We start from the raw sequence: 226,766 nt of genomic DNA, 5'->3' as shown, positions 1-226,766 counted from the left end.
TTTGCCGGTGTTCTGGCCTTCCACAACGGCGTCGCCCGTTATCTCTACGTCGCCGGCCGCGAACGGCTGCTGCCCGCCTCGATCGGCGTCACCCATCCGGTCTACCACAGCCCGCATGTCGGCTCGCTGATCCAGACCGTGATCGCCGTCCTCGTCGTGGCACTCTTTGCGGCAACGGGTCAGGATCCGGTGCTGGCGCTGTTCTCGTGGCTGACGAATGTCGGCACGCTCGCCGTCATGACGCTGATGGCCTTCACCGCCTTTGCGATCGTCGCCTTCTTCAGCCGCAATCCCGGCCTCGAACGGAACCCGCTGGTGACTAAGGTTATCCCCGTCGTCACCGGCCTGATCCTCGTTGCCGTTATCGTCGCGATCGCGGTCAATTTCGGTGACCTGGCGGGCGCCACCGGCATTCTCGCCGTGTTCCTGCCGGGCCTTGTCGTGATCTTCGGTGTTATCGGTCTGGCGCTTGCGGCATCGCTGAAGTCGGGCAATCCGATCGAGTTCGCCCGCCTTGGCGCAGGCCAGGAGATCTGATCGCTGCCACGCAGTTCCCGGAACGACGCCAAGCGGCTTCCGTCCGGAACTGCGTATCACCTAAGAAGGGATGGCGGACCCTCCGCCGTCCCGGCAATGCAAACGGGAGCAGACATCATGCAGGACAAGATCGACCAATTGCGTAGCCTCGCCGTCGAGGGCCAAAAGCTGTTCATCAACGGCCACTGGCAGGAGAGCTTGTCCGGCGAAACGCTCGACGTCGTCTCGCCGATCGACGGCAGCCACCTGACGACGATAGCAGACGCGGGCGCATCCGACGTCGACGCGGCGGTCCGTGCCGCGCGCGCCGTTTTCGAAAAAGGAAGCTGGTCGAAGGCGGCTCCGGCGTTCCGCAAGAAGGTGCTGACGCGCATTGCCGAAATCATCGAAGCGCAGGCGCTGGAGCTTGCGGTCCTTGGCGTGCGCGACAATGGCACCGAAATTTCGATGGCGCTGAAGGCCGAGCCTGGCAGCGCCGCCGGAACCTTCCGCTACTATGCCGAGGCGCTCGACAAGGTCTATGGCGAAATCGCGCCGACCGCCGACAACATTCTCGGCCTCGTGCATCGCGAACCGATCGGCGTGGTCGCCGCGATCGTTCCCTGGAATTTCCCTTTGATGATCGGCGCCTGGAAGATCGCGCCGGCGCTCGCCGCCGGCAATTCCGTGGTGCTGAAGCCGGCGGAGGGCGCCTCGCTCAGCTTGCTCAGGCTCGCCGAAATCTGCGCCGAAGCCGGCCTGCCGGAGGGCGTTCTGAATGTTGTGACCGGCCTGGGTGCGACGACGGGTGAGGCTATCGGGCTGCATGGAGATATCGACGTGCTCGCCTTCACCGGCTCGGGCGGTGTCGGCCGCCGGCTGCTCGAATATTCGGCGCGCTCGAACCTGAAACGCGTCTATCTCGAACTCGGCGGCAAGTCGCCGAACGTCGTCTTCGCCGATGCGCCGGATCTCGATCAGGCCGCGCGCATCTCGGCCTATGGCATCTTCCGCAACTCCGGCCAGGTCTGTGTTGCCGGTTCACGGTTGCTGGTCGAGCGCTCCATTCACGAAGCCTTCGCGGAGAAGGTGGCAGCGATCGCGGCAGGTATGAAGGTTGGCGATCCGCTGCTTCTTTCGACCGAGGCTGGAGCGATTTCGAGCAGCGTCCAGCTGAGCAAGAACCTCGATTTCGTCCGTGAAGCGGAAGTGGAAGGCGCGCGCCTGCGTTGGGGCGGCAAGCGCATCCTTGAAGAGACTGGCGGCTATTACATGCAGCCGACCGTCTTCGACATTCAGCCTGAAATGAAGCTGGCGAAGGAAGAGGTCTTCGGGCCGGTACTTGCAATCATTCCCTTCGACGACGATGCCGACGCACTCCGGATCGCCAATGCGACGGACTACGGGCTGGCTTCCGCAGTCTGGACCGCAAACCTGTCGCGCGCGCACCGGATGGTGCGCGGCATCCGCGCCGGCGTCGTGCACGTCAATACCTATGGCGGCGCCGACAACACGGTGCCGCTCGGCGGCGTCAGGCAATCGGGCAACGGCCACGACAAGTCGTTGCACGCGCTGGACAAATACACCGATCTGAAGACCGCCTGGATTCAGCTCTGACCGGGCTCGCAGGGACCGGGGCCGGACGACCGCGCGTGTCTGTCGGGACCGTGCTATCCGAAGGCGAGTTCGAGATTTTGCCGGTCTCGCGCCACCACATGGCATTTGGTCTCGAAACCCTCGCCGGCGACGACCAGAACCAGCTCCGGTGGTATGCCGGCCGAATTCGAAACCGTGACCGCAGCGCCATCGGCACCAAGCGACCGGATAGTGCACTCTATCTTTGAATGCCTGTCGTCGAAAAGAATGGTGCCGGCTTTCAGTACGCGCTGACGAGGACCCAGCGGATAGCCGACTTCGAGACTGCTCCACTCGACGCAGCGGTTCCGTCCGCTGGCCTTGGCGAGATACATTGCCGCGTCCGCCTGGGCGAGCAATGTACCGATCTCCCTGCTCTTGAGCGATAGCGCCGATGTGCCGAAGCTCGCGGTGACTGCAAGCTGACCAAAGTCTCCGTGGATTGTTTGAGCGGCAATCGCTGCCCGCAGCTTTTCCGCTGCGGCGAGTGCGCCGTTCGCGTCGACGTGCGGCAGCATGATGGCGAACTCCTCGCCGCCGAGCCGCCCGAACAGATCGCTTGCCCGCAGATTGGACTGGCAGACGGCGCTCACGGCCTTCAAGACCTCGTCTCCTGCCGCATGCCCGTGCGTGTCGTTGACCCGCTTGAAGTGGTCGACGTCGAGGACGATGCACGACACGTCGTGCTGGTGCCTTATGGCGAGCGAAATCAGCTTGTCCGCCTCCTCGCGGAAGGCGCGGCGCGTCAACGTGCCGGTGAGCCCATCCGTCGCGGCCGACCGGAGCAAATCGATCCGGTCCATCGCCACGCCCGCCAGTTCGGTCAGGATCGTCAGGTCTTTGTCGGTGAAGTGTCTCGGCGCGCGGTCGATCGCGCATACGGTCCCGACCGTATGACCATCCCGCGTCTTGAACGGAACGCCTGCGTAGAACCGAACATGTTCCGGGCCGGTGACGGCGGGATGTCGCGAAAACCGCGGATCCTGCGTGGCGTCGTGCACGACAAGCGGTTCCTCGGAGGCGACAACATATCGGCAGAAAGTGTCTTCCCGGGGAACTTCGTCTAATGCGAGCCCCGAGCAGGCCTTGTACCATTGTCGATGTGCGTCGACCAAAGAGATGATGCCGATGTCGATGGCGAAGATCTGCTTTATCAGCCGCACGATCCGTTCAAGGCCCTGATCCTTCGGCGTGTCGAGAATGTCGAGATGTCCAAGGGCGGTCAGGCGATCGAATTCCCTGCCTTTCGCGTCCGTCGTCGGCCGCCCGGCTGGCTCAGCAACCACCATTCCGTTTTCCTTTCTCATTGCGCGCCAAGCAAATAGAGCGTTTTACGGAAAAAACAAAAGGCACTGAACAGCACGTGGATGTGGATTGCCTCGGCTCTTTGGCGAAACGTCTGTCAATGGGCCGTGTTCATGTAGGCGGGGCGAGACCCCGCCTACGCCTAGCCGCCGAAACTTCCGAGCTGCGTCGGCACATGCACGTAGTTGCGATCGAAATAGAGCAGCGCATTGCCGTCGCTGCGCGAGCGGATGCCGACGACCCGGCCGATGAGGATGTGGTGTGTTCCAAGCAGCCGCGCCTCGGCGAGTTCGCAGTCGAGCGAGACGATGGCGTCTTTGACCGCGAAGCTGCCGGATTGCATCTCGACCCAGTCGGCCGCGGCATAGCGGGCCGCCATATCCTGCGTCGCGCCGGCGAAGTGGCCGGCGAGATCCCTATGGTCGTGGCTGAGCACGTTGACGCAGAAGCGCCGGTTGTCGATGAAAAGGCCGCATTGGGTGGAGTTGCGGTTCATGCAGACGAGCAGCGTCGGCGGCTCGTCGGTCACCGAGCACATGGCGGTGGCGGTGAACCCGCCGCGTCCGGCGGGTCCGTTGGTGGTGATGACGTTGACCGGCGCGCAGACCCGCGCCATGGCGTTGCGAAACTCCGTCTTCGAAACGAGCGGTTCCATGACGGGCCTCATTCGGCGGCGTTGCGCAGAGCGGCCGCATCGTCGAGCGGCGGCAGCCAGGTGCTGCCGGTCCAGCCGTTCTCGTCATAGTCCGCCATGCACTGGTCGACGAGCGCTTCCATCTCCTTGAGACGCCCGCCGCGTTCGGCCCCTTTCAATACCTGCAGCCGAACCTCTTCAGGCGCGCCGGCATAGTTGAGTTCGTAGAGCGCGTGGCGTCCGCCGAACTCCGTGCCGGTCGCGTCCCAGAGCAGTTTCATGATCTTGATGCGCTCGATGTGCCCCATATCGTTAGAGCCGCGGACATATTGCGCCAGGTAGCGGTCGATCTCGGGATTGCCGAAGTCACGCACGGAGGACGGCAGGTAGATCAGCCCCGATGCAATCACCTTGCGGATCGTCTCGACGACACGCGGATAGGCCTCCGACATGAAGGTTCGATAGGAAAGCGCGGCTTCCAGATTGGGAAGCACGGCGCCATCGGCCCAGGGGATGGGATTGTGGGCCATGGCGTTGGAGAAGCTCCAGAACATGTGGCGGAGCGCGATGACCTCGCCGAGTGCTGCCTGATTGCCGCGGAAGGCGTCGCCGCCGGTGGCGCGCAGCGCCTTGGCAAGCAGGCCTGCCAAGAAGTCGAGTTTCACGGCGAAACGGGTGCAGCCCTGGAAGCAGTAGCCGTGCATGAAGCCGGAAGCCGGGTGGAAGGAGAGGATCTTGGCGGCATCGCGCAAGACCAGGACGTCCTCCCACGGCACGAAGACGTTGTCGAGCACCAGGATCGCATCGTTCTCGTCGAAGCGCGACGACAGCGGATAGTCGAAGGGATGGCCGACGGTGTTGGCTGTCTGCTCGTAGGAGACGCGGCAGAACATCTTGATCCCGGGCGCGTTCATCGGAACGATGAACATCACCGAGAGCGAGGGATCCTCCGTTACCGTCGCCGAACTTTGCGCCAGGAAATTATAGTGCGTCAGCGCCGAAGAGGTCGCGACCACCTTGGCACCTGAGACGTAGATGCCGGCGTCCGTTTCCTTGGTGATGTGGACGAAGACGTCCTTGACCGCGTCCGCCGGCTTGTGCCGATCGATCGGCGGATTGACGATCGCGTGGTTCATGAAGAGCGCCGCTTCCTGGGCGCGTTTATGCCAGGCGAGCGCGTTGTCCTTGAACGGGCCATACCAATTGGCATTGGCGCCGAGCGTGTTCATCAGCGCCGCCTTGTAGTCGGCGGTGCGGCCCATCCAGCCATAGGACATGCGTGCCCATTCGGCGATCGCGCCCTGCTGGGCGGCAAGATCGGCGGAGGAGCGGGCGACGCGGAAATATTTGTGGGTGTAGCCGCCGGAGCCCGTGTCGGTCGGCGCCGTCAGGATGTCCCTCTTTGCCGGATCATGCAGCGCGTCATAGAGCCTGGCGAGCGACCGGGTGGAATTGCGCATCGCCGGATGGCTGGTCACGTCCTTGATGCGTTCGCCGTTGATATAGACCTCGCGGCCGTCGCGCAGGCTTTCCAGATATTCGGCGCCGGTGAAGGGCCGCGTCCTGTCGGCGCGGAAATCCTCTGCTCTCATTTTCTCCTCCTTGAGTTTCGTCAAGGCTAGGCGTTGAAATCATTGGCCGCCATGGACAGAATGGCAAAATGACTTGTACTTTTTTCGGTGGGCCATGACCGACGCCATTCCAAGTTTCTTCGTCTACGGTGAACCGGAGCAACAACTCGAACCCGGATTTTTCCATGTCGAGACGGTGATGGCGCGGCGTAACCTGCATCAGGGACAGGTGAAGGCGCATAAACACGATCAGATGGGGCAGATCACCTTCTGGATGAGCGGCCGCGGCACCTATTTCATCGACGACAGGCCATTGGACTTTTTGGCACCGGCCGTCAGCTTCGTGCCGAGCGGCATCGTGCATGGTTTTTCCGTCGATCCTGAGACGAGCGACGCGGTCGTCGTCTCGGTCGCTGATGGCGCGCTGCTCTCGATCCGGGAGAACACCACGCTTCCTGTTGATGCGCCGGTCATGATCCGTGGCGACGGCGAGGACCGGGGCTGGCGCCGTCTTGCCGAACTGCTCGATATCGTTGCCGACGAATATGCCGGCGGTGCGCCCGGCACCCAACAGATGCTCGCCTCGCTGGTCGCGGCCGTCCTCACCCAGATCGCCCGTCTGGCATCCGCCACGCCATCTCCGGCCCAGCCGTCGCAGGCGATGCTGGCGGCTCAGCTGCGCCGGCTTATCGATTTGCACTTCCGGGAAAACTGGAGCGTCGCGCAATACACCGACGCGCTGGCAACGACACCGCACCTCATCGCCAAGGCGAGCAGGGACGCCTTCGGCATGCAGGTCAAGGAGCTCATCAACGAGCGTCGATTGCTCGAGGCCAAGCGCCTGCTGCTCTTCACTGTACGGCCGCTGGAAGACATCGCCTATGAGATCGGCTTTGCCGATGCCGCCTATTTCTCGCGCTTCTTTCGGTTACGCGTGGGCGAGGCGCCGAGCGACTGGCGCCGCGCGCGGGTGAGCTCGTCAGGAGCCGGCTAAGATTGCCGGTCCCGAAAAGATAACGCATTGCCACGTTGGTCGCCGACTATCGGCCGTAGTTCCGCATCACCTCGATCAGCGGCTCATGCCGGATCGCCTGGATCTTGAAGCGATCATGGGCGGTGCCGCCGGAATCTTCCGCCGCGATCATCGCGTTGACCACCGCTTCCTCGACGCTGTCGACAGTCGCGAGATAGACCGGGTCGAGCAGGTCGTCGTTGACGATCTCCAGCGAGAGGCGCGGCGGCGCCTTGTGCGCCATCGGCTGGGTATTGGCCGTGGAGAAGGCAAGGAAGATGTCGCCGGAATTGTTGCCACCCGGAGTACCATTGCGGCCGATGCCGATCGCCGCCCGTCGCGCCAGCCGCTTCAACTGGTGCGGCGCCATCGGCAGGTCGGTGGCGATCACGACGATGATCGAGCCGCGCTCCTGCATCTGGCTTTGCGGCGTGCCGTCGCGCATGTGCTCGCCGACCGGAACGCCACGGATCGTCAGCCAGTCGCGCTGGCCGTGATTGGCCTGCACCAGCGTGCCGATCGTATAGTCGCGACCGCCGAATTCGACGACGCGGGATGCGGTGCCGGTGCCGCCCTTGAAGCCATAGGCGATCATGCCGGTGCCGCCACCGCAATTGCCCTCCTGCACCGGGCCCGAGGTGGCGCTGTCGAGTGCTGCGCGCACATCTGTCTCGGTGATCGGCTGGCCGTTGATGTCGTTCAGAACGCCGTCATAGGTCTCCGCCACGACCGGCATCAACCACAGAAAGTCGTCGCTGTCGTAGGTCGACCGGTAGCGCTCCAGCATCCACTTGATGGTGGCGTGATGGGTCATGCCGACGGCGTGGGTGTTGGTGATCATGACCGGCCCAAGGAAGAAGCCGCCGTCTTCGATCCAGTGGGTGCCGGTCATTTCGCCGTTGCCGTTGAAGCGGTGTACGCCGGCATAGACCGGGACGGGGGTGGCCGAAGCGGCATGCGGCAGGATGGCGGTGACGCCGGTGCGGACCAGACGCTTTCGGCCCGGGCGCGGGGTCTCTTCCTCGATCGTGCGGAAGCCGACGGTTATGCCGTCGACATCGGTGATGGCGTTGAAGCGGCCGGTGCGGCCGGAAAAGGGCAGGCCGATATCGCGGGCGCGGGTGGCGGGCGAGGTGAAAGTTTTATCGTTCATGATCATTTCTGCCGGGAGCGAAGATAGAGGCCGAGCGAGGCGACGACGAAGGAGAAGGAGAGCATCATCACGGCAATCGCGTTGATCTCCGGTTTGATGCCGCGCCGAAGCATGGAGAAGATGAACATCGGCAGCGTGGTGACGTCGACGCCGGCGATGAAATAGGTGATGACGAGATCGTCCATCGAGATGATGAAGGCGAGCAGCGTGCCGCCGACGATTGCCGGAAAGAGCTGCGGCAGCACCACCCGGCGAAAGGTCATCCATTCATTGGCGCCGAGATCGGCGGACGCGTGCTCCAGCGTCCGGTCCATGCCGGCAAGTCGGGCCGAGACGACGATGAAGACGTAGGAGATCAGGAAGGTGCACTGGCCGATGATGATCGTCGTCAGCCCCAGCCGGATGCCGGAATTGACGAAGAAGATCAGAAGCGCGATGCCGAGCACGATATCCGGCATCAGCATCGGCATGAACATCACCACCCGGTAGAAGCGCTGGCCGACGAATTCGAAGCGATAGAGGCCGATGGCGATCGCCGTGCCGAAGATGGTCGCAATGGCCGTCGTGGAGGCCGCGATCACTAGGCTGTTCCACACCGCTTGAAGCAGCTGCCCCGTCGATTCGATGTAAAGCGCGCTTTCGGAAACCTTGGTCTTGAAGCCGAGAACCTGGGCGTACCATTCGGTGGTGAAGCCCGTCCAGGTCATCATGTTCACCGGATTGGCGTTGAACGAATAGACGGCGATGACGACGAGCGGAATGTAGATGAAGGCGAAGAAGAGGCCGGTGTAGGCGATCAGGCCGCCGGTGAATAGTGATCGAGCGAGCTTCATGGTCACCTCACCGTGCCAGCGCAGCGGCGGCGCTGCGCCGACCGGAAAGCACCACGTGGGCGATCATCATGATCAGCATTACGGTCATCACCATCATCGCCAGTGCGGCGCCGAAGGGCCAGTTGCGGGCCGCGAGGAACTGCTGTTCGATCAGGTTACCGAACATCATTACCTTGGCGCCGCCGAGCACCGCCGGCACGACGAAGTTGCCGAGCGCCGGAATGAAGACGATCACCGCGCCACCGGCAATGCCGGGAGCCGTCAGCGGCAGGATGATGCGCCAGAAGGTGCGCAGCGGCCCGGCGCCGAGATCGAGCGAGGCGCGCACCAGCGTCCAGTCGAGTTTCTCGACGCTGGCATAAACAGGCATGAACATGAAGGGAATGAACACATAGGTCATGCCGAGGATGATCGCGCCCTTGGTGTAGATCAGGTCGAGCGGCCGCTCGATCAGCCCCGTTGACAGAAGCATCTCGTTGACGAGGCCGGTCTGGCGCAGGATCAACACCCAGACGAAGAGCCGCACGATCAGGCTGGTGAAGAAAGGCAGCGTGATCAGGAACAGGCAGAAATTCTTCCAGCGCTCGGAAAGCCGGGCGATGCAGAAGGCGGCGGGATAGCAGACGAGAAGGGTCGCGAGCACCGTCAGGGCCGCGATCTCGACCGAGCGCAGGAAGATCGCGATGTAGATCGGATCGAACTCCTCGAACATCGGATCGGCAAAACCGAGGATGCGACCGAAGTTATGCGGGTAGAAGGTCCACTCCACCCCACCATAGAGACCGGGCGCGAGAAGGCTGGTGACGACCATGATCGCGAGCGGCCCGAGGAAGAAGACGGCAAGGAAGGCCGAGACGGGTCCGAGCAAAACGGCGAGCTGAAAGCGGCGGCGGCTGGCGATCGACATCTCACGCACCCCCGGCATTGGCACCGATGAGGTGCACGGCAGCAGGGTCATAGGCAAGCCGCGCCTTGCGTGTCCGTTCGACCGTGCCGACGAGATTGCGCCGATTGGCGGGAACTTCCGCAATCACCTTGCGTCCCTCGGCAGTGCGGCCGAACAGCTCGAAGGTGGAGCCGACAAAAACGATCTGGTCGAGATCGACGTCGATCGTCGGAAAGGGGGCGTTTTCCTCCGCAAGGAAGAACTGTTCCGGCCGGATCAATGCCGTCGCTTTGGTCGAAATTTTCTTGTCGCAGGGCTGGTGGCGGATCGCCATGCCATCCGCCGTCATCAGCCGGTCGCCGTCGAGCGTGCCCTCGAACAGGTTGCTGGCGCCGATGAAGGTGGCGACGAAGGTGTTGACCGGGTGGTCGTAGATGGCGCGCGGCGTATCGAGCTGCTGGATGCGGCCACCGGAGAGCACGGCGACGCGATCCGACATCGTCAGCGCTTCCTGCTGGTCGTGGGTGACGAAGATGAAGGAGATGCCGAGCTCGTTCTGCAGCGTCTTCAGTTCGATCTGCATCGCCTGACGCAGGTTCTTGTCGAGCGCCGACAGCGGTTCGTCGAGCAGCAAGAGTTTCGGCCGGGCGATGATGGCGCGGGCCAGCGCCACACGCTGTTGCTGGCCGCCGGAGAGCTGGCGCGGCCTGCGGCCTTCCATACCTTCCAGTCCTACCATCTTCAAGGCGGCGGAGACCTTTTCACGGCGCGCCGGCTTGGCGACGCCCGCGACTTCCAGCGAATAGGCGACGTTTTCCCCGACCGTCATGTGCGGAAACAGCGCATAGTTCTGGAAGACCGTGTTGACCGGGCGGCGGTAGGGCGGCCGGTCGGTGATGTCCTCGCCGTCGATGAGGATCGAGCCGCCGTCGAGTTCGACGAAACCGCTGATCGCCTGCAGCAGGGTGGTCTTGCCGCAGCCGGAAGGCCCGAGCAAGGTCAGGAATTCGTTGCGGCGGACGTCGAGATCGATGCTGTCGAGAGCGGTCACGATGCCGCCTTCCGGAGTGGTGAAGGCCTTGCTCGCCTCCACCAGCCGGACGATGGAATTCTGCATACTTCTGTTCCCCAAAATGTTATGCAAATAACGCTTGTGCGTTTCCGATACATGGATACCATTTGCCTATCGGAGTCAACGGCCACCAGAAGCCGTGATCAAGGGCCGTAGAGGGGCCGAACGGCCATGACCATCAGAGGAGAATGATGATGACAATGACGAATGGGGTGACGTGTGAAGGCAAGAGGCCTTTCGCCACCCGCGCACGTGGCGTGGCCGTTTTGCTGACGACACTTTCCGCTCTGTTCGGCACGGCGCAAGCGGCCGAGCTCAACATCTACAACTGGGGCGAATACATCAATCCGGCTGTCCTCAAGAAGTTCGAGGAAGAGACCCAGATCAAGGTCAACCTCTCCACCTATTCCTCGAACGAGGAGATGCTGGCGAAGATCCAGGGTGGGGCCACGGGTTACGACATCGTCTTCCCGTCGGTCCACATGCAGGACATCATGGCCAAGCTCGACCTGCTCGAAAAGACGGACATCAACGACTACGAGGGCTTCAAGAATATCGACCCGACCTTCCTTCGGGCCAAGAGCGATCCGAAGGGCGAGTATTGCCTCCCTTACGCCTTCGGCTCGGTCGGCATCCTCTACAACAGAAAACTTCTCGGCAAGGACGTGACCGGCTGGCGCGACCTGATCGAGACGGTGAAGGCGAAAGGGCTGAAGTTCACGCTGCTCGACGACATGCGCGAGGTGCTTTCGGTGGGTCTGATCCTCAACGGTCACAAGGTCAATTCCACCGACCCGGCGGAATTGCAGCAGGCTGCCGATACGATCATCGCGATGAAGCCCGACGTTGCCGCCTTTACCTATGACACCCGCCCGATGGTCGCCGCCGGCGATGTCGCGGCTGGTCACTTCTTCGTCGGCTCGATGGTCGATGTCTTCGCCAACCCCAAGGATCTCGGTTACGTGATCCCGGAGGAAGGGGCGACGATGTACCAGGAGGATATCTGCGTCCTGAAGTCGGCCCCCAACAAGGACAACGCGGTCAAGTTCCTGCAGTTCTATACGCGCCCGGACGTCGCGGCGCTCAATATTGAACAGCAGACCAACGGGACGGCCAACGTGCCGGCGCGGCAATTGACCCCCGAGCAGATCAAGAACAGCAAGGAAATCAACCCGCCGCCGGAAACCATGCAGAAGCTGCAAATCTTCGAAGACCTCGGCCCCGGCGTGCGCCAGCTCGACCGGGTCTGGACGAAGGTGAAGACGGCGGAATAAACACGCGATGCGATGACAGGAGCGGATGCGGGTTTGTTACCCGGCATCCGCTTCGGCAGACTTGCGTGTTTCCTTACCTCGTGGCTGAGGATAAACATGCAGCAATTCAAAGTGCTGCAGCGACCTTTTTCCGTCTGATAAGACCGGTGGCGCTGTAGAATGGGAGGGGACGTGGCACCGCGCATCCTGAAGCTGCTGCGCAGCGACGAGATGAGACGCTCGAAGTCGGACAAGCTCATCGCCAACTACATCGAGCGCAACCTCGCCGAGATCCCCTTCGAAACGGCGCGCTCGATCGCGACCCGCCTCGAGGTCTCGCCGATGACCGTCGGGCGCTATCTCCGGCGTTTAGGCTTCGATGGCCTCGACCAGCTGAAGCACGAGCTCAGGCGTGACGGCTCCAACAATCCCGCCTGGCAGGTCAAGGGCTCTGTCGGCCGGTTGCGGGAGGATAACCGCGAAGGCAAGCTGCTTGCCGGCCTGATCCAGCAGCAGGTCGACAATCTCGGCATGATCTACGAGCTGACGACCGCGCCGGAATGGCAGCAGACGATCGACGCCCTGATTGCTGCGAGCGAAGTCTATGTCGCCGCCTATCAGAACGTTCGCGGCATCGCGCAATATTTCGCCAGCCAACTGTCCTATACCCGGCCGCGCGTGCAGTTCGTCGACGGCCTCAACGGCACCTATGCCGAGCTGCTCGATGGCTCGGTCGAGGGGCGTGTGCTGTTCCTGCACGATGTGCGCCGTTTCGCCGCCAAGGCGCGGCCGCTTGCCGAGGAAGCCCGCCGCGCCGGCGTCAAGGTCATCCTCTATACCGACGAGTTCTGCCCCTGGGCACCTGAGGTCTCCGATATCTGCCTCATTGTGCCCGGGTCGCACGGTCCGCTGTGGGACGGGGCGGCGACAACCGTCGCGGTCATGGACCTGCTCTTGAGCAACATCATTGTCGTGCTCGGCGATGATGTCGGTGAGCGCGTCGCCCAGCTGACCCGGCTGCAGAACATCTTCGGCGATTTCGAGGACTAGAGCGCCGTGCGTTCGTTTGAACGCACAAAGGACGCTCTAGCACTTTGATTCTAGAGCATCTTTCTGCCTCAAATGATTCCACTTGAGGGCAGGATGCTCTAGGCAGCGATACCAGGAAAAGTGTGCAGCGGTTTTCTGTCCGGAATCGCGTCCAAAATTCGAAGTCTCCGTTCAGCCCTGGGTCGCCTGCGGGATGTAATCCCGCGCAATATCGATCGATGTCGGGCGCCCATCGAGAAAGAGCTCACCGATGCGCGGCGCCGTCCGGGCGATGACCTTGCCAGCCTTGATCACGAACAACCGGTTTGGCTTCAGCCGCAGGGCCTCGCTGACATCGGCCGCCTGCAAGAGGACCAGATCGGCCTTGAAGCCCACCTCCAGCCCATAGCCCTCAAGGCCCATGGTTTTCGCCGAGTTCACGGTGATCGCGTCGAAGATCCTGCGCTTGTCCTCGATGCCGCCCATCTGCGTCACGTGAACAGCCATATGGGCGACTTCCAGCATGTCGCCCGACCCCATCGAGTACCAGGGATCCATGACGCAATCGTGCCCGAAGGCGACGTTGAGCCCCGCCGCCATCAACTCCTTCACTCGTGTCATGCCGCGGCGTTTGGGATAGCTGTCGTGGCGCCCCTGCAGCATGATGTTGATCAGCGGATTGGGGATCACGTTGATCTTCGCTTCCACCATCAGCGGGATGAGCTTGGAAACATAGTAGTTGTCCATCGAGTGCATCGAAGTGAGATGCGAGCCCGCAACGCGTCCCTGCAATCCGAAGCGCACGGTCTCGGCCGCCAGCGTCTCGATGTGGCGCGACAGCGGGTCATCGGTCTCGTCGCAATGCATGTCGACGGGCAGGCCGCGCTCGGCAGCGATGCGGCAGAGCGCCTCCACCGAGCGTGCGCCATCCTCCATCGTCCGCTCAAAATGGGGAATGCCGCCGACGATATCGACGCCCATGTCGAGCGCACGCTCAAGCGATGCGACGCCATCGGGCGCGCGGTAGTAGCCATCCTGCGGGAAGGCAACGAGCTGCAGGTCGATATAGGGCGCAACCTTCTGCCTGACCTCGAGCAGCGCTTCGGCCGTGACCAGCCGAGGATCCGACGTGTCCACATGGCTGCGGATGGCGAGAAGCCCCTGGCTGACGGCGAGATCGCAATAACGCAGCGCCCGCTCGACCAGCGCCTCCTTGGTCAAGGTTGGGCGCAACTCGCCCCAGAGCGCGATGCCCTCAAGCAGGGTGCCGGAGACGTTCATCCGTGGCAGGCCGAGCGACAGCGTTGCGTCCATGTGGAAATGCGGATCGCAGAAGGGTGGGCTCAGCAACCGGCCGGTGGCGTCGATCTCTTCGCCTGCGGTCGCGGCAAGGTCCGGCTCGATTGCGGCGATCTTTCCGCCCACAACACCGACATCAATGCCCTGGCGTCCGTCCGGAAGGTTGGCGTTGCGGATGATCAGGTCGAACATGGCTGGCTTCTCCAGATGTCAGCGCCGCTTGTGGACCAAGCTGGCATGCCTACGATCCGAAGCTCTTGCGATAGGCGGCCGGCGACGTGCCGAATCGACGAACGAAGGAACGACGGAAGGCGATATCGTCATGGAAGCCGATATCCGTGGCAATCTTTTTGAGTGGAATGCCGGTGTCTTCGGCAAGCCTGCGCCCCGCCTCCAGCCGCATGCTCTCCACATAGTCGGCGGGCGTCATGCCCACCTCCTGTTTGAACTGCCTGGAGAAGTTTCGCTCGCTCATGCCGACGCGCCGGGCAACCGCTGCGACGCTGAGGTCGGCAGAGAGATTGTCGGCAATAAAATCCTGAGCCGCACGAATGGGTGTCTTCTGTGCAAGCTGGCCGGCGAGAAGGGTGCTGAACTGGGTCTGGCCTCCGGGCCGCTTGAGAAAGACAACGAGTTCACGCGCGACCTTCAAAGCGATGTCCAGGCCGAGATCCTTCTCGACGATGGCAAGCGCCAGGTCGATGCCGGCCGTTACGCCGGCTGAGGTCCAGACGTTGCCGTCCTTGGTGAAAATGCGGTTGGGCTCGAGTTTCACCTCCGGGAAGCGCTTGCCGAATTCCGCCGCTTGCGACCAATGCGTCGTCGCCCGCCTGCCGTTTAAGAGGCCCGCCTCGCCGAGCACGAAGGCGCCGGAGCACACCGATCCGAAACGGCTGGCGCGAGCCGATGCTTCCTTCACCCAGGCGAGAAGCGATGCCGGCAGTGGCCGTTCATGAATGAGCGGATCCCCGGCCACAAGCAACGTATCGATGTCGGAAAAACCTTCCTCCAGCGACCGATCCGGCAGCAGCGTCAACCCGGAAGATCCGCGCACCGGACTGCCGGACGCGCTGACGACCTCCACGGAATAATGGTCGGTGCCGCTCTGACGGTTGGCCTCCGCAAACACGTCCGAGGGCCCGATGACGTCGAGAAGCTGCACGCCCTGCATGGCGACGATGGCGATCTTGTGAACGGCCATTAACGAACCTCGAACAATCTGCCGGTCAGGACGATGCTGACCGTACGATAGAAGACGACAGCGATGGCGCCGGCCAGAAACAGGAAGAACAGTCCCGCCAGGCCGGTCAGGATAGCGCTCCCGGCAGAAGCGGCATACCGGAAGAAGGCGATCGACAGGGCAGCAAGCGGAAAGCTGATGGCCCACCAGGTGACGCTAAAGGGAACATGGGAGCGGAACACCATCGGCGACAGGACGAGCATGAGAAACAGGGCAAAGTAGAACAGGACCGTGGCGAAGAGATCGACCGAACCCGTGACGTTAGTATAGGCGAGGAAGCCGACGGCAAAGGGGGCGACGAGAACCATGAGGGACGGCCGAGCCAGCGCCGGAAGCGGATCTTCGTGGCGCAACCGCGAGAAGATGAGCGCGATAAAGACCGCGGCGATGACGCTGCCGACCGAAAAGGCAAGCATATTGACTTCATGCGCCCAGGAGAACGGCATGGCGTGGCCGGTAACGGCGATATCAAGGGTGGCGACGCCGGGGATGAGTAGCGGCGGCAGGGTGGTATCGCGCGACTGCTGCCGGCCGAGGAAGCCTCTGGCGACGACATAGGCGAGGGCGAAGGTCAGCGCAGACGCGATGGTCCAGACGACCTCTGACAGCAGCGGGCTGTAAAGGTTCAGAAAGGCAGACTGCAGAAGCAGGCCGATTGCGACGGTCGCAAAGAAGTTGCTTTGAACCGGATGGGCGAATTCAGCGGCGACCAAGCCAGGGTGCCGGCGCCATTTGATGGCATAGCCCAGGGCAAGGCTCAGAAAGATCGAGGTGCCGAGCCAGCCGACATATTCCCCGGGAAGGGCCGGCAGTCCGATCGTCCTGGTGGCTTCGCGCCAGGCGAGGCTCAGGCCCGTGATGCCCATTACCGATGCGAACAGGTTGATCGGAAGCTGCGAGATCGACCGCTTGGTCAGCGGCGTGCTGTTCGAGAGATCTATGGATTGAACGGTCATTGGCTTGTTCCTGTCCGAAAGAGTGCTGACAGGATTAAAACACGCTACACCTTTGTCTTGAATGATGCAAACAGTACGATTTCGGACTGGCTGCGTATGTTTCCGGCCAAGGACCGCTCAGTATCGCCGCCAGGTCGGTTGCCGACCACCGCGGCCGGGTCACGGTGCCCCGTAGCTGCGCCAGAGAACATAGAGGCTGACGGAAAAGATGACGGCGCGGAAAATCTGCGTCAGCGTATCGCGCTGGGTCGCAAGCCGGGTGGAGACGAAGGTGCCGACGATTCCGCCCAAAATGCCGCCGGCGATGAAGTAGCCGGCGATGCGCCAGTCCACCAAACCCGAGGAAGCGTAGTTGATCGCGGTCGTCAGGCCGAAGGTGCCGACGGCAAGCAACGACGTGCCGACCGCATTGATGAGCGGCATGCCGGTTGCAAGCAGGAGGCCGGGGACGATCAGGAAACCGCCGCCGATGCCGAAGAAACCGGAGCAGGTACCGGTCAAAAGCGCCGTCACTCCGGTCTTGCCGTGCGTCCCGATCGAAAGCGATTGCGGCGTGGCCGCCGTGTCGCACTTTACCTTTTTCATGGCGAAGCTGACGAACATCATCACCAGCCCGAACAGGAACAGCAGGCGCTGGCCGTCGACCAGTTTGCCGAGGCTAGAGCCAAGATAGGCGCCGAGCGAGCCGGCCACCGTGAAAATCAGAGCGCACCGCCACCAGAGGTGGCCGCGAAGCGCATGGCTGATGAGGTTGAGATAGGCGTTTGCGGAAACGGCGAGCGCTCCGGTGCCGAGCGCCGTATGCACGTCGCGAATGCCGACCACATAGATGAGGAGCGGGGTTGCCAGGATCGAGCCGCCGCCACCGATCAGGCCGAGCGTGAAGCCGGTGAGCGAGCCGGAGCCGATCGCGAGCAGCATTTGCTGGAAAGGATCCGCCACGATGCCTCTACCCCCAGACCGAACCGGGAAGGGCGTCGAGCGGGATTTTCAGGTAGCGCCGGCCATTGTCTTCGGTGGCCGGGAGCTCGCCGCCGCGGACATTCACCTGCAGCGCATGCAGAATGAGTTTCGGCATCGGCAAGGTACGGTCGCGCGCCTCGCGCAAGCCGACGAAATCGGCCTCGGACTTGCCGGCGACATGGGGGTTTTTGGACTTCTGCTCGGCGACCGTGCTTTCCCAGCGCGCCTTGCGGCCGCCCGGGCAATAATCGTGGCCGGTGAACAGCCGAGTCTCATCCGGCAGTGCCAGGATCGCCTGGATCGAACGCCAGAGGTCGGCAGCGCTGCCCCCCGGGAAATCGGCGCGGGCCGAGCCGCTATCGGGCATGAACAGCGTGTCGTGAATGAAGGCTGCGTCGCCGATCACATAGCTGATGGACGCGAGTGTGTGGCCGGGCGAATGCAGGACGCGAGCCTTGAGCTCGCCGATCCGGAACGTCTCGCCGTCAGTAAACAGCCGGTCCCATTGCGAACCGTCGCAGGCGAAATCCGGCCAGTTATAGATCGCTTTCCAGATCCGCTGCACGCCCTTCACGTGTTCGCCGATCGCCGTCGGCGCTCCCGTCCGGGCCTTGAGATAGCGCGCCGCCGAGAAATGGTCGGCATGAGGGTGGGTGTCGAGGATCCATTCGACGGTCAGGCCTTTGGCCGCGACATGGTCGAGGATCGCGTCGGCATTCCGCGTGGCGGTCGAGCCCGACTTCTCGTCGAAATCGAGCACCGGGTCGATGATCGCGCATTTGCCCGTCGCCGGATCGGCAACAACATACTGGATGCTGCCGGTGCGGACGTCGTAAAAGCCGGTCACATCGGGCTTATGCATAGGCGAGCGCCTCTTCAGCCGTTGCGCACGGGAAGAAGATTGCGCGAGCGGGGTCAAAATCGTAATCGGCTTCGAAGGTGGGCGCGTCCGCCGCCAGCTGGGCGACGCAATCGAGGATGAACTTCACCTTTTCGTCCGAAAGCAGGACGCTGAAGTTCAGCCGTGTGAACCCGGGCTTCTCGATCTCTTCGCCGGCGAGGATCGCCTGTCGGATCTGTTCGGAGTGTTCGGCATCGATCGACAGCAGCCGGTGTACGTAGGGCCCGGCACAGGCGCAGCCGCCGCGTGCCTGGATGCCGAAGCGATCGCTGAGCATGCGAGTAACGAGCTGCTGGTGGACATAGCCGCCCTTGCCGTTCCTGATGCGGAAGGAGAAGATCGGCAGGCGATCCGGTTCCTTAAGGCCGAGCAGCTCCAGCTGCGGGACGGTCTTCCAGGCGGCAAGGGCCTGTTGGGCCAGCGCGCGGTTGCGCCTTTCCATTTCTTCAAGACCGATCGCATGCTTGACGATGAAGGCGAGGGCTGCGCGGATGTCGCCGACGACATTCGGTGTTCCCGCTTCTTCGCGTGCTTCGAGATTGCCGCTGTAGTCGTGGGTATCAGGCGAAACGAACTTCACGGTGCCGCCACCCGGCCAGGTCGGTTTGTCGGTCACGACGCGGTCGCGGCGAACGATCAGGATGCCGGAGGCGCCCGGACCGCCGATGAACTTGTGCGGCGAGACGACAATGGCGTCGATCTCGAAACCGGCAGGCGACATGGAAATCGGAACGTAAGGACCGGCGCCTGCATAGTCCCAGATCATCTTCGCGCCGGCCGCCTTGACCATCCGGGTGATCGCCGCGACGTCGCTGGTGATGCCGGTGATGTTCGAACCGGCAGAGAGCGTGCAGACCGTCAGGTCCCGTGAACCGGCGTTTAGCGCTTGGGCAAGTTGGCCAAGATCCGGACCGCCCGCCTGGCATTCGGCGATTTCCACGATCTCGGCGCCGCTTTCGCGCCAGGGAAGGATGTTGGAGTGGTGCTCATAGGGGCCGATGATGACGCGGACCTGTTTGCCCGCCTCAGCCGCCGCGGTGACGCCGAACAGCTTGACCAACCGGTTGATGCCCGAAGTGGCGCCGGAACCTGTGAAAATCACGGCGTGGTCGGCAGTCGCGCCACAGAATTCGCCGATCAGCGCGCGCGCTTCCCGCCGCAACCGGGTCATGAAGCCGCCGCAATAGGAGGCTTCCGTGTGGCTGTTGGCGTAATAGGGCAGGACTTCGTCGAGCACGAAGCTTTCGATCACCCGCAGTGCCCGGCCGGAAGCGACATAGTCGGCATAGACGAGCGGCTTCGTGCCGTATGGGCCGACGATCTGCGCCTTCGCGCCGACGAGATCGTCGCGAAGATCGGCAATCACGCCCGGGCGGTTCAAAGCCTGGCGGAACTTGGCAAGCGGGCTAAGCTCCTCACAGGAGTGGCGGTGAACTGTTGGAACGATCATCTCGCTGACCTCCCTTGGAGCGAACATTGACAGCGATTATATTCCCCTTCATGGTCAAAAAATTCACCTATCTTCCTGCGCCAGTCGCGCTGTATTGTGTCAAATGATCGAAGAATCATCAAAAATAGATAGTTTTGATCTGAAGATCATGACGTTGCTGCAAAAGGATTCGAGCCTCTCGCAGCGTGAGTTGGCCGAGCGGGTCGGGTTATCGCAAAATGCCTGCTGGCGGCGCCTTCAGCGTCTGCAGTCGATCGGCATGATCCGGGGTTCGCACTGCGACATCGATCTCAGTGCTCTGGGCCTGGATCTGACGGTGATCGTGATGATCCGCACACGCCATCACTCCAAGGAATGGAGCGACGGCTTCCGGCAGCATGTCGAGCGACTGCCGGAAGTGATCGACTTCTACAGGATCGGCGGGGACTGGGACTATCTAATCAAGGTGGTGACCCGGGGCATGGGCGGCTACGACGCCTTTTATCAGAAGCTCATCACCAACTTCGATCTCGCCACGGTCACGGGCTTCTTTTCCATGGAGGCGATCATCAACAATCGCCCGGTGGATCTCAGCCGGTTGAAGTAAGGCGCCGGGCTCCGGCGCCCCATTTTGTGGTCACATCACGCCGAAGCGCTCGAAGGCCTCGACCGTGCTCATGCCGGCCTCGATCGCGAGGCGCACCTTGCTTTCGGTTTCGGCCTTTTCCAGCGCCAGCGCGATTGCTTCCCGTTCCGCCTCGCGCGGGATGACGAGCACGCCGTCACGGTCGCCGAAGAGGATATCGCCCGGCCGGATGCGGATGCCGCCGATCTCGATCGGGATACCGTAGTCGACGACCTTGCCGCGCGGCCCCTGGTCCTGCGCATAGGATCCGTAGCAGAAAGTCGGAAAATCGAGCGCAAGAATGCCGGCGCTGTCGCGGCAATAGCCGTCGCAGATCGCGCCGGCGGCTTTTAGTTTCATTGCACGGGTCGACATCAGCTCGCCCCAGACGGCGTAACGTGGCGAGGAGCCGGAACAGACATAGATCTCGTTGGGTTTCAGGCTATCGAGCGCGTGGAACATCAGGCCGAACGGTTTCGAGCTGAATTCCGAATGGCCGCTCGCCTCGGCGGTTGCGAAGAAATCGGCTTCGAGTACGGGCATCGCCCGCCCGACGGCGACCATGTCGTCGCGGAGCGCCCGGATCTGCGGCGGCAGGAACTGGTGTTGCAGCCCCATCGTGTCGAGGATGTCGCCGACCACGGCCGTGAACAGACGGCTGCGCATGGCGGTAAACAGTTCGGTATCGTCTTCAAAACGTGTCATTTCTCTTCCCTCAAGCCATGTGTGCCATGGCGGTAGCGATGCCCTGCATCACGCCTCTGATTTCCGCGAGGCCCTTCAACCGGCCGATCAGCGAATAGCCGGGGTTGATCCGCTCCTTGCCGATGTCGTCGGCCAGGAGGTGCCCGTGATCCGGGCGAAGCGGGATTTGCCAGTCGGCGCGGCCTTCCTGTAGCCGACGCTCCTGTTCCTGCATCAGCGCAAGGATCACTGCCGGCATGTCGCTCGATCCGCCGAGATGATCGGCCTCGTAGAAGGAGCCGTCCTCCTCCCGTTGGACATTGCGAAGGTGGGCAAAGTGAATGCGTGGGCCGAATTCACGAACCATGGCTGGCAGATCATTGTCGGTGCGCGTGCCATAGGATCCGGTGCAGAAGGTGATGCCGTTGGCTTGGCTGTCGACGGCGGCGAGGATGCGCCTTACATCCGCGGCCGTCGAAACGATGCGCGGCAGGCCATAGAGCGAAAAGGCCGGATCATCGGGGTGGATGCAAAGCCGGATACCGACCTCCTCCGCCACCGGAACGATCTCCTTGAGGAAGCGCGCCAGGTTGGCATGTAGGGCGTCTGCCGTCACGCCGTCATACTCGGCAAGGGCGGCCAGAAAGCTCGACCGATTGAACTGCCGCTCGGTTGCCGGCAGGCCGGCAATGAGATTGCGTTCGATCCGGTCGATCTTCGCCTGGTCCATCTGATCGAAACGCTGGCGGGCGGCGAAAATCTGCCGCTCGGAGTAACTATCCGCGACGCGCGGCCGCTTCAGCACGAAGAGGTCGTAGGCGGCAAAGTCGATCGCATCGAATCGCAATGCGTAACCGCCATTCGCCAACGGCTGCATCAACTCCGTGCGCGTCCAGTCGACCACCGGCATGAAGTTGTAGCAGACGGTCGTGATACCCGCGCGCGCCAGCGCTCGCAGCGTGTCCTTGTACCAGCCGATGTAGCGGGCGCTGTCGGCGGTCGCGAGCTTGATCGAGTTGTGCACCGGGATGCTCTCGACGACACTCCAGCGCATACCGGCGTCTTCAATCAGCGCCTTTTGGGCAAGGATCGCTTCATCCGACCAGGGCGATCCGTCATAGATATGATGCAGCGCCGAGACGATCCCCGTGGCCCCCGCCTGCCGGATATGGCTGAGCGGCACCGGATCATTTGGCCCATACCAGCGAAAACACTCTTCCATCAGTCTCATGCAGAACTCCTACTCCGCGTCAGTGGCTATTGTTGGACCACGCCTGTCAATAATGTCCGATTGGCCCAACAATTCAAGCCTTATGGGCGCAATTTCGGACGATGTTGGCAACTTTGCGCGAAATTTGAGAGATTGCGCTTGACTGAACGCGCAAACTGGACCAACAAATAGAGCATCGCAGGGAGGATGGCCGGTGAGCAGTTCTGTACGAGAAGAGGCGTTGTCGGGTGTGGAGCCCGTCGAGCCAGGCAAGACCTCGGCCGTGGACCGGCTGGTCGAGCAGATCCGCGACATGATCTCCGAGCGCGGTCTCGGTATCGGCGATGCGCTTCCGACCGAGCGCGATCTTGGCGAACAATTCCAGGCCGGGCGCAACACGGTGCGCGAGGCGCTGCAGGTGCTGCGCGCCTATGGCATGGTCGAGACGCGACCGAAGGTCGGCGCCGTTATCAGCGGCGGCCACGGCGAGGCGATCCGCCGGCTCTTTGCTTTTCACAACGGCATCTCGCCGGACTCTTTCCGCGACCTGCAGGGCTTCCGCCGCATCATCGAGACGGGTGTCGGCGAGCACATCATCCTGACGGCTGCTGACGCCGATTTCGACCGGCTGGATGCGATCAACGCGCGGATCCTAGAAGCGGACAGCGTCGAGGAAGCGGCGCAGTGCGACTACCAGTTCCATCAGGCGATCGTGGAGCTATCCGGCAATCGCACGACGGTCGCCGCCTACCACATGCTGCGCTCGGTGATCGAGGAGGTCATGCGGCTCGGCAAGGCGGAGCGCCCGGTGCATGCGGCGACTTTCGAGGCCCATGCCGAGATCATCAGGGCGCTGAGGGCCCGCGACCGCATCGCCTACGTCTACCTGATGAGCCGCCACCTGGAGTTCGGCATCCGCTTCGTCGATGCCGCGCCCGGCGGCCAGCCGTCGCGATGAGCACATAGAGATTTTCGCCTGGACCGCTCCCCAAATGGGCGGTGCTGGCATCCGTTTGCCGGATCCACTCGCCCGTTGGTCCGGCGGCACGAACAGGGCACTTGGGAGGAGAACCGACATGAACAATTCGAAACGTCACATTCTGGCGCTTGCAGCATTGCTTGCCACCGTCAGCCTTGCGCCGGGTGCGGCACATGCCGGCGGCAAGGCGATCGCCGGCATCGTCTTTCAGCAGGACCAGTATTTCCGCGGCATCCAGATCGGGATGGAAAAGGCGGCCGAAGCCGCCGGCGACGAACTGCTCGCCGGCAACAGCGACAGCAAGCTGGAGAAGGAAGCTCAGCTCATCGACACCTACATCGCCCGCGGCGTGAACTCGATCGTCGTCGCGCCGCTTTCGGCCGACGCTTCGGTGCCGGCTCTGAAGAAAGCGCGTGACGCCGGCATCACGGTCGTCACCTACGGCACCTCGGCCAATGGCGACGTCGCCCAGGCGACGGTGACGAGCTCGGACCGCGATATCGGCATCGGCACTGGCAAGGCCGCGACCGATTTCTTGAAGACGCTCGGCAACGGCGAGAAGGTCAAGATCGGCACGCTCGCCTTCAAGGCGCTGCTTCCCGAACAGTCGAATGCCCGCGTCGATGGTTTCCTGAGTGTCGTCAAGGATCAGGTGGACATCGTCGCGCAACAGGACGCCTGGCTCGCCGAAAAGGCACTCGCCGTCGCAAGCGACATGCTGACGGCCAATCCCGATATCCGGGTGATCTATGCTGCCAACGAAGGCGGCACGATCGGTGCAGTGCAGGCGGTCAAGAAGGCGGGCCTTGAAGGCAAGGTCTTCGTCTTCGGCACCGACGGTTCCGAGCAACTCGCCAATATGCTCTTGAACTCCGACAACGTGCTGCAGGCGACGACGGCGCAGCAGCCGCTCGAGGTCGGCAAGCAGGCAATCGAAGCCGCGCAGAACCTGCTCGACGGCAAAAAGATCGAGACCAAGGTCAACGTGCCCGTTCTGCCTCTGACACGCGTCAACGCTGAAGGGGTCGCTGCCTACAAGGAAGGCCTGAAGGCCCTGAAGTAAGAGCCTAAGAGTGAACCGAGCGGCGGGCATCGCCCGCCGCTCCTTCGCCGCCGACAGCAGGAAATCCGCATGAGTTATCCGCAGCCAAGGTCAGCCGCGTTGCAAGGGGTGCAGGGACGGCTGGACTTTCGGACCGTGACCAAGCGTTACGGCCCGACTGTAGCCCTCTCCGAATTCACCCACAGCTTCGCACCCGGCCAGGTGCATGCCCTCATGGGCAAGAACGGCTCGGGCAAGTCGACGCTTGTCAAGCTTCTCGCCGGCGTGACCGAGCCGACATCCGGCACGATCAGCGTCAATGGCGAGGACCGCCATTTCACATCGCCGCATGATGCCTTTGCCGCCGGCATCGTCACCGTCCACCAGGAGCTCTCGCTGGTGCCGGAGCTCTCTGTCGGCGAGAACATCTTTCTCGGTCGGCTGCCGCACCGCCGCCGCGCCGGCTTTAGCGTCGTCGACTGGGCCGGCCTGCACCGGCGCGCCGGCGAACTGCTCGCCGACATGGGGCTTGCGATCGATTCCCGCCAACCGGTCTCCGCACTCAGCGTCGGCCAGCAGCAGGTGGTCGAGATCGTCAAGGCGATGTCTTTCAACCCGTCTATCCTGCTTCTGGACGAGCCGACCTCGGCGCTCGCTTCCCGCGAGGTCAAGCAGCTCTTCGCGCTGATCGAGCGGCTGCGCGCCCGTGGCGTGACGATGATCTACATCACCCACCGCATGAGCGAACTCTTCGAAATCGCCGATACTTGCACGGTGATCCGCGACGGCCACTATATCGGTTCCGTTGCGATGAAGGAGACGACGCCTTCCGCGATTGTCGGCATGATGTTCGGCGATGCGGCGCGCGCCACACGTCCGCCGCGGCGAACGCTTGACCGCGCCAAACCCGTGCTCGAGGTCCGCAATCTCAGTCGGGCCGGACATTTTCAGGATGTCTCCTTCGATCTCTATCCCGGCGAGATCCTCGGCATCGCCGGTCTGCTTGGTGCCGGCCGCACCGAGCTCATGCGGGCGATTTTTGGGGCCGACCGGATCGACGGCGGTTCGGTCACGTTCGACGGTCGCGACATGACCGGTGCCAGCCCGCGCGACATGCGCAAGGCCGGGCTCGGCTATACGCCGGAAAACCGCAAGGAGGTCGGCCTCGTGCAGTCGCTCTCGACGGCGGACAATCTCTGCATGGCGAGCCTCGGGCCGATTGCACGCAACGGCTTCATCTCGCGCCGGCGCGAGCAGCCGCATGTCCGCCGTCAGATTGCCGATCTGCACATCAAGTGCGGCGATCCGGAACTGCCGGTGTCGTCGCTGTCAGGCGGCAACCAGCAGAAGGTGGTGATCGGCAAATGGCTGAACCGGCAGCCCTCGGTGATGTTCTTCGACGAGCCGAGCCGCGGCGTCGATGTCCAGGCCAAGCGGCAGATCTTCGACATCATCTGGCAGCAGGCGGCTGACGGTCTCGCCAGCCTCTTCGTCTCGACGGAACTCGAGGAAGTGCTGGAAGTCGCCGACCGCATCCTCGTCATGCACCACGGCGCTGTCGTCGCCGAGGTGGATCCGACGAAAACCGACCTTACCGAACTTTACGGCCTGTGCATGGAAGGGGCCAAGCAATGACACTTGTGAGCCAAACGACCGAAGCTGGTGGCCAGAACACGCCGCTCAAGTTCCTCAAAACCTACCCGATGGAGATCATTCTCGCGGCGCTGGTGATCTTTCTGATCCTGGTCGCGCCCGGCTTCGCCTCTACCGGCAATGTGCTGAACGTGCTGCGCACGGTCTCGATGCTCGGCATCATCGCCTTCGGCATGACCGCCGTGATCATCAGCGGCGAAATCGACCTTTCGGTCGGAGCCGGTGCCGCGCTCGCCGGCTGCATCGTCGCCTGGTTCGCCGACCGCTTCGCCGGTGTCTTCGGCGACTGGGGTGCGGTCACGGTCGGTTTTGGCGTGGCGCTGTTACTCGGCTTCACGCTCGGCTACCTCACCGGTCGCTTCCGGCAATGGTTCAACGTGCCGACCTTCATCACCACGCTCGCGCTTTTCGCGGCGCTGCGCGGTGTCGCCAACCTGATCACCGGCGGCTTCCCGATGTCGTCCTTCCCGCTGGGCTTCGATTTCCTCGGCGGCGGCTATCTCTTCGGCATTCCGTTCCCGGTCTATATCTTCGCGCTGACCTTTGCCGGCATGCACTTCCTGATGAAGTACACGAGCTTCGGCCGCGAGGTTTATGCCGTCGGCGGCAATATGGAGGCCGCACGCCTTTCCGGCATCGACATCTGGAAGGTGAAGGCGCTGACGCTCGGCCTCACCGGCGCGCTGACCGCCGTGTCCGGCACGCTGATCGCCTCGCAGATTGGGGCTGGAACCGGGACGACGGCAACCGGCATGGAGCTCGACGTGATCGCGGCCGTCATCATCGGCGGCACGTCACTCTTCGGCGGCAAGGGCCGTATCTGGGGCACGCTGATCGGGGTCCTTTTCCTCGGCTGCATCTCCAACGGCATGACGCTGATGAATGTCAGCGAGTACTGGCAATACGTCGTGCGCGGCGGGATCATCCTCGGCGCCGTGCTTCTCAACCAGGTCCTGGAACGGGTGCGTTGAGACCGGAGCGGGGTGCTCGCATCCCGCTCCCTCAAGAAAATCGATCACGCTTGTGATTTCGGGTCTGTGCGGCCCGAGACCATCGCGATCCATCGCGGAGACAATCATGACTGAATTCAAGGGAAAAATCGCGCTGGTCACCGGCACCTCAGGGATCGGCCTCGCCTCGGCAATCCGTCTGGCTTCATCAGGGGCGACTGTGCTGGCCTGCGGCAATGACGTCGCCACCAATGAGATCTTCGATCGGATTGCCAAAGAACGCGACCTGCCGATGTCGACACGGCTGACGGACGTCTCCGTCGAGGCCGAGGTGGAGGCAGCGGTGCGCGAAGCGGTGCTGCGCCGTGGCGGGCTGGACATCATCGTCAATGCGGCGGCCGTTCATCCCTATGGCACGGTTCTCGATACCAGCGCCGAGACCTTTGCGCGCTGCCTCTCGGTCAATGTCGGCTCGATCTATCTGACCGGTCGCTTCGGTATTCCGGAAATGATGAAGCGCGGCGGCGGCGCCATCGTCAACATTTCCTCGGTGCAGGGCCATGCCTGCCAGCAGAACGTTGCGGCCTATGTCGCCTCCAAGGGCGCGATCCATGCGCTGACCCGTGCCATGGCGCTGGACCATGCGGCGGCGAAGGTTCGGGTAAACTCGGTCAGTCCCGGCTCCGTACGCACGCCGCTGCTCTCGCTCGCGGCCCGCACCTATGGCGGCGAGGGCGTCAGCGAGGCGGAAGCCTTCGCCCGCTTCGGCGCCGCGCACCCGGTCGGACGCATCGGTGAGCCGGAGGAGGTGGCGGAACTCGTCGCCTATCTCGCCTCCGACCGCGCCGCTTTCGTCACCGGTTCGGATTTCCGCATCGACGGCGGCCTCACTGCCGGTATCGGCGTCAAGTAATCAGACAGGAATTGATAAGATGAAGATCGGCCTCGGGCTTTACCGGGAACAGCTCACCCCGGACAATTTTCAGTTTGCGCAGCAGGCAGGTGCGACCCATGTGGTCGCGCATCTGACCAACTATTTCGCCGGCAAGGATCCGAAGATTGACAGCGGTGACCAGGGCGGCTGGGGCGATTGTTCCGGCGACCGGCTCTGGACTTACGAGGAGCTGTCGGCACTGGTGAAGGACGTGCGCGCCGGCGGCCTGGAGATCGCGGCGATCGAGAATTTCTCGCCGCGCTTTTGGTCCGATGTGCTCTTGGACGGACCTGAACGGGCTGAGCAGATCGAGGGGCTGAAGCAGCTGATCCGCGACGCCGGTCGCGCCGGCATCCCCTGCATCGGCTATAACTTCTCGCTCGCCGGCGTCTATGGCTGGACGCGTGGACCCTATGCCCGTGGCGGTGCGGAATCCGTCGGCTTCGGGGTCGAAAACAGCATCGCGCCAAGCCCGGATGCGCCGATTCCCGACGGCATGGTCTGGAACATGCGCTACCGCCGTGGTGTCGCGGGAGCCGCTTCGGTCTCCGTCAGTTCGGCGGAGCTCTGGGATCGGCTTGCCCATTTCTTGAAGGAAGTCGTCCCGGTCGCCGAGGAGGCGGGTGTGGTGCTCGGCGCCCATCCGGATGATCCGCCGGCGGAGGAGTTGCGCGGGACTGCGCGGCTCGTCAATCGGCCAGAAAAATACGACCGGCTGATGGCCATCGTCGACTCGCCGTCGAACGGCCTGGAGCTCTGCCTCGGCTCGCTGCAGGAGATGCCGGGCGGCGATATCTATGAGCACGTCCGCCGTTTCGCCCGCTCCGGCCGCATTGGCTACATCCATTTCCGCAACGTACGCGGAAAGATGCCGCGTTATGTCGAAACCTTCGTCGACGAGGGTGATATCGACATGGCCGAAATCATCCGCATCCTACGTGACGAAAACTATCAGGGCGTGATGATCCCGGATCATACGCCGGCGATGACCTGCGGCGCCTCCTGGCACGCCGGCAAGGCTTTTGCGCTCGGCTACATGAAGGCGCTGGTGCAAAACGCTGAGGCGCTTGGGCCGTCGCAGTCGATCCCGACGAGCGTGGCAGCGGAATAGGAGACGCAGATGGCACGCGATCTCATCTGTGTCGCGCCCGTCGGCGACCGCTGCGGCGAGGGCGCCGTCTGGTCGACGGCGGAGGCGGCGCTCTACTGGACCGACATCAACCGCTTCCTGATCCATCGCTATGACGAAGCGACGCGTGCCGTCCGGACCTGGTTGTTCGAGGAGCCAGTGGTCGCGATCTCGCTGACTGAGGAAGACGGCCGGCTGCTCGTCGCGCTTGGATCGAAGCTGATCTGGTGGTGGCCGCAGACCGACCGGCGCGAGGATCACGGCTTCGTCCTGCCCGGTACGCCGCGGGTGCGGCTCAATGATGGTCGCGCCGACCCGGCCGGGAATTTCTGGGTCGGTTCGATGAAGAACAACGTTCTGCCCGATGGTCAGCTTGGCGAGGTTGGGCCGGGACAGGGCATTCTCTACCGGATCGCGCCGGATGGCGCCGTCAGCGAATGGCGGCATGGACTCGGCATCTCCAACACGCTCTGCTGGAGCCCGGACCGAAGCACCTTCTATTTCGGCGATACGCTGGCAAACGAGATCTACGCCTACGACTACGATGCCAAGGTGGGGGCGATATCGGAAGAGCGGCATTTCTTCACCGGGTTCGACCGAGGTTCGCCCGACGGTTCGGCGATCGACAGCGAAGGCTTTCTCTGGAACTGCCGCTATGGCGGCCGTTGCATAACGCGCATCGCGCCCGACGGCAGTCTTGCCGAGGCGATCGACATGCCGGTCACCAACATCACCACCTGCACCTTTGGCGGGGCGGATCTGAAGACGCTTTACATCACCACCGCCGGCTCGGGGCCGGAGGAGCGCCTGGCCGGCAGCCTCTATGCAATGCGGGTCGAGGTCGCGGGCCTTCCGGAAAACCGCTACGGGGTAGCGACCAAGTGAGCGCGGAGACGACACGACGCGCCCTTGCCTGGGCGCATGGGTGCCTTTCGGTGCAGTCGCTCGGCGGCATGCTCGGCCCCGTGCTGTTCCTGCTGCCGGATGGACGTCAGGTCAGCCCGCTGCATATCGCGCCTTGGGGCAATGATCCCGAGCGCGAGACACTGCCGGAAATTCTGCAACAACTGCGCGGCGAATGGCCCTGCGTCCCCTTCGGCAGCGACACCAACCGGTCGCTCCCCGCAGGCTGGTCCGCAACGGGCGAGAGCTTCGAGGGTGCCGGTGTGCCACATGGTCACGGCTCCAATGTCCATTGGACCTCGGGCGACTGCGATGTCCGCCAGATCACCATGGAATGCCACTACCCCGACGACCATCCGATCCGGTTGCTTCGCCGGCGGATCGTTCCGGATCAAAGCGCGGCTGCCATCGACATCACGCTGGAAATCGAGGCGCGGCGGCCATGCCGTCTTCCGATCGGGCTACATCCGACATTTCGCCTGTCGCCGCGGCCGGGCTCGGTCGTCATTGAACCCGGCGCCTACGATCGCGTCTGGAGTGTTCCCGGCGATGTCGAACCGGGTGCAGCGTTGTTCACGCCCGATCGGCAATGGTCGTCGCTCGACAAAGCCGAGGCGCGCTGCGGTGCGACGATGGATGCGACCCAGGTGCCGCTCATGGAAGACACCGAGGACCTGCTGCAGCTCTCGGGCATCGATGGCAGCGTCGCGCTTCACTACCGCGACGAAGGTTTTCGCGCGCGGCTTTCCTGGCAGAAGGAACACTTTCCGAGCCTGCTGCTCTGGTACAGCAACCGCGGCCGCAAGGCCTATCCCTGGGACGGACGACATGTGGCGCTCGGCGTCGAGCCGATCGCCTCCGCCTTCGACCTCGGACCTTCCATCTCAACGGCTGCCAACCCTCTGGCGGCATCCGGCATTGCGACGGCAATCGCGTTCGAGCCCGGCCATACCTTCACCACCCGTTACCGGCTTTCCGTCGAAGCCGCTCGCTTGGGCTGAGCGTCGCTCGCCCAGACATTTCGCATTGAAAGGCCAAGAGAATGAAATTGTTGCGCCTCACCGTCGACGGCTTCGCCGTGCCCTGCATCCTCGATGGCGAGGGTCGGGCGCGGGATGTCTCCTCGCTCGTGCAGGACTTCACGGCGGAAACCCTGTCAGCTGTCAGGGTGGCGCTGTCTGGTATTGATCTATCGGCCCTGCCCGTGGTGCCGGTGATCGACGCCGATATCCTGCCGCCGGTCGCAAGGCCGGGAACGATCTGGTGTGTCGGGCTCAACTATTCCGACCACGCGGAAGAAGCGGGCCTGCCGGTGCCGACTGAACCGATCCTTTTCAACAAGGCGGCCGGCACCTATTGCGGTCCGAACGCGCCGCTTCTCCATTCCGAAAAAATGTCGAAGCTCGACTGGGAAGTCGAACTGGGCATCGTCATCGGCGCGCGCGCGCTGAACGTATCGCGCGCCGACGCGATGGATCACGTCTTCGGTTACACAGTTGTCAACGATGTCTCCGAGCGCGCCTGGCAGATGGAGCGCGGCGGCCAATGGGTGAAGGGCAAGAGTTTTCCCAATTTCTGCCCGACAGGCCCCTGGCTCGTCACCCGCGACGAAGTGCCGGACCCGCAGGCGCTTTCCATGTGGCTCGACGTCAACGGCGAACGCATGCAGGTAGGCACCACCGCGCGCATGATCTTCGATGTCGCGACCATCGTCTCCTACATGAGCGAGTTCTGCGTGCTGGAGCCGGGCGATCTCATCTGCACCGGCACGCCGCCGGGCGTCGGCATGGGCAAAAGGCCGCCGCGCTATCTGAAGCCCGGCGATGTGGTGGAACTCGGGATCGACGGCCTCGGCCGCCAGCGGCTGATCGTTCAGTCCCTCTAGATCGATACGGAAAGGCCTGACCATGAATGGAAATACGGGACGATCGGCCGGACGCGTGGCCGTGATCACCGCCGCAGGCCAGGGCATCGGCCGTGCCGTTGCCGAGCGGTTGATGGCCGAGGGTGCGGAGGTCCACGCCAGCGACATCAATGCCGACCTGCTCGCAACGCTCGACGGTGCCGCAACGACGACGCTCGATGCGACGGATCACGCGGCAGCCGCCGCCTACTTCGCCGGCTTCGCACGGGTCGACATTCTCGTCCATGCGGTCGGCTATGTGCACCAGGGCACGATCGAGGAGTGCTCGGCCGAGGACTGGCGTCGCTCGGTCAACATCACGCTCGACAGCGCCTATAACGTCATTGCCGGTGCGATCCCGAAGATGAAGGCCGAAGGCGGCAGCATCATCACCATCGGTTCGGTTGCCTCGTCGATCAAGGGCTTTCCGCGGCGCGCCGCCTATGGTGCCGCCAAGGGCGGTGTCATCGGTCTCACCAAGGCGGTCGCCGCCGACTATGTGTCCCATGGCATTCGCTGCAATTCGATCTGCCCCGGAACGATCGCGTCGCCTTCTCTGGAGGAGCGCATCGGCGAACTCGGCGAGAAGCTGGGAAGCCGTGACGAGGCTTACCGGTCTTTCATCAGCCGCCAGCCGGCCGGACGCTTCGGCACGGTGGAGGAGGTTGCCGCCATCTGCGCCTTCCTCGCCTCCGACGAAGCAGCCTTCATCACCGGCCAGGCGATCAATATCGATGGTGGCATTACGATCTGACGCACGCGGCCGCCCGCTGACAGGCGGCGCAACATCATCGGAGAGGACCGCTGCTCAACCCGGAAGTTTTCGATTTTCCGAGAGGAGCCAACCCAATCTCCCTCATCCTCGCCCCTGTGGCGGGGATCCAGCGACCCGACGTCCGTCGGGTCAAGGGCCTTTCAGCCCAAGGACTTGGTCTGGCTGGATTTCTGTGACAGGCACAGAAATGAGGAGGATCTGGTTACGTCCTCTTCCTTTCTGCGACGTCGCAGTAACAGCTCGCAATCTTGTTTGTACGAGATCAGCAAACGCAAAACACCTCCGGATGTGTGCCGGAGGTGTCTGTTCTTGTCTGCAGGTCGGCGTCAGATCACGCCGACTGGAATCGTTGGTGGCTCAGGCCGACAGTGCCTTGAACGCGGCGAGGATGGCGTCGCCCATTTCCGTCGTGCCGACCTTCTTCGCACCCTCGGCCATGATGTCGCCGGTGCGGATGCCCTGGTCGAGCACGGCGGCGATCGCCTTCTCCAGATTGTCGGCTTCCGTCACCAGGTTGAAGGAATAACGCAGGCACATGGCAAAGGAGGCGATCATCGCGATCGGGTTGGCGATGCCCTTGCCGGCAATGTCGGGGGCCGAGCCATGCACCGGCTCGTAGAGCGCCTTGCGCTTGCCGGTCACCGCATCCGGGGCACCGAGCGAGGCCGACGGCAGCATGCCGAGCGAGCCGGTCAGCATGGCGGCGACGTCCGACAGCATGTCGCCGAACAGGTTGTCGGTGACGATGACGTCGAACTGCTTGGGCTGGCGCACCAGCTGCATGCCGCCGGCATCGGCCAGCATGTGCTCGAGCTGGACGTCGGAGTATTTCGCCTTGTGCGTCTCGGTCACCACCTGGTTCCACAAGACGCCCGACTTCATGACGTTGCGCTTTTCCATCGAGCAGACGCGGTTGGACCGCGTGCGGGCCAGCTCGAAGGCGACGCCGGCGATGCGCTCGATCTCGTAGGTGTCGTAGACCTGGGTGTCGATGCCGCGCTTCTGGCCGTTGCCGAGATCGATGATTTCCTTCGGCTCGCCGAAATAGACGCCGCCGGTCAGTTCGCGCACGATCAGGATGTCGAGACCTTCGACCAGCTCGGGCTTCAGCGACGAGGCGGCGGCCAGTGCCGGATAGCAGATCGCCGGGCGCAGGTTGGCGAACAGTTCGAGATCCTTGCGCAGGCGCAGCAGGCCGGCTTCCGGACGCACCTCGTAGGGCACCGCATCCCACTTCGGGCCACCGACGGCGCCAAACAGCACCGCATCGGCGGCCAGCGCCTTCTTCATGTCCGCTTCCGAGATCGCCTGGCCATGGGCATCATAGGCCGAACCGCCGACCAGGCCCTCGTCGGTCACGAAGCCGGCTCCAAGCTCGGCATTCATGTAGGCGATGATTTTGCGGACTTCCGCCATGGCTTCCGGGCCGATGCCGTCGCCGGGAAGGATGAAAAGTTTGCGGGCCATTTTCGGCACTCCTGTGTTTAGTCAGATGTCGAGCGGCAGGGCCGCGTTAATGATGAGGATGCGGGCGAGGTCCGGGCTAAGTCGCCGGTTTCGCGCCTTCGATCTGTCCGATGCGCTCGCGCAGCGTGTTCGTTACGGCGTGCGAGGCCGAGGACACGGCGATTTCGAGGTTAGCCTTGCCGCCGTCCACCTCGACTGCAAGCTTCGAAACGCTGACGCCAAGCCGGCGAACGATATCGAGTAGCCGGGAGACGATGTTTTCCAGATCGCCGCTTTCGACGGTGTAACGCATGGTGTCGGTCATGCTGCCACCTTCGGCCAGGGACGCTGCTCAGGACGTATGGTTTCGTAAGCACGGGCAAGGCGCAGCACGCCGATATCGTCGAAGGACTGGCCGATGATCTGCAGCCCGATCGGCAGGCCGCCAGCGGTATAGCCACAGTTGATCGAGATCGCCGGGTGTCCACCCATGTTGACCGCGACGGTGAAGGCGATGTGTTCGAATGGTTTCTGTGGGTCGTTGACCGGCGAGGCCCATTCGGCTGGATAGGATGCTGTCGGCGCGGTCGGCGACAGGATGAAATCGAAGCCGGTGAGTGCGGCGTGCAGCGCATTGCGCATGGCCTCGATCTGGGCGAAGCCGGTATAGACCTCGCGGCCCGAGAAACTCTCCGCCGTTTTGATCCAGTCGAAGATGTAGGGCAGGATTTGCGCCTGTTTTTCCGGCGAAAGGCGTGACACGTCTTCCCAGCCGCGTGCGCGCCAGAAGCGGTCGAGACCGTCGATCATCTCGCGGGTGAGGAACGGGCCGACCGGTTCGATGATTGCACCGGCATCGGCGAAAAGCTTGGCCGCTCGGCTGACGGCCTGTTGCGTTTCTTCGCTGACCGATTGGCCAAAGCCGGCGTCAAGCCAGAGACCGATCTTCAGGCCCTTCACGTCACGATCGAGATCCAACCAGGGGATATCGGCATAGGGCAGGGCCATCGTGTCGCGGGCATCCGGCTTCGACAGCACCGACATGTAGAGCGCGGTATCGGCGACCGTTCGGGTCATCGGCCCGGCGACACGGCCAATGAAAGGCGGATTGATCGGGACGCGGCCCGCCGAAGGCTTCAGCCCGACGACGCCGCACCAGCCGGCCGGCAGCCGGACCGAGCCGCCGATGTCCGTGCCGATGTGAAGGGGACCATAGCCGGCGGCGGCTGCCGCGCCGGCGCCGGCGCTCGATCCGCCCGGATTGGCCGAAAGGTCCCACGGATTGCGGGCAAGCTTGTGAAAGCTGGAAAGTCCTGAAGAAAGCATGCCGTAGTCGGGCATGGTGGTCTTGGCAAGAAGAATGCCGCCCGCTTCGCGGGTGCGGGCGGCCGGCGGCGCGTCAGCGGCGGCTGGAGTGAGCGACACGGCGGCGCAACCGAGCGGCACGGCCGTTCCCTTCGTCGCGATATTCTCCTTGATCGTCACCGGCACGCCATCGATCGCGCCGAGCGGTTCACCCTTCGCCCAGCGTTCTTCCGATGCCTTTGCTGCTTTGCGCGCTTCGGCTGGGTCATAGGCCCAGAGCGCATTCAGCTTCGGTTCCGAGGCGTCGATGCGGGTGATGACGGCCTCGGTGACCTCGACGGGAGAGAGCTTTTTCGAGCGGTATGCCTCGACAAGGGAGACGGCGGAGAAATCGGCGAGTTCGGACATGGCGTATATTCCTGCGATATGCGCAGTTCCGTGGAACTGCAGAGCTTGGGGCTCTAGAGCGCCGTGCGTTCATATGAACGCACAAAGGACGCTCTAGGCAAAATGACAGCGGGCGGACCAGGCCGGCGTTACCGGCTTGGCCACGGGCGTGCGGGTCAGGCAGATCTCCTGCCTCATGGGACAGACGGCGGCATAGGCGCAGCCGGCTGCGGTCGTTGCGGTATGGACGGGCGTCTGCGGGGGGCCGTCGGACCGCACGCCCTTGCGCCGCCCGGAGAAGGGTTTCGGCACGGCGGCGACCAGCGCCTGGGTATAGGGATGGCGCGGGTTGTCGAAGACTTCGTTCGTCGGCCCTTCCTCGACGATCCGGCCGAGATGCATGACGGCGACCCGGTCGGTGATGGCGCGGACCACGCCGAGATCATGGCTGATGAACAGGTAGGAAAGGCCGAGCTTTTCCTGCAGGTCCATCATCAGGTTCAGCACCTGCGCCTGGATCGACACGTCAAGCGCCGAAACCGGCTCGTCGGCGACGATCAACGCCGGCCGCGTGATCAGCGCGCGGGCAATGGCGATGCGCTGGCGCTGGCCGCCGGAGAATTCGTGCGGGTATTTGTCGGCCGATGCGAGCGGCAGCCCAACCGCCTCCAGCACCTCGGCGATGCGCCGGTTGCGCTCGGCGGTGCCGGTCCCGCGTTCCAGCGAGACGATCGGCTCGGAAATGATCGTGCGGACCGTATGGCGCGGATCGAGCGAGCCGTAGGGATCCTGGAAGATCGCCTGGAATCCCTTGCGTGCCTCGCGCAAGCCCGCCCGGTCGAGCGCGTAGATGTTCGTGCCGGCGATATTGACCTCGCCCGATTGCGGTCGCTCCAGTCCCATCACCGCGCGCACCAGCGTCGATTTGCCGGAGCCGCTTTCGCCGACGATGCCAAGGCTCTGGCCGGCGGCGAGTTCGATGCTGACGCCATGGAGCACGCGCAGGCGGCTGTGTTTCGAGAAGATCGACGGGCGTGGCAGATCGTATTCGCGCACCAGATCGGTGGTCTTGAGAATGGTCTCGCTCACGGTGCCACCATCCTTTCGCGGGGATGAAAGCAGGCCGCGCGATGCTGCACATTTCCATCGGTATTGATCAGGTCCAGCGTCGGGATCGCGCGGCGGCAATCCGGCTGCGCGAAGGAACAGCGCTCGGCGAAGGAACAGTAGGCTGGCCGGCCAAAGGGATCAGGCACGATGCCGGGGATGGCGTTCAGCCGCGGCCGCCCTTCGCCCGCGCGACGTGGCGCGAGTGCTGCGCCATGCGGCGAGGCGGCAAAGAGGCCGCGGGCATAGGGATGCGCCATGCGGGCGAAGACGTCGTCCGTACGCCCGGTCTCGATGATGCGGCCTGCATACATGACGGCGATGCGGTCGGTCATTTCGGAGACGACGCCGAGATCGTGGGTGATCAGCATCAGCGCGGTGCCGGTGTCTTCGATGAGTTCGTCGAGCAGGTCGAGGATCTGCGCCTGCACCGTCACGTCGAGCGCGGTCGTCGGCTCGTCGGCAATCAAAAGGTCCGGCTCGCAGGCAATCGCCATGGCGATCATCACGCGCTGCCTCTGGCCGCCCGAGAGCTGGTGCGGGTAGAGATCCAGATCGAAGCGCGGCGCAGGCAGGCCGACCCGGTCGAGAAGCGCGCGCGCCTTCGTTTCGGCATCGGCTTTGGGTTCGCCGAGATGCAGCCGCCGTCCCTCTGCGATTTGTGCGCCGATCGACTTCACCGGGTTCAGCGCCGTCATCGGCTCCTGAAAAATCATCGCGACGCGTCGGCCGCGATAGCCGCAATACTCGGCCTCGGCCAAGCCAGCGAGATTGCGGCCGTCGAACAAAAGCTCGCCGCGCACCCGCATGCGCTGCGGCAACAGGCCCATCACGGCGAGTGCGGTCATCGACTTGCCGCTGCCGGATTCGCCGACGATGCCGAGGCGCTCGCCGCGGTTGAGTTCGAGATCGATGTCGCAGACGATATCGACCTGGCTCTTGCCCGCCGAGAGTTCGACCGACATGCCGGCCATGTGAAGCAAGGGTTTCGTCATCGTTGCCGCCTCACGCGCGGGTCGAGAATGTCGCGCAGACCGTCGCCAAGCAGGTTGAGGCCGAGCACCGCGAAAGTGATCGCCAGGCCCGGGAAGATTGCAAGCCACGGCGCCTGGTAGATGAAGGTCTGGGCGTCGTTCAGCATCTTGCCCCAGCTCGGCATCGGCGGTTGCGTGCCGAGGCCGACATAGGAAAGCCCGGCCTCGGCGACGATCGCCAACGCGAACTGGATCGTCACCTGCACCAGCAGCACGTGGTTGATGTTGGGCAGAATGTGCAAAAGCGTGATCGCCACGTCGCCGCGGCCGGCGCAGCGCGCCGCCTGCACATATTCGCGCTTCCACAGGCCCATCGAGGCACCGCGGGTGACGCGGGCAAAGACGGGGATGTTGAAGATGCCGATCGCGATCATCGCGTTGGTTGCGCCAGGCCCAAAGATGGCGGTGATGATCACGGCAGTCAGAAGCGCGGGGAAGGCGAAAGCAAGGTCGCTCATGCGCATGACCAGACCATCGACCCAGCCGCCACGTGCGGCAGCCCAGGCGCCGAGTGGCACACCGATGCCGGCGCCGACCAAGACGGCGACGATCGAAACTGAGATCGAATTGCGGGCGCCGACCATGATCATCGACAGGATGTCGCGACCGAAATTGTCGGTGCCGAACCAATGGGCAAGGCTCGGTCCCTGCAGCTTGTCGCGGAAGTTCATCGCGGTCGGCGAATAGGGCGTCCAGGCAAAGGAGACGAGCGCCATGGCCACGAGGATCAGGGTGACGGTGGCACCGATCGTCAGGCTGCGGCTGCCGATGAGCTTGGAGATCACGCCGGGTTCAGAAGTGGCTGCGGACGTGGACATCAGTGGCCTCCCCGCGAAAGCCGCGGATCCAGATAGCCGTAGACCAGATCGACGAGGAAATTGATGGTGATGACGGAGGCCGCAAGCAGCGTCACCAGCGTCTGCACCGTCACGAGATCGCGCTGGGCGATCGCCTGGAAGACGAGGCGGCCGACGCCCGGCAGGTTGAAGACGTTTTCGATGATGATCGTGCCGGCGAGCAGAAAGGAAAACTGCAGGCCGATGATGGTGACGACCGGGATCAGCGCGTTTGGCACCGCGTGTTTCCATAGGGCGCCCGAACGGCTCAGCCCCTTGGCGCGCGCCGTGCGGATGAAATCCTCGCCGAGCGTTTCGATGACCGCGGAGCGGGTCACGCGTGCGAGAATGGCGGCAAGCGGCAGGCCGAGCGCGAAGGCCGGAAGGATCAGTGAATGCAAGCCGTTCCAGAAACCGCCTTCCCAGCCGGCAAAACCTGAAGCCGGGAACCAGGCGAGCTTCAGCGCGAAGAGCAGGATGAAGAGCAGCGCCAGCCAGAAATTCGGGATCGCGACGCCGACCTGGGCGATGCCCATGACGACGGTGTCGCCGGTCTTGCCGCGATTGGCGGCGGCATAGACGCCGATGGCGATGGCGACGACGACGGAGATCGCCATGGAGAGCAGGGCCAGCGGCAGCGTCACGAGGATGCGGGGCCCGAGCAGTTCGCGGATCGGCACCGAATAGGTGAGGCTCGTGCCGAAATCGCCGACGACGAAACCGCCGATCCAGTGGAGGTAGCGGATCCAGATCGGCTGATCGAGGCCGAGCTGCCGGTGCAGCGCCGCGATCGCGTCGGCGTCGGCATTCATGCCGAGCATCAGCACGGCGGGGTCGCCGGGCAGCACCTGCATCAGCAGAAAGACGATGACTGAAGCGGCAAGCGTCGTCAGAATGAGCGACACGAGGCGACCGCCGATAAAGGAAATCACATCAACCTCCCGGAAAGAGCGAGCGTTGACCGGCGCCGGGTGTGCCGGTCAACGCGTGATCTGCCTCCGCCCCTCGTCAAAGGGGCGGATGCCAATCCTCAGTTTTCCCAATAGGTCTGGGTCTGGTCGTCGGCCGGAACCGGCATGTTCTTCCAGAGACCCTTCACCTTCTTGTTCCAGACGCCGATCTTCGGCAACGCGTAGAGGAAGACGTTCGGCTCGTCGGCCGCCAGCTTGCGCTGGAGCTGGCCTGCGAGGTCCAGCTGCTCGGCTTCGGTCGAAGCGAGCGTGAAGGACTTGTAGAGCGCCTTGTACTCGGGGTTCTGGTAGTTGAAGTAGTACTTGTCGCGCGCATAGATATCGAGGTCGCGGGCCTCGGCATGGGCGATGATCGTCGCGTCGAAGTCCGAGTTCTTGAACACCTGGTCGAGCCACTGCGCGAATTCGATCGGCACGAGGTTCACCTTGACGCCGACTTCGCTCAGCATCGCCGCGATGATCTCGCCGCCACGCCGGGCATAGGCCGGCGGCGGCAGCATGATGGTGATCTCAAGGCCTTGGACTCCCGCTTCTTGCAACAGCTGCTGCGCCTTGCCGGGGTCATAGGGGTAGGTTTCGTTGAGATCGACATAGCCGGGTTCGACAGGCGAATAGTGCGAACCGATCGTCGTTCCGAAGCCCGAATAGGTGCCCTCGACCAGTGCCCTGCGGTCGATCGCGTGGGCAAGCGCCTGGCGGACCCGCACGTCGTCGAAGGGTTTGCGCGCATTGTTGAGCGCGAGCACCACCTTGCCCGATGTGCTGCCGACCTCGACCTGCAGGTTCGGATCGCTCTGGAACTGGCTGACCAGTTCTGCGGCCTGGAACATCGGGAAGGCATCGACATTGCCGGCGAGAACGGCGGCAGCGGCAGCCGAGGGATCGCTGATGAACTTGAAGGTCACTTCGCTGAGCTTGGCCGGTTCACCCCAATAGTCGGCGTTCTTTTCGAGCACCACCTTGTCGCCCTTCGCCCACTCCTTGAATTTGAACGGGCCGGTGCCGACAGGCTTGGTCTTGTTGTCCGCCGCCGCCGCCGGCGCGATCATGACCGCATCGCCCCAGGCCATGTTGAAGAGGAAATTGGAGGCCGGGCGCTTCAGCGTCACGACCGCCGTCGCCGGGTCCGGGCATTCGGTCTTTTCGATCGGCTCGAACAGGCCTTTCTGCGCGTTGGTCGAATCGGCCCCGACCGCGCGTTCATAGGAGAACTTGACGACCGAGCAGTCGAACGGCGTGCCGTCGTGGAACTTGACGCCCTGGCGAAGCTTGAAGCTGTAGGTCTTCTGGTCGTCGGAGACCGTCCAGCTCTCGGCGAGCAGCGGCTTGACGCTGCCATCCTCGACAACACGCACGAGACCTTCGAAAAGGTTGCCGTAGGTGATGTAGCGGATCGGTGCGGCGGCACCGGCGGTCGGGTCGAGGCCCGGCGGCTCCAGCACCTGGCCGACGGTGATCGTATCCTTGGCCATCGCCGTCGTCAGCGACGCGGCGATGAAGCATGAGGCAAGTGCCCATTTCGTCAAATTCAGCATAGTTCCCCCGCTTTGCGGTTTCGTTGTTTATGGTCCCAGTAGTCAGATCGAAGCAATCAGATCGATCGGCCGCCGTCGACGTCGAGCGCGACGCCAGTGATCATCGATGCCTGCGGCGAGGCGACGAAGGCGGCGGCTTCGGCGAGATCCTCGGGCTTCAACAGGCGCCCGAGCGGAATGGAGTCGCGGAACTTCTTGCGGATTTCCTCGGTGTCCTCGCCCATGAAGGTCGAAAGCAGCGGCGTTTCGCCGGCGACCGGATTGAGCGCGACGACGCGGATGTTGAACGGCGCGAGCTCGATCGCCAGCGCCTTGGTGGCGGAGACCACCCAGCCCTTGGTCGCATTGTACCAGGCAAGGTTCGGCCGCGGCCGGTTGGCGCCGGTCGACGCGATGTTGACGATCACGCCCGACTTGTTTTCCTTCATGTGCGGCAGCAGCGCCCGCGTCATCAGGTAGACGCCGCGCACGTTGACGCCGAGGATCCGGTCGAACTCATCCGGCTCGACCAGTTCGGCGTTCTGCGGCTTGTGGCCGATGCCGGCATTGTTGATCAGGATATCGACGCGTCCGAATTTCTCGAGGCCTGCAGCAACGGCTGCCTCGACATCCGCTTGTTTGGCAATATCAGCGACCACGGCAAAGGCATTGCCGCCGAGTTCGTTCGCCACGCGCTTGGCGCCCTTGGCATCGCGATCGACGACGATGACCTTGGCGCCGCCTTCGATGAAGCGCTTCGCAATGCCCTCACCGAAGCCGGAGCCCGCGCCGGTGATAAGAGCGACTTTACCTTCCAGTGACATTTTGTTGTTCCTCCCTAGGGGACTTAGATCAAGGGTTAGAGCGGGATGCGGGCGGAAAACCGCGCACACTTTTCCTCATCCGGCTCTAGCCGTGGTAGACAGAAATGGTTTTCATGCTGGCAAACCCGTAGAGGGCCTCAAAGCCCTTCTCGCGGCCATGGCCGGATTTCTTGACGCCGCCGAAAGGCAGCTCGACGCCACCGCCGGCGCCGTAATTGTTGATGAAGACCTGGCCGGCGTGAACGGCACGCGCCATCCGCAACTGCCTACCGCCGTCATTGGTCCAGACGCCGCAGACGAGGCCATAGGCGGTGCCGTTGGCGAGCCGGATGGCTTCGTCCTCGCCGTCGAACGGCATGATCACCTGCACCGGGCCGAAGATTTCTTCCTGTACCGTGCGATGGTCGTGCGGCACGTCGCGCAAAAGCGTCGGCGCGACATAGGCGCCCTCGGTGGGCGCATCGGCAACGATCTCGCCGTGCGCCGCCACTTTCAGGCCATCCTTTGCGGCATCGGCGAGGAAGCCTTCGATGATGGCCTTTTGCCGCTGCGAGACGACCGGGCCGACGGAGAGATCGGCGCCCGCCGGGCCGACCTTCAGCGCGCGGTACCGTTCGCTCATGCGCGCGACAACCTCCTCGTAGACGGCCCGTTCCACGAGGATGCGCGAGGAGGCCGAGCAGGTCTGGCCGGCATTCTGGATGCCGGCGTTCACCAGGAAGGGAACGGCGCGATCGAGGTCCGCATCGGCGAAGACGATCTGGGCCGACTTGCCGCCGAGTTCCAGCGTCACCGGCACCGCGTTCTTCGCGGCTGCCGCCTGCACCATTTCGCCTGTCCGGACCGAACCGGTAAAGGAGATGTGGTTGACGTCAGGATGTTCGGAAAGCGCGGCGCCTGCCTCCGAGCCGAAACCGGTGACGATGTTGAGCGCGCCCGACGGCAAGCCTTCTTCTTCGGCGATGCGGGCAAATTCGAGGATCGTCAGGCACGCCTCTTCGGCCGGCTTGACCACGGCCGCGTTGCCCATGGCAAGTGCTGCACCGAGGCTGCGGCCGAGGATCTGCATCGGGTAGTTCCAGGGAATGATGTGGCCCGTCACCCCATGCGGCTCATAGACCGTCAGAACGGTGAAACCGTTCTGATACGGGATGGTATCGCCGTGCACCTTGTCGGCGGCGCCGCCGTAGAATTCAAGGTAACGGGCAAGCGCCACGACGTCGGCGCGCGCCTGCGTCACGGGTTTGCCGACATCGCGCGCCTCGAGCTCGGTCAGAAGATCGATGTTGCGCAGCACTGCAGCCGATATCCGGGTCAATACCCGGCCGCGCTCGGTCGGCGTCATCCGACCCCAGTCACCGGAGAGAGCCGCGCGCGCGGAGCGCACTGCGAGGTCGATGTCGTCCCGGGTCCCCCGGGCGATGCGCGCGAACTCCTGGCCGTTTGAGGGATCCCGGACAGTGATGAATTCGCCGCCCGCTGCGTCCTGCCAGTTGTTCGAGATGAAATTGCCGTAGGTCTTCACGTCATGCCTCTTTGTCAGTCTCGCGCGCCTCAAGGAGCGCTTTCAATCTCGTTGCCGTCGCGTTGATATGGGCGCGTGCCAGCTTCTCGGCCTCGTCGAGGTTTCGTGCCGCGATCGCCTCGACGATCAGCCCGTGCTCGGCGACCGCGGTGCTCGCGCGTTCGCTGGACAGCGAAAAGGCGGGCGCAAAGACCTGCGAGGTCATACGCAGAAGCGGTCCGAGCGGTGCGAGCGATGTGTTGCGCGAGGCGGCGACGATCGCCTCGTGAAAGATCACGTTGGACTGGGTGTAGGCGGCGGGATCCCAGTTCTCGACAGTCTTGCGCTGGCGCTCCACCTGCTTTGCCAGATCCTTGATCTCGGCGGTGGTGGCGCGCTCGGCGGCGTTGCGGGCAGCCACGCCGTCCATCGCTTCGCGCACGGCATAGGCGTCCAGAAGCTTCGGCAGGTCTGCGGTTGCGACCCTGACACCGCTGCCCGGCTTGTTGACCACCAGCCCGTCGCGCTCGAGCACCCGCAAGGCTTCGCGCAGCGGCGTACGGCTGATTCCGAATTCGGCGGCGATCCGCTCCTGGCGCAGCGTCGCGCCCGGCGCATAGACGCCGGCATAGATGCGTTCGCGAAGTGCCTGAGCTACTTCGTCAAGAAGGCGCGATTGGCTTCGCCATTCGAAGGATTGGTTCATCGATCCCTCCCAAGATCGAGGCAAATTGTATCCAGGATACAGAAGATGTCAATCGGCGGCCCGCGCGAGTTCCGCTCTGTGCAAGTACTTCCGCTCTCCCGCACGCCCGACTGGCCGCCGGCCGGGTCCTAGCCGTCAAAGCGATCGCAAGACGAGGTGACCGTTTGCCGAATATCTGGCGCTTTCGACCCTTGGCACCTTCCATGAACGGCGTGGCGAACAATCGCTGCTCGACAGGGTGGGCACCCTGACGGCAAGCTGGGGCCATGTCTTCGGCCAAAAGACGGAACTGGACTGGAAGGGAACTGTCGATCCCAGCTTCGACGGCAATATCCTAGGCTTTCAGATCGGCCAGGATCTCTTCGGTTGGGAGTCGGCGCAAGGCCATCACGACCGCGTCGGCGTATTCTTCAGCCACGCGCGTGCCGATGGCGACATCGCCGGGCAGGCGGTCGGCTGGAACAATCTGCATGTCGGCGAGATCGACGTCAGGGCAAACAGCTTTGGTGGCTACTGGACCCATATCGGTCCCGGCGGCTGGTATCTCGACGCAATTCTGATGGGCAGCTGGTTTGACGGCGACGCCCGGTCGGTCGGCGGCAGCGGTGTCGAGGTCGATGGTACCGGCATCACGGCCTCGCTCGAAGGCGGTTATCCGATCGCACTCGGGGAAAACTGGACGCTGGAGCCGCAGGCGCAGATCATCTGGCAGCATCTGACGCTTGACGATCAGCGCGATGCGTTCTCGACCGTCAAGTTCGACAGCGACGACGCGGTGACCGGACGGTTGAGCTTCCGCCTGCAAGGCGAAGTGATTGCCGAGACGTCTGGCACAGTTTCGACGCTGATCAGCGCGTGACCTTCGGCGCGGACCCGATCGTGACAGAGGGGGGCGGAACGGCGCTGGAACTTGGCGGCGGTCTTGTCGCAAAGCTGTCGGAGACCACAAGCCTCTATGTGAAGGCTGACTACACCACCAATCTCGGTGGGGAAAAGATCGACGTGCTCGAGGTAATATCGGCCTGGGGGTGAAATGGTAACCAGCCCTCGATCGGTGTGACCCAGCACATCCGCCGCCCTCAAACTTAGACCAGTGCGGATGGTTCGATCGCGCCACCGCTCGCGAGCGCGTTGACGTGCCCGTCCTACCTGTTTCAATTAGCAGCGGGTATGGTGGGAGGCTGGCCGTGCAGATACTGGATTGGATTGCGATTATCCTGTTCCTCGTAACCTGGGTGGGATTGGAGCCGATGATGGCGCTTGGCTGGCCGCGCCGGACAGACAGCCTGATGCTCGACATGGTGCGTATCAGGCGGGCCTGGATGCGCGAGGTCCTGACACGGGATACCAATTTCATCGGCGATGCCGCCATCCTCGGTCACACGATCAACTCAGCCTCGTTTTTCGGTTCGGCCAATCTCATCGTCATCGTCGCCATGAGCAGTGCGCTTTTCATCCAGCCGACGGCAGGTCTTCAGGCGGGGATCATTTCGATGTTCGCGCCGATCGAACCGCTGTGGCTATTCCAGTGCAAGGTGCTGCTCGTCATGGCGACATTGCTGCGGGGGCTTTCCGAATTCATCTGGGCGGTCCGGCAGATCAACTACTGCCTTGCGGCGATCGGAGCCAGTCCGTCGCGGGACGAAGCCCGAGACATCGCCGCATGGACCCACGCCTTGTCGCTGATGATCAATCCGGCACTTCGCTCATTCAGCCAGGGCGTTCGCTCCTACTACTTCACCGTTGCCGCGGCCCTCTGGTTCTTGGGCCCGATTGCGTTTCTCGTCGCCATCATCGGCTCGGTGGGACTTCTCGTCTGGAGACACAGCTGGTCGGATACGGCAAAGGGCGTGATGGAGGTGCGCAAGCTGCTGGATGAGAGCAATCCGCCTGCCGCCGAGGCAGAGCCTGCCGCAGCGATCAGTTCGCCGGTGGCGAATATCTGAAGACGAACCGCGGCGCCCGCGGAAAAAGCCGCCCTGTTCGCCCGTCCTTGGTCAGGCGTCGCAGGCGCTTTTGGCGTGAGCGGTTGGAATTCGACAGTAAGTCTACCATCTAGACATGAGCAACGTTTCAGAGGCGGTCGCTCATGTCAGACAAACCGATCAAGATTCCCGGCCCCGATCATCCGATCACAGTCGAGAGAAATCCGGCGCGTGTCGTCGTCACCCTCGGTGGGCGCGTTATCGCCGACACCCGCGATGCGCTGACTTTGCGCGAGGCATCCTACCCGGCGGTGCAGTACATTCCGCGCAAGGATGCCGACATGTCGTTGCTGGCGCGCACGGATCATTCGTCCCACTGCCCATACAAGGGCGATGCTTCCTATTTCAGCATCCCATCCGGCGGAGAGCGGTCGAGGAACGCCGTCTGGACCTATGAAAGCCCGCATGCGGCGGTGGCCGCCATCAAAGATCGGTTGGCATTCTATCCCGACAAGGTGGATTCGATCGAAGAGATCCAGCCCTAAAGCGCGTCGCGATCTTTCAGATTCGCTCCTTGCGCTTTAAGTTCTTGATATTTCGCATGTCGTTGTCGCAAAATCGCAGCGCACTTTTGCGCGACAGGCTTTGGCCGCGAGGTCACTCGCTCCGGACCCGGAACGTTTCGCGCACCGCCCTCAGGAATTCTGCCACTTTCGGCAGATCACCCAGCTGCTGATGGTAGAGATAGTAGAGGTGTGTGGCTGGTCCGGACCATTCGGCAAGGACCGGAACGAGCCGCCCGGTGGTGACACCATCGGCGGCGAGCGCGTCGCTCAGCATACCGATGCCGAGACCCTCGGCGATCAGGCGCTCTCCGATCGCCGGATCGTCGACGACGATCGAGGGTGGGCGCTCAAGCGTGAAATGCCGGTTGCCGTCGGAGAGCACCCAGTGGGCCAGCTCCCGCCGCATGCGGGTCCGGTGCGCCACCAGCGCGACATGCATCAGGTCCTCGGGTGACGAGAGGGATAACCCGTCGCAGTAGGCCGGGGCGGCATAGAGCCGCTGTTCGATTGTTCCGATCTTTCGGTAGATCATCTCGCTGTCGACCGGCTCGCCCATTCTCAGCGCCACATCGACGCTTTCTCCGATCAGATCGACATTGTTGTGTGCCGTCTGCAGATCGACCTGAACCTCCGGGCAAAGCTCCGCATAGCGCTTCAGGATCGGCGGCAGGAAGGTGCGGGCAAAGGCGACGGATGTGGCGACCCGCAGTCGCCCGCGGGCGGCGCCATCGGCGGGCCGGAAACCCGCAATGCCGCGATCGATGAGCTCTACGGCCCCGCCGATCGACTCGAGCAGGTGCTTGCCCGCCTCGGTCAGGGAGACCCGGCGCGTGGAGCGCAGCAGCAGCGCGACGCCAAGCGCGGTTTCAAGCTCAGCCAAGCGCCGGCTAACCGTGCTTGGCGGAAGGTGCAGGCGAAGTGCTGCGGCTGAGAAACTCTCGGTGCGGGCGACCTCGAGGAAGATCCTGAGGTTATTGAGATCGGGAGACTGGGGGGATTTCATGCGTTTCCGGAACAATCACTTCCATGATCGCAGGATAATCGACGGAGAGTTGAATTGATAGCTTCGTCGCATCCAATCGAAGGAGCCGATCATGACCACTCGCAGACAAGCCCTTGGCCTTCTCGCCGCCACGGCCCTGTTGCCGCTCGCACCGCGGTTTGCCTTTTCCGCCGCGCCGTTCTCGACCGTCGCCAATGCCGGTTACTACCGCTTTCGTTTCGGAAAGTTTGAAGTCACCGCGCTTTCGGACGGCACGCTGGCACTGCCCATGGCGAAGATCTATCAGAACGAGCCCGAGGGCGAACTGCAGCGCAGGCTCGACGAGGCCTTCCTCGGCAAGGAGCCGCATTTGTCGATCAACGCCTATCTGGTAAACGACGGCGAGCGCCTGGCGCTGATCGATGCGGGGTCGGGCACATTACTCGGCGCCGCTGCCGGCAAGCTCATCCGCCATCTCACGGCCTCCGGCTACCGGCCCGACCAGGTCGACGCCGTTGTTTTGACCCACGTGCATGCCGATCACTCCGGCGGCCTTACCGTCGACGGCAAGCCCCAGTTTCCGAATGCCGAAATCCATCTCGCCGACCGCGAGTATCGTTACTGGATCGAGCGCGAGGGCGTGACGACGATGACGGAGGCGCAGAAGACCGACTTCCAGCGCGCCCATGACGCTGTGGCTCCCTATATCGCCGCCGGAAAAGTAAAGCGTTTCGCCGACAATGCGGACGTGTTGCCGAACCTCGGATCGATCCTGCGAGCGGGGCATACGCCCGGACATTCCTCGATCGTGCTCCAAGCCGATGACGGCCAGCGTCTGGTCTTCTGGGGTGACGTGATCCATGGCGACCACGTCCAGTTCGACGCTCCCGACGTCTTCGTCAGCTTCGACGTCGATGGAACAGCGGCGGCCGCGACCCGTGCGGTGGCACTGGCAGATGCAGCCGATGGCCGCTACCTCGTCGCCGGCGCTCACCTGCCGTTCCCCGGTGTCGGCCACGTGGCCCAGGACGAGACGCTCTATCGCTTCATCCCCTGGAACTACGTCGAATAGCGAGGGTTTCGAAGCCGGATCACTTGTAGGCGTAGGCGTCGATGGTTTCTCTGCGCCCGCGCAGACGCACGCCGTTGTGGCGCACCCACCTGTCTGATCCGGCTTCGTCGATCTTTCCTGCCGCGAAGGCTTCCGCCGAAACGACGATCGATGCGCCGAGGTGGCGGGATTCGGCCTGCAGCCGCTGGCCGACCCCAGCGCCCGACGATGATCGAGAGCGCCAGCATCAAGGCGGCGATCGCCAGCGAGAAGGCGAGCCGCGCATTGGCGGCGAAGCGTTCGGCCTCACGCTCGGTATCGAACAGGACACGGCCGTCCTGGCTCATCCAGCCGTCCGGTGGTTCGACTTTCAGAAGCATGCAGATCCCCGTCGCTCACTCGCCGAGTGCCGGGCATCCTTCCATTCGGGTCTGCGCGTATCAAGCGCGCGCCGGACCGAGCTTCCGCGATTGGTGAGCCGGTGCCTTCACGTTGTCGTGTGGAGCGGTGTCCCCTCCGGCTCTTGCCCGCCGGGCTGTGTCTGTTAGGCGGCTACCGGTGAGTTAGGAAATGACGTTGCGGACGAACCGCACGACTTCGCCACCGTCATTGATGTAGGCATAGGCCTGGGCGGAGCTATAGACCGCGAAGGTACCGCTGGCGTATCGCTTGCGCACGCCAGCGACCTCAAGCGTCAAGGTGCCTTCCGTTACGAACAGCATTTCGTGCCACCCTTGCGGGTCGGGCTCGGCGTCATAGCGCTCGCCTGGGGCGAGCGACCAGAGCCACATCTGGGCTTCGGACGTAGCAGGGGCAGAAGCGAGTAGCCGCGCTTCGCTCTCTGCCTGTTGGCCGCGCCAGGTCACAGCGTCGATGTTGTCGCGGGATTGGCGAGACGGGTCCCTGACGAGATCGACGAAGCCGACATTCATCGCAGCCGCCAGCTTGTCGAGGCTGGAGAGGCTGATGTTGGCGTCAGCGCCTTCGACTGCGACGATCATGCGGCGGCTGATGCCGGAGGCTTTGGCGAGTGCCGTCTGGCTCAGTCCCGCCGCCATGCGGATGCGCCGGAGATTGTCCGCGACATGGGTCAGCACGTCGGATCGATCTTGACTGTGCAATATATTGCTCATATCGTTCTTCTATACGGATCGACCGTCAACGGCCAGCCATTTCTGGTGCCTCCGACCGCGACGGAGGCCACATGCGCAGCTGTGCCAACAGGAAGGGCTTCATGTCACAGCAAGCGACAATTCTCAACGTCGCCGACAGGTCCGGCTTACTCGCAGCCATAGCCCAACATTCGAAAGGTCACTGACATGAAAATCCGCGACTTCGGCGTCGAAATCTGGATGAACCGCTACGAGAACCATTGCGAATGGAATCTCGCCGAGACCTGCGTTGAATCGCTGACCGTGGCGGAATTGTTGGAAATGGCGGGCAAGACGGACACGATCCTTGCCGAACTGCTGCCGCTGAAGCTGACCTATGGCGCCATCGAGGGTTCCGAACGGCTGCGCGGGCAGATCGCAAGCCTCTATGCGAAACAGGCGATCGAAAACGTCGTCACCACGCATGGTGCGATCGGCGCCAATGCACTGGTGCATGAGACTCTCGTCGAACCGGGCGACCGGGTGATTTCGGTGCTGCCGACCTACCAGCAGCACTATTCGATCCCGGAAAGCTATGGCGCCGATACGCAGATCCTGAAACTGACGGAGGAGACCGGTTTCCTGCCTGATCTCGAGCAGTTGCAGCGGCTCGCTATCCCCGGCACGAAGCTGATCGCCATCAACAATCCGAACAACCCGACCGGCGCGCTGATGGATTGCGGCTACCTCGAAAAGATCGTCGGTATCGCGCGCGGCTGCGGCGCATGGATCCTCTGCGACGAGGTTTATCGCGGCACGGATCAAGAGGGCGACGGTTTGACGGCATCGATCGCAGACCTCTACGAAAAGGGCGTCAGCACCGGCGGCATGTCGAAGACGTTTTCGCTCGCCGGCCTGCGGCTCGGCTGGATCGTCGCGCCACCCGAACTGATCCATGCCGTTTCGATCCACCGCGATTACAACACGATCAGCGTCGGCATGCTGGACGATCACTTCGCGGCAATGGCGCTGGAAAACCGCCACAAGATCTTGGCGCGCAGCCGGAGCATTACCCGCACCAACCTCGCGGTGCTGTCGGACTGGGTCGACAGCGAACCGCGGATCTCCTGGGTCAAGCCGCATTCGGGCACCACGGCACTACTGAAATACGATCTGCCGATGACCTCCGAAGCATTCTGCCTCGGATTGTTAGAGCGCACCGGGGTGATGCTGACGCCTGGCAGCGCAATGGATATGGAGGGCTATCTCAGGATCGGCTACGCCAACAGCGAAAGCATTCTTCGCGAGGGTCTGCAGCGCCTGTCCGGGTTTCTTCGCGAGCAACAGTCTGCCGCCGCGTAAGGAGCAGGCGGGATTGTCCTTCAGGGCTCGATATCCAGCTCCGGGTAGCGGCGGAAGATACCGTTCTCGTTGAAAGCCAGGCGTCGCGGCGACGCGAGATAGGCGGCGATGTTCGGCCTCGCTTTCACCGAAGCGTGCAGCTTCAAAAGCTCGGAGTATTGCCGCTCGTAATGGCGCATCGCCTTCGGGAAGGCATAGCGAAGCCCTTCGATCACCTGGAATAGCGAGAGATCGATATAGGTTGCGCCGTCGCCGACGGCGTGGCCGCTGCCATCGGGGTTTTGTTCAAGCACCCGTTCGAAGTAGCCGAGAAACTTGGGGAGGCGGTTGGTGACGAATTCGATCGCCCGGTCCTTCGCCTCCACCTTCTGCTCCTCGTAGTATTTCGAGGTTGCGATCGGGTGGTGGGTGTCGTGCACCTCGGCAATGAAGTCGGTGATGGTGAGTTGCAGACCGTTGGCGAACCAGCGCAGCGCCTCCTCCTTGGGCGCGAGCCCGAGCCTCGGGCCGAGGTAAAAAAGGATGTTGGCCACATGCGAAATGATCTGGTCGCCATCCCTCAAGAACGGAGGCGCAAAAGGGATGCGTGGCTCGGCAGTGTTTTCCATCAGCTTCATCATTTCGCCAGTGCCGCGGCCCCGTTCGCGCGTAACGTCGACGTAATCGGCGCCGGCGTCTTCGAGCGCAAGGCGCACGAATTCGCCCCGGCCCTGAATGCCGTCCCAGTAGTACAACTCATAGGTCATGGAAGCCCTCTGCCGATCTCGATTACCCGGTTGATATAGGCCATCGGCGGTTTAGGGCGAGGGCAACACAGCAATTGCAAGGCGCGCTCTGTCGAACTGGCCGCGACACATGCTATGGCGCTGTGGAGACGCATCTGAAATCCGGCGAGGATGCCAGGGTGAGCAAGCCGAACTATCGCGACATTGCAGAGTTGGCGGGTGTCGGAACGGCCACGGTCGAGCGGGTGCTCAACGGACGTGGCGGCGTTCGCCCCGAACTGGTCGAGAGGGTGGTTGTTGCGGCGCGCACGCTGAACTATCCGCGCACGCTGCCCGACACCCATCGCGGTCTTTTGCGCATCGACGTGCTGATGGTCCGCCCCGAAACGACCTTCTATCGCCGGCTCTCCAAAGCGTTCGAAAGGATCGCGGAGACGCTCGATCCGCTTGTCGTGGTGCAACGCAGCTTCACCGAGGAGATGAAGCCGGACGAGATTGCCAGGCGGATTCTTGCGACCGAGGTCCCGCGCGCTGGCCTGATCCTTGCCGTGCCCAACAGTCCGCTGATCAGCGCCGCGGTCGAGACCGTCGTTTCGCGCGGGGTGCCGGTAATCCATGTCGTTACACGGGCGTCCGAGAAGCAGGGCGAATTCGTCGGCATCGACAACTACGCGGCCGGACGAACGGCGGCACTCTTCATCGCCCGCATGGCGCGCAGGAGCGGCCCTGTTGTTGCCCTCTGCCACCCGATCTATCAGGTCCATCGCGATCGCCTCAGCGGCTTTTCAGACTATTTCCAGGAGCATCCGGGCGAGCGCCGGTTCGAGTGGCTGGGCTTCACCCGCGACGAGGAGCACTACGGCGCCGAAGCGCTGCGATCGGCGCTCGAGATGTATCCAGAAATGGCCGGGCTCTACAATGCCGGCGGCGCGAACGCCGCTCTGATCGATGTTCTTCGCCGGCATCCGCGCGGCATGGAGATTTTCTTCGTAGGCCATGAGTTGACCGATTATACGCGCAAGGCTCTCGGCGACGGCATCATGGACGTCGTGCTCGATCAGGCGCCCGAGGCGCAGGCCCGCCGCGCCCTTGACCTTGTGCTGCGCCGGATCGGCCTTTCAGAGCTGGAACCGGACAAGGCGCCTATTCGCTTCATCACCATCACCGCCGAGAGCCTTTGATCTGATTTGATCAAACAAGGCTTCGCCGTTCAGAACGCCTCCTGCTAGATTTTTATCAAGAAGGAGAGCGCGGTCCCGAGCGAACCGGAAGGCGCTCTCCTTCATCGGAATTTGTGCGGAACGCCCGCGATCCGCCGGGAGGAGAGCGTTATGGACGACTTGAAGTATGGAACGCGCAACAAGCGAGGCGACTGGGCACCGAACCAGCCGATCGAAACGGCGCCGCTGTTTGCCTTTCCGCCCAAACTGCTGGCGCTCCTGAAGTGGCTGCCGCACTATTTCTTTCCGTGGAACGCGATCTTCGCCGCTTCGGCCGTCGCCTACTGGGCCTGGGTAATCCCGCCGATCGAGACGATGCAGACTTTGAGCATCGGCTGGATCGCATGGCTCTACGTTGTGAACGCGGTCTGCGTCTTCCTCTTCTACGGCGCCTTCGAACTGCACCTCTACGTGCTGAAACGGCAGGAAAACCGCTTCAAGTACAATGGCAAATTCCCGGCCGAGCAGAAGAGCAAGGCTTTCTGGTTCGAGAGCCAGAACCTCGACAACATCCTGCGCACCTTTCTCTCAGGCGTGACGATCTGGACCGCCGTCGAGGTCGCCATGCTCTGGGCCTATGCCAATGGCTATGCGCCTTGGCTGAGCTTCGCGGAAAATCCCTGGACGCTCGCTTTCGTCGCGCTCGTCGTGCCTGTGATCCACGAGTTCCACTTCTTCTGCGTCCACCGGCTCATCCACACGCCGCTGCTCTACAAGTGGGTGCATTCGGTCCACCACAATTCGGTGAACCCGTCGCCATGGTCCTCGCTGTCGATGCATCCGGTCGAGCACCTGCTCTATTTCGGCACCGCCTTCTACCACCTGGTGCTGCCGTCGAACCCGATCCTGATGCTCTACCAACTTCACTATGCGGGCTTCGGCGCCATTCCCGGCCATGTCGGCTTCGACAAGGTCGAGGTCGGCGAAGAGACACTCGTCGATAGCCACGCCTATGCGCATTACCTGCACCACAAGTATTTCGAGGTGAATTATGGCGACGCCCTGATCCCGCTCGATCGCTGGTTCGGCACCTGGCACGACGGCTCCAAAGAAGGCGAGGCGCGGATGCAGGAGCGCTACCGCAAGCGCAAGGAAAAACTCGCAGCCCGCAAGGCGCGCAACACGATCGGGGAGGCAGCAGAATGAGCAACGTGATCACCTGGGTACCAGCCTGCAAACTGGATGACATCGAGCAGGAAGGGGCGATCCGCTTCGACCACGCCGGCCGCACCTACGCGGTCTACCGCGGGCCGGATGACAGCGTCTATTGCACCGCCGGTCTCTGCACCCATGAGGCGATCCATCTCGCCGATGGGCTGGTCATGGACTTCGAAGTGGAATGTCCCAAGCATTCCGGCGCCTTCGACTACCGCACCGGCGAAGCCCTTAGGCTTCCCGCCTGCGAGAACCTGAAGACCTATCCCGCCGAAATCGTCGACGGCGAGGTTCGGGTGGCCCTCGGTTAGGGCCCGCGCTTACCGCGCGCTCGAACCACTCGAGCATTGATCGGGTCCGTGGGACCCCCGGAATGCACTCGGGTGATCCGGCACCCATTGGGAGGAAATCATGAAATCCATGTACCTGGCGGCTGCTCTTGCCGCCTTGATGGGAAGTGCTGCCTCGGCGGAGACGATCGGTGCCTCGATGCAGAGCTTCGACAACAACTTCCAGACGCTGCTGCGTGAAGGCATCAGCGCCAGAGCATCGGAAACCGGAGGCGTCAATGTCCAGATTGAGGACGCCCAGACCGACATCTCCAAGCAGCTCAACCAGGTAAACAACTTCATCGCGTCGGGCGTCGACGCGATCATCACCACGCTCGCCGACACCTCCGCCGCTCCAGGGATAAGCGAGGCGGCAGAGAAGGCAGGCATCCCGCTCGTCTATCTCAACCTCCAGCCGGACAATGTCGCCCAGTTGCCGGTAAAGCAGGCCTATGTCGGAAGCCGGGAAACGGACTCCGGCAAGCTGGGCGCCGAGGCCGCCTGTTCGCTGCTCAAGGAAAAGGGCAAGGCAGGTAACGCGCAGGTCTATATCCTGATGGGCGATCTCGCCCACCAGGCCTCGCGGGACCGCACCTTGTCGTTCAAGGAGACGCTGGCTGCCGGCGACTGCAAGGGCGCCACCATCGCCGACGAGCAGTCCGCCGCTTGGACGCGCACCAACGCGATGGACCTTACCACCAACTGGATCACGGCCGGGCGCCCGATCGACGTGGTTTTTGCCAACAACGACGAAATGGCGATCGGCGCCATACAGGCGCTCAAAGCCGCCGGCGTGTCGATGGACGACGTGATCGTCGTCGGCATCGATGCGACGCAGGATGGTCTCGCCGCTATGGCCGCGGGCGATCTCGATGCGACGGTGTTCCAGAATGCCAAGGGCCAGTCGGCGAGCGCGCTCGATGCTGCCGTCGCGCTGGCGCGCGGCAAGGCCGTCGAACGCGAAGTGATGGTTCCCTTCGAGCTCGTCACGCCCAAGAACATGGCCGACTACGCGACTCGCAACTGATCCTCCCGGCCGGCGCATTTCTCCTGCCTGCGCCGGCCACCTTTCCTGAGCGGGATGAGGAACAGTGCGTGCGGTTTTCCGCCCGCATCCCGCTCCAACTTATGATCTTTGGAGCAAGCCATGAATGGCATCGTCATCATCGGCGCCGGGGAATCCGGCACCCGCGCGGCCTTTGCGCTGCGTGAATCGGGCTTTACCGGCAGCGTCACGCTGGTCGGCACGGAACCGCATCTGCCCTATGAGCGCCCGCCACTGTCGAAGCCGCTCAACGGCGCGGTGCAGATGAAGCCGATCTGCGGCGCCGAGGCGCTCCAGGCTGCCGGCATCGACTACCTCCAGGGCGTATCGGCCCTGAGCCTCGATCCGGATACCCGGTCTGTCGCTTTCAGCGACGGGCGGACGCTTACATACGACAAGCTGCTGCTTGCGACCGGCGCTCGCCCGAGGCGGCTGACATCCCCTGGGGCTGAGCGCGCGCTCGACTTTCGCACCTATGCGGATGCGGCGACAATCTTCTCCAGCGCCGACCCGGGAAAAAGTATCTCCATCATCGGTGGTGGTCTGATCGGCATGGAGCTCGCGGCCGTTCTGCGCGGCAAAGGCATAACCGTCAGCGTTATCGAGATGGCGGCTAAGCCGCTCGGACGCGCGGTTCCACCGCGCTTTGCCGCCAAGCTCCATGCGCGGCATCAGGATGAAGGCGTTGCGTTTCATCTCGGTCAGGGGATGGCCGCGATCACCGACGATGCCGTTCTCCTCGCCGATGGCAGCGCGGTGCCTGCCGATATCGTCGTCGCGGCGATCGGCGTTCTGCCAGATGTGGCGCTCGCCGAGGCGGCGGGCCTTGCCACCGGAAACGGCGTCCTGACGGACAGTTTTCTTCGCACCAGTGACCCGAACATCTTTGCGGCCGGTGACTGCGCCGCGGTGGCGCAGCCGGGCGGCGGGTACATTCGCTTCGAGAGCTGGCGCAATGCGCGCAGCCAGGCGGAGACCGCGGCCCGCAACATGGTCGGCGGAAAGGAAGCTTTTGGCGCAATCCCCTGGTTCTGGACCGACCAGTACGATCTCGGTCTGCAGGTCGCGGGCCTGCCGCAGCCGGAGCATCAGAGCGTGATCCGCCAACTCGACGGCGGCGAGCTGGAGTTCTACCTGGACGATGGGCGCCTCCTTGCCGCGGCGGGCCTCGGTTCCTGCAATAGCGTCGCCAGGGACATCAAGCTCGCCGAGATGCTGATTGCCGCCGGTATCAATCCAGACCCCGCAGCGCTTGCTGATCCCGGCGTGAACCTGAAGGCGCTTCTGAAGAACGCGCGGGCGGCCTGATGCAGAAGTTGCTTGTCTTTCAGTCGCTCTGGGCGATGGAGCGCCGGCATGCGGACGGCTGCGAACGCGGTCTCGAGGAAAACATCGCTGTTATCGTCGAGGCCGGGTTCGACGGCATCAGCGCGCATTACACCAACCGTGATGACGTCGTCCGCCTCAACGAAGTGATCCGCGGCACCGGATTGAAGATCGAGGGAGTCTGTTTTCCCCGGAGCGTCGAGGACCTGCGCCCGACCCTGGAACTGGCGAGCGAATTTCCTGTCAGCCACATCGACCTGCAGGCGGACGTCCGCCCGCGCCGGGTGGAAGATTGCCTGCCGCTTCTGGACGGATGGATGCGGCTCGCCGAAAGGGCGGGTGTCCCCGTCTATGTCGAAACCCATCGCCACCGGATCACCAGCGACCTCTTGTTCACGCTGGACCTGCTGGACCGGCGCCCCGATTTGCCGCTGCTCGCCGATCTCTCGCACTATCTGGTCGGCCGCGAGTTTGCCTTTCCGGTCGAAGAGGAAAGCCACGCCCAGGTCCGGCGCATCCTCCACAACGCCCAGGCCTTCCACGGCCGCGTCGGCTCGTGCCAGCAGATCCAGATCGAGATGTCCTTTCCGCAGCATCGCCCCTGGGTCGATCTCTTCCGCGACTGGTGGGCCTACGGCTTTCGCCACTGGCGATCCCGTGCCGCCGACGATGCCGAACTGGTCATGACCTGCGAGCTCGGCCCCAGACCCTATGCGATCACCGACAGGGACGGCCACGACACGACGGACCGGTCGGCGGAGGCGCTTTTGCTTCGGCAGTTGGTGCTGGATGTGTGGGCTGAGAGCGCAGACCCTTCGGGCAACCGAACGCATGGCGCGTGCGTGCCGGACCCCGTCATTTAACGAAGGAGGGCCGGAATGGCAGATTGTGCTCGAGGCCAAGCCAAGGCGGGTTTTCCGCATACATCTCTTCGATCAACTGCTTGATCAGCTCAATGTGGCGTGAATTGTCGCCGACCCGGTGATTGAGGATGACAGGAGAGGTCGCGCGTTCCCCCTCGATCATGCGGTAGTGGACGTCTGACCGCACCTGACGCGCCGAGGAGGGGACGATGCACAGACCGGCTTCCGAGGCGACGAGGCCAAGGGCACTCTGGATCTCCCGCACTTCATGCACCTCGGCAGGGCGCACATCGTGGGCATGAAGCAGGCTCAGCACATGGTCGGCATAGCTCGGCCGCGGCTCCTTCGGATAGACGATCAGCTTCTGGCCGGCGAGCGCATTCAAGGGCAAGGGCGACGTGTCTTCGGCTAGCGGCGTGCCCTCGGGTATCGCCACGGCGAGGCGCTCTTCGCGCATGAGGATGCCGACGACATTGGGATCGCTGTGGTGAAGCCGGCCGAAGCCGACATCGATTCGGCCCTCCTTGAGCGCGGCGATCTGCTGCACCGACACCATCTCCAATAGCCGGATATCGAGTTCCGGCGCATTCTGCCTCAGCTTGCGCACGAGTGTCGGCAGCCCGCCATAGAGCGTGGAGGCGACGAAGCCGATGGACAGGACGCGGTTCTGGTTGAGACCGACGCGGCGCGTGGCCTCAACCATCTGCTCGACTCTCCCCAAAATCTGCAGCGACTGCTCGTAGAACAACCGGCCCGCCTCCGTCAGCCGGACCGGACGGCTCGCGCGGATGATCAGCGGCACGCCCAGCTCTTCCTCCAGAAGCTGGATCTGCCGGCTCAAGGGTGGCTGGGCGATATGCAGCTGCTCGGCGGCGCGGGTGAAGTTGCGCTCACGGGCGACGGCGACGAAGTAGCGAAGCTGGCGCAGATCCATATTCAGGCCCTCATTTTCCTACCATTGCGGTATGTTGCAGTGCGGTAACCGCATGAATCTGCGAAATCTCTATCGCACTATACCATGAAGGTATCATAGAGAACCTATTTGGTGTTGGACGCCACCCAGTGCGCGGCGCACAGTCACGCCATGAACACGACCCTTGCACCCATCTCTCCGACTGCAGCCTTCGTCTCCGTCGTCGAACGGGTCGAAACGATACTGGTCGATCTGCCGACGATCCGGCCGCACAAGCTCTCAGTCGCGACCATGACCGGCCAAACGCTGATGCTGGTGAAGGTCCATTGCAGCGACGGCACCGTCGGGATCGGCGAAGGCACGACGATCGGCGGTCTCGCCTATGGTGGCGAGAGCCCCGAAAGCATGAAGCTGGCGATCGATACCTATTTCGCGCCTGTCATGATCGGCGAGGACGTGACCCGCGTGAAGGCGCTAATGGCGCGCATCGGCAAAGCGGTGAAGGAAAACCGTTTCGCCAAGAGCGCGGTCGAAACGGCGCTGCTCGACGCCCACGGCAAGCGTCTCGGCCTGTCGGTCGGCGAACTCCTGGGCGGAGCGCTGCGCAAGCGGCTGCCGGTCGCCTGGACGCTCGCTTCCGGTGACACCGCCATGGACATTGCCGAGGCCGAAAAGATGCTCGACCTTCGCCGCCACCGGATCTTCAAGCTGAAGATCGGCGCGAAGCCGTTGAAGGACGATATCGCCCATGTGGCGGCGATCAAGCAGGCGCTGGGCGACCGCGGTGCGGTGCGCGTCGACGTCAACATGGCCTGGAGCGAATTCGAGGCGTCCTACGGCATGGCGGCGCTCGCCGATGCCGGTTGCGAACTGGTAGAACAGCCTGTCGCGTCGACGGCAGCGCTCAACCGACTGGTCCGCCGCTTCCCGGTGGCGCTGATGGCGGACGAGTCCCTTACCGGGCCTGAATCGGCCTTCGAGATTGCCAAGACCAAGGGCGCTGACGTCTTCGCGGTCAAGATCGAGCAGAGCGGCGGGTTGTTCAATGCGCAGCGCGTGGCGGCGATCGCCGATACCGCCGGCATCGAGCTCTACGGTGGCACGATGCTCGAAGGCGCTGTCGGCACGGTGGCCTCCGCCCATGTGTTTTCGACCTTTGCCAATCTGCAGTGGGGCACCGAGCTTTTCGGTCCGCTGCTCCTGACGGAGGAAATCCTGGCAACGCCCCTCGACTACAGCGACTTCGAACTGACGGTGCCGGATGGGCCGGGTTTGGGCGTCGAACTCGACGAAGACCGGTTGAAGTTCTTTGCGCGCGAAGGGCTGCGCAAGACCATCAGTGTTGCGAAGTGAGGATCGGCTGATGCTGTTTCACGTCAGAATGGATGTTCGCATTCCCCATGACCTGCCCGCTGAAGAGGCGGCCCAGATTCTCGCGCGAGAGAAGGCCTATTCACAGGCGCTGCAGCAGAGCGGCAAGTGGCGGCATATCTGGCGGATCGCCGGCCAGTACGCCAACTACAGCGTCTTTGACGTCACGGACAATGCCGAGCTGCACGAGATCCTCTCGGGTCTGCCGCTGTTCAAATTCATGGACATCGAGGTGACGCCGCTGCTTCGGCATCCGTCGTCAGTCCGGGAGGATGACACCTGAGATTTCGTTCGGCCGCCGCCGGGAGGTTGGCAGGCGGCACCCGCTTTCAAACTATCCAAGTGGAGGATTTATCATGAGCGTGAAGATTTTCGACAAGCCGGAGACGCAAGGTTTCCTGAAGGTTCTGAGCGGCCTCGACAAGGACGGCGGCAGCCCGCGCGTCAAAGAGATCGTGCACCGGCTGATGTCGGACCTGTTCAAGGCGATCGACGATCTCGACATCACCCCGGACGAATACTGGACCGGCATTGCCTGGCTAAACGAAATCGGTGCTGCCGGCCAGGCCGGCCTGATCTCGCCCGGCCTCGGCCTCGACCACTTCCTCGACGAACGTCTCGACGCTATCGACGAGGAGCTCGGCATCAAGAATCCGACACCGCGCACCATCGAAGGGCCGCTTTATGTCGCCGGCGCACCGGCATCGGAAGGCTTCGCCCGTCTTGATGACGGCCGGGACACCAACGGTCACCCGCTGATCATGCACGGCACCGTCTATGATTCCGCCGGCCAACCGCTGAAAGGTGCGACGGTCGAAGTCTGGCACTGTGATACCCGCGGCTTCTATTCGCATTTCGACCCGACCGGTGTGCAGGCGCCGTTCAATATGCGCCGCACGATCGTCACCGACGCCAAGGGCCGTTACAAGTTTCAGAGCATTGTGCCGCACGGCTACGGCGTGCCGCCGGGCAGCCCGACCGAACAGCTGCTTTCGGCGCTCGGGCGTCACGGCCAGCGCCCGGCGCATATTCACTTCTTCATCAGCGCCGACGGTCATCGCAAGCTGACGACCCAGATCAACATAGCCGGCGATCCGTTGGTCAACGACGACTTCGCCTATGCGACCCGCGACGGCCTGGTGCCCGATGTTACCGAGCGGACCGACGAGGCAAGCATCAAGGCGAACGGTCTCTCCGGCCCCTTCGCCGAGATCGAATTCGACATTCATCTCACCTCATTGGTGAATGGCGTCGACAACCAGATCAACGAGCAGCGCAGGCGCGCCGCCGCCTGATCATTGTTGCGGCGGCCGACTGAGCCGCCGCCCCCACACCGACATTGTTGCAATAGCCGAACCGAGCACGGATCAGCCGTTTGCGGGAGAAGAACCATGTCTGCAGTTATCGACAAAACCCAGGCCCTCGACGATCTGCTCGCCACCGCAGTCGAGGACGATCATGAGACCGGGATGTTCCGGTGCCGCCGCGATATCTTCACCAACGAAGACCTCTTCGAGCTGGAGATGAAGCACATCTTCGAGAGCAATTGGGTCTACCTCGCCCACGAGAGCCAGATCCCCGAGAACAACGACTATTACACCACCTATATCGGCCGCCAGCCTGTCGTCGTCACCCGCGACAAATCAGGCGAACTGCACGCGGTCATCAATGCCTGCGCCCATCGCGGCGCGATGCTCTGCCGGCGCAAGCATGGCAACAAGGGCAGCTTCACCTGTCCTTTCCACGGCTGGACTTTTTCCAACACCGGCAAACTCCTGAAGGTGAAGGACGAGAAGACCACGCAATATCCGCCGCAATTTGCGAAAGATGGCTCGCACGACCTGAAGCGCGTCGCTCGTTTCGAGAGCTATCGCGGCTTCCTCTTCGGTAGCCTGAATCCTGATGTCTCGTCGCTCGAGGATTATCTCGGCGAGACCAAGGTCATCATCGACCAGATTGTCGACCAGGCGCCCGACGGGCTCGAAGTGCTGCGCGGCAATTCCTCCTACATCTACGATGGGAACTGGAAGCTGCAGATGGAAAACGGTTGCGACGGCTATCACGTCAGCTCCGTGCACTGGAACTATGCCGCGACCATGGGCCGCCGCCACGAGGAGGGCACCAAGGCGGTCGACGCGAGCAGCTGGAGCCGCTCGATTGCCGGCGTCTACGGCTTCGACAACGGCCATATTCTGCTCTGGACCAACACCATGAACCCCGAGGTCCGGCCGGTCTTCCACGCCCGTGAGGAGATCAAGGCGCGCGTCGGCGAAGTGAAGGCGGATCTCATCGTCAACCAGACGCGTAACCTCTGCCTCTATCCGAACGTGTTCCTGATGGACCAGTTCAGCACGCAGATCCGCGTCACCCGTCCAATCAGCGTCGACAAGACCGAGATCAGCATCTTCTGTTTCGCGCCGAAGGGCGAAAGTGCTGAAGACCGGACTCTGCGCATCCGCCAATACGAGGATTTCTTCAACGTCTCGGGCATGGGCACTGCCGACGATCTCGAAGAATTCCGCGCCTGCCAGCAGGGCTATGCCGGCATCACCGCGCTCTGGAACGACCTGTCACGCGGGGCGCCGCTCTGGATTGACGGTCCGGACGACAATGCCAAGCGCATGGGCCTCGAACCGTTGCTCTCGGGCGAGCGCAGCGAAGACGAAGGCCTGTTCGTCCGCCAGCACGAATATTGGGCGAAGGTGATGCGCAACGCGCTTGCCTCCGAGACGAAGGGAGCGGTCGCATGAGCATCTCCTACGACACCGCCTGCGCCTTCCTCTACCGCGAAGCGCGCCTGCTCGACGACCGCGAATGGGACGAATGGCTGACCTGCTATGCGCCCGACGTCACCTACTGGATGCCGGCCTGGGACGATGACGATCAGCTGACCGAAGATCCGCAGTCTGAGATCTCGCTGATCTTCTATCCGAGCCGCGACGGCCTGGAGGATCGCGTCTTCCGCATCAAGACCGAACGCTCGGGCGCCTCCACGCCAGAGCCGCGCACCAGCCACAACGTCACCAATGTCGAGTTGCTGGCCGACCGTGGCGAGGAAGTGGATGTCCGCTACAACTTCCACACGCTCAACCACCGCTACAAGGTCACCGACCACTTCTTCGGCACCATGTTTGTGACGTTGCGCAAAAGCGGCGAAGAGCTCGTGATTTCACAAAAGAAGATCGTGCTGAAGAACGACTACATCCGCCAGGTCATCGACGTTTACCACATCTGATGACCGCCGCCTGACGACAAGGGATTGGGAGGAGCAACCATGGCCAGCTACAGGATCGCTTTGAATTTCGAGGATGGCGTCACCCGTTTCGTCGAATGTAGGGACGACGAGAAGGTGCTCGACGCCGCCTTCCGCAACAAGATCAACCTGCCGATGGACTGTTCCGACGGTGTCTGCGGCACCTGCAAGTGCCGCGCCGAAAGCGGTGCCTATGACCTCGGCGACGACTTCATCGACGATGCGCTGACATCGGACGAGGCTGAAAGCGGTCTGGTGCTGACCTGCCAGATGAAGCCGTCGAGCGATTGTGTCATCGCGGTGCCGACGACCTCGGCCGCCTGCAAGACCGGGCAGCAGAAGTTCGCGGCAACGGTTGCGCGGGTCACCCCGCACAATGATGCGGCGATCGTGCTGGAGCTGGACGTGGACGCAGCACCCGCCTTTCTGCCGGGGCAATACGTCAATATCGATGTGCCCGGCAGCGGCCAGAGTCGCTCCTATTCCTTCTCCTCGGCTCCGGGTGAACAGCGTCTCGGCTTCCTGATCAAGAAGATCCCCGGCGGCCTGATGAGCAGCTGGCTGGAGCGCGCGGAAATCGGGACGAAACTCGAGCTGACAGGGCCGCTCGGCAGCTTCTATCTGAGAGAAGTCCAACGCCCCCTGCTGCTGCTAGCCGGCGGCACCGGTCTTGCGCCATTCCTGTCGATGCTCGAAGTGCTGGCCCAGGCCAACGCGCAGCAGAAGATCCACCTGATCTACGGCGTCACCCGAGACCTGGATCTCGTGCTTGTCGATGAGATCGAGGCCCATGCCAAACGGCTTGCCAATTTCACCTGCAGCACAGTCGTGGCAGACGCTGCCTCCAGCCATCCGCGCAAGGGCTGGGTCACCCAGCACATGCCGGAAGAGCTGCTCAATGGCGGCGACGTCGACGTCTATCTCTGCGGTCCGCCGCCGATGGTCGACGCCGTGCGCAAGCACCTCGACGACACCGGTATCGTGCCCAACAGTTTCCACTACGAGAAGTTCACGCCGAACGTCTTGGCGAAGGAGGCGGCATGAGCGCGGCCCGTTTTGAAGGGCGCTTTGCCGGCAAGGTGCTCGTGGTCACAGGTGCCGCTCAGGGCATCGGCCGCGCTGTGGCGCTGCGTGCTGCGGCTGAAGGCGGCAAGGTGCTGTTCGTCGACCGCGCCGACTTCGTCACAGAGGTGGCGGCGGAGGCCGGGGGCGATCGGGCGGCAGCCTACAACACCGATCTCGAGACCCACGAGGGCGCCGCTGCGGCGATGTGCTTTGCCGCCGAACGCTTCGGCGGCATCGACATCCTGATCAACAATGTCGGCGGGGCGATCCGCATGCGGCCCTTCGCCGAATTCGAACCATCGCAGATCGATGCGGAAATCCGCCGCTCGCTGATGCCGACGCTCTATTGCTGTCATGCCGTCTTGCCGCATCTCTTTGCGCGCGGCGCCGGCACCATCGTCAACGTGTCCTCGAATGCGACGCGCGGCATTCACCGCGTGCCCTATTCCGCGGCGAAAGGCGGTGTCAACGCCATCACCCAGTCGCTGGCGATGGAACTTGCCGAGCGCAACATCCGCGTCGTCGCGACCGCGCCGGGTGGGACGGAGGCGCCGCCACGCCGTGTCCCGCGCAATGCCGCGGGCGACAGCGACGCCGAGAGGGCCTGGATGGGCGACGTCGTCGCCCAGGTAAAGCAGTCGAGCTTCATGAAGCGCTACGGCAGCATCGAAGAGCAGGCGGCACCCATTCTGTTCCTGGCCTCCGACGAGGCCTCCTACATCACCGGCAGCGTGCTGCCGGTCGCCGGCGGCGATCTCGGCTGACGGCTCTCTATCTGAAACGCGCAACGACCTGGGGAGGAGATGATGCGCTCTATCGATGTGAATGAGGCAATAGACGGGAGCCCCCTTGGGGGCTTCCAGTGGATGGTGGTTGCGCTCTCAGCGCTGCTGCTGATTGTCGACGGTTATGACGTCTTCGTCGCCGGCACCGTGCTGCCGACGCTGATCGCCGAATGGGGACTGAGCAAGCCGCAGGCCGGCGCGCTGCAGGCCTGGGCACTGTTCGGCATGATGTTCGGGGCGCTGATCTTCGGCCCGCTCGCCGACCGGATCGGCCGTAAGAAGGGCATCGCCATCAGCTTCGTGCTGTTCACGGTCTCGACCTTGCTGACGGGGCTTGCCGGTTCGCCCGAACAGTTCAAGATCTTCCGGTTTTTCGCCGGTCTCGGCTGCGGCGGCTTGATGCCGAATGCCGTGGCACTGATGAACGAATACGCGCCGAAGCGTCTGCGCGGCACCCTGGTGGCGCTGATGTTCTCCGGCTATTCGGTCGGCGGCATGGTGGCGGCCGGCCTCGGCATCGGCCTCATCCCATCCTATGGCTGGAAGCCGATGTTCTTTATCGCCGCGGTGCCGTTGCTTCTGTTGCCGGTGGTCCTCTGGAAGCTGCCGGAATCGCTCGGTTTCCTCATCCGTCAGGGCAAGCAGGACGAAGCGAAGCGGATCTATCAGAAGATCGATCCCGGCGTGCGTATCGGTGCGGCCGACAGGCTGGTCTTCGCCGAAACGAAGGGCGCCTCGGCGTCGGTCCTGGAACTCTTCCGCCATCAGCGCACCCTGCGCACGATCATGCTGTGGGTCGCGTTCTTCTGCTGCCTGCTGCTCGTCTACCTGCTGTCGTCCTGGCTGCCGAAGGTGCTGCAGGAAGCCGGCTATGCGGAGAAGGCAAGCCTGCTCAGCCTCTTCTCGCTGAATTTCGGTGGTATGGTCGGCGCCATTGCCGGCGGCTGGCTCGGCGACCGGTTCGGCCTGCCGAAGGTGGTGGTCGGATTCTTCGTCGCGGCAGCCCTGTCGATCGCGCTGATCGGCTTCAATCCGCCGGCGACCCTCCTGTTCCTCATGGTGTTCGTCGCCGGCGCCACCACGATCGGCACGCAGATCCTGCTCTATGCCAGCGTGGCGCAGCTCTATAACCTCTCGGTCCGCTCTACCGGATTGGGCTGGGCCTCGGGCGTCGGTCGCATCGGCGCCATCGTCGGCCCGACGCTTGGCGGCGTGCTCCTGGCGCAGGAGTTTCCGCTGCAGCAGAACTTCGCGATCTTCGCCATCCCGGCTGCGATCTCGGCGCTCGCCATGCTGGTCTTTGCGATCAGCAACGCCCGCCGCGACGAGGTCGTGCAACTGGCGACGGCTTAACGAACGGCGATGGCGGCCGGACCATGAAGGCATCCGGCCGCCATCCCTTTGCGCGTGCGAGACTCGTGCCGCAGCGCGTATGCCTATGAGGCGCAGCGTCGCGCCAACAACCATGAAGCCGCCTTCGCTGGCGGCTTCCCTGATTGGAGTGCCGGTTTCATGGCCTATCTCGACCTACCCAGCCATCGGCTTCATTACCGCATCGACGGCGACCTAAGCGGCAACGCACCCTGGCTGCTCTTCTGCAATTCTCTCGGCACCGATCTCACCATGTGGGATGCCCAGATCGGGGAGCTTTCGCCGCATTTCCGCGTGCTGCGCTACGATCGCAAGGGCCATGGTCGTTCCTCGGCGCCGCCACCGCCCTATACGCTCGCTGATCTCGGCCATGACGTGCTGGCTCTTCTGGATGCGCTGGAGATCGAACGGACGCATTTCTGCGGCCTGTCGATCGGCGGCCTGACCGGGCAATGGCTCGGCGTGCACGCCGGCAAGCGCCTGGACAGACTCGTGCTCTGCGCGACGGCGGCGCGCATCGGCACGCCCGAGGGCTGGGCCGCGCGCATCGACAGCGTCAGGGCGGACGGCCTTGCGGCTTTGACCGCTTCCACAGCCGAACGCTGGTTCAGCCCGGAATTCGCAGCCAGCCATCGTGAAGCCGTCGGTCGCGTCCTCGAGAGCTTCGGCACCACCGCGACCGATGGCTATATCGGCGGCTGCACAGCGCTGGCGGGTGCGGATTTGCGAGAAGAAATCGTCAAGATCGCCAATCCCGTGCTCGCCATTTCCGGCGACGGGGATCCGGTTTGTCCGCCATCCGACCTCGAAAACATCGCCGCCCGCGTGCAGCAGGGGCGGCATCTGTCATTGCCCGGTCGCCATATCGTCAACATCGAGTCCGCGCCGGCATTCAACGCGGCGCTGCTCGAATTCCTTCACGCTTGAAGGCGGATTCACCAGCAGCGCCGCGCAGCCCATCAACGTGCCTCACTTGACTGGAACCACGAGCGGCGCGTCCTTGGTGACGATGTAGGTCGCGAGTTCCGACGCCTTGGCGGTGCCGACGTTCTTGGCCACATGGGCAACGCCAGCCGGAATGAACAGCGCCTGGCCTGCCTGAAGCGTCACCGGTGCCCGGTCCTCGAGTTGGTATTCCAGCGAACCCTCAAGCACATAGGCGATTTCTTCGCCGGGATGGGAATGCTTGATCGAGGTGGTTCCCGGGTCGATATCGACGCGGACCTGCACAGCCTCGTGTCCGGGCACGCTGATCTCGTTCTTGATCAGGTCCGTGCGCTGAATGCCCTGCATCTGCTGAGCCTCAGCCATGCGAAGCGTCGTTACGCTGCCGGCGATCAGCAGGGCGGCGGCAATGAGGCGGTGCGTTTTCATGGGGTTCTCCGTCATAGCGTTGATCGAGTGGGCGTCGTTGGAAGCATCCTGATTTCAACGGAGGTGTGTATTGGCGGTGTGTCGGCCGGGCGCGCTTTTTGTAAGCCAATGTATTTCGCGGTTGGTCTCGATGAATCCACTTGCGGTGTCGAGGTACCGTTTCTGGAAGAAGGGACGGCAAAGCGCGGTCCTGCTTGGCCGGGCGGCGATCCTGGGTGCGCATCGCCGCCAGCCTCGCGATCTCGCCAATCGCTATTCGCCAAGGCTCTGCTGCAAGGCTTCGCGCGCCAGCTTGATGATATCGGCATGGATGTCGGCGCGGGGGCGCTCGGTCGGCTCGCAGATGGGGTCGACTTCGCCGAAGGATTTCAGCGCTTCGGCGGCGCCGTCCTTGCATTCCGGCAGGAAGCTGAAGTGGTCGGCCCCGGCAACTGCGGCATAGGAGCCCTTTGGCGTCAGTGCCGCCAAAGGTTTGGAGGCGACGGCCAGGGGGATGGTCTCGGCGCTGCCGAGGTTGATGAAGTGCATCGGTATCTCGATCTTCTTCAGGCTTTTTTCGCTATAGGCCTGGGCGAGACCCGGATCGACCAGTACTGCCGCTTTGATGCGCCGGTCGAGATTCGATTGTTCGAAGCGGGCTTTGTCGATGGTGCGAAGATCGAGCTTCTCGACTGCGACCGGCGTGTCGTCGACATAGCCCTTGCCGCCGGAAAACCAGGCGCAATCCCATTTCCTGTAGCTGTCGCAATAGCGGACATAGGCATCGAGATCGGCGCGGGCGCCTGACATCTCCATGGCGGTCGAGCCTCCGAGGGAAAAACCGAGGACTGCGATCCGGTCGGCGTCGATAGCCTTGTTCCATTCACCGGTGCCGGTGAGCTTGTCGATGACGGCGGAAAGATCGGCCGTGCGCTCCCAGAGCTTCGGCGTGTTGGCGGGCGTCGAATCGCCGCTGGTCGTGCCGGGATGGTTGGGGCCGGCGACGATGAAGCCGGCCTCTGCGAGCGCGGTCGCCAGCCAGCTCATCGCTTGAACGCGGCCTCCGGAGCCGTGCGAAACGACGACCAGGGGGAACGGCCCCGGGAGGGAAGGAGCGTTTCGTGCGGCCTCTGTTCCCTTAAAGATCCGGTTGTCGCCGACAAGGGTGGTTTCGCCGCCGGCCGCGGCCGGATACCAGACGGTAACAGAGAGATCTCGTCCCCGTTCGGAAGCCGGAACGCTGATTTCGCGCACGCCGACATCATTGGCATGCGAGGGGGTGGCAACGGCCAGGATGAAGACGGCGGCGGGCAAGAACTGGAAGAGGCGCATGGGCATCTCGCTTTGTTGAAAAAGACGGACGATCGTCGCTGGCGCCACGCCTCCCCGCGTCCTTGATCGCGATTCAGGTCGTCCCGAATCGCGATCTGAGCCATGACTTGCCAGGTTATCTGCCCGCCAAAGGACTCGCTCTTGATCTTTCTGCCGTTGCCGTTCGTCGTCGCCTTGCTATTGCTGATCCTGCTGGTTGTCATGCTGCGCGGCGACGAGTCCGCGAAGCGCAATCGGGCTTTTCTCGCCTTGGTGGCGCTCTGTGCCCTCCAGTCGGTGGTCGTCGGCCTCCGCTGGGGCTACGACGTTGCGGCCTTGCGATTTGCTCTGCCGGTGCTCGCAAGCTGTGTTCCGCCGCTGGTGCTCGCGAGTTTCCACAGCCTGATCCGCAGCGAGGAGCGAAACGTTCCGGGCGCTAGCTGGATTCACGCGATGCCGGCCATCGGCATCCTCATGCTCGTGCTGCTCGCGCCGAGTTACATCGACTTCGCCCTGATCGTCGAATATGTCGGATATGCGCTGGCGCTGTTGAACCTTGCCCGCACCGGCACGGATGCATTGGACGAAGCACGTTTCGAAGGCGCCGTTGCGGCGCACCGCGCTTTGGTCATTGCCGCGGTCTCGCTCTGTGTCTCGGCCCTTTTCGATCTTGTGATCATTCTGGACTTTGAATGGACCAAGGGGGCGAATATCGGCCTCATCGTCAGCAACGGGAATATGCTGGGATTGCTCTTCATCGGGCTGACCGCCATGGTCGCGGACCGTGCGCGCGCGCTTCCGGTAGCCAGCACGGTCATCGATGAAGATCCAGTTTCAGTGCCGCAGGACCGGGAGATCCTGGACCGGGTCGATCAACTACTGGTCAGCCAGAAACTGGCCCGCGACGAAAACTTGACGCTGTCGCGCCTGGCACGGCGCGCGGGCCTTCCAGCCCGGCAGATATCGACCGCCGTCAATCGGCTGGCCGGCAAGAACGTCTCGCAGTACATCAACGATTTTCGAATTGCCGAAGCCTGCCGTCTGCTGCGTGAGACCGACATGTCGGTGACCTCGGCGATGCTCGAATCCGGTTTTCAGACGAAGTCGAATTTCAATCGCGAATTCCGGCGGGTAACATCGTTCAGTCCCGGATCCTGGAGGGAGCAAAACCGGGAAGAAAAGCCTGGCCAAGAGGGCGGGGCGATCAACGCCAGAGGCTATCGCTGACAATTGCGCCCGGCCGCCGTGCGGCCGGACAGGTACGCCTCGCGGCGGCCGATAGCTACTGTTGATCCCCCGTGTTGCGGCCGACGGTGATCGAGAGATCCCTGGTCTTGCCGGTCCGCCAGACGCTCAAGCTCTTCGAGGTGCCGGGCGAGAGGTCGGCGACCATGCGCGAGAGATCGCGTGGCGACTTGATCGGGCTGCCGCCGAGGGCGGTGACGATGTCGCCAGCCTTGAGGCCTGCCCTGGCGGCGGGTGTTCCATCATTGACGCCGGCGATGAGCGCGCCTTCTGCCTGACGGAGGCCGATCGCATCGGCGATGTCAGCGGTCACCGGTTGAATTTCGACGCCGATGAAGCCGTGCTGGATCGAGCCGTCCTTCATCAACTCGGCGACGACTTTCTGCGCCTGATCCGAGGGAATGGCGAAACCGACGCCGACACTGCCGCCGTTCGGCGAATAGATGGCGGTGTTGATGCCGACCACCCGACCCGCAGCATCGACCAGCGGTCCGCCGGAATTGCCGCGATTGATTGGCGCGTCGATCTGGATGAAGTCGTCATAGGGACCGCTGTGCAGATCGCGTCCACGTGCCGAGACGATGCCGGCGGTCACCGTCGTGCCGATGCCGAACGGGTTGCCGATCGCAAGCACCTGGTCGCCGACCCGCAAGGTGTCGGAATCGCCCCAGGCAACGGTGGCAAGCGGCTTTGCGGGCTTGATCTTCAGTACGGCGAGATCGTTCTTCGGGTCGGCACCGACAAGCTTGGCGGGCACTTGCGTGCCGTCGTCAAGGGTCACCGTGATGCTCGACGCCTTGTCGATGACGTGGTTGTTGGTGACGATGTAGCCATCCGCGGCCACGACGAAGCCGGAGCCGAGCGCTTCGGCCCGTTGCGCGGGGCGCTGTTGCGGGGCCCGGTCCGGCAGCGGAATGCCCTGGTCGCGGAAGAACTGGCGGAACTGCTCGTCGAAGGGCGAGTTTTCGCCGAGTTGCGAGGTTTCGTCGTTACCAGCGTTGTCGGCCTTGATTACGGTGGTAATCGTGACGATCGCCGGCTTGTCCGCCGACACGATCGGAGCGAAGGAGGCGCCGGAGGCAAGCGGCACCGCAACGGCCGGGCCGGTTCCGGCGGCCGCAGCCGCGTCATGGCCAGCAAAGGCTGCCATGGACAAAGGCGCGACGATGACGGCTGCGCCGAGGAGCGCGGCAGCACGGTGCCTCATGAGAATGTTTGACATGATCTTGTTCCTTTCGCTGCCAGGTCGCCGAGAGATCTCAGGCGTGCGCCCGTTCGGAGGCGAACACGGCTCATTGCTTCGGTCAGCTTCGTGTAAGGGCTTGTGTTGGTTGCCGAGGGACCGGGCTCAGGGAGCGAGCCCGGCGCCGTCGGTGGCGCCCACCCGGAAGCCGGGTGGGCCGCATCTGCCTGTCGATCACGCCATCCGGGCGATATCCCGGTCGAGGTGGCGAACTTCGTTCTGCAACCGCGCATAGGATTGCGTGGGCAGCATGCCGTTGTGGGCGGCGGCGGTCTTGACCGCCTGGGCGCGCACTGCACCGTCCTCGCGTTCAAGCTTCCTGTAGTTTGCCGCAGTCAGCGTGCCCTGTTCGCGGTCGGCATTGATCCGGTGGTTGTCGACCCGGAGTTCATGCAGGACGCGGTCTAGGCGCGACGATGCCATGTGAACCGGTGCGCGGTAGACCTGCATGGCCGGGGCCGTCATGTCATCCTGGGTGAAAATGCCCTGGTAGTAATCGCCCGTGTAGGCGCCCTTGTCACTGTCGCGACCGAAGTCGTGGTGATCGGCCGCAAAGGCACCGCCGGCGAAAACGACGAGGGCGAGGGTTGCGATGGTGGTGGTCTTGAGGGGCGAGCGCATATCTGCATCTCCTTCAACGCGGGAAGCGGGAGGAGCTTCCCTGCGAGGCCGTCTCCTATTGTCGCGTCGCGGCCGAAGCGGTCGCCGGCAATATTCAGCCTCGGTTCGAAGGTAATACTCCGATGCGGGTTAGTCATGTTAATATAATGTAATATTTCTCTGACTTTTCTTCGAAGTTCAAATTATTAATTTTATGTAATAAACGCTGTCCGCGCTTTCTCCTGGAAACTATTCTACTCGCCCATGCCTCGGAAAGGGGTTTGCGGGCCCCGTGTTTGCGTGAGCGTCGGAGAAATAGCTAGGAGCCGGCGTAGTGCGCCCGAGGGCGGATAAGTTCGCCGCTCTCGACCTGTTCCATCGCATGAGCAAGCCAGCCGACGGTGCGCGCAAGCGCGAAAATGACGAGCGGCGCATCGTCAGGCAGCGCGTAGGCTGCTGCGAGGGCGGCCAGCGAAAAGTCGAGATTGGCGGGTTCGCCGAGCAACTCCTCGCCGGCTTCGGCTAAGGTGGTGTAGAGCGCCGGCACCTCGAAGCTTGCCATGATCGCCTTGGCGCGCGGATCGCCATCGGGATAGAGCCGGTGGCCAAAGGCCCTGACCACGCCCTCGGAGGAAAGCATTCCCCGGATCGCTTCGCGCACGCCGCTCGCCGCCGCCTGTTCGGCCAGCCGCGTGACGCTGAGCCAGGCGCCGCCGTGTCGAGGCCCGGTGAGAGTGGCAAGCCCCGATAGCGTGGCGGCGGAAAGCGCCGCGCCGGAGGAAGCTGTGACCCGGGCCGCGAAGGCCGAAACGTTGAGCTCGTGCTCCGCGGTCAGCACCAGGCATTTGCGGATCGGCTCCGCCGCCTCCGGCCGTCCCCAGCCCAGCGCCAGCCGCCGGTGCAGCGGCATTTGCTCTGGCGATGGCGCCATCTCCGTCGCGACGCTTGCAAGCACGTCGGCGGCTTCAGCCTTCAATATCGCCGGGCGGCGGCCGAGCGCCGGCAGGTCGCTTTCGATCCGTGCAGCCAGGCGCGCGAACGTTGCCGCCAGGCGCGATTGGCTGCCGCCATGATCGCCGGCGGGAACGGTCACTGGCTCGGATGCTTGCCAAAGCAGCGCCGCGACCTGCTCCAGCGTCGCGTCGCCGGAGAGTTCGACCGCATCGCGGCCGCGATAGAATAGCCGTCCGCCGGCAATATTGGAGATCGTCGTCTGCAGAACCGGCTCACCCCAGCGGATCGCTTCGGCGGCGACGACCGCCGCCTGCCGCCGCCCGGCATGGCGTTCGGCCAGCCGATGCACGTCGTCGGCCTGATAGAGGCTGCGGCGCGGGTCGGAAGGGTCGGGTTTGGCGCGAATGCGCCCGCGGCTGACATTGGCATAGAGCGTCTGCCGCTTGCTGCCGAGCCGGGCGAGTGCCTCTTCGGCGGTGATCCAGAGCGTCTTCATGTTGATCGATTGCATCAAGATTGACGTCAATAGATCTAGGCCGGATCATCCAAGGCGTAAAGGAGAAACTTGATGATGAAGAACGGACTTGAAGACGTCGTCGCCGCCGAAACGCAGCTCTCCCATGTCAACGGTGAGGCCGGCGAATTGATCATCCGCGGCGTCTCGCTCGATCACCTGGTCGGGCACGCGCGCTATGAAGATGCCGTCGCCCTGTTGTTCGGCGGACTGCTGGGGCCCACGCCGGATCGGGCCGAGCTTGCGAAGCGCCTCGGGCAAAAGCGGGTGGAGGTCTTCGCTCACGTCCCCGCCATCGACGATGTGTTGCTGGAACTGCCGCCAGTCGACATCATGCGTGCGTTGATCGCCCGGCTTCCGGATGGAGACGATCTCGATACGGCACTGCGCTTGCTGGCCGCCCCGGCGGTCTTCCTGCCGGCGGCGTTGCGCCTGAAGAAGGGTGAAACCCCGGTCGCGCCGACGCCGGCGCTTTCCCACTCCGCCGATATTCTCGCAATGCTTGGTGCAAGCGTGCCGAGCAAGGAAGGAGTGGCGGCGCTCGATGCCTATCTGGTGACGATTTCGGATCACGGTCTCAACGCTTCGACCTTCGCGTCGCGTGTGGTCGCGTCCACCAAAGCCGGCCTCACATCTTCGGTTCTTGCTGCGATCAGCGCGCTCAAGGGGCCGCTTCATGGCGGTGCGCCGGGACCGGTGCTCGACATGCTGGATGCGATCGGGACGCCGGAGAACGCGCGAGTCTGGCTCTCGGAGGCGCTCGACCACGGCGAACGGCTGATGGGTTTTGGCCATCGCGTCTATCGCGTCCGCGATCCCCGCGCCGACGCGCTGAAAGGCGCACTGAAGCAGCTGAGCGCCGCCGACCCGGCAAACCGCGATCGGATTCAACTGGCCGAAGCGGTCGAGCAATCGGCGCTTGCCATCCTGAAGGTGCGCAAACCGGACCGTCCGCTCGACGTCAATGTGGAGTTCTACACGGCGCTTCTGCTCGACGCTTTGAAGTTCCCGCGGGAAGCCTTCACCGGCGTGTTCGCGATCGGCCGAACCGTCGGCTGGATCGCCCACGCACGCGAACAGGCGTTGGAAGGCCGCCTTATCCGGCCGCGTTCGCTCTATGTCGGGCCGCTGCCGCAGCAGGCGGCCTGAGCGCCGGCACTCCATTGTGAGGTCTATGCCACCCGCGTATTTCGCAGGTGCTTTTGAAAGAACATCTTCAGGTCGCGGAAGTCGTTGAAGCCGAGGACGGTCGCAAAGCGAGCGACCGTCGTTGGCGAACGAACAGGCGAGCGCGATCGAACGGGCGCTGCCGAAAGCGACGAGGTCCGGCTTTGCCAGTGCTATCAGATGCCTCTACGTCGTCTCGGGCACATTGAACATCCATGTGCCGGAAGCGGAAGGCCAGGTCTGGTTCGAGCTCAATCCGCGCGACGGCTTCTACATTCCGGCGGGCTTCGATCACCAGTACTACAACATGTCGGGAGACAAGGCGGAGTTCGTTTTCGGCGTGGCGCCGGACTTCTGACCTTCCACGAAAAAGCCGGACAACATCTGTCGATATTGTCCGGCTAAAGGTATCCGGAGACGCTTTGACGTCATCTGGAACGAATGGGCGACCGTCAGGCCGCCTTCTTCGCGTCAAAGGGGATCTCGATATCGACCGCGAGCGTCGAAACCTGCGCGCCGCGTTCCATCGTCACCTTGACCTTTTCGTCGTCGATCTGCATGTGCTTGGAGATCGCCTTCAGAATTTCGTCGCGCAGCTTGGTGACGAGATCCGAATCGCCTGCGGATGCGCGCTCATGCGCCAGCAGGACCTGCAGCCGTTCGCGGGCGGCCGGTGCTGACTGGGAGCGGGAGAAGAAACCGAACAGATTCATGCCGCCTTCCTTCCGAAAATCTTGCCGAGGAAGCTGCGCTTTTCACCGGGAATGGTGATTGGCAGGGTTTCGCCCTTCAGCCGGCGCGCTGCGTCGAAATAGGCCAGCGCCGGCGCTGAGCGGTTGTCTGCCAGCGTGACCGGCGAGCCGACGTTGGATGCACGAAGCACGTCTGCGCTCTCCGGGATGATGCCCATCAGCGGGATCGACAGGATTTCGAGCACGTCGTCGACCTTCAGCATGTCGCCGCGCTCGGCGCGAAGCGGGTCGTAGCGGGTGAGCAGCAGGTGCTTTTCCATCCGCTCGCCGTTTTCGGCCTTCAACGTCTTGGAATCGAGCAGGCCGATGATGCGGTCGGAATCGCGCACCGAGGAGACTTCCGGATTGGTCACGACGATGGCGATATCGGCGTGGCGCATGGCGAGCGTCGCGCCGCGTTCGATGCCGGCAGGGCTGTCGCAGATCACCCAGTCGAAGGCGTTCTGCAGGGCGGCGATGACCTTCTCGACCCCTTCCGGCGTCAGATTGTCCTTGTCGCGGGTCTGCGAGGCCGGCAGCAGGTAAAGCGTTTCGACCCGCTTGTCGCGGATCAGCGCCTGCGAAAGCTTGGCCTCGCCCTGGATCACATTGACCAGGTCATAGACCACGCGCCGTTCCGCGCCCATGACGAGATCGAGATTGCGCAGACCGACATCGAAGTCGACGACCACGACCTTGTCGCCGTTCTGCGCAAGCGCAGCACCCAATGCGGCGCTGGACGTCGTCTTGCCGACGCCGCCTTTGCCCGATGTAACTACGACTACCTTGCCCATTCATCTCTCCAAGTATTTAAACTACGCCTTCGCCTTACGTCACGATGGTTCTGGATCGACCCAGAACCCTAAGCGGGATGCGGGCGGTGTCCGCCCGGCCATCCCCATCCCGCTCTAGCCGAGCGTTCCCGCCTTGAGCGCTTCGCCGTCGAGCCAGATTTGAACGGACTTGCCGCGCAGATGCTGCTCCATGTCGTCGGCGGTCTTGTAAAAGCCGTCGATCGCAATCAGTTCCGCTTCGAGCTTGCGGCAGAAAATCCGTGCCGAAACATTGCCGGTGGTGCCGGCCATCGCCCGGCCGCGCAGCGCGCCGTAGATGTGGATCGACCCGCCGGCGACGACTTCGGCGCCAGAAGCGACCGAGCCGATGATCGTCACGTCGCCTTCCGGGAAGAACAGCGACTGTCCGGAGCGCACCGGCTGGGTCACGACGATCGAGGGTGTTGCCTTGGCGGCGAGCGGCTCGGCCGTGATGACGGCTTCCGTTTCTGCTCCTGGCACCTCGGCCTTTTCTGCCTGCTCCGCCATCTTCGCTTCGTAGTCGGCTGCCGGGCGCCCGTCGTTCATCGCCGGCGGCAGATCGGCGCCGAGCAGCGACTGTCGCGCGCCTTCGATGCCCATGATTCGGACATTGCGTTTGCCGAGCTGATCGACGAGCTCGCGCAGTTGCGAGCGATCGATTTCGAGGCCATTGACGTCGAGCACGACGGGCCGCCGGAGGAAGAAACCGGCGGAGCGGGAAGCCAGATCGTCGAGCCGAGTGAGCCAATCCTCGAGGGGCAGCTCGGGGGTCAGCGCTAGCGCAAGGAAGGAGCGCCCCTTGAGGCGGATCGGCCGGGATTCGGTTAACACATCGTTCATCTTGGTAAATTTTCCGTTGCCTCGGTGTATCGAAGAAATGGTTAACAAATGGTTAATTCAGCAGTGCGAAGGTTAATGAGGCGGGTCCCGCGGCGGGCCTTCCGGCACTGAAAAACAAGGTAAATTGGTCGTCGGAACAAACCGATCTTTTGGCCATTGTCGCCTTGGCGATGGCGGATTTGACCGTCTGCTGCCCGCTGACGAGAGGGTGATTCATCGATCCCTTTGCATGCGATTCGCCCGGCCTCGCGAAGGGAGTTGACATTGGAGTGCTAAAATAAGAACATAACGTGAACAAATGGAGGTTTCCCATGAGCCGGACAGAAACCATGACCCATACGGAAGAAGTGATCGAACGCGCCATGGCTGCCGTTGCAGCCGCCCGGAAGAAGCGGGAACGCGAAGCCGAGTGGCGGAAGCGGACCTTCGGACGCATCGACATGACGCCGCCCCTGCCGCGGCTGAAGCGCGGCGGCGTGCAGCTTTCGCTGCGGCTCGACGGTTCGGCACGGTGATAGACATAACGACTACGCGGGACCGGTGGGCCGATACCTGGGCGCCTAGCGTAGCTCCACCGGGGGCAATCCGCCCGAAAGCCGCCGATGCCCGCGTGCGGTGATGAGCGGATCGAGACGAAGCTTCGAGAGGACTGACCATGAGGCATCGTCGAAGCATCGACCTGATGCCGCGCGAAAATGCTGCCGACTACGGCTCGACCCTGGAGCTGCTACCGGAATGGTATGTGCTCGTGGCGAAGTGCGGGAAGTGCCGGCATCAAGGGCGAATTGACCGTCGGGTGATAGCCAGCACCTACGGATGGGGCATCCACCTCAATTCCATCGGCCGAACACTCAAATGCTCGCGCTGCGGAAACAGGGAGGGGAACAAACTGCTCCTTGGCAAGTTGCCCCCGCGACTAGCGCGGCAGATCGTGTGCCGTGTGGCAGAAATCCGCTGCTCACGGGTCAGTCGGCGGTTTCAAAATGGAACCATGCGAACCGGGCGTTTCTATAGAATATGGTCGCGATTATAAAGTATCTAATTGCTCTTTGTCGGAATATGTAAGGCATCGTCCGTGCTTGTTTTGATTGTGCAGGCGACTGTTAACGGAAGTTATCAAGCGTGATCCGAAAACAAGAAGGTGATATTGGAACAATTTATTATCCCTTTCGTTGAGTTTGTGATCGAACGAAAGGATGAGATCATGAAGAAGCTTGTAATCACGGCGGCTGTTGCTGCTCTACTGGCAGGCTCCGCCTTTGCTCAGGACGCCAACAAGCAAGCCGGTACGGCTGCAGGCATGGCCGGTGGTGCGGCAGCGGGTGCTGTCGTCGGCGGCCCGATCGGTGCCGGCGTCGGCGCCGTTGTGGGTGGCGCGCTCGGTGCAGCGCTGACGCCTCCGCCGCCGGAAGTGGTCACCTATGTCGAGCAGCAGCCGGCTCCACCGTCTGTCGTCATTCAGGAACGGATCGTGGTCGGTAAGCCCATCCCGTCGGCTGTCGTCCTGACGCCGATTCCGCAAAACCCGCGTTACGCCTATGCGGTCGTCAACGACCAGCGGGTGATCGTGGAACCGCAGTCGAGAACGGTGGTCCGGGTCATCAACTGACCGAGCCCAATAGTCTCTCCTCTGGGGCGGCGCTCAAGCGCCGCCCTTTTTGTTGTTTCCCGTCCGGCTGTCGTCGCAGCCGCGCTCGCTTCTCTGAAAGCGGATGGATCTATGATCAGCAACACCGCACCATCGTACCGATGCAGCAGTGCTGCTAAACTCGCAGCGACAAACGCCATGATCGACTAGTGGAGGCCGGCATGGAAGTGATCGTGCATGAGAACTGGCCCGTTGAGCTATGGCGCCCCGGCGTCGAAACGCGGATGGTGATCTCCGCGGTGAGCGGCGCCTCGCAATTGTGCCTGTTCGAGCAATGGGTGGCGCCCGGCGCGGGCGCTCCGACGCATCATCATCCCGTTGAGGAAATCCTGACGGTGATCGCCGGCAAGGCCGAGATGTGGATCGAAGAGGAGCGCATCATCGTCTTGCCCGGCCGGTCTCTTATCGTGCCGCCGCTCCGCCGCCATGGCTTCACCAATATCGGCAGCGAGACGCTCCAGCTTCAAGCCATCCTTGCGGCAGCAAGCTTCGAGGCCCGGTTCGACGGTTCGGTCGAAAGCGTCAGACGCTGGTGCGGCGAGGTCGACTAGGCCGCCGGCTCCCTGGACCTAAAAGATCCCTCCTGCACCCGATGACGTCCCGGTGCATCCGTTTGCCCGGCTTCGTCTTCCGGGTATAGTTTAAAAGCCCCTCAGCACAATTTCCGACCGCAGCTTTTTCCAGATCTCGTCAAACTCGGCGAATGCCTCGGGATATCTAATATATATTTCAAATTAAATTGCCTATATTTCGGAAAGTTTATTCGATATTGCTTTGCGCCATCCCTGTAATACATTCCATAATCGGGATGTATATTCGAGTCTTTGAACATATTCTTAAGTCGATCGAAGAGGATAGCGATATGGCGAAGATCGTAGGCTCGTCTGCGGGCGACGTTTTGAAGGGCACCGAGGAAAGCGACCGCATCTGGGGCCTCTTCGGCTTCGATACGATCGATGGCGGCGGCGGTGACGATTTTGTCGACGGCGGGGCGCATGACGACATGTTGACGAGTTCGAGCGGCTACGACCGGATCGACGGCGGCGACGGCAGTGACCAGATCGTTCTCACCGGGACCGGCGGTGCCGTTACCGGCGGCAGGGGTTTTGACGGTCTCGTCGTCGACTTCTCGCAAAGCGCCGAGCGGATGGTCTTCAACGGTGCCGGCGGCCATGGCTATGTCGGGGATCCGAGCGCTGTCAGCCGGCATGTCTTCTTCCACGATATCGAGTGGCTGCGCCTTCTTGCCGGCAGCGGCGACGACCGGATCACGGGGACCGCCGCGGCCGACCGGATCTCGACCGGAGCCGGCATCGACGTCGTCAATGCGGGCGCGGGAAATGACGTCATCACCAATACGGGCGGACACGACCGTCTCGATGGCGGCGATGGAAACGACCGCTTCGTTCTCGTCGGGGCGGGCAGCACCATTCTTGGTGGTGCCGGAGACGATACGCTGGTCGTCGATCTTTCGGGATCGACTGCTCCGGTCGTGTTCAACCTGGCGAATGGTCACGGCATTATCGGAGACGGGACGCAGACGGAGCAGCACCTCTTCGTCCAGCATCAGGATGTCGAGCGGGTTGTGCTGATGACGGGACGCGGAAGCGACCGTGTTACGGGTAGCGCCCTTGACGACGTCATCGAGACTGCCGGCGGCAACGATGTCGTCGAAGCCGGCGCGGGCGACGACAGGATCACCGACGGGCTCGGTGCCAACCGTCTTTTTGGCGGCGACGGCAGTGATGGGATCATCTCCACATTCTACTCCGCCGAGATCGACGGCGGTGCGGGCCAGGACTGGCTCTATATCAGCGAGATGGAGCGCACGAGCGATCTGGCTATCGATTTCGCTGCTGGCAAGGCTTCAACCGGCACAGTGCTGCGCGGATTTGAGGAAGTGAGTCTCGCGCTCGGCAGCGGCAACGACCGGGTCAGCGCGGGTGATCTCAACTCTCTCGGGGTCGATGCCGGTGCCGGAAACGACCATCTCGAAGGCGGCGCCGGGCGTGACCGGTTCGATGGCGAGGACGGAAACGACTATATCGATGCGGGCGCCGGAGACGACATGATCGAGACGGGCGCTGGCGACGACGTGGCTTTTGGCGGGGACGGCCGGGATACGCTCGCCAATGATGGCGGCAGCGACGTGCTCGACGGCGGCGCTGGCGATGATTGGCTGCAGGACACCTTTCCCGGCAGCGGCACGCTTGGCGTCGCGTCTATCCTGCGCGGCGGTGCGGGTAACGACACGATCAATGCCCGTTACCTCGGTGAGGCCGATGGCGGCGACGGGCGGGATCTGTTGTACCTCAACTATGGCGGCTTGCCTGAAGCGACGGTTTTCGATGCGGCGCGCGGCATAACGCATACCGGACTGACCTTCGCCAATGTCGAATATTTCAACGTCACGTCCGGGCGCTACGACGACGTGCTGCGCGGCGCCGAAGACAACGACACCTTCTATTCGTCGAGCGGCAACGATATCCTCGACGGGCGCGGCGGAGATGACACGCTGAGCGGCGCCTCGGAAAACGACCAGCTCTTCGGCGGTGAAGGTGCGGATATCCTCGACGGCGGTTCGCAAAATGACCTCTTGAGCGGCGGCAATGGCACCGATCGGCTGACGGGTGGCAGCGGCGCCGACACGTTTCTCTGGTCGTCGGAAACCTCCGGCGAGGCCGGTCTCGATCGCGTCCTTGATTTCAACGGCAGGCTGGGCGATCGGATCGCCTTTTCCGAGGACGCCCAGGACGCCACCGGCATTCACAGCTATGCCGATTTTCTCGCTGCCGCGCACGATACGGCCGACGGCGTGTTCGTCGCCTTCAACGGTTCCGATGCCGAGGGCATTCTGATCGAGGACGTCTCGCTTTCGGTTCTCACGGAAAGCGATGTCGTCTTCGGCCTCGGTTGAGGTTTTCGCCGGGCGTCAGGTTTGCGGCGACTCGTTTTCGCCTGAGACCGCGGCCCTGTCCGCCTCCGTGGTCAGGCGCCCATCGATCAACTGAAGGCGCCGGTCCATGCGCGAGGCCATGTCGAGGTCGTGGGTGACTGCGACCACCGTCTTTCCCCGCTCGCGCACCAGCGTTTCCAGGATCCTGAAGACCTGTTCGGAGCTCTGGCTGTCGAGGCTGCCGGTCGGCTCGTCCGCAAGGATCAGCGGCGGATCGTTGGCCAGTGCGCGGGCCACGGCCACGCGCTGGCGCTGGCCGCCCGAAAGCTGGTCTGGCCGTTTGTCGATATGATCGGCAAGGCCGAGTGCTGCAAGCAGATCGCTCGCCCTTTGGCGCATCTCGTTCCGGCCAAGGCGACCGAGCCTGCGCATGGGGATCTCGACATTCTCGCGGGCAGTGAATTCCGGCAGCAGGAAATGGAACTGGAAGACGAAGCCGATGTTGGCAAGCCGCGTGGCGGCCCTTTCGTCCTCGTCCATCCGGGCCGTGTCGCGGCCGCGGATGCTGAGCGTGCCGCCGGTCGGCCGGTCGAGCAGGCCGAGCAGGTAGAGGAGCGATGACTTGCCCGAGCCTGAAGGGCCGGTGACTGCGACGAACTCCTGCTCTCCGATAACAAGAGAGATGTCCTTCACCAGGGTGACCGGCACCGTCTCCCTGAGGATGCGCGTCAGATCCCTTGTTTCGATCAGCGTGCTCATGTCGCGCCCCTGATGATGTCGACGGGATTGGCGCGGGCCGCCCGCCTTGCCGGCAGATAGCCGGCGACGGCGGCCGATCCGAGCGCGAAGGCGGCGGCGATCAGATAGTGCAGCATGCTCCAGGCGATCGGTAGCCGGGTCATCTCCTGGCCGGTCGCGGATATCTCGAAGCGGACGAGCGAGAGCGCGTAGACCATCGCGAAGCCGAGCGTCCAGCCGAGCAGCGTGCCGGCTGTGGCAATCGCCACACCTTCGATCACGAACAGGATGCGCATGTCTGCCTCGGTGAAGCCGAGCGACTTCATGATGGCGATGTCGCGCGCCTTTTCGTGCGTGATCGTCGAGATGATGTTGAAGATACCGAAGCCTGCGACCAGCATGATCGCCGCAACGACCGTGTACATGATGACGTTGCGCACGACGAGCGCCTCGAGGATCGACTCGTTCGCATCCTGCCAGGCGACCGCCTTGTAGCCGAGTTCCGCCTCGATGCGGCGCGCCACCGTGGGCGCCGCGTTCGGATCGTCGAGCTTGATGTTGATCTCGTTGATCGCGTTCGGCCGGGCCGAGAGGATCTGTGCGTTCTTCTGCAGCACATAGGCTTCGCCCTCGTCGCGCGCCGTCGTGCCAGTGTGGAAGAGACCGACGATCTTGAAGCGGCGGCTGAGCCCCTCCGAAGAGACGGCGGTGAGCGTATCGCCGAGCTTGGCGCCGAGCCGGGAGGCCATGGTATCGCCGACCACCACATTGTTGCCACCGGCGGCAAGTGCGGCGAAGCTGCCGGCCTTGAAGTCTCCGATGATCGGCGAGACGCCGGGTTCCGCCTGCGGATCGATGCCGATGACGGCAGCACCGACCTCCTGGCCGGAATAGCGAATGACGCCTTGTGCCTTGAGGGTGGCGGCAAAGCGGCCCGGGATCCAGCCATCGAGCCAGGAGAGTGCTGCGGTGGGGTTGATGATGCCGCGCCGATCGTCGCGTGGCCTGAGGCCGGAAATGGCCGCTGCGTCGAACAGGTCTTCTGCCGGTTGCCGCCGCGCCGTCCGCTGCTCGTCGGTCACCTGGACATGCGGCATGGTGTCGACGAGCTGGCGGACGAAATCGTCCTGGCCGCCCTGCATCAGAGCCGCCATGGCGATGGAGAACCCAACGCCGACCGCGACGCCCAGCATCGCGACGACCGTCTGCCTGCCGCGACCGGAGATGTGGGTCAGTGCGAGGTCGAGGATGAGGCGCATGGCGAGCTCATGTTCCTGGGACAGGCGTGGCCTTGACGCGCGTGCCATCGGCAAGGTCGGTCGGGAAGGGGGAGACGACGCGCGCACCATCTTCCAGACCGGAGAGAACCTCGACGCCGTCGGCGCCACGTATGCCCGTTTTCAATTCCCGGATACTGGCATGATTGCCGTCGATCACCGCAGCCTTTGTCCCCTCAAGCGCCACGGTCGGGAGGATCAAGGCACCATGCGACACCCGCACGACGATGTTGACGTCGGTCGACATGCCGATCCGAAGCGGCGTGCCGTCGGGCAGGCGGAAGCGGACGCGATAGGTCTTCGTCACCGGGTCGCCCTTGGGGGTGATGCTGTCGACCGTCGCCTCCAGTTTCTGGTTGGGGAAGGCATCCGATCGCAACAACGCGCGCTGACCGACTTCGACGCGCGGAATATCCTCTTCGTTGACGTCGGCCGTGACGATCAGCGGTTTCGGTTCCCCGACCCAGAAGAGTACCGTGCCGAGATCCGCGACTTCGCCGATCTCGCCGTCCTGCCTGAGCACCTGGCCGGTGCTCGGCGCGCGCAGCACATAGGTCGCAAGCCGCGCCTGACGGCCGGCGACAAGGGCTTCGAGCTGGCCGAGTTCGCTGCGTGCCCGGTCGACTTCCTGTTCGCTGATCGTGCTGCGTTCGGAGAGCGCCAATTTGCGCCGATACTCCTCCTGCGCCAGCGTCAGCCGTGCCTGGAGTTCGCCGAGTGCTGCCCGTGCCTCGGTGTCGTCGAGGCGGGCGAGCACATCGCCCTTGGCGACACGTTCACCTTCGCAATTGCATTGTTCGACGATCCGTTCGGCGACCGTTGGAGTGACTTTCGCCCAGGTGCGCGGCTCCACGACGCCATCCGCATAGATGATCTCCGCCGCGTCGCCGCGCTTTGGCGCAATGATGGACACGGGAACCGGGCGAAACAGATACCAGGAAACCGCCGCGCCGATGGCGACGATGATCGCCCCTCCGATTGCAAAACGAGCCAGCCGCACGAGACGCTCCTTGAATGCTCCCACTCCATTCTGTATAAGTAGACCGACGGTCGGTTTGTTTCAAGGGTGTGTGTTACCCTTGCCATCGGGAGCGTCGTGGACCGCGCTGTGAACCCGTGCTAAGCCGCGGTTCTGGGAGTGCTTATGGTCAGAACGAAAAAATCGCCGGAAGTCCGATCGAACGAGCTGATCGATTGTGCCGAGCGGCTGTTCTTCCAACACGGCTACGAGAATACGACGGTCAACGACGTCATCCGTGAGGCCAATGTCTCCAAGGGCGCCTTCTACCACTATTTCGTTTCGAAAGAGGCGTTGCTGGAGGCGGTTGCCACTCGCCTGGCGCAGCGGAACCTGAAGGAGTTGCAGCCGCTTTTCGACGACCCGTCGCTTGATGCGGTCGGCCAGCTGAACGCGCTTTTCGCCGGCTCGCGGCGGCTGAAACTCGACATGGCGCCGCAGCTGAAGAACACCTTCAACGCGCTCTTCAAACCCGAGAATGTTGCCCTCTATCACCGCATCGACGAGGCCCTGCTGGCGGTGAGCCTACCCCTGGTCGCCGAGATGCTGCGGCGCGGGCATGAGGAGGGGACGCTCGATGCGCCCGATCCGGAAGCAGCAGCCTTGATGCTGCTGCAACTGCGCGTGAGCGTCGCCAAGGTGATGTACAAGGCGCTGCAACGTTACGAGGCCGGCGATCTCGATGGCGCGGCGGCGATGCTCGATGGCTGGATGCGAACCTACGGCACCGCGATCGAGCGCTTCCTGAAGCTTCCGGATGGCTCGATCGAGGTGACCGAGCCGGGCTTCGCCCGCACCTTCCTGGAGGCGTGAGCTGTCGCTGCGCTGCGACGTGTGCGTCTCTCAGCTCTTCTGCGCGGCACGCAAGGCGGAGGCCGGATAGCGCAGTGTCGGGTCGAAGGGGTTGAGCTTGCTGCTGATTGCCTGCGCCTCGGCCTTCAGGAGATCGGTGATGGTGCCGCTTCGCGTTTCCGTCAGGCGCGATGCCAGCGTGCCGATGCTTAAGGAAGCAACTGCGATGCCGTTGCGGTCGAGAACCGGCACGCCGAGACCAGCCATGCCCTCGATCATCTCGAAGTTCATCTGCGCGGCACCGATCCGCCTGACCTCCTCGATCTTGATGCGCAGATCCACCTCGTCGATCGCAGCCCGGTCCATGATGCGCGGCATGTTGAACTTGATGATCGCTTCCCGCTCCTCCTCCGGCAGGTGGGCGAGAATGGCGATACTGCCCTGGCCGATGCCGAGCGGCACCTTGCCGCCGATGTCGCCGGTAAAGGAGCGGATCGGGAAAGGCCCCTCGACCCGGTCGAGGCAGATCGCATCGAAATTGCTGCGCACCAGCAGGAAGACGGTGTCGTTGAAGGTGGCCGAGAGCCTGAGAAGCGATGGGCGGGCGATGTCGAGAATGCCTTCGCGCCTGCGCGCCTGCGACGCGATCGAGAAGAACTCCAACGACAGACGATAGGATTTTCCTTCCGGCATCTGCTCGACCAGCCCTTCGGCGATCAGGCTCTTCAGCAGCCGGTGCGCCGACGGCTGGGTGAGATTCAGCCTGCGCGCGAGATCGATCACGCGCACACCCTCTGTCGCGTTCTCCGCGAGATCTTTCAGGATGTGGATCGCCTTGGAAAGGCTGGAGCTACCTGCATTCTCTGATTCCGACATGCGCGCAAATCTCTCAAAATTCACATGACAAGATTCCGTATATCGGATTTTTCTAACAAAAAATTCCGAAATAGAAAATTGCATTTGTGTTTTTCATCAATTTCCTGGAGTTAATTCGCAAGCCTTTCTTGAGGGTGGATGCGCCACAACGTGGATAGCCGGGAGGCTATCCCGATCGCGAAATCGCGCCTTTGTCGTCGCGGTTGCGTCCGGCGGAAATCGCATCGCCTGAGATGAGGTTTGATGGTTGACGACGTGTCGTCGCCGCCGGGATCGCCGACAAGAAAAACGGGGCAGGCGATCCCTGGGGGCAGCGACCCACGGGAGAGTGAGCATGAGTTTCCTGAACCTCGAGAAGGTCTCCAAGTTCTATGGATCGGTTGCGGCCGTTCACGATTTCGATCTGGCGGTCGAAAAGGGCGAATTCATCTCGCTGCTCGGCCCTTCCGGTTGCGGCAAGACGACGACCCTGCAGATGATCACCGGGCTCGTGCGTCCCTCCGCCGGCACCATCACCATGGGCGGGCGCGACATCACCCACCTGCCGCCGCCGCAGCGCGAACTCGGCGTCGTCTTCCAGAGCTACGCGCTTTTCCCGCACATGACCGTCGCCCAGAACGTCTCCTTCGGCTTGGAGATGCGCAAGGTCGCGAAGGCGGAGCGCGACAGGCGCATCAAGGAAATCCTGGCACTCGTCCATCTCTCGGCCCTTGCCGATCGCTACCCGCGCGAGATGTCCGGCGGTCAGCGCCAGCGCGTCGCGATCGCCCGTGCGCTCGTCATCAATCCGCCGGTGCTCTTGCTCGACGAGCCGCTGTCGAACCTCGACGCGCAGCTTCGCGAAGAGATGCAGTTCGAGCTTCGCCGCATCCAGCAGACCGTCGGCATCACCACGATCATGGTGACCCATGACCAGGCGGAAGCGTTGTCGATCAGCGACCGCGTCGTGGTCATGGAAAAGGGGCGCATCACCCAGGTCGATACGCCCTACGAGCTCTACGAGCATCCGCGCAACGACTTCATCTCGTCCTTCGTCGGCAAGTCCAATTTCCTGCGCGCGACTGCGGCCTTCAACGGCAAGGGCGCGTCGATCAGCATCGACAACACGCCGATCCGCTTCAACACCGATCGTCGCGAGCCGGATGGCAAGGTCTCGGTCTTCATCCGTCCGGAAAAGCTGCGGCTGACGGAACCGACTGAAGGCCAGATCCAGGGCAAGGTGACGACGCGCTATTTCATGGGCAGCCAATGGCTGGTCAGCGCCGAGACGTCGGCGGGCGTTCTCGCGGTTGCGGTCCCCAATCTCGGCGCGCCGCCGCCCATGGAAGGCGAAACCGTCGGGCTCGCCTGGCAGAACGCCGATTGTCGTGTGCTGGCCGGAGCGGCGAACTGATGAGCGCCGCCACGTCCGCCATCAAGCCGCGCCTGCTCGCGCCGCTGGCACTCTCCGGGCCGACGACCCTGTTCTTCGTCGGCCTCGTCCTCTTGCCGCTGCTCTTGACGGTCATTCTTTCCTTCAACAGCTACGACTATACGGCCGGCATAAAGAGCGACTTCACCTTCGCCAACTACCTGACGGTGCTGCAGGACGAATACTATCTTTCGACCTTCTGGCGCACGCTGCGTCTGGCGCTGCTGACGACGGTCATCACCGTGCTGATCGGCGTGCCGGAGGCCTATATTCTCTCGAACATGCGCAAGCCCTGGCGGTCGATCTTCCTCCTGGTGATCATTGGTCCGCTACTCGTTTCAGTGGTGGTGCGCACCTTCGGCTGGAGCATGCTGCTCGGCAAGAACGGCTTCGTGAACAGCGCACTTGCCATTGTTGGCGTCGACCCGGTCCAGCTTCTCTACACCGAGACGGCGATCGTCATCGGCCTCGTGCACATCATGCTGCCGTTCATGGTGATCCCGGTCTGGACGGTTCTGCAGAAACTCGATCCGACGGTCGAGGCGGCAGCGCTCACCCTCGGCGCCTCGCGCTTCACGGCCCTTCGCCGCATCGTCTTCCCGCAGGCGGCACTCGGCATCCTCTCGGGCAGCCTGATCGTCTTTGCGCTGTCGGCAAGTTCCTTTGCTATTCCCGGCCTGCTCGGCGGCCGGCGGCTGAAAATGGCGGCGACGCTCGTCTACGACGAGTTCCTGATCGAGCTCAACTGGCCGCTCGGCGCGACCATCGCGATCATCGTCCTCGTCGCCAATCTCGTGATCATGCTTGCCTATAACCGCCTCATCGAGCGGCAGGCGAAGCGCAAGCTGGGTTGAAGCCATGCAGAGGAACGGCCCCATTGCTCTCGTTTTCCATAGCCTCGTCGTCGTCTTCATGTTGGCGCCGATGGTTGTGGTCTGCCTGGTCGCCTTTACGCCGGAGAACACGCTGACGATGCCCTGGAACGGGCTCTCGCTGCGCTGGTTCGAGGCGGTCTTCCATCACGCCGACTTCATGTCATCCTTCGGCAACAGCGTCCGGCTGGCACTGCTTTCGGCGACCATCTCCACCGTGTTTGCGGTGCCGGCGGCGCTGGCGATCACCCGCTACGAGTTCCGCGGCCGCGAGGCGCTGAATGCCTTGTTCCTGTCGCCGCTGATCATCCCTCACCTGGTTCTCGGCGTTGCCTTCCTGCGTCTCTTCTCGCTGATGGGCATGGGCGGATCCTTCGGCTGGCTGGTCGCCACCCATGCGATCGTCGTCACCCCCTATACGCTGCGGCTGATCCTCGCGTCGCTGACCAGTATGGACCGCAATGCCGAGAATGCGGCGCGCACGCTGGGTGCCGCCGAATGGACGGTGTTTCGCCGGATCACCATGCCGCTCATGCTGCCGGGCATCAGCGGCGGCTGGCTGCTCGCCTTCATCAACAGCTTCGACGAGTTGACGATGTCGATCTTCGTGACCTCGCCGTCGACCGTGACGCTGCCAGTGCGCATGTACATGTATGCCAGCGAATCCATCGACCCGATGATGGCGGCCGTTTCGACGCTGATGATCGCGCTTGCCACCGTCACCATGATCATTCTCGATCGCCTGTTCGGTCTCGATCGGCTGCTGGTGGGCAAGGGCTGAGATCCGATGTCGATGCATGCACAATTCCGGCGGCGCTACCGCCTGGACGAGACACCTGTGCCCTTCACGCTGAACGGCGCGGCGGAAAGCGGGCGACGCGGCGACACGGTGCTGACGGCGATCCTCTCCGTCAGTGGCCGTCTGCGTCAGAGCGAATTCACCGGAGAGGACCGGGCCGGTTTCTGCCTGATCGGCGCCTGCCAGGATTGCTACGTGATGTTGGCGAATGGCAGCCGGGTCAGGGCCTGCAGCACGGCGTTGCAGCCGGGCATGGCTTTTATCACCGATCTCGGCGCCATGGCGGAGGTCGCCCATGAGTGAGCCGTTGCAGCCGGTTATCGTCGGTGCAGGCCCCGCTGGCATTCGTGCTGCCGAGCGCCTCGTCCGCGCCGGCCTCAGGCCGATCGTGCTCGACGAAGGCCAGCGCGCCGGCGGCCAGATCTATCGCCGTCCGCTGATCGACGACGGGCGCTCCTACCAGAGCCGCTATGGTTCGGAAGCCGGCAGGGCGAAGAAACTGCACGAGACCTTCGAGGCGCTGCTGCCCGAAATTGACTATCAGCCCGAAACGCTCGTCTGGAATATTTCGGCACCCGAACGTCGCAACCAGCTCGATATTCTCTCAGGCGGTGTCCACCGGCAGATCGGCTTCTCGCAGTTGATCCTCTGCACCGGCGCGACCGATCGCGTGCTGCCGTTCCCAGGGTGGACGACGCCAGGTGTCTATACGCTCGGCGCATCGCAGACCGCATTGAAGGCCCAAGGCTGCACGATCGGCGATCGCGTCGTCTTCATGGGGTCCGGGCCGCTGCTCTATCTCGTTGCCTGGCAATACATGAAGGCCGGTGCGCGAGTACAAGCGGTGCTCGATACTGCACCCCTCGCGTCGAAACGCCACCTGCTTTCGCTTGCCGTTCATGCACCGCGCATTGTCGCGCTCGGTCTCTTCTACGGGCTGCAGCTCCAGCTTGCCGGCGTGAAGATCCGCTGTGGCGTCAGGCCCGAGGCGGTTCTCGGCAAGGGCCGCGTCGAAGGTCTGCGTTTCCGTCGACGGACGCTCAAGGGCGATGTCGTCGAGACGATTGCCTGCGACGCGCTCGCCTACGGCTTTGCGCTCCGGCCGGAAACCCAGCTTGCCGATCTTGCCGGCTGCCGCTTCCGCTTCAACGAGCGCGACCGCGTCTGGCTGCCGGAGCGCGACACCATGGGGCGCACGAGCCGGCCGGACGTCTATGTTGCCGGCGACGGCAGCGGCATTGCCGGTGCGGATGCAGCGGAAATCTCTGGCGAGCTCGCGGCTGCCGCCCTGCTTCAGGACATGGGTCAAAGATCGGCGGATACGACCCGCCTGGTGGCCGCGCGTGACGCGATCCTGCGTCAGCGCGACATCCTCGAACGCGCATTTCCCTTCCCGGACGATTGGTTCGAGACCGTACCGGAGGAGACGATGCTCTGCCGTTGCGAGGAGATCACCATCGCCGAAGGGCGCCGCTCTATTGCGAATGGGTCCGTCACCGAGATCAACCGCCTGAAGGCGTTGAGCCGCGTTGGCATGGGCCGTTGCCAGGGGCGGATGTGCTCTGCTGCTACGGCCGAGCTCCTGAGTGCTGCATGCGGCACCTCCGCCGGCGCGGTCGGCCGTCTACGCGCCCAGGCGCCGGTCAAGCCGATCCCGCTCGGTTTCGGCGCTGGTGTCGAAACGGAGACCCGCTCATGAGCCGGCGCATCTCCGTCGACGTCGCGATCATCGGCGGCGGGCTGGTCGGCAGCTCCGCAGCCCTCGCCATGCGCAAGGCCGGGCTCTCTGTCGCGCTGCTCGACAAAGGTTATTGCGGCGCCCAGGCAAGCGGGGTGAACTATGGCGGCGTGCGCCGGCAGGGTCGCCCTCCGGAGCAATTGCCGCTTTCGCAGCGGTCGCACCGCATCTGGCCGCAACTGAAGGCAATGATCGGCATCGATGCCGAATATGTCCGCTCCGGCCATCTGAAGCTTGCCCGCACCGAGAAGGATTTCGCCAAGCTCGAAGCCTATGCCGAGACCGTGAGGGACTACGGCCTCGGCCTCGAACTCGTCGCCGGATCAGCGTTGACTGAGCGGTTTCCCTGGCTTTCGGCGAAGGCGGTCGGCGCTTCGCTCTGCCCCGATGACGGCCATGCCAATCCGCGGCTGGTGGCACCCGCCTTTGCAAGGGCGGCCGAACGTGCCGGTGTCACCGTGCTTGAGCAGACACCGGTGCGCGAGGTCACAACGACGGGCAACGGCTTTGCCATTCTTGCCGGCGACGGTATCGAGATCCTTTGCCGGCAGCTGGTCAACAGCGCCGGCGCCTGGTCCGATCGCTTTGCCGCCCAGTTCGGAGAGATTGTGCCGCTGACGCGGATCTATCCATCGATGGTGGTCACCGAGCCTTTGCCGCTGCGGCTGCCTGTCAGCATGGGCGAGCAGGGCGGCAGCTTCTATGGCCGGCAGGTGGCCCGTGGCAATTACGTCATGGGCGGCGGCCGCGGCCTGCCACTGGGCGATCCGGACTATTCGCGCCCGTCGGTGACTGCTGCGTCCTCGGTGATGCAACGCGCAATCGCGCTCTTTCCGCATCTGGCGCACGCCCAGGTCATTCGTTTCTGGTCCGGCACCGAGGCGGAGATGCCCGACGGCAACCCGGTGATCGGCCCGAGCGAAACGACATCTGGCCTTTTCCACGCCTTCGGCTTCTGCGGCGCTGGGTTCCAGACCGCGCCCGCCGTCGGCGAGGTGCTCGCAGAGCTCGTCACCGACGGCCACAGCACCACGCCCATCGACGCCTTTTCCATTGGCCGCTTCCGCAAGGTGGCGGTCGAAACTGCAGCCTCGTTGTAAACAGAAAGGGGAATACCATGATCGACCAACGGCTTACCAAAACCACGGCCCTCGCATTGCTGGCCTTTGTCCTGCAGCAGAATGCCGCGTCGGCGGAAACCAAGACGCTCTATATCGGCATGAACGGCGGCAACTTCGAGCGTGCCTATACCGAACACGTTCTGCCGCCCTTCGAGAAGGCGAACGACGTCAAGGTCGTCGTCGTGCCCGGCACCTCCGCCGATATCCTCGCTAAGGCGACGGCCGCCAAGGACAATCCGCAGATGCATGTCATGCTGCTCGACGACGGCGTGATGGTGCGCGCCATCGGCGGCGGCCTCTGCCAGAAAATAGCCGCCGATCCGGTGCTCGACCAGATCCAGCCGTCCGCGCGCCTGAAAGACGACATGGCGATCGGCGTCGACATGGGCATGACCGGGCTTGCCTACAACAAGAAGCTCTTCGACGAGAAGGGTTGGCCGGCGCCGACCTCATGGATGGACATGGCCGATCCGAAGTTCGAAAACGCCGTCGTCTTCCAATCGGCTTCCGCATCGAGCTTCGGCCTGCACGCCTTCCTGATGTTCAACCGCATCCAGGGCGGTGACGAGACCAATGTCGAGCCCGGCTTCGAGAAGTTCTCCGATACGATCGGCAAGAACGTCATCGAGTTCATCCCGAGTTCGGCCAAGATCTCCGAGATGGTGCAGACGGGCGAGGCGGCGATCTTCCCGCTGACGCCGACGGCCGTCAACAATCTGAAGGACAAGGGTATTCCGGTCGAATACGCCCAGCCCAAGGAAGGCTCCGTGGTGCTCGCCGTCACCGAATGCGTGATCGCCAACAACAGCGAGCCGGAACTCAGCCAGAAGCTCGCCCACTACCTGCTTTCGGCCGAGGCGCAGAGCCTGGCGCTCGACAACGGCAACATCATCCCGTCGAACATCAATGCCAAGGCTGGTACGGATGCGGCGAACGCGAAGCTTGCGACCTTCAAGACCAACATGCAGACCGCCAAGGTTCTCGATTGGGATGCAATTAACCAGAACCGGCAGGAATGGAACAAGCGCTGGAACCGCATGATCGAAAGGTAAGCATTAGCTAACCTTTGTTCGCGCATGCACACGCCCTCGTGGAAGCCACGGGGGCGTTGCTGCGTTCAGGCAAGGCGCGCGTCAGAGTGCGCCGTCGATGGGACGGCTGTTGCGTTCGCCCTTGCTCGTCGACGACGGAAAGAGCTGTGAGCCAAAGGCCCCTTGGCTGCTGATATCGGGAAAGCTGACATCGGCGATCTCGAAATCGGGCATCAGCGCCAGCATCGGCAGGATGCGCTCGAAGACCGCGCCGCCGAGCGGCGTTGCGTTCCAACCCGAGGTGCGGAAACCATAGGTTTCCGGCAGGCCCTTCGGCTCATCGAGCAAGGTGAGCAGGAGATAACGCGGGTTATCCACCGGGACGATGCCCATGAAGGACGTGATGTTGAGTTCCTTGGAGTAACGGCCGCCGACGACCTTCTCGGCCGTGCCGGTCTTGCCGCCGATGAAATAGCCTTTGACCTCGGCCCGTTTCGCCGAGCCGGTCTTGGCATTGAGCCGCAGCAGATAACGCAGCGCCTCGCCGGTCTCCGGCTTGATCAGGTCGCGGGCCAGCAGGCGATTTTCGAGCGGTGCGCCCTTGATCAGCGTCGGCCTTATGAGACGGCCGCCATTGACGAGCGCCGCAACTGCGATACTCGCCTGCAGCGGCGTGACGGCGATACCGTGACCGTAGGAGGCGGTTGCCGTATCGATCTCGCCCCAACGCCGCGGCAATTGCGGATGGGCGCTTTCCGGCAGTTCGGTCGTCAGCCGCGACATCTGCCCGAACCGCGTCAGGAACGTCCGCAGATTTTCCGGACCAACGGCAATCGCCATCTTCGCCATCGAAATATTGGAGGAGTAGATGAAGGCTTCGGGCAGCGTCAGCGGCCGATACTGGCCGCGATAGTCGTTGATGCGGAAACGGCCGAAGGCGAGCGGCCTGCTCGCGTCGATGACGGAGCGAAGGGTGAACTGGCCCGAGTCGAGCGCCATCGCCGTCGTCAGCGCCTTGAAGGTCGAGCCCATCTCGAAGGTGGCGGCGGCGATGCGGTTGATGCGATCGGGCTTCAGCGCATCGACAGGCAGATTCGGGTCGAAATCGGGATAGGAAACGAGCGCCAGGATCTCGCCATTGGTGACATCAAGCACCAGCCCGGCGCCCGCCTTGGCGCTGAACTTGGCGATCGCCTTGCGCAGCTCGGTCTCGAGCGCGTGCTGGATGCGGATGTCGAGCGTGACACTCACCGGCTCGAGATTGCGGTGGGAGAGATCCATGCCGCTTTGGCGCAGGACCTCCAGACCCTGTCCCTCGATCCATCTCTCGATACCGGCAATGCCGATATTGTCGATGTCGACGGTGCCGAGCACATGGGCGGCGAGCGATCCGTTGGGATAAAAGCGCTGCTTCTCGCGCTGGAAGCCGATAGCGGGAATGCCGGCGTTCCAGACGGCCTGTTCCTCCGCCGGCGTTACCTGACGCTTGATCCAGGCAAAGGCTGCGCCGCTCTTCAGCCGTCGGTAGAGATCGCGCCCGTCGATGTCAGGGAAGATCGCGGTCAGCTTCTCGACGGCCTCGTCGACATCGACGATCAGCCGTGGTTCGGCATAAAGCCCGGAACTCGGCACATCGATTGCCAGCAGATTGCCGTTCCGGTCGAGGATCGACGGGCGGCCAAGGCTCGGCGGCGGCGGTATGTAGCCGGTCCGCTCATAGTCCGCGACGCCAAGCTGGACGAGGCGCGCGAGCATGAGGCCGAAGACCAGCGCGAAGGCGCCGATGACAAAGAGGAGCCGGCCACGACGATCCGGGCGGGACTGAACCTGACGTACCATATCAATAGAGCCCGTTGCCGTTGGTGAGCAGCTTTTCACGCAGTTCCGGGGAGAGGTCTGGGTCGGCGGTGGCCGACGTGCTCGCCGTTTCGAAACCGTCGATGACGGCGCACCCGCTCATGCAGGGGGCCGTCCCTGGCTTGAAGGATTCGACAATGGCCCCGGGCGTGCCCTCGGGCACAGGCTGGCCGCTCTTCCTGTCGATCGCCTCCAGCATCATGCCTGGTGGCGCGTGGAAATCGGCCGCCGGACGCCCTTGAAGGGCTATCTTCATGAAATCGATGAAGATGGGTGCGGCGAGACCGCCGCCGGTTTCACCATAGCCCATCGGCTTCGGCGTGTCGTAGCCAAGGAAAACGCCGGTGACGATGTTCGGGGTGAAGCCGACGAACCAGACGTCCTTTTCGTCATTGGTGGTTCCGGTCTTGCCGGCGATCGGCACGCCGAGCGAGCCGACATTCCTGGCGGTGCCGCGCTCCACGACACCGCGCAGCATCGAGGTCACCTGATAGGCGGTCATCGGGTCGAGCACATAGTCGCGATCGTCGACCGGCACAGGCTCTTCCTGGCCGGTCCAGTCGGCGCCGTTGCAATCGTCGCAGCGGCGCTGGTCGTGGCGAAAGATCGTGCGGCCGTAGCGATCCTGGATGCGGTCGACCATCGAGGGCGTGACCGCCTTGCCGCCATTGGCGATGACCGCATAAGCGGAGACCAGCCGCAACAGCGTCGTCTCGCCGGCGCCGAGCGACATCGGCAGATAGGGTTTGAGCTCGTCATAGATGCCGAAGCGCTTGCCGTAATCTGCCACGAGATCCATGCCGAGATGCCGGGCGAGACGCACGGTCATCAGGTTGCGACTGTTTTCCAGCCCGACGCGCAAGGTGGAAGGACCGCTGAAGCGCCCGTCGTAGTTCTTCGGCTTCCATGTCCTGCCGGCACCGTCGGCAAGGGCGATCGGCGCATCCATCACCAGCGTCGTCGGCGCATAGCCGTTGTCGAGAGCGGCGGCATAGACGAAGGGCTTGAAGGATGAGCCGGGCTGGCGATAGGCCTGCGTCGCGCGGTTGAATTCCGACTGTACGTAGGAAAAGCCGCCGGCGACTGCGAGCACGCGACCGGTGTTCGGATCCATGGAAACGAGAGCGCCCTGAACGAGCGGCGGCTGCCGCAGGACATAGCCGTCCTCCTGCTTCTCCACATAGACGACATCGCCGGGCGTCAGAACGCCATCGATGCCTGCGGCACAGTTGTGCTTTCCCTTGGCCGAGCGGCAGAGCGCCCAGGTGGCGCCTTTCCGGTCAAGGCCTATGGTCTCTGCCGGGGTGATCCCGTTTGACGCCGTGGACTCCGGGCGGAGACCGATTTCCGCGTCGGCCTTCCCGGCGGCGAGCACCACGCCCAGCCGCCATTCCGGCACGTCGGAAAGCGGCCGGAGCTTGGCGAGCGCCGAAGGCCAGTCCTTGATCGAGGATATTCTGGCGACCGGGCCGCGGTAGCCTTTCGCCTGGTCATAGGCGACGAGGCCCTTGCGTAACGCTTTCATCGCAGCTTCCTGCAGCCGCGGATCGAGCGTGGTGCGCACCGAAAAGCCGGCGGTGTAGAGTGCAGCCTCGCCATACTGGGTGTTGAGCTGGCGGCGGACTTCTTCGGTGAAGTAGTCGGCAGCGGCGACGGCGGGCGATGGCGTGCGCCGATCGACGCCGAGAGGAGCTGCCGCCGCCTGGGCAGCCGCCGCTGCGTCGACAAAGCCGTTCTGGCGCATCTGGTCGATGACCCAGTTGCGGCGCCCCATTGCGCGCTCCGCCTGGCGATCGGGATTGTAATTGTTGGGCGCCTTCGGGAGGGCGGCGAGGAAGGCGGCCTCAGAAACCGAGAGCTCGCTCACCGGCTTGTCGAAATAGGTGAGCGCCGCCTGTGCCACGCCATAGGCGCCGCGCCCGAGATAGATGTCGTTGAGATAGAGTTCGAGAATACGGTCCTTGGAATAGGTCTGGTCGATCCGCAGCGAAAGGATCGCTTCGCGCAGCTTCCGCTCCACCGTCCGGTCGGAAGACAGGAGAAAATTCTTGGCGATCTGCTGCGTGATCGTCGAGCCGCCGATCATGCGACGGCCGGAACCGTAATTGGCGAGATTGGACAGAAGTGCCGTGCCGATGCTCGCAACGTCGATCCCGGGATGGGCGTAGAAATTCTTGTCCTCGGCCGAAAGGAATGCCTGGCGGATGCGGGCGGGGATCGCGCCGATCGGCAGGAACAGCCGGCGTTCGCGCGCGAGTTCTCCGACCATCGTGCCGTCGCCGGCATAGAGGCGGGTGGTGACTGCCGGTTCCCAGTTCGCGAGCGTGCGGTGATCGGGCAGGTTTCGCGTCAACGCTGCGACGACCGTGGCCGCCGCGAGTGCGACGACGGTTACGAGATTGAGGGATGTACCAAGCAGGTTTGCGATGAACTTCATAAGGGCGGAACGGACCTTTGGGATAATAGATAGCCTGGCCGGCACGGATGTCCGTGCGGCTCGCGGCCTGTCTTGGAACGGCATTTGGCTTCGCCGGCATGCGTGATGTCGGCGGCGGAGACGATGCGAGCGGGCGCTATGGCGACTGCATGTCTCCTTAAATCGACATCGATTTGAGGACGAAGACATGCAGTTCTACAGCGACCTTTGCGCGTCTGCTAAGACGCGCGGCGCTGTAGGCGAAACGGCGCATGGGATCGATCCCCGTAAGCGGCGCAATCGGCCGCACCTTCCTGAGCTGATGCTGCCGAGCTACAGCCGCGTCAGCCGATGGAGTTCACCGTAAAGGGATTGTGCCGGAGCAACAAACCACGTTTATTTGCGAGACCCATTAGATGAGTTAGGGCATACATGGTCAGGCCATATCTTCCGCTCAATGCGCTGCGCGCCTTCGAGGCATCGGCGCGGCATTTGAGCTTCACCCGCGCGGCGATCGAACTCTGCGTAACGCAGGCTGCGGTGAGCCACCAGGTCAAACTGCTCGAAAGCCGGCTGAACGTCACCCTGTTCAAGCGATTGCCGCGCGGACTGATGATCACGGCTGAGGGCGAGGCGTTGTTGCCGGTCTTGCGGGATTCTTTCGATCGGATGGCGGATATGCTTGAGCGCTTCGAGGCCGGCCACATTCGCGAAGTGCTGATGATCGGCGCCGTCGGCACCTTTGCCGTCGGCTGGCTGTTGCCGCGGCTTGCCGACTTCCAGGCCAAATACCCGTTCATCGATGTCCGCCTTTCGACCAACAACAACCGGGTCGACATGGCCGCGGAAGGCCTGGATTTCGCCATCCGCTTCGGCGGCGGCTCCTGGCATAATATCGAGGCGACGCGGCTCTTCGAGGCGCCGCTTTCCGTGCTCTGCATTCCCGAGATCGCCGATCGGCTGAAGACGCCCGCCGATCTCCTGAACGAAACGCTGCTCAGGTCCTACCGGGCCGACGAATGGGTGAACTGGTTCGAAGCGGCCGGCATTGCCTATCCGGCGCCGCTGCTGAAGGGCATCGTCTTCGATAGTTCGCTGGCGATGATGGAGGCTGCAGCCCAGGGGATTGGCGTGGCACTCGCGCCCCCACTGATGTTCTCGCGGTTGCTGTCGAACGGCACGATCCGACAGCCTTTCGACGTCCACACCTCGATGGGTAGCTACTGGCTGACGCGGCTGAAATCACGTCCGGTCACGCCGGCGATGCAGGCGTTCAGCGAATGGCTGGCTGCTGCGGCGGCTCAGCAGGCAGCGGCCTTGCCACCGCCTCCGGCACAGGAAGCGCTCGCCGGCTGAAACGGAAGATCTTTTCCTTGAGGAGTAGACTCGGGGTTCCGCCTCGCGGCGCAGCGCGCACGTGCTTGATGCAGCCATAAGGCCAAATAATTCTAATGTCTGCCCTGAATTCTTGTGATGCCCGTTTGTGCCCAACCAAGGCGCCGCCCTTGCCGGCATTAACGGGAAGAGGCAGCCCGCTCGCGTCTTGCTCAGCCATCCTTTGCCGTCGAATATTCATACACTGTGCGGCCGGTTTGCGGGTCGACGCCGGCGAGGCTGACTTCGTAGCCCCAGAGGTGGCGCACATGACGCAATGTCGCGTTACGGCTGCCCTCTTCGAGCACGATGCCGCTCTTGATGTTGTGCTGCAATCGAAGGTGCCGGTCCCCCAGCAGATCGACGTCCATCACCTGAATATCAGGCTGGTTGGCGGCGACGTCGTAGCTGTTGGAAAGCGCCGAGCGAACGGCCGAATAGCCGCGTTCGTTGTGGATCGACGCGACCTCGACAAAACGCTCGGAAGCGCGGTCCGCGAGGTGGAACAGCCGGAATTTGCGCATCACGGCCGGGCTCAGATACTGCAGAATGAAGGATTCGTCGCGGTGGTTGGCCCAGGCATCGCGCAGCGTCTCCATCCAGTCACCGTTGCCGGCAAAGGACGGAAACCAGTCGCGGTCCTCGGCCGTCGGCTCGGTGGCGATCCGCTGGATGTCCTGCATCATTGCAAAGCCGAGCGCATAGGGGTTGATGCCGGGATAGCGCCGGTCGTCGAAATCCGGCTGGAAGACGACGTTGGAGTGGCTCTGCAAGAGTTCCAGCATGTGGCCCTCGCCAATCCGGCCCTGGTCGTAGAGCCGGTTGATGATGGTGTAGTGGACGAAGGTCGCGCAGCCCTCGTTCATCACCTTCGTCTGCCGCTGCGGGTAGAAATATTGCGCGATGACCCGAACGATCCGGAGCAATTCCCGCTGCCACGGCTCCAGGATCAGGCTGTGTTTCTCGAGAAAATAGAGCAGGTTCTCTTCCGGCAGGTTGAGCACCTTCTTGCGCTCGGAAGCGTCTCGCTCGGCTTCGGCCGGGTCGTGGCTCTCGGCCGTCTGCGGCAGCGTTCGCCAGAGATCGCTATAGGTCTGTTCCTCATATTCCAGCCGTTCCCGCGCCCGTTCCCGAACCTTTTCGGAGGAGAGCCGCGGCGGCCGGCGATAGCGGAAGACGCCCTGGTCCATCAGCGCATGGGCCGAATCGAGGATCGCCTCGACGGCGGCGGTGCCGTGCCGCTCCTCGCATTTGGTCACGTACTTCTTGGCGAAATCCATGTAGCTCAGGATCGCGCCGGCATCGGTCCACTGGCGGAAGAGGTAGTTGTTCTTGAAAAAATGATTGTGGCCGAACGCGGCATGCGCCGTGACCAGCGCCTGCATCGCCATCGTGTTTTCTTCCATGAGATAGGTAATGCAGGGATTGGAATTGATCACCAGCTCATAGGCGAGGCCGCGGTGCCCCTTGCGATAGTGGTGCTCCTCATAGGCGAAGCGCTTGCCGAAGGACCAATGCTGGTACATGAGCGGCATGCCGACCGAGGAATAGGCGTCGAGCATCTGCTCGGAGGTGATGATCTCCAGCTGGTTCGGGTAGACGCTGAGGCCCATTTCCTCAAGCGCGACTTGCTCGATCGCGTCATAGGCACGCGAAAGGGTCGTGAAGTTCCAGTCCGAGCCCTGGAACAGGAGGCCTGAAGTCGCACGTCGAGCCATCCGGTCGTCCCCTCATTTCCGGGTGCGTGTGGCCGGCTGCCGGGCAAAGAGCCTGCGGAAGACCGGGTAGATATCGGCGGGCTTGGCGATGCGCGTCATCTGGAAATTCGACTTCTCGCCATCCACCGTGCGATAGGCGCGCCAGAGCGCGGTGCCGTTGTCCGTCGATCCGAAGATTTCCGTCTCTCGCTCGTCGATGATCTCGACATAGGCGTAGTACTGGCAGAGCTTCGTCAGCTTCTCCCGGAGCAGCGCTGCGCAATGCTCGCTGTCGCCGATGATGTTGTCGCCGTCGGAGGCCTGCGCGGCATAGATGTTCCAGATCTGCGAGGGGTAGCGGTCCGCGATGATCCTGATCATCTCCTCGAGCGCGGTCGAGACGATCGTGCCGCCGCTCTGGGTGCTGTAGAAGAACGTCTCCTCGTCGACCTCGCGGGCCTCGTCCGTGTGGCGGATGAAGACGATGTCGATCCGTTCGTAGCGCCGCTTCAGGAACAGGTGCAGAAGCACGAAGAAGCGCTTGGCGAGATCCTTTTCGCGTTCGCCCATGGAGGCCGAGACATCCATCAGGCAGAACATCACCGCATTGGCGTTCGGCAGCGGCTGCTGTTCGAAGCGGTTGAAGCGGATGTCGACCGGGTCGACATAGGGAATGCGCCGCCGCTTGCGCTCGATCCTCTCCAGTTCGCTGCGAAGCTCGCTGAGCCTCTGGCGGTCCTTCGGTGAAATCTCCGGCGCCGCCTCCAGCCGCGCGATCTCCTCGGAAAGGACGGTCAGTTCCTTTTCCTTGGGCCGATGCAGCGCCATGCGCCGGCCGAAGCTGTTGCGCATCGTCCGCCCGACATTGATGTTGGTCGGCGTGCCGGCGGTGGCAAAGCCTGCGCGACGCGGTTTGAACGTCACAGTTTCCTTGAGGCTGAGCTTGACCATGTCGGGCAATTCCAGATCCTCAAAGAAGAGATCCAGCACCTCTTCGCGCGACAGGATGAACTGGAAGTCGTCTTCGCTTTCTCCGGTCCCGGGGCGGCCCTTGCCGCCTCCACCCCCACCCGCTTCCGGCTTCGGCAGGCGGTCGCCGGCCGAAAACTGCTTGTTGCCGGGAAGCACATAGTTACGTTCGCCGCTCCCGCGGGCCGGCTGGAATGTCGGCTCACTGGCACCGTCGGTCGGCATCGGTACGCCGTGCGCAGCATCGACGTCGATGATCCTGTCGGATTTGACTTGTTCCTTGATGACCCGCTTGAGTTCCTCGCGGGCCCGTTTCAGAAAACGCTGTCGGTTGCCGAGGCTCTTATCCTTCGGATTGAGCCGCCGGTCGATGAAATTCGGCATATACCAATCCCCTGCTTCGGCATCGTCAGCCCGCCTTGTTGACCCGCATGTACCAATCGACCAGCCGCCGGACCTGACGCTCGGTATAGCCGCGTTCGGTCATGCGCTGGACGAATTCGGCATGCTGCTTCTCGGAGGCGCTGTCCTTCTTCGAGCCGAAGCTGATGACCGGCAGCAGGTCTTCGACCTGGCCGAACATGCGCTTCTCGATCACGTCGCGAAGCTTCTCGTAGCTCGTCCAGGAGGGGTTGCGCCCATGGTTCTTGGCGCGGGCGCGCAGGGTGAACTTTACAACCTCGTTGCGGAAGTCCTTGGGGTTGGCAATGCCGGCCGGCTTTTCGATCTGCGACAGCTCGCTGTCGAGGATCTCCCGGTTGAGGATCTGCCCAGTGTCGGGATCCTTGAAGTCCTGGTCTTCCAGCCAGGCGTCGGCATAGGCGATGTAACGGTCGAAGAGGTTCTGACCGTATTCGCTGTAGGATTCGAGATAGGCCTTCTGGATTTCGTGGCCGATGAATTCGGCGTAGCGCGAGGCAAGCTCGGACTTGATGAAATCGAGATAGCTCGCCTCGGTCTCCTTCGGGAACTGTTCGCGGCGGATCGCCTGTTCCAGGATATACATGAGGTGCACGGGATCGGCCGCGACCTCCTTGGTGTCGTAGTTGAAGGTCTCGGACAACACCTTGAAGGCAAAGCGGGTGCTGATGCCGGTCATACCCTCGTCGACGCCGGCGGCGTCGCGATATTCCTGAACGGACTTCGCCTTGGGATCGGTGTCCTTCAGGTTCTCGCCATCATAGACCCGCATCTTGGTATAGAGCGGTGAGTTCTCGTGGCGGGCAAGCCGGGTCGAGACGGTAAAGCGGCTGAGGCTTTCCAGCACTTCCGGCGCGCAGGGGCTCTTGGTGAGCTCGCTTTCGCGCAGCAGCTTCTCGTAGATCTGCCGCTCCTCGGTGACACGCAGGCAGTAGGGCACCTTGACGACCAGGATGCGGTCGAGGAAGGCCTCGTTGTTCTTGTTGTTCTTGAATTGCAGCCATTCCGATTCGTTGGAATGCGCAACGACGATGCCCTGGTAGGGGAACCCTCCGAAGCTTTCAGTGCCGTTGTAGTTGCCTTCCTGGGTCGCCGTCAGCAAGGGATGCAGGACCTTGATCGGTGCCTTGAACATTTCGACGAACTCGAGCAGCCCCTGCGTCGTGCGGTTGAGGCCGCCGCTGTAGGAATAGGCGTCGGGGTCGGCCTGGCTGTAGTTTTCAAGCTGGCGGATGTCCACCTTGCCGACCAGCGAGGAAACGTCCTGGTTGTTCTCGTCGCCGGGTTCTGTCTTCGCGATCGCCACTTGGCGCAGCCGCGATGGCATCAGCTTGACCACACTGAACTTGGAGATATCGCCGTCGACTTCGTCGAGCCGCTTCGTCGCCCAGGGCGAAATCAGACCGGTCAGACGGCGCCTGCCGATCCCGTATTTGTCTTCCAGCAAGTCGGCCATGCGGTCGGGGTGAAAGAGGCCGAGGGGGGATTCGAAGACGGGGCTGACCTTGCCGCCGACTGCCAGCGTGTAGATCGGCTGCAGCTCCATCAGTTTCTTCAGCCGCTCGGCGAGTGACGACTTGCCGCCGCCGACCGGTCCGAGCAGGTAGAGGATCTGTTTGCGCTCCTCGAGCCCCTGGGCAGCGTAGCGGAAGTAACCGACGATCCGCTCGATCGTGTCTTCCATGCCGTAGAAATCGGCGAAGGATGGATAGATCTTGACGGTACGGTTTGAAAAGATGCGGCCGAGACGCTCGTCCGCGCTGGTATCGATCAGGGTTGGATTACCGATGGCAGTGACCATCCGCTCTTGCGCGGTGGCATACATGCTTTTGTCGTCGCGACATGCGAGGAGGTATTCTTGAAGGCTGATTTCTTCTTGCGCTGCACTGGTATAGATCTCCGAGAAGAGATCAAAAACGTCGCATTCGCTCTTTTGCATCATGCTCTCCCGCGGCCGCTGGCTGAGACGGGGATCGCTGCTTATCGGCTCGCTCATTCGAATAAACGGCGTCCCATGCGCAATGTTCCCTCAGAGTACTCGCTTTCTGGTGATTCTCGAAGGGGTTGTTTCGATGAATGAAAAATCGTGACTGCGACATCACAAAATCCTGATCGGACCGGTGGTGGTGGGGCAAGAAGGTCGGCACGATCGACCTTCGCGAAGCCTGAAAGCCGTGCTTGCCGCCCGCGCACGAAGAGTTGGTTTCCTCAACCGCTGACTGGCGTGCCGAGGTGGTGGGAGAGGAAGGCCAGAACCGCCTCCCGCATGGTCAGCGTTTCGACGTGGCCGATGCCGGGCTCTGCAACCAAGAATAAGTTGCGCTCGGCGCCAGCCGCCCGATAGGCGGCGCGCGTTGCGGCATGGGCCCGCTCCACCGCTTGTGGCGGCGTCAGCGGATCGTCGAGCCCCACACAGATCAATTGTGGCCGCGGGGCAACGAGCCCGGCGATTTCGCCAGTCGAGGTCTCCGCGAGCAGACCGGGGATCGTGAGATAATGGCCGTGCAGATCGTGAGCGCCGGTTGCGACGAGCGTGGCGAAATCCGCATAGCAGCAGAGGTGGGCGATTGCCGCGATCCGGGGGTCGAGCGCAGCCAGGAAGTAGGAAAGGGTGGCGCCCATCGAGATCCCGGTCATGCCGATGCGCGCGGGGTCGACGTCGTTACGCATTGAAAGCCAAGTGAGCGCTGCCTGCTGCTCGGAAAGCATCTGGCCGAAAAGGGTTCCGCCATACCAGAGGGCAGCCTTTGTCGCGGCGCTCTCTCTTACGATCGAGCGCTCTCCGAACGTCGGCATGTCGATGCACAGGGTAACGAAGCCGTGCTCCGCGAGAACGGGCCCGGGCGGGCTGAGCAGTGCCGGCCGGCCATCAAGCAGTTCGTTCGCACCGATCTCGTAGCGTCCGCCATGGGCATGGGCGTAGAGGATCGCTGGTCGAGGCCCGTCGTTGACGGGTGGTCGTGTCAGAAAGCCGCGGATTTCAGCGCCGTTGCGAGGTGTGCGAAAGCTCAGCCTCTCGACGATGTAAGAACCACGATCCTCCATCACGCAGACATCCAGGAACAGTTCCGTATCAGCGAGACCGAGAAGCGTGCGCAGGCGCTCGGCGGAGAAGGACATTGGTGGCGCCTAGCGAACGAGCCAGCCGCCATCGACCGGCAGCACCGTTCCGGTGACATAGCCGGAGGCGGGTGCTGCGAAGAAGAGCACGGCGGTCGCGAGATCGTCGGGCGTGCCCCAGCGCCCCATCGGAATGCGGGCGGAGATCTGGGCGTTGCGATCGGGGTCGTTGCGCAGCGCCTCGGTGTTGTCGGTCGCCATGTAGCCCGGGGCGATCGCATTGACGGTAATCCCGCACGGCGCAAGCTCGTTGGCCATCGCCTTGGTGAGGCCGGCGATGCCGTGCTTCGAGGCGGCATAGGCCGGCACGCGAATGCCGCCCTGGAAGGTCAGCATCGAGGCGACATTGACGATCCGGCCGGCGCGTCCGGTCGAAACCATGTGTCTCGCTGCGGCCTGCGACAGCAGAAAGGCCGCCTTCAGGTTGACGTCGAGCACGCTGTCCCAGTCGTCCTCGGAATAGTCGAGCAGGTCGGCGCGGCGAATGATGCCGGCATTGTTGACGAGGATGTCGATGCCGCCGAGGGCAGCCACGACGTCGCCGATCGCCGACGCCGCGTCGAAAGGCCTGGAGAGATCGACGGTCAGTTCGTGAAAGCGAACACCCGCCTCTCGTACCAGCACTGCCGTCTCCGGCATGGGCGTCGAACCGAGGGCGGCGATATCGGCGCCGGCCCGCGCCAACGCCAGAGCCATGCCCTGGCCGAGGCCGGTACGGGCGCCGGTGACGAGGGCGGTCTTGCCTGTGAGGTCAAACAGCGCGTTCAAGGCGAAGCCCCTTGTCGTTGAAGAGATGTATGGGGGCAGCCGCGAGCGACAGCCTGATTTCCGATCCCGGTGCCAGGTCATGCTGACCGGGGGCGACGACCAGGATCTTCTGGCCGGCGACATCGGCATGCAGCACGGTTTCGGAACCGAGCGCCTCGACGAGGCGGATCTTGGCGGGAATGCCGCTTTCACCGGTATCAAGCGTGATGTGCTGCGGCCGGACGCCGAGCGTGATGGGCGAGCCGGCTGCAGCTGCTGCGTCGGCGATCGGAACCTGCAGCCGGTGGCCGCCCTTCAGCGTTGCGACCGCCGAACCCGTGCCGGCCGCTTCCAGCGTGCCTTCGAGGAAATTCATGTGCGGCGAGCCGATGAAACCGGCGACGAAGCGGTTGGCCGGCTTGTTATAGAGTTCGAGCGGCGTGCCGATCTGCTCGATGCGGCCGGCGCGCAGGACGACGATGCGGTCGGCGAGCGTCATCGCCTCTACCTGGTCGTGTGTCACATAGATCATCGTTGCCGACAGCCGGGCGTGAAGGGCCGCAAGCTCGGCGCGGGTGGAGCCGCGCAGTTCAGCGTCGAGGTTCGACAGCGGCTCGTCGAGCAGGAAGGCAACGGGGCGGCGCACGATCGCGCGGCCGATCGCGACGCGCTGGCGCTGGCCACCCGAAAGCTGCCCGGGCCGGCGCTCGAGATAGGGCTCGATCTCCAGCATGCGCGCGGCTTCCCCAATACGCTCGGCGATCTCCGTCTTCGGCATGCGGGTGTTTTCGAGGCCGAAGGCGAGGTTCTGGCGCACGCTCATATGCGGATAGAGCGCGTAGGACTGGAAGACCATGGCGAGGCCGCGGTCGGCGGCCGGCACGTCATTGACCACCTTGCCGTCGATCGCGAGTTCTCCGCCGGTCGGCTTTTCCAGCCCGGCGATCATGCGCAGCAGCGTGGACTTGCCGCAGCCGGAGGGGCCGACGAAGACGACGAGCTCGCCGTCCTTGATATCCAGGTTGATGCCATGAAGCACGTCGACGGCGCCGAACGACTTGGTCACATTGGTAAGCTTGATGTGGCCCATGGGTGCCCCCTTATTTCAGTCCGGTGCCGGCAATGCCGGTGGTGATGAAGCGTTGCAGGAAGATGAAGACCAGGACGACCGGGATCATGGTCACGACCGTCATGGCGAGAATGAAATGCCACTGCACGTTCAGCTCGCCGGAATAGATGCTTAAGCCCACCTGCAGCGTATAAAGCTCCTTGCGGGAGAGCACGATCAGCGGCCAGAGGAAGTCGTTCCAACGCCAGACGACGGAGAAGATCGCAAGCACAGCGAGCGCCGGTGCCGTCAGCGGCAGGATGATGCGCCAGTAGATCTGCCACTCCGATGCCTTGTCCATGCGCGCGGCGTCGATCAGCTCGTCGGGGATGGTCAGCATGTATTGGCGCAGGATGAAGACGCCGGTCGGCGTCGCGACCGTCGGCAGGATCACCCCCCAGAGATTGTTGAAGAGGCCAAGCGCCGAGACGATCGAATAGAGCGGCACCATGATCACCGAGAGCGGCACCATCAGGGTGGCGAGGATCAAGAGCATCGCGAAGGTGCGGCCGCGAAACTCGTATTTGCTGAGCGCGAAGGCGGCCATCGAATTGACGATGAGCGTAATCACCGTCGCCGTCACCGTGACGAAAACGGAGTTCCAGAGATAGCGGACGAAATCGAAATGGGTGAAGGGCTCGCTGTAGTTCGAGGTGGCGAAGGACATTGTGCGCACCGGCGTGCGCTCGGCGATGTTGACCTTGACGATCTCGGTCGGCTTCTCCGGCGCGACCATCTGGCTGACGATGCCGATGCGGCGAACCTCGGCGAGCACCTTCTTGCTGCCATCCGGCAGCGTCACCTCGTAGAGATCGAGCGGCTTGTCGTAACCTTCGACGGTCGCCTTCTGCGTTACATAGGGCATGATCGTCGGCGGGAATTCGGCAAGGGCTGCCGGCGACTTGAAGGAGGAGCCGACGAGCCAGACGGCCGGGCCGAACATGATGAAGAGACCGCCGATGAGCCAGACCCAGGTGACGATATCGGTCCAGTGCCAGCCATTGCGGCCGCGACGTCGAAAGATGAATTCGGCAAGACGGCTCATTTTCGGGCTCCCTTCTTCTCGCCTTTGCGGCCAAGGCCGAGCTGGACCAGGGTGAGGACAACCAGCACGGCGCCCATCAGGATCGAGGCGGCTGCGGCAAGGCCGGGATTGCGCAACTGCGTCGCGAAGCCGGTCTCGTAGATGTATTGCGTGATATAGAGTGTGCTGGTGCCTGGGCCCCCGCCGGTCAGCACGTAGATCTCGTCGAAGATCTGCACGGCGCGGATAAGCACGAGCACGATGACGACGAGCAGGTTGGGCATCAGCAGTGGCAAGGTGATGCGCCAGAAGGCGCGCGCCGGACGGGTGCCGTCCATCTCGGCCGCTTCATAGAGATCCTTCGGGATCGCCTGCAGGCCGGCAAGCAGGATCAGCGTGTAGAAGCCCATATGCGCCCAGATCGAAACGCCGACGGTTGCCGCAAAGGACCAGTTGCGATCATTGAGCCAAGTATGCGGCTCGAGGCCGAGGCTGTAGAGGCCGAAATTCAAGAGCCCCTGTCGCTGCAGGATCCACTTCCAGATGAGGCCGACGACCACGGGCGACAGGAGCACCGGGAAGAAGAACACCGCCCGCCAGAAGCTGCGCGCCATCAGGTCGCGGTTGAGGATCAGCGCCGTCACCAGCGAAAACAGGATCATCAGGGTGACCTGCAGCACCACGAACCAGGCAGTGTTGCCGACGGCGGTCCAGAAGGTGTCTTCCGCGCAGCTGTTCGGGTTGGTGTAATTCACGCAATCGAAGAGGCGCGCATATTGGTCGCCGCCTACGAAGCTTCGGTCGGGGAGGAAGAGGGCGGTTCCGCCGGTCATGGAATAGGCGAAGTTGATAAAGAACGGCAGCAGCACGAATATGCCGAAGATCAGCATGTTCGGCAGCAGGAAGAAGGTCGCCATGCCGCCGATGCCGAGCCGGCGCTGCACGAACCGCAGCGGCGCGTCGACGGCGCCCATCAGCAGTCGTACGGGCACCATGACCGCCTCGCCAAGGCGTGAGCCGCCTCCTCTTGGAACATCTGCCTTCATCGTTTGCTACCTCGCCACCGGTCGCGCTTTGTAGCGCAACGATCGTCGCCGGATTGTGATCTGCTGCCCGCAAGAGACGGGCAAGCGCTGCTTGCCGGATGTCAGCATTATGTAAGCTAATGCTTACTGGTGTGTCGGCGGCTGATCCGACGGCATGATACGTCACACCGTCGGAAACCGGGTATCGATCGCCCGGATCAGTTGCCGCTATCTTTCACCTTGGTGGCGATATCGCTATCGATGCGCGTGAACGCTTCGTCGACTGTCATCTCGCCGGCAGCAGCCTGGCTGACACGGGTGACGAGCGCGCCGTAGACGGCGTCGGACCAGAGCCAGCCGGGCAGCTTGCGCGCCTCGTCGGAGAGCGACTTGCTCGCCTCGACGAAGCCGTTGAGCGCCGCCTTTGCCTGGGGGTCGTCGGTCCTGAAGTCGAGCTCCTTGGCAAGCACGCCCTTATGCGCAGGCAGGAACAGGGTGCGCTCGGAGAACTCCTTCACGATCGGTTCGCTCGCGAGATAGTCCATCACCTTGGCCACTTCCTTCGGGTTCTTGGTGTATTTGACCGCCACCAGACCGGCGCCGCCGGTCATGCCGGTGCAGTTTGAGGGACCGCAGGGGCTGCCGGTCGCCACCCAGTCGAAGTTGGTGCCGATCTTCGTCGAGAAGTTCGGAACCTGCCAGGAACCGGAATAGTAGTAGACGAGCTGTCCGTTGATGAAGTCGTCGGCGGCGGCGCGATAGGTGGAGCCGGCGGCCGAAACCCAGACGTCCTTGCTCATCGTGCCGTCGGCAACCCAGCCGACGAAGGTCTTCAGGAAGTTCTTCGAGCCATCATCAAGCGGCGCCGGCTTGCCGTCGGCGCCGATATAGTTGCCGCCATAGGCAAGGTTCGGGCCGCTGAGGCGGTGACCGGAGCGGTCGAGCGCCATCGGGAAGGGAACCTGCTGGTTTTCTGCCACCTGCTTGGCTGCCTTCGCCCAGTCGTCCCAGGTCGCATCCTTGCCGGGGATCGCGACGCCCGCCTGGTCGAACAGCGTCTTGTTAGCAAAGCCGCCGGCAATCGTGATCTGGGTCATGAAACCAGAGATCTGGTTCGATCCGTCGGGGCGCATCCAGTCTGCCTGCCCGCCGAAATTCTCGTCCCAATAGGCGGCGTCGGCGACCAGCGGCCTAAGGTCGAGCCAGTGCTGGCTCTGGGCCTTGAGGTTGGTGACGCGAGCGATGTCGGGGCCGTTGCCGGCTTCGAGCTGCACCGGCAGCTGCTCCTTGACGACGCTGTAGGACACGTTGTCGAGGATCACGTTGATCCCGGGGTTCTCCTTCATGAAGCGGTCGAGCAGGTCCTTCAACACCTCGCCTTCGACGCCATCGGAGTACCACATGATGCGCACGTCGCCGGCCATTGCCGCCGTCGACGTCAGGAGCCCGACGGCGAGCGCCGCGAGCATCTTTCCGGTCTTCTTCATTGTCTTTCTCCTCCACTTATCTAGGCGAGCGTCCTCCCGCTCGTTTGGGGCTTGCGCCGGCTTCCCCGGCCGGCGCGATTCTATTTGCCTTATCTGGCGGCGAGCATGGTTGCCTCACCTGCCACGGTGAAATCCTTGGCGGCGATGGTGCGCCCTTCGGCTTCCGTCGAACCGTCGTTGCGGAAGACGATGCGGCCATAGTCTGGATCGTTGATGACGAAAGCACCGTCGGCAGTTTCCACGACGGAGAGCCCGGCAAACTTCGTTTCCACCCCGGAAAGCTCTTCGGCTTCGCAAACCCGGATGATCCAGCGCGTCTTGTGGCCGGCCTGGCGCAGCTCCGCATTCGCTGACGGGCCATCGGTCACCGGTAACAGTTCGGTTGCGCCGATCAGGGCAACGGCGCCACGGCCGCTGCGCGCAAGTGCCAGCTTTCCCTTGACCCTGCTCTCGTCGAACTCGGCGACCGGGAACCACGCGTGGGTGAAGTCCGGTTGTTCGCTGACGGCCGCAAAGTCGAGTACGGCCAGCCCCCTGTACTGGTGGGCACGAGGGAGGGTGCCGCAACCACCCCAATAGGATGGCCGGCCGTACCCGAACTGAATGGTTTCGCCCGGATGGTTGATCCAGATCGCCGCTTCGGGGCGCTGGCCAAGGCGCAGGTGCAGCACCGTTTCCTGATAGCCCCATTCATTCCAGCGATAATGCGCCGCCGAGCCCATGGCGAAATGGCGGCCTTTGTAATGGTATAGCGCCGCGAAGCGGTTTTCGCCCTGGGCGAAGCGCCACTCCTGATGGGTGGCCTCATCCTCGTGGCAGGCAACGGCGGCAAGTGTTTCCGGAACCACAACGCCGTGGTCACGCAGGCAGACGGCAAGCTGCGGCAGCGCATGCACGCGGCGGCCGTACCAGCCCTTGCCCCAGAGCAGGCGTGCGACGCCGGAAAGCTCGAGCGAGCGACCGGCGCAAAGCGTGTGCTCGTAGGAGCGCCCTTGCGCTGCCGTCACCATGCCGTGATGGGCCGAGCGGGCGATGATCTCGCAGAGACGGACAATGCCCTTCTTGGCGCGGTCGGCGATGTCGGCGTCGGGCGAGAGTGCCGCCAGTGCCGTCAGGCCCTTGAGGTCGATCGGGAAATAGGGCGCGGAGTTGAACTCCGCCATTTCCCAGGCCTCGAAATGATCGAGCCAGGCGCGAACGCGGGCAGCGCCGACGGCGCTTTGCTCGCTGCCCTTGCGGCCCGAGCGACGGAAGGTCGCCTCGGGGAAGAGATGGCCGGCGAGATAGGCCGAAGTGTGGAACAGAAGCGCGTGGTTTTCGGAGAAATACCACTGCACGTCGTTGCCGGGTTCATCCATCCAGTAGCGGAAGCCAAGGATCGCCTGATCGATGCGATCGCGCGTCTTTTCGCCGATATCCTGACCCCATGTGGTGCGCGACCAGATGAGCGGCACCAGCGAGAAGTCGGCGCAGTCGTGGCAGTCCTCGATTGAGGGCAGAATTTCCTCGATCATCGCGTCGGTGTCGGTACCGCCGCGACCGCCGGCAAGCCGGGCGAACGCGCGGACCGTGTCACGTTCGGAAAAGCCCGAGATCTCGTCGAGCGTCTCGGTAATGCGACGCGCAAGCGTCTCCGACGGTTTGCCCTGGCGGCCGGCGTGGCAGATCTCGACGCCAAGAGAGCGCGACGCAACGAAGCCGCTGGCATCAAGCGTGATGCGGAAATGGCGGAAATCGGCCGGTGTCTCTTCCGATGGTCCGACAACCAGCCTCTTGTCGCCGGCCTTCAGCACGAAGTCGTGGTCGAAGCGCTCGGTTGACATGAAGTCGCCTTCGACCGCGACATTGACCTTGACATCGAGCGGCAGGGCGGCGGCGAAGAGAAGGGTGATGTCGCCCTCGAAATAGGCGGTCCGGTCGAAATGCATGCCGTCGAGTGCGGTCTCGATATCGGCGGCGGCCGCACTCGGGCAGGGAACGGGCAGCGCCACGCGCGCCGTCGGTCCCGAGAGATAGTCGAACTGGAAGAAATAACGCGCATCGCGTTCGGCGAGGTCGTCGAAGAAGATCGTGACTTCGTTGAGGCCGGCTTGAAGCGGCAGTTCGAATTCGGCCTTGGCCTCGAGATTGCGGCTATAGGGCGCCATCCAGCCGACCTCAGTGCCGTTCAGGAAGAGCACCGCGCCGCCGCAGGTGCCCAGGCGAATCTTGGCGGTGCCACCCGTGTCGGTCTCGATCGAGGTGCGGGCCCAGGTTGCAAGCCGTGTCGGCCGGAACCAGAAGCCGGAGAGGTCGAGCCGCGGCGATCCGAAGGGCAGCCACCAGCGGCTGGCCTCGAATGTGCCGCGCACCTGCGGCCGCTTGCCGCGAAACTGTTCGGCAAAAATCGTCCGGCAGGGGTACTCGTGCGGAATGAAGTTCTTGTGCTTGGTCAGGAAGAAGAAGGGGTCCATTTCGCCCTTCATCGGCTGGTCCGGCACGTCGAAACGCTCCTCGGCAATCGTGCCGAGCTGCCAGTAGCCGACGGCCTGCCCCGCAACGAGGCTTTTCTTCAGATGGAAAATAGTATCGCTCATTTCAGCTCAGCCAAGGCTACGGGGGTGACGTCGTTGTATTCCTGGTTCTCGCCGGTCATGCCCCAGACGAAGGCATAGGGGCCGGTGCCGGCGCCCATATGGATCGACCAGGCGGGCGAAAGCACGGCGTCGCCGTTTGCGACGATCAGGTGCCGGGTCTCCTCCGGCTCGCCCATCACGTGGACGATGCGGTCTTCCGGCGCCATGTCGAAGTAGCAATAGGCCTCCATGCGCCGCTCGTGCACATGCGGCGGCATGGTGTTCCAGGCGCTGCCTTCGGCCAGATCGGTAATGCCCATCAGAAGCAGGCAGGAGGGCATGACTTCCGGGTGGATGTACATGACGAGACGGCGTTTGTTCGAGCGCTTGACGTCGCCGAGCTCAAGCGCCTTTGCCTCCGCCCTCTTGATCAGCCGGTGCGGCAGATCGGCACCGGCGGGCACCGAGTTTATGTAGAAGCGGGCCGGGCGGTCGGCGGTCTCGCTTGCAACGACGATTTCCTTGGCACCGCGTCCGACATAGAGCACGTCGCGATTTTCGAGCACGAAGTTCTTACCGTCGACGGTGATCGTCCCGGTGCCGCCGAGATTGGCGATGCCCATCTCGCGCGCCGAAAGCAGATAGGGTGTGCCGATATCAGCGCCCGATCCAAAGGTGACGCTCTTTGTTTTCGGCATGGCGCCGCCGAGGATCAGCCGGTCGACATGGGTGTAGGTGAAGTTCACGGCGTCAGCTGCAAAGAGATCGCTGATCAGGAACTCGCGGCGCAGCCGCGCCGTGTCGTAGCCTTTGATATCCTCGGGGTTGGCCCCGTAGAGAACCTTCATTGTCATGCTGCCTGTCCTTCCGGGCCGACATGCTGCAGGGCTTCGGAGAGGCACAGGATTGCCAGTGCCTGGCCGTAGCCGGTCGGCTGAATTGGGATGTCCTTGTAGAATTGCAGGTCGTGGCCCATGCGTGTGCCGTAGGAGACGTTGAGCACGGTGCCGCTCTCGTCGATGTTGCGCATCACGACTTCAAGCGCGCGCAGACCGGCGGCTCTCCAGGCGGGCGTTCCATAGCCGAGCCGATAGCCCTTGAGCAGGCCGTAGCCGATGCCGGCGGTCGCCGAGATCTCCTCGTACGAAGTCGCGTCGTCGAGCAGCGTGCGCCAGGCGCCGGAAGCGGCCTGCAGCGGCAGCAGTGCCTCGACCTGGGTGACGAGCACGCCGCGCAGGTATTCCTTGACCGGTGCGGCGAGCTCAGCGAGGTCGAAGAAATCGAGCATGCCGGCGGTGATCCAGGCATTGCCGCGGGCCCAGCGGGCGCGGGCGAAATTGTGCCGGCCGTCGAAGGTCCAGCCATGGAACCAGAGGCCCGACTGGGTGTCGGCAAGGTAGCGGGCATGCACGAGAAATTGCCGCGAGGCCTCGTCGACGAGTTCGCGCCGGCCGCTCGCCTGGCCATAGGAGGCGAGGAACAGGGCGACCATATAGAGCGTGTCGTCCCAGAGCTCGTTGTCATTCACCTTGTCGGAGACATGGTGCTCGAATCCGCCTTCCGGCGTCCGGCCCATTTCGCTCATCACCCGGTTTGCCCAGTCGTCGAGCAGCGGCTTCCAGCGGGGATTCCTGGATTTGGCCCAGAGAACCGAGAGGCCGAGCATCGGCGCGGTCGTGTTGACGTTGAGTTCCGGAAGCCCGGCAGCAAGGCGGCCTTCGTACCAGCCTTCGATAAGCTGACGGATGTCCTCGCGGCCGGTAAACAGCCAGAGCTTGATCAGGCCATAGAGGCCAACACCCTGCGGCCATTCCCAGCTGTCGAAGCTGATGTAGTCGCCTGCGGTCCCGTCGAGGTTCGGTTCATCGAACCGGCCGTCATGCTTGAGACCGGTCATGCCGCCGACAAGACGATCGAGACCCGTGCGAATATCGTGGGCGTTGAGGCCCATGGCACTCCTCCTCCTTAAGCCGCTCTTCCCTCGGCCTTCTTGAGAAAGATAAAGGCACGATGTTTTTTCTTGCGCAATATGAAAATTTTTCCCAATATTGTGGCAAGGGAGGATCACATGATCGCAAAACCGCTGCCCGGCAAACGCGGCAAGAAGAGCAAGCGTGTTCGGCTGGAGGACATCGCCGAAGCCTGCGGCGTCTCCTTGAGCACCGCCTCCCGCGCCCTTGCTGGCGAAAAGGGCGTGCGCGCGGAAATCCGCCAGAAGGTGCTGGAAGCGGCCAAGAACGCCAACTACGTGATCCCGACGGCGGTCGCCGGTCAGAAGGTCATCGTGGCGGCGTCCAGTGCTGCGATGATCGACTATGTGCGCAACCAGTTTACGCATTACGTGCTGGAGGGGCTGAAGGAGCGGGCCCAGGCGCTCGATCTCGAAATCGTCACTCGGCCGATTGCGGATAGAAGCGAAGAACTGGCCGTGCTTGCCGAGGCAGAGGAGGACGAGCAGGTCGCCGGTCTGCTGTTTCTCACCATCGACGACGAAGGTATGATTGCCGCGACCCGTGGCTTCGAAAAGCCGGTGGTGCTCTTGAACAGCGACGACCCGTTCATGCGGCTATCGAGCGTCACGCCCTGCAACCGATCGAGCGCGCGGCTTGCGACCGATCACCTGATCGAGCTCGGCCACGAGCGCATCCTGTTCCTGATGCGGCCGGGGCGCCGTACGATCGAACGGCGCTACGAGGGCTGGCGCGACGGGCTGCTCGCGAAAGGCCTGCCCGCAACCGACGACTTGCTCGTCACCGTCGAGGACTGGCTGCCCGAGCTTGCGATACAGGCGCTGACGCAGCGGATTTCGGAGCGGGGGCTGGATTTCACCGCGGTGCTCGCGGCCGGCGACAGCCTTGCCGTCGGCGCCATGCTCGGCATCCAGCAAAAGGGCTTTTCGGTTCCGGGCGATGTCTCGGTCATGGGAATGGACGACCTGCCGCAAGCGGCCTTCCTCAATCCGCCGCTGACGACGATGCACATCCCGATGCGCGAGATCGGCTCGGTAGCGCTCGATCTTCTGCGCGACACGCTGTCGGGCATCCCGGCGCCGCCGCGTCGCGTCGAACTCGCCTGCCATCTGGTGCCGCGGGCCTCGACGGCACCGCCGCGCGGCGCCTAAGCCCGCGGCGAAGTCGCTACGACAGCCAGGCCGGCATACGTGCCGGGACGCGGCCCGTGAGCGCCGCTTCAACGCAATCGGCGAGGCTGCCGAAGCGGACGGCGCGGCCGGAGAGGCCGGGGCCGTAATGGGCGTACTTTCCGGAATTGGTCATCAGCGCCCGCGTCTTCGTCGGGAACACCGGCTCCGAGATCGAGCACCAGCAGAGATCCGGCAACACCTGGATGCCGCTTGCCTCCAGTCGAGCCAGCACACCTTCTTCCCGTGCTGCGGCGATCGCGTCTCGTCCGGCGGTCACGATCACGGCGACATCGCCATGCCGCTTGCGACCATCGAAGGCGTCGGCCAGCGCGCGGCATTCCTCGAGCGAGGCGTGCGGGCTGCCGATGGCGACGAGCTCGACCTCGGCTGGTCCCTCGTTGAAATGTGCCCAGGCCTCGGCCATGTCGGCGCGCGTGGTGGCCGTGTGATCGGCATCCTCAGCCGCGGCACCTTCCGCTTCCGGGGTCACACCTTCCACATGCAACATGGGGGCTGCGGATGTCGTGCCGAAGGCGGCGCAGAGCGCCTTCAGGTCGTCGCGCGAGGGCCGTGCGGACGCAAGTCCACGCAACAGCGGGATGCGATCGGGGGCTGCCCGGCCAGCGAGGTAACCGATCAGCGGCCAGAAGGCGTCGTCGATATTCTCAGGCAGGTCCACGTCGATGACGCGTTTTGCCCTGCGCGGCTCGTCGAGATAGACGCCCGAGAGGGGCGCGCGGCCCGTCAGCGCGATGCAGAGGTCGAGAAAATCCGGGTGCTTTGCCGTGCGCGCGCCGAGCACGGTGTTGGCGAAAATGACGGCATTGGATTCCGCCCAGGCAATGGATTCGCCTGATTTCGGTGCGCTGTCGAGCAGATAGGGCGAACAGGTGAAGGTCGGGCGACAGCCCATGCGCACATAGGCGTCGGCAAGCTGAGCCGCCGGGTCGCCGAAACTTTCCGGCACGCCCTGCGCCCGCCAGTTGGCGCGGTCGACCGAGATCGCGTTCATCGTGGTCGGCACGCGAACCTTGGCGCCCATGTTCGCCATCTTTTCGGCGAAGGTGAGGTTGGCGGGGCTCGCATAGATGCAGCCGTCGATATGGCCCTGGACCACGTCGATGAGCTTTTCCGCCCCCTGCTGCGCTGCCATCGCCGAAATGATCCGCATCGCCTGCTGGACCGCAACGCCATCGCGGCCATCGAGCATGGCGCGGTCGGCTTCAGTGAGATCGAGAGCCGCCGTCGCCGGCGGTTCGACCGGGATAATCAGGCCGTCGGCCTCGATCGTGCCAGCGCCGATCCGTGCTGACTTTGCCTGCGAGAGCATCTTGAAGGCGTCGCGGGAAAGCCTGAGCACCGGCAGAGATTTTCCGAACATCTCAGCCGCAATCAGTGCGCCGAGCGTCAACACGTCCTCGGCTTCGCAGAAGACCAATGCGGCAGGCCCCCGGCCGGTGAGCGCCATATCGAGCAGAACGCCCGAACCGGTACAGGAACCGCGGCTCGATGGCATCATCAGGATGCCGCCGGTGAGACAGATCCCGTGCAGCGGGTGATGCACATCGATCACCAGGGCGGTTGCCGGATCGACCCCGCCCCAGAAGCTCAACGCCTCCTCGGTGGCGATGATGGGGCCATCGGCGGAGCCAGAGAGAATGCTGCGGGCGGAGATCGATTGGGTCATTTTACGACAAATCCATGGGCGAAGGGGTCGCGGTCATCGATGAAGATCGTGTTGATGCCGGTCATGCGGGCCCAGCCGGCGATCGAAGGGATGATGGCGTCGCGGTCGGCAACCTTGGTCGCCGCCTCGACGCGGCCCTTGAACAGCGAGCCGATGATCGATTCATGTACGAACTCGTCACCGACACTAAGCTTGCCCTTGGCGGCAAGCTGGGCCATGCGCGCAGAGGTGCCGGTGCCGCAGGGCGAGCGGTCGATCGCCTTTTCGCCGTAGAACACGGCGTTGCGGGCATGGGCTTCTGCCTGGGTTTGCTTGCCGGTCCACTGGATGTGGCTGAGGCCCTGGATCTCGGGGTGTTCCGGATGGACGAACTCGTACTTGGCATTGAGCGCTGCGCGCAGCTTCGGGCTCCAGCCGACGAGTTCGCCCGCGGTATGGTCGGCCATGTCGCGGAAATTCTTCTGCGGTTCGACGATGGCGTAGAAATTGCCGCCATAGGCGACGTCGACGACGATCTCGCCGAGGCCCTCGACCTCGGCTGTCAGCCCCTCGGCGTAGAGGAAACCGGGCACGTTGGTGAGCCGCACTTCCTCGACGAAGCGGCCTTCCTGGCGGTAGGTGATATCGACCTTGCCGGCCGGCGCGTCGATCGACAGTTTGCCCGGCTCGCGCGGGATGATCAGCCCGTTCTCGATCGCCATGGTGATGGTGCCGATCGTGCCGTGGCCGCACATCGGCAGGCAGCCTGAGGTCTCGATGAAGAGCACCGCGACGTCGCAGTCCGGCCGCGTCGGCGGATAGAGGATCGAGCCCGACATCATGTCGTGGCCGCGCGGCTCGAACATCAGGCCGGTGCGGATCCAGTCGAACTCGCGCAGAAAGTGAGCCCGCTTCTCCAGCATGTTGGCCCCTTCGAGCCGCGGCCCGCCGCCGGAAACGAGGCGGACCGGATTGCCGCAGGTGTGGCCGTCGATGCAGGAGAAGGTATGGTTGGCCATGGTCGAAGCCCTATCAGAAACGTTGCGGCGAGAAGGATTGGATGTCGATTGCCGGCCGTTGGCCGGTCAGGAGTTCGGCGACGAGACGCGCAGTGCCGGCCGATTGCGTGAGACCCAGATGGCCGTGGCCGAAGGCGTAGATGACGCGCCCCGTGGCGCGGGCGCGGCCGATCGCCGGCAGGCTGTCGGGCAGTGACGGGCGGAAGCCCATCCATTGCACGCCGCCTTCGCTTTTGAAGCCGGGCAGGAAGATCTGCGCCTTCTTCAGCATCGCTTCCGAGCGGCGGAAGTTCGGCGGCAGCTTCAGGCCGCCGAGTTCGACGGCGCCGCCGACCCGGATACCGGTCGAAAGCCGGGTGACGACGAAGCCGTGGCCCCCGAAGGTGACCTGGGTGCGCAGGTCGAAGGCGTCCTGCGGCAGCGTGGTGTTGTAGCCGCGCTCGGTTTCGAGCGGGATGCGCTCTCCAAGCGTACGTGCGACCTGATGCGAGAAGGCGCCAGCGGATAGCACAACCTGGTCCGCACGTTGTGTCTTGCCACTGGCCGTCAGTTCGACGCCGCCGTCGACCGGTTTCAGCGCCCTGACCTCGGCACGCTCGATGGTGCCGCCCTTGGCGAGGAAGTGATCCGCCAACGCCAGCGTGTAAAGTTTGGGATCGGCGATCGAGTACCAGCCGGGCGTGAAGGTGCCATGAGTAAAGCGCGGCGCGAGACCGGGCTGGATCTCGGCCATTTCGGCAGCACCCATATGGCGGAATTCGATGCCGTGCTCCGCCCGCGCCTTCCAGCCGGGAAGCGACGCCTTCAGTTCGGCTTCGCTTTCATAGACCTGGAGATTGCCTTCCTTGCGCAGCATCGGCAGGGTGCCGGTTGCGGTGAGGAAGGGTTCTAGCTCCGCCTTGGACAGGTCCATGATCGCGGTCTGCGCCGTCGTCGAATGCGCAACGCGGCCCGGCGAGCAGGCGCGCCAGAAGCGGAACATCCACGGGGCGATCTGCACCGCGTAGGCCGGCGGGACGCTCAAGGGCCCAAGCGGGTCGAGCAGCCACTTCGGCGCCTTTTTGAGGATGCCGGGAGAGGCGAGCGGCAGGATGTCGGTAAAGGCGAAGGCCCCGGCATTGCCGGCAGAGGCACCTGCGGCCGGGCCTTCCCGGTCGAGCACGGTAACGGAAAGTCCCCGTGCCTGGGCGGCGATCGCCGCGGAAAGGCCGACGACGCCGGCGCCGATGACGATGACGTCAGGCTGAGCTGCATCCTTCATGATCGGCTCAGTGCGTCGCTGCCAGGAACTTCTGGAGTTCCGGGTCCTTCGGCGCGCCGAAGAGCGCCTCGGGTGCTGCGATTTCCGCCATCACGCCCTTGTGGAAGAAGGCGACGCGGTCGGAAACTTCGCGGGCAAACTTCATTTCGTGTGTGACGCAGATCATCGTCATGCCTTCGGACGCAAGCATGCGCAGCGTGTCGAGCACTTCGCCGACGAGCTGCGGGTCGAGTGCCGAGGTCACTTCGTCAAACAGCATGTATTCCGGCGACATGGCAAGCGCGCGGGCGATCGCCATGCGCTGCTGCTGGCCGCCCGACATGCGGGTGGGATAGACGCCGAGCTTCTCGCCGAGGCCAACGTGCGTGAGCTGCTTGACGGCGTTCTCCTCAGCCTTTTCCTTGGAGAGGCCGAGCACCTTGCGCGGCGCCAGCATGACGTTTTCAAGTACGGTCAGGTGCGGGAAAGCATTGAACTGCTGGAAGACGATGCCGAGCTTGCTGCGCAGCTTGTTGAGGTTTGTTGATTTCGCGTGGACCTCGGTGCCGTCGACGAGGATGCGGCCGGCATCGATCGGCTCGAGACCGTTGATGCAGGTCAGCAGCGTCGATTTGCCGGAACCGGAGCCGCCAATGATGGTCAGCACCTCGCCCTTGTTGACGGTGAGGTCGATGCCTTTGAGAACCTCCAGCGAGCCGAAGGATTTGCGAACGTTCTGGATCTCAATCATTGGACCACCGTTTTTCAAGGTAACCGCCGAGCCGGGCGATTGGGAAGCTGATGAGGAAGTAGATGGCGCCGCAGATCAGAAGGATCAGCAGCGGCTCCTGCAGACGGGTGACGAGCACCTGCGAGGCGCGCAGCAGCTCGATCAGGCCAAGCCAGAGAACGAGTGCGGAGTCCTTCATGACACCGAGCGTCAGGCCGATCCAGGACGGTAGCGAAACACGGGTCGCAAGCGGCGCCACGATGTAGCGCATGTCCTGCCACCAGGTCATGCCGAGCGAGCGGGCAGCGCGGCGCGTCGTCGGCGGCACGGAGGAGATGCCGCCGCGCACGATCTCCGTGCAGTAGGCGGCCGTGTAGAGCGACAGCACCACGCAGGACGTCGTGAACGGCGCCCAGCCGAGCTTGGCGATCGCCTGGAAGGCGTTGGCAAGCACCAGCTGGATCAGGAGCGGCACCGAGCGGAAGATGTCGAGCACGAAGGTGAGCGGTGCGGCCCAGTAGGGGCCGACCTGGTTGCGCACGACGCCGAAGATGATGCCGAGCACGGTGCCGGCGGTGACCGAGACGGCGGTGACCGCAAGCGTCATCAGGGCGCCTTGCAGCAGGAAGCCGAGATCAGCGAGGGTGAGGGCGGTATTGAACATCTCTCACCTCTCCTTAGTAGCGGAACATGCGCGCGGCGAGCAGACGGGCTGCCAGCGTCACGGCCTTGGCGATCAGGTAGTAGATCACTGCGGCGATCGCGAAGAATTCGAAGGTGCGGAACGAGCGGGCGTTCAGTTCCTGGGTGATGCCGGCAAGGTCGGTGTTCATGCCGACGGTGACGCCGAGCGAGGTCATCAGGATTGCCCAGACCATCTGGTTGGTAACGGGGAGGAAGGCGATGCGCAGCATCTGCGGCAGCACGATATAGCGGAAGGCCTGCACCGGCGTCATGCCGAGCGAGCGGCCGGCGCGCGTCTGGGTGTCGGGAATGGCCTTGAGGGCGCCGCGGAAGTTTTCCGCGAGATAGCCGGCGTTGTTGAAGGCGATCCCGGCGAGCAGCGCCGTATAGGGGCTCAGGTGGATGCCGAAATTGCCAAGGCCGAAATGGGCCATGTAGATCTGGAACAGTGCCGGCGTGTTGCGGGCGATCTCGACCCAGGCGGTCGCGAAACCGCCGAGAATGCGATTGCCGGACAGGCGGCAGGCTGTCAGCGCCAGCGCCAGTGCCAGGCCGATGACCATCGAGAGCAGAGCCACCTGCAAGGTGACCAGCGCTCCATCGAGCATCTGCGGCAGGGCTTTCAGCGCCTGGTTCCAATGGAAGGTATAACTGAACATGTTTCGTCTCGCCTCTTCGGAAACGAATAGCGGCGCGAAGCTACACTTCGCGCCGCCAGATGGACGGCAGATTAGCGGTAAACGCCCTTTGCCGTAAGGTCTGGCAGTTCGCCGCCGACCCACTTTTCATAGAGCTCAGCGTAGCGGCCGGTGCGGACCTGCTGGTTGATGAAAAGGTTGAGGAAGTTGACGAAGCCGTATTCTTCGCGGTTGGTGAAGAGCGCGACGTAGTCGGTGTCGAACGGAGCCTTGCCGACGACGGCGATGCCCGGGAACTTGCCGGTCTTCACGTTGGCCTGGGCAACGGTCGAGGTCGAAACCGTGGCGTCGATCTGGCCTTGGCTCAGAGCGAGGAAGACGTCGGCCTGGGTCTGGTACGGACGGAACTCGCCGGCGCCCCATTCCTTGACCTGTTTTTCAAGCGCGATGGCTTCGAAGGTACCGGCGGTGGCGCCGACGACCTTGCCCTTCATGTCTTCGAAGGACTTGACGCCCGACTTTTCATTGGCGGTCACGGCCATTTCGAAGGCGAAGTAGGGGATCGTCATGCCGACGGTCTTGGCGCGCTCAAGCGTGTCCGAGGTCGAGGCAACGCCGACGTCGACACGGCCCGACATCAGAGCGGGAATGCGCTCCGGGAACGGGGTCTCGACGATTTCGGCGGTGACGCCGAGTGCCTTGGCGAGGTCATTGCAGTAGTCGACGTCAAAACCGATCGGATTGTTGTTCTCGTCGCGAGAACCCATCGGCGGGAAGTCGAGCACGACCGCGCAACGCAGCGTTCCCGAGCCGATGACGTCATCCAGCTTGTCGGCATGGGCCTGGCTGGTCAGAGCAGCGGCCGCAACGAGGCCGAGCGCAAGCACCGAAGTCTTCATTATCTCTCTCCCTGAAATGAGTGCCGTTTGACGGCTGGGGCACTATTCCGTTTTAGAGAGCGTAAATCAATAGAAAAATACAATTAGTATACAAAAAGTATATCATCATAACGCAGAACGCACGCAGACATCCCATTTGTTTCGCCAAATGGGATGTCTGCGCAGCGATCTGTCGTGTCTCATACGTGAGAGCGGACTGCGGGCGGCATGCCGCCCGCACTTTTCCTCTTCCGTTTTAGCCCTGGAAATCCTCGGGCAGCAGGCCTTCCGGCATGTTCTGGTAGGCGACCGGCCGCAGGAAGCGGCGGATCGACAGGGTGCCGACGCTGGTCGCACCGAAGTTGGTCGAGGCCGGGTAGGGGCCGCCATGCACCATGGAATCCACCACCTCGACGCCGGTCGGGAAGCCGTTGACGAGCACGCGGCCGGCCTTGCGCTCGAGGATTGGGCGCAGACGACGGGCGGTTTCGAGGTCGGCCGTATCCATGTGGATCGTCGTGGTCAGTTGCCCCTGGAATCCACGGGCAAGCTGTTCCATCTCGCCGGTCGAACCGACGCGGACGACGAGGCCGAGCGGACCGAAGACTTCTTCGCCGAGCGCATGGTCGGCGAGGAACTGGTCGCCGGTCGTTTCGAACAGGTTCGGCGAGACCGAGCGGCCTGAGGATTCGGTCACGAGCAGTGGCTTGACGGTATTGCGGCTTTCGAAGTGCGCCTTGCCGTCGTGGTAAGCCTTGGCGATGCCGTCGGTCAGCATCGTCTGCGGCGCCACCTTGCCGAGCGCTTCGACGGCGGCGGCGGTGAAGCGATCGGCGTCAGCGCCTTCAACAACGACGGCGATGCCGGGATTGGTGCAGAACTGGCCGGCGCCCATGGTCAGCGAGCCGGCCCAGCCCTGGCCAAGGCCTTCGGCGCGCGCCTTGAGTGCTTCCGGCAGCAGGAACATCGGGTTGACCGAACCGAGCTCACCGAAGAACGGGATTGGTTCCGGGCGCGCGGCGCAAAGATTGAAGAGCGCACGGCCACCGGCGAGCGAACCGGTGAAGCCGACGGCCTTGATCAGCGGATGCTGCACCAGCGCTTCGCCGACCTGTCGGTTACCGCCTTGGATGAGCGAGAATACGCCCGGATGCACGCCCGTCTTGCGGATCGCGGCTTCAACAGCCTGCGCGACGATTTCGCCGGTTCCGGGATGGGCCGAGTGGCCCTTGACGACCACGGGGCAACCGGCGGCAAGTGCGGCGGCCGTGTCGCCGCCGGCGGTCGAGAAGGCGAGCGGGAAGTTCGAGGCGCCGAAGACGGCGACCGGGCCGATCGGCCGCTGGATGAGGCGGATCTCCGGACGCGGCGCCGGCTGGCGCTCGGGCAGTGCGGCATCGAAGCGGCGGTCGAGATACTCGCCCTTCTCGATGTGGTCCGCGAACAGGCGGAGCTGGCCGGTGGTGCGGCCGCGTTCGCCCTGCAGGCGGGCTTCCGGCAGGCCGGTTTCTTGGGCGCCGATCTCGGTGATCGCCTCGGCACGCGCCTCGATCTCGTCGGCGATCGCGCGCAGGAATGCGGCGCGCTCGGCGCGGGTCGAATAACCGTAGCTCAGGAACGCTTCTTCCGCGGCTTCAGCCGCACGGTTGACCAGCTCCACGGTGCCGGTGGCAAACTGATGGACCGGTCCGTGAGCGGGTGCTGATGCGAAGGTGCCCGCGCCGTCGAGCCATTCGCCGGCGACTAGGTGTTTTCCTTTGGGGGTGAAGGCCATCTGGCGATCCTTTCTCTCGATCCCGGATTGCCTTTTGTGGCAGAGGGGATAATGGCTGAATTGCACTTGTCGGATCTTTGTATACTATATGTATGCATAACATCAATCGCCTGACTGGCTCATCCGGATCAGGCGCAGCATTTGAGAGGGAGAGAGATGAGCGAAACCAACACCCTGACGATTTCAGCACTTTTCGAGCGCGTCGAGGCGATCTTCCTGAAGGCTGGGCTAAACGGCGTTCAGGCAGGCGCACTTGCCCGCGTGATCGTCGCCGGCGAGCGTGACGCCTGTAAATCGCACGGCGTTTACCGCATCGAAGGGGCGCTCCGGACAGTCAAGGCCGGCAAGGTGAAGGCGGATGCCGTGCCGGAGCTCGATGCGCAGGAAGGCTCGGCGATCGTCAAGGTGAACGCCAAGGGCGGCTTCGCCAACCCGGCCTTCGAGCTCGGCCTGCCGGTGCTTGCCGAGCGCGCCCGGTCGCTGGGGATTGCTGCGCTCGTCATCAATGATTGCACCCATTTCTCTGCCCTTTGGCCCGAGGTCGAAGGATTGACGGGCGAGGGCCTCGCCGGCCTCGTCATGTGCCCGAGCTACGCAACGGTTGCGCCGACCGGCGGCAACAAGCCGCTGCTCGGTACCAACCCCTTCGCCTTCGGCTGGCCGCGCGAAAACCAGCCGCCCTACGTCTTCGACTTCGCGACCTCGGTTGCCGCGCGCGGCGAGATCGAGCTGCACCGCCGCGCCGGAAAACCTCTGCCCGAGGGCTGGGCGATCGATGCCGAGGGCAACCCGACGACCAATCCGGAAGCAGCCCTTGCCGGCGCCATGCTGCCCTTCGGCGGCCATAAGGGCTCTGCGATCGGCACGATGGTTGAGCTTCTCGCCGGCATCATGATCGGCGACCTGACGAGCCCGGAAGTGCTCGACTACCTCGGCACGACGACGCTTGCGCCCTTCCACGGCGAATTGATCGTCGCCTTCTCGCCGGAGAAGTTCGCGGCCGGAAGGCCCGGAAATCCGTTTGCCCGCGCCGAAGTGCTTTTCGAGGCAATCGTTGGCCAGGGCGCCCGCCTGCCGTCGCAGCGCCGTTTCGCGGCGCGCGCCAAGTCTGAGGCCGAAGGCGTCGTCCTCAACAAATCCGAGATCGAGCAGCTTGACCGGCTGCTTGCCCTCGGGATTGACGCTATCGCGTAGGCCGATACTTACGCGAACTGTACTCTGCTCGACACGCCGTCGAGGTCGTCAGACGAAAAAAGGCCCTCCAACCGGAGGGCCTTTTTCAATTGCGGGCCGATCGAACGATCAGGCCTTGCACTTCTGGACGGCGCCCGGGAGCTTGCTCCATTCGGCGTACCAGCTGTTGAACAGCTTGAACTGGGCTTCGACGTAGCCGCGCTGGCTGTCCGAAAGCACGTCGCTTTCGTTGAAGTGCAGCGTGTATTCCTTGTCGCCCTTCAGCACCATCATGTGCTTGAAGTAGAGAACGAGGTCCGGGCCTTCGTCGAAGGACGAGAGCACGGCGAGCGCCTGTTCCAGTTCCAATGCGCGCTGGCGGGCGTCGACGTCGCCTTCGGCGGCGGCGCGCGACAGGTTGCACATGTGGATGACTTCCTTCGGCAGCACGCAGCCGATGCCGGTGATGGCGCCGGTCGCGCCGCAGTTGACGAAGCCGTGGAACACAGCCGTGTCGACGCCGATCATCAGCGAGACGCCATCGTCACGGCTGGTGATGTTTTCGGCCGCATAACGCATGTCGGCAGCGCCGCCGAATTCCTTGAAGCCGACGAGGTTCGGATGTTCGGCGCGCAACGCGAAGAACAGGTCGGCGCGGGTGGCAAAGCCGTAATAGGGGCTGTTGTAGATAACGGCCGGCAGGCTCGGGGCGGCCGAAAGAATGGCCTTGAAGTGGTTCTTCTGGGCGGCGACGACCGAACCACGCGACAGCACGCGCGGGATGACCATCAGGCCCTGGGCGCCAACCTTCTCGGCGTGCGCCGCATGGGCGACGGCCGACGCGGTGTTGACGGCGCCGGTGCCGACGATAACCGGGATGCCGGCCTTGACCAGGCGCTCGACGCCTTCCATGCGCTGCGCATCGGTCAAGAGCGGCCAGTCACCCATCGAGCCGCAATAGACGACGGCGGACATGCCCTGAGCGATCAGCTCCTGGCCCTTGCGCACCAGCGCGTCGAAATCGGGGGTGCGGTCTTCCTTGCAGGGGGTCATCAGCGCCGGGATGACGCCGGTGAAAATCTGAGCCTTCATCTGAAACTCCTCTCGGCTTTGTCTTCGGGGCAACGGCGCACGCGCGCCCTTGCCTTTGATCTAGACAATAGCCGTTTGTATTTTATTTGTCGACAAGAAAAATACAAAGATCTCTAAAGGGCGATATCAAGCTTATTATTGCGGGCAAAGAGCTTCTGTACCTGCTCGACGATCTGCTCGGCATGCGCCTTGCCGAGACGGTCCGCCGTCTCGATGTCGCGCGCCGCAATTGCAGCGATGATCGCCGCGTGCTCGTCGACGAAGCGCTGCGGGAACTGCTCCTCGTAGGACTGGTAGTAGAGGCGCAGGATGCGCCGCCCCTCGTCGAGCAGCCGGCGGAACAGGCTGGTGAAATAGGGATTGCGGCCGGCCTCGGCGATCGCCGCATGGAAAGCGGCATTGGTGGCGATCATCGTCAGCGCGTCGCGCGCCTGGACGGCCGCGGCATAGTCCTCGTGGAAGCCGCGAATGATCGGCAGGTCTTCCGGGCGGTGGTTCTGCGCCGCAAGCCGCGTGGTGACGCGGTACATCAGCACCAGGGCGTCGAAGAACGGGTTCAAGTTGAGGAAGTCGATGTTCGCTACCATCGTCGAGCGGTTGGGCAGCGTGTCGATCAACCCTTCGCCGGCAAGTCGGACCAGCGCCTCGCGGATCGGCGTGCGCGACATCTTCAGTCGCTCGGCAAGCTGCACTTCGTCGATCGGGCTGCCCGGCGGCAGCACCAGGTCGAGGATCTCGTCGCGCAGGAGGTCATAGACCATCTTCACGCCGGAACCGCGCTTGCGTTCGGGGATGGGGCTGTTGTCGGTGTCGATATCGGTCATCTCGGATTCCTTTGTCGACAAAAGAAATACTTGTCTCTGCCGTCGGGATCAACAGCTTCCGTGGCAACGATTGTGCGAGGCTGACATTTCGAATGCACGCAGCTGTTGCTTTTGCCTTCTGTCCGGTAGGGCGCGAACAAGGGAAGATCACAACGCGCGGGCTTTGCGCTTGACCTTGCGGCACGCAAAACGACCCATGCATTTCCCACATGGGAGCGCTGACTTTTGAGCGCTGCAACTTACCAAGGGCCTGAGTTATAAGGTGTTCATCGAAGCGAAACGAGGCGCCACGGACTGGCTGCCAGGCTTCGAAAGCCCATTGAAAGGGGGATCAAATGAACATCGCACGCTCCATCAACAACTGGCGCAAGTATCGTCAGACGGTCACCGAGCTGGGCCGCATGTCGAACCGGGAACTCCGTGACCTCGGCATCGAACGCGCCGACATCGACCGCGTCGCACGCACGGCCTTCGCCCGCTAAGGCGATCTACACAGACTGAAAATTTGCCAAGCGCCTGCATCTCCTGCGGGCGCTTTTGCTTTGTGGCGAACGGTTGCACGCGGGGCAACTGCTCCGCCGAAATCCAGGTTGCCCCGGCACCAATTCCTCGAATTCAATGCTGACAGAATCTGGCAGGGGTCGCGCGTAAAGTGCTCCCATGATCAGAGATCGAGGGATGACCGATGTTGGCGCAGGATGTGTTTCAAGTGGGTGCAGGAAGCCGGCAGGGCGAGCGCAACTTCTGGATCGGCGCGGTTTCCGGCGATGACATGCAGCATGCGCAGGAAGGCGGCTTCTCGCGATTCGGCCACGGCAACGTGCAGCCGTTGACGCGCATGAAGGCGGGCGACGGTTTTATCGGTTATTCACCCAACGCCGCCTTCAGCGGCAGAGCGGGGCTCGCTTGTTTTACGGCCATTGGTGTGGTCAAGGAGCGTCCGCCCCACTTCTTTGCAATGGGTGGAGTCGCGCCGCATCGCGGCGATATCGATTGGGCCGACAGTATGGAGGCTCCCGTCCGTCCGTGGCTCGACAGCCTGGAATTTGCCGAGGGCAATCGAAACTGGGATCAGAAACTTCGTTTCGGTCATTTCGCCATCAGCGAACATGATTTCCGCGTGATCGCGCGCGCCATGCATGCCGACCTTGGTGGCGTTTTCCCAAGGGTAGCCGAATACCGCCGGCAAGCCTGGGCGTGATTGCAGCCCGCGGGTCGAAAACTTGACCCGCGCGCGATATTTTCGCCCGCGGGGAAAGATGTTAGTTCTCCGGGAGATACCGCGTTTCTGGCTATCCACGAGAGACAAGATCGAATGGGCGGAATGGGACTTGCGGATACGGAGGCTCATATCCGTCGCTTGCAGCGGGGGTTTTCCCCGCCGGTCATTCCAGAGGTGTTCTCCGGCGATACGCGCCTGGTCGGCCGTTGGCGCAACGAGCCCTTCGAGTACCACCTGCCACCACTGAAGGATCATATTCTCGCGGCGAAGTATGCAGGCGACGGGACTGCTTCGTTGAAGGTTGGTCGTCAGACGATCACCGCCCCGGCGCATGCCGGCACCATCACTTTTGCGCCCAGAGGGCACGAAGGACTTTGGCGCGCGGATGGTGCCGTCGAAGTGTCGAATATCTTTCTGGGGCACCAGCGCCTGCTTGCCTGCGCGGATCAGGTTGGGAATGGTCGTGAGCCCGAGCTTCTCGACCGCGTGAATTTCAGCGATCCCAAACTGTTTACGATCATGTCCTTGATCAACGACGAGATCAGTACCGGTGACGCGGTATCGCACCTGTTCATCGAGCAGCTTCTCGATCTTGTCTGTCTCCAGCTTCTGCGCGGGCACGCCGCAATATCCGTGCCCCTCGCCCCCGGACCACGGGGTGGCCTTTCAGCCTGGCAGATCAAGCGTGTCACCACCTACATGCGTGACAATCTCACCAAGGATATTCGGCTTCAGGAACTGGCGGATCTCGTGAATCTCAGTCGTTTTCATTTCTGTACCGCTTTTCGTGTGGCGACCGGGCACACGCCCTATGTCTGGCTGACACGGCAGCGCATCGCCCACGCCAAGGCGCTGCTTGCGGACCGGACGCTGCGCATCACCGATATAGCTCTTGTCGTCGGCTATGAAACGCAATCGGCTTTCGCGTCGAGCTTTCGCAAGGTGACGGGCCTCACCCCGAGCGAGTTTCGCCGTCGGCTTTGACCTCGGCTGCGGCCGGGCCGGCGCTCCCGTGCGCCGGCGTCCTCGACCGCCGCAACTTTCAAGCAGGATCGAAAGATCGCAACAGTAACGCCGTCGTTCGACGCCTATCTTCTGCACGGTTTGGTGAGGCAGGAGAGTGTTTCCGACATGGTCGAAAATAGATCAGAATCCTATGTGCAAGGTCCGGTGCTGTCGCGCCGGGAAGCGCTTCTGGCAGGTGCCGGAACCGTGGCGCTGGCGGCGCTGCCGTCCCAGTCGACAGCAGCGACAGGTTCTCCGGCGAAGGAGGTAAGCCCCATGACCCTGACCATGACCGTGAACGGCGAACTGCATGTTCTGACCATCGACCCAAGGCAATCGATCCTGGACGTCCTGCGCGAGACGCTTGATCTCACCGGCACCAAGAAAGGGTGCAACCAGGGCGCCTGCGGCGCCTGCACGGTGCTTGTCGACGGCAAGCGCATCGTCTCCTGTCTCACACTGGCATGCATGCATGACGGCGCCAGGATCGAAACGATCGAAGGGCTCGAGAAAGATGGCGTGCTGCATCCGCTCCAGGAAGCCTTCGTGGCGCATGAGGGCCTACAGTGCGGCTTCTGCACGCCGGGGCAGATCATGTCGGGTGTCGGCTGTATCGCTGAAGGCCATGCCGGCTCGACGGACGAGATCCGCTTCTGGATGAGCGGCAACATCTGTCGTTGCGGCGCCTATCCCGGCATCGTCGCGGCTGTTGCCGACGCGGCGGGGAGGGGCTGACCATGCTTCCTTTCACGATGGAAAAACCTGAGAGTGCCGAAGCGGCGATTGCGGCGGCCGCCGGCGGCGCGCGCTACATTGCCGGCGGCACCACGCTCGTCGACCTGATGCGCGAAGAGGTCGAGCGCCCGGAACGGCTCGTCGACATCAACGCGCTACCGCTTGGCGGTATCCGCGTTGAGGGCGACGACCTCGTCATCGGCGCGCTGGCTCGCATGTCCGAAGTCGCGGCCGATCGCAACGTCCAACGGCTGCAGCCATTGATCGCCGAAAGCTTGATTGAGGGCGCCTCGCCGCAACTGCGCAACATGGCGTCGATGGGCGGCAACATGCTGCAACGGGTGCGCTGTCCCTATTTCCGCATGCTGGACGCCGGCTGTAACAAGCGCACGCCCGGCTCCGGCTGCGCCGCCATCGACGGATTGAACGCCGGTCACGCGATCCTCGGCACCAGCGAGCACTGCGTTGCGACGCATCCCTCCGACGTCGCCGTCGCACTGGTGGCGCTCGATGCGACGATGCGGGTGCGGGGGCCTGAGGGCGAACGCAGCTTTCCGATCGAAGAACTCTTCCGGCTACCCGGAGATACGCCGCATCTCGAGCACACGTTGCTGCCCGGTGAGCTGATCGTCGAACTGCGTGTGCCCGGAGGGCCGTACAGTCGCCGTGCGCGCTATCTCAAGGTTCGTGACCGCGCCTCCTATGAATTTGCCCTCGTTTCGGCTGCCGCTGCACTTTCGGTCGAAGGCGGCGTGATCCGCGAGGCTCGCCTTGCCGTCGGCGGCGTCGGGACGAGACCCTGGCGCCTGCGCGATTGCGAAGCGGCCCTCGTCGGCAAGCGTTTGGAAAGGCCGGCATTCGAGGCAGCGGCGCATCTGGCAACACAGGGCGCGCGGCCGTTGCAGCACAATCACTTCAAGGTCGAACTCTTGCCGCGGACGATCGTCCGGGCACTCGAAATGGCAGGAGAAGTCGCATGACCGTCAGCACCATTGGAAAACCAATGACCCGCGTCGACGGCCGGGCCAAGGTTACGGGTCGGGCGCGCTATGCCGCCGATTTCAACCAGCCGGGTCAACTCTACGCGGTGATCGTCAGCGCCACCGTCGGTCTTGGCCGCATCACCGGAATTCAGGCTGCCGAGGTCGAGCGCATGCCCGGCGTCGTCGCGCTCATCACACACCGCAATGCGGAGAAGCTGGCCTATCTGCCGCACAAGGCCGGCATCGACCCCGCGACCGGCGAGCGGCTGCACGTGTTGCAGGACGATACCGTGCGCTTCTATGGCCAGCCGGTTGCGCTCGTCGTTGCCGACACGCTCGATCATGCCGAGCGCGCCGCCACAGCACTCCGCGTGACCTATGAGGCGCGGCCGCCGCTCGTCGACCCGATGGATCCGAAGGCGGAGAGCATTGTCCCCGATACACGCGGACGCGTGTCTCCCGACCGGGCGCGCGGCGACGCCGACAAAGCGGTGGCAGGAGCGCCTGTCACCCTCGATGCCACCTATGAGATGGCGCGGGAAAACCACAATCCGATGGAGCCACACGCAACCATCGCCGCCTGGAGCGGCGACCGGCTGACGCTGTGGAGCAAGAGCCAGTATCTCGTCAACGAGCAGGCGGAGATCGCTGCAGTCTTCGGCATGCCGGTCGAAAACATCGAGGTGATCTGTCCCTTTATCGGCGGTGCCTTTGGAACGAGCCTCAGGACATGGCCGCATGTGACGCTGGCGGCACTCGCCGCCCGTCAGGTCGGCAAGCCGGTGAAGCTCGTGCTCACCCGCAAGCAGATGTTCTTCACCACCGGCCACCGGCCGCGCACGCTTCAGCGCGTGGCGCTGGGCGCCACCAACGACGGCAAGCTCACCGGTGTTGTTCACGAAGGCACCGGCGAGACCAGCCGTTACGAGCAGTTCATGGAGGCGCTGACCGCAGTCACGGATTACCTCTATTCGTGCCCGAACGTACGCACCCAGTACCGGCTGACCGAACTCGACACCGGCACACCCAATCACATGCGCGGGCCGGGAGAGGCGAGCGGCATCTTCGCGCTCGAAAGCGCGATGGACGAGCTGTCCTACAAGCTCGGCATCGACCCGATCGAGCTTCGGCGCCGCAACGAGCCCGAGAAGGACGAAGCGGAAAACAAACCGTTCTCGAGCCGCTCGCTGATGCAATGTTACGCGCTCGGTGCCGAGCGTTTCGGCTGGGCCCGGCGCACGCCCGAACCGCGCTCGATGCGTGACGGGCGGCTGCTGATCGGCATGGGCGCGGCCACCGCCACCTACCCGGCGTTCCATGCGCCGGCCAACGCCCGGGTGCGGCTGCTTGCCGACGGCACGGTCGAGGTCGAGGCGGCTGCGAGCGATATGGGGCCGGGGACCTATACGTCCATGACCCAGGTTGCCGCCGAGACGCTTGGGCTGCCACCGGAACGGATCCGCTTCCGGCTCGGCCGGTCAAGCTACCCGCAGACCCCATCGCATGGCGGTTCCTGGACCATGGCTTCGGTCGGGTCGGCCATCCAGGCGGCTTGCATCGAGGCGCAGGCGCAGGTCTCGCGTCTCGCCACGGCCGATTCTGCGTCGCCGCTCTACAATGTTGCGGCCGGGGAACTCGAGTGGAGCGACGGGCGGCTGCGGCGCCGCGGCGAAACGACGGGCATCAGCTATCGCGAGATCGTCGCCAAAGCCGGCGCGCCGATCGAGGCGGACGGTTCGGCCCAGCGCGATCCTGAGGTTGCCGAGCGCTATTCGATGCATTCCTTCGGTGCCGTCTTTGCCGAGGTCGCTGTCGATCCGGATGTCGGCACCATCCGTGTGCGCCGCATCGTCGGCGCCTATGGCATTGGTCGGGTCGTCAATCCGCTTCTCGCCCGCAGCCAGTGCACCGGCGGCATGATCGGCGGCATGGGCATGGCCCTGATGGAACGCACGGTTCTGGATAGCCGTGATGGCCGGCCGGTCAACGCCCATATGGCCGACTATCTCATGCCGGTGAACCTCGACATCCCCGAGCTCGACGCGCATTTCGTCGACGAGGTCGACCCGCACGTCAACGCCCTCGGCGTCAAAGGCCTCGGCGAAATTGCCCTGGTCGGAACGGCACCTGCCATTGCCAATGCGGTGTTCCATGCGACGGGGACGCGGGTTCGCTCGCTGCCGATCCACATCGAGGACGTGTTGACGGCGTAAGATTGCTTCTCTGCGCGGTGGTACCAGCGCTGAAACCCGGTGCCGCCGCGTCTGCGGGGGGGCGTTAGTCCGATGGCGCCCTATCGCCAATGTCCTCGGATGGCTCTTCGACGGAGCCGGCGGCGACGCTGGCATACATGCCGGTCGTGCGGAACTCGGTCGGGCTCAGGCCGAAGGACCGGCGGAAGACCTTGGCGAAGTAGTTGGGGTCTTCGAAGCCTGAGAGGATCGCCACCTCCTTGACCTGCAGGCTCGCCGTCTTTGTCAAAAGCTTCACGGCGCGCTGCAATCGCTTCTGCAAAACATATTCGGCCGGCGCCATGCCTTCGCTGGCGGCAAAGACGCGCGAAAAATGCGCGCGACTCAAGCCCGAGACGCGCGCCAGTTCCTCCACCGGGAGCGGGCTCTGCAGGTTGTTCATGATGTAGTCGACGACGCGGTGCATCGTCCTGTGCTCATGGCTGAACACCGGGTGCGAGCCGAAGACGTCGTCATAAAGCGCCATCGCCGCCTCATAGGCGATCGCGGAAGCGCGTCCGGGCGTCTCGCCGCCGCGGATCAGCCGCAGGCTGCAGTCAGCCAGATGCTCGATCGTTTCCGGCTGCAGCTTCAAAACCGGGCCGGTGACGGCGAGGATCGCGCGATGGACGCGCAAGGCTTCGTCGCCGTTCATCGAGATCCAGAAGAACTCCCAGCGCCCGCCGTCTTCCAGCCAGTAGCGATGATTGTGCGGCACGAGCAAAAGCAGCGTCTCGCCCTCGCGCACCCGATAGGTCCGGTTCTCGTAGCGCAGGTTTCCAGCACCCGCGATCGTGTGCTGCAGCACCGTGAACGGCGTATTGCCGCGCTTCCGCCCGTCCCAGTCATAGGTGGCATTGGTGCGGACTTCATAGCCGGTGCTGGTAGGCATCGTGTGCAGGCTCTGGCGCCCCCGCGGCAGCGAAACCGTTCGCATGATCGGGCCATTATTGATCAAATCGTGCAGCATAAAATTACCCATGAAAGCACAATACCGCTCTGGCGGGGTCGGCGATTATACACATAATGACGGCCAATCGCGCAACAGTCGGCTCTTGTAATCGAATGGAAAGACGGATCCGCGGTCAGGTTGCACAGGCGGCGGGTCAGGATTTTTGAATTAATTTTACCCTTCGCTTGAGAGCGCGCAGTCCAGGAGGAGTGAAAAGGGCATGGCAAGTTTCAAGATCGCCATCATTGGCGCCGGCAGCATCGGCTTCACCAAGAAATTGTTCACCGACATTCTCGCAGTGCCGGAACTGCGCGATATCGAGGTGGCGCTGACAGATCTCAGCGCCCGCAATCTGGAGATGATCAAGGCGATCCTCGACCGGATCGTCGAGGTCAACCGCCTGCCGACGAAGGTGACGGCGACGACCGATCGGCTGAAGGCGCTGGAAGGCGCCCGCTACATCATCAGCTGCGTTCGCGTCGGCGGTCTGGAAGCCTATGCCGACGACATCCGCATTCCGCTGAAATACGGCGTCGACCAATGCGTCGGCGATACGATCTGCGCCGGCGGCATCCTCTACGGCCAGCGCAACATCCCCGTCATTCTCGATTTCTGCAAGGACATCCGCGCGGTCGCAGAACCGGGTGCCAGGTTCCTGAACTATGCCAACCCGATGGCGATGAACACCTGGGCGGCGATCGAATACGGCAAGGTCGACACGGTCGGTCTCTGCCATGGCGTCCAGCACGGCGGCGAGCAGATCGCCGAAATCCTTAACGCCGGCGAGGGTGAACTCGACTACATCTGCTCCGGTATCAACCACCAGACCTGGTTCGTCGACGTCAGGCTCAAGGGCCGCAGAATAGGCAAGGACGAACTCGTCGCCGCCTTCGAGGCGCACCCGGTGTTTTCGCAACAGGAGAAGCTCCGCATCGACGTGTTGAAGCGCTTCGGCGTCTACTCGACCGAGAGCAACGGCCATCTCTCCGAATATCTTCCCTGGTACCGCAAGCGCCCGGAAGAGATCAGCCGATGGATCGACATGTCGGACTGGATCCACGGCGAAACCGGCGGCTATCTCAGGTATTCGACGGAAACCCGCAACTGGTTCGAGACCGAGTTTCCGCAATTCCTGGAAGCCGCCGGAAAACCGCTCGATCACCAGAAGCGCTCGAACGAACATGCGAGCCACATTCTGGAAGCGCTTGAGACGGGGCGTGTCTATCGCGGCCACTTCAACGTCAAGAATTCAGGTGTCATTACCAACTTGCCGGCTGATGCGATCATCGAATCCCCCGGTTTCGTCGACCGCTTCGGCATCAACATGGTCTCGGGCATCACGCTTCCGGAAGCCTGTGCCGCCACCTGCCTTTCCTCCATCAACGTGCAGCGGATGTCGGTGCATGCGGCTGTTACGGGCGATCTCGACCTTTTGAAGCTCGCAATGCTGCACGATCCGCTGGTCGGTGCGATCTGCACGCCGGAGGAGGTCTGGCAGATGGTCGACGAGATGGTGGTCGCTCAAGGCCAGTGGCTGCCGCAATACGCCCACGCCATCGACGGCGCGAAGGAGCGCCTCAGCCGCGCCACGGTCAAGACCCGCGACTGGAACGGTGCCGCGCGGCGCCAGGTGCGTTCGCTCGACGAACTGCGTGCCGAACGGCAGGCGGCCCGCGCCGCCGGCTGACCGATTGCAGCGCATGCCCGCGTGAGGAGACGCGGGCATGCGCTGCCACAACTGCAGACTTTCAAGGAGGAGGCCACGCTTCGGCGCGGCGAAAAGAGGGAGAATCTGAGCCAATGACCAGCCACAGACTGACGAAAATGGCGAGCCTGCTGCTCGTCGGCATCTCGACCTTCGCGCTTAACGCGGCGGCGTCCGATCCATCAGTCGTGCCCGAGCAGCCGCCATTCCCGGCCCAGGGCAAGATCACCTATGTGCCGCGCGACTCGATCGCCGAGTTCAAGGCGCTGCCGGAATACAAGGAGCCGGCCTGGGTCACCGAAAAATACGTCAAGGCCGGCAAGCTGCCGCCGGTTGCCGAGCGCCTGCCGAAGGAGCCGATGGTCTTCAAGACCGGCAACATGCCCGATGGTGTCGGCGTCTATGGCGACACGCTGCGCCACGTGATCGGCGGCCGCCCGGAAGGCTGGAACTACTCGGCCGGCCAGAGCCAGGGCTGGGGCGGCATCGACATCGGCATGTCGGAATGCCTGACCCGCACCGCACCACTCTTCCAGGTGGAAGCGAACGACGTCGAGCCGCTGCCAAACCTTGCCAGGAGCTGGGACTGGTCGGCCGACGGCCACAAGCTGACGATGCATCTCGTCGAGGGTGCGAAATGGTCGGACGGCGACCTCTTCGACGCCGATGACGTGATGTTCTACTGGGACGACAATGTCCTCGACCCGAATGTATCTCCGCTGAACGGCGCGACGCCCGAGACCTTCGGCGTCGGAACGACGCTGAAAAAGATCGACCAATACACCGTCGAGTGGACCTTCAAGGAGGCCTTCCCGCGTCAGCATCTCTATGCCATGGCCTATGGCACCTTCTGCCCCGGCCCGTCGCATATTCTCAAAGCCAAACATCCGAAGTATGCCGGCACGACCTACGACCAGTACAAGAACGCCTTCCCGCCGGAATATATGAACATCCCGGTCATGGGCGCCTGGGTGCCGGTCGCCTACCGCCCCGACGACATCATCGTGCTCCGCCGCAACCCCTACTACTGGAAGGTGGACGAGGCCGGTAACCAGCTGCCCTATGTCAACGAGCTGCACTACAAGCTCTCGACCTGGGCCGACCGCGACGTGCAGGCGATCGCCGGTTCCGCCGATCTTTCCAACCTGGAGCAGCCGGAAAACTTCGTCGAGTCGCTGAAGCGCGCCGCCCAGGACACGGCGCCCGCTCGGCTTGCCTTCGGCCCGCGCCTCATCGGCTACAATCTGCACATGAACTTCTCGGCCAATGGCTGGGGCGAGCCGGACGAGCGGGCTCAGGCCGTGCGCGAACTCAACCGCAACGAGGATTTCCGCAAGGCGGTGACCATGGCGGTCGATCGCAAGAAGCTCGGCGAAGCATTGGTCAAGGGTCCCTTCACCGCGATTTATCCGGGCGGGCTTTCCTCTGGCACCAGCTTCTATGACCGGGAGTCGACCGTCTATTATCCCTTTGACCTCGATGGCGCGAAGGCTCTGCTCGAAAAAGCTGGCCTGAAAGACACCGACGGCAACGGCTTCGTCAACTTCCCGGCCGACAAGGCCGGTGGGCAAGACGTCGAGATCGTGCTTCTGATCGACAACAGCTACGCGACAGACCGCAACCTCGCCGAAGGCATCATCGGGCAGATGGAAAAGCTCGGCCTTCGGGTCGTGCTGAATTCGCTCGACGGCAAACAGCGCGATGCGACGAACTATGCCGGCCGCTTCGACTGGATGGTTCACCGAAACGGCCCGGAATATGCGTCCGTCGTGCAGAACACGCCGCAGCTTGGCGCAACGGGTCCGCGCACCAGCTGGCACCACCGCGCGCCGGAGGGCGGTGAGGTCGATCTGATGCCGTTCGAGCAGGAGCTTGTCGATACCATCAACAAGTTCATCGCCAGCAACGACAATGCCGAGCGTGTCGCACTGATGAAGCAATATCAGAAGATCGCGACAACAAACCTCGATACGATCGGGCTTACCGAATACCCGGGGGCGCTGATTATCAACAAGCGCTTCGCCAACGTTCCGACCGGCGCTCCGATCTTCATGTTCAACTGGGCGGAGGACACGATCATGCGCGAACGCCTCTTCGTGCCCGCGGACAAGCAGGGTGACTTCGAGCTCTTTGCTGAACAGCTTCCGGGCAAGCCCGGCGAGAAGGGCCTCAGCAACTGATGCCACGCAGCTCCTCCGGTCGCAGGCCGGAGGAGCGCTCCCATCACCCCAACCGACAGAAGGAAACGGCATGTTCAGGTTTCTGCTTGTCCGCATCGCCTCTGCCATTCCGGTGCTGCTTGTCCTCAGCGTAGCGACCTTCGCCATCATCCAGGCCCCGCCCGGAGACTATAGCGATTACATCCGCTCGCAGCTGATCAACCAGGGCGGCGCGTCCTACGAGGAAGCGGAAGCCCAGGCCCAGGCCTATCGCAAGGAGCATGGGCTCGATCAGCCGATGGCGGTGCAATACGTCAACTGGATGACCGGCATCCTGACGCGTGGCGATTTCGGCCACAGCCTCTACTACAACAAGCCGGTTGCCGACGTCGTCGGCGAGCGCCTGCCGCGCACGCTGGCGCTGGCGCTGGTCTGCCACATCCTCGCGTCGGTGATCGGCATTTCCTTCGGCATTATCGCCGCCACCCGGCAATATTCCTGGATCGACAGCCTGCTTTCGACGGTTGCCTTTCTCGGCATGACGGTGCCGCGCTTCCTGATGGCGCTGATCATCGTCTATATCCTCGTCTTCCACTTCAATGTCAGCGAAATCAACAGCTTCCACTCGGCCCGCTACGGCGGCGCGCCCTGGTCCTGGGACAAGTTCGTCGACCTCGTCAAACATGTCTGGCCGGTCGTGGCGATCGCCACCTTTGGCGGGCTCGCCTACAATATGCGGGTGATGCGCGGCAATCTGCTCGACACGCTGAACGCGCAATATGTCGAAACCGCCCGGGCGAAGGGCCTCAGTGAAGGGGCCGTGGTCATGCGCCACGCGGTTCCGAACGCCCTGCACCCGCTGATCATGTATCAGGGCGTCGTGTTGCCCTATATGCTGACGGGCGAGATCGAGACCGCGATCATCTTCGCACTGCCGACCGTCGGTCCGGCCATCGTCGGCTCGATGTGGGTGGGCGACGTTTATGTCACCGCCACCTTCATGCTGGTGCTGTCGGCCACCCTCATCCTCGGCAACATCATCGCCGACATGCTGCTCGCAGCACTTGATCCGCGCGTGCGTCTGGGAGGAGCCCCGGCATGACCGTCGAGATTGAGACAACCCTTCCGCTCGTTGTCGAGCCCAAGCACGAGCAGCACAATGAAAGCTACCAGGCGCTCGTCTGGCGCCGGCTGAAACGCTCCTGGACGGGCATGCTCGGGCTGGTCCTCGTCGGCCTGCTGATCTTCATGGCGGTCTTTGCCGACTTCCTGTCGCCGGTCGATCCGAAGGCAACGGGTGTCGCCTTCGCGCCGCCGCAGGCGATCAGCTTTGCCGACAAGGACGGCAACTTCGTCTTCCCGCCGCGCAGCTACCCGCTGAGCGAGGGCACGGAGCTTGACCCGATCACCTTTCAGCCGATCATCGGCCCCGATTACGACAATCCGCAGATCCTCGGCTTCTTCATCAAGGGCGCGCCCTACCGCCTCTTCGGCCTGATCCCGGCCGAGCGGCATCTCTTTGGCGCGGTCGATGGTTCGCCGGTGCATCTGCTCGGAACCGACAAGTTCGGCCGCGACGTGCTCTCGCGAATTTTGGTCGGATCGCGCATCTCGCTGATGATCGCGCTGATCGTGGTATCGATCGTGACCTTCGTCGGCACCACCGTCGGCATGGCGTCGGGTTACTTTGGTGGCCGCTTCGACGTCTGGACCCAGCGCTTCGTCGAGCTGGTGCTCGCCTTCCCGCAACTGCCGCTCTATCTGGCGCTGACGTCGCTGATCCCGGTGACGGCGCCGACCAATGTCTTCCTCGCCTTCGTCATCATCGTCATGTCGGCGCTCGGCTGGGCGCAGATGTCACGCGAGGTGCGCGGCAAGACGTTGGCACTCGCCCGCATCGACTATGTGCGGGCGGCGATCGCCGTCGGTGCCAGCGACCGGCGCATCATCTTCCAGCACATCCTGCCGAACGTGATGAGCCATGTGATCGTCGCGGTCACGCTGTCGATCCCGCAGGTGGTGCTCTTGGAATCCTTCCTCGGGTTCCTCGGCTTTGCGGTCAAGCCGCCGCTGATTTCCTGGGGACTGATGCTGCAGGACACGTCCACCTATTCCGTCATCGGGTCCTATCCCTGGATCCTGTCGCCCGTCGCCTTCGTGCTTGTCACAGTCTTCGCCTTTAATGCGCTTGGCGACGGTCTGCGCGACGCCATCGATCCCTATTGAGGAGGACGCTTCATGACTGAGACAATCGACGTCCTCGTAGCCGCGCCCGCCGAGCGCAAGGATCTTACCGAACGAAACGGCCGGCCGATCATCGACGCCCGCAATGTCGCTGTTCGTTTCAAGGTCGAACACGGCATGGTGGAGGCGGTGAAGGACGTGTCCTTCCAGCTCTACCGTGGCGAAACCATCGCCATTGTCGGCGAGTCCGGCTCGGGCAAATCGGTGACGGCGCGCAGCGTCATGGGGCTTCTCTCCAAGCGCGCCACCATCGCTCCGCAATCGCGCATCGACTATGACGGCAAGGACGTGTTGAAGTTCTCGCCGCGCGAGCGGCGCGCCTTGCGCGGCAATCGGCTGGCGATGATCTTCCAGGAGCCGATGAGTTCGCTGAACCCGGTCTATACGGTCGGCACGCAGATCATCGAGGCGATCCGGGCGCACCGCAGGATCAGCCGCCGGGCGGCGATGGAGCGGGCACTGGAACTGCTGCGCCACGTGCGGATCCCGGACCCGGAACTGCGGCTCAATCAGTATCCGCACCAGCTTTCTGGCGGCCAGCGCCAGCGGGTGATGATCGCCATGGCGCTCGCCAACGATCCTGATGTGCTCATCGCCGACGAACCGACGACGGCGCTCGACGTCACCGTGCAGGCGCAGATCCTCAACCTGATCCGCGACCTGCAGCGCGAACTCGGCATGGCGGTGATCCTGATCACCCACGACCTGACGGTCGTGCGGCAGTTCTCCGACTACGTCTATGTGATGCAGTATGGCGAGGTGAAGGAGCACAACACGACGGCTGCGCTCTTCGCCAACCCGTTGCATGCCTATACCAAACGGCTGCTGTCTTCGGAGCCGTCGGGTGCCGCCAAGCCGCTGCCCGACAATGCGCCGATCATGCTTGATGGACGGGACGTGAAGGTCTGCTTCACGCTGAAGAAGGGTGGCCTGTTTCGCCCGCAATTCTCCGAGTTCGTCGCCGTCGACAGGCTGAGCCTCAATCTGCGCAAGCATGAGACGCTGGGGCTCGTCGGCGAATCCGGCTCGGGCAAGACGACCTTCGGCCAGGCGCTGATCCGTCTCATCAATGCCGATGGCGGCGAGGTCTTCTTTGACGGTATCCCGATCCACGACAAGGACCGGACCGCGATGCGGCCCTTGCGTTCGCGCATCCAGATCGTCTTTCAGGATCCCTTCGCCTCGCTCAATCCGCGCATGTCGATCGGCCAGATCATCGAGGAGGGGCTCGTCGTCAACGGCATAGGTCAAAACCGCAAGGAGCGGCTCGACCGGGTGGTGGACGCGCTCAGCGCCGCCGGCATGCCGGGCAACATCCTGTCGCGCTTCCCGCATGAGTTTTCCGGCGGCCAGCGCCAGCGCATCGCGATCGCTCGGGCCATTGCGCTCGAGCCGGAATTCATCCTGCTCGACGAGCCGACATCGGCGCTCGATCTCTCCGTCCAGGCCCAGATCATCGAGCTCCTGCGCAAGCTGCAGGACGAGCGGGGCTTGAGCTATCTGTTCATCTCCCATGACCTCAAGGTCGTGCGCGCGCTCTGCCACCGGGTGGTGGTGATGCAGCATGGCAAAATCGTCGAGGAGGGGCCGGTGAGCGAAATCCTTTCCAATCCCAAGACCGCCTACACCGAACGGCTCGTTAAAGCCGCCTTCGATGTGGCAGCATGACCACGAGAAAACAGAGGCAATCCATGACCAGACAACCCAAGATCACCTTCATCGGCGCTGGATCCACCGTCTTCATGAAGAACATCATCGGCGACGTGCTGCAGCGGCCGTCCCTGTCCGCCGCAACGATCGCGCTGATGGACGTCAACCCGCAGCGCCTTGGTGAAAGCGAGATCGTCGCCGGCAAGCTGGTGCGCACGCTCGGCGTCAAAGCCAAGATCGAGACCCATTCCAACCAGCGCAAGGCGCTCGAAGGTGCCGATTTCGTCGTCGTCGCCTTCCAGATTGGTGGTTATGAGCCCTGCACGGTCACCGATTTCGAGGTTCCGAAGAAATACGGCCTGCGCCAGACGATCGCCGACACACTCGGCGTCGGCGGCATCATGCGGGGCTTGCGCACCGTGCCGCATCTCTGGAAGATCTGCGAGGACATGCTCGAGGTCTGCCCCAACGCGATCCTGCTGCAATACGTCAACCCGATGGCGATCAACACCTGGGCGATCGCCGAGAAGTATCCGACGATCCGCCAGGTTGGCCTTTGCCACTCCGTCCAGGGCACGGCCTTCGAACTGGCGCGCGATCTCGATATCCCGGTGTCGGAGATCCGCTACCGCGCCGCAGGCATCAACCACATGGCCTTCTATCTGACGTTCGAACACAAGCAGGCCGACGGCAGCTTCCGCAATCTCTATCCGGATTTGGTGCGTGGCTACCGCGAGGGACGTTTTCCGAAGCCCAGCCACTGGAACCCGCGCTGCCCCAACAAGGTTCGCTATGAGATGCTGACGCGGCTCGGTTACTTTGTCACCGAAAGCTCGGAGCACTTTGCCGAATACACGCCCTATTTCATCAAGGACGGCCGTCCGGATCTGATCGAAAAGTTCGGCATTCCACTCGACGAATATCCGAAGCGTTGCGTCGAACAGATCGAGCGCTGGAAGGGGCAGGCGGCAGCCTTCAAGGAAGCCGAGACGATCGAAGTGGCCGAGAGCCACGAATATGCCTCCTCGATCATGAACTCGGTCTGGACCGGCGAACCCTCGGTGATCTACGGCAACCTCCGCAACAACGGCTGCATCACCTCGCTGCCGGCAAACTGCGCCGCGGAAGTTCCCTGCCTGGTCGACGCATCGGGCATCCAGCCGACCTTCATCGGCGACTTGCCGCCGCAGCTGACGGCGCTGATCCGCACCAACATCAACGTTCAGGAACTGACGGTCCAGGCGCTGGTGACCGAGAACCGTGAGCACCTCTATCATGCCGCGATGATGGACCCGCACACGGCGGCCGAACTCGACCTCGACCAGATCTGGTCGCTCGTCGACGACCTGCTCGTCGCCCATCGCGACTGGATCCCGGAATGGGCGCGAGTTTCGAAAAAGGCCCAGGCGGCTTAGCTCTTTCTCCCGGCTAAGCTGCGATCAAGCCCCGGAACTGCTGTTCCGGGGCTTGTCCTTTCACTACAGCGCCGCGCGTCTTATCAGACGCGCAAAGGTCGCTGTAGCACTTTGAATTGCTGCATGTTTTTGTCCTTTGATCGGAGACGATTAAAGGAAACATCCAGTTAGGCTTCAACGCCTTGCGAAAGCGGCAGCACAATGCGCATGCAAGCGCCGCCGGACGCCGAGCGGGCGACATCGACGTAACCGCCGTGCAGATGGGCGATTTTCTGCACGAGATTGAGCCCAAGGCCGGCGCCCTTGCCGTCCTTGCGCAGCCGCTGGAACGGCTCGAATATCTTGTCCGTCTCGCTGCGCGGTATTCCGTCGCCGTCGTCGCACACATCGATCGAACCTTGCGAGTCGACCTTAACCGTGATCGTGCCCCGGCGACCGCCATGGTCGATGGCGTTCTGTACGAGATTGGTAAGCGCCCGCTCCAACGATGCTTCGTCCCCCGTCACCATAACAGGGCGTTGATCTGCCTCGAAGGTCATCTCGTAGCCCGCTCCGAAGGCAAGTGGTGCGAGCGCAACGATCACCCGCTCGGCAAGCGCTGCGAGATCGACGGGCCTGAACTCGTCCTTTTGGGCATCGAGACGTTCGAGGTCGAGCAACTGGCCTGCCAGAATTGAAAGGCGCGTCACGTCCTCGTTGAGTCGGGTCTTGTCCGGTCCCGGTGGAAGCGACGCGATACGGGCGCCGAGGATGGCGACCGGTGTGCGCAGTTCATGCGCCGCCTGCGCCAGAAAGCGCTTATGTCTTGTATACCCGTCATCAAGCCGCACCAGCGCATCGTTGACCGCCGTCACCAGCGGCAGGAATTCCGAGGGAACGTCCGCGACCGGCATCTGGATGCCGCGCTGGTCATATTCGATATGCGCTGCATGCGAGGCGGCGTGTGACAGGCCCGACAGCATCCTGCGAACGACGATCGGCGTGACCACCACGGTCGCAAACGCCAGAAGCAGCAGCATCGGCACGAAGATCGTGAGGAAGGCGCCGGTCGTGCTGAGCAGAAGGCGGCTCAAGGTCAGCTCCCCTTCTGTGCCGCTGAATATCTGGACGCTGCCGGCCGGGGACTCGAGCCATTTGACAACGGCTTCCGGGCGCGCGTTCTTGTCCGGGGAAAGCCTGAAGCGGGCGTCGTTCATGTGCTCGAGGCCGGCGGTCGCAAAGGCGAAGGCGTCGGGCACCTCTCCTTCGGAGAGACTGTATCCTTCCTTGTCACGCACGATGAACCAGATGTTCCCCGCCTGCTGACGCAACCGGGTCAAGTCAGGCGTTTCCTGAAGGACGAGGTCGCCGTTCTGATTGCGGGTGATGGCATCCTTTAAGACGTCGACATTGCCGTTCTCGTAGCCGTCAATGAGATAGCCGGTCACCCAGAGCAAACCGACGGCAATGGCGATCACGACCAGGGTCGCGACCGTCTCGAACAGCACCAGCCAGCCGACGAGACGCCATTTGAACGAATGCGAAGCGCTGCCGCTCATGAGCCTTCCCGCAAGAGGTAGCCGACGCCGCGGATGCCGTTGATGATCACGCCGGCGTCCGCCTGCTGCAGCTTGCGGCGGACGCGCGAGATATGGGTGTCGAGTGCGTTGGACTGGATTTCGTCGTCGAGGCCGAACACCGCTTCCATCAAGGCGGCGCGCAGCACCATCCGGCCCATGCGGCGGGTGAGGGTTTCGAGCACCAGAAGCTCGCGCCGCGGCATTTTCAGCGATGTGCCGGCCACGCTTGCCTCGCAATGCGCGAGGTCGAAGGAGAAGCGCCCGGCCGTGACTATGTCGGACTGCACAGGGATCGGCCGCCGCGCCAACGCCCGCAGTCGCGCCAGCAGCTCCTCAAAGGCAAAGGGTTTGCCGATGTAATCGTCGGCCCCACCATCGAGCCCTGCAACCCGGTCGGCGAGGTCGTCGAGTGCGGTCAGCACCAGCACGGGCACGTTGTTGCCGCGCGCCCGTATCTTGGGGATGAGCGAGAGCCCGTCACCATCCGGAAGCTTGCGGTCGAGCACGATGACATCGTAGACCGCATCGCGCAGGATCAAGGCCGCTTCGGCGAGGTCGCGCGCATGATCCGCGATCATCCTGTGATTGCTCAACGCCGCCCTCAGCGCATCCGCGAGTTCCTTCTCATCCTCGACCAGCAAGACCCGCATGATTGCGCTTCACCTCGTGCAAATGTCGTTACGCGCGCGCAACGTAGTGCCGCTTCATTGAGGGAACCTGTCATTCGTCCTATGGGGCAAATGCTGGTTCGATCGGTATCTTCAAAGAGGGCGTTCCTTCCGTAGGATGCCGCAAGCTAATCCCGATCGCCAGCATTGCACAATCATTCGTTGCGAGCGCGGCGCATGACATGCTGTCTCAATGTTGATCCTTAGGCTGTGCGACAATCGCTCGTGGGCATGCGTTCCGCGAGATATCGCCAAAGGGCCTGGATCAGGACGCATGAAAATCGGGAACCGAAGGTGGCGTTCGCGCCACGCACATGGAGATCGACCCGGCCGCAACCCAGCCACGGGGTGGGCTGCGGCGATCCATTCCTCAAGGCTTCTGCAGTACGCGGTTCTGGCATTCGCGCTTGCCATGGCTGGCTGCGTCGGCCCGGACGTGACGCCGACGAACAGGCGGCTGGAATTGACGACCGGAGCCGTCCCGCTGCAGCAACCGACGCCGGATGCCGACGACACGGGTATCATTCTTGCGTTTTCCGGGGGCGGCGCCCGCTCGGCTGCGTTCGGCTATGGTGTGCTGTCGGCTCTGGCGGAGGCGCCATCGCCAGGGGTAAGAGGACGCAAGCTCGCGGACGAGGTTGCCGTCGTCGCCGGCGTTTCTGGCGGGGCGGTGCTTGCGTCGTACTTCGCACTTTACGGCCGCCCAGGCCTCGCCGACTTCCGCGAGCGCTTTCTCGGGCGAAACGTCGAGGCGTCGCTCCGGTTGTCGTTTTCGCCGGGGAACATCCTGCGCGGCTATCAGGGCGGGGTGAACGACCGGTCCGGCTTGCCCGCCTGGCTTGATGCGAACCTGTTCAAGGGCGCAACGCTCGGCACGGTGGCGCGCCCGGGCCATCCGCGCCTGGTGATCCATGCGACCGACCTCTACAACCGCGCGCCGTTCATCTTCGACCGTGAATCTTTCACTGCCATTTGCAGCGATTTTGACGACTATCCGCTCGCCTATGCTGTCGCGGCCTCGGCCGCCGTCCCGGTCGTCTTTGCGCCCTTGACCTTGCAGAACTTCCGGACGGGTTGCGAGGCGCTGCCTGAAAAGGCTGCCCCGGTTGCCGGATCACGCGCAGCGGGTTCGCTTGTCGCAAGCGAGTACGCCGACGCCCTTCGGCGATACGAAACAGCAAAAGACCTGAACTACCTCAAGCTCTACGACGGCGGTCTGGTGGATGGCGTCGGAACACAGAGTCTGTTGCATCTGATGGTGCGGTCTGCACCCGAACCCATTCCCGAGGAGCGGGCCCAGCGCTTGAGGCACGTGATCGTCATCGTCGTGGATGCCTCGACCCGGATCGGAGGGGATCTGTCGAAAACCGTCGATAGCCCCAAGGCGCCGGACGCGATTGTCGCGGCCATCGACGCGATGATCAACAATCCCAATCTCCAGAGTTTCGATGCCTTCCGCAATCATCTGCCGGCATGGCGCGACAGGTTCGTGAAGTGGCGTTGCGGTAACGGGAGGGCGAAACGGAACTGCGGCGATCTCGATGTCGACGTCGTCCGGCTGGCCTTGACCGACATCGTCGACCCGCCGGTGGCACGGCGGATCATGACGCTCCACAACAGACTGACATTGGATGCGAAGGATGTCGATTTCCTGTCGGGCCTCGGCCGGCGGCTGCTTATCGAACATCCCGGATACCAGCGATTCCTGGACCGCATCAGGCGGGGCACCACGGATGGGCGTATCAGCGCCTTGTCGAATTGGCGCTGAGGCAATCTCAAATAACAGTAAATACTAATACAACCTCTCTGAATAAGGCTTTCGATGTGATAAACTCATCGCGGGAGCAACAGCCGGCTTAGGAGATGCCGGCCTCCGTTTCATCTCGCAGTTCAGTCGTTCGTGGATGTCGAGGCAGTGTCTCCACCATGCCGGACCAGGTCAGGCCGTCCGCAAAGTCGACCATTGACCGAAACTCGGATTGGGAGGTGTATGATGGTTCGCAAATTGTTTCTCATCTTGGCTGCCGCGGCGTCCGCGCTTGCGATCAACGGAGCCGCTTGGGCCGATTTCACGGTCCTCGTGCCATCGAGCAGCGAGGGGGACGGCCTTAGGGCTGCTGCCGACGACTACTCGAAGATGAAGGGCACGAAGGTGGAGATCGTGCAGGCGCCCTATGCCAACGTCTTCGAACAGGGAGCCAATGCAGGGGCAACCAAATCCGGCGTATTCGACATCATTCTGATGGATGACCCGTGGATTCCGTTTTTCGCCGAGAACGGACATCTCGAGGATTTGACACCATACTTCAAGAAAGCGGGCCTGGAGGGGCCGGACACCGACTTCCTGTCGAAGTCGCTGGCGATCTGCCGCAACCCTTACAATACCGGCCCCTATGTTTGCCTGCCCTATGTGGGAAACGCCCAGATGTTCTTCTATGACGCCGCCAAGTACAAGGAAGCCGGCGTCGACGCTCCCAAGACCTGGGATGACGTCTTGAAGGCGAGCCAGGCGCTGACCAAGGACGGCGGCGGCCGCTATTTCGGTTATGTCTTCCGCGGCGGTCAGGGTAACCCGGTCGTGGCCGACTTCATGCCGATCTTCTGGTCCTACGGCGCCGATATGTTCAACGCGGATCGCACAAAGGTGACGATCGACACGCCGGAAGGCGCGGCCGCGATGAAGACCTTCATGGCGCTCCGCGACGTTTCGCCAAAGGGGATCGAGAGCTACAACGCCAACGAAGTGGGCACTGCGCTTGCCGCCGGCACCGCCGCCTCGTCAATCAACTGGCCGAACTGGGTTGCGACCTTCGAGGATCCGAGCCAATCGAAAATGGTCGGCAAGATCTCCTACAGCCCGATCCCGGCGGGCACGAAAGCGGGCAGCTCGGAAATCGGCCATTGGACCATGGGCATCATGTCGGCCTCCAAGAACAAGCAAGAAGCCTTCGACTTCATGCTGTGGGCGACTTCGCCCGAGCAGATCAAGATCTCCGCCGAGCGCGGCAACCCACCGGTGCGGACCTCGGTCTTTACCGACCCGGAACTGACCAAGCAGGAGAAATTCCGCCACTACCCGGTGCTGATGGAGGCGATCCAGGCCTCGACGCCACGGCCGCGCCATCCGAAGTGGCCGGAGATCGAAAATGCCTTCGGCATCGAGCTTTCCAAGGTGGTCGCGGGCACGATCACGCCCGAGGAAGCGCTGAAGAACTCACAGGCAGCGGTCGAAGAAATCACCGGCCTTAAATAGGCGGAGGCATATATCGGCGGGGCCACAGACCCTACTCTCGCGGCCGCACCGGCATCGGTCCGGTGGGGTCGCACTTGAGGTCTGTATGGACAGCGCCTGCGGGAGAAATCGATGTTGAAGCCCGGCAAAGGCATACCGGCGGCGTCGCTCCGACTGGGTGGCGCACTCGAACATTGGACCGAGCGGCACCTGCGCTACCTGATGCTGGCGCCGACCATGCTCATCCTTCTGGCGCTGACGATCTTCCCCAGCCTCTACATGTTCTATGCGGCGGTCCACAAGATCAGCCCCAATCCCGACCTGCCCTGGCAATTCGTCGGTCCAGGCAATTTTGCGCGGCTCTTGACCGATGCACAATTTCACGCCGCGCTGCGCAACACTGCAGTCTTTACCATCGTTTCCGTGTCAGTGGAGTTCGTGCTCGGTCTCGGCCTGGCGCTGCTTCTTGATCGGTTCATTCGCCGGCTCACCTTCTTGAAGACTGTGCTGATGATCCCGATGATGCTGCCGCCAATCGCCGTCGCGATCACCTGGAAGATCATCTACGAGCCACAGTTTGGCGTCCTCAACGAAATCATGTTCCGTCTCGGCCTTCCACTGCAGGCCTGGGCGGGCGACGTGAACCTTGCGATGTTTTCGATCATCGTTGCCGACGTCTGGCAATGGACGCCTTTCATCTTCCTTCTGATGCTGGCGGGGCTGGCAAGTCTCCCGGTCGAGCCCTACGAGGCGGCCGCGCTCGATGGCGCCTCGTCCTGGCGGCAGTTCTGGGACCTGACGCTGCCGTTCCTCAAACCGGTGATTGCCATTGCCTTGCTGCTGCGCGTCATGGATGCGCTGCGCCTATTCGATCTCGTCTTCATCCTGACGGGAGGAGGTCCCGCCGATCGCACCAAGGTTCTGAGCCTCTATATCTACCAGGTCGCCTACCGCTTCGCCGATCCCGGCTACGCGGCGGCGATATCGCTGTTCGTCCTGTTCGTGACGATCGTTCTCAGCACCTGGTTCATGAAACGCATGCGGCTGGCGGATTGACGATATGGCGACGACGACTCTCCCCACACGCAGCCGCACCAGAGAATGGCTCATCCGCCTGTCCGCCTATCTGGCGATCCTCGTCGCCTTGGTGTTCACGCTTTTCCCGATCTATTGGATCGCCGCGAACTCGTTCAAGTTCGACATCGATATCTTCGCCGTGCCGCCCGAATGGCTGCCGCGCAACCCGACATTGAAGCACTATGACGAAGCCTTCATTCAGCGACCGTTCCTGCGTTACGCGCTGAACAGCTTCCTCGTCGCGGCCGGCACGACCATCGTTTCCGTGGTTTTTGGTACGATGGCGGGTTATGCGCTGGCGCGCTTCAGCTATCCCTGGCAATGGCGTAAGCAGATTTCCTTCTGGATACTGTCGACGCGGATGATGCCGCCGATCGTCAGCATCATCCCGCTCTACCTGTTCTTCAACTACTTCGACATGCTCAACACGAAGTCGGCGCTGATCATCGCCTACACAGCCTTCAACCTGCCGTTCGCCACCTGGATGATGAAGAGCTATTTCCAGGACCTGCCGGTCGAACTGGAGGAGGCGGCGATTGTCGACGGCGACACGCGCTGGGGCGCCTTCCTCCATGTCGCTTTGCCGCTCGCCAGGCCCGGGCTTGCGGCGACGGCCATCTTCTGCCTGATCATCTCCTGGAACGAGTTCCTGCTTTCCCTGATCATCACGCTCACCGAGCAGTCGCAGACGCTGCCGATCGGCATCGCCGGGCGGGTGACGCAGTACAAGACCTATTGGGGGGAAATCAGCGCCGCCGGCTTCATGGCCTGCGTGCCGATCGTCATCTTCGCTTTCATCGTTCAGAAGCATCTCGTCCGGGGGCTGTCTCTCGGGGCGGTCAAGGGGTGAGACGATGGCGTCCGTCACGTTCAACAACGTCTCCAAGAAGTTCGGCGAATTCGTCGCGGTGGCCGACTTCAATCTGGAGGTTCGGGACAAGGAGTTCCTGGTCCTGCTCGGGCCTTCCGGCTGCGGCAAGACCACGACGATGCGCATGGTTGCCGGTCTCGAGGAGGCGACATCGGGTGACATCTTCATCGATGCGGTACGCATCAATGGCGTGCTGCCGAAATACCGCGACGTGGCGATGGTCTTCCAGTCCTATGCGCTCTATCCGCATTTAACCGTCGAGGAGAATATCGGCTACCCGCTCAGGATCCGCAAAGTGCCTGAGGAGGAACGCAAGCAACGTATCGCCGAGGTCGCACGCCGGGTGGAACTCGAGACCATGCTCTCCCGCCTGCCGAAGGAGCTCTCCGGCGGCCAGCGCCAGCGCGTCGCGCTCGCCCGTGCGATCGTGCGCACGCCGCGCGTCTTTCTCATGGATGAGCCGCTCTCCAATCTCGACGCCAAGCTGCGCACCCAGATGCGCGCGGAGCTGAAACATCTTCAGCACGAGTTGCAGGTCACGACGATCTACGTCACGCATGACCAGATCGAGGCGATGACGCTGGCGCATCGGGTGGCGGTCATGAACAAGGGTGTGATCGAGCAACTGGGAACGCCACGGGAAATCTACAGCAATCCGCGCACGCTGTTCGTCGCCGGCTTCATCGGCTCTCCGCCGATGAACCTCATCCCGGGGGAGGCACGCGACGGAGTGTTCACAAGCGCCGGCTTCAGGGTCGGCGGGCTTGGCCAGGCGACCGTTCCCCGCGCCGTCCTCGGTGTTCGCCCGGAAGATGTCCAGGCAACGAGCGCCGCAGACGCCGATGTCAATCTGGTTGCGCCCATCTATTCGGTCGAGCTCACCGGCGAGAACACGCTGGTCAGCCTGCGGCTCGGTGCTCAATTGCTGACCTTGCGTGCAGACAAGAATTTCGCCGGCCAGATCGACCAGCCGATCGGCATCAAGGTCGTGGCCGACCGGGTGTTTCTCTTCGATGGCGAGTCTCAGCGTCGTGTCGACTTCTGATTTCCGGTTGGCGGCCGCAGTCGTCGCGATCACGTTTGCGGCAGGGGCTGCCGTCGCTGATGACGGCCCGATCACCGGCAATCCGCTCGTCGATATTCCCGCCGGCACCTTCGTCTTCGGTCGCGATAATGGCCCGGACAACGAACGTCCGCGTCGGCAATTGCTAGGCGGTGCGTTTGCGATCAACCGCACCGAAATCACCAATCGTCAGTATCAGGATTTCGTGGCTGCGACGGGTCATCGCCCCGCCTTCTATGCCGGTCACCCGCTTCTCGGTTTGGACGATCATCCTGTCGTCGGCGTAAGCTGGGCGGACGCCGATGCCTTTTGCCGTCACTACGTCCTCACCCTTCCGTCGGAGCAGCAATATGAAAGAGCGGCGCGCGGAACCGAGGGACTGGCGTTCCCTTGGGGCATGGCGCCGGCGGATTATCGGCGGGTCAATGCCGGCACGACGATCTGTTGCTCCGGCGATGCGAGCGACGGCTATCCGATGACCGCGCCGGCGATGTCATTTGCCGCCGGCGCGAGCGGCGAGGGGGTGCTCAATCTCATCGGCAATGTCTGGGAATGGACCAGCGATCTCTATGTGCCCCATGAACCCAAGGGAGCCATGGGTGGCAGATCGTATCGCGTACTGCGCGGCGGGTCCTGGAACAGCGATCCCGCGCATCTTACCACAACCTATCGTTTGGCCTATGATCCGGATTTCCGGTTCTCGGCCAATGGCGGCTTCCGATGCGTCCGTTCCGGCAGATGACGATCCTCGTCGCCTTTTTGCTTCTGGCAGCAGGTGCCGCTGCCGAGCCGAAGGTCGCGCCAGGCTATCGGCTCGAAAGCTTCAGCAAAACCGGCGCCGCCTTCGCCGGCCTTTCTCGCGATGGCGAGGCTCTGCTCGTCACCGATCTCGCCAGTGGCCGGCTCTATCGCGGCACGCCGGGCGGCGATTTCGATGCGTTCGGTCCTGTCTTCCCCCATGGGCTCGATGTGATCGGCGATCCGACCGGTCCCTATCGCGTGTTTCGCGTCGGTGACAAACTGATCGTCGCCCAAGGCTGGACGCCCGCAAACGGCGATGAGGGACCCTATGACCATGCGCTCATCGCGATCGACGGTACCGGCAGACGCCATGTTATCAGCGCCGATTTCTGGAACCCGTTCGACCTTGTCGCCGTCGAGGATGCCTATTACGTCGTCGACTCCGCGCGCAACAGTGTCGAGCGTCTTGGGGTCGATGGCCGCAAGCAGACGATCATGAGCTTCCGCCGCCTGCAGCAACAGGCGACCGCGTTGGAGACGCTCTCGCCGACGGAGTTCAAGGGTGAAGACAGCTACGAAGTCGACGCCGTGCCGACCGGTATCGCGCTTCGCGAGGGGCGCCTCTATGTCGCGCTGTTCGGCGGCTTTCCCTTCCTCGCCGCTGCCGGAAAGGTCGTTTCGATGGCCGAGAAAGGCGATCGCACGGAGGTGCGGCCGGACGTTGAGGGCCTGAACGCACCGGTCGCCATCGCCTTCGACGACGAAGGACAGATGCTCATCCTCGAACACGGCCTATACGACCAGCAGCAAGGGTTCCGGTCAGGAAGCGGCCGGCTGTTGCGGCTCGACAAGGCGACGGGCCGCCGCGAGACGGTTGTCGGTGGGTTGACGCGACCGGTCTCCATCCTCGTCTGGGATGTGAGGCAGATCGTCATCTCCGAACTTGGCGGCACGCTCCTCTTCCTGACGCGCGAGGAGAGGCGCTGACGTCGCAGTTGCCGGGGCTGACTATCGTGACCTCATGCAGCAAATCAAAGTGCTACGGCGACCTTGCGCGTCTGATATGACGCGCGGCGCTGCAGAGTGTGACCGAGCCTCAACTCGCCCGCGCCTCCAGCCAGTTTTGCCACTCCGCCTCGCTGCCGTGGAAGACGTTGAGGTCGATCTTGCCGTCGACGCCGTGCGACAGGCCCGAGCCCGAATACTGCCAGAACAGCCACTTGCGGTTCGGGTAGACCTTGGACGGATGCTGGGCCACGGCGCGCAGCCAGAACGGATACTTCTGGAACGCGCCCTGCAGGTTGTCGGCATAAAAGTCCGGGGCGGTGTAGATGATCGGGCGCTGGCCGTAATGCGCCTCGAGCTTGTCCATGAACACCTGCATCTTTTCGCGCACGCGTTCGGGCGACAGGCGGCGCTTGCAGCTCGATTCGCCGTTGTATTCGACGTCGATCACGGGCGGCAGCGCGCCGGGCTCGCGCGGAACGTTGCGAATGAACCAGTCGGCCTGCTCGCCGGCGGTGCGGCACCAGTAGAAGAAGTGATAGGCACCGCGGCGCATGCCGGCCGCCTTGGCGGCGCGCCAGTTCTTCTTGAACATCGGGTCCAGATGGTCGCCGCCGTCGGTCGCCTTGATGAAGGCGAAGTTGGCCCCTTGAGTGCGCAGCTTCGGCCAGTCGATCTCGCCCTGCCAGCGTGAGACATCGACGCCGTGAACGGCCATCTTGCGCGGATTTTTGGCGCGGCCGAAATTGATCGGCTTGGCGTCGCGGAAACGGTGACCGTAGACCCGCGAACGGCCCTGCGGCATCGCCTGCGTCACCGGATTGTCCGGCGCGACGAAGGCGACCGGACGCGCGCCCGGAACGGGCGTGGCCAAGGTCGTCGTGGTCGTCGTGGTATTGGCCGCGGGCGCGAAGGCTTCGGCTTCGGGAACCGGGCCGGCCCAGGCGAGCATTTCCTGCGGCGGTGCGGATTGGACGTTCTGCGGCGGCGTGACCTCGGCCACCCTTGCGCCGACATTGGCGGCGGGTACCGGCGCGGCCGAAAGCACGACCGAGCTGGTCGTTTCGCGCGAGGGCCGCGGTGCGATCGTGTCCAGGCTCGAACTGGAAGAGCAGCCGGAAACTAGGCCGGCAAAGATGATTGCGGTCGCAGCTGAAAGACGCATGGGCACCCGTACGCAAAACAAGGTCGACGGCGATCGCCGGCCGACAGGTGTGAAATAGCTAACGGAAGCTTACCCAAAAAGTTTGAATCCAATCTTACCAAGCCGACCCAACTTCACGCACTGGAGGTTGCAATTACGGGGCAGATTGACGCAGACGCCGGGACGCTCTCAACCAGGGCTATTTAACGCCGAGGCTCGTTCGTTGTCGCTGGCCGGTCCGATATTCGAGATTGCGGGCAATGGTCTCGTCAAGCGCGCCCGAGGCGTCGGTGATCATCGTTGGCGCAAAATGCGCACGGAAGCCTTCGCCGACCCGAAAGGCCGGCGTGTAGAGCGGCCCAAGCGGCTGCGTCGTCGTGACATAGGTGAGATTGCCGTCGCTGCCCGAACGCGTCGGAAGACCATGGCGATGCATGACCGAGGGCAAGGCGAGGCGCAGGCTGTTGGCCAGCAGATGGATCATCTGCCGGCCCGAAAGCGAGCGACGGTAATTGCGGTAGAAGCCCAGGCAATGGCGCAGGATTTGGGTCCGATTGCCGTCGAGACGCGACAGCTTGCGGGCAAACAAGGCGACGTCGTCAAGGTTGTCGAGGGGATGGGTCATCAGCGTGAACCCATCCATGTCGCGCAGTTTGGCAGAAGGAAGGAAGCGGCCCTCTGCGGCGCATTCGTCAAACAGGGGTGTGCCCAGCAGCGGGATCGTCAGGCTCAGGAAGGCCGGCAATGGCATTCTGCTTTCGCCGGTGATGAAGGCGAGTTCGTCCTGCATCGCCTGCATCGTCTGCGACGACGGATCGAACATAAGCCCGTACTGGAAGGCGACACCGGCCTTCAGGCAGGTCTGAATGGCTTCCAACTGCGGCACCACCAGGTTCTGTTTCTTCTGGTAGCGCTTCAACTGCGCTTCGTTGAGCGTCTCGACGCCGCTGAAGAGGCCGAGACAGCCGGCCGCGCGCACCGCTTCGAGATTGTCGGGATCGCGAAAGAAATCTCCGGTGACGAGCGCAATCCATCCCTGAAACAGTCCCTCTTTCCAAAGCGAGCGGATCAGGTCGAGCTTGGCATGGAAGGCGTCCTTGCTGTTTCCGTAGAAATTGTTGTCGATGAACAGCACGTATTTCTTGGCCGGGACATTGCGCAATTGCGCTTCGATATAGCCGAGGTCGTAGCTGTGATAGCGCCGGCCTTCGGCGGTGAGCGCACAGAAGCTGCACTTGAAATTGCAGTAGCGGCTCGTCTCGACATAGCTGACCGGGCCGCCCCAGCCGGCGAGGTCGAAGCGCGGCAGGATCGTCTCGGAGACGGCCCATTCGCCAAAGACCTCCTTGATAACCGCCTGCATCTCCTCGACGTCACCTTCGCAGGCGTAGTCGAAGGTTTCGGCGCTCGAAACCGGCAGATTGCGGACGACCGGTCCGCCGGCGACGATGACGCAGCCTGGAGATTTCGTGCGGGCATAGGCGGTCAGATGGCGCATCCGGTCGAAGGCGGCGGTGACCCCGGTCAGCACCAGCATGTCCAGTTCCGCGAAGGCCGCCTCGTCGACGAGCGGCCCGTCGTGAAATTCGCTGTAGGCGCGAAGGCTCACGCGATCGCGGGCAAAGGCGCCCGCCAGGAACAGGTGGCCGGTTCCCTGCGGGATGAAGTCGGGGCGACCTTCCGGATTTCTGGTCTCGTCGAAATGCGCAAGCACGATTAGGACGCGAGGCACTCGATACTGGTTCACGCATGGCCTCCCTCAAACGCAACAACCGGGACATGGGGCGGAAACGCGGCCTGATCGAGCTGGAGGACCTCGCCCCAGGTGTTTTGCCGAACGGCAAACATTGTCTCCAAGGCCTGCCACGCCGCAGCATCCTTCGGCCCCGCCGGGTGGCGCAACGAGGCGAGCGCCACGGCCGGCATCTCCAATTGTATCGCCTCTGCGAAGGCGTATCGCGCCACCCGCTCGGCGCGTCGTTGCTGGCCGAGATGCAGGTAAATGGTCGCCTCGCCGAGTGCTGCCGTTGGGCGGCCGATCGGATAGACGCGTGCGAACCGCTCGAGCTTTCGCAGGACAAGCTGCGCCGCTGCCGGGTCGCCGCCCTCCGTGTCGCTCGCGACGTCGAACAGCCGGGCGAGCGCCGGCAGGGTTCGCGTCTTCATCGCCGGGTTGAGCGTCTGGCACCAGGAGAATGCCCGTTCGAACCACGCCTTTGCTTCGCCTCCATCACCTTGCCGCCGGGCGGCTTCCGCGAGAAGAGACGCACCCTCGATGCAGTGCACGAGTTCCAGTCCGTCGGCCTTTGCGGTGATGATCTGCCTGAGTTCATCGAGATCGGCGTCGATGGCGGCCCATCGGCCAAGCGCCGCATGGCCCCTGAGGCGGCCGAGCAGGCCGCAGCCGAGCACCTGGGTGTCGCCGCGCCTGCGGCCCTCTTCGCAGATGCGCTGAACCAGGATTTCCCATGGTGCAATGCCTTCGAAAGCGGAGGTCAGCAGCCAGGGGCCGGAAATCGTCTCGAGGCCAACGGCCACTTCGCACCAACGTCTCAAATCGCCGACGGTCGAGGCGTTGTTGAGGCCGGCCTCGAACGCCCGCTTGCCTTCGCGCCAATGGCCTATGCCGATTTGGTACATGCCCGACAAAAGGTCGACGCGCACACGCGTTCCCAGTTGATCCACGCGCTCCGAAAGGGCGGCGGCCAATCGGCTGTAGTGCTCGGCCTGTTTGTGAAGCGGGATCACGCCGCATATGGCGCCGAGGCTCGCGTAATTGGTGGCGGTCGTCGGCGAGACATATTTGTTTCTTTCGGCGAGGTTCGTCGCCCGAAGCGTCGCATGGATCAGCCGCAGCTTCTCGCTGGTGAAGTAGTAGATCCGCGTCAGGTCCTCATGCGCCTTTGCCGCGAGAAGGAAAGGATCGGATGGTGACCGCGAGATCTCGCGTTCCAGGATCCAGTCCTTGTCTCCATGGGTCACGCGACGCCACACCTGTTCGGCAAGATCGAGAACGAGATGCAGCGCAAGGCCGGCCGAGGTGCGCGGAAGCGGCAGGCCGGAAAGCCGTAGGCCCTCCTCATAGGCATGCCTTGCAGCTTCGGCCCGGCCGAGATTGAGACTGGCCTCCCCGAGCAGGAAACAGGCGGCCGCCCGCCGGGCAGGCGTGATCGTGATCGAGAGCTCGCGCGCGGTCTTGAAAAAGCGCTCGATCAGGTCGACGACAGCGGCATTGTCGAACTGGCGCAGACGCAGCTCGGCTACACGATCCAGGTAGTTGAATGCCTGCGCTGCATCGCCGGCGCGCTCCCAATGGCTCAATATGCGCGGCAGATTTTCCGCATTGTCGGGCTGCCCGCTCTCTTCCATCGCCTGGGCGATGGCGCGATGTGCCTCACGGCGCTGTTCCGACAGCATGCTGTCGTAAATGGCCTGGCGGATGACGGCGTGGCTGAATGTGAAACGGCCCGGACGGTCGTCCATGGGTTTGATCAGATGGGCCGCCTGCAGCCGCTCGATGCTTGCCTCGATGTCCAAGGCGGACTTCCTGATCGGTGAAAGCGCCTGGAGTTCGGCGATGGAAAAGGTCGCGCCCATGGCGCTTGCGATCTTCAGGAGAGCCTGGAGCTCAGCCGGGAGCTGGTCGGTTCGGGCGATCACGGTGACCTTGGCCGTATTGAGCAAGGTCGCTTCGTTCGAACGGGCTTCGGCGAGCGACAGGGGGACCTGGGTTTCCGCAGCCTTCGGCAATCGCCGTTCGCCGATCATCCGGCAGATTTCGCGTATGAGCAGCGGGTTTCCCGCCGACTGTGCATAGACCGCTTCGCAAAAGCCATCTGCCGGGGAGTTGCTGCCGATCGACGCGCGCACCAGTGAAATCGTGCCCTCGAAATCGAGGGGCAAGAGATCAAGTGTCTGCGCACCATTGTAATGTTGTCCGGTCCACCGCGTCAGGTCCTGTTGCGTCCTGGCCGTGCGGGTTGACACAACGACCGGGATCGGCGCCGTTCCGGAAACCAATCGGCCGAGCAGCTGACCGGATGCCTCGTCCAGCCAGTGGACGTCCTCAAGCACTACAAGGCCGCGCCCCCAGGAAAGGCTGTCGGTCATCAGATCGCGCAGCAATTCACGCAGCCGGTGCGACCGCCCGTCGCCTGACATCGCCCGGGTCTCGACCGTGTCGGTCAAGGTGAGGTTGATGGCATCGTTCAGCAACGGCGCCAGATGTGCGAGTTCCGGTCGGTGGGCGAAGAACTGCATCACCTGATCCGAGGCTTCGGCGCCGCGCAGGTCGCCGATACCAAGCAGGTCGCGGATCACTCCGCGCCAGGCAAAATAGGGCACGTCGCTTTCGATATCGTCGGCATTGCCGACCAGAACCTGGCTTCCACGGTCACGGCAGGTTTCGACGAAGGAACGAAGCAGCGCCGATTTGCCGACGCCGGAATCACCCTTAACGATCATCACGCCGGTGGCCTGTCCTCTGCCTGCGCGCTCCACATACGCGTTGAGTGCTGCAAGTTCGGCCGCCCGGTTGAAGAGAACGGGGGACTTGGTGTCGATGGTCGCGACGGTCTCGGCAAATGGCGCGAAGGCGACCACGCCGCCGCGCATGCCGGGCACGGCAAGTGTCCAGGGACCGGAAAAAGCAATCTGGCCGGCAGTCTCCTTCGCCGTTGCCTGGTCGACGAGAATGCGGCCTGCGGCAACGCTCGCCAGCCGGGAGGCCATGTTCACGGCGGCTCCAACGACAGTGTAGTCGGCACGATGGATCGTCCCGAGCGCGCCGCAGAAACTCTCGCCGGTCGAGATGCCGGCCGACAGGCCGAGATCCGGCTCGTCGAGTTCGTTCGACAGGCGAAGGGCGGCGATGATCGCCCGGCGCGCATTGTCGGCATGTTTTTTGCCGGGCAGGCCGAAAACGGCGAAGACTTCGAGCCCGCCGGAATGGAGCGCTGTGTGCAGGATCTCTCCACCGGTGCGGCCGACGACGGCAATCGATCGTGCTACGAGCTTGTTCAACCGATCGAGATCCGTATCGAGATCGCGCCCGACGATATGCACGAAAAGCGCGGTCACGATCCTGAGGTCTGCGAGCCATTGTGAAAGCGGTGAGAGCAGGCGGCTGCGCAGCGAAAGCGGTAGATAGGCTTCAAGCCGGTCGGTTGCGGAGCCCGGCTGAGTGCGGGGCGCTTCCTTCGTGGTCGAGCAGGGCTCGATGCTTTCGAGGCGTGTGGTCCCCTCCCGGTTCAACCCGCCCTTGGCGCGCCTGCCGATCAGCTGCCACGCGGCATCGGAGACGAGAATTTCTCCGGCGTCGCTCAGTTGGCCGCCATGATCGGCCTGGGCCAGGCAGTCGCCTCCGACGATCAGCCAACGCTGGTCCGCGCGCGGCAGCAGATGCAGCAGCGTGATGGCGCCGGCACCGACGGCGATGCGCAGTTGAAGCGCGTCTTCGGGATTGCCCGGCCCGCCGATTTGCTCGCGGATACGTTCGGCGCAATAACAGCTGCGCCAGGCCGTCTGTTCGAGCTCATCCGGGGACGGTGCCCGCCAGCCGGCAATCAGGCTGTCGCCGGCGAAACTCAAGACCGTGCCGCCATGCTCCTCGATATGGGTGATGAGCTCGCCCATGAAGGCGTTCAGAAGCAGGCTGACGCGTTCGGCGCCGGCAGCGCGGTCGCTTTCGGACCATTTGGCGGTCAAACGCGTAAAGCCGGAGATGTCGGCGAAAAGCAGCGAGCCGAGAAAGTCTTCCCGAGCGGGGGCAGCCGATTCCGTTGCTGCCGGGGAGGACCATTGGACCAGGGCTCCGGACAGGTAACGTTGGAACTCATATTTGCCGGCGCCACCAACCACGCAAAATTCTCCCCAAGATTTTAGAGTAACACGCCTCCTGTCTGACTGAAAGTCGACTCACGCTGATCTACGGGACCCCAGTAACGGCAAGTAAATATCTGTTTCGCGCGGCTTTCGGACGGAGTAATGTTTGCCCGATTGTTCGAGGGGGTCTCGCAACAGGAGGGGACAATGGAGGTCGACTGGGCTGGTCCGGTCGCCGCCGTGACGCGCCGCGATGTCTTGCGGCTGGTTTCGGCGGGCGTGCTTGCAAATGTGCTTTCCGGGTGCCGGCATCTGCCTTCGCCCGGCGCCTGCAGTCTCAGTCATCCGATCATCGACGTCCATTGCCATTTCTTCAACGCGGCCGATGTGCCGGTGGATGGACTGGTTCGCTATGTGGCGCTGCGGGAGAAGATGCCGGAGAAAAGGCTCTCCGCGAACGCTGAGGAGGCGAAGGGGCTGGAAAATGCCCTGGTGGTCTTTCTCGTGACAGCGCTTGGCGATGTCGCGCCCAAAGCCAAACATGAACTTGCTGTTCTGAAAAAAGGCGCTCGGCGCCTTTCCGACGCCGAGCTCGCGCGGCGCAAGGACGAGCAATTGCGCGTCGCGGTAAGGGATCTGATCGCGCGCGCAGGCGAGCAACGATCGACGTTTTCGAGGCGCAGTCTTGGCGAATCCCCTGACTATGACGGTTTGCTGCGTCAGCTCGGCGGAACTCCCGATCTGCCCCAGACATTCCAGCGGCGTTCGGGCGGCGGCGTGAGTGAAGCGGATGTCGATACCGTCGCCACCGCCGCAAAGGCGCACGACCAGATCGGAACCTATCTTTCCTTCGTCCGGCTGATGCAGGACTACCGGGAAAACCTGGCGGAAGCCTATGTCAAGATCTTCGCTTCCAAATGTCGGCTCTCTCTGATCACGCCGAGCATCCTGGACTTCGATAAATCGCTTCACGGGACATCATCGCCACAGCGCGACCAGATCGACGTCATGGACGAGGTCCAGCAGATCGTCACCAGGAAGCACGGCATCCGCATGCACAGCTTCGTCGGCTTCGATCCGCATCGGGAAGCGCAAAGGCCGGGTTCATCGCTGGCAAACGTCCAGTACGCGATCATGGAAAAGGGCTTCATCGGTGTCAAAATCTACCCGCCGATGGGCTTCAAGGCATGGGGCAATGCGGATCCGGCGATCGATGGCGCGCTGAAGCGGCTCTACGCCTGGTGTCGCGACAACGATGTGCCGATCATGGCCCATGCGGAAAACAGCATCGGGGCCGGCTGCGGCTACGGCAATCTTGCGAGCCCCGCCTATTGGAAGAAGCTGCTCGACACGAACCAGTACGATAAGCTGCGGATCAATCTCGCGCATTTCGGCGCCTTCGACGAAATCCTGCGCCCGGGGGCGCCGACAGGCGTGATGGTCTCCTGTGCCCAGGACAAGTTTTCCGGGCCGCCGACCTGGGAAGAGATCATCGGCAGGACGATCGATCACGAGCGTCGCCCGAACCTGTTTGCGGATCTGAGCTATCTCAGCGAACTGGTCAGCAGCGACGACAAGAATCTTCACACGAAGATCCGGCAGCTGTTGGACGAATGGCTTGATGATTACGACCCGGACGCCCGCCATCTCATGTTCGGCACCGACTGGTCGATGATGGCGCTGGAGAAGGACTACAACGCCTATGTTTCGAGAATAGTCGAGCAACTGACGCTCGCCAGCGTCAGCGACGAGCACCAGCAGAATATCCTCTGGAGGAACGCTTCCCGCTTTCTCGGTCTCGACCGGCCCGGCAAAACGCGCGACCGGCTTACCGCCTATTGCGACAAGCACGGCCTGGGTTCGGCCTGGCTTTCAGAACTGGCGATTGCCTGAGGCAGAGCCACGGCGTCAGGTGATCCCGCTGTTTTCCTCGATCAGCGCCACGGCGCCGTGCGTGCAATCCACTCCCGCGTCCGCCCCTCTGGATCGGCATTCAGCGTGATATCGGTGACGACCGCGGCGCTGTCGGCGCCATGCTCGAAGACGCCGGCAATCCGGTCGATATTGAGGCCGCCGATCGCAACGAGCGGCAGCGGCGTGACGCGCTCCCGCCAGGCGGAGAGGCGCGGCAGCCCCTGCGGATCCCATTTCATCTGCTTGAGGATCGTCGGATAGATCGGTCCGAGCGCGACATAGTCGGGCTTGGCGGCAAGCGCCGTCTCCAGCTCCCTCTCGTCGTGGGTACTGAGGCCGAGCTTCAGGCCGGAAGCGCGGATTGCGGCAAGATCCGCATCCGCGAGATCCTCCTGGCCGAGATGGACGGAATCGCAGCCCTCGTCGATTGCGAGGCGCCAGTAATCGTTGACGACGAGCTGGCACCCATGACGGTCACAGATCGCCTTGGCCGCGCGGATCTCATCGCGAAGCTCCGTTTCCGGACGGTCCTTGACGCGAAGCTGCACCAGTTTCACGCCGAGCGGCACCAGCCGCCCGATCCATTGGGCACTATCGACGATGAGGTAGAAGGGGTCGAGTTTCACGCGAACACCGCCTTTCCGATGACGGGCGTGGAGGGAACGGCAAAATCGCGCGGTTCGAGCATGCCCGCCTCGAAGGCATCGCGTCCGGCGTCGATTGCCCGGGCGAAGGCGGAGGCCATGAGGGCCGGTTTCGTTGCCCCGGCGACGGCGGTGTTGAGCAGAACCGCATCGAAGCCGAGTTCCATCACTGTCGTTGCGTGTGAGGGCCGGCCGATGCCGGCATCGACTATCAGCGGCATATCCGGAAAATGGGCCCGCATGGCCCGCAGCGCCGGGATGTTCTGTGGCCCCATGGCGCTGCCGATCGGCGCGCACCAGGGCATCAGCACCTTGCATCCGGCCTCGACGAGGTGCTCGCCGACCACGAGGTCGTCGGTTGTGTAGGGGAAGACCTCGAAGCCTTCGGCGCAAAGGATGCGTGCTGCTTCGACCAGCCCGAAGACATCGGGCTGAAGCGTATCCTGATGACCGATGACTTCGAGCTTGATCCAGTTGGTGCCGAAGACCTCGCGCGCCATCTTGGCGGTCAGCACCGCCTCCGACACCGAGTGGCAGCCGGCGGTGTTGGGCAGCACGTGCACGCCGAGCGACCGGATCAGGTCGAAGAAAGCGCCGCCCTGACGGCCGCCGGCGGTTTCGCGGCGCAGCGAAACCGTGACAATCTCGGTCGCCGACGAACGAACCGCGTCTTCGAGCGCGGCAGGCGAGGGGTAGCGGGCGGTGCCCAGAAGCAGGCGGGAACGCAGTTCCTGTCCATAAAGCGTCAGCATGTCTCAGCCTCCTTTCATCGGCGAGAGAATTTCGATCCGGTCGCGATCGCTGAGGGAATGGGCCGAGCGGTCGGCTCGGTGCACCAGCTCGCCGTTGACGGCGGTGGCAAGCCAATCCCCTTCGAAGTCGAGTGCGGCCAGGAGTTCGGCAAGGGTCGTGACTGTGAGGTCGTGATCCTCGCCGTTGACGGTCAATTTCATGCGGCGTCTCCCTTCAGGTTCTGGGCAAGGGCAAGGTTCGCCGCTTCCTCGGCCAAGGCCGGTGAAAGCAGGAAGCCGTGGCGATAGAGCCCGTTGAGCGTGATGGTGTTTCCGGCGCGCATGACGCGCGGCAGATTGTCGGCAAAGGCCGGCCGGACGCCGGTGCCGGTTTCGAGAAGGCGCGCCTCGCCGAAGGCGGGGTGAAGCGCATAGGCAGCGTTCAGCAATTCCATCAGCGAACGGGCGGCAATCGGACCGCCGTCGTCGGTTTCGATCATGGTCGCGCCGCACATGAACAGACCATTGCCGCGCGGTACGATGTAGAGCGGGATGCGCGGGTGGATGAGACGGACTGGCCGCGACAATTCCACTTCGCCGGTCTGCAGATAGAGCATCTCGCCGCGCACGCCGCGCAGGCCGGCGATGGGGCCGATCCGCGAAGCGCCGCTACAGTCGGCGATCAGATCGCTGTCGCTGCTATTATCCGCCTCGCCGATGAAGGCGACGCCGTTCTCGACGAGCTTTTGCCGCAGCAAGACAAGCGCCCGGCGCGGGTCGAGATGCGCCTCGCCGGGGAAGAACAACGCCTCTCGGAAGCGACCGGCAAGCGCCGGCTCCAGTCTCGCGATCGCTTCTCCGTCGAGCCATTCGAAGCCGGACGTGCGCGAAGCGAAGCGTTTGAGTTCGCCGACGTCTCGCGGCGGAGCGACGACGAGGGTGCCGTTGCGTGACACTTCGCCCGGAAGCGCACGGTCCCACCAGTCGATGGCGCCGATGCCGCGCGTCAGCACCGTTTCCTCGGCGCTCTCGCGTTCGCACCAGGGCGCCAGCATGCCGCCGGCAAACCACGACGCCGCCCCGCAGAAGTCCGGATGTCGCTCGGCAACGGCCACCTCGACGCCACGGCCGATCAGCTCATGTGCCAAGGTCAGCCCGACGACGCCGGCGCCTTTGATCAGGACGCGCATGGTCAATGCGCCCAGCTACGGCGAGCCGAACGTCGGTCTGAAGGAAGCAGAATCGCGATGAAGATACGCATTGCCGAGGCTCCATTGTTGGAGACCCAGTTCGGACCGGAAGAGAGGGAAGGACGCCTTGCCGAGATCTGCTCGCGCGAACGCGAATGTGGCAGCGATGTCTGCACCGTCCCTACGCCAGTATGAACTGGATCAGGTTCAACGGGTCACTGCGCCGCGGAAGTCGCCTAGCAGAATCTCAGCCCCTTGTCGGGACACCCCTGGTGAATGCTTCAAACTGAGCGGCTGGAGCGGATTTTGTCAAGGGCTGCCGGCGTGTACCTCGCGTGCGGTTCTTCGGCTGAAAATTATCTATAAAAATTGAAAAGGCATGTGTTCTTGCGGCTCGGTGGTGTCGGTAGCGGGCATCGATCGGGAGATCTGCGGATCGTGCGAGGCGCAAGGTCCGCAAATCTGGGCATTTGGCGGCTGCTCTCATTGCCATCAGCTGATGCCGCCAAGGCGGAGAGTTGCGGCATTTGCCCTTCTCGTCGGCATCCGTTGAATCATATTAAGGCACGCTATGATTGAAGTAGTAGAGTGTACTCTCCTTTTGGGTGGTTGCTTGATGCGGTGCCTGTGAAAATTATAGATAATAATGGATTCTATCTATTTTGCTTTGCCGCAAACAGGGAAGTGAACGAACATGCTGGATACAAACAGATCGACCGAGCCGACCTCGGGAGCCACCAAACCCGCCAAAACCGGTTGGAATCTGGCCGACGCGCAAAAAATCTATAATTTGCCGTTCAACGACCTTCTGTATCGTGCGCAGTCCGTTCACCGCGCCCAGTTCGACCCCAATGCCATCCAGATGAGCCGCCTGCTCTCGATCAAGACCGGCGGCTGTGCCGAAGACTGCGGCTATTGCAGCCAGTCGGCGCACTACCCGACGCGGCTGAAAGCGTCGAAACTGATGGAAGTCGAACAGGTTCTTGCAGAGGCACGGAAAGCGAGGGATGGCGGCGCGACGCGCTATTGCATGGGCGCCGCCTGGCGCAGCCCGAAGGAGCGCGACATGGAGGCGATCGTCGCCATGGTCCGCGGCGTCCGGTCGCTCGGCATAGAGACCTGCATGACGCTTGGCATGCTGACGCCGGAACAATCCGGGCGGCTCGCAGATGCCGGGCTCGATTACTACAACCACAATGTCGATACGTCGGAGCGCTTCTACAGCGAGATCATCACCACCCGCAGCTTTGCCGACCGGCTGGAAACGTTGGCAAACGTCCGCGAGGCCGGCATCAAGGTCTGCGCCGGCGGCATTCTCGGCATGGGCGAGACGGCTGACGATCGGATCTCGATGCTGGTGACGCTCGCCAATCTGCCGGTGCCCCCCGAAAGCGTGCCGATCAACATGCTGATTCCGATCCCAGGCTCGAAGCTTGCCGATGCGGCGCCCGTCGATCCGATCGATTTCGTCCGCACCATCGCACTCGCCCGCATACTCATGCCCGCGTCTCACGTCCGCCTTTCAGCCGGCCGCACCGACATGAGCGACGAGATGCAGGCACTCTGTTTCTTCGCCGGCGCCAATTCGATCTTCGTCGGCGAAACGCTGCTGACCGCCGACAACCCCGGCGAGGATCACGATGCGGCACTCTTCCGCCGCCTCGGGCTGAAGCCGATGGCGCCTACGACAGAACCGGAAGCGGCCGAATGACCGCGGGCTTGCTCCACCGCTACGAGAAGACGCTTCACGGCCTTGAACGCAAGGAGCGCCGCCGCGAACTCGCCTCCGGCAGTGGGGTCGACTTCACCTCGAACGACTATCTGGCGCTTGCCGGTTCGCCGCGTCTCAAGGCGGCGATCATCGCGGCGATCGACCGCGGCCTGCCGGTTGGATCAGGCGGTTCGAGACTGCTGCGCGGCAACCATGCGGAACATGAGGCGCTGGAGGCGGAGGCGGCAGCGTTCTTTGGCGTGGAGCGAACGCTGCTCTTCGGCAGCGGTTATGCGGCCAATGCCGCCTTGTTTTCGACGCTGCCGCAGCGCGACGACATCATCGTCCACGATGCCCTGATCCATGCGAGTGCCCATGAGGGTATCGCCGCAAGCAGGGCCGGCGCGGTCGCGGTCAAGCACAACGACGTCGACGCCTTCGCCGATGCGATCGGCACTTGGCGAAAGCGCGGCGGCATGGGACATCCGTGGATTGCCGTTGAAAGCCTCTATTCCATGGATGGCGACCGGGCGCCGCTTGCGGATCTCGCTGCACTGGCCGCGCGGCATGATGGTTTTCTGGTGGTCGACGAAGCGCATGCGACCGGCGTTTTCGGACCCGACGGCCGTGGTCTGGCCGCGGAATTGGAAGGCCGACGGAATCTCGTTGTGCTCCATACCTGCGGCAAGGCGCTCGGCGTTTCCGGCGCCCTCGTTGGCGCAAACGCCGTGCTTTGCGACTATCTTGTCAACCGTGCCCGCAATTTCATCTATTCCACGGCGCCATCGCCGCTGATCGCTGCCGCCGTGCGCGAGGCTCTTTTGACACTGGCGGATGAGCCGCAGCGCCGGGCAGCGTTCGATGATCTCCGGACCTTCGCCAATCGGGCGCTTGCCGAAACCCTCGGCATCCAAAGCAGCGGCTCGCAGATCCTTCCAGTCCCGGTCGGCGACAACGGTCGCGCCGTGCGGATTGCGGCGCGGATGCGCGCCGAGGGGTTTGATATCAGGGCGATCCGTCCACCGACCGTTCCCGAGGGGACCGCGCGGCTTCGGATCGCGATCACGTTGAATGTCGACCGGCCGGTGATCGCGCGCATGTTGGAGCGCTTGAAGGTGGCGATGGCGGAGGAGCGGTCATGATGCGCCGTTTCGTCGTTACCGGCACGGATACCGGCATCGGCAAGACGATATTCTCCGCGGCGCTGACCGACGCGCTTTCCGGTTGCTACTGGAAACCGGTGCAGTCGGGACTCGATGAAGAAACCGACAGCGAGGCTGTAGCGCGGCTCGGTCGGATCCCGCCCGACTGCATCCTGCCTGAGACCTATCGGCTGAGGACACCGGCTTCGCCACATCTGTCGGCGCGGATCGATGGTGTGTCGATCCGGCCTGAACATCTCTTGCCGCCCAAGGTCGACCGCCCGCTCGTCATCGAGGGGGCAGGCGGGCTTCTGGTGCCTCTCACCGAGCGGAGCGTATTTGCCGATGTGTTCGCGCGCTGGCAAATCCCGGTCATTCTCTGCGCCCGCACGGGGCTCGGCACGATCAATCACACGCTGCTGTCGCTCGAGGCGCTCCGGCGCCGTGCGATCCCGGTCCTGGGTGTCGCCTTCATCGGCGAGGAGCAGGCGGATAGCGAAGCGATCATCGCGGAACTGGGGGAGGTTCGACGGCTTGGGCGGCTGCAGCGGCTCGACCCGCTGACGCCGGAACGGCTGCGGCAGGCGTTTCGCGAGAATTTCAACATCGACGATTTGCTGGAGGTGCCGGCATGAGAAATTCCACCGTCTGGTATCCCTTCACCCAGCATGCATTGGAGCCGGCGATGCGACGCGTCGTCCGGACCGAGGGCGCCTATCTCATCGACGAAAACGGGGCGGCGATCCTCGATGCGATTTCGTCCTGGTGGGTCATCACCCACGGCCACCGGCATCCCGCCATCATGGAAGCGATCCGCATGGCCACGGAGACCCATGATCAGATCATCTTCGCTGAATACACCCACGCGCCGGCGGAAGACCTGGCGAGAGGGCTGATCGAGATCGCGCCACCTGGGCTCGCCCATGTGTTCTACTCCGACAGCGGCTCGACCGCGGTCGAAGTCGCGCTGAAGATGGCACTTGGTTTCTTCCACAATCTCGGCCGGCCGCGAAACCGTATCTGCGTGCTCGAACATGGCTATCATGGCGATACGATCGGCACGATGTCGGCGGGGGAAAGGGGCGTCTTCAATGCGCCTTACGCGCCGTTGCTCTTCGCCGTCGATCGGCTACCGTTTCCGGAGCCGGATCAAGAGCAGACGACGCTCGATGCCTTCGAGGCGGCCTGTGCCACCGGCGAGGTTGCGGCCCTGTTAATCGAACCACTGCTCCTCGGTGCGGGCGGTATGAAAACCTACCCGGCTTCCGTGCTTGCCGAGTTGAAACGGATTGCCGAACGGCACGGCAGCCTGTTGATCGCCGACGAGGTGATGACCGGATGGGGACGAACGGGCAGTCTGTTTGCCTGCGACCAGGCCGGCATCACGCCCGATATTCTTTGCACCTCGAAGGGACTGACCGGTGGCGCGCTGCCCTTGGCGGCGACACTCTGCACGGCCGAGATCTTTGAGGCGCATCTCTCGACAGATCGACGCAAGACGTTCTTTCATTCCAGTTCCTATACGGCCAATCCTATCGCCTGCGCGGCAGCGCTCGCCAATCTCGCCGTCTGGAAAGAAGAGCCTGTGCGAGAACGTATCGACGCGTTGACGGAGCAGCAGCGTCGGCATGTCGCTCGGTTTGCAGGCGACACCCGGTTCAGCGATACGCGCCAGCTTGGAACGATTGCTGCCCTTGATCTCAAGGTTCCGGCAGGCGGCTATCTCTCCGAGATCGGCCCGCGGCTCAGGGCCTTCTTCCGCGAGCGGCGATTGCTGATCCGCCCGCTCGGCAATGTCATTTATCTGATGCCACCCTATTGCGTGACCGCCGATGAGCTCGACCGGGCCTATGGCGCGATCGACGAGGCGGCATCGCTTTTCGCGGCAGGGCGGCTGTGAGCGCCGCACGGTCATCTCGCGTTGTCGGTTTCGGCCATGCCGTGCCGGCACGGCGTGTTGCCAATGCCGAGATCGAAACAAAGCTCGGTCTCGAGCCCGGCTGGATCGAGCGTCGTACCGGCATTCGCGAGCGGCGTTGGGTCGAGGATGGCGAGACTTTGACGGGACTTGCGTCGAGCGCCGGCGCGGCGGCGCTCGAGGATGCCGGCATGCCGCGGGGCGATGTCGCCCTGACCCTGTTGGCGACCTCCACGCCCGATCATCTCCTGCCGCCTTCCGCACCTTTGCTCGCCCACCGGCTCGGGCTCACCCGTTCCGGAGCGATCGATCTGGCCGGTGCGTGCTCGGGTTTTCTCTATGCGCTGACGCTTGCCGACGGCTTCGTCCGTTCGCAGGGAAAACCGGTATTGGTGGTGGCGGCCAACATTCTGAGCCGGCGCATCAATCCGGCGGAAAGAGCAAGCGCCGTTCTCTTTGCCGACGCGGCGGGTGCGGTCGTCGTTGCGCCTTCCGATGATCCGCAGACCGGTTTGCTTGGCGTTGATCTTGCCGCCGACGGCAGCCGCTACGACCTGATCTCCATCGCCGCCGGCGGCAGCAGCCAGCCGGTCTCGCCGGGCCTGCAGCCCCAGGATTTCCTGATGACGATGCGCGACGGGCGGGAGATGTTCGCTCAGGCCGTGGAGATGATGACAGCCTGTGCCGTCCGCGCAATGGATGCCGCCGGCTGCAATCCCCAAGAGATCAGCCGCTTCGTGCCGCATCAGGCCAATGCCCGGATCTTTGACGCCGTCTGCGATCGCCTCGCCATCGAGCCTGCAAGAACCGTGCGGAGCATCGCGGACTACGGCAACTCGTCCGCCGCGACGATCCCGCTGTCGCTATCGCTCGCGCGAGAAGCGCGGCCGTTCGATCACGGGGAGAAACTGCTGCTGACGGCAGCGGGCGCCGGGCTCACCGGAGGCGCGGTGGTGCTTGGCTGTTAGCCGGTGCGAGACGGGTGCGGAAATCGCGCGCAATTTTCGCGCCTCACTTGGGCAGGCTCGCGGTCAGGGCGCCCCAGGTGCTGCGCAGGATCCGCGGCGTATGAGGACTGGCTGCAGCTTGTATTCCTCCTGCAGCGCGTGGCTGCCGAGCACGCCGTCCAGCGCCAGCCGCGCGATCTCGTCGATCGGCTGGCGGATCGTCGTCAGGCGCGGCAGCACCAGCGAGGCAAGCGGGATGTCGTCGAAGCCGACGATCGAAAGATCGGTCGGCACGCGCACGCCCATGTCGCCGGCGGCGCGCAGAAGACCGATCGCCTGCTGATCGCTCGCAGTGGCGATCGCCGTCGGGCGCGTTGCTGCCGCTTGTGTCAGCATCTGCTTACCGAGCTCTTCGCCCGAGCGGTAATCGAAGTGACCTTCGACGACCTGCGGTGCGACGTATTCGCCTGGATGGGTCGTGCGGAATTCCTCGAGTCGCTGCTTGAAGCCATCGCGGCGCTCGCCCGACACTTCGGTCGAACTCGGTCCGCTGATGTAGCCGAGCCGGCGATGCCCGAGTGCGAGCAGATGATCGGCGGCGAGGTAGCCGCCCTGCCTGTTGTCGACGGCAACGAGTGCATGCCCGCTCAAGGGCCGGTCGACGGTTACCGTCCGCGTGCCGGCGACAAGTCCGTCGACGAGACTGTTGCTGACGGGAACGAGGATCAAACCGGCGGGCAGGCGCCCGAGCAGTGTCTCGATCTGCTGCCGTTCCGCCTCCGGGTCGTCATGGGTGTTGGCGAGCAGGACCGAATATCCCTCGGCCGAAGCAAGCATCTCGACGTGCTTGGCAAGCTCGGCGAAGAAGGGATTTGTGATATCGGGCACGACGAGCCCGATGATGTCGGTTTTGGCGAGCCTGAGACTGCGGCCGAGGATGTTCGGGCGGTAGCCGATTGCCTCAATCGTTGCTTCCACTTTCTTCCGGATGTCTTCGCTGACCGTCTTGTTCTTGGCAAGGACGCGCGAAACAGTGCCCACGGAGACACCGGCACGCTGGGCAACATCCTTTATCGTCGGGTTCAAACGGTCGGCTCCAGTCCCATTTTCTGCGTCCGCTGCGGTTAGAAATCATGCAGCAGATCAAAGCGTTATCGCAAGCCCCCGGGGTATCGGGTGGCGGCTGGTTTCTTCCTTTTAAATCAGAGAATGCCGGCAACCGATAGCGACTTCCAGCACAAATTTCCCGTGATGAAACGTTTCATATTGACAGCAGAGAGATGTTTCGCTTTTCTTGGCGGCAGAAGCGGTTCATTCGCATTCACTTGATGAAACGTTTCATCGATGGTTGGAGGACCGTCGTTTCACCGGAGGAGAACCCATGAAGCTTTCAAGATTCGCATCTATCGTCGCGCTCACTGTTGCCACTGCGCTCCCGACGATCGCGATGGCCGCCGACAAACCCGTCGTTGGCCTCGTCATGAAGTCGCTTGCCAACGACTTCTTCAAGAACATGCTCGAAGGCGCAGAGGCGCATGCAAAGAAGCGGGGCGACTACGAGCTCAAAGCCATCGGCATGCAGAACGAGACGGATTTCGAGAGCCAATTGAACGGCGTCGAAAACTTCATCACCCAAGGCGTCGACGCGATCGTCATCGCACCAGCCGACTCCCGCGCCATGGTCGCGCCGCTGAAGAAGGCGATGGACGCCGGCATCGTCGTCGTCAACTTCGACGTCTCGCTCGACGAGCAGGCGAAGAAGGATGCGGGTGTCGACCTCGCCTTCGTCGGTCCCGACAATCGCGGCGGCGCCAAGATGGTCGGCGATGCGCTCGCCAAGGACCTTGGCGCCGGCGGCAAGGTCGTGATCCTCGAAGGCAACCCGGGCGCCGACAATGCGGCGCAGCGCAAGCTCGGTTTTGAAGACGCGGTCGCCGCCGGCAAGCTCGATCTTCTCGATTCCCGCACGGCTCATTGGGAAACGGAAGAGGCGAACGCCGTCTTTTCCACCATGCTGACGGCGCATCCCGATATCCAGGGTGTGCTCGCGGCCAACGATTCGATGGCGATCGGGGTGGTCAAGGCGCTCGATGCGGTCGGCCGCAATGACATCAAGGTCGTCGGCTTCGACAACGTGCCAGCGGTCGCGCCCATGCTGAAGGACGGCAAGCTGCTCGCGACCGTCGACCAGTTCGGCTCGGAGATGGCGGCCAATGCGATCGACAAGGCGCTCGCCGTCGTCGCCGGCGGTCCCAAGCTTGAAGGCTGGGTCAAGACCGACATCAAACTCGTGACCAAGGACGACGTGAAATAGCCCAGAGATTGCTTCTACCGCACCGGGTGTCGCCCGGTGCGGCTTAGGCAGGAACAGCGGACGCGGGATGCGATTGGCTCCCGTTCGGAACTGCTGCGTTTCAAAGGGCTAGATCATGATGAATACAGAATCTGTGCGCGCGGATGCGGCTGACATTTCGACGCGGCCCGTTCTGGAGCTGCACGATGTCAGGAAGGCCTTCGGCGGCACCAAGGCGCTGAACGGCGTCAGCCTTTCTATTGAGCCAGGCGAAGTGCATGGCCTGATCGGCGAGAACGGCGCCGGAAAGTCCACGTTGATCAAGGTGCTCTGCGGCATCGTCCGTCCGGACGAGGGCGCGATCAACCTGTCCGGCCGCGCTTACGCGCCGACGACGCCGCGCGAGGCCAAGGCCAACGGCCTCCAGGTCGTGCACCAGGAATTCAACCTGCTGCCCTATCTCTCAGTGGCGGAAAACATCTTCATCGAACATCTGCCGCGCAATGCACTCGGCGTTGTCAGGCTGCAGGAGATGCATGCCGGCGCGCGTGCCGCGCTCGACGCCATCGGACTCAGCGATATCGACGTGCGTTGGCCGGTCGAGCGGCTCGGCATCGCCCATCGCCAGCTCGTCGAAGTTGCCAGAGCGCTGATGACGGAAAGCCGCATCCTCATACTGGACGAACCGACGGCAACGCTGACGTCGCGCGAGACCGAGCGGCTGTTCAAGATCATCAACGAGCTTCGCAGTCGCGGCGTGTCGATCATCTTCGTTTCCCATCACCTCGACGAGGTCTTCCGCATTTGCGACCGAGTGACGGTGCTGCGCAATGGCGAGACGGTGTTCTCGCGGCCGATTGCCGAAACCAACCAGGACGAACTGGTGCGCGCCATGGTCGGCCGCAAGCTGCAACAACAGATGGCGAGCGAAATGGTATCGTTGGCGCGCCCCGAAGAAGCGCTGTCGCTCGTCAACTTCCGCCATCCGCAATCGCCCCATGCCCAAGGCATCTCGCTTCAGTTGCACAAAGGCGAAATCCTCGGGATTGCCGGTCTCGTCGGTTCGGGGCGCACTGAGCTCTTGCGCGCGATCGCCGCTGCCGAGCCACCGCTCTCCGGCGCGCTTCGTCTTGAGGGTGCGCCCGTTTCCTTCCGCTCGCCGCGCGAGGCGATCAATGCCGGCATCGGTTTCGTCACCGAAGACCGCAAGGAGGAGGGGCTGATCCTCAACATGCCGATCGCGGCCAACGTCACGCTTGCGTCTCTGTCGGACGTTTCAAGTGCCGGCATCCTCGACAGGAAGGCCGAGATCGCGGTGACGGAGCGGCTCGGTGCCGAGCTCAAGCTGAAATATGGCGGGCCGGGCAAAAATGCCGCGACGCTTTCCGGCGGCAACCAGCAGAAGGTGGTGCTCGCCAAGTGGCTGGCGCGCAATCCGAAAGTGCTTTTGCTCGACGAACCGACGCGCGGCGTCGACGTCGGCGCGAAGGCTGAAATCTATGCGCTGATCCGCCAGTTCGCCGAGCGTGGCCTGGCGCTGCTGGTCGTCTCCTCCGAACTGCCGGAGCTGATGACGCTGTCGGACCGGATCCTGGTGATGTCGCAGCACCGCGTCGTCGGCGAACTGTCGCGGCCGGAATTCTCCGAAGAACGTATCCTGCAATATGCCTACCAGGGCGAGCAGCAACAGGCGAGGCACTGAGATGCAAGCACTCGAAAAGACACAAGCAAGCGACACCGCCGATACGCGCCGGCTGACGGGCTGGTCGCCGAAGGTGCTCTTGCGCGATACCGGTATCGGCCTGGCGCTGCTGCTTTTGATCGTCTTCTTCTCGGTCAGCACCGAACACTTCCTGACGCCGAACAACATCTCCAATATCCTGACGCAGATCACCATCAACCTGATCCTCGCCGTCGGCATGACCTTCGTCATCCTGATCGGCGGCATCGATCTTTCCGTCGGTTCGATGCTCGCCTTCTGCGCCGTCGTCGGCGGCACGGTGCTGACGATCCCCGACCTCTCGGTGTTTCAGGCAGTAGCCCTTGCGACCCTTGCCGCCGTCGGCACCGGCGTGGTCTGCGGCTTCCTCAATGGCTGGATCAGCGCCTTCTGGGGGCTGCCCTCCTTCATCGTCACGCTCGGCATGCTGAACATAGCCCGCGGCGCAGCACTTCAGGTGACGGATGCGCGCACGATCTATTCCTTCCCGCCGAGCTTCAACGCCTTCGGTTCGCAGATGATCCTCGGCATACCCGTGGTCTTCCTGATCGCACTGGTGCTCGTCGCGATCGCCTGGTTCGTGCTGTCGAAGACGGTGTTCGGCCGGCTGCTCTATGGCATCGGCAACAACGAGGAGGCCGTGCGCCTCGCCGGCCACTCGCTGATGTTCTACAAGGTGGCGGCGTTCACCATCGCCGGCGCGCTCGTCGGCATTGCCGCCATGGTCTACATGGCGCGCCTCAACATCGCGAGCCCGATCATCGGCATCGGCTTCGAGCTCAATGCGATCGCGGCGGTGATCATTGGCGGCACCAGTCTCAATGGCGGTCGGGGCACCGTGATCGGCACGCTGCTTGGAGCCTGCATCACCGGCGTGCTCGCCAACGGCCTCATCCTGTTCGGGCTCAGCGACTTCATGCGCCAGATGATAACAGGCGTCGTCATCATCCTCGCCGTCATCATTGACAAATATCGCGAGCGGCTAACGGGCATTTGATCCGGGCGGCTTGCCGCCCGCTCCCAACCAACGAGAAACGTTCATGCGCTGCTGGGGTGATAAGGCCGCACGCATTGCAGTTTCGTGCCCGGATTTCCATGGGCAGAGACAAGCTGAGGAAAGGACAGGCTGATGCTTATGAATGTTGACCCGGCGCTGAATGCGGACGTGTTGCACGCGCTTCGCTCCATGGGCCACGGAGACCGGATCGCGCTCGTCGACGCGAACTTTCCGGCCGACACGATAGCCCGCCACACCCGGCTTGGCCTGCCGCTGCACATTGCCAATGTTTCGGCTGCGCGCGCAGCCAGAGCCATCCTCTCCGTCATGCCGCTCGATACGCCGCTGCAGCCTTCTGCCGCTCGAATGGCACCAGAAGCCAAGGCGGGGGAGTTGCCGGATGTCCAGCTGGAGGTGCAGGCCGAAATCGCACGCGCGGATGGGGACGCGCCGAAGATGTACGCGATCGAGCGCTTCGCCTTCTACGAGGACGCAAAACGCGCCTATTGCATCATCGTGACCGGCGAGGCGCGCCTTTATGGCTGCTTCCTGTTCACCAAGGGCGTGGTGCCGCCCGCCAGCCATTGGGACGAGGCGATGTGACGGAAGTCGGCATCGTTGCTTCCTCGCCGCCCGGCACAATCGTGCCCGGCCCGTGACTCAGGCAGCCGGAAGCGCCAAGGACGCTGGTACCTTGACCCAGGCCGCTCCCGTCTGGCCGTGGTGGAAGCCATTGGAAAACGGGACTCCCGGATAGACAGACTCGAGGCGTGCCAGGCTTTCGTCGATGGCGCGCCGGCCGGCGATCGCGTCGCCATAGATCTCGGCGACGGCGACCATGTCGCAGTCCTGTGGGGACAGCCGGATCCGGGAGACGCCGGCGGCGGCAAGTTCAGGCAGTTCCTGCATCAGCGCCTGGCAGGTGTGCGACATGGTCTGCACGCCGTTCAGTGCGAGGAAAGGTTGACGGTCGAGCGTCTCGACGGTCAGGCCATCCGTGTCCTCGCCGCAGATGAACTGGCAATTGTCCTTGATCAGGCTCTTGGAGCGCGCATGGGCGCAGCGTGCCGAGATCGCCAGTGGCACGCGGCCGAAGGCGAAGATCTCGAAAGCGAGGCCCGGATTTTCCTTGATGATGCCGCGCACCGACGCCATCGGCAGTTCAGGCGGCAGACAGATGCTCGTTGCGCCCCTCGAGGACAATAGCCGGGCCGTGGCGCCATTGTAGACGTTGACCAGTGGTCCGATCGAATGCGGCCTGCCGGCAAGCAGGTGCAGCGCGGATAGGTCGTTGGCCTCGATCGGGTAGGTGCTGTCACGCACCAGCCCGCGCACCAGCTGGCTTTCGCGTTCCAGCGTCACCAGCGCCAGCGAGGCGAGGCTTACCTCTTTGCCGGCACTCTCCAGCCGCTCGATGACGTCTCCGATATGCGGTTCGATGAAATGCAGCCGTTTCGAGCAGACGGCCTCGCCGATCGTCACATGGGCGATCGGCGCCTCGTCGGCGATGCGGAAATAGAAGTCGCGCCACTTGGGGCCGTCCCAGAGATAATAGACTGGGCCGAGGCTCAAGGCGGGTTTGGATGGGCTCGTAGATGTGGTCATGGGCCGATTACCTCCAGCGCTTTTCATAGGCGCCTGTTGTCGTCTTCTGGCCTTCGCTAAGCGCTTTCAGCCGCGATACCAAAGCGGGCCGCTCGGCGGCGCCGGCGGTCAGTGCCCGCCGCATGACCGAGACGACCTCGGCAACATAGGCCTTGCCGCGCTGCCGCCCTTCGATTTTCAGCGCGCTGACGCCCGCGCTGCGCAGCGCATCGATATGGTCCATCACGTCGAGCGAAACCGGATCCTCGAAGGCATAACCGCGTTCGTCGGCAATATCGAAGCGCCCCTTGCAGAGCGTCGGGTAGCCGGCGGCCTCTCCGGCCGGGAAGCGGTTGATCGTGTAGTCGCCGAGCTCGGAGACGAGTTCGCGCCCGTCCTGGCGGTAGCGCACATGGCTTGCGGGCGAGCAGACGCCGTTCATGTTGGGCGACTTGCCCGTGGCGTAGGAAGAGAGCGAGCAACGCCCCTCGGCCATGACGCAGAGGCCGCCAAAGGCGAAGACCTCGATCTCGCAATCGATCTGTTTGGCTAGTCGGGCGATGTCGGCGATCGTCAGCGTGCGTGGCAGCACGACGCGTTTTGCCGCGAAAGCCTCGACAAGGAACCGAACGGCATCGGCATTGGAGGCGGAGGCTTGCACGGAGACATGCAGCCGCTGCTGCGGATGGCGCTCGACCGTGTAGGCCATCAGGCCGAAGTCGGCGAGGATGACGGCATCGGCGCCGAGTGCCACGGCGTCGTCCACCGCCTGGTGCCAGAGCGTCTCCTGGCCGGCGCGCATGAAGGTGTTGATCGCGACGAAGGTCATCACCTTGCGCTGCTTGGCATAGGCAATTGCCGTCCGGAGTTCCTCTCGGGAGAAGTTCAGCCCGGGAAAATTACGGGCGTTGGTTTCGTCGCGAAAACCGCAATAGACCGCGTCGGCGCCGGCATCGACGGCTTCGCGGAAGGCGGCCGGCGTGCCGGCGGGGCAGATCAGTTCCATTGGGGAGCCTCCTCCTTGACAACACGGCCAAGTGCGCGCTCGCGGATTTCCTCCGTGGCGCGGCGCACGAGCGGTGCGAACGGCCCACTCATCCGCGCAAGATCGCGTGGGAGATCGATTTCGCAATCGTCGAGTGCGTTGCGCAGCGCCAGCATCGCCTCCATGTCGCCGCTGACGGTGAGATCACGCGAGAAGAAGACGGCGTCGCCATCGACACGGCCTTCGAGCAGGGCCAGCAGCAGCACCAATTCGCCTTCCATGCAGGCATCGGAAGCCGGCGCGCGCTCCTTGCGATGGACGGAAATGCGCGGCACGGCCGGTTCGACGAGAAAGCCGATCGGCAGATCGGAGGGCAGGAAGGCGTAGCGTTTGTTGGCATGGTCAGCCAAGCGATCGAAGAGGCCGGGATGGGTCTCGATCACGCGGGTGAAGACACGTTGCACCACGCTTTCGATGGCGATGATGGGAACGAAGCTGAGAGGTGCGGTGATCGCGAGCGGAAGTGACATTGTTACCTTTTGGGGCTACCTGCGAAGCGACGGAATCGGACGATGCGGCGCATGCTAGTCGCCCGCCGCCGCCGGTTGTTTGCGCCACGTCAAAGACAAGGGCCATTCGCCGCCACAAACAGGCTCCATGAACAGGACCTTCCGCCCGTCCCAGGGCTTTGCAACGCTTCAGGAATTTGTCGATACGCTCGAGCGCGAGGGCGACCTGAAGCGCATCTCACGGCCGGTTTCGCTGGTGCACGAGGTGACCGAGATCCACCGCCGCGTGCTTGCGGACGACGGGCCGGCGCTTCTTTTCGAGCAGCCGATCGATGCCTCTGGCGCCGTGCAGCCGATCCCGCTTCTCACCAATCTCTTCGGGTCGGAACGCCGGATCGAACGCGGTTTCGGCCTGATGCCGGGAGGGCTCGATGCGCTTGCCGCCGAACTGGCGGAACTGCGCGACCCCAGAGCGCCGCAGTCGCTGCGCGACGCCTGGGATCGGCTGCCTCTATTGAGATCGGCGATGTATATGCGGCCGCGAAAGGTAACGCGCGCACTCTGCCAGGAGGTCGTCTGGCGTGATCACGAAATCGACCTCGGGCGCCTGCCGGTCCAATGGTGCTGGCCGGGCGAGCCGGCGCCGCTCATCACCTGGCCGCTGGTGATCACGCGCGCCCCGGATGATCCGCTGGATGTCAATGTCGGCATCTATCGCATGCAGGTGCTCGGCCCCGATCGTGCCATCGTGCGCTGGCTCGCGCACCGCGGCGGCGCCCGCCACCACCGTCTGTGGCAACGGCTGGGTCAGGATATGCCGATAGCGGTCGTTATTGGCGCCGACCCGGCAACGATCCTAGCTGCCGTCATGCCGCTGCCCGACGGGTTGAGCGAGCTGAATTTTTCAGGACTGCTCAGGCGCGGCAGGACACAGCTTGTGAAGGCGAAGACCGTGCCGCTTTCGGTGCCGGCCAATGCGGAGATCGTGCTGGAGGGTACCGTCTCTGCCGTCGAAACGGTAGAGGAGGGTCCCTATGGCGACCACACCGGCTACTATAATTCGGTCGAGCCGTTCCCGGTCATGCGTCTGTCGGCGATCACCATGCGCCGCAACCCGCTTTATCTCTCGACCTATACCGGCCGGCCGCCGGATGAGCCCTCGCGGCTCGGCGAAGCGATGAACAGGCTGTTCGTACCGCTGGTTCGCAAGCAGTTCCCGGAGATATCCGATCTCTGGCTGCCGCCGGAAGCCTGTTCCTACAGGGCGATGGTCGTCTCGATCGACAAGCGTTACCCTGGACAGGCCAAGCGCGTGATGATGGGGCTTTGGTCGATGCTGCCGCAGTTCAGCTACACCAAGCTGATTATCGCCGTCGATCCCGATATCGACGTGCGCAACTGGTCCGATGTGATGTGGGCCTTGGCGACTCGTTTCGATGCCAGCCGCGACGTGACCGTGATCGAGGGTACGCCGATCGACTATCTCGACTTCGCCTCGCCGCGCTCGGGTCTCGGCGGCAAGCTCGGGCTCGACGCCACCAACAAGATCGGCACCGAAACCGATCGCGACTGGGGGCGGGTCCTCGAAATGTCGCCAGAGGTCATCGGTCAGGTCGATGCGATCTGGGCCGGTCTCGGGCTTGGAGGACTGACACGATGACCCGAATGAAGATCGTGCTCGGCGTCACCGGCGCTTCCGGTGCCGCGATCGGAATGCGCATCGCCGAGCGGCTCGCCGATATCGAAAGCGTCGAGCTGCATCTCGTCCTGTCGCCGGCGGCGCACCGCACACTCGCGCACGAGGTTGGCGCGGAGGGGCTTCCGTCGCTATTACGTAGGGCTACCCGAACCTATGACCACGCCGACATCGGTGCGGCGATTGCGAGCGGGTCGTTTTCGACGGCGGGCATGATCATTGCTCCGTGCTCCATGCGTACGCTCGCGGCTATCTCCGCCGGCATGGCCGACAATCTCGTGGTTCGCGCCGCCGACGTGCATCTGAAGGAGCGCCGCAGGCTGATACTGATGGCGCGAGAGACGCCGCTGCATCTCGGTCACCTGCGCAACATGTGCGCCGTCACCGAAATGGGGGCGATCATCATGCCGCCCGTGCCGGCCTTCTACCATCGACCTGATACCGTGGACGCCATCGTCGACCATCTGGCGGCGCGGGCTATCGACCTCCTGGCGCTGCCGATCGCACCGCTGGCAAAGGCCTGGCAAGGTGAAGGCTAGTCGAAGGCAGCAGCCTGGAGCAGCGGGTCGGCGCCGAACAGGACCTCGTGCCCGCCAAGCAGCAGCCAGACGGCAATCGCCACGGTGGCAAAGGCGGCGATGATCATCACCGGATCGGCACGCAAACGGGTTTCGCCCCGAATAATCGCTGCGAAGGGCCAGACCGATGTGCCCTTCGAGGCCGCTTGCCAGCCATCACGGAGACGCCGGCGGGCGCGCTTTTCGAGCATGAAGAAGCCGCCGACGGAAAACAGTGCGAAGCCGCCGAAAAGCACGAGCGAGCGCAGGTCGCCGTTGGGCACGATGTGACCGGCGGCCCAGAACAGGAAGCCCCAGAGCACCGGATGACGGGTGATCGTCACGATGGCGCCGGGCCGCTCGTTGCCCTGGTAGATCGAGATCGACAGCGCGTTCTCGCTGAAAAGGCCGGCCAGCACGAGAAAGATCCCAAGCGGCGCCAGCATGAAGGTCATCCACGCCTGCCAGGCGGCCGGTTCCCAGAGCGGGATGAAATCGAGCTGCAGCGCTGCGTGAAAAACGAACCCGAGAGCGAGCAGCGACAGCAGCGAGTAGACCGCGAAATAGGTTGAGCGGCCGAGCCGGTCGATCAGTCCCTGGCGCAGCGCCGGCCAGGCCGGCACCAGATGGAGCAGGAGGAAGACGGCGAAGGCGAGGAGGAAATAGGTCATGTCGATCTCCTCACGCATGGCGCCAGAGAAGCAGGCGTTCCGTTGCCACGTGGCGGCGAACGGTTTCGAAGAAGCCCCGCAACATGTAGCCGATCGCATCCCAGCTGAGCGAAGCCCTGTTGTCGAGAACGGCCTTCAGCACGTGCACCAGTTCGGCGGCTGCCCGATCGTCCTGGTCGTGTTCGGCGCGCAGTCGGGCGATCAAGGCGTCGCGATCATCAGTCGCTCGCCGGTCTTCGACTGCAGGAAACAGGATCATTTCCTCCAGCGCGTGGACGCGCCGGAGCTTTTCCGGAAGTTCCGTCATGATCACGCGGCAGCTTGTCAGGTCGATGCGGCGCGGAATGGAATCGGCGAGCGTCTCGAGGCGATCGCACAGCGAAAGAAGCTCGCGGTAAGCCTGTCCCAGCTCGTGGTGTTCCGAAAATTGCTGCTGCATCGATCTGCTCCGTTGAGTGTCGTGCTTGAACTACACCCAACGGCAACGGTCCTCTTTGACATTTCTCAAAGTCTGCGGCGTGACCGTTCACGGCTCGGACGCTCGTCTCGCGCGATACGAACAAGGTGTGTGTGGGGCACGCGTTGGCGACGGGCGTCCTTGTCACCTCGATCAGATTGTGACTTGGAGTTTGCAAGCCCGGAACACGGCCGCGGCCTTTGGCCGGGCTTGGCTCCGTCGCCGTCATTCACGGACGCGGTGTCAATCGATCAAGCCATGCAGTCAGTCTTGATCTTTCGCGGACCAAACCATTCTGATTGAAGTGGTGAACACAAAAATGCGCCCATGAATCCTCGTAGGCCATCTCCATACCTCCGGTGACCGCAGTCGTACCTAGCCCGATCTCTGCGTAGGTAAACTCGAAACTGCCACTCGGACGTGCCATCGCAATGTGGAACGGTTGACCAGTAAACTCGTTGATCATCGGCCGACCGCTGCTGCGCATGACGCCGGGTATCTCTACTCTGGCGGTTCTGAGTTCCAGGTCCGCTTCAAGATGAATCGGCAGGAACAATGTCTCGCAAAACTCCGAGCATGTGGATGCGAACACGGAGAACAGATTGCTGAGTGGTTCGCCTGCTTCGCCCGAGATGATCGCTTCAAGCGCGCTCCGTTGCGCTTGATCCGCACGCTCGTCGATAACGATCAGGCGCTGGCCGTTTCCATCCTTGATTTCACCTGGCCACTTGTACATCGCCGCCCAGTTCAGGCCCGCTATCGGCGTATCGCCAAAGTAGCCTTCCACAATCTTGCCGACGAATGCCGACTGACAATAGCCGTGGGTGCTCGGCAGGTTGAACTGGCAGCCGCAGTTCATGGCGCAATTGCAGTTATCGTAAGTCTCGCTCTTGAATAGCCATTGGTCGATCATACCCTGATCCTCCCCTAGTCCGTGAGAGAGGGCAGCTCGTCAGGCTGAACTCTTCTGCATCGCTCCGCGCCCGCGACACGCGCCCAGTTTGGATGCGGACGAAACCGAAGCTGAGCAGTGCTGACATGTGTCAACCGCGAGGCTCGAACTCCGATTATAGCATGACTTGGAAGGGCGGCTCATCGCTTCAAAAGCGGAATCTGACAAGCCGTCCGCGAGCCTGGTTATGAGTCCACTCCCTTACTGCATGTCTCCTTAAATCGACCTCGATTTAAGGACAAAGGCATGCAGAAAATCAAAGTGCTACAGCGACCTTTGCGCGTCTGATAAGACGCGCGGCGCTGTAGGTCCAGGCAGCTGGCGCCGCGGAAGACTTCGCGCCTTAGCGATCGAGGAAGAGAACGATCGCGATTGCAACGGAGGAGAGGATCGCCGACAGCGTCGCGCCGCGCTGAAGCACGCCCATACGATAAAGCACCAGGGCGAAGACGATGATGATGGGGGTGGCGACGGAAAGGCCGATCTGTGCGTCTGTCATCGGAAGGCTCCTTTGTTTCCCGCCAATAGCCCCGCCCCCTGCCGCCTTCTTTGCTCAATCGCAAAGACAGGGTGGGCGCCCGTGCCTAGCTCAAGCCTCAAGTTTTTGAAGCGGGATGAGGAAAAGTGTGTGCGGTTTTCCGCCCGCATCCCGCTCTAGCCCACGGAGGCGCTGACATGGATGCGCGCAGTCATCCGATTGCCGCGACGGCGGAAGAGGACACGACGGACACACTGCTGCTCTGGGTGCTCGTCTGGAGCGAACTTGCCGCCTTCGGCATTCTGCTTGCCGGTTTTCTGCTTGTCGGTCTCGTCCAGCCGGACGCGTTTGTTGCCGCCCGTTTGCATCTCGATCCGCTGCTTGCCGGTATCAACACGCTTGTTCTTCTGACCAGCGGCTGGCAGGCGGCCCTGGCGACAAGGCCGCGGGCGTCGCTCGGGCAGCGCCGGCGGGCGCTGGTGAATGCCGCGCTTATCGGCTTTGCCTTCGTGGCGATCAAGCTCTTCGAATACAGCACGGAGGCGGGCGTCGCCGGCGATCCTGCATTCGGCTCCTTCTTCGAACTCTATTTCCTCGTCACCGGTTTCCATCTGCTGCACGTCGTCTTCGGTGCCTTTGTGCTGCTCATCGTTGCGTGGCGCCCGGCATCCGGCAACGTCACCCTGATCACCACGCTGTGGCATGTGATCGATCTCGTCTGGATCGTGATGTTTCCGCTCGTCTATCTCGTGTGAGTGAAATGACCGACCGAAATCCCCGACAATTGTTCCACACCTGGCTCGTGCTCGCCGTGGTCGTGCTCGCGGGCATGGCGTCGATGGCGATCGCCGGACCGACGGCCCCCGTCGTCGCGGTCTTGCTCGGGCTCGCCGTCGTCAAATGCCGGTTCGTCGCGCTCGATTTCATGGGGCTCAGGCAGGCGCCGTCCGCCCTTCGCTTAGGCCTTTTGATTTGGCCCGTAACGCTCGTCCTGCTCGCCGCAGCGAAGCTGGTGTTGAGCACTGTTCTCTTCATCTGAGCTCACCCGCCGACTTGTTTGCCGAAACGCAAAGAAGCCGCCGCCGATTTCCCTAGACATGGGTTCGCCCCGATTGTTGCCGGCGTTGGAAGTACCGACGCCACACGGGGAGGGGATCAGATCAGCCGGCCGCGCTCTTCGCGGCCAACTGAAATCGAAAGGACCACGTGATGGCAGAACGCCTCACCAAAACCGGGGCCCGTAACGTCTTTTACGGCGGGTCCTTCTTTTTCTTCGCAATCTTCGTCGGGCTGACAGCTCACAGCCACTACTACATGCGGACGACCTCGACGGATGAAACGACGCTGACCGATGCGGTCGCACGCGGCAAACACGTCTGGGAAAAGAACTCCTGTATCAACTGCCACACGCTCCTGGGCGAGGGCGCCTATTTCGCGCCCGAGCTCGGCAATGTCTGGAAGCGCTTCGGCGGCGAGGCCGATCGAGACGGCGCCCGCGAAACGCTCAAAGCCTGGATGGCCGCCCAGCCGACCGGCATCGAGGGGCGGCGGCAGATGCCGCAGTTCAACCTCTCCGAACAGGAACTCAACGACCTCGCCGACTTCCTCGAATGGACGAGCCGCATCAAGACCCAGAACTGGCCGCCGAACGAGGCGGGTTGAGCAGAGCAATTGGAGCGTGACACCATGAAATACCAAACCCAGAAGGTCGCGATGCTCTACTTCTACGGAGCGCTCGGCCTGTTCCTCGCCCAGGTGCTGTTCGGCGTGCTTGCCGGCACCATCTATGTCCTACCCAATACGCTCTCCGAGCTGCTGCCCTTCAATATCGTGCGCATGGTCCACACCAACGCGCTGATCGTCTGGCTGCTCATGGGCTTCATGGGCGCGACCTATTACCTGCTGCCGGAAGAGGCGGAAACCGAACTCTACAGCACGAAGATCGCCATTGCGCAGTTCTGGATCTTCCTGATCGCCGCGGCCGTCGCCGTCGTCGGCTACCTCCTGCACATTCATGAGGGGCGCGAATTCCTCGAACAGCCCTTCGCGATCAAGGTGGGAATCGTCATCGTCGCGCTGATGTTCCTCTACAACATCACGCTGACGGTGCTGAAAGGCCGCAAGACCACCGTTACCAACATCCTGATCTTCGGGCTCTGGGGTGTGGCGATCTTCTTCCTTTTCGCCTTCTACAACCCGATCAACCTGGCACTCGACAAGATGTACTGGTGGTACGTCGTCCACCTCTGGGTCGAAGGCGTCTGGGAACTGATCATGGCATCGGTGCTCGCCTTCCTGATGATCAAGCTCAACGGTATCGACCGCGAAGTCGTCGAGAAGTGGCTCTATGTCATCGTCGGCCTGGCGCTCTTCTCCGGTATTCTCGGCACGGGCCACCACTATTACTGGATCGGTGCGCCGGGCTACTGGCAGTGGATCGGTTCGCTGTTCTCGACGCTCGAAGTGGCCCCCTTCTTCACCATGGTGATCTTCACCTTCGTGATGACCTGGAAGGCCGGCCGCAAGCATCCGAATCGCGCAGCCCTCCTCTGGTCGATCGGTTGCTCGGTCATGGCCTTCTTCGGTGCCGGCGTTTGGGGCTTCCTGCACACGCTGTCTTCGGTGAACTACTACACCCACGGCACGCAGGTGACCGCGGCCCACGGACACCTCGCCTTCTTCGGCGCCTATGTGATGCTGAACCTGGCGGTCATGGCCTATGCCATCCCGGAGATCCGCGGCCGCGCGCCCTATAACCAGTGGCTGTCGATGGTGAGCTTCTGGACCATGTGCACCGCCATGTCGGTCATGACCTTCGCGCTTACCTTCGCCGGCGTTCTCCAGGCGCATCTGCAGCGGGTGCTCGGCGAAAGCTACATGGACGTCCAGGACCAGCTCGCGCTGTTCTACTGGATCCGCCTCGGCTCCGGTGCCGTCGTGCTGATCTCGGCGCTGATGTTCATCTGGGCGGTTCTCGTCCCCGGCCGCGAGCGCAGCGCAAAGCTCGCCGGCATCGTCCAGCCTGCCGAATGACCAAGCAACCGGCGCGGCTTGCCGCGCCGGCACCCCCAAGAAATCCCACCATGGAGACTTGCCATGAGCCCTGTCCAAACCGCCGTCAGCCGCGCGGCGCTCGATATTCCCGCCTATAGTCCCTCCGGCAATGAATGCGCGCTTTTCGAAAGCGCCTGGGTGCGGCAACTGCCGCTGCTCCTCAAGGGACCGACCGGTTGCGGCAAGACCCGTTTCGTCAGCCACATGGCAGCGAAGCTCGGCCTGCCGCTTTCGACCGTTTCGTGCCACGACGACCTTGCCGCCGCTGATCTCACCGGGCGCTATCTCCTGAAGGGCGGCGACACCGTCTGGGTCGACGGCCCCCTGACCCGCGCCGTGCGCAACGGCGGCGTCTGCTATCTCGACGAGATCGTCGAGGCCCGCAAGGATGTCGCCGTGGTCCTGCACCCGCTGACAGACGATCGCCGCATGCTGCCGCTCGAACGCACCGGCGAACTGCTCGAAGCCCCGTCGAGCTTCATGCTGATCGTTTCCTACAATCCCGGCTACCAGAACCTGCTCAAGAGCCTGAAGCCCAGTACAAGGCAGCGCTTCGTGGCGATCGAGTTCGATTTCCTGCCGCGGAACGAGGAGATATCAGTCGTTTCCCAGGAAAGTGGATTGCTGGAAAGCCAGGTGGCGCCGCTCGTCAACCTCGCGCAACGGCTGCGTGCGCTTAAGGGGCATGATCTGGAAGAAGGCGTGTCGACCCGGCTTCTCGTTTATTGCGCCTCGCTGATCGATGCCGGCATGCCGGTCAAGGACGCGGTGCGGGCAGCGATGATCGAGCCGCTCACGGATGAACCGGATGTGCGCGCAGCACTGCTCGAAGTGGCCGCTTCGCTGATCGCCTGAGGTGAACCATGCTTGATTTCCTCGAGCTCGAAGAGACCGTCGGACGGGCCTGGCACCGCTTCGTCGGCAATACCAGAACCTGGCGGCGTTACCCGGAACAGGCGGTGAAGCTCGCCGATATGATGCCGGTGCTCGGCGTCTCATTTCGCGGACACGGCGGCGAGGCGGCGGTGCAGATCGTACCCGCCCGCGGGCGCACGTCGGGCCATCGCTTGCGCTGGCGGCAGCGCATGGGGCTCGGCGAAGAGAAGCTCGTCCAGCCGGCGCGCGACCACGCGTCGCTGATGCTGCCGGGCGAGACCGATATTTTTCCGACGAAAGACCTGAACCGGGATCTCTATCACTGGCTCGTCGCCTATATGGCGACGATGCCCGTTGATCCCATCAGCGAAACCGATCCGCTCCGTCGCGACCTGGCGCTGGTATCGCGCGCCCAGGAAACGGTCGAGGAAGTATTCCAGCGGTTCCCCGGTCTCCGGCGGCGCTATCGGCGCCTGGCCGAGGCGACGCTTGCCGAGCGGCAAAGGGGCGCGCTGCCGTCGATCGAGCAGCATCTCGAAAATCGTATCCTGCGCCTGTTGCGCAAGGTCGTAGGTGAGGCGGATGCGACGCTGCCGGTGATCTTCCCGCATCGCGCTCCGCCCGGCTACCTGCCGATGCTGCCGATGCCGCTTTGGCCGGACACGCTGCTGCGCACAGAAACGACGACCACGCGCGACGAGGATGTCGCCGCGACACCGGGCACTCAGAGTGCGGTTGCCGAAGTCGAACGCCACATCGCCGTGCGCGAAAATCCGGAAAACCGCAAGGGGGAGCGCAGCCCCTTCATTCTCAACCGCTTCGAGAAGATCCTCGCCATGGCCGAAATGGTCAATGTCGACCGTCCCGGCGACGACAGCGACGACCACGACAGCAAGGCGGCCGAGGAACTCGACGACATGACGCTTGGCGAGCGCAAGGGACGCCCCTCGGCACGCTTCCGCTTCGATCTCGACCTGCCGCCGGAAGCGGTCGACCCGACGCCGTTGACGGCCGAGCTCACCTATCCCGAATGGAACTACCGAACCGGACAATACCTCAAGGACCATTGCCGGGTGCTGGCGACGCCTGCCTCGGCCCAGGAAGAGCGGACCGAGCTCACGGAGGAAAGCAAGAGCCTGATCCGCCGGGTGCGGCGCCAGTTCGAAGTGCTGCGCCCGCGGCACGAGATGCTGCGCGCGCAACTCGACGGCGCCGATCTCGATCTCGATGCGGTCGTGCGCGCCCGCACCGATCTCGCCGCTGGCGGCCAGGGCAGTGATCGCATCCATCTGATGAGCCGGCCGCAGGTGCACGATCTGGCGGTGACGATCCTCGTCGACGTGTCGCTGTCGACCGATTCCTGGTCCGACAACCGGCGAGTGCTCGACGTGGAGAAGGAGGCGCTGCTCATCCTTGCGCACGGGCTGTCGGCCTGCGGCGACAACCACTCGATCCTGACCTTTACCTCGCGACGGCGCGACTGGGTGCGGGTCGAAACGGTGAAAGCCTTCAACGAGGCGATGGGACCACTGGTCGAGGCGCGCATCGCGGCGCTCAAACCCGGCTACTACACCCGCATCGGCGCTGCGATCCGCCATGCCTCGGCCGAGCTTCGCCGGCAACAGAACCGCAAGAAACTTCTGCTGGTACTGACGGACGGCAAGCCCAACGACATCGACCATTACGAGGGGCGCTTCGCACTCGAAGACAGCCGTCGTGCAGTCACGGAAGCACGGCGCAGCGGCATCAACACCTTCGCCGTCACGGTCGACCGCGAGGCGAAGTCCTATGTGCCTGCCATGTTCGGCCAGAACGGCTACGCCGTCGTCGGCAACATCTCGCGGTTGCCCGCGGCGCTGCCGGCGATCTATCGCAATCTGGTGGGGTGAGGCGGCTGCGCCGTCAGGAGAAAGAAAAAGGCCCGGCAGTCGCCGGGCCTTTTCGATGAAAGCGCCCTCAAGCAGCCTTGCTGTGCACTCTCTGGGACTCGTCGATATAGGCATCGAAGGCGGCCGCGACCGCGCGGATGACGAAGCGGTGTTCAGGGCGGACGGTAATGACGCCATCAGCGATATCGATTACGCCGTCCTCTCGCAGCTCGGCCAATTTGCCGTTGCCTACGACGAGTGACTGCCAATCGCGCCCATGCTCTGTGGCGATGGTGGAAACATCCGCTCTGAAATCGCACATCAGCCGTTCGATGATCGCCGCGCGCAACCGGTCCTCGTCGGTCAGCCGGTAGCCCTTGGTGGTTGCGAGCCGGCCCGAGGCGATGCGGCTGGCGTAGACACCGGGCGGCACCTCGTTCTGGACATAGCCGTCGCGCGAGCGGCCGATCGCCGAGGCGCCGAAACCGATCAGGGTCTCGCAGTTGTCGGTGGTATAGCCCTGGAAGTTGCGGCGAAGCCGGCCGGTCGCCTGGGCGGTGACGAGATCGTCGTCAGGCAAGGCGAAATGGTCGAGGCCGATCTGCCGGTAGCCGGCCTTGATCAGCGCCTCGCCGATCGCCAGCGCCTGTTCGGCGCGGGCGCTACTGTCCGGCAGTGCCGTCTCGTCGATCATGCGCTGGTGCTTCTTGAAGCTTGGCACATGGGCGTAGCCGAAAACGGCGAACCGCTCCGGACGCATTGCTACAGCCGCCTCGACCGTCTCGACGCAGGAGCGCACCGTTTGATGCGGCAGGCCGTAGATCAGGTCGAAATTGATCCCGCCAATGCCGGCGCCGCGCAAATGGGCGACCGCTTCGGCCGTCTGCTTCTCACTCTGAATGCGATTGATCGCCTTCTGCACAACGGGATCGAAGCTTTGCACGCCAAGGCTGGCGCGCTTGACGCCGCCTTCGCCGAGCGCCTCGGCCATGGCGAGTGTCAGCCGGCGCGGATCGATCTCGACGGCGACGTTGGCCGACGGCGACAGTGCGAAGCGCTCACGCATCAGCGTCATCAGCGCGAGGAATTCGCGCGGCTCGATGATCGTGGGCGTGCCGCCCCCGAAGTGCACTTCCGCGACAGGCAGCGGCCTGCCGACGGTGTCGGCGACCATGCGGATCTCGTCTCTCAGCACGTCGAGATAATCGAGGATCGGATCGTCCTTCTTGGTGATCGTCGTGTGGCAGCCGCAGTACCAGCACATCGAGCGACAGAAAGGGATGTGCAGATAGAGCGACACGTCCTCACCTGCGGGGATAGCCTTCAGCCAGTCGCCGTAGGTGTGGTCGTCGACCGTTGCGGCAAAGCGTGGGGCGGTCGGGTAACTCGTGTAGCGCGGCAGGCGCATTTCACCGTATTTCAGGAGCGCGGAAGCTAACATTTCGTCCTCATCTGGGTGCCGATGGATGCACCTTTCTAGGCCTCGCGGCCCGGCAACTCTTTGCGGAAAGTCAAGGACGGGGGTGGTCTTCGCCAAACAGGGATTTGTTTGCGCTTCGACAAAATGTCGCGGGGCCATCGCCGCTAGGTTGCGGAAATCCGGGGCGTGTGCGCCGGCGTTTCCCGGACCATCATCAAACGACGGCGCCTAGAGCGGATGACCATGACCATTGCAGAGACCGACAAGCCCTTCATCGATGTGCGGACCATTCCGCCGGTGGAGCGCCATCCGAAAATCTTCGGCATGCTGAATGCGCTTGCCGAGGGCGGCGCCTTCACCATCATCAACGACCACGATCCGCGCCCGCTGCACTACCAGCTGGAGACGCGTTATCCGGGCGAGTTCACCTGGGAGTATCTGGAGCAGGGACCGGCTGTCTGGCGTGTCGAGATCGGCCGGCAGCAGTCCTCCGGCTGCGATTGCTGCTGCGGCGGGCACTGAGCCTACGATACGCCTCAAGAGCGGGATCGGGAAAAGTGTATGCGGCTTCCGCCCACATCCCGCTCTAACTTACGAGAATCGATCACGTTTCTGGTTTTTGGTCGGCGCGACCAAAGCCACCGTGGTCTAGGGGATGAACCGCCATGTTCGCAGCCACGCTATCCCGCTGGACAATGTCCTACTTCGCGGCGGCGCTGATCTTTCTCGTCCTTGGCGAGACCATGATGGTTCTCGGCTTCGGCTTCCCGGTCTCAGCCCTCGAGGCGCCCGAAACGCTGGCGCTCGTGCATGTCGTCGTCCTGGGCTGGTTGAGCCTGTTGATGACCGGCGCGCTGCTGCAATTCGTGCCTGTCCTCGTCGGCCGGCCGCTTTCCTTCCCGAGCGTCGCGCTGCCGGCGCTCCTCTTCCTCATCGCCGGCATCGCCGGCCTGACACTTGGTTTCGTCAGCCTGTCCGGCGCGATAGATCTTCCGGTAACACTGCTTCCTGTGGGAGCCGCTTTCTCAATTGTTGGGTTTTCTGTTCTCGGCTTCTCCTTTGCCGCCACGCTCTGGCATGCCCGCCCCCTGCCGCTCCCGGCCCGCTTCGTCGCGGTCGGTCTTGCAGCGCTCTTCGGCACGATGCTGCTCGGCGGCGTCTATACCGGGGTGCTCTCGGGGCTGATCGATGCGGAAGCTGCGATCGACCTGACGATCGATGGGCTTTCGCTGCATGCTTCCCTGGGCCTGTGCGGCTGGTTGAGCTTCACCACCATGGGCGTCAGTTATCGGCTTTTGACCATGTTCATGCTGTCGCCGGACAAGGAGCGGACAAGCAGTCGCGTGGTCTTCGCGCTTGGTGCCCTTTGCCTCGGCCTTCTTGCAGCGGCGGTGCCGGTCATTCTCGCGGGTACTTTCGGTCGCTCCTCGCTCCTACTCCTTGCCGTTGGCTCCGGCGCTGCCGTGGTGGCGATCTATATCGCCGATATCCTGCGCATCTATCGGGAGCGTCGCCGCAAGGCGATCGAGCTCAACAGCCGCGCCAGCATCGGCGCCTTCGCGTCGTTGATCGCTGCGACTGCGCTGTTCGTCGCGCTGCTCGCGACCGGCCGTCTCGACGCTAGTTCCGGTGCCGTTATCTATCTCGTCGCCTTCGGCTGGCTGACGGGTATGGGCCTTGCCAAGCTCTACAAGATCGTGCCGTTCATGACCTGGCTCGAATGCTACGGGCCGGCGCTTGGGCGTATGCCAACGCCAAGGGTTCAGGACCTCGTCGTCGAGGTCTCGGCCCTTCGCTGGTTTTGGCTCTATTATCTGACGGTAGCGCTCGGTACTCTGGCCCTGCTGATCGGTAGTGTTGTCCTCTTTCGCTTTGCGAGCCTCGGCCAATTGATTGCCGTTAATGCGCTCATCCTGGAGTTCGTGCGAACACGGCGTCTGATCAACGTTCCGGCTGAACTTCGATTGCCTGATGGACTTGTTCGACCAGGCCTGTTTTTGCCATCCATTCCTCACGGAGGTTCCCATGAGCCAAGATCCCTATGAACTCGATGTCCGGCCGCTGTTGCGCGGTGGCAGCGACCCGTTCCAGGCCATCATGAATGCCGTTGACAGTCTGGCGCCGGGCCAGGCGTTGAAGCTGATTGCAACCTTCCGGCCCGTTCCGCTCTACAGCGTCATGGCCGGACGTGGCTTCACCCATCAGGACTGCCCGCTCGACAATGGCGACTGGGAGGTTCTGTTCACGCCCGAAGGAGACGTGGACGAGATCCGGCTTTCGGTCGGCGAAACGGATCTCGACACCTGGCCCGACCCGAGCCGCCAGCTCGACCTGACCGAGCTCGATCCGCCCGAGCCCATGGTGCGCATTCTGGCAACGGCCGAGAAGATGGCGGAGGGTGAAGTGCTCTTCGCCTTGCTCGCACGCGAGCCGCTGTTCCTCTATCCGGAGCTCGCCAAACGCGGGCACAAATGGGCCGGCAATTTCGATGCGACCGGCGAGACCTACCGGATCCTTATTCGCGTCGGCGGAAGGCGCTCCCATGTCGGCGCCTGATACCCTGGACCTTGAAGCGAAGATCCGCGATGCGCTGCGCATCATCATCGACCCCGAAATGGGCAAGAACGTCGTCGATCTCGGCCTGATCTATGACATCGACGTCCAGGAGGGCGGCATCGCCCGCGTCACCATGACGACAACGATCAAGGGGTGCCCGGCGACCGCCTTCCTCAAGGAGGCCGTACAGAACTGCGTCTGGTATGTGCCAGGCGTCGAATATGCCGAGGTACGCCTGACCTACGAGCCGCCCTGGACGCCTGAGATGATGGCCGACGGCGCGATCGAATTCGCGCAAGGGGGAATCTTTTAAGAGTTGTCCTGCAACAAACAAAAGGCGCCGCTGATGCGGCGCCTTTTTTCTTTGGGTTCGAGCGCGTCGTCAGGATGACGCGCGGGGCGATCGGCGATCGCACACCAGCATCGGGCCATATTCGAGCGTGAACAGTACGAAGGCTGCAATCCACAGCCCGCCCGATAGTGCGATCAGATGGTGATAGTGTGCGGGCAGCACCTCTGCCAGCGGCCGGATCAGTGCTGCGGCCATGATGGCGACATAGGAGGCGGTGGTGAGTGCTGATCCCACCAGCGGTCGTCCGGTGTGGCCGCGACTGGCGCGGGTCATGACGGCGAGCATCATCGAGGCAATCACGCCGACGGTCAGCACGTGCATGACCGGGTATTCGCTCAGGAGCTCGATCGCTCCGGCAGCGATGGCCAGGAAGCCGAGCGGCACGAAGGCATAGGCTGCGTGCAGCACGAAGAGCAGCGTCTCCGGCAAGGTCGCCAATCCGCGCCAGCGGAACAGCCGCACCGTATGGAAGACGCAGGCGATGAGCGCGATTGCCGCCGTGACGATGTGATCAGGTGCGAAGGTCCAGGCCGCAAGCGCCGCGACGCCGATTAGGATCGCCGCGGTGTCGAAGCGGTTATAGGGGACCGGGAAATTTGTGCGCCCGACCTTGTTCAGCCAGTTGCGCGTGAAGCTCTGCACAATGCGTCCACCAACGATCATGATCAGCATGGTGTAGGCGCCGATCGCCAGTCGCGCCGCGGCATCGACGTCGAGGTCGCTGAGAACCGAAAGGTGGAACCAGATATTGGCGGCAGACAGGAGCACCAGCCCGCCGATGACTTTCAGGTCTTTCCATTTGCGACCGACGATCACCTCGCGCGCGCAGATCAAAAGGAGCACAGGCAGGAACAACGCTTCGATACCGGCCGCGACAGGCAGGCCGATCAAACCGCTCGATAGCAGAGCGATCCGTCCGACCACCCAGAGCCCAAAGAGGCCGGCGAGCGGACCGCCGGAGACCGGCAGCCTTCCCGTCCAGTTCGGGATCGCCGTCAAAAGGAAGCCGCCGAGCACGGCGGAGGAGAAGCCGAACAGCATCTCGTGTGCGTGCCAATGGGCGGCGCCGTAGTTGCCGGCAAGGTCGAGCCCGAAAATCAGTGCCGAGATCCACAGCACCATGGCTCCGATCGCCCAGAGGGCGGCACCGAGAAAGAACGGCCGGAAGCCATAGGAGAAAAGTACCGGCCCGGTGGTGGAGAGTCCGCGCGGAATACCGCCGCTCGGTTTCGGTCTTATGAGTCTGTCCAACATGATCGTCGTCCTCGTCGTGCGTGCTTGCGGACTTGCGGATGAGGCTTGATCTATCAATGGCTTCAGAGGGGCTCTTTGCGAAAACGCAAGTATCGCGGCCCCGCTTCGCCAGGTGTGTTCATGGGGGACAAAGAAAAACGATCGCCTCGAAACGATTTGTTCCAAGACAAAGACGCGATTCGTCTGTGGTTCTATTCCTCTTGTGACTGCTGGGGGACCGGTGGTCGAGACCGGAGGTGAGGCCGCCCAAGTCGGCGCCGCCCACCCTAACTCGTTGAATACAGGCGCGTTTCGCAGAAGGCCAATTCCGGCCGCTGGAGCGCGTCGAAGGAGAGCAAGATGACTGAACAACTTCAGATGACCCGTCGGACGATGCTCGCCGGCGCTGCCCTGGCGGGCGCGGTTGCGCCGCTTCTCCATACCGCTTCGGCACAGGCGGCTGGCGCCGTCACGGCAGCGGGCGCTGCCCCCGTCGATATCTCGACCCTGCCGCGCGTGAAGGTCGACCTCGTCAAGCCGCCTTTCGTCCACGCCCATGAACAGGTCGCCAAGACCGGACCGCGGGTCGTCGAGTTCACCATGACGATCGAGGAAAAGAAGCTGGTGATCGACCGCGAGGGCACCGAGATCCACGCAATGACCTTCAACGGCTCGGTGCCTGGCCCGCTGATGGTGGTGCATGAGAACGACTATGTCGAGCTCCGCCTGATCAACCCGGCGACCAACACGCTGCTGCACAACATCGACTTCCACGCCGCAACCGGCGCGCTGGGCGGTGGTGCGCTGACGCAGGTCAACCCGGGCGAGGAAACCACGCTTCGCTTCAAGGCCACCAAGCCCGGTGTCTTCGTCTACCATTGCGCGCCCGAAGGCATGGTGCCGTGGCACGTCACCTCGGGCATGAACGGCGCCATCATGGTGCTGCCGCGCGAGGGCCTGAAGGACGAGAAGGGTCAGCCGCTGACCTATGACAAGATCTACTATGTCGGCGAGCAGGATTTCTACGTGCCGAAGGACGAGGCCGGGAACTACAAGAAGTACGAAACCCCCGGTGATGCCTACGAAGATGCGGTGAAGGCGATGCGCACGCTGACCCCGACCCACATCGTCTTCAACGGCGCGGTCGGCGCGCTGACCGGCGACAACGCCCTGACAGCGGCTGTGGGCGAGCGCGTGCTCGTCGTCCATTCGCAGGCCAACCGCGATACGCGGCCGCACCTGATCGGTGGGCATGGTGACTATGTCTGGGCGACCGGCAAGTTCCGCAACCCGCCGGACCTCGACCAGGAAACCTGGCTCATTCCGGGCGGAACCGCGGGCGCTGCCTTCTACACATTCCGCCAGCCGGGTGTGTACGCCTACGTCAACCACAACCTGATCGAGGCGTTCGAACTGGGCGCTGCCGGCCACTTCAAGGTCACCGGCGATTGGAACGACGACCTCATGACTTCGGTCGTCAAGCCGGCGTCGATGTAGACGGCTGAAGCAAGGTGATTGCAGGGCCGCGACCTGCGCGACCCCACACGCGAACGAAGGCACGCGCTCGTCAGCGCGTGCCCTTTCCCCGGAGACCTCCCATGACCAGCAACAAGAAATCTGCGGTTTCGCTCCTCTCGCTCGCAGCCCCGGCCGTCCTTTTGGCCGCAATCGGTGGCGTGCTTTCGGCGAAGGTGGGGCTGTTCGACGATCTCAAGGACGGCGTCGACCTGTCGATCAGGCCACCGGTGACCGTGACGATCGCACCGCGTCAAATGAGCTATCGGGCGGAGGGACACTTCCTGAAGAACGGCTTTGCTGTCGATGCGCCCATCGTCGTTGCGGCGCTCGAGCAGCCGCTCGAGATCATGAAGTACCAGGTGACGCGTCAGGATTTTGAACGCTGCATCGCCGACGGCGCCTGCCAGCAGCCGGAGGGCGGCCATGGTGCCGGCCTGTCGGGCGTACCGATGACCGGGATCAACTATACCGACGCGAACGACTATGCGGCATGGCTGACCAGGAAGACCGGCGAAGTCTGGCGTCTGCCGACCGACCAGCAATGGGCCTTTGCCGCCGGCTCCAAGTTTCCTGACGATGCGCTCGGGATCGACGGTAGCAAGGACAATCCGGCGCTGCGTTGGTTGGCGGACTACGAGCGCGAGGCGAGCCGGCAGCGGGCGAAGGACCCGCTGCCGCAGCCTTCGGGCGCTTTCGGCGAGAACGAGTACGGCGTTGCGGACCTGGACGGTAATGTCTGGGAATGGACAGAGACTTGCCACCGCCGTGTGACGATCGGCGACGATGGCGAGGTTTTGAAGGAGCAGCCCGCCTGCGGCATCTTCGTCGTCAACGGCAAGCACCGGGCATCGATGAGCTTCTTCATCCGTGATCCGAAGAGTGGCGGCTGCGCCGTCGGCGTGCCGCCGGACAATCTCGGCTTCCGGCTCGTGCGCGATGGCCGCTGGTATTCGGGCTTCCTCTACGCCTTCGAACGCCGGCTCCAGGGCGCCGGGTGACATGGCGTGGTCGGCGAAACCGCTGGGGCCTGTCCGTCTCAGCCGACATAGGGTCCGATACATGATTTTGCCCCTGGATCGTCATCGGTCCAGGGGCAAAATCATGTGGCGATCGTGGTGCGATAGCGTCCTTTGCGCATCTGACAGGACGTGCGGCGCCGTGGTCCTTTTGCAGGGTCCCGGGCTGTGCTAGAGCAGAGCAACTCAAACGGCAGGATGTAGGGCCAAAGTGGCTGCACTCGATCGCACACTCGTCAAATCGCTCCCTCTGTTCCAGAAGATGAGCGACCAGGAACTGGATTCGCTGCTGACGCGCGCCACGGTGCGGCGTGTTCCGCAGAACGAAGCCGTGTTCGAGCAGGGTGCGCAGGCCGACTTCTTCTTCCTGCTGCTGCACGGCCGGCTGAAGGTGACCCAGGTCACCAAGGACGGGCAGCAGATCATCGTCCGGGTCGTCAATCCCGGGGACCTCTTCGGCTTTGCCCGCGCGCTGCAGCGCAGCGACTATCCGGGAACGGCGACAGCCGCGACCGAGAGCCTGGTTCTCGCCTGGCCGACGGAGCTTTGGAACGTCTTCGTCGAGAAGAACCCTCACCTCGCCGTCAACGCCATGCATACGATCGGGCAGCGTCTCGACGAGGCGCATACCCGCATCCGCGAAATGTCGACGGAAGAGGTCGAGCGCCGTGTCGCCCACACGGTTCTCCGCCTTGCGGAGCAGGCGGGCAAGCCGGAAGGCGGCGGCGTCCGCATCGACTTCCCGATCTCGCGCCAGGATATCGCCGAGATGACCGGAACAACGCTGCACACCGTCTCGCGCATCCTCAGCGCCTGGGAAGGGCAGGGCCTCGTCCAGGGCGGACGACAGAAGCTGATGCTCAAGGACATTCCAGGCTTGCGGCGTCTGGCTGAACGGATTGGCAGCTAGAATGGCCGGCCGTACACCAGCGCGCGATCCTGCGACGTTCTTCCACATCGCATGACGGCCATTCACTTGCGAGTGACGAGCTATTGAGAACCCACCCCGCCAATCGCAGGATTGCACAATGTCGACGGGAAGGGATCTTAGATCACGGTTTACGGTGGTTCAGCGTCTACTTTGGAGCGACGATCCCAGGATAGAAGTCACCGTCGCCGCCTTCGTAGTTGCCGCTGTAACCGCCACCGCCGGTTTGGGAGCATGCGGCGAGGCCCAGAACTATTGCCAACAAGATTGTAGCGCGCATTTTTCTACCTTTTTCAGTTCATCGTTCACGACAGGGCTGTCGAAATTCCGTCCTATCATGTGGGGGATCAACCGATATCGGGCAATCCCAATGGCAGGATTTTGCTAGGGTTTTTCCGCGCGCACAGCGTAGCGATGCTGGGACTGCCGTGCCAGACCCTTGAAGACATTCCAGTTCTTGGCCTGGGTGCGATGGATTTCGCGCAGGTCCCTGTCGACCGTGATGTCGACGAAGCCGGCCTTCTGCAACAGTTCGACGACGGCCTCGGCGTGGGCGCCCTTGGAGAAATGCACGCGGGAGAGAATGCTGCGATGCGTCGCCATCATCTGCGGTGAACCGGTCGGCGTTTCCGCCCTGAAGAGGCCGAGGCGTTGTCCCCAGGCGCTGAGCTTCGAGAACAGCCGCTCGAGTGCCGTCGAGTTGACGAAGTCGCCGTCGACGACGAGCAGCGTGCCGCCCGGCTTCAGCACGCGCAGCCATTCGGCAAAGGCTGCGGCCGGATCGACGAGTGTCCACACCAAGTGCCGGTTGACGATCACATCGTAATGGCCGTCGGGCTCCATGGTATTTTCGGCGTCGCCGAGGGCAAAGCGGATCGAGCGGCCACGATTGCGGGCCTTTTCGCGGGCGCGTTCGAGCATGGGTTCGGCCCAATCCAGGCCCTGCACCTTGAAGCCGAGTTCGTCGAGCAGGTGCGAGATGACGCCCGTCCCGCTGGCAAGGTCCAACGCGGCGCGGCCGGCGCCAGGTCCGAGGTGGCGTAGAAACAACGCGTGCCAGGCAGCGCGCTCCTCCTCCGAGAAGATCTCATGTCCCGGTGACAGATCGAAAGTTGCGGCGCGCTCCGACCAGTAGGCCTTGATTTCATCCCGCAGGTTGTAGTTCTGCCGATCCGTTACATCGCTCATGTCGATACCGCCGTCTCTGTTTGGAGGCGTTCTAAAAGATAAATGTTGACTAATAAAGTCATGAAACATTAGATCGCGTCGATTTTCCCAGCGGAGCAGAAAACAATGCGGTTTTTCAACAGGGTGGCTGCGGCCGCCACGGGCTTTTGCGTGCTTTTTTCAACGGCAGCCTTCGCTGATGTCGTGACGCTGAAAGACGTGACCGGCCGCGATGTCGAGGTCAATGTACCGGTCGAGCACGTGATCCTCGGCGAAGGGCGCCAGATCTATTTCCTCGGTGCGCTCGACCGTGACGAGCCGTTCAAACGCGTCGTCGGCTGGCGTGACGATCTCTCCAAGGCTGACCCGGAAAGCTACGCCGCCTATCTCGCGAAATACCCTGATGTCGCCAAGCTGCCGACCTTCGGCGGCATGAAGGACGGCACTTTCGACATCGAGCAGGCGGTCGCGCTGAAGCCCGATGTCGTCTTGATGAATGTCGATGCCAAGACCGCAACGGAGGAGGCTGGCTACATCGAAAAGCTCGCCAAGGTCGGCATCCCGCTCGTCTATGTCGACTTCCGCGAAAAGCCGATGGAAAACACCGAGCCGAGCATGCGTGTGATGGGCAAGCTGCTCGGCAAGGAAGAGAAGGCCGAAGAATTCATCAAGTTCCGCGCCGAAAGCATCGCCAAGGTGACCGACGTTTTGGCGAAGGCCAACCCGAAGAAGCCGCTGGTCTTCGTCGAGCGCGCCGGCGGTTATTCCGACGATTGCTGCATGTCCTTCGGCAACGAGAATTTCGGCAAGATGGTCGAATTCGCCGGCGGCGTGAACATGGCCAAGGACATCATTCCCGGCACCTTCGGCACGGTCAATCCGGAGCAGATCATCGCTGCGAACCCGGACCAGATCATCGTCACCGGCGGCAACTGGCAGGGTTACGTGCCGGGCGGCGCCTGGGTTGGGGTCGGTTATGGCGCGGATGTAAAGGAAGCGGCCCGCAAGCTCGAAAACCTGACCAAGCGCCCGGCCTTTACCGGCGTCCAGGCGGTCAAGGACGGCCAGGTCCATGCCATTTGGCACCAGTTCTACAACAATCCCTACCAGTTCGTCGCGATCCAGCAGATCGCCAAGTGGCTGCATCCGGATCTCTTCGCCGACCTCGACCCGGAAGCGACGTTCAAGGAGCTGCATGAGCGCTTCCTGCCGCTTCCCTATGAGAGCGGCTACTTCGTTTCGCTGACGGCCAGCAAGTAAGCAGATCAACAGCCGGAGGAGGGGAGGTCTCTACGGCGCCGCGCGTCTTATTAGACGCGCAAAGGTCGCCGTAGCACTTTGAATTGCTGCATGTTTTCGTCCTTAAATCGCATGCGATTTAAAAAAACAGCAGCAGCGTCGCGATCGAAAGGAATGAGAATGCCGATCTTCAGGAAAATCGCGTCGGCGATGATCGCCGCCATAGTGCTGGCGGCTCTGCCGGCTAGTGCTGCGGAAATCATCGACGTTACCGGCCGCCGGGTCGAAATCGCGCTGCCCGCCAAGCGCGTGCTGCTGGGCGAGGCGCGGCAGATCCATGTCGCGGCGGCGCTGAAAGGCGAGCATGTCTTCGACACGATCGTCGGCTGGCGCGACGACCTCGTGAAAAAGGACCCGGATTCCTACGCCGCCTATGTCGAGCGCTTCCCCGAGATCGAGAAGCTGCCGCGTTTCGGCTATATCCCTTCAGGCGATTTCAGCCTCGAAGCGGCGATCGCGCTGAAGCCCGATGTGCTGACCCTGAACCTCGAGGCTGAGAAGGCTGTCGAGGAATCGGGCTTCATCGAAAAGGCGGCGGCTGCCGGCATCGCCGTCGTCTATCTCGATTTCCGCGTCGATCCGGCTGCCAACAGCGAGAAATCGGTCGAAATCCTCGGCCAACTCTTCGGCGCCGAGGCAAAGGCGCGTGAATTCATCGAATACCGCAATGCCCAGATCGCGTTGGTGACGGACCGCCTGAAGAAGGCGGGGGCAATCGCACGCCCGAAAGTCTTCATCGAGCGCTCTCCCGGTATCACCGGCGACGTCGTCTGCTGCCGAACCTTCGGTCCGGCGAATTTCGGCAAGATGGTGGAAGAGGCCGGCGGCCACAATATCGGTTCGGACGTGATCAAGGGCACCTTCGGCGACCTCAATCCCGAGCAGCTCATCGTCAGTGATCCCGATCATGTCATCATCACCGGCAGCAACTGGTCGGCGGAATCCGATCTCAACCAGTTCGTCAGCGTCGGCCGTGGCGCCGATGCGGCGGCGGCTGAGGAGCGTCTGCGCGGCCTGATGCAGCGCCCGGGCTTTCCCGGCCTGAAGGCGGTGAAGGAAGGTAACGTGCACGCCGTCTGGCATCAGTTCTACGGCGCGCCTTACGAGTTCATTCCGATCCAGCAGTTTGCCAAATGGTTCCAGCCGGAGCTTTTTGCCGACATCGACCCGGACCGGACTTTCCGCGAGTTTCACGAGAAGTTCCTGCCGGTGACCTATCGCCCGGGCTACTTCGTCTCGCTTCCGAAGGATGGTGAATGATGGTTGCCATGACTGACCAGATTTCCGGCGTTGAGGGACGGGGGCGCTATCGCGCGCTCGTCCTGCGCCGTTTGGTGCTGATCTTCTGTCTCGTCGGCGCGCTGTTTGCGTCCGTCGCGGTCGACATGGCGCTTGGCCCTGCAAATTATCCGCTTGCCGATGTGCTGACGGCGCTGTTCCGGTCGGAAACCGTGAGCGACCAGCTCCGGGTGGTGATCTGGGACATCCGCATGCCGATCGCGCTGATGGCCGTGACGGTCGGCGCCTCGCTGTCGGTCGCCGGCGCGCAGATGCAGACGATCCTCGCCAACCCGCTGGCAAGTCCGTTCACGCTCGGCATCTCCGCCGCTGCCGGTTTCGGCGCGGCCCTCGGCCTCGTTGCCGGCGTCGCGGTCTTTCCGGTTGCGGTCCAGTACATGGTGCCGATCAACGCCTTCCTGATGGCGATGCTGGCGGCGCTCTTCATCCACTTCGCCTCCACCATGCGCGGCGTCACAGTGGAAACGATCGTGCTGCTCGGCATCGCGCTCGTCTTCACCTTCAATGCTGCGCTGTCGCTGCTCGAATACCTCGCCTCCGAGCAAGCGCTGGCCGCGGTCGTGTTCTGGACGATGGGCAGCCTCACCAAGGCAACCTGGCCGAAGGTCTGGATCACCGGCGCCGTGCTGCTGTTCGCCTTGCCGCTTTTTGCACGGCACGCCTGGGCGCTGACGGCGCTTCGGCTCGGCGACGACAAGGCGGCGAGCTTCGGCATCAATGTTCGCCGGCTAAGGCTCGAGGCGATGATGACCGTCAGCCTGCTTGCGGCGATCCCGGTCTCCTTCGTCGGCACGATCGGTTTCGTCGGTCTCGTCGGGCCGCATATCGCCCGCATGCTGGTCGGCGAGGATCAGCGCTTCTTCCTGCCGGCCTCGGTGCTCTGCGGCGCGCTGCTGCTTTCGGTCACCTCGGTCGTCAGCAAGATGCTGATTCCCGGCGCGGTGCTGCCGATCGGCGTCATCACCGCGCTCGTCGGCGTGCCCTTCTTCTTCGTGCTGATTTTCACCAACAGGAGGCGTGCATGGTAAGCCTGACGCTGGAAAAGGTTGGTGCGAACTATGGCCGGCGCGTGGTGCTGTCGGACGTCAATACAGGTGTCCTTAGGGGCGGTGGCCTGACGGCGGTGATCGGTCCCAATGCCGCCGGCAAGTCGACGCTGTTCAAGCGCATCGCAAGCCTGACGTCCGGGCCCGGCACCGTCCACCTTTCGGACACGTCCAAGGGGCCCGAGGGCATCTGCTACATGCCGCAGGATACCGGCGCCAATGCCGTGCTCACCGTCTACGAGTCGGTGCTTCTGTCGGCCAAGCAGGGTTCCGGCTGGAAGGTGAAGGACGCCGAACTCGCCGAGATCGACCGGGTGCTCGGCGAGCTCCGGATCGCCGACCTCGCCTTTCGCGGCCTCGGCGAGCTTTCCGGTGGCCAGCGCCAGCTTGTCTCCATAGCCCAGGCCCTGGTGCGCAAGCCCGAAGTGCTGTTGATGGACGAGCCGACCTCGGCGCTTGATCTCTTCCGCCAGATCGAGGTACTCGGCTTCATGAAGCGCCTGTCGGCGCAGTCGGGCATGGCGGTGCTGATCGCGCTGCACGACCTGAACCATGCGCTGCGCTACTGCGACGACACGATCGTCATCAGCGGCGGCTCGGTGCTGGCGAGCGGCCCGACCCATGAGGTCATCACCGCGGACATGCTGCGCTCGGTCTACCGCGTCGAGGCGCGTGTGGAGGCTTGCTCCATGGGGCGTCCGGTCGTCATCGTCGACGAGTCGCTTTAGGCGCCAGAACAATTCCATGAAAATTTGAAGCGGTTTCCGTCTGGAACGGCACCAATTCAAGAGGCTGGAAAGCACTTCGCCGCCGAGGCGGCGAAGTGCGGCTTCTGAGATCAGGTCGGCTTGTGCCCCTTCAGGCCGTAGAAGGCGATATAGGCATAGCAGGCGACGGGCATCAGGTAGGCAAGGTGGATGCCGATGTTGTCGGCAAGGCCGCCCTGAACGAGCGGCAACAGCGCGCCGCCGACGATTGCCAGGCACAGGATGCCGGAGCCCTGGCTCGTATATTTCCCGAGGCCGTAGAGCGCCAGGCTGAAGATCGTCGGGAACATGATCGAGTTGAAAAGCCCGATCGCCAGAACCGACCACATGGCAACGCTGCCGCCGGCAAAGACGGTTAGCAGCAACAGCACGATCGCTGCGACTGCGTTGAAGGCCAACGCCTTGCCGTCGTCGACGAAGCGCATCGCAACCGCGCCGATGAACCGGCCGACCATCGCTCCGCCCCAGAAATACATCACATAATGGGCGGCTTCGGCCTCGGAGAGGCCGGCAATGTCGGGCTGGTTCAGGAAGTTGACGAGGAAGCTGCCGATACTGACCTCCGCGCCGACATAGACGAAGATGCCGATGGCGCCGAGGACCAGGTGGCGGTAGTGCCAGGCCGACTTGCCGTCGGTGATCGGCTCGATCTCGTCATGCACTTCGACGGTCGGCAGGTTCAGGGCGGCGAAGAGCGCCGCAAGCAGCAGGAAGGCGGCGGCAAGAAGCAGGTAGGGCATCTTGACCGCGCTTGCTTCGGCGAGCCTCAGCGCGTCGAGCTGCTCCGGCGTCGCGCCGGCAGTGGCGACGACAGCAGCCGACAGGATCAACGTTGCACCGAACATCGGGGCCAGCGTCGTGCCGAGCGAGTTGAAGGCCTGGGTCAGGGTCAGACGGCTCGCGGCCGTATCCGGCGGACCAAGCACGGTCACGTAAGGGTTGGCCGAAACCTGCAGCAGCGTGATGCCGCTCGCCAGCACGAAGAGAGCACCGAGGAACAGCGCATAGATGCGAAAGCTTGCCGCCGGGACGAACAGCGCGCAGCCGATGGCGGCGATGACGAGGCCGAGCACGATCCCCCATTTGTAGCTGATGCGCTTGACGAGCGCGCCGGCGGGCAGCGAGACGATGAAATAGGCGCCGAAGAAGCAGAATTGGATCAGCATCGACTGCGTGTAGTTGAGCGAGAAGACGTTCTTCAGATGCGGGATCAGAATGTCGTTCAGGCACGTGATGAAGCCCCACATGAAGAACAGTGAGGTGAGCGCGAAGAGGGCAAATCGATAGCCCGTCGCGTCCGGTGACGCGGATGAGGCCGCGCGCGTGGGCTCAGCGCCCTTGGTGATGATACCTGCCAATGGTTTAACCTCATGATGTCGTTGACGCCGGAGCTTGGGGCCTTGGGAGGGCGTCGCATTGGACGCGCCGGCGGCAGCCGTTGATCTTCACTTGGGAGCACGAAGATATCCGGTTGCGCGGCGCTTATACCGCGCGCACAGGGCTTTGACAGTGTGAAAGGTAGGATTTCCCCGGTCGCAGGCCGGCTATCGGTCAGAGCGTGGCCAGTTCGCGATTGGTAAGTGTGCCGACATGGGCCCGTTTGATGTCGAGCTTCCGTTCGAGCGCCGCCATGATGTCCTCGCTGAACTCGATCGATGTCAGTTCGGCGATTTCAGGCAGTGCTCCCGGGGTAAAGACGTTGACCTCAACGAGCTTGTCGCCGACCACGTCGAGACCGACGAGGAACATGCCGTCGCGCACCAGCTTCGGCCGCATCTGCTCGGCCACCGCGAGCATTTCCGGCGTGACGACGGCGGCGACGGGCCTGCCGTTGACATGCATGTTGGAACGTAGCTCACCTTCCGCCGGGACGCGCCGAACCGCAGCGTAGGTATCGCCGCGTTTGAGCGGCCGGCCGTTCATCAGGAACAGCCTGACGTCGCCTTCCGTTGCTGCCGGCAGATATTCCTGCGCGATCACATAGCCCATCTCGCTGACCGCCTCGAAGATCTGGTTGAGGTTCGTCTCGTGGCTGGAGCTAACCTTGAAGACGTTCTTGCCGCCGGAGCCCTGCAGCGGCTTCAGAATGACACCTTCCGGGTGCTCGTCGACAAAGGCCCTGATCTCCTCAATATGCTTCGAGATCAGCGTGGTCGGCCGAACCATCTCGGGAAAGTCCTGGAGATAGAGCTTGTTCTGCGCCCGCGTGAGCCCGTCGGGATCGTTGACGACGATTGCCCCGCGCTCGGCCGCAAGCCGCCCGAAAATCACGCCCGCCTGGGTGGCCCAGGGGCGCGGACCGGCGTCTTCCGACGGGTCGCTTCTCAAAAACAGAACGTCGACGTCGGCGATGTCCAGCGTCTCACGCCGCGTGGCGCCGCTCCGCAACGCGGCGATGAAGGTTTCGGCCTTGCGCGGCTTCGCCGCGCCGAGGTTGAGGGCGTGGATCATCAGGCGGCCATCGGGCCTCAGGATGAAATCACCAGGGGTGACGTAGACGATCTCGTGGCCACGGGCGAGTGCCGCAAGCGCAAGCGATGTCGTCGCATAGACCGTCTCTTCGCCCTCGATGGAGTTGACGAAAAAGGCGATGCGCATTCAGTTTCCTACTCTGCGACCATGTCGAGCGGGGTAATTCCCCTCTGGGCTCGCTGAAGTCGGTCGCGCGCTTTGACGTCATCGAGGAAAATAGGGCGAATGGCCGCGGCACCAAGGAGGCCGCGCAAATTGAGTTCCTGGATCGCACCGAAATGCGACGCGGCGATCTTGCCCATCCAGAAGGGCTCGAGACTGCCGCCGTCGGCGAGATGCTCGAGAAGCTGCAACAGGCCGCGCAGGTAGATCGCGTCCTTGACCAGCCCGCCGCCGCGATAGATGCGCAGCGTAATGTTGAAGGCCTCTGTGGTGCCGAAGCCGTGGCCGTCGACGAGCAGCCGGTAGGTCTCCGGAAACAGTGCGCCGTCAAGCAGGGCCGCGCAGCCGACGACTCTCGCCGCAAGCACCCGCAGCCGGTCCGCGGTCATGCCGGCACTCAAGTATTCGGCGAAAACGGCAAGCCCTTCCTGCATGCCTTCGTAACCGGCAAGCCCTGAGCGGAGGATCCGGAGGCCCTGGGCCGAGCCGTTGAAATAGGTCAGCAGGTGCACGCCGACCTCGTGGCTGAGCAGCGCCTCGACGCGATCGGGGTCGAGTGCCGAGCTTCTGGCGATCAGCAGTTGACCGCGCGAGACGAGCAGGCCGGCTGGCAGGTCGTCGCGAATTTCGACGGACGCGGTGAAATCGGCGGACTGGCGCCGATAGGCTGATATCATCGCCTGGGCTCGCTCCCTTATGTAGTCGCAGTCGCGCTTGTTGCCGGATGTCGGAGACGAGGCGCCATCGGCTGCGGTGCGCGCGAGGATGTCGGACGCGGCGTTGAGAAGGTCGCTTTCCACCGGGCCGTAGAGTGCGCGGCCGAGTTCGACGAATTTGCGGGTCTCGCGCGCGGATATCATCGAGAGCTGCAGATCGACCTCCTGCTGCTTTTCCCGATAGAGGGCATAAAGCAGCGGATCTTCGAGGTGTTCGAAGTTGAGGGTGAAGAGTTTGCGCTTGGCCGTTTCGATCTGCAGCGCCAGCGGCCGATAGTAGAGGCGGGGACTTCGGGAAAAGCCGCTCGACGCGAATTCCGCCCAGGCGGTTTCGGCGTTGATCGGCGTCACCGCGAGCAGGAAATCGAAGCTCGAGGCGATCTCGTCGATGCCGCGGTCGGCACGCACGACCGCGTCGACGAAGGCTTTCCGGCCAAGGGCGCGATGCGTCGGTAGCCGGAAGTCATCGGACCGCGCGCGGGCGAAGGCCGCAACGGCGCGGAGCCCAGCATCGAAGACGCTCGCAACCAGCCGCTCGCGCAATTGCGGATAGATGCGGCGGGTGCCCGGCTCGCAGTAGATGGGGGCAAAACGCACGGTGAGATGGGGATAGTCGAGCGCCAGGGTCTTTCGGCCTGCCCGTGCCTCCGGTTGCCGCTCGACAAGCGTCACATGCGGGGTCCGGAACTTTCCCTCGATCGTCGCAGCGGTCTCGATCAGTGCTTTCGCGGCAACCTGCTCGGCGCCGCTTAGCCCGGCGACGACCTCGATCAGGAAGGGCGGCAGGAACGGCGCGTCCTTGGCCGGCGGGTCATCGCTTTCGAGCTCGGCAAACTCGAGAACGATGAACATGCCCTGCCGCTCTTCGATCACGCGGCCGACCCGCTCGATGACGACGGCGGCGATATCGACGCTCGGAGCCAGCAGATAGGCGGCATTCGCCTGGGCGATATCGCGCGCGACCGGCTGCTGGTGCTCGGCTGCGATATGGACGCAGAGGAAGGGAAGCAGGCGGTCGATGTGCAGCCGTCCACCCTCGCCGAAGTCCCGTCGCACGGCGCGACCATCCTTCAGTCGGGCAATGGCTTCATCGAGCCACTCCGGGTCAGGGCTCGCGCGCATGGGTCTCCCGTCCGTCATCGCTGCCTCGCGAGCGCCTCGGTCAGGATCGGAACGAGTGATCCGACCAGTGTGCGCAGCGACCTCAGCGCTTCGAGGTCTGGCTTGCCGGTCCACTCGTCCATGAAGGTCTTCTTGAACTCGATCGCGATCGCGCAGCCCGTATCGGGAAAGTGCTCGTGGATGAAGCGCGTCTGTTCTCCGCGTCCCTGGAAGGCAATGTTTTCACGCACATCCACAGGCCGACCCGCGAGCGTGGTGGCGCTGATGGCAGCGACCAGCGTATCGATCACGTCGGCCCATTTGGCCCGATCCATGGAGGAGGTTCCGATGTTGATCTCGGGTGCCTCGGCGATATCGGCCGGTTCGGCCTCCGGCCCCTGCCGCCGATGGTTGTAGCTGTGTATGTCGAGCACGATGAAGCGCTGATGGCGGCGCTCGATCGCCGTCAGCATCGACCGGAGCATGGCATAGTATTCGTCATGGACGGCAAGGGATGTTTCGATCAACTCCGCAGGCGGCTGCTCCCGCCAGACGGAAAGACCCCAGGCCTGTGCGGGCTGGAGGTAGACGGCGCCTACGCGGGCACGATTGATATCGACCTCGAAGCGCGAGCGATGGACGACGATGCGGTTGGCAAGGTCCCGGATGATGAATTCGGTGAACGGGTCCTCCTCGCGCAGCCTTTCTTCCTCCGTCAACGCCACCAGCGCCCGGGCATCGCTGCGCATGGCATGCCCATTGTGGATCGCGGTGCCGACGATCGGTCCATCGCCGCGATTTACGGTCCACCAGGCGTTCTCCGTGGCTGAACGGAACTGTTCCGTCGGCTCGCGTTGCATGTTCGCTCCCGCATGCCCTCACTATGGGCGCTTCGGGAATGCAACTCCCGGGCACGCCCGAGAGTTCCGCAAAGATTCAAAATTCCATGGCAGATCAGTCCGGTTCGGGGTGCCGTTCTCGGTTCCCGCTTCAGCGCGATGACACCCCGATTTCGCCGAGGATCCATTGGCGGAAGGCGCTGATCTTCGGTGAATTGCGCCGCGTCTCCGGGTAGACCAGCCAGTAGGCATGGTCGTCGTTGCAGAGAAGATCGAAGGGCTGGACGAGGCGCCCATCGGCCAGCTCGGCGGCGAAGAACGCCGGCGTCAGGATCGCCACGCCCTGGCCGGCCGTGGCGGCGTTGCCCTCATAGGCCTGCGCGCCCATGCTGGCGCCGGGACGACTGGAAAGCCCCTCGGCAGGCACATTCGCGGCCGCAAACCATTTCGCCCACCAGGGATCGCCGGGATCGAGCAGCGGCAGACGCAACAGATCGGCCGGCTCCTTCACCCCGCCGATACTGGCCGCAAGGTTCGGGCTGAGCATAGGGGTGAAGTCGGCGTTGATCAGCCGGTGCGCCACAAGCCCCGGCCAATCGCCGCGGCCGGAGCGAATGCCGATATCGACCTCCTCGCGGCTGAAGTCCACCAGGTGAGGCTCCGTTTGAAGGCGGACGGCAAGGGAAGGGTGGGCGATCTGAAAGGAGCCAAGACGCCGCGCCAGCCAATTGGAGGCGAACGTGGCGATCGTGCTGATGACAAGCGTTCCCTGGGCGCCGCCGCGCGCCGTGACATAGGCTTCGCTGAGCTGCTCGAAGGCCTGCGTGACCGCCGGAGCGAGCCGCTGTCCGACTTCTGTCAAGGCAATCTGCCGCGGTCGGCGCAAAAACAAGGGCGCGCCGACCCGATCCTCGAGAACCTTGATCTGATAACTCACCGCGGCCTGCGTCATGCCGAGCTCGGTTGCGGCCTTCGTGAAGCTTCCATGCCGGGCGACCGCCTCGAAGACGCGGATCGCCGTCAATGGTGGAAGCGGAAGTGTCTTATGCATTAAATGGCCTTATGCATGGTAAGCGATATTCGATTGGAAGGTGATGCCGCTCGTAACCATTTTCAAGATCCGTCCATTAGACGGATTGATGAAGAGGATGACGGCTATGACAACCATTCAAGTACGTAGTTTTTCGTCGACAAACGATTTTTCCGCGCGCTCCTGGCTGGCGTTTCTGTTCGCTCGAAAGCGCCGTGCGCTCGAGGTCGTCGATGTCAGAGACCTGTCGGATCACCTGAAACGGGACATGGGCTTCCTCGATGGCAACCGCCCCGACGCGAAAGACCTCCCGACCGCTTGAATACTTTCGACCTGGGCGAGCCTCCCATCGCCCAGGTCCACCAATGCCAAGGGCATGACACCGCCGCCGCCTCCTTCCTCCGTTACACTACCCCTGCACTCGCAGCTCCGACGTCCGCCAAAAGCGGAGCAGTTTTTCATCTCTCGCTCGCTCTTTGGGTCAGAATTCCTTTAATCTACTATTTGAGTGGATAATCTCGGAAGGCTCGGTCAGGAATCGAGCTGGGCAGAAACGCCCTCCGGTCGGCGCAGGTTTGCGTTGATCGGCTGAAAATGAGGTCCGAGATGAGTATGCTGCGGCAATTTGAGCGTTTGAGCGCAATTCGCGAGGTCCTGCAGGGCCGTTTGGAACTGCACGAGGCGCGGGACTGTTTCGGCTTCGACGATGTCGAGGACGGCACGGCCAATGAGCTCAGGGACCGCATCGCCGAACTCTCCGATGAAATCTCGACCTTAAGAAGTCGTTGCGACCGATACGAAAGCTTCGGCCGTCAATGACCAACCCGAAAGGCGGCAGCACGTCGCCGATGAATGGACCATCCCCATGACCTTGCATGTGAATTCACGCGTCGCGGATCACGCGATCAATCCGCTTTTTCTCGAACGCTGGTCGCCGCGGGCCTACTCGGGCGAAGAGATTTCCGAGGCCGAACTGTTCGAAATCCTGGAGGCCGCCCGCTGGGCGCCATCAGCCTACAATGCCCAGCCCTGGCATTTCGTCTATGCCCGCCGCGGCGGACAGGACTGGGAGAAGCTGCTCGGTCTTCTGAACGAGTTCAACCGCAGTTGGGCAAAGGAGGCTTCGGCCCTCATCTTCGTGCTGTCGAAAACCTCCCTGCTGCCGCCAGGCGCCAGCAAGGAGGTGCCTTCCTACACCCATTCCTTCGATACGGGCGCCGCCTGGGGCGCACTCGCCCTGCAGGCGGCCCATTCCGGCTGGCAGGCGCACGGCATGGCCGGCATCGACTACGACCGCGCGCGGGCCGAACTCGAAGTTCCTGAAAACTACCGGATCGAGGCTGCCGTCGCGATCGGACGCCTCGGCGATAAGGCTCTGCTTCCGGAGGCTCTGCAACAGCGCGAGCAACCAAGCCCGCGCAAAGCCCTCTCCGAAATCGTGTCTGAAGGGCGCTTCGTGGCCGGCTAAGCTTCGGCAGACTTGGACGCGGAGCGGGGGTACATTGCCGGCCCGCTCTCCTCAGCGATCGTCCGTTTCATCCTTGCTCGTCGCGTTCAGCGCCTGAACGCTGATGGCCGCGACGAGGCCGGTCAGGACGATGCCGGAAAAGCCTATCACCAGAGCCAGCAGCCGTGCGCCCAGGTGTTTGGGCGTGATGTCGCCGTAGCCGATCGTCAGCCCGGTGACGAAGGTGAAATAGAGGGATTCATCGAGCCGCCATTCCTCGATGCGGCCAATGATGACACCGCATCCGGTCATCACGATCAGGATTGCGGAGAAGATCGGCCAGAGCACCTGAAGTTGCTGGTAGAGATTGGAGAAGAACAGGCGCCGCATTCTTTTTGAATGGCTCCTGCGATGAGATTTCGCCACGCAACCCTCCCTCTCGCCAGGTAGGAAGCCCGCCGTGCTAACGATTCCGTACGCCTGCGACGGTCCGCCTTGGCTTCGCTCCCTGCCGCCGAAATCCCCTCTCGGCCCGGCACCCGCAGTCCTCAAGATATCCGCAAGTCGAGCAGCCTGCCAGCGTCTGCTTTGGTAGGCGACAAGTGATGCCCGAAGTGTGGCTGAGGCGTTCCTTGCAACGGATTTTACCCAGTGCTATCGCTTTAGAATAACTTCATGAAAGCTCCTGCCAGAGGATAGTCCGGATGGCATCGAACGAGCATTCGCCTGTCGGCGACGGTCGCGGTGCCACTGCGGGTTTCCGGCTCGACGTGACTGCAGGTCTCACGGCCGCTGCCGTGGTTCTGCCAAAGGCGATGGCCTATGCCACGGTCGCCGGTCTGCCTGTCAGTGTCGGTCTCTACACCGCCTTCGTGCCGATGATCATCTACGCGCTTCTCGGCACGTCCCGGGTGCTGAGCGTCTCGTCGACCACGACCCTTGCCATTCTCGCCGGAACACAGCTCGGCCTTGCCGTCCCGGATGGCGATCCCGGCAAGTTGATAACGGCAACCGCGACGCTGACGGCGATGACCGGTGGGCTTCTCATCCTGGCTTCGCTTCTCCGCTTCGGCTTCGTCGCCAACTTCATCTCCTCGCCGGTCCTGATCGGCTTCAAGGCCGGCATCGGCCTCGTCATCGTGCTCGACCAGGTGCCGAAGCTGCTTGGCCTTCACTTCACCAAGGAAGGCTTCTTCCGGGATATCCTGAGCATCGCCGGCCATCTGTCCGAGACCTCGCTACTGACGCTTGCAATTGCGGCTGCGGCGCTGGTGGCGCTTCTTGCGATGGAGCGGCTCTGGCCGCATTCGCCGGCGCCGCTTCTGGCGGTGGCTGCAGGCATTGCGCTTTCCTGGTTCGCCGGCCTCGAGGCGCTCGGTGTCTCCACCGTCGGCTTCATCCCGCAGTCTCTGCCTTCGATCACGCTTCCGAGCCTCGGTCTTGCTCAGGAGCTTCTGCCCGGCGCGCTCGGCATCGCCTTGATGAGCTTCACCGAGACCATCGCCGCCGGACGTGCATTTGCCGCCCCCTCCGACCCGCCGATCAGGGCGAACCGTGAATTACTGGCAACCGGCGCTGCAAATCTCGGCGGCGCGCTTTTCGGCGCCATGAGCGCCGGCGGCGGAACATCACAGACGGCCGTCGTGCGTGCCGTCGGTGGACATTCGCAGGTGGCGTCGCTGGTCACCGCGGCGGCAGCGGCTGCCACGATGCTGGTGCTGGCGCCCATGCTGGGTCTGCTGCCGCAGGCGGTCCTGGCGGCAATCGTCATCGTCTATTCGATCGGACTTATCAAACCGGCGGATTTCTGGTCGGTCCGCAAGGTCCGGCGAATGGAGTTTCAGTGGGCGCTGGCGGCTTTCCTCGGCGTGCTGCTCTTCGGGACGCTGCAGGGCATCATCGTCGCGATCGTGCTTTCCTTCATCGGACTGGCCCGCCAGGCGGCATCGGCGAAGGTCTATGTCGTCGGCCGCAAGCGCGGCACCGATCGGCTCCGGCCGCTGTCGCCGGATCATCCTGACGACGAGACCTTCGAAGGGCTGCTGATCCTTCGGCCGGAGGGGCGCCTGTTCTTTGCCAATGCACAGCAAGTGGCAGACCAGGCGCAGATGCTGGTCGCCAAGCACAAGCCCAAGGTTCTCGTGCTCGACATGAGCCGGGTCTTCGATATCGAATATTCCGCGCTGCAAATGATGACGGAGGGCGAGCGTCGCATCAGCGAGCACGGGGTCACCGTCTGGCTGGCCGAGCTGAACCCGGATGTGCTCGCCTATGTGCGGGCCTCCGGTTTTGCCGATCAGCTCGGCCCCGATCGCCTGTTCGTCAACACGCGCACAGCCCTTCAGCACTATCTGGCGAGCATCGCTCCGGCAGCGGCCTGATTCACTCCGCGATCAATTCTCCGGTGCCGCCAAATGCCGGCGGGAAGTCGCGATACTTGGGCAAGCCGTCCTTCATCGGCAGCACCGTCTCCTGATAGTTGACGTGGAGCGCGGGTTTGAACGGCAGTGCCGGGATGACCGCAGCAAAGACGTCCGTCACGCCCCAGAGCGGATGCTCGGTCATGAGGTGACCGCCGCAGGCCTTGCACCATTTGCGCACGCTCGTCGCGGTCTTCTGGTAGCCGACAAGATTGTCCGCGCCCTTGACGATGCGGACCTTCTCCGGCGGCCAAAGCGTGAAGGCATTCACGGGTCCCGCCGACCACGTCCGGCACGAATTGCAATGGCAGAAGCCCATGGCGGCCGGATCGCCGCTCACTTCGATCTCGACTGCGCCGCAGAAGCACTTTCCGTTGTAGCTGCCGTTCGCTGCCATGACTGTCTCCTTTCGGTTCGCGTCATCCGGAGAATGGGCTCTCGCGGATGGCCGATATGAACCCAAGCCTGAGCGTGTCACGCCTGATCCTGAGGTCAACGCCTCCTTTCGAGCTAGGTCCTATAGCCGGTTACCGGATGAGGCTTTGCTGCAGCACGATGCGAGCCGACAAACCGCCGCCCTGCCGGTTGCGGAGCTCGAGCTCCGCGCCGGTACGATCCAGCGCCCGTTCGACGATGCTGAGGCCCAGGCCGCTGCCGACCGATGTCTTGAAGCGGCCGCGGAAGAAGCGCTCGGTCACGTGCGGCATCTCCTCGTCGGGAATGCCAGGGCCTGTGTCGTTGATCACAATGACGAGGCGGCCGGCCGCCATCTCGCAGGTGCAGGAGACTGTTGCGCCAGGCGGCGAATGGTTGATCGCATTTTCCAGGAGGTTGCGCGCCGCCAGGCGAAACAGGTCCGGATCCATCTCGATCTTCACACCGAAGAGGTGCGGGTCGATGGCGACGTCGACCCGGTGAGCCTGGCCGGCGAGTTCGGTCCGAAGACCTGTCAATATTTCACCGGCATTGAAGGCTCCTGCTGGCTTGGCACTCTCGGAGGCCTCGACGGAGGCGATGTCGAGCAGTTGCCGCACCAGCTTGCCGGTCCGGTCGACCCCGGCGACAATCTGGCCGAGCGCCTTTTCACGGATCTCGCCGTCGTCGCTGGCAAGCGCGACCTGGGCTTGCGTCTTGATGCCGGCCAGAGGCGTGCGCAGTTCGTGGGCGGCAAAGGCGATGAAGTTCTGTTCGCGCTCGCGGGCACCGGCGACGCGGGCGAAGAGGCCGTTCAGCGATTTCAACACCGGGCTGATTTCGCGCGTCGTGCCCACGTCTTCGATCGCGTGCAGATTCGAAGCCTCGCGCGCGGCGAGATCGCCCGCAAGTTTCCGGAGCGGTGCCAGCCCGCGCCCGACGCTGAGCCAGATCAAGACGGCCAGAAGGGGGATGATCAGCAGCGCCGGTAGCAGCAACCCCTTGACCAGATCGTTGACCAGCCGGTCGCGGATGCGAAGGTTGTCGCCGACGAGGACGCGTACGCCGAGGCTGGCATTCTCGACCGCGAAAACCCGCCAGGTCTCACCGTTGATGACGGTTTCCGAGAAGCCCATCGCATGCGGCGCGAGCGTCGTGTCGGGAGCGCTGTCCGACTTGCCGATCAGCGTGCCGTCCAGCGACCAGATCTGGCAGGAGAGCTGCCGGTCGTAGTGCGGGTGCTCCAGAATCGGAATCTTGATCGCGCTCTGCGCCGGACGGTTGGCGTCACCGTCGCCTTCCTCCTTCATCATGTCTGGGCTGACGATCAGCGAATTCACCATGCGCGCGGCCTCCATCAGCCGCGCGTCGAGCACACGCTCCACCTCGGCGCGCGTGCTGAGGAAGATCCACACCGTCGCTGACAGCCACAGCAGTCCTGTCGTGATCAACAGTATGGCGAAGAGGCGGGTGCGCAGCGACCGCATCAGCCGGCCCCACCCAGCCGATAGCCGATGCCCCTGACGGTTTCGATCAGGCCGGGGCCGAGTTTGTTGCGCAAATGATGGATGTGGACCTCGACGGCGTTGCTTTCGATTTCCTCCTGCCAGCCGTAGAGCCTGTCTTCGAGTTTGGTTTTCGAAAAGATGACGCCGGGATGTGCCATCAGCGTGTGCAGGATCGAATACTCACGCCGCGAGAGCTGCACCGGTTTGCCGGCCTGTTCCACCGATTGCCGGGCGGGATCGAGCCGCAGGCCTGCCCATTCGAGCGCCGCCGTCGCACGGCCGGTAGACCGCCGAGACAGCGCCCGCAACCGTGCGGCCACTTCGTCGAGGTCGAAGGGTTTCCCGAGGTAGTCGTCGGCGCCGGTGTCGAGGCCGGCCACGCGATCGCGAACCGTGTCGCGGGCCGTCAGCAGGAGCACGGGAGTGTCATTCTGGCTGGAGCGCAAGTCCTTGAGGATATCCATGCCGGAACCATCCGGCAGCATCAGATCGAGTACGATCGCGTCGAAGCTGTTGGCGGCGAGTGCCGTCGCCGCCGCGTCGCAGGTGCCGACCGCATCGGTGGTAAATCCGGCCAGCGCCAGGCCGACCTTCAGGCCGTCTCTGAGGATATCGTCGTCTTCGACGATCAGGACTCGCATTGCTATTCCTCACATTTTTGAGAGCGGAACTCTTAAATCGCTCCCTTAAGGCAGCCTTAAGGTAGGACTTCCCTCTGAAGCGGCATTGCAACAATCGAATCGTTGAATGCCCGATATGACCGAACCAAACGAGCCCTCTTCATCCACGGCCGATCACAAGACCGGCATCACGCTCACCCGCCGCAGCCTTGTCGTCGGAGCAGCCTCGCTGTTCGCCACCGGTTGCGCGACCGCGCGTCCGACGCCGGCGGTCGTGCCGGCGGCAACACCCGTCCGCGCCGCGGCCGGGCCGACCGTGCCGCCGATGTACCACGCGATGCCGGATGAAGAGTTTCCGATCCCCGAGGTGAGGGTCGCCGAGATCGATCCGAAGTTCTGGCGACAGGAGGTGGATTATCCGAGCGGCGAGCGGCCCGGCACGCTCATCGTCGATACGCCGGCGAAGTATCTCTATCATGTGCTGCCCGGCGGGCGGGCGATGCGCTACGGCATCGGCGTCGGCCGCGAGGGTTTCGCGTGGTCCGGGCGGGCGATTGTCGCCTACAAGCGCAAATGGCCGCGGTGGACTCCGCCCGATGAGATGGTCGCGCGCCAGCCGAAGCTCGCGCCCTACAGCATCGCCAATGGCGGCATGCCGCCGGGCATCAAGAACCCGCTCGGCGCCCGTGCGCTCTACATCCACAAGGACGGCAAGGACACGCTCTATCGGATTCACGGTAGTCCCGAGGCGCATTCGATCGGCAAGGCGGTCTCGTCGGGCTGCATTCGCCTGCTCAATCAGGATGTCGTCTATCTCTACGATCAGGCGCGGGACGGTAGCACCATCGTCGTCATTCCGGATCCCACGAAGGGCGATCTGGCCATTGGCTAAGGCAGCCAACAGAGGTGGCGCGGGAATTCTGCAACACTCCGGAAACGAGTGCTCGCAGCGGGCGGCGATCCACGCCAAAGAATGATTATCACCACATTTCGGTCACGGTTCGGCCCAACAGCCTTGGGCCTCTCCTCGGAACATTTCCTACCGAAATCCCCAACCTGGAATAGAATAAAGTGTCGATGAATTTGTCCCGCCGCTCGCTGCTCGCGGTGATCGCCAGCTCTGTCTTGAGCGCTTGCACGCAGATCCCGAAACCAGAACCGAAGCCGAAGCTGATCGAGCCGATCGCCGGGGACGGTGGCTCGCCGGAGAAGGCAGCCGATGCCGCGGGCGTGCCGACGAAGACCTTCGATTATGCGAAGATCTATGGGCCGGTGAAGGACGAGGGCTACGACGTTCCAGGCATCCAGTACGGTGAGATCAAGCCGCAGTTCCTGCGCCAGGAAGTGGCCTATGCCACCAACGAGCCGCCCTATTCGATCGTCGTCGATACCCAGACGATGTTCCTCTACTACGTACTGCCGGGCGGTCGCGCCATCCGCTACGGCGTCGGCCTCGGGGCCGCGGGGCGCGCCTGGAAGGGGCGCGCGGTCGTGCACTGGAAGCGCAAGTGGCCGCGCTGGACGGTGCCGGACGACATGGTAGCGCGCCAGCCGCACCTCAAGAAATACGGCATTGACGCCGGCGGCATGGATCCGGGTCTCGACAATCCGCTCGGCGCGCGGGCCATGTACATTTTCCAGAACGGTCAGGACACACTCTACCGCATCCACGGCTCGCCGCAGTGGCGCTCGATCGGCAAGAACGCATCCGCCGGCTGCGTGCGCATGCTGCAGCAGGACGCGATCGATCTCTACGATCGCGTCCGCGGCAAGACCCCGCTCATCGTCCTGTGACGCGCTACGCTTTGGCGTGATTTTCCAGCTTTCACCGGACGGATTGCCTCAGAGCGGTTGAGGCGGCGGAAGTCCGTCCGGTCCCATTTGCATATAGTCCTGCGGCTGCGGCAGTGGCTGCGAATCCGGAAGTGGCTGCGAGTCCGGAAGTGGCTGTATTTCCGGCATCGGCTGCGATTGCACCATGCCCCCGCCCGTGAGGTCAGTGACGACGATCGGCGTGCCGTTTGGCACGCGATTGTAGAGGTCGACCACGTCCTGGTTGATCATGCGCACGCAACCCGAGGATACCGATTTGCCAATGGTCCACCATTCCGGTGAGCCATGGATGCGGTAGAGCGTGTCCTCGCCGTTCTGGAAGATATACATGGCGCGCGCGCCGAGCGGGTTCTTGAGGCCGGGGTCCATGCCGCCGGCCTCGATGCTGAATTGTTGCAGCTCGGGTTGGCGCGCCACCATTTCGTTCGGCGGTTTCCAGCGCGGCCATTCGCGTTTGTACTGGATGACGCCGCGCCCGGCCCAGGCGAAGCCGGCGCGCCCGAGGCCGACGCCGTAGCGCATCGCCTGGCCGTTCTCGTAGACCCGATAGAGAAAGTGGTTGCCGACGTCGACGACCAGCGTTCCCGGCTTCTCGCCGGTCGGATCGGCGACCATCTGGCGATAGAAACGGGGCTCGATCTTCTCGTAGGGGATGGCCGGCAGCGGATAGGGTTCGTTCGGCTTCTCGCCGTACATATCCGCAAGGAAGGCGTTCGCCTCGGGCACAGGTTCCGGTGCATAGGAGCGCGTCATCGTCGGCCGCGTCGAGGCACAGCCTGCCAATCCGGCGGCCGCGAGCCCCGCGGAGAGTTGCAGGAAGGTGCGGCGGCGGATCTCTCTTTCAGGCATGGAACCCTCGATCGTCCGGTGTTCGCTTCTGGCGATACAACCGATCTTGTAGGTCAATTGTCGCCAGCCGACGAACGATCACAGGCCGGCGTAGGGATCCGCCAGCGCCGCTTCGGGTCGGCTAATAGGATACTTAGTTCCCGAGATCTTCGCTGCCAGCTTTTCGGCGCCGTTTTTCTCAAGGAGCGCCCGGAAGCTCGGATGCATGCCGCCGTCGACATAGGCGTTGAGCGGCGCCGACGTCTGGTTTGCCATCAGGCCCGCGAGCTTCGCGTCCTCCGATTGCAGCTTTGCCACGAGCCCGGCGTCTGGCGCCGTCGCAGCGGCGGGGCAGGCCGCGAGCGGATCGGACGGCTCGCCATCGGCGAATTCGGTGTTGAAGACATAACGGCGACCGCAGGCCGAAACCTTCGGCTGGCGCCTCGTCGTCTGGAAGATGTCGTAGCCCTGCTTGATGTTCTTCCAGAACTCGAAGTTCGGATCGCCGCGATGCTTGGCCATGTTTTCGGCGGTCATGCGGAAGGGATAGGCCTGCACCTGGAAGGTGCCCTGGCCGCCGGCAAGCGCGCGCTGGACGACGGAGTAGATCTCGCCGACGCCCTGGTCCGTAAGTGCGTAGCAGCCCGACGACGAGCAGGCGCCGTGCACCATCAGCGCTTCGCCGGTATAGCCGAGCGCCGACTCCAGCCGGTTCGGATAGCCGAGATTGAAGGACAGGAAATATTGCGACTTCGGGTTCAGCATACCGGCCGAGACATTGTAGAAACCCTCCGGCGCCTGGCGGTCGCCCACCTTCGTCTTCGGGCCGAGCTTCCCCGACCAGCGGCACATGGGGTAGGTCTTCAGCAGGGCGTATTGGCCCTGCTTGTTCTGTTTCCAGACTTCCAGCTCGCTTTCCTGCTTGAAGATGCGCACCAGAACCGGGCTTTCCGGCTTGCTGCCGTTCTTCGCCATGGCGGCGATCAGCTTGGCCGGGATCGGCGGCGGTTCGCGCACGTCGTCGGCATCGAGCGCCATGCAGCTGGAAAGCGCAAGTGCCATCGCGCCGATCGCCAGAGCATGCCGCATCCGACGCACCTGCGTGAAAAACTTGCCAGTGGAGGGCGTTTGGGAAGAGGGGCTCTGTATCGTCTCGCGCCGCATGCGGGCTCCTGGCTATGCTGCCGCCGCCCAGCGTCTTGCGTTCGGCGCGGTTACCGACGGCATGCGTTCGACGCACAGCGGGTCGGCTTTAGTTCAGCGATTAAGCGGTGGCAGCCCTGGCTGCAAGCCTTTGTCCTGGGCGCTGGCGATCAACAATACTTGAACGCGCGCCGCCATAGCTGCCCGCCGATTGGGTCGATGTTGAGACAAGATGGTGAATTTTTTCTCAACGCGGGCGCCGGATTGCTCCAGGCGCGTCAGTCCCGTGGCTCGCTGCCGGGCGCGTAGACGGTCTTCTGCCTGAACGCAAAAACGTTGCCGCAGCGGCAGCGGACCATGTGCTTGGCGGGGTCGGGAGAGGTGCGCTCGGTCGAAAAGCCCTTGGGCATGACGTCGATGAGAAAGCCGCGATTGCCGCCCTTCGCCTTGTCATTTTCAGAGGCTTCGGCGAAACCGGACGCCCCGCATTTCGCGCATTCCAGCTTTCTCGAATAACGATCCCGCGACGCCATCTTCCATCACACCTGATTGCGCTGCCGCGCCGTTCCGTCGAACCCGGACCTACAGGAGCCGGCCTTTCGGTTCAAGCTCGGCCGCTGTCATGACCGTCATTTCTCGCGCTCTATTGGGCGGGATGCATCGAGAAGCCGCAGCGGCATGCGACATCAGGCTTACCGATACCCAGTGACATCGGCCGGCTTGTTTGCCTCCATCACCTCGCGCATGTAACGCCAGCAATCGGGCCGCGAGCCGTCGAGATCGGTGAAACCGTAAATCTGAGCCAGTCCACCGCTCGACAGCGACTGGCCGTTCCAGCGCGCCCTGTCCGGATCGGCCGCCAGCGCCGCCACGGCGCGGCCGACGAAGCGCGGGCTTTCGGAAATGACGAAGTGCGGCTGGACCTTGGCCCCCTCCAGCCAGGTTTCCTCGGTCGCCTGAAAATGCTCCAGCATCATTTCGGAGCGCATCCAGCCGGGCGTGATCGAAACCGAGGTCGCACCGTGCGGCGCCAGATCCTTGGCATGGGCCCAGGCCATGCGGTTGGCCCCCACCTTGGCGAGGTCGTAGAAGGGGGAAATGCGGTAGTGAGTGGCATTGTACTCGGCGGTGCCATCGGTGACCTCGACGAGCAGCCCGCCCGGCTTCTCTATCATCAGGGGCAGGGCGTAGTGCGCGGTGATCAGGTGGGTGTCGATGCCGAGGCGCAGAAGCCTCAGGCCGTTCTCCAGATTGTGCTCCCAGACGGACTTCTCCCACTCGAACAGGTTTTCTCCGCCCCAGACGTCGTTGACGAGGATATCGAGCCGCCCCTGTTCACGGCGGATGCGCGTGACCAGCGCTGCGACTTCGGCCGGGTGGAGATGATCGACCTGAACGGCAATACCCTTACCGCCGAGGCTGGTGACGATGTCGGCCGTTTCCTCGATCGTTTCGGGCCGCTTGTATTCGGATTGCTGTTGCCTTGTGGTGCGGCCGGTCACGTAGACGGTGGCGCCGGCGGCGCCGAGTTCCGCGGCGATGCCGCGCCCGCCGCCCCGTGTCGCGCCGGCGACGAGCGCGATTTTTCCTTCGAGCGTCATTGTTTTCCTCCTTGGGGCCGATAGCCGCTGGTGCTTTCTCTTGAATTGGATATATAAATGATTGTTCGGTTATAAATGAGAGTCAAGATGCCACGACCAAAAACGATGCCAGACGAAGAGGTGCTGGTGGCTGCATTTGCGCTGATGCGGGCCGAAGGGCCGGATGGCCTGACTTTCGCGTCGCTCGCCGCAAGGACCGGCCTTTCCGGCGCCACGCTCGTGCAGCGCTTTGAAAACAAAACGAAGCTGATCCAGCGCGCGCTCAACCAGGCCTGGGACGGCCTTGACCGCCAGACAGCGGAGCTGGTGGCGACGGTGCCGAGAACGCCGGAGGGAGCCATCGCGCTGCTCGTCGGCCTGTCCGGCGATTATGGCGCCATCGAATCCTATGCCGACGATCTCCGAATTCTCCGGGAAGACCTACGGGACCCGCTGCTCCGTGCGCGGGGGGTGACGTGGCGCGACGTGCTTTCCGGCGTGCTCGACGAATGTCTTTCGGGATTGCCCGCCGCTGCCCCTGGACTCGGACTCCTGATGGCATCGCAATGGCAGGGATCGCTGCTCTGGTGGAGTTTCGACCCAGAAGTGCCTGTCGCGGAGTTCGTCGAACAGAGCCTGCGGCGTTTCGTTGAGGCCTTTGCAAGGCAACCGACGGCCTGAGGTCAGCGCCACGGCCTTTCAGTCACCCGGCTGTCAAATCGCCGTGAGATGGCCGTGCAGTGGATGACGGCGGCGGAAGATCGTCTTAGATGCTGTTCCATGTTCAGATGTGCTGCCGTTCTCTTCGCCCGGATCGTCGCCTTGGCACTCGTCGTCCTGACGTTGCTCACCTTGCCGGCGGCTGCCCAGGTGGTGGCGCCGGTTTCGACCTTGCTGGAAGAACTGGCTTCGCGGCAGGAGCTTGAGCCCCTGAAGACCGTGATCGTCGCGCGTGACGGCAAGGTCCTCGCCGAGCGCGGCTATCGCGGCAACCGCGTGACCGACTCGACCAACATCAAGTCGGCGTCAAAATCGATCATCTCGGCGCTGGTCGGCATTGCGATCGACAAGGGATTGCTCGAAGGGCCGGACCAGAAGATCGCGCCGATCCTGAAGACGGACCTGCCGGCTTCGCCTGATCCGCGCATCAACGACATCACCATCGGCAACCTGCTGTCGATGCAGGCCGGGCTTGGCCGGCTGTCGGGGCCGAACTATGGCCGATGGGTCGCGAGCAGCAACTGGGTGCGTACGGCGCTCGCTCAGCCCTTCGACGACGACCCGGGCGGTGAGATGCTCTATTCCACCGCATCGACCCACCTGCTTTCGGCGATCCTGACGAAGGTCAGCGGCAAGTCGACCCTGGCGCTGGCAAGCGACTGGCTGGGGCTACTCGAGGGTTTTCGCATCGGATCCTGGGATCGCGATCCCCAAGGCATCTATCTCGGGGGCAACCAGATGGCGATGAGCGCCCGTTCCCTGCTTGCCTTCGGCGAACTCTACCGCAATGGCGGCCGCGCGACCTCAGGCCAGCAGCTTGTGTCATCAGAATGGATCGCAGCATCCTGGCAGCACCGCACCAATTCGCGTTTCTCCGGGGACGAGTACGGTTACGGCTGGTTCGACCGCCAGATCGCTGGCGAGGAGGTGCACTTCGCCTGGGGCTACGGCGGGCAGATGCTCTACATCGTTCCGAGCCTCGATCTGACCGTGGTGATGACCTCGGCCGAGAGCGGACCGTCAGCCCGCAACGGCTACCGCGATGCTCTACACTTTGTGCTCGGCGAGATCATCACAAGGGTGGAGGCCGCTCCGGAAACGGACGGGTGACAGGCCGCGTGCCGCTCATGCCGGCTGGCGCGTGCCCAACAGCGGCTCAGGATGCCGAGATTTGAAAGGTGAGAGATGTTTGCCACGAAGACAATCGAGACCGGCGACAAGCCCGAATTCTACCGCGAACTGGCGAGCCAGCTCGGCGGGCTTCTGCATGACGAGCGCGACTTCATCGCCAATGCCGCCAATTTTTCCGCCCTCGTTTTCGATCTGGTGCCGGATCTGAACTGGGCCGGCTTCTATTTCCTGCGGCCGAATGACGAGCTGGTGCTCGGGCCGTTTCAGGGCAAGGTCGCCTGCGTGCGCATTCCGGTCGGTAAAGGGGTCTGCGGGGCTGCCGCCACGCAACGGCAGACGATGCTGGTGCCCGATGTGCATGCCTTTCCCGGGCATATCGCCTGCGATGCCGCGTCCCGCTCCGAGCTCGTCGTGCCTTTGCTCAAGGATGGCAGAGTGCTCGGCGTGCTCGATCTCGACAGCCCGAGCCCCAACCGTTTCGATGCCGAGGATCAGGCTGGGCTCGAGGTGCTCGCCGCGATTTACGTCGCGGCGAGCGATTTCAGTTAGATCGGTAGCTGGGCGCTAGCCTTCAAAACCTTCGATGACGATCTTGCCCATGGCAGCACCGGTCTCGATGCGGCGGTGGGCTTCGCGCAGGTTTGCGGCATTGAACGGCGACAGCACCTCGGCAAGCGTCGTTTTCAGCCGTCCGGCATCGATCTCGTCGGCGACGAAGGACAGCAGCCGGTGCTGCTCGATCATGTCAGGCGTCTGATGCATCGGGCGGGCAAACATGAATTCCCAATGCAGGCTCGCCGCCTTGGTCTTCATGCCCGCCATCGGCATTGGCACGTCGGTGTTGTCGATCGAAACGATGCCCCCTTGAGGCCGGATCAGCTCGACCGCATCGTCCCAATGGCGCATATCGTTGAAGATGGCGATGTGGTCGACATGGGAGAAGCCGAGCGCCCTGACCTGGGCAACCAGCGGCTCGCGGTGGCTGACGACGTGGTCGGCGCCGAGTTCCTTCACCCAGGCGATAGTCTCCGGCCGCGAGGCCGTGGCGATCACGGTCAGCCCGGCGCGCTTGGCAAGCTGGATGCCGATCGAGCCGACGCCGCCGGCGCCGCCGACAATCAGGATCGACTGGCCGCGATCCGCACCGTCCCGGTCGATCCCGAGCCGGTCGAAGAAGGCTTCATAGGCGGTGATCGTCGTCAGCGGCAGGGCGGCTGCCTCGGCGAAGCTTAGCGACTTCGGTTTGCGCCCGACGATGCGCTCGTCGACAAGCTGATACTGCTGGTTCGTGCCGGGCCGCGTCAGGTCGCCGGCGTAGTAGACATGGTCGCCGGGCTTAAACAGGGTCACATCCGGGCCGACCGCTTCGACCACGCCGCTGGCATCCCAGCCGAGTACGCGCGGCGTTTCCTCGATCTTGTCCTTCGGCGCGCGCATCTTCACATCCACCGGATTGACGGCGACCGCATGGACGGCCACCAGAATGTCATACCCCTTGGGTTCCGGCTTCGGCAGGTCGACATCGAGGAAGCACTGCGGGTCGGAAACCGGGAGATAACGGGTGAGGGCGACGGCTTTCATGGCTTGCTCCTTGTCATGGACGAATGGTCTTGGGCTGTGAATTCGGCGGTGACGAAGACGAGTTCGGCGTCGCCGGTATTGGTCAGA

General features: G+C 63.3%; 213 protein-coding genes, 2 pseudogenes and 1 riboswitch (2 of these 216 cut by a window edge). Of the genes and pseudogenes, 112 read left to right on the top strand and 103 right to left on the bottom strand.

The window, feature by feature from the left end; translation table 11 throughout:
* A protein-coding gene (locus tag AC070A_RS06950) for an APC family permease (protein ID WP_113736573.1) crosses the window boundary here: on the top strand, nt 1–537 show its 3' end. 915 nt of this gene lie to the left of the window's left edge; only the last 537 of its 1,452 coding nucleotides appear in the window; its start codon lies beyond the left edge, outside the window; the stop codon is at nt 535–537.
* Nucleotides 538–654: 117 nt separating this feature from the next.
* Nucleotides 655–2,133, top strand: coding sequence for an aldehyde dehydrogenase (locus AC070A_RS06945; protein WP_057251221.1), 1,479 nt, complete (start codon nt 655–657; stop codon nt 2,131–2,133).
* A gap of 53 nt (nt 2,134–2,186) precedes the next feature.
* Here the strand turns inward: AC070A_RS06945 and AC070A_RS06940 are convergent, their stop codons facing one another.
* The 3 genes from AC070A_RS06940 to AC070A_RS06930 all read right to left on the bottom strand — a co-directional run bounded on the left by AC070A_RS06940 (nt 2,187) and on the right by AC070A_RS06930 (nt 5,682).
* Complete coding sequence (locus AC070A_RS06940; protein WP_112994055.1) at nt 2,187–3,440, bottom strand: sensor domain-containing diguanylate cyclase; 1,254 nt, start codon at nt 3,438–3,440, stop codon at nt 2,187–2,189.
* A gap of 158 nt (nt 3,441–3,598) precedes the next feature.
* On the bottom strand, nt 3,599–4,111 hold the full coding sequence (locus AC070A_RS06935; RefSeq protein WP_057251219.1) for a flavin reductase: 513 nt from the start codon (nt 4,109–4,111) through the stop codon (nt 3,599–3,601).
* 8 nt (nt 4,112–4,119) lie between these two features.
* On the bottom strand, nt 4,120–5,682 hold the full coding sequence (locus AC070A_RS06930) for a 4-hydroxyphenylacetate 3-hydroxylase N-terminal domain-containing protein (RefSeq protein WP_112994056.1): 1,563 nt from the start codon (nt 5,680–5,682) through the stop codon (nt 4,120–4,122).
* A 94-nt stretch (nt 5,683–5,776) separates the two neighbouring features.
* Here AC070A_RS06930 and AC070A_RS06925 point away from each other — a divergent pair, with 94 nt between their 5' ends.
* A complete protein-coding gene (locus AC070A_RS06925) occupies nt 5,777–6,655 on the top strand; it encodes a helix-turn-helix domain-containing protein (protein ID WP_057251217.1) in 879 nt (292 codons plus the stop codon).
* A gap of 46 nt (nt 6,656–6,701) precedes the next feature.
* On the opposite strand, the gene AC070A_RS06920 is transcribed toward AC070A_RS06925, so the two are convergent.
* From AC070A_RS06920 to AC070A_RS06905, 4 genes are read right to left on the bottom strand one after another with little or no spacing between them, the layout of a single operon-like run.
* Nucleotides 6,702–7,826: a DmpA family aminopeptidase gene (locus tag AC070A_RS06920; protein ID WP_113736572.1), complete on the bottom strand. Its 1,125-nt coding sequence runs from the start codon at nt 7,824–7,826 to the stop codon at nt 6,702–6,704.
* Nucleotides 7,827–7,828: 2 nt separating this feature from the next.
* A complete protein-coding gene (locus tag AC070A_RS06915; protein ID WP_113736571.1) occupies nt 7,829–8,659 on the bottom strand; it encodes an ABC transporter permease in 831 nt (276 codons plus the stop codon).
* Nucleotides 8,660–8,666: 7 nt separating this feature from the next.
* Nucleotides 8,667–9,566, bottom strand: coding sequence for an ABC transporter permease (locus AC070A_RS06910; protein WP_110880241.1), 900 nt, complete (start codon nt 9,564–9,566; stop codon nt 8,667–8,669).
* A gap of 1 nt (nt 9,567) precedes the next feature.
* Entirely contained in the window at nt 9,568–10,662 is a 1,095-nt protein-coding gene (locus AC070A_RS06905) for an ABC transporter ATP-binding protein (RefSeq protein ID WP_058322725.1), read from the bottom strand.
* 155 nt (nt 10,663–10,817) lie between these two features.
* Between AC070A_RS06905 and AC070A_RS06900 the strand changes: the two genes are divergently transcribed.
* On the top strand, nt 10,818–11,891 hold the full coding sequence (locus AC070A_RS06900; protein WP_058322963.1) for a polyamine ABC transporter substrate-binding protein: 1,074 nt from the start codon (nt 10,818–10,820) through the stop codon (nt 11,889–11,891).
* A gap of 171 nt (nt 11,892–12,062) precedes the next feature.
* Nucleotides 12,063–12,920 (top strand): MurR/RpiR family transcriptional regulator, encoded by an 858-nt coding sequence (locus tag AC070A_RS06895; protein ID WP_057251212.1) that lies wholly within the window; start codon nt 12,063–12,065, stop codon nt 12,918–12,920.
* A 171-nt stretch (nt 12,921–13,091) separates the two neighbouring features.
* On the opposite strand, the gene AC070A_RS06890 is transcribed toward AC070A_RS06895, so the two are convergent.
* The 6 genes from AC070A_RS06890 to AC070A_RS06865 form a co-directional block, all read right to left on the bottom strand.
* Nucleotides 13,092–14,390, bottom strand: a complete 1,299-nt coding sequence (locus AC070A_RS06890) for an amidohydrolase family protein (RefSeq protein ID WP_057251211.1) — start codon at nt 14,388–14,390, stop codon at nt 13,092–13,094.
* Nucleotides 14,391–14,439: 49 nt separating this feature from the next.
* Nucleotides 14,440–15,399 (bottom strand): GlxA family transcriptional regulator, encoded by a 960-nt coding sequence (locus AC070A_RS06885; protein WP_057251210.1) that lies wholly within the window; start codon nt 15,397–15,399, stop codon nt 14,440–14,442.
* Nucleotides 15,399–16,394: an SLAC1 anion channel family protein gene (locus AC070A_RS06880; RefSeq protein WP_058322728.1), complete on the bottom strand. Its 996-nt coding sequence runs from the start codon at nt 16,392–16,394 to the stop codon at nt 15,399–15,401. Before AC070A_RS06880 ends, AC070A_RS06885 begins: the two co-directional genes overlap by 1 nt.
* A gap of 159 nt (nt 16,395–16,553) precedes the next feature.
* A complete protein-coding gene (locus AC070A_RS06875) occupies nt 16,554–17,315 on the bottom strand; it encodes a sulfite exporter TauE/SafE family protein (protein WP_113736570.1) in 762 nt (253 codons plus the stop codon).
* A gap of 28 nt (nt 17,316–17,343) precedes the next feature.
* Nucleotides 17,344–18,219, bottom strand: coding sequence for an MBL fold metallo-hydrolase (locus tag AC070A_RS06870; RefSeq protein WP_113133286.1), 876 nt, complete (start codon nt 18,217–18,219; stop codon nt 17,344–17,346).
* Nucleotides 18,212–19,708: an aminotransferase class V-fold PLP-dependent enzyme gene (locus AC070A_RS06865; RefSeq protein ID WP_057251206.1), complete on the bottom strand. Its 1,497-nt coding sequence runs from the start codon at nt 19,706–19,708 to the stop codon at nt 18,212–18,214. Before AC070A_RS06865 ends, AC070A_RS06870 begins: the two co-directional genes overlap by 8 nt.
* A gap of 103 nt (nt 19,709–19,811) precedes the next feature.
* Here AC070A_RS06865 and AC070A_RS06860 point away from each other — a divergent pair, with 103 nt between their 5' ends.
* The gene (locus tag AC070A_RS06860) at nt 19,812–20,294 is read left to right on the top strand and encodes an Lrp/AsnC family transcriptional regulator (RefSeq protein WP_057251205.1); all 483 of its coding nucleotides are present in this window, start codon (nt 19,812–19,814) and stop codon (nt 20,292–20,294) included.
* A gap of 30 nt (nt 20,295–20,324) precedes the next feature.
* Here AC070A_RS06860 and AC070A_RS06855 read toward each other — a convergent pair whose 3' ends face one another.
* Nucleotides 20,325–21,017: an RraA family protein gene (locus AC070A_RS06855; protein ID WP_057251204.1), complete on the bottom strand. Its 693-nt coding sequence runs from the start codon at nt 21,015–21,017 to the stop codon at nt 20,325–20,327.
* A gap of 10 nt (nt 21,018–21,027) precedes the next feature.
* A complete protein-coding gene (gene uxuA / locus AC070A_RS06850; RefSeq protein WP_057251203.1) occupies nt 21,028–22,218 on the bottom strand; it encodes a mannonate dehydratase in 1,191 nt (396 codons plus the stop codon).
* A gap of 202 nt (nt 22,219–22,420) precedes the next feature.
* Here uxuA and AC070A_RS06845 point away from each other — a divergent pair, with 202 nt between their 5' ends.
* The 10 genes from AC070A_RS06845 to AC070A_RS06800 all read left to right on the top strand — a co-directional run bounded on the left by AC070A_RS06845 (nt 22,421) and on the right by AC070A_RS06800 (nt 32,453).
* Complete coding sequence (locus tag AC070A_RS06845) at nt 22,421–23,164, top strand: FadR/GntR family transcriptional regulator (protein ID WP_057251202.1); 744 nt, start codon at nt 22,421–22,423, stop codon at nt 23,162–23,164.
* A 118-nt stretch (nt 23,165–23,282) separates the two neighbouring features.
* Nucleotides 23,283–24,248: a substrate-binding domain-containing protein gene (locus AC070A_RS06840; RefSeq protein ID WP_057251201.1), complete on the top strand. Its 966-nt coding sequence runs from the start codon at nt 23,283–23,285 to the stop codon at nt 24,246–24,248.
* Nucleotides 24,249–24,317: 69 nt separating this feature from the next.
* Nucleotides 24,318–25,862 carry a sugar ABC transporter ATP-binding protein gene (locus tag AC070A_RS06835; protein ID WP_113736569.1) on the top strand — a complete coding sequence of 515 codons (1,545 nt, stop codon included), beginning with the start codon at nt 24,318–24,320 and terminating at the stop codon, nt 25,860–25,862.
* On the top strand, nt 25,859–26,851 hold the full coding sequence (locus AC070A_RS06830) for an ABC transporter permease (RefSeq protein ID WP_057251200.1): 993 nt from the start codon (nt 25,859–25,861) through the stop codon (nt 26,849–26,851). Before AC070A_RS06835 ends, AC070A_RS06830 begins: the two co-directional genes overlap by 4 nt.
* 106 nt (nt 26,852–26,957) lie before the next feature.
* Nucleotides 26,958–27,743, top strand: a complete 786-nt coding sequence (locus tag AC070A_RS06825) for an SDR family NAD(P)-dependent oxidoreductase (protein ID WP_218373011.1) — start codon at nt 26,958–26,960, stop codon at nt 27,741–27,743.
* Between the two features lie 19 nt (nt 27,744–27,762).
* The gene (locus AC070A_RS06820; RefSeq protein ID WP_494773559.1) at nt 27,763–28,875 is read left to right on the top strand and encodes a mannonate dehydratase; all 1,113 of its coding nucleotides are present in this window, start codon (nt 27,763–27,765) and stop codon (nt 28,873–28,875) included.
* A 9-nt stretch (nt 28,876–28,884) separates the two neighbouring features.
* Nucleotides 28,885–29,778, top strand: coding sequence for an SMP-30/gluconolactonase/LRE family protein (locus tag AC070A_RS06815; protein ID WP_492383789.1), 894 nt, complete (start codon nt 28,885–28,887; stop codon nt 29,776–29,778).
* Nucleotides 29,775–30,797, top strand: a complete 1,023-nt coding sequence (locus AC070A_RS06810; RefSeq protein WP_113736565.1) for a hypothetical protein — start codon at nt 29,775–29,777, stop codon at nt 30,795–30,797. The genes AC070A_RS06815 and AC070A_RS06810 overlap by 4 nt, the downstream gene beginning before the upstream one ends.
* Nucleotides 30,798–30,838: 41 nt before the next feature.
* Nucleotides 30,839–31,681: a fumarylacetoacetate hydrolase family protein gene (locus AC070A_RS06805; protein ID WP_057251195.1), complete on the top strand. Its 843-nt coding sequence runs from the start codon at nt 30,839–30,841 to the stop codon at nt 31,679–31,681.
* Nucleotides 31,682–31,703: 22 nt separating this feature from the next.
* A complete protein-coding gene (locus AC070A_RS06800) occupies nt 31,704–32,453 on the top strand; it encodes an SDR family oxidoreductase (RefSeq protein ID WP_113736564.1) in 750 nt (249 codons plus the stop codon).
* A gap of 378 nt (nt 32,454–32,831) precedes the next feature.
* Here the strand turns inward: AC070A_RS06800 and leuB are convergent, their stop codons facing one another.
* The 11 genes from leuB to AC070A_RS06745 form a co-directional block, all read right to left on the bottom strand.
* A complete protein-coding gene (gene leuB, locus AC070A_RS06795) occupies nt 32,832–33,941 on the bottom strand; it encodes a 3-isopropylmalate dehydrogenase (RefSeq protein ID WP_492383788.1) in 1,110 nt (369 codons plus the stop codon).
* 76 nt (nt 33,942–34,017) lie between these two features.
* Nucleotides 34,018–34,245 (bottom strand): ACT domain-containing protein, encoded by a 228-nt coding sequence (locus tag AC070A_RS06790; RefSeq protein WP_093233370.1) that lies wholly within the window; start codon nt 34,243–34,245, stop codon nt 34,018–34,020.
* Nucleotides 34,242–35,633 carry an amidase gene (locus AC070A_RS06785; protein ID WP_057251991.1) on the bottom strand — a complete coding sequence of 464 codons (1,392 nt, stop codon included), beginning with the start codon at nt 35,631–35,633 and terminating at the stop codon, nt 34,242–34,244. Before AC070A_RS06785 ends, AC070A_RS06790 begins: the two co-directional genes overlap by 4 nt.
* 93 nt (nt 35,634–35,726) lie before the next feature.
* Entirely contained in the window at nt 35,727–36,701 is a 975-nt protein-coding gene (locus AC070A_RS06780; protein WP_113132931.1) for an ABC transporter ATP-binding protein, read from the bottom strand.
* Nucleotides 36,698–37,714 (bottom strand): ABC transporter ATP-binding protein, encoded by a 1,017-nt coding sequence (locus tag AC070A_RS06775; protein WP_057251989.1) that lies wholly within the window; start codon nt 37,712–37,714, stop codon nt 36,698–36,700. The genes AC070A_RS06780 and AC070A_RS06775 overlap by 4 nt, the downstream gene beginning before the upstream one ends.
* The gene (locus AC070A_RS06770) at nt 37,711–38,571 is read right to left on the bottom strand and encodes an ABC transporter permease (protein ID WP_057251988.1); all 861 of its coding nucleotides are present in this window, start codon (nt 38,569–38,571) and stop codon (nt 37,711–37,713) included. Before AC070A_RS06770 ends, AC070A_RS06775 begins: the two co-directional genes overlap by 4 nt.
* The gene (locus AC070A_RS06765) at nt 38,571–39,521 is read right to left on the bottom strand and encodes an ABC transporter permease (RefSeq protein WP_057251987.1); all 951 of its coding nucleotides are present in this window, start codon (nt 39,519–39,521) and stop codon (nt 38,571–38,573) included. The genes AC070A_RS06770 and AC070A_RS06765 overlap by 1 nt, the downstream gene beginning before the upstream one ends.
* Before the next feature lie 98 nt (nt 39,522–39,619).
* Entirely contained in the window at nt 39,620–41,095 is a 1,476-nt protein-coding gene (locus AC070A_RS06760; protein ID WP_057251986.1) for an ABC transporter substrate-binding protein, read from the bottom strand.
* Between the two features lie 56 nt (nt 41,096–41,151).
* On the bottom strand, nt 41,152–41,898 hold the full coding sequence (locus AC070A_RS06755; protein WP_057251985.1) for an SDR family oxidoreductase: 747 nt from the start codon (nt 41,896–41,898) through the stop codon (nt 41,152–41,154).
* 85 nt (nt 41,899–41,983) lie between these two features.
* Nucleotides 41,984–43,423 (bottom strand): aldehyde dehydrogenase family protein, encoded by a 1,440-nt coding sequence (locus AC070A_RS06750; protein ID WP_113479262.1) that lies wholly within the window; start codon nt 43,421–43,423, stop codon nt 41,984–41,986.
* Between the two features lies 1 nt (nt 43,424).
* Nucleotides 43,425–44,108: a GntR family transcriptional regulator gene (locus AC070A_RS06745; protein ID WP_057251983.1), complete on the bottom strand. Its 684-nt coding sequence runs from the start codon at nt 44,106–44,108 to the stop codon at nt 43,425–43,427.
* Between the two features lie 175 nt (nt 44,109–44,283).
* Between AC070A_RS06745 and AC070A_RS06740 the strand changes: the two genes are divergently transcribed.
* The 4 genes and pseudogenes from AC070A_RS06740 to AC070A_RS06725 all read left to right on the top strand — a co-directional run bounded on the left by AC070A_RS06740 (nt 44,284) and on the right by AC070A_RS06725 (nt 46,578).
* Nucleotides 44,284–44,967 carry an autotransporter domain-containing protein gene (locus tag AC070A_RS06740; RefSeq protein WP_309140378.1) on the top strand — a complete coding sequence of 228 codons (684 nt, stop codon included), beginning with the start codon at nt 44,284–44,286 and terminating at the stop codon, nt 44,965–44,967.
* Nucleotides 44,968–44,987: 20 nt separating this feature from the next.
* Nucleotides 44,988–45,140, top strand: a complete 153-nt coding sequence (locus AC070A_RS06735; protein WP_309239037.1) for a hypothetical protein — start codon at nt 44,988–44,990, stop codon at nt 45,138–45,140.
* Nucleotides 45,141–45,295: 155 nt separating this feature from the next.
* Nucleotides 45,296–45,985, top strand: a pseudogene (locus AC070A_RS06730) (DUF599 domain-containing protein); the annotation flags it as partial.
* 212 nt (nt 45,986–46,197) lie between these two features.
* Nucleotides 46,198–46,578 (top strand): DUF427 domain-containing protein, encoded by a 381-nt coding sequence (locus AC070A_RS06725; protein WP_057251981.1) that lies wholly within the window; start codon nt 46,198–46,200, stop codon nt 46,576–46,578.
* Between the two features lie 112 nt (nt 46,579–46,690).
* Here the strand turns inward: AC070A_RS06725 and AC070A_RS06720 are convergent, their stop codons facing one another.
* The gene (locus AC070A_RS06720) at nt 46,691–47,602 is read right to left on the bottom strand and encodes a LysR family transcriptional regulator (RefSeq protein WP_057251980.1); all 912 of its coding nucleotides are present in this window, start codon (nt 47,600–47,602) and stop codon (nt 46,691–46,693) included.
* Between the two features lie 91 nt (nt 47,603–47,693).
* Between AC070A_RS06720 and AC070A_RS06715 the strand changes: the two genes are divergently transcribed.
* Nucleotides 47,694–48,653 carry an MBL fold metallo-hydrolase gene (locus tag AC070A_RS06715; protein ID WP_057251979.1) on the top strand — a complete coding sequence of 320 codons (960 nt, stop codon included), beginning with the start codon at nt 47,694–47,696 and terminating at the stop codon, nt 48,651–48,653.
* Here the strand turns inward: AC070A_RS06715 and AC070A_RS06710 are convergent.
* The gene (locus tag AC070A_RS06710) at nt 48,641–49,012 is read right to left on the bottom strand and encodes a hypothetical protein (RefSeq protein WP_057251978.1); all 372 of its coding nucleotides are present in this window, start codon (nt 49,010–49,012) and stop codon (nt 48,641–48,643) included. The two genes, AC070A_RS06715 and AC070A_RS06710, sit on opposite strands and share 13 nt — an antisense overlap.
* Before the next feature lie 183 nt (nt 49,013–49,195).
* A complete protein-coding gene (locus AC070A_RS06705; protein WP_057251977.1) occupies nt 49,196–49,765 on the bottom strand; it encodes a helix-turn-helix domain-containing protein in 570 nt (189 codons plus the stop codon).
* A gap of 186 nt (nt 49,766–49,951) precedes the next feature.
* Here AC070A_RS06705 and AC070A_RS06700 point away from each other — a divergent pair, with 186 nt between their 5' ends.
* Nucleotides 49,952–51,085 (top strand): aminotransferase, encoded by a 1,134-nt coding sequence (locus tag AC070A_RS06700; RefSeq protein WP_057251976.1) that lies wholly within the window; start codon nt 49,952–49,954, stop codon nt 51,083–51,085.
* A 20-nt stretch (nt 51,086–51,105) separates the two neighbouring features.
* On the opposite strand, the gene AC070A_RS06695 is transcribed toward AC070A_RS06700, so the two are convergent.
* Entirely contained in the window at nt 51,106–51,831 is a 726-nt protein-coding gene (locus AC070A_RS06695) for a glutathione S-transferase (RefSeq protein ID WP_057251975.1), read from the bottom strand.
* 158 nt (nt 51,832–51,989) lie between these two features.
* Between AC070A_RS06695 and AC070A_RS06690 the strand changes: the two genes are divergently transcribed.
* The 6 genes from AC070A_RS06690 to AC070A_RS06665 all read left to right on the top strand — a co-directional run bounded on the left by AC070A_RS06690 (nt 51,990) and on the right by AC070A_RS06665 (nt 57,748).
* Nucleotides 51,990–52,991, top strand: a complete 1,002-nt coding sequence (locus tag AC070A_RS06690; protein ID WP_057252120.1) for a LacI family DNA-binding transcriptional regulator — start codon at nt 51,990–51,992, stop codon at nt 52,989–52,991.
* A 150-nt stretch (nt 52,992–53,141) separates the two neighbouring features.
* The gene (locus AC070A_RS06685; RefSeq protein WP_057251974.1) at nt 53,142–54,176 is read left to right on the top strand and encodes a sterol desaturase family protein; all 1,035 of its coding nucleotides are present in this window, start codon (nt 53,142–53,144) and stop codon (nt 54,174–54,176) included.
* 8 nt (nt 54,177–54,184) lie between these two features.
* The gene (locus AC070A_RS06680; protein WP_058322965.1) at nt 54,185–54,496 is read left to right on the top strand and encodes a MocE family 2Fe-2S type ferredoxin; all 312 of its coding nucleotides are present in this window, start codon (nt 54,185–54,187) and stop codon (nt 54,494–54,496) included.
* Between the two features lie 100 nt (nt 54,497–54,596).
* Nucleotides 54,597–55,541 (top strand): substrate-binding domain-containing protein, encoded by a 945-nt coding sequence (locus tag AC070A_RS06675; protein WP_113479261.1) that lies wholly within the window; start codon nt 54,597–54,599, stop codon nt 55,539–55,541.
* A gap of 120 nt (nt 55,542–55,661) precedes the next feature.
* On the top strand, nt 55,662–56,867 hold the full coding sequence (locus tag AC070A_RS06670; protein WP_113479260.1) for an NAD(P)/FAD-dependent oxidoreductase: 1,206 nt from the start codon (nt 55,662–55,664) through the stop codon (nt 56,865–56,867).
* Nucleotides 56,867–57,748: a sugar phosphate isomerase/epimerase gene (locus tag AC070A_RS06665; protein WP_113479259.1), complete on the top strand. Its 882-nt coding sequence runs from the start codon at nt 56,867–56,869 to the stop codon at nt 57,746–57,748. The genes AC070A_RS06670 and AC070A_RS06665 overlap by 1 nt, the downstream gene beginning before the upstream one ends.
* Here the strand turns inward: AC070A_RS06665 and AC070A_RS06660 are convergent.
* Nucleotides 57,741–58,682, bottom strand: a complete 942-nt coding sequence (locus tag AC070A_RS06660; protein WP_057251970.1) for a LysR family transcriptional regulator — start codon at nt 58,680–58,682, stop codon at nt 57,741–57,743. The two genes, AC070A_RS06665 and AC070A_RS06660, sit on opposite strands and share 8 nt — an antisense overlap.
* Nucleotides 58,683–58,832: 150 nt before the next feature.
* Here AC070A_RS06660 and AC070A_RS06655 point away from each other — a divergent pair, with 150 nt between their 5' ends.
* From AC070A_RS06655 to pcaD, 9 genes are all read left to right on the top strand, one after another.
* Entirely contained in the window at nt 58,833–60,014 is a 1,182-nt protein-coding gene (locus AC070A_RS06655; RefSeq protein ID WP_057251969.1) for a muconate/chloromuconate family cycloisomerase, read from the top strand.
* Between the two features lie 10 nt (nt 60,015–60,024).
* Nucleotides 60,025–60,315: a muconolactone Delta-isomerase gene (catC, locus tag AC070A_RS06650; protein WP_057251968.1), complete on the top strand. Its 291-nt coding sequence runs from the start codon at nt 60,025–60,027 to the stop codon at nt 60,313–60,315.
* Nucleotides 60,316–60,388: 73 nt separating this feature from the next.
* On the top strand, nt 60,389–61,327 hold the full coding sequence (gene catA / locus AC070A_RS06645; RefSeq protein WP_057251967.1) for a catechol 1,2-dioxygenase: 939 nt from the start codon (nt 60,389–60,391) through the stop codon (nt 61,325–61,327).
* A gap of 96 nt (nt 61,328–61,423) precedes the next feature.
* Nucleotides 61,424–62,782, top strand: a complete 1,359-nt coding sequence (locus tag AC070A_RS06640; RefSeq protein ID WP_112996297.1) for a Rieske 2Fe-2S domain-containing protein — start codon at nt 61,424–61,426, stop codon at nt 62,780–62,782.
* Nucleotides 62,779–63,267 carry a benzoate 1,2-dioxygenase small subunit gene (gene benB, locus AC070A_RS06635; RefSeq protein ID WP_058322765.1) on the top strand — a complete coding sequence of 163 codons (489 nt, stop codon included), beginning with the start codon at nt 62,779–62,781 and terminating at the stop codon, nt 63,265–63,267. The genes AC070A_RS06640 and benB overlap by 4 nt, the downstream gene beginning before the upstream one ends.
* 39 nt (nt 63,268–63,306) lie before the next feature.
* Nucleotides 63,307–64,329 (top strand): benzoate 1,2-dioxygenase electron transfer component BenC, encoded by a 1,023-nt coding sequence (gene benC / locus AC070A_RS06630; RefSeq protein WP_057251964.1) that lies wholly within the window; start codon nt 63,307–63,309, stop codon nt 64,327–64,329.
* Nucleotides 64,326–65,114, top strand: a complete 789-nt coding sequence (gene benD / locus AC070A_RS06625) for a benzoate diol dehydrogenase BenD (protein ID WP_112996296.1) — start codon at nt 64,326–64,328, stop codon at nt 65,112–65,114. The genes benC and benD overlap by 4 nt, the downstream gene beginning before the upstream one ends.
* A gap of 39 nt (nt 65,115–65,153) precedes the next feature.
* Complete coding sequence (locus AC070A_RS06620) at nt 65,154–66,488, top strand: MFS transporter (RefSeq protein ID WP_082615914.1); 1,335 nt, start codon at nt 65,154–65,156, stop codon at nt 66,486–66,488.
* Nucleotides 66,489–66,647: 159 nt separating this feature from the next.
* A complete protein-coding gene (gene pcaD / locus AC070A_RS06615; protein WP_112996320.1) occupies nt 66,648–67,433 on the top strand; it encodes a 3-oxoadipate enol-lactonase in 786 nt (261 codons plus the stop codon).
* A 42-nt stretch (nt 67,434–67,475) separates the two neighbouring features.
* Here the strand turns inward: pcaD and AC070A_RS06610 are convergent, their stop codons facing one another.
* Together AC070A_RS06610 and AC070A_RS06605 are read right to left on the bottom strand one after the other, a co-directional pair.
* A complete protein-coding gene (locus AC070A_RS06610) occupies nt 67,476–67,880 on the bottom strand; it encodes a cupin domain-containing protein (protein WP_057251961.1) in 405 nt (134 codons plus the stop codon).
* Nucleotides 67,881–68,132: 252 nt separating this feature from the next.
* Nucleotides 68,133–69,191: an alpha/beta hydrolase family protein gene (locus AC070A_RS06605; protein ID WP_057251960.1), complete on the bottom strand. Its 1,059-nt coding sequence runs from the start codon at nt 69,189–69,191 to the stop codon at nt 68,133–68,135.
* Between the two features lie 156 nt (nt 69,192–69,347).
* Here AC070A_RS06605 and AC070A_RS06600 point away from each other — a divergent pair, with 156 nt between their 5' ends.
* Nucleotides 69,348–70,397 carry a helix-turn-helix domain-containing protein gene (locus AC070A_RS06600; protein WP_494773558.1) on the top strand — a complete coding sequence of 350 codons (1,050 nt, stop codon included), beginning with the start codon at nt 69,348–69,350 and terminating at the stop codon, nt 70,395–70,397.
* 58 nt (nt 70,398–70,455) lie between these two features.
* On the opposite strand, the pseudogene AC070A_RS06595 reads toward AC070A_RS06600, so the two are convergent.
* The 3 genes and pseudogenes from AC070A_RS06595 to AC070A_RS06585 all read right to left on the bottom strand — a co-directional run.
* Nucleotides 70,456–71,637: pseudogene (locus tag AC070A_RS06595) on the bottom strand (Do family serine endopeptidase); the annotation flags it as partial.
* Nucleotides 71,638–71,832: 195 nt separating this feature from the next.
* Nucleotides 71,833–72,279: a hypothetical protein gene (locus AC070A_RS06590; RefSeq protein ID WP_057251958.1), complete on the bottom strand. Its 447-nt coding sequence runs from the start codon at nt 72,277–72,279 to the stop codon at nt 71,833–71,835.
* 298 nt (nt 72,280–72,577) lie between these two features.
* Nucleotides 72,578–73,723 (bottom strand): citrate synthase, encoded by a 1,146-nt coding sequence (locus AC070A_RS06585; protein WP_244495655.1) that lies wholly within the window; start codon nt 73,721–73,723, stop codon nt 72,578–72,580.
* Between the two features lie 60 nt (nt 73,724–73,783).
* Between AC070A_RS06585 and AC070A_RS06580 the strand changes: the two genes are divergently transcribed.
* Nucleotides 73,784–74,875: a citrate synthase/methylcitrate synthase gene (locus AC070A_RS06580; protein WP_112996318.1), complete on the top strand. Its 1,092-nt coding sequence runs from the start codon at nt 73,784–73,786 to the stop codon at nt 74,873–74,875.
* Nucleotides 74,876–74,996: 121 nt separating this feature from the next.
* Complete coding sequence (locus AC070A_RS06575; RefSeq protein ID WP_162728131.1) at nt 74,997–75,251, top strand: cupin domain-containing protein; 255 nt, start codon at nt 74,997–74,999, stop codon at nt 75,249–75,251.
* 94 nt (nt 75,252–75,345) lie between these two features.
* Here the strand turns inward: AC070A_RS06575 and minE are convergent, their stop codons facing one another.
* From minE to minC, 3 genes are all read right to left on the bottom strand, one after another.
* Entirely contained in the window at nt 75,346–75,606 is a 261-nt protein-coding gene (gene minE / locus AC070A_RS06570) for a cell division topological specificity factor MinE (RefSeq protein ID WP_057251956.1), read from the bottom strand.
* Nucleotides 75,603–76,418 (bottom strand): septum site-determining protein MinD, encoded by an 816-nt coding sequence (gene minD / locus AC070A_RS06565; RefSeq protein ID WP_057251955.1) that lies wholly within the window; start codon nt 76,416–76,418, stop codon nt 75,603–75,605. The genes minE and minD overlap by 4 nt, the downstream gene beginning before the upstream one ends.
* A 114-nt stretch (nt 76,419–76,532) precedes the next feature.
* Nucleotides 76,533–77,279 carry a septum site-determining protein MinC gene (gene minC, locus AC070A_RS06560; protein WP_057251954.1) on the bottom strand — a complete coding sequence of 249 codons (747 nt, stop codon included), beginning with the start codon at nt 77,277–77,279 and terminating at the stop codon, nt 76,533–76,535.
* Nucleotides 77,280–77,608: 329 nt separating this feature from the next.
* Here minC and AC070A_RS06555 point away from each other — a divergent pair, with 329 nt between their 5' ends.
* From AC070A_RS06555 to AC070A_RS06540, 4 genes are all read left to right on the top strand, one after another.
* Nucleotides 77,609–77,794 carry a hypothetical protein gene (locus AC070A_RS06555; RefSeq protein ID WP_057252114.1) on the top strand — a complete coding sequence of 62 codons (186 nt, stop codon included), beginning with the start codon at nt 77,609–77,611 and terminating at the stop codon, nt 77,792–77,794.
* Nucleotides 77,795–78,483: 689 nt separating this feature from the next.
* Nucleotides 78,484–78,888 carry a DUF1236 domain-containing protein gene (locus AC070A_RS06550; RefSeq protein ID WP_057252113.1) on the top strand — a complete coding sequence of 135 codons (405 nt, stop codon included), beginning with the start codon at nt 78,484–78,486 and terminating at the stop codon, nt 78,886–78,888.
* A 200-nt stretch (nt 78,889–79,088) separates the two neighbouring features.
* The gene (locus tag AC070A_RS06545) at nt 79,089–79,478 is read left to right on the top strand and encodes a cupin domain-containing protein (RefSeq protein ID WP_057251952.1); all 390 of its coding nucleotides are present in this window, start codon (nt 79,089–79,091) and stop codon (nt 79,476–79,478) included.
* A 311-nt stretch (nt 79,479–79,789) separates the two neighbouring features.
* Nucleotides 79,790–81,844: a calcium-binding protein gene (locus AC070A_RS06540; RefSeq protein WP_112996294.1), complete on the top strand. Its 2,055-nt coding sequence runs from the start codon at nt 79,790–79,792 to the stop codon at nt 81,842–81,844.
* 15 nt (nt 81,845–81,859) lie between these two features.
* Here AC070A_RS06540 and AC070A_RS06535 read toward each other — a convergent pair whose 3' ends face one another.
* Genes AC070A_RS06535 through AC070A_RS06525 form a run of 3 tightly spaced genes read right to left on the bottom strand, consistent with a single transcriptional unit; the run spans nt 81,860 to nt 84,838 of the window.
* Nucleotides 81,860–82,582, bottom strand: a complete 723-nt coding sequence (locus tag AC070A_RS06535) for an ABC transporter ATP-binding protein (RefSeq protein ID WP_057251950.1) — start codon at nt 82,580–82,582, stop codon at nt 81,860–81,862.
* Nucleotides 82,579–83,820, bottom strand: coding sequence for an ABC transporter permease (locus AC070A_RS06530; RefSeq protein WP_492383780.1), 1,242 nt, complete (start codon nt 83,818–83,820; stop codon nt 82,579–82,581). The genes AC070A_RS06535 and AC070A_RS06530 overlap by 4 nt, the downstream gene beginning before the upstream one ends.
* Nucleotides 83,821–83,827: 7 nt before the next feature.
* On the bottom strand, nt 83,828–84,838 hold the full coding sequence (locus tag AC070A_RS06525) for an efflux RND transporter periplasmic adaptor subunit (RefSeq protein ID WP_492384387.1): 1,011 nt from the start codon (nt 84,836–84,838) through the stop codon (nt 83,828–83,830).
* Between the two features lie 144 nt (nt 84,839–84,982).
* On the opposite strand from AC070A_RS06525, the gene AC070A_RS06520 reads away from it, so the two are divergent.
* On the top strand, nt 84,983–85,669 hold the full coding sequence (locus AC070A_RS06520) for a TetR/AcrR family transcriptional regulator (protein WP_492383779.1): 687 nt from the start codon (nt 84,983–84,985) through the stop codon (nt 85,667–85,669).
* Nucleotides 85,670–85,699: 30 nt separating this feature from the next.
* Here AC070A_RS06520 and AC070A_RS06515 read toward each other — a convergent pair whose 3' ends face one another.
* Nucleotides 85,700–86,524, bottom strand: a complete 825-nt coding sequence (locus tag AC070A_RS06515) for an IclR family transcriptional regulator (protein ID WP_058322779.1) — start codon at nt 86,522–86,524, stop codon at nt 85,700–85,702.
* A 334-nt stretch (nt 86,525–86,858) separates the two neighbouring features.
* Here AC070A_RS06515 and AC070A_RS06510 point away from each other — a divergent pair, with 334 nt between their 5' ends.
* The 7 genes from AC070A_RS06510 to AC070A_RS06480 are packed head-to-tail and all read left to right on the top strand — an operon-like array spanning nt 86,859 to nt 93,517.
* A complete protein-coding gene (locus AC070A_RS06510; RefSeq protein WP_110880464.1) occupies nt 86,859–87,917 on the top strand; it encodes an ABC transporter ATP-binding protein in 1,059 nt (352 codons plus the stop codon).
* On the top strand, nt 87,917–88,789 hold the full coding sequence (locus AC070A_RS06505) for an ABC transporter permease (protein ID WP_492383778.1): 873 nt from the start codon (nt 87,917–87,919) through the stop codon (nt 88,787–88,789). The genes AC070A_RS06510 and AC070A_RS06505 overlap by 1 nt, the downstream gene beginning before the upstream one ends.
* A 4-nt stretch (nt 88,790–88,793) precedes the next feature.
* Nucleotides 88,794–89,588, top strand: coding sequence for an ABC transporter permease (locus tag AC070A_RS06500; protein ID WP_057251943.1), 795 nt, complete (start codon nt 88,794–88,796; stop codon nt 89,586–89,588).
* Nucleotides 89,589–89,594: 6 nt separating this feature from the next.
* The gene (locus AC070A_RS06495; RefSeq protein ID WP_112996289.1) at nt 89,595–89,909 is read left to right on the top strand and encodes a (2Fe-2S)-binding protein; all 315 of its coding nucleotides are present in this window, start codon (nt 89,595–89,597) and stop codon (nt 89,907–89,909) included.
* Nucleotides 89,902–91,305: an FAD/NAD(P)-dependent oxidoreductase gene (locus tag AC070A_RS06490; RefSeq protein WP_112996288.1), complete on the top strand. Its 1,404-nt coding sequence runs from the start codon at nt 89,902–89,904 to the stop codon at nt 91,303–91,305. The genes AC070A_RS06495 and AC070A_RS06490 overlap by 8 nt, the downstream gene beginning before the upstream one ends.
* A complete protein-coding gene (locus AC070A_RS06485) occupies nt 91,302–92,444 on the top strand; it encodes an NAD(P)/FAD-dependent oxidoreductase (RefSeq protein ID WP_112996287.1) in 1,143 nt (380 codons plus the stop codon). The genes AC070A_RS06490 and AC070A_RS06485 overlap by 4 nt, the downstream gene beginning before the upstream one ends.
* A gap of 17 nt (nt 92,445–92,461) precedes the next feature.
* Nucleotides 92,462–93,517: an ABC transporter substrate-binding protein gene (locus tag AC070A_RS06480; RefSeq protein WP_112996286.1), complete on the top strand. Its 1,056-nt coding sequence runs from the start codon at nt 92,462–92,464 to the stop codon at nt 93,515–93,517.
* A gap of 81 nt (nt 93,518–93,598) precedes the next feature.
* Here AC070A_RS06480 and AC070A_RS06475 read toward each other — a convergent pair whose 3' ends face one another.
* The gene (locus AC070A_RS06475; protein ID WP_112996285.1) at nt 93,599–95,335 is read right to left on the bottom strand and encodes a peptidoglycan D,D-transpeptidase FtsI family protein; all 1,737 of its coding nucleotides are present in this window, start codon (nt 95,333–95,335) and stop codon (nt 93,599–93,601) included.
* A 1-nt stretch (nt 95,336) separates the two neighbouring features.
* Nucleotides 95,337–97,790, bottom strand: a complete 2,454-nt coding sequence (locus tag AC070A_RS06470; RefSeq protein WP_112996284.1) for a penicillin-binding protein 1A — start codon at nt 97,788–97,790, stop codon at nt 95,337–95,339.
* A 411-nt stretch (nt 97,791–98,201) separates the two neighbouring features.
* Between AC070A_RS06470 and AC070A_RS06465 the strand changes: the two genes are divergently transcribed.
* A complete protein-coding gene (locus AC070A_RS06465) occupies nt 98,202–99,125 on the top strand; it encodes a LysR family transcriptional regulator (RefSeq protein WP_057251937.1) in 924 nt (307 codons plus the stop codon).
* Nucleotides 99,126–99,316: 191 nt separating this feature from the next.
* On the opposite strand, the gene AC070A_RS06460 is transcribed toward AC070A_RS06465, so the two are convergent.
* The 12 genes from AC070A_RS06460 to bglB form a co-directional block, all read right to left on the bottom strand.
* Nucleotides 99,317–100,861, bottom strand: a complete 1,545-nt coding sequence (locus tag AC070A_RS06460) for a SpoVR family protein (RefSeq protein WP_057251936.1) — start codon at nt 100,859–100,861, stop codon at nt 99,317–99,319.
* A gap of 12 nt (nt 100,862–100,873) precedes the next feature.
* Nucleotides 100,874–102,193 (bottom strand): YeaH/YhbH family protein, encoded by a 1,320-nt coding sequence (locus AC070A_RS06455; RefSeq protein WP_112996283.1) that lies wholly within the window; start codon nt 102,191–102,193, stop codon nt 100,874–100,876.
* Nucleotides 102,194–102,218: 25 nt separating this feature from the next.
* A complete protein-coding gene (locus AC070A_RS06450; protein ID WP_034798403.1) occupies nt 102,219–104,168 on the bottom strand; it encodes a PrkA family serine protein kinase in 1,950 nt (649 codons plus the stop codon).
* Between the two features lie 269 nt (nt 104,169–104,437).
* The gene (locus tag AC070A_RS06445; RefSeq protein WP_057251934.1) at nt 104,438–105,349 is read right to left on the bottom strand and encodes an alpha/beta hydrolase family protein; all 912 of its coding nucleotides are present in this window, start codon (nt 105,347–105,349) and stop codon (nt 104,438–104,440) included.
* Nucleotides 105,350–105,358: 9 nt separating this feature from the next.
* On the bottom strand, nt 105,359–106,117 hold the full coding sequence (gene kduD, locus AC070A_RS06440) for a 2-dehydro-3-deoxy-D-gluconate 5-dehydrogenase KduD (RefSeq protein ID WP_057251933.1): 759 nt from the start codon (nt 106,115–106,117) through the stop codon (nt 105,359–105,361).
* Nucleotides 106,101–107,186, bottom strand: coding sequence for an ABC transporter ATP-binding protein (locus tag AC070A_RS06435; RefSeq protein WP_057251932.1), 1,086 nt, complete (start codon nt 107,184–107,186; stop codon nt 106,101–106,103). The genes kduD and AC070A_RS06435 overlap by 17 nt, the downstream gene beginning before the upstream one ends.
* A 10-nt stretch (nt 107,187–107,196) precedes the next feature.
* Nucleotides 107,197–108,249 (bottom strand): carbohydrate ABC transporter permease, encoded by a 1,053-nt coding sequence (locus AC070A_RS06430; RefSeq protein ID WP_057251931.1) that lies wholly within the window; start codon nt 108,247–108,249, stop codon nt 107,197–107,199.
* Nucleotides 108,246–109,274, bottom strand: a complete 1,029-nt coding sequence (locus AC070A_RS06425; protein ID WP_057251930.1) for a carbohydrate ABC transporter permease — start codon at nt 109,272–109,274, stop codon at nt 108,246–108,248. Before AC070A_RS06425 ends, AC070A_RS06430 begins: the two co-directional genes overlap by 4 nt.
* A gap of 197 nt (nt 109,275–109,471) precedes the next feature.
* Nucleotides 109,472–110,740 (bottom strand): ABC transporter substrate-binding protein, encoded by a 1,269-nt coding sequence (locus AC070A_RS06420; protein WP_112996282.1) that lies wholly within the window; start codon nt 110,738–110,740, stop codon nt 109,472–109,474.
* An 89-nt stretch (nt 110,741–110,829) separates the two neighbouring features.
* Nucleotides 110,830–113,316: a hypothetical protein gene (locus tag AC070A_RS06415; RefSeq protein ID WP_057251928.1), complete on the bottom strand. Its 2,487-nt coding sequence runs from the start codon at nt 113,314–113,316 to the stop codon at nt 110,830–110,832.
* Nucleotides 113,313–114,149, bottom strand: coding sequence for a 5-dehydro-4-deoxy-D-glucuronate isomerase (gene kduI, locus AC070A_RS06410; RefSeq protein WP_057251927.1), 837 nt, complete (start codon nt 114,147–114,149; stop codon nt 113,313–113,315). Before kduI ends, AC070A_RS06415 begins: the two co-directional genes overlap by 4 nt.
* Complete coding sequence (bglB, locus tag AC070A_RS06405; RefSeq protein WP_057251926.1) at nt 114,146–115,246, bottom strand: beta-galactosidase BglB; 1,101 nt, start codon at nt 115,244–115,246, stop codon at nt 114,146–114,148. Before bglB ends, kduI begins: the two co-directional genes overlap by 4 nt.
* A gap of 117 nt (nt 115,247–115,363) precedes the next feature.
* On the opposite strand from bglB, the gene AC070A_RS06400 reads away from it, so the two are divergent.
* Entirely contained in the window at nt 115,364–116,416 is a 1,053-nt protein-coding gene (locus AC070A_RS06400) for a LacI family DNA-binding transcriptional regulator (RefSeq protein WP_112996281.1), read from the top strand.
* Nucleotides 116,417–116,432: 16 nt separating this feature from the next.
* Here the strand turns inward: AC070A_RS06400 and lhpI are convergent, their stop codons facing one another.
* The 8 genes from lhpI to AC070A_RS06360 form a co-directional block, all read right to left on the bottom strand.
* Nucleotides 116,433–118,124 carry a cis-3-hydroxy-L-proline dehydratase gene (gene lhpI, locus AC070A_RS06395; protein WP_492383775.1) on the bottom strand — a complete coding sequence of 564 codons (1,692 nt, stop codon included), beginning with the start codon at nt 118,122–118,124 and terminating at the stop codon, nt 116,433–116,435.
* Nucleotides 118,121–119,122, bottom strand: a complete 1,002-nt coding sequence (locus AC070A_RS06390; RefSeq protein WP_112996279.1) for a 4-hydroxyproline epimerase — start codon at nt 119,120–119,122, stop codon at nt 118,121–118,123. Before AC070A_RS06390 ends, lhpI begins: the two co-directional genes overlap by 4 nt.
* 13 nt (nt 119,123–119,135) lie before the next feature.
* Nucleotides 119,136–120,383, bottom strand: coding sequence for an NAD(P)/FAD-dependent oxidoreductase (locus tag AC070A_RS06385; RefSeq protein WP_112996278.1), 1,248 nt, complete (start codon nt 120,381–120,383; stop codon nt 119,136–119,138).
* Between the two features lie 7 nt (nt 120,384–120,390).
* Complete coding sequence (locus tag AC070A_RS06380) at nt 120,391–121,113, bottom strand: amino acid ABC transporter ATP-binding protein (protein ID WP_034798411.1); 723 nt, start codon at nt 121,111–121,113, stop codon at nt 120,391–120,393.
* The gene (locus AC070A_RS06375; protein ID WP_034798414.1) at nt 121,106–121,756 is read right to left on the bottom strand and encodes an amino acid ABC transporter permease; all 651 of its coding nucleotides are present in this window, start codon (nt 121,754–121,756) and stop codon (nt 121,106–121,108) included. The genes AC070A_RS06380 and AC070A_RS06375 overlap by 8 nt, the downstream gene beginning before the upstream one ends.
* Nucleotides 121,757–121,769: 13 nt before the next feature.
* Nucleotides 121,770–122,435: an amino acid ABC transporter permease gene (locus AC070A_RS06370; RefSeq protein ID WP_057251921.1), complete on the bottom strand. Its 666-nt coding sequence runs from the start codon at nt 122,433–122,435 to the stop codon at nt 121,770–121,772.
* Between the two features lie 71 nt (nt 122,436–122,506).
* The gene (locus tag AC070A_RS06365) at nt 122,507–123,313 is read right to left on the bottom strand and encodes an ABC transporter substrate-binding protein (protein WP_057251920.1); all 807 of its coding nucleotides are present in this window, start codon (nt 123,311–123,313) and stop codon (nt 122,507–122,509) included.
* Nucleotides 123,314–123,548: 235 nt separating this feature from the next.
* Nucleotides 123,549–125,066: an aldehyde dehydrogenase (NADP(+)) gene (locus AC070A_RS06360; protein ID WP_112996277.1), complete on the bottom strand. Its 1,518-nt coding sequence runs from the start codon at nt 125,064–125,066 to the stop codon at nt 123,549–123,551.
* Nucleotides 125,067–125,222: 156 nt separating this feature from the next.
* Here AC070A_RS06360 and AC070A_RS06355 point away from each other — a divergent pair, with 156 nt between their 5' ends.
* On the top strand, nt 125,223–126,260 hold the full coding sequence (locus AC070A_RS06355; RefSeq protein WP_112996276.1) for an Ldh family oxidoreductase: 1,038 nt from the start codon (nt 125,223–125,225) through the stop codon (nt 126,258–126,260).
* Between the two features lie 108 nt (nt 126,261–126,368).
* On the opposite strand, the gene AC070A_RS06350 is transcribed toward AC070A_RS06355, so the two are convergent.
* Together AC070A_RS06350 and AC070A_RS06345 are read right to left on the bottom strand one after the other, a co-directional pair.
* Entirely contained in the window at nt 126,369–127,331 is a 963-nt protein-coding gene (locus tag AC070A_RS06350; RefSeq protein WP_093233311.1) for a dihydrodipicolinate synthase family protein, read from the bottom strand.
* Between the two features lie 113 nt (nt 127,332–127,444).
* The gene (locus tag AC070A_RS06345) at nt 127,445–128,155 is read right to left on the bottom strand and encodes a GntR family transcriptional regulator (RefSeq protein WP_057252112.1); all 711 of its coding nucleotides are present in this window, start codon (nt 128,153–128,155) and stop codon (nt 127,445–127,447) included.
* Nucleotides 128,156–128,490: 335 nt separating this feature from the next.
* Here AC070A_RS06345 and AC070A_RS06340 point away from each other — a divergent pair, with 335 nt between their 5' ends.
* From AC070A_RS06340 to AC070A_RS06315, 6 genes are all read left to right on the top strand, one after another.
* Nucleotides 128,491–128,637 carry a DUF1127 domain-containing protein gene (locus AC070A_RS06340; RefSeq protein ID WP_064817045.1) on the top strand — a complete coding sequence of 49 codons (147 nt, stop codon included), beginning with the start codon at nt 128,491–128,493 and terminating at the stop codon, nt 128,635–128,637.
* 203 nt (nt 128,638–128,840) lie between these two features.
* Nucleotides 128,841–129,356, top strand: a complete 516-nt coding sequence (locus tag AC070A_RS06335; protein WP_057251916.1) for an EVE domain-containing protein — start codon at nt 128,841–128,843, stop codon at nt 129,354–129,356.
* 123 nt (nt 129,357–129,479) lie between these two features.
* Nucleotides 129,480–130,361: a helix-turn-helix transcriptional regulator gene (locus AC070A_RS06330; protein WP_255571165.1), complete on the top strand. Its 882-nt coding sequence runs from the start codon at nt 129,480–129,482 to the stop codon at nt 130,359–130,361.
* Nucleotides 130,362–130,508: 147 nt separating this feature from the next.
* On the top strand, nt 130,509–131,117 hold the full coding sequence (locus AC070A_RS06325) for a (2Fe-2S)-binding protein (RefSeq protein ID WP_112996274.1): 609 nt from the start codon (nt 130,509–130,511) through the stop codon (nt 131,115–131,117).
* A gap of 2 nt (nt 131,118–131,119) precedes the next feature.
* Nucleotides 131,120–132,097, top strand: coding sequence for an FAD binding domain-containing protein (locus AC070A_RS06320; protein WP_057251913.1), 978 nt, complete (start codon nt 131,120–131,122; stop codon nt 132,095–132,097).
* Nucleotides 132,094–134,313 (top strand): xanthine dehydrogenase family protein molybdopterin-binding subunit, encoded by a 2,220-nt coding sequence (locus tag AC070A_RS06315; protein WP_112996273.1) that lies wholly within the window; start codon nt 132,094–132,096, stop codon nt 134,311–134,313. Before AC070A_RS06320 ends, AC070A_RS06315 begins: the two co-directional genes overlap by 4 nt.
* 64 nt (nt 134,314–134,377) lie before the next feature.
* Here the strand turns inward: AC070A_RS06315 and AC070A_RS06310 are convergent, their stop codons facing one another.
* The gene (locus AC070A_RS06310; RefSeq protein ID WP_057251911.1) at nt 134,378–135,313 is read right to left on the bottom strand and encodes an AraC family transcriptional regulator; all 936 of its coding nucleotides are present in this window, start codon (nt 135,311–135,313) and stop codon (nt 134,378–134,380) included.
* A gap of 190 nt (nt 135,314–135,503) precedes the next feature.
* Between AC070A_RS06310 and AC070A_RS06305 the strand changes: the two genes are divergently transcribed.
* From AC070A_RS06305 to AC070A_RS06280, 6 genes are all read left to right on the top strand, one after another.
* Nucleotides 135,504–136,970, top strand: coding sequence for an alpha-glucosidase/alpha-galactosidase (locus AC070A_RS06305; RefSeq protein WP_057251910.1), 1,467 nt, complete (start codon nt 135,504–135,506; stop codon nt 136,968–136,970).
* A gap of 113 nt (nt 136,971–137,083) precedes the next feature.
* Nucleotides 137,084–139,168, top strand: a complete 2,085-nt coding sequence (locus tag AC070A_RS06300) for an ABC transporter substrate-binding protein (RefSeq protein WP_492383773.1) — start codon at nt 137,084–137,086, stop codon at nt 139,166–139,168.
* A gap of 70 nt (nt 139,169–139,238) precedes the next feature.
* A complete protein-coding gene (locus tag AC070A_RS06295; protein ID WP_058329707.1) occupies nt 139,239–140,249 on the top strand; it encodes an ABC transporter permease in 1,011 nt (336 codons plus the stop codon).
* Entirely contained in the window at nt 140,246–141,373 is a 1,128-nt protein-coding gene (locus tag AC070A_RS06290; RefSeq protein WP_058322815.1) for an ABC transporter permease, read from the top strand. Before AC070A_RS06295 ends, AC070A_RS06290 begins: the two co-directional genes overlap by 4 nt.
* A 12-nt stretch (nt 141,374–141,385) precedes the next feature.
* Nucleotides 141,386–143,059 (top strand): ABC transporter ATP-binding protein, encoded by a 1,674-nt coding sequence (locus tag AC070A_RS06285; RefSeq protein ID WP_057251906.1) that lies wholly within the window; start codon nt 141,386–141,388, stop codon nt 143,057–143,059.
* 23 nt (nt 143,060–143,082) lie between these two features.
* The gene (locus AC070A_RS06280; RefSeq protein WP_492383772.1) at nt 143,083–144,456 is read left to right on the top strand and encodes an alpha-glucosidase/alpha-galactosidase; all 1,374 of its coding nucleotides are present in this window, start codon (nt 143,083–143,085) and stop codon (nt 144,454–144,456) included.
* A gap of 167 nt (nt 144,457–144,623) precedes the next feature.
* Here the strand turns inward: AC070A_RS06280 and AC070A_RS06275 are convergent, their stop codons facing one another.
* Together AC070A_RS06275 and AC070A_RS06270 are read right to left on the bottom strand one after the other, a co-directional pair.
* Nucleotides 144,624–145,994, bottom strand: coding sequence for a sensor histidine kinase (locus AC070A_RS06275; protein WP_057251904.1), 1,371 nt, complete (start codon nt 145,992–145,994; stop codon nt 144,624–144,626).
* Complete coding sequence (locus AC070A_RS06270) at nt 145,991–146,665, bottom strand: response regulator transcription factor (RefSeq protein ID WP_057251903.1); 675 nt, start codon at nt 146,663–146,665, stop codon at nt 145,991–145,993. The genes AC070A_RS06275 and AC070A_RS06270 overlap by 4 nt, the downstream gene beginning before the upstream one ends.
* Before the next feature lie 292 nt (nt 146,666–146,957).
* Between AC070A_RS06270 and AC070A_RS06265 the strand changes: the two genes are divergently transcribed.
* The 7 genes from AC070A_RS06265 to AC070A_RS06235 all read left to right on the top strand — a co-directional run bounded on the left by AC070A_RS06265 (nt 146,958) and on the right by AC070A_RS06235 (nt 154,654).
* Nucleotides 146,958–148,451: a patatin-like phospholipase family protein gene (locus AC070A_RS06265; RefSeq protein WP_494773557.1), complete on the top strand. Its 1,494-nt coding sequence runs from the start codon at nt 146,958–146,960 to the stop codon at nt 148,449–148,451.
* 225 nt (nt 148,452–148,676) lie between these two features.
* Complete coding sequence (locus AC070A_RS06260) at nt 148,677–149,936, top strand: ABC transporter substrate-binding protein (RefSeq protein WP_057251901.1); 1,260 nt, start codon at nt 148,677–148,679, stop codon at nt 149,934–149,936.
* 111 nt (nt 149,937–150,047) lie between these two features.
* Nucleotides 150,048–150,971 (top strand): carbohydrate ABC transporter permease, encoded by a 924-nt coding sequence (locus AC070A_RS06255; protein WP_057251900.1) that lies wholly within the window; start codon nt 150,048–150,050, stop codon nt 150,969–150,971.
* A gap of 4 nt (nt 150,972–150,975) precedes the next feature.
* A complete protein-coding gene (locus tag AC070A_RS06250) occupies nt 150,976–151,842 on the top strand; it encodes a carbohydrate ABC transporter permease (RefSeq protein ID WP_057251899.1) in 867 nt (288 codons plus the stop codon).
* Nucleotides 151,843–151,846: 4 nt separating this feature from the next.
* Nucleotides 151,847–152,908 carry an ABC transporter ATP-binding protein gene (locus tag AC070A_RS06245; protein WP_057251898.1) on the top strand — a complete coding sequence of 354 codons (1,062 nt, stop codon included), beginning with the start codon at nt 151,847–151,849 and terminating at the stop codon, nt 152,906–152,908.
* Complete coding sequence (locus AC070A_RS06240) at nt 152,895–153,668, top strand: formylglycine-generating enzyme family protein (RefSeq protein WP_309239035.1); 774 nt, start codon at nt 152,895–152,897, stop codon at nt 153,666–153,668. Before AC070A_RS06245 ends, AC070A_RS06240 begins: the two co-directional genes overlap by 14 nt.
* Complete coding sequence (locus AC070A_RS06235) at nt 153,647–154,654, top strand: ScyD/ScyE family protein (RefSeq protein WP_112996269.1); 1,008 nt, start codon at nt 153,647–153,649, stop codon at nt 154,652–154,654. The genes AC070A_RS06240 and AC070A_RS06235 overlap by 22 nt, the downstream gene beginning before the upstream one ends.
* Nucleotides 154,655–154,763: 109 nt before the next feature.
* Here the strand turns inward: AC070A_RS06235 and AC070A_RS06230 are convergent, their stop codons facing one another.
* From AC070A_RS06230 to AC070A_RS06220, 3 genes are all read right to left on the bottom strand, one after another.
* Nucleotides 154,764–155,837, bottom strand: coding sequence for a glycoside hydrolase family 25 protein (locus tag AC070A_RS06230; RefSeq protein ID WP_492383770.1), 1,074 nt, complete (start codon nt 155,835–155,837; stop codon nt 154,764–154,766).
* Between the two features lie 178 nt (nt 155,838–156,015).
* Nucleotides 156,016–157,563: a B12-binding domain-containing radical SAM protein gene (locus tag AC070A_RS06225; RefSeq protein WP_057251895.1), complete on the bottom strand. Its 1,548-nt coding sequence runs from the start codon at nt 157,561–157,563 to the stop codon at nt 156,016–156,018.
* Nucleotides 157,560–161,675: an AAA family ATPase gene (locus AC070A_RS06220; RefSeq protein ID WP_057251894.1), complete on the bottom strand. Its 4,116-nt coding sequence runs from the start codon at nt 161,673–161,675 to the stop codon at nt 157,560–157,562. The genes AC070A_RS06225 and AC070A_RS06220 overlap by 4 nt, the downstream gene beginning before the upstream one ends.
* A 171-nt stretch (nt 161,676–161,846) precedes the next feature.
* Between AC070A_RS06220 and AC070A_RS06215 the strand changes: the two genes are divergently transcribed.
* Nucleotides 161,847–163,532: an amidohydrolase family protein gene (locus AC070A_RS06215; RefSeq protein ID WP_057251893.1), complete on the top strand. Its 1,686-nt coding sequence runs from the start codon at nt 161,847–161,849 to the stop codon at nt 163,530–163,532.
* A 41-nt stretch (nt 163,533–163,573) separates the two neighbouring features.
* On the opposite strand, the gene AC070A_RS06210 is transcribed toward AC070A_RS06215, so the two are convergent.
* Genes AC070A_RS06210 through thiO form a run of 4 tightly spaced genes read right to left on the bottom strand, consistent with a single transcriptional unit; the run spans nt 163,574 to nt 166,118 of the window.
* On the bottom strand, nt 163,574–164,179 hold the full coding sequence (locus AC070A_RS06210) for a thiamine phosphate synthase (protein ID WP_492383769.1): 606 nt from the start codon (nt 164,177–164,179) through the stop codon (nt 163,574–163,576).
* A complete protein-coding gene (locus AC070A_RS06205; RefSeq protein ID WP_093235254.1) occupies nt 164,176–164,949 on the bottom strand; it encodes a thiazole synthase in 774 nt (257 codons plus the stop codon). The genes AC070A_RS06210 and AC070A_RS06205 overlap by 4 nt, the downstream gene beginning before the upstream one ends.
* Nucleotides 164,950–164,952: 3 nt before the next feature.
* On the bottom strand, nt 164,953–165,150 hold the full coding sequence (gene thiS / locus AC070A_RS06200) for a sulfur carrier protein ThiS (protein WP_057251890.1): 198 nt from the start codon (nt 165,148–165,150) through the stop codon (nt 164,953–164,955).
* The gene (gene thiO, locus AC070A_RS06195) at nt 165,147–166,118 is read right to left on the bottom strand and encodes a glycine oxidase ThiO (RefSeq protein ID WP_492383768.1); all 972 of its coding nucleotides are present in this window, start codon (nt 166,116–166,118) and stop codon (nt 165,147–165,149) included. Before thiO ends, thiS begins: the two co-directional genes overlap by 4 nt.
* Before the next feature lie 160 nt (nt 166,119–166,278).
* A riboswitch (TPP riboswitch) is annotated at nt 166,279–166,399 on the bottom strand.
* Nucleotides 166,400–166,812: 413 nt separating this feature from the next.
* Here thiO and bioB point away from each other — a divergent pair.
* The 5 genes from bioB to bioZ are packed head-to-tail and all read left to right on the top strand — an operon-like array spanning nt 166,813 to nt 171,857.
* Nucleotides 166,813–167,829: a biotin synthase BioB gene (bioB, locus tag AC070A_RS06190; RefSeq protein WP_218373216.1), complete on the top strand. Its 1,017-nt coding sequence runs from the start codon at nt 166,813–166,815 to the stop codon at nt 167,827–167,829.
* Nucleotides 167,826–168,971 carry an 8-amino-7-oxononanoate synthase gene (locus AC070A_RS06185; RefSeq protein WP_218373215.1) on the top strand — a complete coding sequence of 382 codons (1,146 nt, stop codon included), beginning with the start codon at nt 167,826–167,828 and terminating at the stop codon, nt 168,969–168,971. The genes bioB and AC070A_RS06185 overlap by 4 nt, the downstream gene beginning before the upstream one ends.
* Nucleotides 168,968–169,606 (top strand): dethiobiotin synthase, encoded by a 639-nt coding sequence (gene bioD, locus AC070A_RS06180; RefSeq protein ID WP_492383767.1) that lies wholly within the window; start codon nt 168,968–168,970, stop codon nt 169,604–169,606. Before AC070A_RS06185 ends, bioD begins: the two co-directional genes overlap by 4 nt.
* Nucleotides 169,603–170,871, top strand: a complete 1,269-nt coding sequence (locus tag AC070A_RS06175) for an adenosylmethionine--8-amino-7-oxononanoate transaminase (RefSeq protein ID WP_492383766.1) — start codon at nt 169,603–169,605, stop codon at nt 170,869–170,871. Before bioD ends, AC070A_RS06175 begins: the two co-directional genes overlap by 4 nt.
* Nucleotides 170,868–171,857, top strand: a complete 990-nt coding sequence (bioZ, locus tag AC070A_RS06170) for a 3-oxopimeloyl-[acyl-carrier-protein] synthase BioZ (RefSeq protein WP_492383765.1) — start codon at nt 170,868–170,870, stop codon at nt 171,855–171,857. The genes AC070A_RS06175 and bioZ overlap by 4 nt, the downstream gene beginning before the upstream one ends.
* Nucleotides 171,858–171,920: 63 nt before the next feature.
* Here bioZ and AC070A_RS06165 read toward each other — a convergent pair whose 3' ends face one another.
* Nucleotides 171,921–172,922: a LacI family DNA-binding transcriptional regulator gene (locus AC070A_RS06165; protein ID WP_110880526.1), complete on the bottom strand. Its 1,002-nt coding sequence runs from the start codon at nt 172,920–172,922 to the stop codon at nt 171,921–171,923.
* A 295-nt stretch (nt 172,923–173,217) separates the two neighbouring features.
* On the opposite strand from AC070A_RS06165, the gene AC070A_RS06160 reads away from it, so the two are divergent.
* The 4 genes from AC070A_RS06160 (at nt 173,218) to AC070A_RS06145 (ending at nt 177,449) form a co-directional block, all read left to right on the top strand.
* Entirely contained in the window at nt 173,218–174,150 is a 933-nt protein-coding gene (locus tag AC070A_RS06160) for a sugar ABC transporter substrate-binding protein (protein WP_057251882.1), read from the top strand.
* Between the two features lie 118 nt (nt 174,151–174,268).
* The gene (locus tag AC070A_RS06155; protein ID WP_425987189.1) at nt 174,269–175,831 is read left to right on the top strand and encodes a sugar ABC transporter ATP-binding protein; all 1,563 of its coding nucleotides are present in this window, start codon (nt 174,269–174,271) and stop codon (nt 175,829–175,831) included.
* Between the two features lies 1 nt (nt 175,832).
* Nucleotides 175,833–176,846 carry an ABC transporter permease gene (locus AC070A_RS06150; protein ID WP_199536493.1) on the top strand — a complete coding sequence of 338 codons (1,014 nt, stop codon included), beginning with the start codon at nt 175,833–175,835 and terminating at the stop codon, nt 176,844–176,846.
* A 132-nt stretch (nt 176,847–176,978) separates the two neighbouring features.
* On the top strand, nt 176,979–177,449 hold the full coding sequence (locus tag AC070A_RS06145; protein ID WP_492383764.1) for an RbsD/FucU family protein: 471 nt from the start codon (nt 176,979–176,981) through the stop codon (nt 177,447–177,449).
* 57 nt (nt 177,450–177,506) lie between these two features.
* On the opposite strand, the gene ubiV is transcribed toward AC070A_RS06145, so the two are convergent.
* The 3 genes from ubiV to ubiT are packed head-to-tail and all read right to left on the bottom strand — an operon-like array spanning nt 177,507 to nt 179,945.
* Entirely contained in the window at nt 177,507–178,451 is a 945-nt protein-coding gene (gene ubiV / locus AC070A_RS06140) for a ubiquinone anaerobic biosynthesis protein UbiV (RefSeq protein WP_440660241.1), read from the bottom strand.
* Between the two features lie 7 nt (nt 178,452–178,458).
* Nucleotides 178,459–179,436, bottom strand: coding sequence for a ubiquinone anaerobic biosynthesis protein UbiU (gene ubiU / locus AC070A_RS06135; RefSeq protein WP_058329724.1), 978 nt, complete (start codon nt 179,434–179,436; stop codon nt 178,459–178,461).
* The gene (ubiT, locus tag AC070A_RS06130) at nt 179,427–179,945 is read right to left on the bottom strand and encodes a ubiquinone anaerobic biosynthesis accessory factor UbiT (RefSeq protein ID WP_057251877.1); all 519 of its coding nucleotides are present in this window, start codon (nt 179,943–179,945) and stop codon (nt 179,427–179,429) included. The genes ubiU and ubiT overlap by 10 nt, the downstream gene beginning before the upstream one ends.
* A 127-nt stretch (nt 179,946–180,072) precedes the next feature.
* Here ubiT and AC070A_RS06125 point away from each other — a divergent pair, with 127 nt between their 5' ends.
* On the top strand, nt 180,073–181,584 hold the full coding sequence (locus tag AC070A_RS06125) for a UbiD family decarboxylase (protein WP_492383762.1): 1,512 nt from the start codon (nt 180,073–180,075) through the stop codon (nt 181,582–181,584).
* Entirely contained in the window at nt 181,581–182,159 is a 579-nt protein-coding gene (locus AC070A_RS06120) for a UbiX family flavin prenyltransferase (RefSeq protein WP_492383761.1), read from the top strand. Before AC070A_RS06125 ends, AC070A_RS06120 begins: the two co-directional genes overlap by 4 nt.
* Here the strand turns inward: AC070A_RS06120 and AC070A_RS06115 are convergent.
* From AC070A_RS06115 to AC070A_RS06100, 4 genes are all read right to left on the bottom strand, one after another.
* A complete protein-coding gene (locus AC070A_RS06115) occupies nt 182,156–182,848 on the bottom strand; it encodes an NnrU family protein (protein WP_218373206.1) in 693 nt (230 codons plus the stop codon). The two genes, AC070A_RS06120 and AC070A_RS06115, sit on opposite strands and share 4 nt — an antisense overlap.
* A gap of 10 nt (nt 182,849–182,858) precedes the next feature.
* The gene (locus tag AC070A_RS06110) at nt 182,859–183,287 is read right to left on the bottom strand and encodes a hemerythrin domain-containing protein (protein ID WP_057251874.1); all 429 of its coding nucleotides are present in this window, start codon (nt 183,285–183,287) and stop codon (nt 182,859–182,861) included.
* A gap of 247 nt (nt 183,288–183,534) precedes the next feature.
* A complete protein-coding gene (locus AC070A_RS06105) occupies nt 183,535–184,218 on the bottom strand; it encodes a DUF1326 domain-containing protein (protein ID WP_218373205.1) in 684 nt (227 codons plus the stop codon).
* Nucleotides 184,219–184,600: 382 nt separating this feature from the next.
* On the bottom strand, nt 184,601–184,756 hold the full coding sequence (locus tag AC070A_RS06100; RefSeq protein WP_089044838.1) for a hypothetical protein: 156 nt from the start codon (nt 184,754–184,756) through the stop codon (nt 184,601–184,603).
* Nucleotides 184,757–184,932: 176 nt separating this feature from the next.
* Here AC070A_RS06100 and AC070A_RS06095 point away from each other — a divergent pair, with 176 nt between their 5' ends.
* The 6 genes from AC070A_RS06095 to AC070A_RS06070 all read left to right on the top strand — a co-directional run bounded on the left by AC070A_RS06095 (nt 184,933) and on the right by AC070A_RS06070 (nt 190,554).
* Nucleotides 184,933–185,490 carry a cytochrome c oxidase subunit 3 gene (locus AC070A_RS06095; RefSeq protein ID WP_057251872.1) on the top strand — a complete coding sequence of 186 codons (558 nt, stop codon included), beginning with the start codon at nt 184,933–184,935 and terminating at the stop codon, nt 185,488–185,490.
* 5 nt (nt 185,491–185,495) lie between these two features.
* Nucleotides 185,496–185,774, top strand: a complete 279-nt coding sequence (locus AC070A_RS06090) for a cytochrome C oxidase subunit IV family protein (protein WP_492383760.1) — start codon at nt 185,496–185,498, stop codon at nt 185,772–185,774.
* A 170-nt stretch (nt 185,775–185,944) separates the two neighbouring features.
* Complete coding sequence (locus tag AC070A_RS06085) at nt 185,945–186,397, top strand: c-type cytochrome (protein ID WP_057251870.1); 453 nt, start codon at nt 185,945–185,947, stop codon at nt 186,395–186,397.
* Between the two features lie 24 nt (nt 186,398–186,421).
* Nucleotides 186,422–187,768 carry a cbb3-type cytochrome c oxidase subunit I gene (locus tag AC070A_RS06080; protein ID WP_492383759.1) on the top strand — a complete coding sequence of 449 codons (1,347 nt, stop codon included), beginning with the start codon at nt 186,422–186,424 and terminating at the stop codon, nt 187,766–187,768.
* Nucleotides 187,769–187,831: 63 nt separating this feature from the next.
* Complete coding sequence (locus AC070A_RS06075) at nt 187,832–188,644, top strand: CbbQ/NirQ/NorQ/GpvN family protein (RefSeq protein ID WP_492383758.1); 813 nt, start codon at nt 187,832–187,834, stop codon at nt 188,642–188,644.
* Between the two features lie 8 nt (nt 188,645–188,652).
* Complete coding sequence (locus AC070A_RS06070) at nt 188,653–190,554, top strand: nitric oxide reductase activation protein NorD (protein ID WP_492383757.1); 1,902 nt, start codon at nt 188,653–188,655, stop codon at nt 190,552–190,554.
* Between the two features lie 67 nt (nt 190,555–190,621).
* Here the strand turns inward: AC070A_RS06070 and hemN are convergent, their stop codons facing one another.
* Nucleotides 190,622–191,974, bottom strand: coding sequence for an oxygen-independent coproporphyrinogen III oxidase (hemN, locus tag AC070A_RS06065; protein WP_492383756.1), 1,353 nt, complete (start codon nt 191,972–191,974; stop codon nt 190,622–190,624).
* A gap of 222 nt (nt 191,975–192,196) precedes the next feature.
* Between hemN and AC070A_RS06060 the strand changes: the two genes are divergently transcribed.
* The 4 genes from AC070A_RS06060 to AC070A_RS06045 all read left to right on the top strand — a co-directional run bounded on the left by AC070A_RS06060 (nt 192,197) and on the right by AC070A_RS06045 (nt 194,822).
* Nucleotides 192,197–192,475, top strand: a complete 279-nt coding sequence (locus AC070A_RS06060) for a DUF2249 domain-containing protein (RefSeq protein WP_492383755.1) — start codon at nt 192,197–192,199, stop codon at nt 192,473–192,475.
* Nucleotides 192,476–192,618: 143 nt separating this feature from the next.
* Nucleotides 192,619–193,998, top strand: coding sequence for a hypothetical protein (locus AC070A_RS06055; RefSeq protein ID WP_492383754.1), 1,380 nt, complete (start codon nt 192,619–192,621; stop codon nt 193,996–193,998).
* Nucleotides 193,979–194,509 carry a DUF2249 domain-containing protein gene (locus tag AC070A_RS06050; RefSeq protein WP_492383753.1) on the top strand — a complete coding sequence of 177 codons (531 nt, stop codon included), beginning with the start codon at nt 193,979–193,981 and terminating at the stop codon, nt 194,507–194,509. Before AC070A_RS06055 ends, AC070A_RS06050 begins: the two co-directional genes overlap by 20 nt.
* On the top strand, nt 194,496–194,822 hold the full coding sequence (locus AC070A_RS06045; protein WP_492383752.1) for a metal-sulfur cluster assembly factor: 327 nt from the start codon (nt 194,496–194,498) through the stop codon (nt 194,820–194,822). The genes AC070A_RS06050 and AC070A_RS06045 overlap by 14 nt, the downstream gene beginning before the upstream one ends.
* A 69-nt stretch (nt 194,823–194,891) precedes the next feature.
* Here the strand turns inward: AC070A_RS06045 and AC070A_RS06040 are convergent, their stop codons facing one another.
* Nucleotides 194,892–196,115 carry an NnrS family protein gene (locus AC070A_RS06040; RefSeq protein WP_492383751.1) on the bottom strand — a complete coding sequence of 408 codons (1,224 nt, stop codon included), beginning with the start codon at nt 196,113–196,115 and terminating at the stop codon, nt 194,892–194,894.
* Nucleotides 196,116–196,454: 339 nt separating this feature from the next.
* On the opposite strand from AC070A_RS06040, the gene nirK reads away from it, so the two are divergent.
* From nirK to AC070A_RS06025, 3 genes are all read left to right on the top strand, one after another.
* Nucleotides 196,455–197,591: a copper-containing nitrite reductase gene (nirK, locus tag AC070A_RS06035; RefSeq protein ID WP_058329739.1), complete on the top strand. Its 1,137-nt coding sequence runs from the start codon at nt 196,455–196,457 to the stop codon at nt 197,589–197,591.
* A gap of 101 nt (nt 197,592–197,692) precedes the next feature.
* Entirely contained in the window at nt 197,693–198,610 is a 918-nt protein-coding gene (locus AC070A_RS06030) for an SUMF1/EgtB/PvdO family nonheme iron enzyme (RefSeq protein ID WP_492383750.1), read from the top strand.
* 280 nt (nt 198,611–198,890) lie between these two features.
* A complete protein-coding gene (locus tag AC070A_RS06025; protein WP_057252108.1) occupies nt 198,891–199,538 on the top strand; it encodes a Crp/Fnr family transcriptional regulator in 648 nt (215 codons plus the stop codon).
* A gap of 402 nt (nt 199,539–199,940) precedes the next feature.
* On the opposite strand, the gene AC070A_RS06020 is transcribed toward AC070A_RS06025, so the two are convergent.
* On the bottom strand, nt 199,941–200,744 hold the full coding sequence (locus AC070A_RS06020) for a class I SAM-dependent methyltransferase (protein ID WP_057251858.1): 804 nt from the start codon (nt 200,742–200,744) through the stop codon (nt 199,941–199,943).
* A 105-nt stretch (nt 200,745–200,849) separates the two neighbouring features.
* Here AC070A_RS06020 and AC070A_RS06015 point away from each other — a divergent pair, with 105 nt between their 5' ends.
* The 4 genes from AC070A_RS06015 (at nt 200,850) to AC070A_RS06000 (ending at nt 205,095) form a co-directional block, all read left to right on the top strand.
* Nucleotides 200,850–201,983 carry an ABC transporter substrate-binding protein gene (locus tag AC070A_RS06015; RefSeq protein WP_057251857.1) on the top strand — a complete coding sequence of 378 codons (1,134 nt, stop codon included), beginning with the start codon at nt 200,850–200,852 and terminating at the stop codon, nt 201,981–201,983.
* 153 nt (nt 201,984–202,136) lie between these two features.
* Nucleotides 202,137–203,282, top strand: a complete 1,146-nt coding sequence (locus AC070A_RS06010; protein ID WP_057251856.1) for an ABC transporter substrate-binding protein — start codon at nt 202,137–202,139, stop codon at nt 203,280–203,282.
* On the top strand, nt 203,279–204,349 hold the full coding sequence (locus tag AC070A_RS06005; RefSeq protein WP_057251855.1) for a FecCD family ABC transporter permease: 1,071 nt from the start codon (nt 203,279–203,281) through the stop codon (nt 204,347–204,349). Before AC070A_RS06010 ends, AC070A_RS06005 begins: the two co-directional genes overlap by 4 nt.
* Nucleotides 204,343–205,095, top strand: a complete 753-nt coding sequence (locus AC070A_RS06000; protein ID WP_057251854.1) for an ABC transporter ATP-binding protein — start codon at nt 204,343–204,345, stop codon at nt 205,093–205,095. Before AC070A_RS06005 ends, AC070A_RS06000 begins: the two co-directional genes overlap by 7 nt.
* A 110-nt stretch (nt 205,096–205,205) precedes the next feature.
* Here the strand turns inward: AC070A_RS06000 and AC070A_RS05995 are convergent, their stop codons facing one another.
* The 5 genes from AC070A_RS05995 to AC070A_RS05975 all read right to left on the bottom strand — a co-directional run bounded on the left by AC070A_RS05995 (nt 205,206) and on the right by AC070A_RS05975 (nt 211,475).
* Complete coding sequence (locus AC070A_RS05995) at nt 205,206–206,480, bottom strand: sugar MFS transporter (protein ID WP_492384386.1); 1,275 nt, start codon at nt 206,478–206,480, stop codon at nt 205,206–205,208.
* 205 nt (nt 206,481–206,685) lie between these two features.
* Entirely contained in the window at nt 206,686–207,732 is a 1,047-nt protein-coding gene (locus AC070A_RS05990) for a glutathione synthetase (protein WP_057251852.1), read from the bottom strand.
* Nucleotides 207,733–207,740: 8 nt separating this feature from the next.
* The gene (locus AC070A_RS05985) at nt 207,741–209,606 is read right to left on the bottom strand and encodes a peptidase MATCAP family protein (RefSeq protein ID WP_375293070.1); all 1,866 of its coding nucleotides are present in this window, start codon (nt 209,604–209,606) and stop codon (nt 207,741–207,743) included.
* A 14-nt stretch (nt 209,607–209,620) separates the two neighbouring features.
* Nucleotides 209,621–210,445 carry an N-formylglutamate amidohydrolase gene (locus tag AC070A_RS05980; RefSeq protein WP_057251850.1) on the bottom strand — a complete coding sequence of 275 codons (825 nt, stop codon included), beginning with the start codon at nt 210,443–210,445 and terminating at the stop codon, nt 209,621–209,623.
* A 130-nt stretch (nt 210,446–210,575) separates the two neighbouring features.
* Nucleotides 210,576–211,475, bottom strand: a complete 900-nt coding sequence (locus AC070A_RS05975; RefSeq protein ID WP_112996265.1) for a LysR substrate-binding domain-containing protein — start codon at nt 211,473–211,475, stop codon at nt 210,576–210,578.
* Nucleotides 211,476–211,518: 43 nt separating this feature from the next.
* Here AC070A_RS05975 and AC070A_RS05970 point away from each other — a divergent pair, with 43 nt between their 5' ends.
* From AC070A_RS05970 to AC070A_RS05960, 3 genes are all read left to right on the top strand, one after another.
* Nucleotides 211,519–211,776, top strand: a complete 258-nt coding sequence (locus AC070A_RS05970) for a hypothetical protein (protein ID WP_309140366.1) — start codon at nt 211,519–211,521, stop codon at nt 211,774–211,776.
* Nucleotides 211,777–212,060: 284 nt separating this feature from the next.
* Complete coding sequence (locus AC070A_RS05965) at nt 212,061–212,273, top strand: hypothetical protein (protein ID WP_057251848.1); 213 nt, start codon at nt 212,061–212,063, stop codon at nt 212,271–212,273.
* A gap of 46 nt (nt 212,274–212,319) precedes the next feature.
* Nucleotides 212,320–212,922 (top strand): nitroreductase family protein, encoded by a 603-nt coding sequence (locus AC070A_RS05960; RefSeq protein ID WP_057251847.1) that lies wholly within the window; start codon nt 212,320–212,322, stop codon nt 212,920–212,922.
* Nucleotides 212,923–212,973: 51 nt separating this feature from the next.
* On the opposite strand, the gene AC070A_RS05955 is transcribed toward AC070A_RS05960, so the two are convergent.
* Nucleotides 212,974–213,291 carry a potassium channel family protein gene (locus AC070A_RS05955; protein ID WP_057251846.1) on the bottom strand — a complete coding sequence of 106 codons (318 nt, stop codon included), beginning with the start codon at nt 213,289–213,291 and terminating at the stop codon, nt 212,974–212,976.
* Between the two features lie 314 nt (nt 213,292–213,605).
* Here AC070A_RS05955 and AC070A_RS05950 point away from each other — a divergent pair, with 314 nt between their 5' ends.
* The gene (locus AC070A_RS05950) at nt 213,606–215,282 is read left to right on the top strand and encodes a SulP family inorganic anion transporter (RefSeq protein WP_112996264.1); all 1,677 of its coding nucleotides are present in this window, start codon (nt 213,606–213,608) and stop codon (nt 215,280–215,282) included.
* A 1-nt stretch (nt 215,283) separates the two neighbouring features.
* On the opposite strand, the gene AC070A_RS05945 is transcribed toward AC070A_RS05950, so the two are convergent.
* The 3 genes from AC070A_RS05945 to AC070A_RS05935 all read right to left on the bottom strand — a co-directional run bounded on the left by AC070A_RS05945 (nt 215,284) and on the right by AC070A_RS05935 (nt 217,884).
* Complete coding sequence (locus AC070A_RS05945; protein ID WP_057251844.1) at nt 215,284–215,718, bottom strand: GFA family protein; 435 nt, start codon at nt 215,716–215,718, stop codon at nt 215,284–215,286.
* Nucleotides 215,719–215,848: 130 nt separating this feature from the next.
* Nucleotides 215,849–217,222 (bottom strand): ATP-binding protein, encoded by a 1,374-nt coding sequence (locus AC070A_RS05940; protein WP_492383747.1) that lies wholly within the window; start codon nt 217,220–217,222, stop codon nt 215,849–215,851.
* On the bottom strand, nt 217,222–217,884 hold the full coding sequence (locus AC070A_RS05935) for a response regulator (protein WP_057251842.1): 663 nt from the start codon (nt 217,882–217,884) through the stop codon (nt 217,222–217,224). The genes AC070A_RS05940 and AC070A_RS05935 overlap by 1 nt, the downstream gene beginning before the upstream one ends.
* A gap of 115 nt (nt 217,885–217,999) precedes the next feature.
* Here AC070A_RS05935 and AC070A_RS05930 point away from each other — a divergent pair, with 115 nt between their 5' ends.
* Together AC070A_RS05930 and AC070A_RS05925 are read left to right on the top strand one after the other, a co-directional pair.
* Nucleotides 218,000–218,755 carry a L,D-transpeptidase gene (locus AC070A_RS05930; protein ID WP_057252106.1) on the top strand — a complete coding sequence of 252 codons (756 nt, stop codon included), beginning with the start codon at nt 218,000–218,002 and terminating at the stop codon, nt 218,753–218,755.
* A gap of 185 nt (nt 218,756–218,940) precedes the next feature.
* Nucleotides 218,941–219,657: a L,D-transpeptidase gene (locus AC070A_RS05925; RefSeq protein ID WP_057251841.1), complete on the top strand. Its 717-nt coding sequence runs from the start codon at nt 218,941–218,943 to the stop codon at nt 219,655–219,657.
* Between the two features lie 48 nt (nt 219,658–219,705).
* Here the strand turns inward: AC070A_RS05925 and AC070A_RS05920 are convergent, their stop codons facing one another.
* The 4 genes from AC070A_RS05920 to AC070A_RS05905 form a co-directional block, all read right to left on the bottom strand.
* Nucleotides 219,706–220,545 (bottom strand): L,D-transpeptidase, encoded by an 840-nt coding sequence (locus AC070A_RS05920; protein ID WP_082615919.1) that lies wholly within the window; start codon nt 220,543–220,545, stop codon nt 219,706–219,708.
* 78 nt (nt 220,546–220,623) lie between these two features.
* Nucleotides 220,624–221,613: a L,D-transpeptidase family protein gene (locus AC070A_RS05915; protein WP_057251840.1), complete on the bottom strand. Its 990-nt coding sequence runs from the start codon at nt 221,611–221,613 to the stop codon at nt 220,624–220,626.
* A gap of 332 nt (nt 221,614–221,945) precedes the next feature.
* A complete protein-coding gene (locus AC070A_RS05910; protein ID WP_057251839.1) occupies nt 221,946–222,200 on the bottom strand; it encodes a hypothetical protein in 255 nt (84 codons plus the stop codon).
* A gap of 159 nt (nt 222,201–222,359) precedes the next feature.
* On the bottom strand, nt 222,360–223,268 hold the full coding sequence (locus AC070A_RS05905) for an SDR family oxidoreductase (protein WP_057251838.1): 909 nt from the start codon (nt 223,266–223,268) through the stop codon (nt 222,360–222,362).
* An 87-nt stretch (nt 223,269–223,355) separates the two neighbouring features.
* Here AC070A_RS05905 and AC070A_RS05900 point away from each other — a divergent pair, with 87 nt between their 5' ends.
* The 3 genes from AC070A_RS05900 (at nt 223,356) to AC070A_RS05890 (ending at nt 225,647) form a co-directional block, all read left to right on the top strand.
* Entirely contained in the window at nt 223,356–223,928 is a 573-nt protein-coding gene (locus AC070A_RS05900) for a TetR/AcrR family transcriptional regulator (RefSeq protein WP_057251837.1), read from the top strand.
* 99 nt (nt 223,929–224,027) lie between these two features.
* Nucleotides 224,028–225,077 (top strand): serine hydrolase domain-containing protein, encoded by a 1,050-nt coding sequence (locus AC070A_RS05895; protein WP_057251836.1) that lies wholly within the window; start codon nt 224,028–224,030, stop codon nt 225,075–225,077.
* Between the two features lie 75 nt (nt 225,078–225,152).
* On the top strand, nt 225,153–225,647 hold the full coding sequence (locus AC070A_RS05890) for a GAF domain-containing protein (protein ID WP_057251835.1): 495 nt from the start codon (nt 225,153–225,155) through the stop codon (nt 225,645–225,647).
* A gap of 15 nt (nt 225,648–225,662) precedes the next feature.
* Here the strand turns inward: AC070A_RS05890 and AC070A_RS05885 are convergent, their stop codons facing one another.
* Together AC070A_RS05885 and AC070A_RS05880 are read right to left on the bottom strand one after the other, a co-directional pair.
* Nucleotides 225,663–226,679, bottom strand: a complete 1,017-nt coding sequence (locus tag AC070A_RS05885) for a zinc-binding alcohol dehydrogenase family protein (protein ID WP_057251834.1) — start codon at nt 226,677–226,679, stop codon at nt 225,663–225,665.
* Nucleotides 226,676–226,766, bottom strand: the 3' portion of a protein-coding gene (locus AC070A_RS05880; protein WP_492383743.1) for a hypothetical protein. The gene runs 68 nt beyond the window's last position; 91 of the gene's 159 nt are visible here — the last part of the coding sequence; its start codon lies off the right edge, out of view — the gene reads right to left on this strand; it ends in the stop codon at nt 226,676–226,678. Before AC070A_RS05880 ends, AC070A_RS05885 begins: the two co-directional genes overlap by 4 nt.

The organism is Ensifer sp. GW101-20A05, from assembly GCF_059424735.1.
This window is presented reverse-complemented; position numbering and strand designations above follow the sequence as displayed.

Coding starts and splice junctions, on each gene's coding strand:
- AC070A_RS06465 (WP_057251937.1), top strand. CDS start 98,202: ATGGTCAGGCCATATCTTCCGCTCAATGCGCTGCGCGCCTTCGAGGCA.
- AC070A_RS06875 (WP_113736570.1), bottom strand. CDS start 17,315: ATGCTGCTCGCGATCGGCTCCGGCTCGCTCACCGGCTTCACGCTCGGC.
- AC070A_RS06540 (WP_112996294.1), top strand. CDS start 79,790: ATGGCGAAGATCGTAGGCTCGTCTGCGGGCGACGTTTTGAAGGGCACC.
- AC070A_RS06605 (WP_057251960.1), bottom strand. CDS start 69,191: ATGCGCCTCTTCCAGTTCTTGCCCGCCGCCGTCTTCATCCTGGCCGTT.
- AC070A_RS06455 (WP_112996283.1), bottom strand. CDS start 102,193: ATGCCGAATTTCATCGACCGGCGGCTCAATCCGAAGGATAAGAGCCTC.
- AC070A_RS06820 (WP_494773559.1), top strand. CDS start 27,763: ATGAAGATCGGCCTCGGGCTTTACCGGGAACAGCTCACCCCGGACAAT.
- AC070A_RS06280 (WP_492383772.1), top strand. CDS start 143,083: ATGACCAGACAACCCAAGATCACCTTCATCGGCGCTGGATCCACCGTC.
- AC070A_RS06420 (WP_112996282.1), bottom strand. CDS start 110,740: ATGAAGAAGACCGGAAAGATGCTCGCGGCGCTCGCCGTCGGGCTCCTG.
- minD (WP_057251955.1), bottom strand. CDS start 76,418: ATGGGCAAGGTAGTCGTAGTTACATCGGGCAAAGGCGGCGTCGGCAAG.
- AC070A_RS06345 (WP_057252112.1), bottom strand. CDS start 128,155: ATGACCGATATCGACACCGACAACAGCCCCATCCCCGAACGCAAGCGC.
- AC070A_RS06205 (WP_093235254.1), bottom strand. CDS start 164,949: ATGCTGACGCTTTATGGACAGGAACTGCGTTCCCGCCTGCTTCTGGGC.
- AC070A_RS06430 (WP_057251931.1), bottom strand. CDS start 108,249: ATGAGCCGTCTTGCCGAATTCATCTTTCGACGTCGCGGCCGCAATGGC.
- AC070A_RS05970 (WP_309140366.1), top strand. CDS start 211,519: ATGCCGCTCGTAACCATTTTCAAGATCCGTCCATTAGACGGATTGATG.
- AC070A_RS06695 (WP_057251975.1), bottom strand. CDS start 51,831: ATGACCTATGAGTTGTACTACTGGGACGGCATTCAGGGCCGGGGCGAA.
- AC070A_RS06685 (WP_057251974.1), top strand. CDS start 53,142: ATGGACGACTTGAAGTATGGAACGCGCAACAAGCGAGGCGACTGGGCA.
- AC070A_RS06700 (WP_057251976.1), top strand. CDS start 49,952: ATGAAAATCCGCGACTTCGGCGTCGAAATCTGGATGAACCGCTACGAG.
- AC070A_RS06855 (WP_057251204.1), bottom strand. CDS start 21,017: ATGACACGTTTTGAAGACGATACCGAACTGTTTACCGCCATGCGCAGC.
- AC070A_RS06400 (WP_112996281.1), top strand. CDS start 115,364: ATGATCGCAAAACCGCTGCCCGGCAAACGCGGCAAGAAGAGCAAGCGT.
- AC070A_RS06010 (WP_057251856.1), top strand. CDS start 202,137: ATGAGAATGCCGATCTTCAGGAAAATCGCGTCGGCGATGATCGCCGCC.
- AC070A_RS06505 (WP_492383778.1), top strand. CDS start 87,917: ATGAGCGCCGCCACGTCCGCCATCAAGCCGCGCCTGCTCGCGCCGCTG.
- AC070A_RS06185 (WP_218373215.1), top strand. CDS start 167,826: ATGACCGCGGGCTTGCTCCACCGCTACGAGAAGACGCTTCACGGCCTT.
- AC070A_RS06115 (WP_218373206.1), bottom strand. CDS start 182,848: ATGACCTATTTCCTCCTCGCCTTCGCCGTCTTCCTCCTGCTCCATCTG.
- AC070A_RS06860 (WP_057251205.1), top strand. CDS start 19,812: ATGATCGAAGAATCATCAAAAATAGATAGTTTTGATCTGAAGATCATG.
- AC070A_RS06675 (WP_113479261.1), top strand. CDS start 54,597: ATGAAATCCATGTACCTGGCGGCTGCTCTTGCCGCCTTGATGGGAAGT.
- AC070A_RS06235 (WP_112996269.1), top strand. CDS start 153,647: ATGCGTCCGTTCCGGCAGATGACGATCCTCGTCGCCTTTTTGCTTCTG.
- AC070A_RS06095 (WP_057251872.1), top strand. CDS start 184,933: ATGGATGCGCGCAGTCATCCGATTGCCGCGACGGCGGAAGAGGACACG.
- kduI (WP_057251927.1), bottom strand. CDS start 114,149: ATGACAATGAAGGTTCTCTACGGGGCCAACCCCGAGGATATCAAAGGC.
- AC070A_RS06425 (WP_057251930.1), bottom strand. CDS start 109,274: ATGAAGGCAGATGTTCCAAGAGGAGGCGGCTCACGCCTTGGCGAGGCG.
- AC070A_RS06910 (WP_110880241.1), bottom strand. CDS start 9,566: ATGTCGATCGCCAGCCGCCGCCGCTTTCAGCTCGCCGTTTTGCTCGGA.
- AC070A_RS06045 (WP_492383752.1), top strand. CDS start 194,496: ATGTCGGCGCCTGATACCCTGGACCTTGAAGCGAAGATCCGCGATGCG.
- AC070A_RS05940 (WP_492383747.1), bottom strand. CDS start 217,222: ATGCGGTCGCTGCGCACCCGCCTCTTCGCCATACTGTTGATCACGACA.
- AC070A_RS06500 (WP_057251943.1), top strand. CDS start 88,794: ATGCAGAGGAACGGCCCCATTGCTCTCGTTTTCCATAGCCTCGTCGTC.
- AC070A_RS05990 (WP_057251852.1), bottom strand. CDS start 207,732: ATGCGCATCGCCTTTTTCGTCAACTCCATCGAGGGCGAAGAGACGGTC.
- AC070A_RS06485 (WP_112996287.1), top strand. CDS start 91,302: ATGAGCCGGCGCATCTCCGTCGACGTCGCGATCATCGGCGGCGGGCTG.
- AC070A_RS06110 (WP_057251874.1), bottom strand. CDS start 183,287: ATGCAGCAGCAATTTTCGGAACACCACGAGCTGGGACAGGCTTACCGC.
- AC070A_RS06370 (WP_057251921.1), bottom strand. CDS start 122,435: ATGTTCAGTTATACCTTCCATTGGAACCAGGCGCTGAAAGCCCTGCCG.
- AC070A_RS06755 (WP_057251985.1), bottom strand. CDS start 41,898: ATGTCACTGGAAGGTAAAGTCGCTCTTATCACCGGCGCGGGCTCCGGC.
- bglB (WP_057251926.1), bottom strand. CDS start 115,246: ATGGGCCTCAACGCCCACGATATTCGCACGGGTCTCGATCGTCTTGTC.
- AC070A_RS05900 (WP_057251837.1), top strand. CDS start 223,356: ATGCCACGACCAAAAACGATGCCAGACGAAGAGGTGCTGGTGGCTGCA.
- AC070A_RS06105 (WP_218373205.1), bottom strand. CDS start 184,218: ATGATCGACCAATGGCTATTCAAGAGCGAGACTTACGATAACTGCAAT.
- AC070A_RS06160 (WP_057251882.1), top strand. CDS start 173,218: ATGAAGCTTTCAAGATTCGCATCTATCGTCGCGCTCACTGTTGCCACT.
- AC070A_RS06800 (WP_113736564.1), top strand. CDS start 31,704: ATGAATGGAAATACGGGACGATCGGCCGGACGCGTGGCCGTGATCACC.
- AC070A_RS06640 (WP_112996297.1), top strand. CDS start 61,424: ATGTCTGCAGTTATCGACAAAACCCAGGCCCTCGACGATCTGCTCGCC.
- AC070A_RS06915 (WP_113736571.1), bottom strand. CDS start 8,659: ATGAAGCTCGCTCGATCACTATTCACCGGCGGCCTGATCGCCTACACC.
- AC070A_RS05945 (WP_057251844.1), bottom strand. CDS start 215,718: ATGGCAGCGAACGGCAGCTACAACGGAAAGTGCTTCTGCGGCGCAGTC.
- AC070A_RS06215 (WP_057251893.1), top strand. CDS start 161,847: ATGGAGGTCGACTGGGCTGGTCCGGTCGCCGCCGTGACGCGCCGCGAT.
- AC070A_RS06660 (WP_057251970.1), bottom strand. CDS start 58,682: ATGGATCTGCGCCAGCTTCGCTACTTCGTCGCCGTCGCCCGTGAGCGC.
- AC070A_RS06265 (WP_494773557.1), top strand. CDS start 146,958: ATGAAAATCGGGAACCGAAGGTGGCGTTCGCGCCACGCACATGGAGAT.
- thiS (WP_057251890.1), bottom strand. CDS start 165,150: ATGAAATTGACCGTCAACGGCGAGGATCACGACCTCACAGTCACGACC.
- AC070A_RS06515 (WP_058322779.1), bottom strand. CDS start 86,524: ATGTCGGAATCAGAGAATGCAGGTAGCTCCAGCCTTTCCAAGGCGATC.
- AC070A_RS06250 (WP_057251899.1), top strand. CDS start 150,976: ATGGCGACGACGACTCTCCCCACACGCAGCCGCACCAGAGAATGGCTC.
- AC070A_RS06255 (WP_057251900.1), top strand. CDS start 150,048: ATGTTGAAGCCCGGCAAAGGCATACCGGCGGCGTCGCTCCGACTGGGT.
- AC070A_RS05925 (WP_057251841.1), top strand. CDS start 218,941: ATGAATTTGTCCCGCCGCTCGCTGCTCGCGGTGATCGCCAGCTCTGTC.
- AC070A_RS06275 (WP_057251904.1), bottom strand. CDS start 145,994: ATGAGCGGCAGCGCTTCGCATTCGTTCAAATGGCGTCTCGTCGGCTGG.
- AC070A_RS06100 (WP_089044838.1), bottom strand. CDS start 184,756: ATGACAGACGCACAGATCGGCCTTTCCGTCGCCACCCCCATCATCATC.
- AC070A_RS05910 (WP_057251839.1), bottom strand. CDS start 222,200: ATGGCGTCGCGGGATCGTTATTCGAGAAAGCTGGAATGCGCGAAATGC.
- AC070A_RS06330 (WP_255571165.1), top strand. CDS start 129,480: ATGGGACTTGCGGATACGGAGGCTCATATCCGTCGCTTGCAGCGGGGG.
- AC070A_RS06890 (WP_057251211.1), bottom strand. CDS start 14,390: ATGTTCGACCTGATCATCCGCAACGCCAACCTTCCGGACGGACGCCAG.
- AC070A_RS05975 (WP_112996265.1), bottom strand. CDS start 211,475: ATGCATAAGACACTTCCGCTTCCACCATTGACGGCGATCCGCGTCTTC.
- AC070A_RS06080 (WP_492383759.1), top strand. CDS start 186,422: ATGAAATACCAAACCCAGAAGGTCGCGATGCTCTACTTCTACGGAGCG.
- AC070A_RS06030 (WP_492383750.1), top strand. CDS start 197,693: ATGACCAGCAACAAGAAATCTGCGGTTTCGCTCCTCTCGCTCGCAGCC.
- AC070A_RS06770 (WP_057251988.1), bottom strand. CDS start 38,571: ATGTCCACGTCCGCAGCCACTTCTGAACCCGGCGTGATCTCCAAGCTC.
- AC070A_RS06090 (WP_492383760.1), top strand. CDS start 185,496: ATGACCGACCGAAATCCCCGACAATTGTTCCACACCTGGCTCGTGCTC.
- AC070A_RS06935 (WP_057251219.1), bottom strand. CDS start 4,111: ATGGAACCGCTCGTTTCGAAGACGGAGTTTCGCAACGCCATGGCGCGG.
- AC070A_RS06535 (WP_057251950.1), bottom strand. CDS start 82,582: ATGAGCACGCTGATCGAAACAAGGGATCTGACGCGCATCCTCAGGGAG.
- AC070A_RS06715 (WP_057251979.1), top strand. CDS start 47,694: ATGACCACTCGCAGACAAGCCCTTGGCCTTCTCGCCGCCACGGCCCTG.
- AC070A_RS06870 (WP_113133286.1), bottom strand. CDS start 18,219: ATGCATAAGCCCGATGTGACCGGCTTTTACGACGTCCGCACCGGCAGC.
- AC070A_RS05905 (WP_057251838.1), bottom strand. CDS start 223,268: ATGACGCTCGAAGGAAAAATCGCGCTCGTCGCCGGCGCGACACGGGGC.
- AC070A_RS06830 (WP_057251200.1), top strand. CDS start 25,859: ATGACACTTGTGAGCCAAACGACCGAAGCTGGTGGCCAGAACACGCCG.
- AC070A_RS06150 (WP_199536493.1), top strand. CDS start 175,833: ATGCAAGCACTCGAAAAGACACAAGCAAGCGACACCGCCGATACGCGC.
- benD (WP_112996296.1), top strand. CDS start 64,326: ATGAGCGCGGCCCGTTTTGAAGGGCGCTTTGCCGGCAAGGTGCTCGTG.
- AC070A_RS06315 (WP_112996273.1), top strand. CDS start 132,094: ATGACCGTCAGCACCATTGGAAAACCAATGACCCGCGTCGACGGCCGG.
- AC070A_RS06375 (WP_034798414.1), bottom strand. CDS start 121,756: ATGTTCAATACCGCCCTCACCCTCGCTGATCTCGGCTTCCTGCTGCAA.
- AC070A_RS05890 (WP_057251835.1), top strand. CDS start 225,153: ATGTTTGCCACGAAGACAATCGAGACCGGCGACAAGCCCGAATTCTAC.
- AC070A_RS05920 (WP_082615919.1), bottom strand. CDS start 220,545: ATGCCTGAAAGAGAGATCCGCCGCCGCACCTTCCTGCAACTCTCCGCG.
- AC070A_RS06305 (WP_057251910.1), top strand. CDS start 135,504: ATGGCAAGTTTCAAGATCGCCATCATTGGCGCCGGCAGCATCGGCTTC.
- AC070A_RS06900 (WP_058322963.1), top strand. CDS start 10,818: ATGACGAATGGGGTGACGTGTGAAGGCAAGAGGCCTTTCGCCACCCGC.
- AC070A_RS05935 (WP_057251842.1), bottom strand. CDS start 217,884: ATGCGAGTCCTGATCGTCGAAGACGACGATATCCTCAGAGACGGCCTG.
- AC070A_RS06760 (WP_057251986.1), bottom strand. CDS start 41,095: ATGCTGAATTTGACGAAATGGGCACTTGCCTCATGCTTCATCGCCGCG.
- ubiV (WP_440660241.1), bottom strand. CDS start 178,451: ATGACCACATCTACGAGCCCATCCAAACCCGCCTTGAGCCTCGGCCCA.
- minE (WP_057251956.1), bottom strand. CDS start 75,606: ATGAATCTGTTCGGTTTCTTCTCCCGCTCCCAGTCAGCACCGGCCGCC.
- AC070A_RS06350 (WP_093233311.1), bottom strand. CDS start 127,331: ATGAAGGCTCAGATTTTCACCGGCGTCATCCCGGCGCTGATGACCCCC.
- AC070A_RS06745 (WP_057251983.1), bottom strand. CDS start 44,108: ATGAACCAATCCTTCGAATGGCGAAGCCAATCGCGCCTTCTTGACGAA.
- AC070A_RS05950 (WP_112996264.1), top strand. CDS start 213,606: ATGGCATCGAACGAGCATTCGCCTGTCGGCGACGGTCGCGGTGCCACT.
- AC070A_RS06490 (WP_112996288.1), top strand. CDS start 89,902: ATGAGTGAGCCGTTGCAGCCGGTTATCGTCGGTGCAGGCCCCGCTGGC.
- AC070A_RS06385 (WP_112996278.1), bottom strand. CDS start 120,383: ATGAAGGATGCAGCTCAGCCTGACGTCATCGTCATCGGCGCCGGCGTC.
- AC070A_RS06040 (WP_492383751.1), bottom strand. CDS start 196,115: ATGTTGGACAGACTCATAAGACCGAAACCGAGCGGCGGTATTCCGCGC.
- benC (WP_057251964.1), top strand. CDS start 63,307: ATGGCCAGCTACAGGATCGCTTTGAATTTCGAGGATGGCGTCACCCGT.
- AC070A_RS06300 (WP_492383773.1), top strand. CDS start 137,084: ATGACCAGCCACAGACTGACGAAAATGGCGAGCCTGCTGCTCGTCGGC.
- bioB (WP_218373216.1), top strand. CDS start 166,813: ATGCTGGATACAAACAGATCGACCGAGCCGACCTCGGGAGCCACCAAA.
- AC070A_RS06655 (WP_057251969.1), top strand. CDS start 58,833: ATGAACACGACCCTTGCACCCATCTCTCCGACTGCAGCCTTCGTCTCC.
- AC070A_RS05930 (WP_057252106.1), top strand. CDS start 218,000: ATGACCGAACCAAACGAGCCCTCTTCATCCACGGCCGATCACAAGACC.
- AC070A_RS06005 (WP_057251855.1), top strand. CDS start 203,279: ATGATGGTTGCCATGACTGACCAGATTTCCGGCGTTGAGGGACGGGGG.
- hemN (WP_492383756.1), bottom strand. CDS start 191,974: ATGTTAGCTTCCGCGCTCCTGAAATACGGTGAAATGCGCCTGCCGCGC.
- AC070A_RS06355 (WP_112996276.1), top strand. CDS start 125,223: ATGAGCGAAACCAACACCCTGACGATTTCAGCACTTTTCGAGCGCGTC.
- AC070A_RS06790 (WP_093233370.1), bottom strand. CDS start 34,245: ATGACCGACACCATGCGTTACACCGTCGAAAGCGGCGATCTGGAAAAC.
- AC070A_RS06145 (WP_492383764.1), top strand. CDS start 176,979: ATGCTTATGAATGTTGACCCGGCGCTGAATGCGGACGTGTTGCACGCG.
- AC070A_RS06785 (WP_057251991.1), bottom strand. CDS start 35,633: ATGTCCGAACTCGCCGATTTCTCCGCCGTCTCCCTTGTCGAGGCATAC.
- AC070A_RS06085 (WP_057251870.1), top strand. CDS start 185,945: ATGGCAGAACGCCTCACCAAAACCGGGGCCCGTAACGTCTTTTACGGC.
- bioD (WP_492383767.1), top strand. CDS start 168,968: ATGATGCGCCGTTTCGTCGTTACCGGCACGGATACCGGCATCGGCAAG.
- AC070A_RS06285 (WP_057251906.1), top strand. CDS start 141,386: ATGACTGAGACAATCGACGTCCTCGTAGCCGCGCCCGCCGAGCGCAAG.
- AC070A_RS06415 (WP_057251928.1), bottom strand. CDS start 113,316: ATGAGCGATACTATTTTCCATCTGAAGAAAAGCCTCGTTGCGGGGCAG.
- AC070A_RS05960 (WP_057251847.1), top strand. CDS start 212,320: ATGACCTTGCATGTGAATTCACGCGTCGCGGATCACGCGATCAATCCG.
- AC070A_RS06000 (WP_057251854.1), top strand. CDS start 204,343: ATGGTAAGCCTGACGCTGGAAAAGGTTGGTGCGAACTATGGCCGGCGC.
- AC070A_RS06620 (WP_082615914.1), top strand. CDS start 65,154: ATGATGCGCTCTATCGATGTGAATGAGGCAATAGACGGGAGCCCCCTT.
- AC070A_RS06435 (WP_057251932.1), bottom strand. CDS start 107,186: ATGGGCCACATCAAGCTTACCAATGTGACCAAGTCGTTCGGCGCCGTC.
- AC070A_RS06480 (WP_112996286.1), top strand. CDS start 92,462: ATGATCGACCAACGGCTTACCAAAACCACGGCCCTCGCATTGCTGGCC.
- uxuA (WP_057251203.1), bottom strand. CDS start 22,218: ATGGAAGAGTGTTTTCGCTGGTATGGGCCAAATGATCCGGTGCCGCTC.
- AC070A_RS06545 (WP_057251952.1), top strand. CDS start 79,089: ATGGAAGTGATCGTGCATGAGAACTGGCCCGTTGAGCTATGGCGCCCC.
- AC070A_RS06865 (WP_057251206.1), bottom strand. CDS start 19,708: ATGATCGTTCCAACAGTTCACCGCCACTCCTGTGAGGAGCTTAGCCCG.
- AC070A_RS06380 (WP_034798411.1), bottom strand. CDS start 121,113: ATGATTGAGATCCAGAACGTTCGCAAATCCTTCGGCTCGCTGGAGGTT.
- AC070A_RS05885 (WP_057251834.1), bottom strand. CDS start 226,679: ATGAAAGCCGTCGCCCTCACCCGTTATCTCCCGGTTTCCGACCCGCAG.
- AC070A_RS06925 (WP_057251217.1), top strand. CDS start 5,777: ATGACCGACGCCATTCCAAGTTTCTTCGTCTACGGTGAACCGGAGCAA.
- AC070A_RS06475 (WP_112996285.1), bottom strand. CDS start 95,335: ATGGTACGTCAGGTTCAGTCCCGCCCGGATCGTCGTGGCCGGCTCCTC.
- AC070A_RS06025 (WP_057252108.1), top strand. CDS start 198,891: ATGAGCGACCAGGAACTGGATTCGCTGCTGACGCGCGCCACGGTGCGG.
- AC070A_RS06450 (WP_034798403.1), bottom strand. CDS start 104,168: ATGCAAAAGAGCGAATGCGACGTTTTTGATCTCTTCTCGGAGATCTAT.
- AC070A_RS06155 (WP_425987189.1), top strand. CDS start 174,269: ATGAATACAGAATCTGTGCGCGCGGATGCGGCTGACATTTCGACGCGG.
- AC070A_RS05985 (WP_375293070.1), bottom strand. CDS start 209,606: ATGCGCGCGAGCCCTGACCCGGAGTGGCTCGATGAAGCCATTGCCCGA.
- ubiT (WP_057251877.1), bottom strand. CDS start 179,945: ATGTCACTTCCGCTCGCGATCACCGCACCTCTCAGCTTCGTTCCCATC.
- AC070A_RS06805 (WP_057251195.1), top strand. CDS start 30,839: ATGAAATTGTTGCGCCTCACCGTCGACGGCTTCGCCGTGCCCTGCATC.
- AC070A_RS06365 (WP_057251920.1), bottom strand. CDS start 123,313: ATGAAGACTTCGGTGCTTGCGCTCGGCCTCGTTGCGGCCGCTGCTCTG.
- AC070A_RS06070 (WP_492383757.1), top strand. CDS start 188,653: ATGCTTGATTTCCTCGAGCTCGAAGAGACCGTCGGACGGGCCTGGCAC.
- AC070A_RS06940 (WP_112994055.1), bottom strand. CDS start 3,440: ATGGTGGTTGCTGAGCCAGCCGGGCGGCCGACGACGGACGCGAAAGGC.
- AC070A_RS06665 (WP_113479259.1), top strand. CDS start 56,867: ATGCAGAAGTTGCTTGTCTTTCAGTCGCTCTGGGCGATGGAGCGCCGG.
- AC070A_RS06270 (WP_057251903.1), bottom strand. CDS start 146,665: ATGCGGGTCTTGCTGGTCGAGGATGAGAAGGAACTCGCGGATGCGCTG.
- AC070A_RS05955 (WP_057251846.1), bottom strand. CDS start 213,291: ATGCGGCGCCTGTTCTTCTCCAATCTCTACCAGCAACTTCAGGTGCTC.
- ubiU (WP_058329724.1), bottom strand. CDS start 179,436: ATGGAACTGATCTGCCCCGCCGGCACGCCGGCCGCCTTCCGCGAAGCC.
- AC070A_RS06335 (WP_057251916.1), top strand. CDS start 128,841: ATGTTGGCGCAGGATGTGTTTCAAGTGGGTGCAGGAAGCCGGCAGGGC.
- nirK (WP_058329739.1), top strand. CDS start 196,455: ATGACTGAACAACTTCAGATGACCCGTCGGACGATGCTCGCCGGCGCT.
- AC070A_RS06840 (WP_057251201.1), top strand. CDS start 23,283: ATGAACAATTCGAAACGTCACATTCTGGCGCTTGCAGCATTGCTTGCC.
- AC070A_RS06945 (WP_057251221.1), top strand. CDS start 655: ATGCAGGACAAGATCGACCAATTGCGTAGCCTCGCCGTCGAGGGCCAA.
- AC070A_RS06670 (WP_113479260.1), top strand. CDS start 55,662: ATGAATGGCATCGTCATCATCGGCGCCGGGGAATCCGGCACCCGCGCG.
- AC070A_RS06920 (WP_113736572.1), bottom strand. CDS start 7,826: ATGAACGATAAAACTTTCACCTCGCCCGCCACCCGCGCCCGCGATATC.
- AC070A_RS06175 (WP_492383766.1), top strand. CDS start 169,603: ATGAGAAATTCCACCGTCTGGTATCCCTTCACCCAGCATGCATTGGAG.
- minC (WP_057251954.1), bottom strand. CDS start 77,279: ATGAACGATGTGTTAACCGAATCCCGGCCGATCCGCCTCAAGGGGCGC.
- AC070A_RS06050 (WP_492383753.1), top strand. CDS start 193,979: ATGAGCCAAGATCCCTATGAACTCGATGTCCGGCCGCTGTTGCGCGGT.
- AC070A_RS06230 (WP_492383770.1), bottom strand. CDS start 155,837: ATGCGTCTTTCAGCTGCGACCGCAATCATCTTTGCCGGCCTAGTTTCC.
- AC070A_RS06260 (WP_057251901.1), top strand. CDS start 148,677: ATGGTTCGCAAATTGTTTCTCATCTTGGCTGCCGCGGCGTCCGCGCTT.
- benB (WP_058322765.1), top strand. CDS start 62,779: ATGAGCATCTCCTACGACACCGCCTGCGCCTTCCTCTACCGCGAAGCG.
- AC070A_RS06360 (WP_112996277.1), bottom strand. CDS start 125,066: ATGGCCTTCACCCCCAAAGGAAAACACCTAGTCGCCGGCGAATGGCTC.
- AC070A_RS06390 (WP_112996279.1), bottom strand. CDS start 119,122: ATGGCCAACCATACCTTCTCCTGCATCGACGGCCACACCTGCGGCAAT.
- AC070A_RS06060 (WP_492383755.1), top strand. CDS start 192,197: ATGACCATTGCAGAGACCGACAAGCCCTTCATCGATGTGCGGACCATT.
- AC070A_RS06120 (WP_492383761.1), top strand. CDS start 181,581: ATGACCCGAATGAAGATCGTGCTCGGCGTCACCGGCGCTTCCGGTGCC.
- AC070A_RS05980 (WP_057251850.1), bottom strand. CDS start 210,445: ATGCAACGCGAGCCGACGGAACAGTTCCGTTCAGCCACGGAGAACGCC.
- AC070A_RS06125 (WP_492383762.1), top strand. CDS start 180,073: ATGAACAGGACCTTCCGCCCGTCCCAGGGCTTTGCAACGCTTCAGGAA.
- AC070A_RS06835 (WP_113736569.1), top strand. CDS start 24,318: ATGAGTTATCCGCAGCCAAGGTCAGCCGCGTTGCAAGGGGTGCAGGGA.
- AC070A_RS06815 (WP_492383789.1), top strand. CDS start 28,885: ATGGCACGCGATCTCATCTGTGTCGCGCCCGTCGGCGACCGCTGCGGC.
- AC070A_RS06460 (WP_057251936.1), bottom strand. CDS start 100,861: ATGGCTCGACGTGCGACTTCAGGCCTCCTGTTCCAGGGCTCGGACTGG.
- AC070A_RS06550 (WP_057252113.1), top strand. CDS start 78,484: ATGAAGAAGCTTGTAATCACGGCGGCTGTTGCTGCTCTACTGGCAGGC.
- AC070A_RS05915 (WP_057251840.1), bottom strand. CDS start 221,613: ATGCGGCATGCTCTGGCGATCGGCGCGATGGCACTTGCGCTTTCCAGC.
- AC070A_RS06510 (WP_110880464.1), top strand. CDS start 86,859: ATGAGTTTCCTGAACCTCGAGAAGGTCTCCAAGTTCTATGGATCGGTT.
- AC070A_RS06295 (WP_058329707.1), top strand. CDS start 139,239: ATGTTCAGGTTTCTGCTTGTCCGCATCGCCTCTGCCATTCCGGTGCTG.
- AC070A_RS06310 (WP_057251911.1), bottom strand. CDS start 135,313: ATGGGTAATTTTATGCTGCACGATTTGATCAATAATGGCCCGATCATG.
- AC070A_RS06720 (WP_057251980.1), bottom strand. CDS start 47,602: ATGAAATCCCCCCAGTCTCCCGATCTCAATAACCTCAGGATCTTCCTC.
- AC070A_RS06825 (WP_218373011.1), top strand. CDS start 26,958: ATGACTGAATTCAAGGGAAAAATCGCGCTGGTCACCGGCACCTCAGGG.
- AC070A_RS06905 (WP_058322725.1), bottom strand. CDS start 10,662: ATGCAGAATTCCATCGTCCGGCTGGTGGAGGCGAGCAAGGCCTTCACC.
- AC070A_RS06075 (WP_492383758.1), top strand. CDS start 187,832: ATGAGCCCTGTCCAAACCGCCGTCAGCCGCGCGGCGCTCGATATTCCC.
- AC070A_RS06585 (WP_244495655.1), bottom strand. CDS start 73,723: ATGCAATCGATCAACATGAAGACGCTCTGGATCACCGCCGAAGAGGCA.
- leuB (WP_492383788.1), bottom strand. CDS start 33,941: ATGGCCCGCAAACTTTTCATCCTTCCCGGCGACGGCATCGGCCCGGAA.
- pcaD (WP_112996320.1), top strand. CDS start 66,648: ATGGCCTATCTCGACCTACCCAGCCATCGGCTTCATTACCGCATCGAC.
- AC070A_RS06590 (WP_057251958.1), bottom strand. CDS start 72,279: ATGCGCTCGCCCCTCAAGACCACCACCATCGCAACCCTCGCCCTCGTC.
- AC070A_RS06020 (WP_057251858.1), bottom strand. CDS start 200,744: ATGAGCGATGTAACGGATCGGCAGAACTACAACCTGCGGGATGAAATC.
- AC070A_RS06705 (WP_057251977.1), bottom strand. CDS start 49,765: ATGAGCAATATATTGCACAGTCAAGATCGATCCGACGTGCTGACCCAT.
- AC070A_RS06775 (WP_057251989.1), bottom strand. CDS start 37,714: ATGACGAAACCCTTGCTTCACATGGCCGGCATGTCGGTCGAACTCTCG.
- AC070A_RS06710 (WP_057251978.1), bottom strand. CDS start 49,012: ATGCTTCTGAAAGTCGAACCACCGGACGGCTGGATGAGCCAGGACGGC.
- AC070A_RS06245 (WP_057251898.1), top strand. CDS start 151,847: ATGGCGTCCGTCACGTTCAACAACGTCTCCAAGAAGTTCGGCGAATTC.
- catC (WP_057251968.1), top strand. CDS start 60,025: ATGCTGTTTCACGTCAGAATGGATGTTCGCATTCCCCATGACCTGCCC.
- AC070A_RS06725 (WP_057251981.1), top strand. CDS start 46,198: ATGTCAGACAAACCGATCAAGATTCCCGGCCCCGATCATCCGATCACA.
- AC070A_RS05895 (WP_057251836.1), top strand. CDS start 224,028: ATGTTCAGATGTGCTGCCGTTCTCTTCGCCCGGATCGTCGCCTTGGCA.
- AC070A_RS06495 (WP_112996289.1), top strand. CDS start 89,595: ATGTCGATGCATGCACAATTCCGGCGGCGCTACCGCCTGGACGAGACA.
- AC070A_RS06340 (WP_064817045.1), top strand. CDS start 128,491: ATGAACATCGCACGCTCCATCAACAACTGGCGCAAGTATCGTCAGACG.
- AC070A_RS06885 (WP_057251210.1), bottom strand. CDS start 15,399: ATGGCCGTTCACAAGATCGCCATCGTCGCCATGCAGGGCGTGCAGCTT.
- AC070A_RS05965 (WP_057251848.1), top strand. CDS start 212,061: ATGAGTATGCTGCGGCAATTTGAGCGTTTGAGCGCAATTCGCGAGGTC.
- AC070A_RS06445 (WP_057251934.1), bottom strand. CDS start 105,349: ATGTCCTTCTCCGCCGAGCGCCTGCGCACGCTTCTCGGTCTCGCTGAT.
- AC070A_RS06470 (WP_112996284.1), bottom strand. CDS start 97,790: ATGAAGTTCATCGCAAACCTGCTTGGTACATCCCTCAATCTCGTAACC.
- AC070A_RS06015 (WP_057251857.1), top strand. CDS start 200,850: ATGCGGTTTTTCAACAGGGTGGCTGCGGCCGCCACGGGCTTTTGCGTG.
- AC070A_RS06520 (WP_492383779.1), top strand. CDS start 84,983: ATGGTCAGAACGAAAAAATCGCCGGAAGTCCGATCGAACGAGCTGATC.
- AC070A_RS06930 (WP_112994056.1), bottom strand. CDS start 5,682: ATGAGAGCAGAGGATTTCCGCGCCGACAGGACGCGGCCCTTCACCGGC.
- AC070A_RS06320 (WP_057251913.1), top strand. CDS start 131,120: ATGCTTCCTTTCACGATGGAAAAACCTGAGAGTGCCGAAGCGGCGATT.
- AC070A_RS06530 (WP_492383780.1), bottom strand. CDS start 83,820: ATGCGCCTCATCCTCGACCTCGCACTGACCCACATCTCCGGTCGCGGC.
- thiO (WP_492383768.1), bottom strand. CDS start 166,118: ATGCGCGTCCTGATCAAAGGCGCCGGCGTCGTCGGGCTGACCTTGGCA.
- AC070A_RS06555 (WP_057252114.1), top strand. CDS start 77,609: ATGACCCATACGGAAGAAGTGATCGAACGCGCCATGGCTGCCGTTGCA.
- AC070A_RS06610 (WP_057251961.1), bottom strand. CDS start 67,880: ATGAAAACGCACCGCCTCATTGCCGCCGCCCTGCTGATCGCCGGCAGC.
- lhpI (WP_492383775.1), bottom strand. CDS start 118,124: ATGACCCAATCGATCTCCGCCCGCAGCATTCTCTCTGGCTCCGCCGAT.
- AC070A_RS06325 (WP_112996274.1), top strand. CDS start 130,509: ATGGTCGAAAATAGATCAGAATCCTATGTGCAAGGTCCGGTGCTGTCG.
- AC070A_RS06290 (WP_058322815.1), top strand. CDS start 140,246: ATGACCGTCGAGATTGAGACAACCCTTCCGCTCGTTGTCGAGCCCAAG.
- AC070A_RS06580 (WP_112996318.1), top strand. CDS start 73,784: ATGAAGAACGGACTTGAAGACGTCGTCGCCGCCGAAACGCAGCTCTCC.
- AC070A_RS06055 (WP_492383754.1), top strand. CDS start 192,619: ATGTTCGCAGCCACGCTATCCCGCTGGACAATGTCCTACTTCGCGGCG.
- AC070A_RS06880 (WP_058322728.1), bottom strand. CDS start 16,394: ATGACCGTTCAATCCATAGATCTCTCGAACAGCACGCCGCTGACCAAG.
- catA (WP_057251967.1), top strand. CDS start 60,389: ATGAGCGTGAAGATTTTCGACAAGCCGGAGACGCAAGGTTTCCTGAAG.